This is a genomic window from Lentzea albidocapillata (genome assembly GCF_000719115.1).
Taxonomy (GTDB): Bacteria; Actinomycetota; Actinomycetes; order Mycobacteriales; family Pseudonocardiaceae; genus Lentzea; species Lentzea albidocapillata.
In genome coordinates this window covers 55,591-282,833 of sequence record NZ_JOEA01000004.1, presented here as the reverse complement: position 1 = coordinate 282,833, position 227,243 = coordinate 55,591, and the positions used below count along the sequence as shown (strand labels likewise).

The window sequence follows — 227,243 nt, the reverse complement described above, 5'->3', positions numbered from 1 at the left end:
GACAACGAGAGCGACTCGATCATCACGGTGTGCGGGTTGCTCGGCGTCGAGGCCAAGGCCGGCAAGGTCGCCACCAGCTACAAGTCCGCGTCGCCCGCGCTGAGGGACCTGGTGGTCGCCACGCGGTTCAACGCGACGATCGAAGAGCTGCACGACGAGGAACCGCACTACGACACCCTCGTGCCGCAGGGGCACTACGAGTCGGCCGTGCAGTACGACCTGCGCGGGCTCGACGACACGAAACTGGCCGAGCTCGGCACGGCCGGTGGGCGCAACCTGTCGCTCGCCCAAATGAAGCACGTGCAGCACGTGCAGCACACGCTCGGCGACGAGTTCGTCACGGACGTCCTGCTGGAGGCGCTGGACGCCCGGTGGAGCGACCACTGCGCGCACACCACGTGGAAGTCGCTCGGCAGCCTGCTCGGCCGGCTCGTGCAGGCCGCGAAGGACGTCGACAACCCGAACGTGCTCAGCATGTTCCACGACAACGCCGGCGTCTGGGACTTCTACGACGGCCACGCGATCGCCATCAAGGCCGAGACGCACAACGGGCCGTCCGCGATCTCCGGCTACTTCGGCCAGCTGACCAAGCTCGGCGGCGTGCTGCGCGACATCCTCGGCACCGGGCTTTCCGCCGACCCGATCGGCAGCTTCGAGTACACCGCCATCGGTGAGCCCGAGGCACCCGCGCCGATCAAGGGCCGGCCGGACGCGCGCCGTCTCGCCGGCGAGACGATCCGGGCGATCAAGGAGTACGGCAACACGTTCGGCGTGCCGATGATGTCGTCGCGCATGACGTTCCACCCCGCGTACCGCGCCAAGCCGTTCGCGCTCGGTGGCAGCATCGGCCTGCTGCCCGTGTCGGCGGCGCAGCGCGGCACGCCGCGACCGGGTGACTTCGTGGTGCTGATCGGTGGCCTGACCGGCAACGAGGGCATCCACGGCGCGTCCGCGAGCTCCGCCGGTGCCGTGATGGACACGGCCGCCGTGCAGATCGGCGCGCCGCTGGAGCAGGTCAAGTTCCGCAAGGCGCTGATCGAGCTGCGCGAAGCGGGCTGCATGAGCGCGCTCACCGACGTCGGTGGCGCGGGCCTGAACAGCGCCGTCGGCGAGATCGGCGAGGCGTGCGGTGTCTGGATCAACACCGCGCTGGTGCCGTTGAAGACCGCGGCGCTGCCGATGTGGCGGATCCTGCTGTCCGAGTCGCAGGAACGCATGCTGCTCGCCGTGCCACCGGAGCACCAGGAGCGGGCGAAGAAGATCCTCGACCGCCACATGGTGCGTTCGACGGTCATCGGCCGGTTCGCGGACACGGGTCGCTACCACGTGTTCCACGCCCCGGACCTGACCGAGGAGGCGCTGATCGCGGGCGCCCCGGACGTCGTGCCCGTCCACCAGGGCGAACTGGGCTTCGACGTGGCGTACGACCTGCTCGACATCGAGGTCGAACGGTTCGAGGTCGGTCCGCCGCCGCGTCCGGCCGACGTGGTCGAGTGGCCGGAGCTGGCGCCCACGCAGCTCGCCGGGCTGCTGGAGGAGGTCGTCGCCGACGCGGAGGTGGCCTCGCAGCACTTCGCCGACTCGCAGTACGACTCCACGGTCCAGGGCAACACCTGGTACGGCCCGCACTACGGCACCGAGTACCCGGTCCGCACGGCCTACTGGGCAGGCACGCCGGTCGCGGGTTCGCCCGCCGCCGCCGTGGTGAACACCGCGTTCAACCCGTGGATGTTCGACGCCGACCCGGTCGCCGCGACGCGCCAGATGTTCTGCTCGGTGCTCGCGGGCCAGGTGCTCGCCGGCGTCGCCGTGAAGGACGTCTGCATGTGCGACAACTTCTACACCCCGCACCTCTCGCCGCACTGGCGTGAGTGGCTGGTCGGCATGGTCGACGAGCTCGCCGTGCTGGTCCGCCACTTCGGCGTGCCGCTGATCTCGGGCAAGGACTCGTCGGCGGGTTCCGTGCAGACCGACGAGGGCCTGGTCAGCGTGCCGCCCGCGGTGTTCCTGAGCGCGCTGGGCAAGGTGCCGCACACCGACGGCCTGCTGCGCGAGCAGTGGACCGCGCCGGGCAACGTGCTGGTCCGCGTCGGCCTGGCCACGAGCTCCCCGGTCGGCACGGTCGCGGCGCGCAAGCTCAGCCTGCCGACGGGCGCGCTGGACGACCTCGCACTGTCCGATGTGGACAGCTACCTGAGCGCGCTCGCCGCGAGCAGGAACCTGTTGCGCAGTGGTGCCCGCATCGGTGCCGGTGGCGTCGCGGCCACGCTCGCCCAGGGCGTGCTGGCCAGCGGCATCGGCGTCAAGCTGGAGTCCGCGACCACCGAGTCGCTCTTCGCCGAGCACCGCGTCGGCGCTGTCGTCGAGGTCGCCCCCGACGACGTCGCCGCCCTGCCCGCCGAGCTGAGCCCGGTCGTCCTCGGTGTCCTCGAAGGCACGCTGGAAGGCACCGGAATCGTGCTCGACGGCATCGACCTGTTCGCCCCGGCCGCGCGCGACGGCTGGCTCAACTCGTTCACGGCGAGGATCGCATGAAGCCGACCGTCAACGTCCTGTACCTGCCTGGCACCAACTGCCAGGAGGAGACCGTCCGAGCGTTCGCCGAGGTGGGTGCGCAGCCGCGGATGCGGTTCGCGGCCGACCTCCTGGCGGGCACCGAACGGCTCGACGACGCCGACATCCTCTGCATCCCGGGAGGGTTCTCGTTCGGCGACCACCTCGGCGGTGGCGCGGTGGCCGCGGCGTTGCTGCGCAGCCACCTGGCGGACCAGTTCGAGGCCTGCCGCACCCGTCCGCTGATCGGCATCTGCAACGGCTTCCAGATCGCCCTGCGCGGAGGCTGCTTCGGCAAGGTCGGCCTGAAGGTCAACAGCGCCGGGACGTTCCGCAACGAGGAGAACCAGCGGCACGTCGTCGACGCCGACAACGACAGCCCGTGGCTCGCCGGCCTGGGCGGTCAGACCCTGTCCTTCCCGTGCGCGCACGGCGAGGGCCGGTTCGACCCGGGCAGCGAGACCGAGGGGTACCGCGTCGCACTGCGGTACGAGAAGGACTCCAACCCGGACGGATCGTTCGAGGACATCGCGGGCATCACCAGCGCCGACGGCCTGGCGTTCGGGCTGATGGACCACCCGGAACGGGCGATGGACCGCGAGGTCCGGCTGGCGTTCTTCGAGAACGGCGTCCGCGCGGTTCGCTAGCACGACTGGTGCCGGCCCTGCTGCGAGCGCGGGGCCGGCACCACCATGCACCGTCTGACCGCAAACTCACCCGGCGACGTTCCGGGCCACGGCACTGCCCCGCAGCTGGTCGGCCTTGATGCCGTACTGCGCCATCTTGCGGTAGATCGTCGCCCGCCCGATGCCGAGCTCGGCGGACGCCTGGGCGATCGTCGCGCCCGGCGCGGTCAGGCAGCGCACGATCTCGTCGCGCTCCAGAGTCTGCAGCCTGCTCAGCCGGTGGCCGACGCTGGTGAACACCTCGGCGGGCAGGTGCTGGGCGTCGATCACGTCCGAACGGGCGGCGGCGACGCGCACGACCTGGCGCAGCTGCCGGGTGTTCTCCGGCCACTCGTAGGACAGCAACGCGCGCACGGCGGCCGAGGTGAACGTGACCTCGCGGCCTCGGTCGCGGTGTGCGAAGTAGTGGGCCAGCGGCAGGACGTCGTCCGGGCGGAAGCGCAGCGCCGGGGCCTCCACCACGACGTCCACCAGGGGTGCCAGGGCCTCGGGCAGGGCCTCGGTCGCGGTCAGCGCGAAGCCGGTCAGCAGCGGGGCCAGCGACGAGGCCGCCCACGCCGGCAGCGCGTCCACGTCCGAGACGACGACGCAGGTGTCGGTCTTGCCGAGCTCCGGGGTCCACAGCCGCAGCCACGAGCCGACGTCGTCAGGGGCCGGCGGACGGGCGTTGAGCAGGCGTTCGCGGGGGCGGACGGTGCGCCGGGCGAGGGTGGCCAGCGCGGTCTTGCCCGCTCCGGACTCGCCGACGACGGCCACCACCCGGTCGTTCCGCATGGCCTCCACCGCCGTGGCCACCGCGGACGTCCACGCCGCCGACAGCCGGGGCGGCGCGACCCTGTCCGCGTAGACGCGGAACACCTCACCGCGGGGTGAGGGACGGACCTTGCGGCCAGAGGCGCGGGCCAGCATCAACGCGGCCGTGGTGCCCGCCGCGGCCTGGGCCAGTGCCAGGAGCAGGTCGGACGACTGGTCGGACCAGGTCGTGAGGTTCACGCTGCCCGCCAGCGCGCCGGACACCGGGTCGAGCACCGGCACCGCCGCGCACGTGTAGCCGCGCAGGCCCGTGCAGTAGTGCTCGTCGGCCCTGACCAGGGACGCGGTGCGGTCCGCGAGCGCGAGGCCCAGGCCGTTCGTGCCGGCGTTGGTCTCGGCGAAGTAGAAGCCCGGGGCCAGGTAGACGCGGTCGAGCGAGCGGACGATGGCCGGGTCCGTGCACAGCCTGGTCAGCACCAGGCCCTCGCTGTCGGTGATCATCAGGCTGATGGGCTCGTTGGACAACGTGGCGTGCAGGCCGCGCAGCACCTCGTGGCCGCACTCGTAGAACAACGAGGTCGTGTCGACCGTGCCGGTGAAGACGGGCCGGACCTCGTCCTCCGGCACGCCGTAACCCTCGCTGCGCAGCCACGACGCCCGCAGGCGCTGCGGGATCGCGGCAAGCTGCCGGTCGTCCACGTCGACCTCCTCGTCGCACGTCCGGACCCCAGAGTACGACTCGAAGCGGCGCGGGCCGCAGTAGCGGATGTCTCAAAGTGAGACACCGGGTGGGTGCCTGAGCTGCGCCGATCTTCCTACGGTCGTCCCAACCACCACAGGAGGCGGCCATGTACTCGAAGGACGGCGAGAACTACTTCATCGTCGACGCGCACGTCGCGCTCTGGGACGCCCGCCCGGAGAACCAGCGCAACATCCACGGCAAGCAGTTCATCGACTGCTTCTACGACTACCACCGCAACCTCTCGCCGGAGGAGGAGGTCTGGTCGTACGAGGAGTACCTGTACCAGGGCGGCGAACGCCTGATGAAGGACCTGTTCGACGACGGGTACGTGGACCACGCGATCTTCCAGCCCGCGCACCTGGGTGCCTTCTACCGCAACGGTTTCGGGCAGACCGAGGAAGCGTTCGCGCTCACGTCGAAGCACCCGGACAAGCTGACCTACAACCACTGCTGGGACCCGCGCCGTGAGCAGCAGGGGCTCGACGAGCTCAAGCGGGACGCGGAACGGTTCGGGCTCAAGGGCGTGAAGCTCTACACCGCCGAGTGGTACGGCGACTCGCGCGGCTGGCGGCTCGACGACCCGTGGAACTACCGGTACCTGGAGACCGCGCAGGACCTGGGCATCCGCAACATCCACATCCACAAGGGGCCGACGATCCGGCCGCTCGACCGCGACGCGTTCGACGTGGCGGACGTGGACCACGCCGCGACGGACTTCCCCGAGCTGAACTTCGTGATCGAGCACTGCGGGCTGCCGCGCCTGGAGGACTTCTGCTGGATCGCCACGCAGGAACCGAACGTGCACGCGGGTCTCGCGGTCGCGATGCCGTTCATGCACACCCGGCCGCGCTACTTCGCGCAGATCATCGGCGAGCTGCTGTACTGGCTGAACGAGGACCGGATCCAGTTCTCGAGCGACTACGCCCTCTGGACGCCGCGCTGGTTGATCGAGCGGTTCGTGGACTTCCAGATCCCCGCCGACATGACCGAGTACGCGCCGCTCACCGTGGCGCAGAAGAAGAAGATCCTCGGCCTCAACGCGGCCCACATGTACGACATCCCGGTGCCCGCCGGCCTCGACATCGCACCGGTCGAGCAGGAGGCGGTGTCGGTCGCATGATGCAGGCCTGGAAGGCGCTCGACGAGGTGATGGACCCCGAGCTGGACGAACCGATCACCACGCTCGGGTTCGTCAGGTCCGTGGTGCTGGACGGCGACGTGCTGACCGTCCACTTGCGACTGCCGACCGCGTTCTGCTCGCCGAACTTCGCGTACCTCATGACATCGGACGCGAAGGACGTGCTGCGCGGCCTGGCCCCGCACGTGCTCGTCGTGCTGGAGGACCACCACGACTCGGACATGATCAACCGGGGTGTCGCCGCCGACGCCGGCTTCGTCGGCACGTACGGCGAGGAGGCGTCCCGCGACCTGGAGGAGCTGCGGCTGACGTTCCAGCGCAAGGCCCACGCGGCGGCGATGGAACGGGCGGTCCGCACCGTGCCGCTGGAACGGCTGAGGTCGTTGACACTGCGGGACCTTCCGGAGTCGAAGGCGACGGAGGCGTTGCGGCGCAGGCGGTCCGCGCTCGGCTTCGGCACCGCGCCGGACGCGCTGGTCCTGGTCGACGACAACGGCGTGCCGCTGCCACCGGGCGACCTGCCGCTGCGCCTGCGGTTCGCGAGGTCGGTCGGCATTTCCATCGAGGGCAACGCGCACTTCTGCCGCGGCCTTCTCCGCACCCGTTACGCAATGGAGGAAACGGCATGAGGGCCGTCCAGGTAGTCGGCTACCACCAGCGGCTGGAGCTCACCGAGGTCAGCGAACCGGAGGTGACGGGCCCGTTCGACGTCGTCGTGCGCATCGGCGGCGCCGGCGTGTGCCGCACGGACCTGCACATCCTCGAAGGGCAGTGGGCCGAGAAGTCCGGCGTCACGCTGCCGTACACGATCGGCCACGAGAACGCCGGCTGGGTGCACGCCGTCGGCGCGGCCGTCACGAACGTCGCGGAAGGCGACAAGGTGATCGTGCACCCGCTGATCACGTGTGGCCTGTGCCGCGCCTGCCGCAGCGGCGACGACGTGCACTGCACCGCCTCGCAGTTCCCCGGCATCGACACGGCCGGCGGCTACGCGGAGTACCTGAAGACCTCGGCGCGTTCGGTCGTGAAGATCGACGACGCGCTGGAACCCTCCGACGTGGCCGCGCTGGCCGACGCGGGTCTCACGGCGTACCACGCGGCGGCCAAGGCGGCCCGCAGGCTGCGGCCGGGGGACCGGTGCGTGGTGATCGGCGCGGGCGGACTCGGGCACATCGGCGTGCAGGTGCTGAAGGCGCTGACCGCGGCCGAGATCGTCGTGGTCGACCGCAACCCGGACGCGGTGAAGCTCGCCGAGACGATCGGCGCGGACCACGGCGTCGTCGCGGACGGCTCGCACGTCGCGGCGGTGCTGGACCTCACCGGCGGGAACGGCGCCGAAACGGTGATCGACTTCGTCGGCGAGGGCGGCGCGACCCGCGACGGCGTGGCGATGCTGCGCAGGGCGGGCGACTACCACGTCGTCGGCTACGGCGAGAACATCGACGTGCCCACGATCGACATCATCTCCACGGAGATCAACCTGATCGGCAACCTGGTCGGCTCCTACAACGACCTGTGCGAGCTGATGGTGCTGGCGGCGCAGGGCAAGGTCACGCTGCACACCCAGAAGTACCCGCTGGACCGGTTCCAGGACGCGATCGACGACCTCGACAACGGGCGGGTGCGCGGCAGGGCGATCCTCACGCCCTGATTCCACCCTGGAGTGGCGTGGCCCCGCCCCTCGCCGGGGCCACGCCGGGCATCTAGGGTCTGTATCGAAGTCTGGTTCGATGAGATCAGACTTCGATACAGACCCTAGAGCCGCACCAGGTTCGACGGTCGTCGTGGCGGTTCGGCGTCCGCGGCGGGGACCTCGTCCGGCAGCCAGGAGCGCAAGGCCCGGCCGAACATCAGCAACGTGCGCCAGGTGTCCCAGAGGGCGATCAGCGACGCCGACAGCACCAGGGCGACGGCGACGGCCAGCACGCCGCGGGCGTCCAGCAGGACGATGACGGCCACGATCGCCCACAGCTCGATGACCGTGAAGACGATCGCGAGCACGACCTGCTCCGTGTGCTTACGACGCGCCCGCAGGACCTGAGTGCGCGAGTCGGGGTCGGGCAGTGAACGGCGCTTCATGACGGCTCCTGCGGGCTCGGCGAACTGTGGCTCCAGGAAAACGTCACGGGCCGCGGATGTCTGCGTCAGATGCCACACAGCGTCAGATCCCGCAGAGGGCGCGCAATTCGTCCTCACGAAGAATTTCTATGCCGTTGCGCCGGGTCAGGACGATTCCGCCTTCGCGCAGGACTTTCAACGTGCGGGCGAGCGTTTCGCGGGAAATGCCCGCAATTCCGGCCAGCTCGCGCTGAGTGAGGGGCACCGTCGCGATCAGGTCGTCCGCCTCCCGGTGCGCGAGGTCGAGCAGCATCGCGCCCACACGGTGCAACGACGGTCCGGTGCGGAGGTCCTGCTGGCCTGCCATGGCCCGCTGGCGGGACGCCACGACGCGCAGCATCGCCCACGTGATGCCGGGCCGCACATGGCACAGCGACTTCAGCGCACGAGGGGAAATCACCAGGCCACTGACGGCGTCCACCGCGGTCAGGGTGGCGGAACGACGGCGGCCGTCCACGGCGGAGAGCTCGCCGATGATCTCGCCGGGGCCGCGGACGGCGAGCACCGTCTCCTCGCCGGTGACGGTGAACCGGCTCACCCGGACCCTGCCCCGCGACACCACGAGCACGTTGCGCGACTGGTCCCCCTGATGGCAGATCACCGAACCGGATGCAAATTCGACACGAGTCGCGGTGTTCCGCAACGCTGCGCGATCGGCCTCGTCGAGCATCCCCCAGAAAGACCGGTCGATCATCATGCTTCTCATGATTCCGGCAACCGCACGCCCCTGACTGCCCCGATTGATCTAAATCAGGCCGGAATGCACCAATGTTCAGATCAACTCCGGATAATGGACCACCGCCCATGCCGGTAGGGAGAACCCGTGGAACAGACACCACGCGCCGAGCCGCGGGCCGTGCTGGCTGTCGACGTGGAGAAGTTCAGCGACCCCAGCCGGACCAACCACCACAAGCTCGTCGCCCACGGCGGACTCTACGACGCGCTGCACGCCGCGCTGCGCGAAAGCAACATCGAGGAGCACTCCTGGCACCAGGAGGACCGCGGCGACGGCGCGATGTTCCTGTTCACCCCCGAGGTGCCCAAACAGGTGCTGTCCGAGTTCCTGCTCCGCCGGCTGATCGCGAACCTGCTGCGCTACAACGCCACGGTCACCCAGGAGGCGCGCATCCGGTTGCGGATCGCGCTGCACTTCGGTGAGGTCACGTTCAACGCCAAGGGCGCGGTCGGCGACTGCGTGAACCTCACGTTCCGGTTGCTGGAGGCAGACCCCCTCAAGTCCGCGCTGGCCGGCTCGTCCGCGGTGCTCGCGGTGATCGTGTCGAGGGCGTTCTACGAGGAAGTGCTGTGGCACGACCCGGCGGCCGAGCCGCTCGCGTACCGGGAGATCGAGGTCGCGGTCAAGGAGACCAGGACGTCGGCGTGGATCCGGCTGTCGGCCGAGTCGATGCACGCCACGGCCGCGCCCGCACCGGCTCCGGTGGCACCCACGGCACCGGCCGAGATCGACGACGGGGCGGTGGCCGGCGGCGGTGAGTCCCTCGGCGTCCTGGCCGAGCTGATCGCCAGGATGCCGCTGATGGGGCGGGTCGAGGGCCGGAGGTTGTGCCTGCAGCTGGTCAACAGCGCGCTGGACCCGCTCGAACCACGGCTGCGGGTCGCCGACTTCGACGACGCCCGGCTGCACGTCTTCGCGATCGTGCTCGCCTGCGGACGCCGGCCGGGGGCCGTGCGCACGTTGCTGCGGGCCCTCCGGCAGTTGCAGCCTGACGCCCAGGAACTGCACCAGATCAGCCGCCTCGTCGAGGACATGGCGACGCTGGAGCTCTTCGGTGACGAGGACCGCCGCACGATCACCGAACTGTTGCGCGACACCGACTTCCCGCAGCTCGCCGAGTGCTACCGGGTCGCGTCGGGCAGCCAGGCCGCGCCCCTGCCGCCCGGCCGGCACGACACCGTCGACGTGCTGAATCGGCTGGAGCGGATGAACGCACGGCCCGACGGCGTCCCACCCGCGCTCGCGTTGCTCGAACACCTGGCGCTGCACGCGGGAGACGTGCTCTCCCAGCGCCTCTGGCAGTTCTCCGAGGATCAGGCTCGCGCCATGGGCCTGCACGCGGACCTGCTCGCGTTGCGGGGGTCGATCTCGGTGGAGACCACGGAGACGGTCGCGCCCGCCGAGGCGTCCCTGGTGCTGCGGCTGCAGCCGCACGGCGTCGAACCCGGCCGCTACCTGCTCTCCGAGTGGTGGCAGGTGAACTCGGCGACGTGGACCCCGCAGCGCGGCCGCGACTACACCGGCAGCCTCGCCGAGCTGCGGGCGCGGGTGGGCGAGCTGGTCGGCCGGATCGAGGGCTGGGCGGAGAACGCGAGCAGCGTCTCGATCGAGATGATCCTGCCGAAAGACCTGCTCAACCTGCCTGTCGACCAGTGGATCTCGTTCTCCGACGAGGTGGCGACCCCGATCGGGGTCGACTACCTGGTGTCCCTGCGATCACTGGAACGGAGCAGGGAGAAGGCGAAACACCGCCGGTGGAAGCGGCGATGGGCACACCTGCAGAGCCATCTCCAGGCAGGGGACAGTCCCATCGACGACGCGGTGCACCGCAGCCAGCTCGACGGCCCCAGACACCTGCAGAAACTCGGCGCCAAGCTCGCACTCGCCGAGAACGTCGTGCTGCTCGTGCTCGCCGACCCGCCGTCCGCCCGCGACAGCGTCGGCAGGATGGAGGTGGCGATCGCGCTCAAGACGGGCGTGCCCGTGCTGATCTGGCACCGGGAGGACTGCGCCGGCAAGGCGTTCCGCGCCGCCGTCGACGACCTGCTGGCGGACGGCGGGCTCGGCAAGCTGCTGGAGAACGTGAAGAAGCTGCGCGGCCAGGCCCAGTACGCCGACGACTGTGACGTGCACCCCGGCAGCCACATCAGCGTCCTGTGGGACGACCCGGCCCGGCAGGTGGAACCCCTGCCGCAGGAGGTGGTCGCGCCTTGACGCGGACCGAAGACTGGCACATCTACACCGGCACCGGGCAACCGGGCGCCGAGGTCGACCTGCGCACCGACCTGCCGGAACCGCCGCCGTGGCGGGTGTTCCGGGGCGGTCCCGCGCTGCCCCTGCCGGCCGGTGGGGAGCACGAGAACAGCCGGCGGATCGGCGCGCCCGGCGCCGACACGTCCTACCCGGCGGACCGGCACGAGATCGACATGGTCAACGCCGCCCTGCTGCTGCGCAGGCCGTTGCTCGTCACCGGCGGGCCCGGCACCGGCAAGACCTCGCTCGCGTTCCGGGTGGCCAGGGAGCTCTCACTGGGCCCGGTCCTGACGTGGCCGGTGACGTCGAGCACCAAGCTCCGGCAGGACGGCCTCTACGAGTACGACGCCATCGGCCGCGTGCACGCTTCCAGCGCCAGGGCGAGCGGTGTGCTCGACGAGCCGACGGACATCGGCGACTTCATCCACCTGGGACCGTTGGGAACGGCGTTGCTGCCGTACGAGCTGCCGCGGGTCCTGGTGGTGGACGAGGTGGACAAGGCCGATCTCTCGCTGCCGCACGACCTGCTCGCGGTGCTGGAGGACGGTGAGTTCCTGATCCGCGAGCTCGCCCGTGTCGCACGCCGGACGCCGAAGGTCGTCGTGCACACCGCGGATCCCGGTGGCAGCGCGGAGATCACCGAGGGACGGGTGGTGTGCCGCGCCTTCCCGTTCATCGTGTTCACCAGCAACCGGGAACGCGAGTTCCCCCCGGCGTTCCTGCGCAGGACGCTGCAGCTGGAGATGCAGCCGCCGAACGAGGAACAGCTCGCGAGCATGGTCGCGGCGCACTTCCGCGACGCGTCGGGCGGTTCCGCCGAACTGATCCGGAAGTTCCTGCGCCGCAGCGAGTCCGAGGGCGGGCTCGCGATCGACCAGCTGCTGAACACCATCCAGCTCGCGTCGTCGAGCGGGCTCACCGCGGACCGGGTCGCGTGGGAACGCCTGCGCGACGCCCTGTGGCACCGGCTTTCCACGACGGGGTTCGAATGAGCGCGGCGGAGCGCGACCTCACCGCGAGAGAGCTGGCGGACGCACTGTGGCTCGCGAGCCAGATGTGGAACGCGAGCAGAGAAGTGGCGAGACCGGCGGCGGTGCCGGCCACGCCGAAGCGAGAACACGTTGTTCTGCCGATGGCACTTCCGCCTCCCGAGGACGTCCCACCGGCCCTCCGGTCCACCACACCTCCGCACGTTCCCCCCGAAGTCGCAAGGTCCACAAAGGACGCCGTTCCGCCGCAGTTCGTCCTCGGCACGCCATCGCGGCACGAACCGGGCGCCGCACGACCGGTCACCGAGAACCTGCCGCACACCCGCGCGATCTCCCGGGCACTGCGACCGCTGGCGCGGCTCGTGCCCTCGGACCACGAGGTGGAGTTCGACGAGGAGACCACCGCGCTCCGCGTCGCCGAGACCGGCGTGTGGCTGCCCGCCTTCCTCCCCGCGCTCACCCGGCCGTTCGAGATCGCGCTCGTCGTGGACACGGCGTCGCTGGAGATCTGGCAGCGCGAGATCGCGGACTTCCGCGCGGTGCTGGAAACGCAGGGCGCTTTCCGCACCGTCCGCCTCTACTTCGTCGACTTCGACCAGGAGAGCTCCGGCGACCTGCTGGTACGCGTCGGCGCCCCGGACGGCCCCTCCCGCGGCCCGGCGGAACTGCTCGACCCGTCCGGGGGCCGCCTCGTGCTCGTGGTGACGGACGGCGTCGGCAGGGCGTGGCACACCGGCGCGGCGGACCGCGTCATCGGCTACTGGGGCCGTTCGATCCACGTGTCCGTGGTGCACCTGCTCCCGCACGAACTGTGGAGCTGGACCGGCCTCGTGACGACGAGGGTGCAGCTGCGGATGCCCGACGCGGGCGCGCCGAACGCCCGCATCCGCTACCGCCTCGCCGACCCCTCCGACGAACGACCACCGGACACCGCCGTGCCCGTGCCCGTCCTGGAGCTGCGCCCGGACTGGCTCGGCCACTGGACCCGGCTGGTCACCGGCGACGGCCCCGCCGTACGCCTCACCACGTTGTTCGCCGACCCGAGTGCCAAGGAGAGCACCTTCGAGGTCGACCCGCTGCCGCACCTGAGCCCAGCCGACCGGGTGAGCCGCTTCCGCACCATCGCCTCCCCACCGGCGTTCGCCCTCGCGGGCCTGCTCGCCGCCACCCCGGTCCCATTGAAGCTGCCGGTGATGAGCGCCGTGCGCCAGACCGTGCTGCCCAGCACGAAGCTCTCGCACCTGGCCGAGGTGCTGCTCGGCGGCCTCATCGAACGCGACGAGGAAACTTCTTCGCCCGGCACCTACGAGTTCAGGGACGGACTGCGCCAGGAATTGCTCTCCACCTGCTCGCGCGCCGACACGGCCCGCGTTCTGCGCACGGTGGCCGACCTGCTCCCGAAAAGCGAGGCGACTCGTGACCTCAAGGAAGCACTCGACGATCCGGACTCCGCCATTTCGGACGCAACTCCGGAAAGTCTCCCTCATCTGCGCCTGCAACAGGTGATCTTTCGTGCGATGAGCGGGCCCTACGCCAAACGGTCCAACCGTATCAGGACGATGATCACGGATCTCACGGCCGACCGGGTCGAACCGGAGACCGAGTCCGCTGATTCAATCGCGCGCGTGTCTGCTCCCGCCGAAGAGGAATCTCCCTCACAAATATTGCCAATCAATGCAGCTGACCCAGGAGGGACAGTGACGGTACGAGATGAGGCCTCGTCCACGATCCTGAGTCAGCAAGGTGACGCGCCACGCGCGTGGTCCGTCCCTCCGCGCAACTTCAACTTCACCGGGCGAACGGCCATGCTGGCGGCCCTGCACACCCGCCTGACCTCCGGTGACGCGTTCCCGACCGCGGTGCTCCCCGAAGCGCTGTACGGACTCGGCGGCATCGGGAAATCGCAGGTCGCGGTCGAGTACGCGTATCTGCACGCGGACGACTACGACGTCGTCTGGTGGATTCCCTCGGAAGACCCCACGCACATCCGTTCGGTTTTCGTGGAGCTGGCCGCACAGCTCGGAATCCCCAACACCGGCGCGGTCAACTCCGTCATTGCGGCGGTACGGGAATCATTGCGGCGCGGACATCCCTATCGGCGCTGGTTGCTGGTGTTCGACAACGCGGACAAACCCGAGGACGTCCGACCATTCTTCCCCACCGGCGGTTCAGGACACATCCTGGTGACTTCACGGAACACGCATTGGTCGAGCGTCGCGCAGACGGTCGAGGTCGACCTCTTCAGCCGATCCGAGAGCAAACAGCTCCTGCAACGGCGCAACCAGGGTTTGACCGACGCCGACGCGGAACAGGTCGCCGACGTGCTCGGCGACCTGCCCCTCGCGATCGAACAGGCGGCGTCGTGGCTGCGGGAGACCGGCATGAACGCCGGCGAGTACCTCTCGCTCTTCGCGCGCAAACGCGCGGAACTGCTCGAAGCCGGATTGCCCGTGGACTACCACGTGCCGGTCGCCGCCGCGTGGAACGTGTCGTTCGACCGCCTGAGCGTGGAGAACCCGGCGGCACTGCAGCTGCTGCAGGTGTGCGCGTTCTTCGCTCCCGAGCCGATCAGCCGCAGCCTCTTCATCGAGCTGCAGGGAATCCCGGTGCCGGACGAGCTCGGCGAGGCGCTGCGCGACCCGTTGCTGCTCGGCAAGGCGATGCGGCAGATCAACAAGTACAGCCTGGCGCAGATCGACCAGAGCAAGGGCACGATCCTGCTGCACAGGCTGGTGCAGGGCGCGTTGTTCGACCGCATGACACCGCAGGAACGCGCGCAGATGCGCCATGCCGCCCACGTGCTGCTCGCCACGGACGACCCACGTGGTCCCGCCACCCAGAACAACTGGGTCAAGTACATCGAACTCCTGCCGCACGTGCGTGCGTCGAAGATGCAGGAATGCGACGACCCGTGGGTCCGGCGCACCGCCCTGCACAGTGCCGTGTTCCTCGCCGCGTGGGGCGACGACCAGGGCGGTCTGGACTACGGGCGCGAACTGCTCGCCTACTGGAGTGAGCGGTTCGGTGAGGAGAAGCCGGACACGCTGTCGACGGCGAAACAGGTCGGCGTCTGCCTGCGCGCGCTGGGCCGCTACACCGAAGCGCTCGCCGTTGACGAGCGCGCGTACGCGGTGGCGCGGGAGAACCTCGGTGAGGAGTCCGAGAACACCCTCGTGCTCGCCAACATGGTCGCTCAGGACGTGCGCGCACTCGGTGAGTTCACCAAGGCCTGGCAGCTCAGCGATGGCGCGTACCGCACCGCGAAGGCGGTCTACGGCGAGGAGGACGGGCTCTCCCTCGCCGCGGCGGACAACCTCGGGATCGCGTTGCGGCTCGTCGGGCGGTTCGCCGAGGCCCGTGACATCGACCAGGCGACCTGGGAGCACCGCGCACGCATCCTCGGCGACGAGCACCGGTTCACGCTCTCGATGCTCAACAACCTGTGCCTGGACATCCGTGAGTGCGGTGAGTACGTCCAGGCCAGGGACATGCTCGAGACCGCGGTGGCGAAACACCGCAGGCTCTTCGGCGACGACCACCCGGACACGTTGAGGGCCATCAAGAACCTCGCCGTCGCGCGGCGCAAGGCGGGTGATCACCCCGGTGGGCTGCGCCTCTCGGAAGAAGCGGTGCTCAGGTACGTGAAGCGGTACGGCGAGAACTACCCCGGTTCGCTGGCCGCGTCGCTGAACCTCGCGGTGGACCTGCGGCAGGCGGGTGCGCTGACCGAGTCGAGGACACTCGGCGAGCAGGTGCTCGCGGCGTACGCGGAGACGCTCGGCGAGTACCACCCGTACGTGCTGGCGACCAAGACGAACCTCGCGGTGACCGTGAGGCTCATGGGAGAGCTCGAAAGGGCGTCCGAGCTCAACGAGGACGCGTTCGTCACGATGCAGGACGCGCTGGGCTACGACCATCCGTTCACGCTCGTCTGCGCCACGAACAGGGCGAGCGACCATGCGGCGTCCGGCGACTTCGAGAAGTCCTACGCGCTCAACCAGAGGGTGCTCGAACGCTCCCAGCGGGTGCTGGGTGAGGACCACCCGTCGACGCTGGCGTGCCTCGCCAACATCGTCCTGGACCTCCGTGGAGTAGGCCGCACCGCGGACGCCGAGTCGCTCCAGATCGATGTGATCAGCAGGTTCCGCCGCGCACTCGGCAAGAACCACCCGGCGACCATCGCGGCCGCCAGCAGCACCCGCGCGGACTGCGACCTGGAAGCACTGCCGACGGGCTGAGCGATCACCTCCCGACCCACGCGGCGAGCACGCGTGGGTCGGGGAACTCGCCGGTACGGCGGAGGATCTCGGCGTGCACCGCCATGACCACGGCGGGTACCCGCAGCAGGGCCCGCGACGACGGATCGGCGAGCCCGAGGCCGATCCACGCGGACACGTCGTCCGGGTGCGCGGCGATGTCGGCGGCGTAGAGGCGCGCGGCGGCGTCCTGGTCGCCTGCCAGGTGCCGGAGATCGGCGGCCGTCGCACCGGTGAAGGCATCGCTCGGGAAGCCGGCCGGCGTCCGCGGCAGCAGGTGCCGCAACTCCATGCGCGGCAACGGTGACGCCGGCCTGGGCGTCAGTGCCGAGACCGGCAGTTTTCCGCGTGGCCGCCCCGCCAGCCAGTCTTCCGCGAGCCCCTCGACGGCGGCGGGCTCCGGTGTCAGGTGCCGGGCCAGCCAGGTGGCGCGGTGGTCCTGGGCGGCGGCGCGCGCGGTGTGAGCGGCGGAGGCGCCGACCCGGATCCGGCTCCACGACGCCAGTCTCACCGCCATGATCGTGGCGAAGCGGCGCCCGAGCGCGGTCAGCTCGCGGCAGCCGCGCAGAAACCGGGCCGCGTGCAGGGTTTGCCCGCGCCAGTAGGCGAACTCGAAGTCGGCTCGCTCCGACGGGTCCGTCTCCCGGTGCGCCCGCCAGAAGTCGGTCACGCCGAGAAAGGCGTACACCCCTTGGAAAAGCCCGCTCACCGGTCGCGGGTCGTCGCGCCACGGGGCGTAGCAGTACGCGCTTCCGCCCACGGTGCAAAGGGGTTCGATGGTCGTGAGCGCGGCGAGTTTCGTGTGCTGCACCTCGTGGGTGAGCGTCTCGGCGAACGCGAAGGAGTCGGGCGGTACCGACATCAGCACCGCCCCGTACGCGTCCGCGGACGAGCCGCTGTAGGGAGTGCCGCCGTTCCTCGGCGGCACCGGCACCATCGTGCTCACCAGTTCGCGCAGCGCCTCCGCGTGTTCGGCACGCAGCAGCGGCCACGCTTCCCGCAGCCGTTGTTCCCAGTGCAAGACCTCGACGTCGGTCAACCGGTGAAGTCCTGTCGCGGCGCGGTAGTCGCGGTGCGGCTCGACGTCGTCGAGCAGGGGAGTGAAGCCACCGGCGCCGATCCGGCGCACGGGCAGCCAGTGCTCGTCGTCAGGGACGCGAATCGTGCGGGCTCCGAGGGAAAGGGACAGCACGCCCGCGCGGCGCTCCGCTCGTGCGACGGCCCACGTGCGCACCTCCGGAAAGGTCGCGACACCCAGTGAGGGCAGCGAGATCACACCCCGGCTCACCGGGACGTCGAGGGAGAAGTCGAGATCGCTCAGGTGGGCCGCGACCACGGCCACGCACCTCAGGTGGCCGACGTCCACCCACAGCGGCGCCACGGACTCGACGGTCCCGCGCAGGCTTCTCAGCACATCGGTGAGCCACACGCCGACCTGGGGCAGCAACAGGGTTTCCCGCACGAGGCCAGGAGACTTCCGCTGTGCCTCGACGAGCAGATCCCACGCTTCGCCGACCTCGAGCAGGAGCGACCGGCCCGAGACCTCGTCCAGCAGAGCGCGCAGGGCGACCAGCCGGGCGCTGAACTGACCGTCGCTCAGCACCGTCAGGACCGCGTCATCACCACCGCCTCCGGCGAGCTGGTCGACGAACCGAGGCGGCAGCCGGTGCGGGGTCAGCACGTGATCAGCGGTACCGGCTTCCGCTCGCCCCGCCGCTCGGGCATCCTGCTCCCGGTACAGACGCTGTCACCGCCCGAGTCGGTCATCCGCGCCGCCCGGGCGCCCGGATCAGCGACGTCGAGCAGCACCGCGCGGACCGACGCGGCCACCGACCCGTCGGTCGTGTGCCGTAGTTCGTCGAGGCAGATGCCTGTCAGGTCGACGAGTGCGCAGTTCACCTCTGGAGCCTCTTCCACGGGTCCCCTCCCGACTACCGACCGTGACACCGATGTCACTTGCATCATGCCCAATCGGCCTGGTGTATGGGAGATCCTTTCGCGTACATGGGTGCTGCTCCATCTGCGCCACCACGGGGAATTTCGGCACGATGAGTGATGTTCGGTCACTCCAGGATCTCATGACCAGCGGAAATCCTTGTAGGAGGCCAAAATGGACAATTCATGGACACGGATTCCCGCCACAGCGGAATACCGCGGTGTCATGTCCGCCGAACCCGTTGCGGGCCAGGTGCTTTCCCGGCGGCCGAGCGCCGTGGCCGGGGTGTGACGCTCCGCGCGGGCGGTGGGCGACGCGGGCCGGTGCGTCGCCGAGTCGTACGCCCTGGCCAACACCTCCGACCTCAAACACGAGATCCGCGACGACTGCGGCACACAGGGCCGCGAGTGGTTCGCGGCACTGGAGGAACGTGTCAACAGGCCCGCTAAGAGCGCCGGGTGGCAAACCGCTTTGGAGCCGGTCAGTAATCTTCTCGTCACAGCCTCACGTGAGAGGGTTGGGCGATGCCTGGCGTGTTCGTCAACTACCGCACCGGTGACGGTGAATGGGCTGCTGCCCTGGTCAAGCGGGAGTTGAGCGCGCGCTTCGGAGGCGACCAGGTCTTCTACGCGAGCCAGTCGATCCGGCTCGGCGAGGACTTCTCCCGCGAGATCCTGAGCGGTCTGCGCCGGTGCGAGGTGCTGCTGGCCCTCATCGGCCCCCGCTGGGTGAACGCCGTGGACCGCGAGGGCGTCCGCCGCCTCGACAAGCCCGACGACTGGGTGCGCCGCGAGATCCTTGAGGCCTTCGACTGCGGCCTGCGGGTCATCCCGGTGCTGATGGACGGCATCGACCCGCTGCGAGAGGCCGACCTGCCCGACGCGCTGCAGCGCGTGGCCCGCTGCCAGTACCTGCGCATCCACCACCGCAGCGACGACCTGGACCTGCCCCGCCTGGTCGACGAACTGGTCGAACTGGTCCCGGAACTCGTCGCACCGCGCTCGTCGTCCGGCCCACGCCCCGGCCGCCCGGCCGAGGGTGAACTGCGCAGCCCGATCACCGAGTTCCGCCAGGCCCTGTCCGAGCCGCTGGGCCTGTCGGTGTACGAACGCGTCCAGGCGGCGGCCACGGCGGCGCTGGAACTGCTCACGGAGGCGCGGTACCCCACCTCCGGGCACCTGGACGAGGCCGATCTTCCCGCCGCGCTGGAGAAGCGGCTCACCGCCTATGAGCACGACATGGCGCCGTTGCTGCGCCTGGTCGCCATTGGTGTGCGCTCCGGCGACCAGCGGCACGACGAGCTGTGGGCCGCACTCGTGGAACGCTTTCTGCGCCCTGTGCCGAGGCACCGCGGCACGCACGACGTGTGGACCAACGCAGCGGCGTACCCGGCGTTGTTGCTGGTCTACGTCATCGGTGTCGCGGCGGTGTCAGCCGGCCGTGAGGACCTCGTGCATCGCACGTTGTGCCGAACCTCGGGCACCGACGCCGACGGACGCACGACCCCCGCACTGCGGGCATTGGCGCTGCGCAACGTGGTCGACCCGCGCCACGCGGCGGGACTTCCCACCTGGGGAGGCATGCCTCCCCATCAGGCCCTGAGTGTGCAACTGCGCCAGGTGCTGAACAGGGTGTTCTTCAACGTCGTGGACGGCAGCGCGTTCGACTGGGCGTTCGCCGACTACGAGTTCCTGCGCAGCCTGCTGGAACTGCACGACGCGCCGTTCTCGTCGCTGGGGGAGTTCGCCGTGCGGCTCGAGCACGACGACTCCGTCATCTACCAGCGCAACGCGTCCCGTCTGGACGCCGAGTCCGCGTTGCTGCGGTCCGGTGCGTTCGACGGCGACACCGCACGGGTGGCGGCGGCCTGGCGTGAACTGCGCCAGGCCACCCGAGCCCGTTACCGCTGACGGGGTCAGTCGTCCCCCTCCACGATCACGAAGCTGGCACCCCCGGTCGTGGCGATCGCCGTCACGCCCCTGTTGTACTCTGGTGGCACCGTGGCCTGACCCCTGTCGTTCCAGCCCCAGCCGAGCACGGAGCCGTCCGCCTTCAGCGCCAGGGCGTGCGAATCCTGGCTGCTGACCGCGATGACGTCGCTCATGGGCGGTGGTGGGACGTAGTACCGACCTTGTCCGGGCGGGCCCCAGAAGTAGACCGATCGGTCCTTCATGAGCGCCACGAAGTTGGAGCCGTTGGCAGCCACGGAGACCGCACCCGTGGTGGGTGCCCCGTCCTGGCAGTTGGTGGGTCCGTTGTTCTCCCAGCAGTCGTCTCCCCAGACGATGACCGAACCGTCCGCCTTCACCGCGATGCCGTTGCCGGTCGAGGCTTCGATGGCGACCACACCGCTCTTCGCCGCCTGCGGTACGTCCAGTTCACCCCGCAGGTTGGGGCCGCCCCAGGCGATCACGCTGCCGTCCTTCTTCAGGGCCAGCATGTTGTAGCCCCCGCTCGCGATCGCGACCACGTCGCTGCTCACCTCCGGCGGCAGGTCCAGCTGACCCATTGAGCGATCGCCCCACCCGAAGACAGAGCCGTCGTCTTTCAGCACGTAGTTGGCGAGACCGCCGATGGCGATCGCGACCACTCCGCTGGTGGCTTCCGGAGGTATGGTCGTCAACCCGAACTTGTAGCCGTCACCCCAGGCGATGACGGAGCCGTCACTCTTCAGGGCCAGCACGTGCCCGCCTGTCGTGCTGATCGCGACCACTCCGCTCGAAGCGGTCGGCGGAATGTTCAGCGTGTCCGTGTAGCTGTGACCCCATCCCTTCACGGCACCGCGAACGACCCTGAACTGCCGGGAGGACTCCGCCGTCCGCCCGTCCGCGGTGATCATGAGCGAGACGGTGTAGGTGCCGGTCGCGGTGAAGGCGTGGGTGAACTCCGCTGTCCGGGAGGTCGCCACGGGTGTCGCGCTGCCCGGCTTGGTGACGGTCCACGCCCAGCCGTCCGGCACCGCGGTGGTGTCGGCGCTGAACCGCACCGGCTCGCCGAGCACGGGCCTGGGGCGCCGGACGTTGAGCGCGGTGATGCGCGGCGGAGTTCCCCGCGGATCCACGATCACCGTGGTCTCCGCCTCCGCCCGCGCTCCGTCGCGGAACGTGCTGGCGGCGCGGACGGTGAACGTCCCCGCCTGCTGCCAGCTGTGGCGGACGGTGCCGCCGGTGGCGCCGGTCCCGTCGCCGAACTGCCAGACGGTGGCGGCGCCGGGCGACGACGGCACCACCATGGTCAGCTCGAACTCGTCGCCGACGACACCCTGGTTGCCCGGCTCGACCACGATGGACGCGCCGGAGACCGGTCCCGGTCCGGGTTCGACGCGCGACGGCTGAACCGTGCGCCCGGAGACGCCCGCGTCCGACGCCGGCTTGTCCTGGCCTGCCTTCGCCACCTGGTTCGGCTGAGCCGGGGTGTTCTGCGTGAGCGGCGCCTCGTCGTCGGCCGGCTTCTCCGTGTACTTGGTGATGGCCCGGATGTCGCCGGACAACTCCAGCACCCCGGCCTTGTCGCCGTTCGCGTCGTTGAAGAAGACGATGCCGTCGTGGGCCAGCAGTTCGAACCGGGTCGGCTGGTCGAAGAGCTGACGCTGAGCGACCACGCGTGAGGTAGCGAGGTTCACGATCGTCGCCTGGCCCGTGGAGTAGTCGGGCACGACGGCGTGACCGTCGACCTCGATCGGTGTCCCGAACTCGGCACCCGCGGCACCGACCGGCACGGGCGCGGCACAGGAGCCGGTCTCGAACGTGCACGTGACCAGCTCGCCCCGGCCGGCGGCCGCGATCAGCACCCTCGCCTCGCTGACGGACCCCCCGACCACTACGGCATCGCCCGCTTGCAGTTGCGGGTGCAGGGACTTCTCGACCCTGCCGGTCTCGGGGGCGATCAGCTCAGCCGTGCCGCGGTCGGGGTCCACCAGTGCGGGACGGCCGCTGGTGATCGTGAGGCGTCCGTTCTCCTTCGCCCCGGAACGGGTCCGTCGCCGGATCTCGTCCAGCCAGACCACGTCGCCGGTCGTGTCGTCGATCGCCCACAGGCTTCCCCGTCCGTCCACGACGGCGCTGTCCGGCCTGATCCCCGCCGCCAGCCGCTCCGGCTCACCCCTGGGCTTCAGCGTCTCGGGGTCGACCGAGGCGACAAGTCCACTGTGGATGTCCAGTGCGTACAGCCCGCGGGCTCCGGACAGCACGTCCAGCCCGTCGCCCGCGGGGAGGACCTCGACGGGCGGGGAGACCTTCTCGGTGGCGCCGTCGACGCGGCTCAGCTCGCCGGTCTCCCTGTTGAGGACCACGGCCGCGCTGTCCCGCTGGACCACGGCCATCCCCGCGCCTGCCCGCACGACCGGTACCTGGGTCTTCACCTCGGCCGACACGCCGTCCAGAAGGGTCGCCTCCCCGGTCGGGGCGGACGCGAGCCAGATCGAGCCGGAACGCATCCGTGCCTGCGAGGTCTGATATCCCGGTCCCACCACCAGCACGGCCGCCGCGATCGAGGCGGTCACGGTGACGAGCGCGGTCACTGCCCGAGTGCGCCTCGATTTCATCGGTACCGCCCCATTTCCAGATCCTCCCCAGCTTGCCGCCGTCGCCGCGCGGCACCCCATTCAGTCCACAACGGACGCGGGTCGAGCGCCGCGCGCAGCCGTGCCGCCGACATCCGTCGCGGGTAGAGCTCGGTGTTCAGCCGTGCCAGGAGTTCCCAGGCCCGGTCGGCCCCGGCCTGATCGACGTGCTCCGGCGCGTAGATCGCCGTGGTCGCCAGTTCAGCGGCCTTTTCGACGGAGACCGCCGCGTCGCCTATACGACCGCGTACGTAGTCGGCCACCTCGTGGAAGGTGAGCGAGACAGGCGTCGAGATCCCGCGTTCGGCCAGCCGGTCCAGCTGTTCCCGCCACGCGCCGAGCACCTGTGCCGCGTGGTCCGGGTCGCGGCGCCGGCGTCCGCGACGGACGGCTTTGCCGGCCACCACCGCCCCGGCCGCGACCACCACGAGCAGCACCACGACCGGGATGAGTACCACGCTGCCGCGCAGGACGTTCTTCCAGCCGAGTCCCCGTTCGCCCGCGGCCTCGGTGGGCTGCGACGCGGTGTTCGAGCTGTCCGCCGGCGCGGTGCCGGCCGGCACGGTGCTCGGCGGGGCGGGTTTCGGAGGTACCACCCGAGGAACTTCCTGAGGTGCGGCCGGCAGTGTCCCGATCTGTTGGCTGGGGTCGAAAGCGACCCAGCCGTAGCCCGCGAAGTGCACCTCCGACCACGCGTGGGCGTCCGCGGTGGTGACCTGGTAGACCTCCCCGCTCAGGTTGCTGAGGCGATAACCGACCGCGACCCTGGCCGGGAATCCCCAGAACCTGGCGAGCACCGTGAACGCCGAGGCGGTCTGCTCCGAGTAGCCGCCGTACCCGCCTCCGGGAGTCAGCAGCCGGTCGATGGCGGCATAGGAATGACCAGGCGCCCGGTCCGGCCGGTAGAACGCGGCCTGCAGATACGTCTCGAGGGCCACGAGCCGGTCGTACGGGTTGCCGGTGAACTGCGGGGCCAGCGCCCGCAGGTTCTCCGGCATACCGGGCGGGAGCGGGGCTGTGCCGTGCCCCGCCGTGTCGGCGCGGGACAGGAGCAGATCCCGCTTGCTGACGTCGCCCGTCACGTCGTAGGCGAGTCCCCGCGCCGTGGGTTCGGTGCCGACCAGCACGCCGGAGTCCGGATCGAACCCGAACCCGCCCCTGGTCTCGCCGGTCCCGGCCAGCCGGGACGGCCAGCCGACGACCGGCAGGTACGGGCCGGTGTACTCCTTCAGTTCGACGTGCGCCGTCACCGCCTTGCCGCCGATCAGTTCGGGGTCGGAGGTGAGACGGCTTCCGGCGACGCGGTAGGTGCCGTTCGACGTCCAGGTGGTGCCGTCGAACGCGTCCAGAGCGGCCGTGCGCACCCGATCGACCTGCGAGGTGGAGTCGTTCTCGAGCCGCACGGTGAACAACGTTCGAGGAGGGTCCTCGGAGAGCTGCCTCTTGACCTGTGCCAGCGGGGTGAGCGTGTCGGTGCTCGTGACCGGTGGCGCGAGCACGTCGCGGACGTCGAAGCGGTGCTGACCTGTCGCCAGGGGCGAGACCTGCCCGCCCACCACACCGAACAGCGCGGCGGCGCCGATCATCAGGGCCACGACGACGGAAGCGACAACCGGCCTCGACGACTGCCGTTCGACGCGTACGCCGCTGCCGGTGCCCAGGTGGGCGCGGATCGCGATCAGGACCAGAGCGGCCGCCAGGAACACGACGGTGGCGGTCGCGTGGGCACCGGCCTGGTTGCCGACCACGAACACCGCGAACAGGAAGCCCGCCAGCAGCGGGACCAGCGGTACCAGCACGTGTCTCGTCCGCAGGACGAGCAGGACCGCCGAGAACGTCGCCGCCCACATCACCAGCGTCGGCACCACCAGCAGTTCCGCCCACGGGTCTGCGGGCACGGCCGCGGTGAGGAGCCGGTTCCAGCTGCCGCGCACGCCGCCGAGAACAGCCGAACGCTCGCCGCCGAACACACCGACGACGATGACCAAAGCCAGTCCCAGGACGCCCAGCAGCGCGGTGGACCACGCTCGCCGGTGCCCCAGCGCGGCCGTCACCCCGCCGACCAGACACGCGAGGCCCAGCACGCGAAGGTGATCCGCGGTCGAGAAGAACCCGTTGTACACCAGGGCTCCCGCCGCTGCCGCGACGATCGCCGACGGCACTTCGGCCAGAGCCGCGCCGGGTAGCCGGTCGGCGAGTGTCCGCCACCTCATCGCTGCACCAGCCGGTTCCAGTTGGTGGCGAACTGCTCGCTGCTCTGCCCGGCGGCCGCCAGCACACCTCGTGGCCGCGAGATCGCGCCGGACTCGGAGGCGATCAGCTGGGCGAGGCCCACCGACAGGAACTTGGGACGCACCAGCGCGAACAGCTCCGCGGCCGCGTTGTCGGCCCGGCCGGTGACCACGGTCAGCGCGACGCCCTGAGTGCTGGAGACCACGTCCCGCAGCAGTTCGAGCATCCCGGCGAGACCCCGGTCGTCAGCCGATCTGGCCACAGTGGACAGGAACTCCAGCGCCGTGCTCCCGGATTCCCGTTGTGCGCCAACGGTGGTGCGCAGCTGGAACGGCAGACCGGCGCGCTCGGCCGCGACGCAGAACGACGCGGCGACGCGCACGGCGTGCTCGAACATCGACGGGGTCGGATAGGGGACGGCACTCGTGTCGAACACGATCAGCTGGCGCGGTTCGTCGGGTACGACGACGTGCCGTGTCATGACGGTGCCGGTCCGAGCCGTTGCGCCCCAGTGGATGCGGCGCCAGTCGTCGCCGGGCTCGTACTCCCGCAGGCCGTGGAACGCCGCCCCGCCGAGCGGAGCGCTGCTCACCGTCGGTCCTTCCGCGTCCTGCGGACCACCTGCCACGACGAGGGCGAGGGCGTGTACTCGGGGCAGGACGTGCACCACGTGCTCGCCACCGCTCGCGCGGCCTCGCTGCACCAGTCGCAACGGGTCGGAGTGCCCCAGCCGCACCGGAGGGATCACGTAGCGGCCGCGCCGGGTGACCGGGAGCGGGTAGCCCACCGTGCACTCGCTGCCGGCGGCCAGCGCGGGCACCGGCACGACGGTGTGGTGCCCGGCGACCGTTTCGGTGACCATCAGGGGAGGGGTGCGGCGGCGGCCGACGTTCACCACGGTCAACGCGCCCTGGGCGGCGTCGCCCTCGAACACGCGGCGCGGCTGGATCTCCCGCACGACCGTGAGCTTCGGCGTCGCCACCAGCCAGAGAGCGCCGACCAGCAGGGTGCCCGCCGCGGCGAGGCCGAGCGTCACGAGTTCCGGGTAGTCCGCCCACGCGCCGGCGAGGACCAGGCACACGGCGGCGATCGCCATCCAGACGCCGGTCGTCGTCAGCCTCGTGCCGATCAGCCTCGATCTGGTCAGCACAGCGTTCATCGGCCCGCCGGCACCGGCGCGGCCGCCAGGACGTCGCCGAGCACCGACTGCGGGGTGCGTTGCTGGATGCGGGCTTCCGGGGTGAGCAGCAGGCGGTGGTTGAGCACCGGGACGGCCACGGCCTTCACGTCGTCCGCCGTCACGTACGGACGGCCGGCGGCCAGCGCGTAGGCCTGCGCGGCGGTGATCATGGCGATGCCGCCGCGCGGGCTCACGCCCAGTTCGACGTCCGGGTGGACGCGGGTGGCGCGGACCAGGCGGGCGACGTACTCGCGGAGGTCGTCGGCCACGCGCTGTTCGCGGACGGCTCGGATCATCAGGCGGAGGTCGTCGAGCTCCATCACGGACTTGAGCTCGTCCGGGCGGCGGCGGGTGACGCCGTAGGACAGGATGCTGATCTCGTCGGCCAGGTTCTCGGGATAGCCGATGCTGATGCGCATCATGAACCTGTCCAGCTGCGCTTCCGGCAGGGCGTAGGTGCCCTGGTGCTCGACCGGGTTCTGGGTGGCGATGCACAGGAACGGGTAGGGCACGGGGATCGGGCGGCCGTCGACGGTCACCTGGCCCTCGGCCATGACCTCCAGCAGTGCCGACTGGGTCTTGGGGGAGGCGCGGTTGATCTCGTCGCCCAGCAGGATGTGGGTGAAGACGGGGCCCTGGCGGAACTCGAAGCGCGAGCGGCCCTGGTCGTACACCTGCACGCCGGTCACGTCGGACGGGAGCAGGTCGGGGGTGAACTGGATCCGCTTCACCTCCGCGCCCGCGATCGAACGCGCGATCGCCTTGGCGAGCGAGGTCTTCGCCACGCCCGGTACGTCCTCGATCAGCAGGTGTCCCTCGGCGAGCAGGCACACGAGTGCCAGCCTGACCACCTCGGGCTTGCCCCGGATGAAGTCCTCGACGTTCGCGGCCAGCGCCTCGAACCTGCGCTGGAAAATCGCCGCATCGGACACTTCGACGCCCCCATCGTGCTGGTGTTCGGTGAATCGTCAGTGGAGCTGACTGCGCAACGCCGTGTTGAGGCGGGGGTAGACCTCGCTGACCGCGGCATGCCTGCGTTCGCGGCCGAGGAGGCGGGCCAGTTGCTTGAGGTCCTGGCGCACGGTGGCCGAGTCGACCAGGTCGGCGGCGTCGAGGACCTTCGCGGTCAGCGCGCTCGCGTGGTCGATGTCGCCGGCGGAGGCGTAGGCGAGGGCCCGGCGGGCGCCGAAGCGCGCGTGGGTGCGGTGGGCGCTGTCCGGCACCAGGGCCAGCTGGCGGTCGAAGACGTCCGCCGCCTGGCGGGACTGGCCGAGGTCGTGCAGGCACCAGGCCTCGACGAGGCTGATCAGGTCGGCGCCGCTGACCGAGGCCGAGCCCATGACCATGCCGTCGGCGGTGTCCGCCCTGGCGAGCAGGACGGCGGCACGATCGAGCGCCCGCCTGCACTGGTCGTAGTCGCAGGCCAGCGCGTGGCCCTGGGCTTCGCGCAACGCGGCGAGCCCCTGGACGCGGGGGGAGGTGCCCGGTACGGCCTGCGCCTGCTGGGCGAGGTCGACGGTGCCGGCGGCGTCCTCGCGGTAGAGCGTGATCAACGCCTGCCTGATCAGCGAGTACGTGGCCATCTCGGTGTCACCGGCCGCGGCGCCCATCTCGACGGCGTTGCGGGTCCACCACATCGCCGCCCTGTCGTCACCGGCCTCCTGGGCCATCCACCCGGCGTACTCGCTGTAGCGGGCGGCAAGCCCCAGCAGCTGCTCGCGAACGGGTGTGGGCGCGCCGTTGGCCATGCCGCGCAACGTGTGGGTGTGCACCGTCACCATCGGCAGCACCACACTCGGGCTCGTCGTCTGCCCCAGTTTCCTGACCTCGGTGAACAACGAGCGGAACGCCGCCAGCGTGCCGTCGTGGGCCGCGCTCGCGGAGGCGGCGCGGGGAGCCCCGAGCGTCAGCCCGAGCAACGAGGCGGCGCCCGTCGCGATCGCCTCGCGCCGAGGCATCGGAACCATCCAGCTCGACCCGTCCGGAGCCATGCTCATCACCCACACTTCGCCGTCGCCGTCGGCCGCGACGGCAGCGAGCGGGCTCGCGGGGGCGGGCTGGTCCACCAGGGCTGCCAGACGTCCACCGGCTCCGAGAACCGCGTCGCAGCGCCGGGCCAGATCAACACCTGGTTGTTTGAAGCCAGTCTCGATCTTGCCCAGATAGCCCTTGCTGTAGTGGACCTGCTGCGCCAGCGCCGCCAGCGACAGGCCCGCCGCGGTGCGTAAGCGCCGCAGCTCCACTCCAAAGACATCCGACTGCTCAGCCATTCGTCCCCGCCCTCGACCGCCGCTCCCGGCGGCCGGTGAATCGACCGTTGCAGACTACTGAGCCGCTGGTCGCAGGCCCAGTCCCCCGGAGCGCCGGCGTCGTCGGACACCTGGCCGCCTCCGAGTCTGATCCGCCGCCCGGCCGAATCCCAGGCGTCTCCCGTCGCCTTCGTGATCGGGAGACGGGAGACCCCTGCCCCGCGGAGCCGTTGCGGGACATGCTGGTTCCGGACGGCACGCAAGACGTCGTCCGGTTTCTGGGGGGTGTGGCGGCAGGCCGGGGCTGGGGGCTCAGTCCTGCCGCCACAGACAAACGGGGAGAAGAGGAACCGAGGAGTGAACAGGGACTGGACGGGCGCGCCCTCCTGATCACGGATGTGCAGGCCAGGCGCCGCCTGCTGTTGTTGCCACGCGGCCGGATGACCGACGGTCATGACCTGCCGTCGAGTGCTCGAACCGGACGAAAGCTTTTTGACCCCCGCGCCGGAATCGAGCGGCCGGGTATCGGAGAGTCGCGCGCTTTGCCGGATTGGGCGCAGGCGCGTGCGGGCAGAAATCAGGCAGAAAACCTGCGGATCCTTACCTTGCTGATGGAGTTGGCCGGGCTCTACGCGCTGATGGCCCTCGTGAACTCGGTCGCCGGCACCGCGGCTGGGCCGCCCATGTCGGCCGCGCGGCTGTGGCCGAGGCCACTACGGTGGCGCACGTTCCCTGGACGCTCCTCATGATGGTCGCGATCAAGGAATGACCTGTGCTGATCAGGCCCGGTCGCGGTGATCGTCATGCGAATTCCCGAATAAGAGCTGGTGACAGATAGCGACGACCGGGTTGCGCTCCGTTCTGTGTAGAAGACGCCGTGCGCCGCTGTCAAGTTCGCGGTCAATAGCGCCGCGTTTCCACAGTTCAGTTGGCAAAAGCCCAGCTCGGCATCCTTTCGCCCGCTCGGTCACGAAGGCCGGCCTGCCCGCGAGAGCATGTTCGTTCACCACATCGGCTGAAACCGAACCTCGGAACGGGGGTGTTGCGTTGCGCATCCGACTGAGTACTCTGCTCTCACCCCCTCAAGATCATCGCTGTTGGTCATGTTGATCATGTGGTGTTATCTTTCCGTCGCCAATTCGGGTGGTCGTGGAGCGTTGTGAAGCTGAAGAACGTGCCTGAGACGAATTACAAGACAATTCGTTCCCGGCTCACTGGCGTCGTGGTGGTTCCCAGCGTCGTCCTTCTGGCCATGTGGGCGTTGTTCTCGTCCTACACGGTGTTCGAGGGGCTCTACCTCCAGCTGGTCGCCTCCGGCGCGCGGGACGCGTCGATCCCCGCGGTCCAGTCGTTCGCGTCGCTGCAGAAGGAACGCGAGTTGTCCATGACGAGCCTGAGCCGGGCCGGCTTGAGCACGTCGGCGTTGCTCAAGCAGCAGCAGGACACCGACAAGGACGTCGAGCAGATGAAGTCGGCGTTCGCGGAGCTCGCTTCCCAGGCACCGCAGGAGATCGTCGACGGCATCAACAAGCTCAACGGGCTGCTCGACCAGCTGCCGGAACAGCGTGAGCGCCTGGAGTCCGGTGCCACGTCCAAGGACGAGGTCTACCGCTACTACAACAGCGTGCTCGACGCCGGTGGCTCGCTGTTCGGCACCCAGGCCCGCATCGTGCCCGACGCCGAGACCGTGCAGGGCGCACTCGGTGCGCTGCAGTACTTCCAGGCCTCCGACGCCATGTCGCGGTCCAGCTCGGTCGCCGCGGGCGCGATCGTCACGGGCAGGTTCACGCCCGAGGAGCACCGCGAGTTCGTCAGCCTCGTCGGCGCTTACCACTTCACGCTCAACGTCATCGAGCCCACCGCGCTGCCGAACGTGCGCGAGCACTTCAAGCAGCTCACCGGCAGCGCGTCGTACCAGCAGCTGGTGACCCTGGAGAACCGCCTGCTGCAGAACGCGGAACGGCCCGTCGGGCAGCAGGTCACCCTGACGGACTACGAGAACGCCACCCGCGCGGTGTCGCAGGAACTCACCACGCTGGTGCAGGAGCAGTCCACCGGCGCGGTCAACATCGCCATGGCGAACGGCAAGGAGAAGTTCACCACCGTCCTGATCGGCAGCCTCATCGCCCTGATCGCGGTCATCGCCGGCATCTTCGTCGCGGTGCGCGTCTCCAACCGGCTGGTCAACAAGGCGTTGATCGTCCGCCTGATCAGCCTGAAGAGCGACTCCCTGAAGCTCGCGCACGAACGCCTGCCGGACATCGTCGAGCGGCTGCGCGAGGGCAAGCACGTCGACGTCGCCGCCGAGGTGCCCGCGCTCGACTACGGCAACGACGAGATCGGGCAGGTGGCCGACGCGTTCAACGCCGCGCAGTACACCGCCGTCGCCGCGGCCGTGAAGGAGAGCCAGACCCGTGAAGGCGTGAACCGGGTCTTCCTCGACATCGCGCGCCGCAACCAGGGCCTGGTGCACCGCCAGCTCAAGATCCTCGACAAGCTGGAGCGCGAGGAGGAGAACCCCGACCACCTCGACGCGTTCTTCCAGCTCGACCACCTCGCCACCCGCGCGCGCCGCAACGCCGAGAACCTGATCATCCTCACCGGCGAGCAGCCGGGCCGGCAGTGGCGCAAGCCCGTGCGCATGCTCGACGTCGTGCGCGCCGCCGTCGCGGAGACCGAGCAGTACGCCCGCGTGAAGGTGCACCCGGTGCCCGAGGTCGCGCTGGTCGGCGCCGCCGTCGCGGACACCATCCACCTGATCGCCGAGCTCGTCGACAACGCGACGTCGTTCTCCTCGCCGCGCTCGCAGGTCGAGATCCACAGCAGCGAGGTGCCGCAGGGTCTCGTCATCGAGATCGAGGACCACGGCCTCGGCATCAAGCCCGAGGACCGCGAGCTGCACAACAAGATGCTGACCGCGCCGCCGGACTTCGAGGCGATGAGGCTGCGCGGCGAGTCCCGCCTGGGCCTGTTCGTCGTCGCCCGGCTGGCCGCGCGCCGCCACATCCATGTCGAGCTGCGCGACTGCCCGTCCGGCGGCACCATCGCGCTGGTCCTGATCCCGTCCGAGCTGATCGTCGGCGAGGTGGGCGCGGCCGACCCGGCGGACTCGCAGCAGATGCCCAAGCCGACGTTCCGCCAGCAGGCGCTGCAGCAGGCCTCGCGGTCACCGGAGGCCCTGGAGGCCTCGGTCCCGATGCAGGGCGACCTGGTGCGCGACCCCAGGCTGGGCGAGAGGTCCACCGAGACCTTCCAGCTGGACGAGTTCTGGGCCGGGAGGGCAGTGGGAAACGACCTGACCCCAGGCCCGGACAGGGACCTGGACAGGGACCTGGACAGCAGCAGTGGACACATCGAGCTGCCCCGGGAAGACCGCCTGACCGGGGTCTGGCCGGCCGGCGACCCGGCGGAAGGTGAGGCGACGACGCGTCAGAACACCCGGCCGGAGCTGCCCCGCCGCAGGCGCCAGCAGCACCTCGTACCGCAGCTGGCCAACGACGAACCCCGGCCGATGCCCGAACTCGCCGAGTTCGATCCCGAGGAACGGGCGGAACGCACCCGCGACGGAATGTCCGCCTTCCAGCAGGGCACGCGCAACGCCCGCCAGGCCGACGACGTCGTGGAACCGTGATCACGAAACTGAAAGGGCAATTTCCGTGGACGACCTGACCGGCGGGCACCCCGAGCTCAACTGGCTGCTGGAGGACCTCGTCGCGAGAGTGGTCGGTGCCCGGCACGCGGTGGTGCTCTCCGCGGACGGCCTGCTGCTCGCCCACTCTCCCGAGCTGTCCAAGGACGACTCCGACCACCTCTCGGCGATGGCGTCCGCGTTCCAGAGCCTCGCTCGCGGCACCGGACGGCACTTCGGAGGGGGACAGGTCCGCCAGACCATCGTGGAGATGGAACGCGCGCACCTGTTCGTCACCGCGGCGGGACAGGGCGCCTGTCTCGCGGTGGTGGGTGACGAGGACGCGGACATGGGCATGATCGCCTACGAGATGAACATGCTCGTGAAGCGTGTCGGCGCGTACCTCTCGTCGGCGCCGAGAACACTGGCGTCGCCGAGGATGCCCAACCCCCTCGGACTGTCATGAGCAACTCCTCCGACTGGTGGTACGACGAGGCGGCGGGCCCCATGGTCCGCCCGTACGCGATGGTGAGCGGCCGCACCAGGCCCAAGCCCGCCGGCGAGGACCTGACCCTGACGACCCAGGTCCGGGCGCTGCGCACGACGACGGAGCAGGGCACGTTGTCGGTAGAGCACCTGGAGATCATCAAACTCTGCCGGAAACCGCTGTCCGTCGCGGAGGTGGCCGCCTACCTGCACGCGCCGCTCGTCGTGGTGAAGGTGCTCCTGAGCGACCTCATCCAGCGCGGTGACGTCATCACCAGCGGCCCGGCCACCACGGTGGCCCCGGTCGACCTGAACCTACTCCAGAAGGTGCTCGATGGTGTCCGTGCAATCTGATCGGCCCGGTTCCGGGCAGGGCGGGGAAGAGGTCCTGGTCCCCTCGTCGGTCAAGATCGTCGTCGCCGGTGGCTTCGGCGTCGGCAAGACCACGATGGTCGGCGCGGTCAGCGAGATCACCCCGCTGCGGACCGAGGAACTGCTCACCGAGGCCGGCGAGGAGATCGACGACCTCTACGGCGTCGAGGGCAAGACCACCACGACGGTCGCGCTGGACTTCGGCCGCATCACGATCAACCCCGAACTGGTCCTCTACCTGTTCGGCACACCGGGCCAGGACCGCTTCTGGTTCCTGTGGGACGAGCTCTCGATCGGCTCGATCGGCGCCGTCGTCCTGGTCGACACCCGCAGGCTCGACGCCGGCTTCGGCGCGATCGACTTCTTCGAGCGCAGGGGCATCCCGTTCGTCGTGGCGGTGAACTGCTTCCAGGGCAGCCACTCCTACACGGCGGAGGAGATGCGCGTGGCGCTCGACGTCGCCGACACGGTGCCGCTGGTGCTGTGCGACGCCCGCGACCGCGAGTCGTGCAAGGCGGTGCTGGTCCGCGTGATCGAGCACGCGATGAACCGGCTCGACGTGATGGCCTGACACAGCTGTTCCTGAAGCCCTTGGTGCCGTGCGCCAAGGGCTTCAGTTCGTGCTATGGCCTTACCTGCTCCAGCCTGCACCGGAACGGCCGCAGGATCGGCGGCACCTCGGTGAGCCGGTAGCCGGGCACCCGCTCGGGATCCTTGGCGATGCCCGCCAGCGTCTCCGCCACGTACTCCAGGTGACTGCGGGTGTAGACGCGGCGCGGGATCGCGAGCCGCACCAGTTCGAACGGCGCGGGCGTGATCAGGTCGCCGGACGGGTCGATGTCGCCGAGGTAGAGCGAACCCACCTCGGCACAACGGATTCCGCCCGCGAGGTAGAGCTCGGACGCGAGCGCGTGGCCGGTGAACCTGCTCGGCGGGATGTGCGGCAGCAGCCTGCCCGCGTTGAGGTAGACCGCGTGCACACCCGCCGGCCGCACACTGTCCACACCGGCCTCACGCGCGCAGTCGGCGAGGTACGCGGTGGCCTCGGCGCGCTCGCGCAGGTACAGCGGGTCGGTGACCTCGATGAGGCCCTGCGCGCACATGTCGAGGTCGCGGCCGGACAGCCCGCCGTACGTGCTGAACCCCTCGGTGGCGATCAGCAGGAGTTCGCACCGCTTGGCCAGCTCGGTGTCCTGCAGCCCGAGCATCCCTCCGATGTGGACGATGCCGTCCTTCTTCAGGCTCAGCACGCAGCCGTCGGCGAGCCGGAACGCCTTCTTCGCGATCTCGCGCGGACTGTGGCCGCGGTACTTCTCCTCCCGCTGCGTCACGAGCCACGCGTTCTCGGCGAACCGGGCCGCGTCGAGGATGAACGGGACGCCGTGCCTGCGGCACAACTTCCGCACGGCCTTGAGGTTCGCCATCGACACCGGCTGCCCGCCGCCGCCGTTGTTGGTGATCGTCATCAGCACCAGGCCGACGTCCTCGGGCCCCTCCAGCACCTCCTCGAGCGCGACGAGGTCGATGTTGCCCTTGAACGGCTCGTCGCTGTCGAGGTCCGCGAAGGCCGGCGAGGGGAGGTCCCGCACCACACCGCCGGCCAGTTCGACGTTCGCGCGGGTGGTGTCGAAGTGCGTGTTGCTGACCGAGAGCTGTCCCGGCTTCAGCAAGGCGCTGAACAGGATCCGTTCAGCGGCCCGGCCCTGGTGCACGGGCAGGATGTGGCGGTACCCGGTCAGTTCCTCGGTCACCTCGCGGAACCGGAACCAGGACCGCGATCCCGCGTACGTCTCGTCGCCGCGCATGCCGGCGGCCTGTTGTTCCGCGGACAACGCGCCGGTGCCGGAGTCGCTCAGCAGGTCGATCGTGACGTCTTCCGCCGTGAGGTTGAACTGGTTGTACCCGGCTTCGGCGTAGCGGCGTTCCCGGTACTCACGGGTGGTGATGGGAATGGGCTCGACGACCTTGATGCGGTACGGCTCCACGGCGGTGGCCTTCCTGGTGCAGCGTTAAACGGATAGTGCGGTGGTGCGGGGTGGCGTGACGTCGTAGGCCTCGGAGGACAGGTAGACCGAGACGCCGGGCTTCGGCCGGCCCAGCCGCAGGGACACGTGGGCGATCAGCCCCACGCCGTCGCCGAGCGGCCGCTGGACGAGGCTCGCGAGCGCCATGACGAACGGCGTGGTGTCGAGCCCGCACCGCGCCATGATCGCCAGCACGCGTGCGCAGGCCTCCAGGTCGTCCTGCACGTAGTCCCGCACCGGGATGTAGAGGGAGTAGCCGCTGGGCCGGTCGGTGTCGCCGGACAGGAACGTGTAGCTCGACATCAGCGGGCGCCGGGTGAACGCCCCGTCGCCGCCGCGGGCGAGCTCGCAGACGTCCGCCAGGAGCGCCGGATCGACGTCCGGGGTCGCCGCCGCGGCCCGCACCACGTCCGCGGCCATCGCGCCGTCGTGCGACACGTAGGTCTTCACCCGTGCCCGGTTCTCGTCGGTGAGGTCGAGGGCGAAGAAGGAGAACCGGTCCAGCCCCTCGCGCCGCAGCCCGTGCTCGGCGACGACGGGGAACGCCGAGTCCAGGCCGAGCCGGGCGAGTGCCTCCGCGACCAGGCCGGTCGCGCTGTCCCGGCCGCGCGCCTCGGGGTTGAGGTAGACCTTGACGCCCGGCGTGCCCGACGGCTGGATGATCAGCGAGTACCAGAACGCGAACGCGCCCTGCGGGTCGTCCGGCAGGAACAGGTCGCGCACCCGGTCGAACTGCCCGAGCCGCAGGTCGTGCCGGTCCGCGAGGCGGTCCAGGACGCCGAGCGCGGCGGCCAGGTTGGCCTGCCTGCCGGGCTGCTCGGCGAGCGACTCGACGATCATGCGAACGGCGGGCCGTTCGTTTTGGGCCAAAGCCACCGAGAATTCGACGGGAGAGTGGTCGTCGGCGACGAATGAGGGCCAATGGGGAACTGCGGAGAGGGGCAGCCGGCAGCCGGGGCCTAATGCCTCACCCAGCAGTTTTGTCGCCGTATTAGCGGAGTCCGCCAAACCGACGGCGCGCAGGAGGTTGCGTAACTGGCCAATGGCGAAATCGTGCAACGAGACGGCTGGCGCGCTCAAGATGGGGCACTCCTGATCGGCCGGGGAATCAGGTCGGGTCGCAATCCTGACGGGGTGGAATCGCGAAGTGAATTGTCTCAACCCGCCACATGCCCAGGTCAAGAGCCAAGGGGGTTGCGTGCGACACTCTGCGCTGTGATGAAGATTGCACCACTCGGTCTATTGACTTGACCGTTTCGACTGTTCTCGCGGGTAATTGCGTCTGCACGTACGAGTGTGCTATGCGCGGCGGCTGATGGTGTCGCAGAGTAAGGTTTGTGCGATTAGTGGCCCACGTGGTAAAGCGTCCGCATCGCGCCCGTTTGTCCCGGTACAGAACAAACGGGGGTGTCCGCGGCGCGGACACCCCCGTTTGGGGCTGGTTCGGAAACTGTTCAGCCCCTCGGCTTCGCGCACTTCGCTTTGCCGGGACAACTGCGGATCATTCGTACCGACGGCGCCTCGTCGATCGTGCCGGGCGGGTTCACCGCGCCGCCGGGCCACTGCACGGAGATCGCGATCGACGACGCGTTGTTGTCGTAGTTCTTCTCCAGCAATGCACGGTCGGAGTTCACGACGTTCACGACGTCGTACACACCGGACTTCACGTGGGTCAGGTCGAGCCACTGGAAGTCGACCTCGTGCTTGTAGTCGTCGCCGGAACCGACCGAGATGCCGAACATGACGTCCAAAGCGGACGGGTTGTGGTGTTCGCACATGTGACCGTCCAGTCGCTGCGCGAGCTTGCCCTCCGGGCTCTCCGGATCGGCGGGCCGGCGCGGGAGGCGGTCGGACACCGTGTAGCGGTCGCCGATGCAGAAACCGTTCTTGCGGTCCGTCTCGACCACGCTGCCGTCGGGCGCGCGCAGCTGGAAGTACTCGAAGTTGAGCAGGTGCCAGTGCGTGTGCGTGGGAGCGGGCTCGTAGTAGGCGCTGGACTTGGTCTCGCGGCGCGCCTCGTTGTACGACCCGGCGATCGAACCGTCCACACCGGACTGAATGGCCTGACGCACGTTCATCGTCGGTGTGGCGGTGCTGTCGCGGTGCGCGTGCAGCAGCAACGGGCCGTCGCCCACGTTGTCGATCGAGGTGGTGAACCTCAGCCGCACGGCCTGTGCGCTGCCGCCGCGGGACATGCACTTGCCGCGCGGCGCCGAGGCGTCCTCCACGAGGCACACGTCCCAGGCGCGGCACAGCAACGGGGAGCCGTCGTGGCCGCCGGGGCAGCCGATGGGCGCCTGGCGGAGGTCGGGCAGCAGCGGCGCGGGATCGGCCTGGACGTGCTGCGAGGAGACGAGGTTGACCGCGGTGATCGCCAGAGCTGCGATCACCGCGCCGAATCTGCTGACCATGCGGCGTTCTCCTGGGGCGAGGAACTCCTGGCGGCGCGCAGGAGCGTGTTCGTCACCGAGCCGGAGAGCTCGACACTGGAGTTCCAGCTCGTGACGTCGGGGTAGACGTGGGCCGTGGTGGCGAGCAGCAGCCGCGTGCCGGGCACCTCGACGGCCGGGCGCTTCGTGAGATACCCGAGCGGGTACACCGGTTCGACGAACGGCGCCTTGAACACGCGCACCTCGTCGACGTCGTCCGGCGTGAGTCCTTTATGGAGGCTCAGCAGCTGCTCGGTCCACCGTTGGGCGATGCTCTCGGAATCCTCGCGGTACAGCGCTGACTCGCGATCGGTGTAGTGCATGACGTACACGAGGTGCCGGTCGCCGTACCGCTCGGAACCCGTCAGTGGCGTCATCTCGATCACGCCGTCGAAGTCCGTGCCCGAGCGGATCACCGGTGCCCAGTAGTGCCCGGACAACGGCTTGCGCAGGAAGAACAACGTGTTGACGACGCCCTGGTACGGCAGCTGGACGTCGGGCAGCAGCGGCACGAGATCGGGGTCCGCGATGGCCCGCAACGCCGGCAGCGGGACCGTGGAGACCGCGTGGTCCGCCTCGATCGTCTCGCCGCCGGACAGCGTGACGAGCACCCGGTCCTCGCCGGCTTCGAGCCGCCCGACCGGTGCCGAGGTGCGGACCTCGCCGCCGTGCGCCTCGATGGACGCCCTCAGCGCGTCGATCACGCTCTCGTAGCCACCGGCCGGATAGCCGCGCACCGACTCGTTGCTCTCGCGGCCCAGGCGCTGCCACACGTACAGCGCGGGCACGTCACCGAACGCGGCGCCGAACTTCGCGCCGAACAGCGGCGCGAGCAGCAGCTCCCAGATCCTGTCGCCGTACAGGCCGCGCAGCCAGTCCTCGGTGCGCATCCCGTCGAGGTCCTTGCCCTTGCCCAGCCGGCGCAGCAGCAACGAGACCACGCCGAAGCGGATCCGGTTCACGAGGCTCAGCGGCCGGAACCGCAGCAGGTCCAGCGCGGAGTTGAACGAGCGGTGCTCGCCCTCGACGATCATGCCCATCGAGGTGGGGTTCCAGCCGACGCTCTCGCGCAGGCCGACCTCGTCCAGCAACGCCAGCAACGCCGTGTCGGTCGGCATCACGCAGTGGTAGAAGCGTTCCACCGACCGGCCCCGCGAGGTGAAGAACGTGCCGAGGCCGCCGAGCTGGTCGCTCGCCTCCAGCAGCGTCACGGCCATGCCCTCGCGGGCGAGACGGTGCGCGGTGGCGAGGCCGCAGATGCCGCCGCCGATCACGACGACGCGCTGGGGCATCAGAGCTTCCGGAACGGCACGGGCGCGAGGCGGTCACGCGTGAGCAGGAGCAGGTACTGCCGCAGCGTGCGGCCGAGCCGGAGCTTGCTGGCGCCGGGCTTGCGGTCGTAGCGCAGATGCAGCGGGATCTCGCTGACGATCGGCCCGCAGTGCCGGAGCTTGAGCAGGAGCTCGACCATGCAGGCGAAACCGCGTTCCTCGACCAGGCGCTCGCCCCAGTGCGCGGTCGCCCGGCGCAGCAGGCTGACCCGGTAGGCGCGGAAGCCGCTGGTGAAGTCGCGGACCCCGTCGAAGTGCAGCACCTTGCCGAACACGACGCGGGCGCCACGCGAGAGCAACCGGCGCCACTGCGGCGCGGTCGAGTCGTCGCCGCCCTCGACGAAACGGGAGCAGATCACGACGTCCGCGCCGGCCTTGATCTCGGCCAGCATCGCGGGGAACACGCCGGGGTCGTGCGTGTCGTCGGCGTCCATGACGATCAGCACGTGCTCGGGAGCGGCTTCCGCGAGCGCCGCTCGCAGTCCGGACTGGACGGCCTGGCCGAGCCCGAGGTTGACCGGGTGGGTCACCAGGCGGACGTCGAGCCCGTGCACGCCGGTCACGCTGTCGCCGGTGCCGTCCGACGAGCCGTCGTCGACCACCCACACCGTGATCCGGTCGGCGAGGTCGGTACGGGCGATCCGCGCCAGCAGTGACGGCAGCGCCACGGCCTCGTTGTAGGCGGGCAGGACGACGTGCACGTCGCCACACGTGCGGATCGGCTTCTGCACGATCGCGACCGGTTCACCGGCCGCATGCCGGATGCCGTGTTCGTCGACTCTCACTCTGGCGCCCCCTCTTCGGTGGCTCGTGGTTGGTGGCGTGAATTATTGACACGGCGTGCTAAAGCTTTGAGTGCGGCCCTGGGTGAGTTCAGGGCAGGAACAACGTCGAAACCTCACTAATTGCGTTCGCGCGGGACACTGAAGAGGGATGTTGATACCCGAAGAGATGATTTCTCAGAGTTCATTCACTCTTTCGTGCGCTCCTGCGGCCATAACTCCTTCGATCGGATGATCTTTCAATGAGGCGATTCTCGGCGGTTGCCGTTCCAGCTGGACCACTTCACGCGCGCGAGGCTGATCCCGGACGCCTGCCGCAGCGCCCCCTCAAGCCGTCGTCGGTGGGCAGGGACCTGCTCAGCCGGGTGAACGCGGTCGCGGTGCTGCTCGTCCTCGCCGACACCATGACGCTCGCCGTGGTGTGCGTGCAGCGCGGTCTCGGCTGGGGCTGGAGCAGCGCGGTCCTGGCCGCGGTGGTCACGATCAGGGGAGCCTGGCGGCTCTACCGGCGGCGGCTGTGGCTGTCGTGGCTGCAGGATCTGCCCCGGTCCGCGGCGAGCACGGCACTGGCCTTCGCGCTGCTGTCCGGCATCGGCCTGATCAGCGGTTCCGACGCGGCCGGCCTCGCCGCCGCGCAGTGGGCGATGATCGTGTTCGCGCTGGTCATCGAGCCGGTGCGGTGGTGCGTGTTCGCGTTCGGCCGGTGGTGCCGGCGCAGGTTCGACCGCTGCGACCGCACGATCATCGTCGGCGCGGGCGAGGTCGGCGTGAACCTCGCGAGGACCATGCTGGAGCACCCCCAGTTCGGTCTGCGGCCCGTCGCGTTCGCCGACTCCGGCCCCGACCCGGACCGGCAGCCGCCGATGCTCGAGGTCGTCGACGGCGACCTGGCCGACGCGATCGTGCGGCTCAAGGCGGGCACCGTCGTGCTCGCGTTCTCGCACACCCGCGACTCGCCGCTGGTGGACGCGGCGATCACCGCGCACCGGCTCGGCTGCTCGACGCTCGTCGTGCCCCGCATGTACGAACTGCACCCCGACGGCCCCGGCATCGAACGGCTGCGCAGCTACCCGCTGATGCGCCTCGGCACCGCGCCGACCAGCAGGCCCACCTGGTGGATCAAGCGCGCGGCCGACCTGCTGCTGGCGGCGGTCGCCCTGGTCGTGCTGTCGCCGCTGATCGGCCTGTGCGCGCTCGCGGTGCTGGTCGAGAGCGGCCGGCCGCTGTTCTTCCGGCAGGTCCGCGTCGGCATGGACGACCGCACGTTCACCCTCTACAAGATCCGCAGCGTCCGGCAGTCCGGCGAGGACGACTCGCAGGTGAAGTGGTCGGTCGTCGGTGACTCCAGGGTCGGTCCGGTCGGCCGGTTCCTGCGCCGTACCTCGCTCGACGAACTGCCCCAGCTCTGGAACGTGCTGCGCGGCGACATGTGCGTCGTGGGGCCACGCCCGGAGCGTCCCGGTTTCGTTCGCGAGTTTTCTTCCATTCACGAGCTATATTGGGCACGCCATCGCGTTCCGACCGGCTTGACTGGACTAGCCCAGGTGCACGGTCTGCGAGGTGACACTTCCATTGCCGACAGGTCTCGATACGACAACTACTACATCGCGAATTGGTCGTTGTGGCTCGACCTGAGGATTCTACTGATGACAGCGGGTGAGTTGTGTTGTCGGAGAAATCGCTGATACGTCGATTCGCACCTGTCGCTCTCGTGCTTCTTTCGAGTGCGTGCATGGTCAGTGCGGCGGACCCGGACCCGACCGTCACCGGGCCGGTGCCGAAACCGCTGGCGCCCTGCGCGTGGTGGTACGGCATCGGCGACTCGCCGACGCAGTGGGAGATCAGGTCCGCCGCCAAGAGCTACGACGTCGTCGTGCTCAACGCGTGGGAGACGGCGGCCATGCGCAAGCTGCACGAGCTGAACCCCAAGGTCAAAGTGCTCGTGTACAAGGACTTCTCCAGTACGCGCAACTACTCCGGCGCCGTCGAGGGCGACCGCGACGCCAGGTACCTGCCCACCGGGATCGGGTACCACGCCGCGGAACGGACCCAGCCGGGGTGGTTCGCGATCAGCACGCTCGGGCAGCGCATCGAGTGGGACGGCTACCCGAAGCACTGGCAGATGACGGTCTGGGACCCGGCCTACCAGAAGGCCTGGGCGGACGCGGTCGTCGGCGAGGTGCTGCGCGAGGGCTGGGACGGCGTGCTGGCGGACAACGACTTCAGCTCACTCAAGTACTACTCGAGCGCGGTGATCGCGGGCACCGCCGACGCCGCCGGGTCCGACCGGCTGCTGCGCGACGGCCTCGACGCCATGCTCCAACTCACCGGCGACGCCCTGGAGAAGTCCGGGAAGATGCTGATCCCCAACGTGTCGGAGTCACAGCTGACCCCCGGCCGCTGGTCGGCGCACTCCCGGTACGCGGGCGCGATGGAGGAGAACTTCGGCCTGCGGGGCGACGACGGCACCGGCGAGCTGATCACGTTCCAGGGCAACCAGTTCAAGGAACAGCGCGCGCAGGCCGCGCTCGGCGAGTCCTGGCTGCTGCTGATCACGCACACGAAGTCGGACAAGGAGGAACGCGTCGGGTACGCCTCCGCCGCGCTCCTGGCGAGCCCCCACACCTGCTGGACGAGGGCGCAACCCGACTACAAGAACCCGTACTGGTCGCTGTACCAGGACGCACGGCTCGGCGAGGCGGTCGAGACGGCCAACCGCCTGCCAAGCGGGGTGTGGAACCGCCGCTACTCGGGTGGCTGGGTGGCCGTGAACCCGACGAAGACGTCCGTGCTGCTGACGCCGCCGCCGGGCCTCGTCACGCTGAAGGGCGAACCGGTGCCTACCCAGCTCGACCTGCCGGCGGCCGACGCGGTGGTGCTGGTCAACGGCCCGAAGCGGTGAGCTTGCGGTAGAGGTCCAGGTGCCTGCGGGCGCAGACCTCCGGGGTGAACCGCTCCCGTGCCCTCGTGGCGAGCCGGTGTCCGGTGCTCGCGGGGTCGGGGTCGGCGAACAGTGCGCGCAGCCGCGCGGCCAGCGCCGGCACGTCGCCGGGCTTCGGGCAGTCGTCGCCGGGGATGCCCAGCATGTCCGCGACACCGCCGGTGTCCGTGGCGACCACGGGCTTGCCCGCGGCCATGGCCTCCGCGACGACGAGCGGCTGCTGCTCCATTGTGGACGGCAGCACCAGGGCGTCGTGTTGCAGCAGCAGTGCGGGGACGTCGGTGCGGAAGCCCAGGAACTCCACCCTGCTCGCGAGGCCGCGGCGGGTGACCCGGCCCTCCGCCTGGGTCCTTTGCGGACCGTCGCCGACGACGGTGAGCGTCGCGTCCTCCGGCATGGTGCTCTCCAGCGCGTCCAGCAGGTCCAGCAGACCTTTGCGTTCCACCAGAAGCCCGACGAACACCAGTTTGCGCACGGGTTCGGCGGGCGGGCTCGCGGCACCGACCTCGACGCAGTTGTCGATGTGGGTCATGCGGTGCGGCGGCACGTAGAGCCGTTCGCGCAGGAACCGGCCCATCTCCCTGGCCGGGACCACGGTGCGGTGCACGACCCGGGCGACGGCGGCGTCGGCGGCCAGCACCGCCCTGGTGTAGGCCGGGGGAGGGGTGGCGCCGCGGACGTTGCGGAACCACGGCTCGGCCACCTCGTCGGGCACGCCGTGGTAGGTGTGCACGATCTTGGTGCCGGTCGTCGCGAGTGCCGCGCTGACCAGTCCGGACCGGCGGTCCTGGGCGTGCACGACGTCCGGGCGCCAGGCCTTGATCGCGGCCCGCGCCTGCCGTGCGGCGGCCACGTCCCCCTTGCGCGTCACCAGGGTCTCTTCGAAGTACGGGTCGATGAGCTCCGCGCCGCGCCGGGGCCGCGGGCCGAACACCCGCACCTCGGCGTCGCCCGACTTGGCCAGCGCGGCGGCCAGGCGCACCGTCACGTCCACCGGGCCACCGCTGTCCTGGGTGAGCAGGTAGGCGATCCGTGTCATCGTCGTCCTTCCTCGGTGACCAGTCTCGCGGTGAGCGTCGCGATCCGGCCGGTCATGCGTTCGCGGTCGAACAGGGTCTCGGCCCGGAGCCGGCCGCGTTTTCCTTCGGCGGCCGCGAGTTCCGGGTCGGCGAGCCGGAGCGCAATCGCTTGCGCCAGGGCTTTCGTGTCGCCTGCGGGGACTACTTCGCCTGCGTCGCCGAGGCTTTGCTCGACGCCTTCGACGTCGAACGCGACGACGGAGCGTCCGCAGGCCATGGCTTCCAGCGGCACCAGCGCCATGCCTTCGGCACGGGAGGGCAGGACCACCACGTCGGCCTCGGCGTAGAAGCCGGCGACCGAGTCGCTGTGACCGTGCCAGCGGGTGCTCGGGGATTCGGTGGCGCGCAGCTGTGCGGCCATCGGGCCGTCGCCGACGATCAGGAGTTCGGCGTCCGGGACCTTCGCGAGCACCTGGGGCCAGGCTTCGAGCAGGAGGTCCTGGCCCTTCTGGAAGGCCAGCCGTCCGACGCACACCGCCGTGGGGGTGTCGTGGGGCTTGGGTTCCGGGCTCAGGCGTTGGGTGTCGACGCCGTTGCAGACGACCTCGGCTCGTGCGGTCACCTGTGCGGCGCGCCCGGCTTGGAGTTCGTCGTCGCTGACGCACAGGAGCAGGGTCGTCCAGCGGGACGCTCGGGCCTCCCAGAACCGGCAGGCCCGGCTGAGCAGTCCGGTGGCGACGCGGAACGACCACAGGTGCGGCTGGAAGAGCGTCGGGATGCGGCCGCGCAGGACGAGCCTGGCCAGACCGGCCTTGGAGCTGTGCAGGTGGACGACGTCGGGCCGGAGGTTTTTGAGGGTCCTGCGGAGTTCCCGGAGTTCCAGCGCGGTCCGGGGGCCGGGGCTTCGGGTGGCCTGCCAGGGGTGCAGCGGGATCCCGGCCCTGGCGGCCTCGTCCGGCAGCCAGCCGGTGGCCGGGCAGGCGATGCTGACGTCCCAGCCGCGCCGTTGCTGGGCCTTGGCCAGGTCCAGGACCACGACGGCGACCCCGGCCTCGACCGGCTGCGTCACGTGGACGATCTTCACGCGCGCTCCTTCAGTCCGATGAGGACGGTGCGGTTCAGCGGCAGGGCGATCGCGCAGTAGGTGGCGAGCAGCAGCAGGCCGGTGGCGATCAGCCCGGTGACGGTGGTGCTGTCCGGCAGGACGGTGCTGATGGCGAGACAGGCGGCCGCCGCCCCACCGACCCCGGCGATGGCGCGCAGCGGCACGGGGAACGCGAGGCCGTTGCGGGCGAGGACCAGCCAGGTCACCGGCACCAGCAGCCACACCACGGTCACCTGGGTGAGGGCGACCGCCGCCGGGCCCCGTTGCGTGGTGAAGACCAGCGCCGTCAGCAGCAGGACGAGGTGGGCGGCTTCGAGGGCGAGGTACTGGCGGGCGTGCCCGGCGGCCCTGATCACCTGGTACCAGACGTGCAGCAGGCTCAGGCCGAGTCCGTAGCCGCACAGCAGGACCAGCAACCCGGCCGCGCCGGCCCACTGCTCGCCGAGGACCACGATTCCCTGCGCGGACAGCGCGACCACGACGTACAGGCCGCCGGTCACCACCAGGGTGGCGATGGTGAACCGGTGCAGGGTGGCGGGCAGCCGGTCTCTCCGTCCACTTCGGACCAGCTCGGCGCAGATCGGGAACAGCACCCCGCCCAGCACGACCGCGATCATGATGTACGGCACCCAGGCGATGCGGAACGCGAGTGAGTACCCGCCCACCGCCTCGGGGCCGAGGACGTGCCCGATCGCGAGGTAGTCGACGTTGATCAGCAGCACGGCGATCAACGCGCCAGGTCCCACGACCGCCAGCCACTTCGCCGCTTCCGCCGCGGCTTCCTGGTCCCAGACCGGGCGGATCCGCGCTCCGGCCACAGCGGCGAGCACGGGTTGTGCGACCGCCGTGCAGAGCAGGCCCAGGACCAACGCCGTGGGCCCGGTTCCGTTCGCCGCCAGCGTGACCGTGACCGCCGCGCCGACGAGCATGCCGCCCGCGTCGGGGAGCATGCGCCGCCGGAAGTCGAGGTCGCGGTGCATCAACGCCATCTGCACCCCGCCCGCCGCGGTGAACGGCAGGGTCAGTGCCGCGAGCCGCAGCATCCCGGCGGCCTCCGGCGCCCCGAGCGCGGCGGCGATCGGGTGCGCGGCGGCGATGATGATCGCCGTGAGTGCCGCTCCGGTCGCGACGCTCATCGTGAGCACGGTCCCCGCGGTCCTGAGGGGATCCAGGGCGGTGCGACTGACGATGTCGTAGACGCCCATGGCCTGGACGACCTGGCCGATGTTGACGACCGACACGACCAGCGCCACCGCGCCGAGGTCGGCCTCCGTGAGGAACAGGGCGAGCGCGAGGGTCACCACGATCTGGCTGCTCTTGCTCACCAGGTTGACCGCGAAGAGCCACAGCGACCCCCGCACCGCCACGTCTGTCATGCGGCGCGCCGGACGTGCCGTGTCGCGAACACCGTGAGCACCAGCCAGGCAGCCACGACCGCGACCCCGTCCAGCGTGACGGCGGCCCGCGCTCCCAGAACGCTCTTGATGGCCGTGTCCACGAAGTACAGGTGCGCGAACGGAACCACGAGCAGCAGGGTGGCCACGCCGGCCCACCGCCAGTGGCTGTCCTTGCGCCGCCGCCAGCACACGACGGCCAGCGCCGTCATCGCCGGGACCGCGATCAGCACGTCGCCAGGCTGGTGCACGAGCGCGACCACGATGCCCAGGCAGGTCAGCAGATCCGCCGCCTCCGACCCGTTCGCGGTGCGGTCGAGCCTGCGGGCCAGCAGCGCGGTGACCGCGAGAACCCCGCACAGCGCCAGCAGTTCCGCCGCAGGCGGCAGCCACCCGGTCGTGCGGAAGAACACCGCCGGCAGGTCGACCCGTTGCGCCGTCATGGAGTCGACCGCGCCGTACCCGGTGCTGCCGGCCCACTCCAGGTTCCGCGAGATCACGTCGAGGAACTCGCCGATCCCGCCGCCCCTGATGACGAGGAGCGCGGCCACGGGCAGACTGGCCGCCGCCGCGATCGCCGTGCCCAGCAGCGCGACCTTCCGGTCACCGCGCACGAACAGCAGCAACGCCAGCGGAAGCCCGAACTGCGGCTTCAGCCAGGCCAGCGCCAGCGCCACCGACGCCCACGCCGGGCTCTTCGTGCGCAGCAGCAACGCCCCGGCCGCGCCGACCGCGATCAGCGGATTGACCTGCCCCACGTACATCTGGGCCTTGCCGACCTGGCTCGTCACCAGCAGCGTGCTGATCACGATCGTGCCCGCGACCACGGGCAGCTTCGCCCGTCCCGCGGCCATGACGGCGAGACCCACCAGCAGCACCAGGCACGCCAGCGCGAACGCGACCGCGCCCACCCGGTACTCCGGCAGCGCGAACGGCAGGTGCAGCACCAGGTGGTAGGGCTGGTAGAGGTTGAAGTTCTGGCGCACCGGCCAGTGCTCGAACATCACCGCCGGGTCGTACGGGTTGCCGCCGCCCAGGAACTCGCGGATCGGGAAGTACAGCGCGTCCCGGAAGTCCTGCATGCGTTCTTCCGGCAGGTTCGCCTCGGTGGGGAGCGGCACCTCCCACGACGGCTTGAGAGCGCGGAACGCGCTGAGGGCGCCGGTCAGGGCGACGAGGGCGAGGCCGATCGTCTTGGCGAGGCCGGCCCGGCTGGTCGTGGTGATCATTCCGGCATCACCGCCACCACGATCGAGGTCGCGGCCACCGCGGTGACCGCGGCCAGTGCGGCGAGGGTGGCGAGGCCGGCGACGGTGAGTGCGGTCCGGAGGTCCACCTGGCGTACGAGGGCGGCCCAGCGGGAGGAGATCGTCACGCCAGCACCACCGCCACCAGCACCGACGAGGCCGGCAGTACCGCGAGGGCAGTCGCCAGGTCGTTGCGCCGCGCGCGGTCGTTCGACGCGACGGCGATCACGGCCGTGCCGTCCGCCGGCTCGGAAGCCTTGTCCGGCAACGCCCGCGCGAGTTCCTCCGCACGTTCTGCCAGCGCCGGGCTCACCGGCAGCACCCGCACCGGGCGGGCCGCCGCCACGCACAACGCCGTGAGCCGTTCGGTCAGGTCGGGGTCGTCGTCGGCAGCGACGACGACCGGGTGCCTGATGCCCGCGGTCGACAGAGCCGCACCCACCACGTTGGCGCGCAGGCGGCGCACCGCCACCACGGCCACACCCGCGATCACCGCGGCCACCAGGGCGAGACCCGTGGCGAGGCGCCAGTCCGGCGTCACCTGCGTGGTCTCGGGGCGCGGGTCCACGAGACGGAACCTGGCGGCGGGCGCCAGCAGGTCGGCCTCGATCACCGCCCGGGCGACCGCGGTGACGGCCGAGGCGGCGTGCGCGGCCGAGTCGGCGCGGACCGAGATGCGGGCCACGCCGGACGCGGGGACCAGTTCGACGGCGATGGCGTCGGCCAGGCGGTCCGGCGTCGTGCCCGCCGCGCCGGCGGCCGCGTCCAGCACGGACGGGCTGCGGACCAGTTGCACGACCGCCGGCGCGGCCAGCGACGTGACCTCGCCGAACTGGGCGCTGTCCGGTGCGGACGGGGTGGCGAGCAGGGTCAGCCTGCCCTCGGTCACGCCGTCGCGCAGTGCGACGGCCAGCAGCACGGCCGCACCGACCAGCACGGCGGCCAGCACGCCTTCCAGCACAGCTCTGCGAGCTTTCATCGTCCCTCCAGGACGGTACGAAGCAGTTCGTCGTAGGACTTCATCAGGGTGTGCGCGTCGGCCGAGCCGTCGTGGGACGCGGCCACCGAACGCGCGGCGGGGGAGAAGAGCAGGCCGCGCAACGCTTTCGCGGTCTGCCCGGGGCTGCGGCGGGGGACCAGTACGCCACCACCGCCGGACAGCACCTCCCGCACACCGTCCACATCGGACGCGACGACGGGCCGGCCCGCCGCCAGTGATTCGAGCAGCGCGATCGGCATGCCCTCCCAGTCGCTGGTGAGCACGGTGACGTCCGCGGCTTCGAGCAGGTCGCGCACGTCGGTGCGGGTGCCGAGGAACCGGACCCGTCCGGGTGCGCGCGCCTCCAGTTCCGCACGCAGGCTGCCGTCGCCGGCCAGCCACAGTTCGCAGTCGCCGGGCACCTGGGACCACGCGTCGAGCAGCACGTCGTGCCGCTTCTGCGGTTCCAGCCGGGCAGGGCAGAGAGCGACGGGCACGTCGAGCGGCGTGCCGAGCCGGGCTCGCACGGTCGCCCGGTCGGTCGTGGGTGCGGAAGGAAAGACTGCGTTCGGGATGACGACCACGGAGCCGAGCCCGGCGTCGCGCAGCCGGGCCGACGCGGCCGCGGCAACGGTCACCACGACGGTCGACACCCGCCGCAGCACCTTGACCGCACCGGGCACGTCAGCCTCGGCGACGCCGTGGAACACCGTCACCACCGGCCGCCGCGGCGAGGCGATGCGCGCGACGAGCGACGCGGAGACGTTGTGCGCCACCACGACATCGGGCCGGAACCGGCGCACGGCCACCCGCACCGCCCAGGCCGCGCGCACCACACCCAGCGGCGAACGCCGGGCCACCGGCACGTCGAAAACGGAGACACCGCCGGCACGCAACGCGTCGACGCGGAACCCGCCACCGCTCGCCACCGCGGACTCCCAGCCGACGTCACCGCCCGCCAGGGCCATCCCGGCCACGAGCGCCTCGGCGCCACCCGCGCCCATCTCGCTGATCACGTGGAGAACGCGCATCGAGACTCCTTCTGAGAACGCCGCTCGATCGCGACCGCGATGGCGACGAGCGACCACAGGGGCAGGTAGTACTGCTCGGACAGGAAGATCGAGGCGATCAGCACGGCGATCAGCGCCGCCTGCACGGCCACGGCCTCACGCCGGTCCGCCACGCGGCGCAACGCCCGTTCGCTGGCCATGAAGCCGATCGCGACGAACGCGATCAGCAGCGCGAACCCCGGAACCCCTAGTTCGGCGGCCACTTCGAGGAACAGGTTGTGCGCCACCGGGGTCTGCTCGTCGATCTCCGCGTTGTGCCCGGCCGCCGCGTACTCCTGGCGGAATCCGCCGGGCCCGACACCGAGCACCGGGTTGTCGGCGAGCATCCGCGAGGCCGCCTGCCAGCGCAGCATCCGGGTGTCGGCGTTGGTGCCCGCGATGTGGCTCTTCTCCTGCAACGCCCGGGACAGCTCGGCCTGCGCCGCCGAGGCGAACACCAGCGCCGCCACACCGGCGACAGCGGCCGTCACGACCACCGCGCGGACCGGCAGCGCCCGGCGCACGATCAGCCACACCAGCGCGCAGGCCAGCGCGATCCCGCCGCCGCGTGAGAACGTCGCCGCTGCACCGGCCACCAGCACCGCGCCCAGCAACAACAACACGATCCGCGACCGGCCCCTGGCCGGCAGCGCGACCAGCAACGGCAGCGCCGCCACGAGGAAGAACGCCAGGTCGTTGGGATCCTCCAGCGGCCCGGTGGCACGCAACGAACCACCGGCCACGCTGAGCAGCCCGCCCGCCGCCGCCACGACCGCGCCGGCGACCGTCGCCGCGAGCAGCGCGCGGACCGGCACCTCCCGCGCGGCCACGTCGGCGAGCACCACCGTGATCACCAGGAACGGCACCCACCGCACCAGGTACTCGAGCGTGAACGGCTCGGCCTCGTGCACCGCGGAGGTCGTGAGCAGCACCACCGCCAGCAGCGCGACGACCAGGTGCAGCGGGTGCGGCGCGGGCAGACGTCGTTGCCGGTACAGGGAGAACAGCCACACGCCGATCAGCAGCGCGGGCAGAACCTTGGCCGACTGCCCGTGCACCTGCAGCAGATACCCTTCCAGGGGCGCCAGCGCCACCGTCCCGCAGGCCAAGACGCGCAGCAGGACCGTCAGCCACATGCGACCGGATCCCGTTCGCGCAACGGAGAACCCGCGATCCGCTCGACGTGCTCGCCCGTGCCGACCACATCGAAGTGCTTGCGCAGCAACGACAGCACCCAGCCCAGCAGCTCGACCTTCCGCGCGCCCGGCACGGCCATGCCGGGGAAGAACTCCATCCCGGGCGCCTCGGCACCCGAGAGCACGTCGGTCGGGTGCAGCAGCAACGACGGGGACACCTTGCGCGCCAGGCACAAGCGCAACGCCGTGCGGAAGTACCCGCGCGCCAGCCGGGGCGAGATCTGGTGCAGCTGCAACAGGTACGCGCCGTGGATCGGCACCCGCAGCAACGGCATCGTCGTCACCGGGAGCTCGACCAGTCCGTTGTCCCGCCAGCGATACGCGGTGTTCGGGGCGCGCACCTTGCCGAACCCGCCGAACAGGTCCTCGCCGCCGTCCGTCGACCCCGCCGAGCGGTTGTGGTACGCGCGAGCCAGCGGCCCGATCCACGTCGGCAGCACGCTGGCGTCGTAGCGATAACCGCGCCGCCGCAGGACGTCGAGCAACGCGGGCGTGACGCTGTAGCCGGGACCGCGGAAGCCCACGGGCCGTGGCGCCCCGGCGGCCATGATCGCCTCCTCCGCGCGCATGACCTCCTTCTCAACCTCCTCGTCGGAGAAGCGGTGCAGCCACGGCTGGTGCCAGAACGAGTGGTTCGCGATCTCGTGCCCGGCCGCGACGATCGCCGCGACCGCCTCGGCTCCGTCGTCGCGTTCCGCGTCCGCGCCGACCACGAAGACCGTGGTGGTCAACCGCTGCTCGCCGAAGACGTCCAGCAGGCGCGGCACCGCGGACGGCAGGAAGCTCGGCCTGCTCTCCCACCGGGGATCGCCGTGCGTGCGCAGGTATGCCCACAGGTTGTCGAGATCCAGCGACACACTGGCGACGGGCTTCACCGCTCACCTCTGGCGGGGACCAGTTCCCGGGCGGGCAACGCGGCGGACCCGAGCACCAGCACGCCGGACACCACCAGCAGCACGCCCAGCACGACCCACCACTCACGCCCGGCCGCGATCTGGTCGCCCATCACCGCGAGCCCGGCCGCCGAGCCGATCACGACGGTGGTCGCGTCCATCGACGCCACCGCGGACGTGGCCGAACCGCGTTGCAACGCCGTCGCGAGGCACGCCTGCCCGACGAACGCGGCGACCACCATCACCCAGGTCAGCGGGTGCAGCACCAGGTCGAGCAGCGGCTTGCCGGCGACGTTGCGCGCGGCCACCGCGACTACGGCGAACGCGACACCGGCGAGCACCGGCGTCGCGGCCTTGAACACCCGTGCCAGCGGCAGCACCGCGAGCGTCAACAGCCCCAGCGCCACCAGCGCGGGCACCAGCGGGAGCTCACGGGCCGTGGACGGCGCCGCCGCACCCGTCAGCAACAGCAGCCCGCACGCCATCACCACCAGCACCGCGATCTCGACGCGCCGGATCCGCCAGCCGAGCAGCAGCACGCCGATCACGGTGGCGAGGCCGACCGCGCACGACGAACCGGCCTGCACCAGGTACAGGGGCAGGTCCTCGCGAGCCAGGAACGCGAACAGGAACCCGCCGACCTGCCCGGTGAACCCGAGCAGGTACAACCGGTCCGCGGCGAGGCGGGCGAGCAGCCCCACGCCGGTGCCGGGACGTTCATCGGCCCTCCGCGCGGCGACGGTCTGCGCGACTATCCCCAGGCCGTAGAGCACAGTGGACACCGCAAGTGCCAGATGACCGGACATGAGCGCGGACACTACGACACGCTTGTGCGGCAACACTTTCGAGCGATATCCGAGGCAACTCTTTCGAGTGAACGTGTGCGGGATTCGCCCGGATTCGTCAAGATCGATGAAGTACCTTGCCGCGGTGCGGGAAACGAACATCGTCACGATCGTCTGCGGCACCAGGCCCGAACTGATCAAACTCGCGCCGCTGGTCGACCACTTCGGCAGCGCGTGCAGCATGATCTACACGGGCCAGCACTACGACCGCTCGATGTACTCGCTCATCCGCCGCGAGGTGCCGGAACCGGGCGCCTTCCACGAACTGCGGCTGGGAGGCCTGCGCCGGGGCGACCAGCTCGGCCGCGCCGTCTCGGCCGTGGACGAGGTACTGGCCGCAGACCGGCCGGGCGCCGTGATCGTGCAGGGCGACACGACCTCCGCACTCGCGGGAGCGTTGGCCGCCAACGCCTGCGACGTGCCGCTGGTGCACGTGGAGGCGGGCCTGCGCAGCTACGACCGCGCGATGCCGGAAGAGCACAACCGCGTGCTCATCGACCACCTCTCCGACCTCTGCTGCGCGCCGACGCCGTTGAACCGCCGCAACCTCCTGGGCGAAGGCGTCGCGCCGAGCCGCATCGCCGTCACCGGCAACACCGTCGTGGAGGCGCTGGCGCACGCGTTGCCCTCCGCGGACGAGGAGGACGTGGTCCTGGGCGAGCTCGGCCTGAAGCCCGACAGCTACGTCCTGGCCACGATCCACCGCCCGGAGAACGTGGACGACGCGGCCAACCTGGAGACCATCCTGCGCGAGCTCGGCGGACTGCCGCTGCCCGTCGTGCTGCCGCTGCACCCGCGGACCGCACAGCGCATCACCGCGTTCGGCCTGGAAGCGCTGCTGCACGGCCTCCAGGTGATCGAACCCCAGCCGTACCGGCCGTTCCTGGCCCTGGCTCACGGCGCTGCGGTGATCGTGTCGGACTCGGGTGGCATCCAGGAGGAGGTGAGCGTGCTGAAGCGGCCCGTCGTGGTCGTGCGGCGCAGCACCGAACGCCCGGAGATCGAGGGCACGTTCGGCACGCTCGTTCCGCCCGGTCCGCTGGTGGGCAGCTCGGTGCTGGCGTGGCTGGACGACGTGGAGGGGCATCGGGCCGCGCTGCGCGAGATCCCGTCGCCGTACGGTACCGGCTCACCGTCCGGGCGCATCGCCTCCGCCGTCCGCACGATGCTGGCACCGCGCCGCTAGTCCGCGTGACTAGGGCAAGCGCGCCTGTGATGCGCCGGAATCGGCTTGGGCCTTGAGTTCGCTCTTGCGGCGGGTCAGCACGAGCGGCCCGTCCTCGGTGATCGCGACGGTGTGCTCGGAGTGGGCCGTGCGCGAACCATCGGCCGAGCGCAGCGTCCAGCCGTCCTCGTCGTAGATGATCTGGTCGGTCGTCGCCGCGAGCCACGGCTCGATCGCGATGGTCAGGCCGGGCTTGAGCTTCATGCCGTGCCGGCGCCTGCCGTTGTTCGCGACGTGCGGGGCCTCGTGCATGGTGCGGCCGATGCCGTGCCCGCCGAACTCCAGGTTGGGCGTGTAGCCGGACTGACCGCAGACCTCACCGATCGCCGCCGAGATGTCGCCGAGCTTGTTGCCGACCTGTGCCACCTCGATCGCCGCCGCCAGCGCCACCTCGGTGGTGCGGACCAGGCGCTGGTCCTCCTCGCGGGGCGTGCCGACGATGACGGTCATGGCCGAGTCGGCCGCCCACCCGCCGATGGTGACGGCGATGTCCATGGTCAGCACGTCACCGTCCTGCAGCACGTAGCTCTTGGGCAGTCCGTGCAGCACCGCGTCGTTGACGGCCAGGCAGGTCACGTTGCGGAACGGGCCGCGGCCGAACGACGGCGAGTAGTCCCAGTAGCAGGACACCGCGCCGCGCTCCTCGAGCATGTGGCGCGCGTGGTGTTCGAGGTCGAGCAGGTTCACCCCCACCGCGGCCCTGGCGGAGAGCTCGTCGAGCACCTCCGCGATGAACTGGCCGGTGACGTGCATGCGCTCGATCTCGGCGGGTGACTTGAGCTCGATCAACGTGTTCCTCCATCAGCGGGTGCCGGTATAACTATACCGGCTTCGCGGAGACGGCTGAACAACACCACCCAGGAGGGGGACGGGCGTTGCGCCGGCCCGGACACATCACCACAGTGCCTGGTCATGAAGCAGGTGCTGCAGCACAGGATCGACTCGACCTTCGCCCATTACGACGTCAACCGCAACGGCGTCATCGAACTAGCGGACATCTACGCGCTGGCCAACCGGCTGCTGCAGGCGTTCGGCGAACCGGCGTCCTCGGAGCGCGGCCGTGAGCTCGTGGAGGCCTACGACCGGTTCTGGGAGATGCTGGCCGAACACTGCGACACAGACCGCGACGGCAGGATCGGCCCGGTGGAGTACCGCGACGCCATGAACGAGGCGTTCGTCGAGGGCGGCCCGATCAACATGGACTTCCTCGAGGTCGTCCAGTCCCTGCTCGACCTCATGGACACGAACGGCGACGGCCGGGTGGACGCGTCCGAGTTCGGGGTCCTGCTGAAGGCGCGCGGGCTGTCGGCGGAGGAGTGCGGCCGGGCGTTCACGCACCTCGACACCGACGGCGACGGCGCGATCAGCGTGCAGGAATACGTGACGGCCGTGCGCGACTACTACACGAACCCGGCGGAGGACACGCCTGGCAGCTGGCTGTACCCGAGGGCACTGCAGCGCATCTGACCTGGGCGCGGAGGCCGACGCATCCCTCTGTCGGCCTCCACCCGCCTTGTAGGCTCCGTGCCATGAGCCGCCCCCGGCAGACAGTCGCGATCACTGCCGACCTCGTGATCCTGACGATCCGCGACGGCGTTCTCTGCGCCCTCGTCGTCGAACGCGGCAACGACCCCTTCGCGGGACGACTGGCCTTGCCCGGTGGCTTCCTGCGAGGCGAGGAGAGCCTCGACGAAACAGCCGCGCGGGAGCTGACCGAGGAAACCGGTCTGGACGCCACGCAGCTCCACCTGCAACAGGTGGGCGTCTACTCGGCCCCGGACCGCGACCCCCGGCGTCCCCGCGTGGTGACCTGCGCCTATCTGGCGATCGCCCCGGACCTCCCCTTCCCCGCGGCCGGCACCGACGCACGGGCGGCGCACTGGCTCCCGGTGTCCGAAGTGCAACGCTCCGGCCTCGCGTTCGACCACGACGAAATCCTCGGCGACGCCCTGGAACTGGCCCGTGCCGAACTGCAGTTCCGCACGATCGCGACGGCCTTCTGCGCCGCCGAGTTCACCATCGGCGAGCTCCGCGAGGTCTACGAGGCGGTCTGGGGTGTGGACCTGGACAAGCCGAACTTCCACCGCAAGGTGACCGAGTCCGCCGGCTTCGTCGAGCCGAGTGGCGCGAAACGCCCCAGTCCCAACGGCAGGCCGGCTGCTTTGTACCGAGCGGGCGGCGCGTCCACGCTGTCGCCGCCGATGATGCGCCCGCGGCCGGCGGCTTCCTGACGACCGGGGCTCCTTGATGTCAGTTTGACAATTGGCTTGTAATAACGGGTTCTGGCGGAACGGCACTTGATGTCGATCTGACAATAACCTACTCTTCGGGCATGGCTGATGACACGGAACCCGGCCGGCGCCGGTTGACCGCGGACGTCGTGCTGTTCACCAAACAGGACGGCGCGCTGGCGGTTCTGTTGGTACAGCGCGGAAAAGACCCGTTCCAAGGCGCGCTGGCACTCCCCGGAGGCTTCGTGGAACCGGGGGAGCGCGCAGTCGACGCGGCGGCACGCGAGGTCCGCGAGGAGACGGGAATCGAGGTGGCGAAGGATCGGCTGAAGCGTTTCGGTTCCTACAAGACCCCCGGCCGTGACCCGCGGGGCGTCATCGAGAGCGTCGCGTTCCACGGGTACCTCACCGGGGCTCCTCCCGCGACGGAGGGAGGGGACGCCGCGGCCGCCCGCTGGGTCGCTCTGACCGAGTTCTTCAACGTGCACGCCGCGGTCGCGTTCGACCACCGCGCCATCGTCTCGGATGCGGTCGTCAGCAGGTTCGGCTTTCGTCATCGCGTGGAATCCCTGGCGGATGTCCACTTTCGCCGGATCTGAATGTCCATTCCAGACCTCCGCGAAATCCTCCGGCAGATGTTTGACGCGAAACGTGTGCCGGGGTTAGTCTCCTCCGCGCCGCGGGCCGATGCTCCGCGATCCCTCGCTCGACACCCACTCGCACCGGGTGCTGTCTCCACCTGTTCTCACTGAATCTCCACCTGACCGAACCGGCCGTGTCGCGGACTCGCCCTCCGCATGTTCGTCGCGCGTAGACACGCCCCACCGTGGGCGAATCATGTTGGGGTGAAACGATGATCGTGATTCTGACCGCGCTGCCGGTCGAGCAGGAAGCGGTGCTCGAGCACCTGGTGGACGTCCGCGAGCACCGGCACGCCCAGGGCACGCTGTTCGACGTCGGCACGCTCGCCGGCCGGCCGGATCGGCGGGTCGCCCTGGGAGTGACCGGGCAGGGGACCCTGGCCGCCGCCGCGCTCACCGAGCGGGCGATCGCCGAGTTCTCGCCTTCCGCGGTGCTGTTCTCCGGGATCGCCGGAGGGTTGCGGCCCAAGCTGGAGATCGGTGACGTCGTGGTCGCGACCAAGGTCTACGCCTACCACGGCGGCAAGAGCGAGGACGAGGAGTTCCTCGTACGGCCCCGTTCCTGGGAGATCTCGCACGACCTGGAACAACTCGCCCGCCGGATCCGCCGCACCCGCGCCTGGTGCGAGCCGCTCGCGCCACCCGGTGAGGCGCAACGACCAGAGGTCCACTTCGAGGCGATCGCCGCAGGGGACGTGGTGCTGAACTCCACGACCTCGCCGGTGGCGAACGCCCTGCACCGCAACTACAACGACGCCGTCGCGGTCGAGATGGAGAGCGCCGGGTCCGCCCTCGCGGCGCACCTCGCCGGCCGGGTCGCCACGGCGACCGTGCGCGGCATCAGCGACCACGCCGACGGCACCAAGTCCGTCACGGACGGCCAGGGCGGTCAGCGGCGGGCGGCGCGCAACGCCGCCGCCTTCACCGTCGCCCTCGCCGCCGCGATCCACGAGGCACCGGAGAACGCCAGGAAAACGGCCGGGCAACTGCCGCCGATCCGCAACCGCAACATGGCCTCGACGGGCGCCACCGTCGGCCAGCAGAACGGCGTGAACACCGGCGACTTCACCATGAACGTGACGCGGGAGAACCGATGAACCACCCAGCGGACGGCATGTGGCCGCCCATGGACAACCACAACGTCGCACAGCCGGGCGCCACCGTCGGCCAGCAGAACGCGGTCAACTACGGCGACACGGCGTTCCACGTCGAGGCGATCTACCACGTCAACCAGGGCGACCCGCCCGAGCGCCGCAACGAGGTCGCGCGCAACTTCCTCGCCGCCGGTGTCCCTCGAGAGGCCGAACGCCTCTTCGGTGACCTGCTGCGGGAAGGCCATGTCACCTCGCAAAGGGCCTACTACTACGCGCTTTCCGTCGTCAGCGGACGCTCCTGCGGCGAGGTGGGCGGCGAGCTGTTCAAGAACGTCCGCGACGCGCGGAAGATCGCGCAGTCGCTGCCGGACGATCCGTGGCAGGACGCGTTCACCCTGGTGTGGCGCCTGCTGCACCTCGTGCGCGGTGAATCCGGGGCACACCGTCCGCGCGAGAACGTGGACGAGGTCCTTGCGGCGTTCGGCGCGCTGCCCCCGGACCGCCAGGAAGAGATCACCCAGCACCTCGCCACGATCCAGGACGGCGTCACGCAGGCCGCCCTGGAAGGCGTCTACGCCCACCGCGTCGTGACCCAGCGGATGTCGAACGGCCGCGCCGAGCGGGCATGGAAGTTCTTCGAAGCGGAGCCCGCGCCGCCACGCCCGTTCGTGGCGGCCGCCACGAAGCCCGAGCCAAGGGACTGGCTTCCCGTCGGCTTCGGCGGGTTCGCCGCCTTCATCGGCCTGAGCAGCAGCTTCTTCGGCACGTCGGTGCTCGGCGTCCTGCTCGCCCTGCCGATGATCATCGGTGGTGCCATTCTCATGGCCCATCACGGCGCGTGGCGGGCCGGCGCGTCGATGTGGAGCCAGATCCGGCTGAACCAGGTCACGCCGCCGCCACGCCAGCCGGAGCCGCGCTCACCGGGCCACTGGGTGTCGACCGCGTTCGTCCGGGAGATCCACCGGATCGTCGACAGCCGGTTCACCGAGGCGCGGCCGCACGTCGCAGGGGACTGGCCCGGCTACACCGCGGGCATCAGAGCGCACCTCAAGCACCGTTTCGTGGCTCTCTACGGCAACGCGCAGGTTCCGGCGGGCGCCGTGAGCTGGCTCGCGCGCTGGCACGCCCTCAAGGTGGCGGAAGGCTGGGGCAGCAACGCGTTGTTCCACACCTCCGTCCGATCGCCGGAACGCGACACCATGCTGTACCGCGCGGGCATGGGCGCCGCCATCGCCGGACTGTTCGTACTGGTCTTCGCCGGCGGCTTCGGCGCGGCGATCTTCCTGGCTCCCGGCTGCTTCCTCGTCGTCAAGGGCGTGACGAAGATCCGCGGCCTGCACCGGATGAGTGCCCTGGCACGTGCCCACGACGAGCAGATCTTCGCCGCCGAGACGCAGGGCTACGAGGAATGGCTGCGGCTGCTGGCCGACCGCCCGTCCGACGGCGAGATGGCCCGCTGGCTGTCGATGGACAAAGTGTGCCTGAAGAACGATTTGGTGCGCCGCAACAACCTCACGACGCATGACCTCGTGACGCACGTTGTCATGACCGAGGGCGCGAACGGCGCGAAGCGCGCCAGGGTGCTGCACGGTCCGCCGCGTTACTCGAACTACGAGGTGCAGATCTTCCTGCTCACCCGCAGTGGCGTGCGCGAAATGCGCGTGGAACTGAACTTCCTCACCGGAGAGGCGCGCAACGAACGCCGCAACCTCTTCCGCTACGACGCCCTCGCGTCCGCCAGCGTCACCGAGGTCGGCCTGCGCGCCACCCGAGGCGAGGGCGACTGCACCAGGGAGGTCGAACGGCTGCGCAGCCGCAGGTTCTGCCTCACCCTGGTCAATGGCCGCGACATCACCGTCGTCGCGGAGAACTTCCGCAACGCCAACGACTCCGTGCTGGAGGACGAGTCCGAGTTGTTCCTCGTGGCGCTGCAGACCTCCGGCATCGACGCGGCCCTGCCGATCCTCGAAGCCGTCGCGGCGGAGGGCAGCGACTGGATCGACCGGGAGCAGGAACGCCGCGAACGGTGGTCCCGCGACTGGTACGAGTGACGAACAGGCCGGGCGCGACCCCGCGCCCGGCCCAGGCCTCGACCAGGACCGGACGGCACCTGCATCACTCCGAGACCGCGATCGCCGAGGCCGGGCACACCGCCGCCGCGTGCCGGACGTCGGCCAGGCGCTCCGCCGGAGGGCTCGCGTCCAGCAGGTCGACGAGGCCGTCGTCGTCGCGCTGGTCGAACACGTCGTCCGCGGCCAGCACGCACTGCCCGGCTCCGACGCACTTCCCCTGGTCCACCACGATGTTCACGCCGACCTCCAGGTGACGGGCAGCTCCGCCACGCCGCCGGTGAGCGTCGCACGGACCTGCAGCTGGTCGAGTTCCTTGGCCAGCCGCATGGACGGCAGGCGCTTGGCGAGCGCGGCGAACACCACGCGCAGTTCCGTGCGGGCGAGCGACGCGCCGATGCAGAAGTGCGCGCCATGGCCAAAACCGAGGTGTGTCCTTTCTGGACGGTCCGGGTTGAACTCCTCGGCTTCGGAGTACACGGACACGTCGCGGTTGGCCGCGTTGATCGACAGGACCAGCGCGTCACCTGCCTTGATGGTCACGCCCGCGATGTCGACGTCCTCGCGGGCGTACCGCAGCAGGCCGAGGTCGCCGGGTGCGCCGAGGCGCATGACCTCCTCGACCACCGCGTCGACGCGGCCGTCCGGGTCGGCGACGAGGGCGTCCCAGTGCGACCGGTCGGTGAGCAGGAACAGCACGCCCAGGCCGATGCGGTTGACCGTGGTCTCGTGGCCCGCGAACAGCAGTCCGACGCACAGCCGGACCATCTCCACGTAGTCGAACGACGGGTCCTCGGCCTGCGCGCGCACGAGGTCGGAGATCACGTCCTCGCCGAGCGCACCGCGCTTGGATTCGACGAGCCCGACCATGTACCGGAAGAACTCCTCGCGCGCCTTGTGCGACTCTTCGCCGATCTCGGTGCCCGCCATGCGCTCGGACAGCGACGCGAACAGCTCGTTGTCCTCCTCTGGGACGCCGAGCAGGCCGCAGATCATGGCTACCGGCAACGGGAACGCGAGCCCGCGGTGCAGGTCGACCACGCCGGTCTTCTCGTGCTCGGCGATCAGCGCGTCCAGGCAGCTGTCGACCAGCTCCTCCATGTTCTCGCCCAGCATCCGCATCCGCTTGGCGGAGAACGCGGGCGTGAGCAGGCGGCGCATGCGCGTGTGGTCGGCCTCCTCCGTCGCGTACTCGCCGGTCGGGCCGTCCTGCACGGCGGCGGTCGAGATGCGGGAGGCCTTCTCCGGCTCCTGGTGGGAACGGCCGAAGCGCTTGTCTCCCAGCAGGAGGCGGACCTCCTCGTACCGGGTCACGAGCCAGGCGGGGTCGCCCGCCGGCGTCGTCACGGGCGCGATCGGTGCCTCGCGCCGCAGCACCTCGTAGAGCGGAGCGAGGTCGAGGACGTTCGGCCTGGCCAGCGGCAGCTTCAGGCGCTCTGCGTCAATGCTCATGCACTGACCGTAGCGCTTAATGGCAGATGGTGCCAATAAATGTTGCCTGTCGGGTGACGTGCTTAAATCGCCCGATGACGGACGTTGCGACCGAAAAGCCTCGCCGTGGCCGGCCGCCGGTCAGCGACGAGCAACGTCAGCGTCAGCGCCTCGACCTCTCGCGGCACGCGGTCCGGTTGTTCGCCGAGCAGGGCGTCGCCGCCACGTCGGGCGAGCAGATCGCGCAGGCCGCGGGCGTCTCCGAACGCACGTTCTGGCGCCACTTCCCGCACAAGGAGAGCTGCGTCGAACCGCTGCTGACCAAGATGGTCGACGCCTTCTGCGCGGTGGTGCGTGCCTGGCCGCGCGAACTCGAGCTGATCGACCACCTGCGCGAGGCCTACAGCCCGTTGCTGGACGCGGCGTCCGACGAGGACATCGAAGCGGTCCTCGCCGTCGTGCGGCTGACCCAAAGCGAACGGGCGTTGCGCGCCCCGTACCTGATGTTGCGCGAACGGGCGGAGGACGCGCTCGCGGACGTGCTCGCGCAACGGGCGGGGCTGCCGCGGAACGCCATCGAGGTGAGGGTGCAGGCCGCCGCGATGAGCGCGGTGCTCAAGGTCGCCACCGACGACGTGGCCAGGGCCGCGGCGGACGGCGTCACGAGGGAGACCCTCGAAGGGCATCGCGAGCAGATCGCCGCCGCGCTGCGTGGCCTGTCGCAGGTGTTCTAGTGGTGTGGCCTGGAACGTTGCCGGGGGAATTCGGGGTCAGACGGTGCCCTGCTGAGCGTGGATTACCTCGCCGACGTTCCGGGTCGCGCCACTAGTCACACCGAGAGGTTCGAGAGCGCCCACATGAACACGATGACCAGCGTGATCACGACGACCACGCCGACCGTGCCGGCCAGCACCATTCCCGTCCCGGCGGAACGCCACGGCGCGGGCGCGGTCACCTTCACGACGAGGCCGGCGACGGCCGAGCCGAGCGCGATCCAGATGAACGAGTAGGCGTATTCGCCGCCCTGCCAGCCGAACGAATCCAGGGCGTCGTTCAGGAACGCGACGACGGTCAGGACGAGCAGGACGGCGGTGGTGGCGAACCCGGCCAGTGCGGCGAGGCGGCCACGGTCGATTTCGGTCACACGTCGAGAGTGCCGCCGCTGGTCCGCGACGGCATCGGTACAACTACTCACACTTTGAGCAGAGCGGCGACTCGCTCCTTCAGTGCGTGCGCGACCGAGTCGAAGCCCTGCTTGACATAGGCGCCCTGTACCTCGAACACGGCGTCGGCGTACTTGCCCGTGAACGTCTCGAAAGTCCGGTAGCCGCACCGGTCCGCGGTGAGCGGCGTGATCAGCTGGTCGCGCACCCCGAGCAGGCCGGGGAACGTGTCGCCGGTGTCGTAGCGCAGCAATCGGGGCGGCTCCACCACTCGGATGTACTCGCGGCTGACGAACGTCCCCTCGCCGCCGTCCGGGCGCGGCAGCGTGAGGTCGATCGGCGAGTCGACGGCCAGCGTGGTGGCGACCGCCAGCGTGTAGGGATTCCATTGTGGATAGTGCGGGTAGTCGAGCAGGACGTCCCAGACGAAGGCGGCGGGCGCGTCGATCTCGACGACGACGGACTCGATCACATGGCTCATGCCGGCATGTACTCCCCGCCGTTGACGTCGAGCACGGCACCGGTGACCTCGGAAGCGTGCCGGGACAACAGGAACAGCACCGCTCCGGCGCAGGCGTCGTCGGTCGGGATGCGGCCCAGCGGGTTGCGGGCGGCGATCTCGTCGTAGACGTCCTGCTCGCTCATGCCGCGCGCCTCGGCGGTGAACTTGAGGTAGAAGCGCACGCCCGGTCCGTCCAGCCAGCCCATCACGGCCTGGTTCGCGCGGATGCCGTGCTCGCCCAGTTCCAGTGCCAGGAACTGGGTCGCGGTCGCCATCGCGGCCTTCGCCACGGCGTACCCGCCCTCGCCGCGCATGGGCTTGCGGGTGGTCATCGTGCCCACGTTGACGATCGAACCGCGCCCGGCGGCCTTCATGTGCGGCACCACCGCGCGGGTCACGTTCAGCGCGCCGAACAGGATGATGTCCATCGACCGGCGGACCGCCTTCTCGGGCGTCTCCAGCAGGTCGAACCAGCCGGGGTGCCCGAACGCCGAGTTCACCAGCCCGGTGATCGTGCCGAACCGCTCGACGGCCGTCTCGGCCAGCCGTGCCACCTCTTCGGGCCGCCGCACGTCGCACTGCACGCCGACGGCCTCGCCACCGGCCGCGGCGACGTCCTTCTCCACCTGCTTCATCACGTCGGCGGAGCGGGCGGCCATGACGACCTTCGCGCCTTCGGCGGCGGCGCGGACGGCGAGCTTCGAGCCCAGCCCGGGACCGACGCCGGTGATCACCACGACCTCGTCTTGCAGCATCACAGGTAGACCTCCGAGTAGAAGGCGAAGTCCCGGCGCAGCTGGTCCTCGGACAGCCCGAAGTCCGGTGGCGCGTAGGAGTGCGAGCCGTGCCGTTCGGTGCGGTTCCGCGCCAGGTAGGCCTCGAACGCGGCGTCGTCGGCGGGGCCGGCGGGCAGACCCAGCGCGTCCAGCACCTGGCGGGCCACCTCCAGCGGTTTGCTGACGGTGTCGGCGAACCGCACGTCCACGAACCGGTCCGGACGCGCGGACCGGGCCGCCGCGAAACCCTGCAGCGTCGTGGCGAACCTGCGGGACCAGTACCGTCCGATCCGGACCGGATCGACGTTCTCGCTGTACTGCGAGGACATCGCGCGCACCATCGACGCGTACGACGGCACGGCGTTGACGGGGGACCGGTGCGTCATCACGATCTTGCAGTCGGCGAACTCGTCCAGCACGGTGTCGACCGCGGTCAGGTGGTGCGGCGACTTGAGCACCCACGGCGCCGATCGGGAAGAGTTCTGCCACTGCAACACCTGCAGCCACTCACGCAACTCGCGGTAGGCGGGCCGCTGGTCGGCCGACCGCAACCAGTCGCCGTAGGTGGGCACCCAGTAGAACGAGTCGAAGCTCATCGACACGAACGTCCGGTCCAGCAGGATCACGTCCTCCTCCGGCCCGTCCCACACGACGGTGTGCAGGTCGCCGAAGTCGGGGGAGAGCTGCGCGAACGCCCGCATGCGTTCCTGCGCACGACGTTTGCGCTGCTCGGCGCCGGGGCCCTCGCCGGGGAACGGCAGCGGGTACGCGACCTCCCATGACAGCGTGGACGTCACCTGGGGCGACGCGGCGAGAAGCCGGTGCAGCAATGTCGAACCGGTGCGCGGCAGGCCGCAGATCTCGGCGGCCACCCGGACTTCGACGTCGAGCACCTCGGGGTTCGAGCGTTGAAGCTCCCGCAACCGCAGGCGGTCGGACAGTAGCGCGGTCAGCCGGTGCTTCGTCAGCTCGAATCCCAGCGGCGACAGCGCGGCCTCGGTGTTGAGGCTGCGCACGAGCACGTCCAGCGGCTCGCGGAACCAGTCGTCGCCGAAGTCCGAGAGCCCGGTCTTGGCACAGGCCTTGTCCAGCAACTCCGACACGTTCAGCGCTGTCGTGACCGTCATCGAACCTCCTCCAGGGGAACCACGCGGCACTTCGGGATGGGGTGGACGGCAGCACCGAGCCAGCGCAGCAACGCGGTGCCCGTGCTGTGACCGCAGGTGTCGATCCAGTTGCCGACACCGGGATCCTCGGCGGCCACCACGATGGTCAACCGGTCGCCGGACAACGACGCCGTGTGCTTGTTGACGGTGATCTGGCGGTGATGATCCAGCGACTCCATCCACCAGTTGCCGAGCTGGAAGTTCCAGTACGGGCAGTCCGGCACGTCGGTCTCGATCACCCACGCCTCGCCGGGCTCCAACGCCCAGTAGCCGTGCAGGTAGAAGATCTCCGGGTCGCCGCCGGCCCGCTGGAACATCTCCTGGCCGAAGTCGGGCAGCTCGTTGGGACGCGCCATGAACGTGCGCGTCCAGTGCGCGAACGTGGCGGCGGTGCCATGCACTGACAAAGCCGCCCGCTGCAACGCCTTGGTGAGGAACTCGGGGGTCAGGGGAGCGGGTTCCGCGGGGCCACCGATTTGCTCGATGTGCCACTGTCCCGGCGTTTCGGTCGTGCGGTCGAGATAGGTCTGGCGCACCACCAGGCCGGTGGAGTCGGGCGCGAGCGGCAGCCAGTTCCCGGCCTGGGGTTCGGCACTGGCGAAGATCTCCACGGTGCCGTCCGGCGCGATCGTGAGGTCGGCGTCGGACAGCTCACCGGTGGACGCCATCGTGCCGTCTTTGGCGTACCGGTTCGCCTTCGACCCGATGCTGAAGTACGCGATGGTGCCGCGGGTCCCGGTGATCCGGTACGTCCGGTCGCCGCGGATGTTCGCGGACAGGTAGACGTTGTCCGGGTTGTCCGCGCCGATCTTCACGAGGTCGAGCTCGTGGAAGCGCGGGAAGTCGGGATCGGCGTTGTCCAGACAGGAGTACAGCATCTCGCGGGTGAGCCGGGAGAGGTACCGGTAGCCCTCCGCGCGGTCGAGCGGGGCGTCCGGTGCCGGGTCGGCGAGGATCACCTCACCGGCCTTCTCCAACGCCCGGCAGAACTGCGACCACGCCTGGTCCGGCACTGGATGCCTCCCGAATCTAGAACGTGTTCTAGCTGAACGTACACGATTTTGGACAACGTTCAACAGACGCCGAGCGCGCGCAGCCGCTGGAGCACGACCTCGGCGGCGGCCTGTGGACTCAATGCCGTTGTGTCGAGCCGCACCTCGGGTCGTCGCGGTGGTTCGTAGGGCGAGTCGATGCCGGTGAAGTTCGCCAGCTCACCCCTGCGGGCCTTGCGGTACAGGCCTTTCGGGTCGCGCTGTTCGGCCACGGCCAGTGGCGTGTCCACGAAGACCTCGCAGAACTCGTTCTCGCCGACCAGCTCTCGCGCCAGCGCCCGCTCGGCCCGGAACGGCGAGATGAACGAGACCAGCACGATCAGCCCCGCGTCGACCATCAGCGCGGCGACCTCGGCGATGCGCCGGATGTTCTCGACGCGGTCGGCGTCGGTGAACCCGAGGTCGGAGTTGAGTCCGTGCCGCACGTTGTCGCCGTCGAGCAGGAACGTGTGCCTGCCCTCGGCGTGCAGCGCCTTCTCGACCAGGTCGGCGATCGTGGACTTGCCCGCGCCGGACAACCCGGTCAGCCACACCACGCACGGCCGGTGCCCGTTGCGCGCGACCCGGGCCTGCTTGTCGACGGTGAGCGTCTGCCAGCGCGCGTTGTGCGGGTGCAATGCGAAATCGATCATCCCGGCGCCGACGGTGGCGTTGGACAGCCGGTCGAGCACCACGAACGAGCCCAGATCGCGGTTGGTGCGGTAGCTCTCGAACGGCACGGGTGCGTCGAAGTGCACGTTGTCGACGCCGATCTCGTTGAGGTGCAAGGCCTTGGCTGCGGTGAAGCCGACCGTGCGCGCGCCGATCTTGGCGAGGTACCGGCGGCCGGGCAGCAGTCCGTTCTCGTGCAGCCACACCAGCCGCGCCTGGAACTCGCTTGCGATGCCCGGTGGATCCTGCGCGGCGCCCAGGACGTCGCCCCGGCTCGCGTCCACGTCGTCCGCCAGCACCACCGTGACCGACGATCCGGTCGGCGCCTCGTCCAGGTCGCCGTCCATCGTGACGATCCGGGCCACGGTGGTGGTCCGGTTGCCGAGACGGACCGTCTCGTCTCGTCGGAGTGTCCCGCCCAGCACGCGCCCGGACAGCCCGCGGAACGTCGCGTCCGGCCTGTTCACCCACTGCACGAGGAAGCGAGACGATACGTCTCGTCGCGGCTGCGGTTCGACCGATTCCAGCCACTGCAGCAGGGTCGGCCCGTTGTACCAGGGCGTCAGCTCGCTGCGGCCGACCACGTTGACGCCCTCGGTCGCCGACATCGGCACACAGGTGATCTCCGTGAAGTCCAGCTCCGCGGCGAACTCCGTGAACGACGCGCTGACCTCCTCGAACAGCTCCCGTGAATAGTCCGCGAGGTCGAGCTTGTTCACGGCCAGAACCACGTGCCGGATGCCCAGCAGCGACACGATCCGCGCGTGCCGGCGCGTCTGACTGAGCACACCCTTGCGCGCGTCGAGCAGTAGAACCGCCGCATCGGCGGTGGAAGCGCCGGTGACCATGTTGCGCGTGTACTGCTCGTGCCCCGGAGTGTCCGCGACGATGAACCGCCGTGCCTCGGTCGCGAAGAACCGGTAGGCGACGTCGATCGTGATGCCCTGCTCGCGTTCGGCGGCCAGCCCGTCCACGAGCAGCGCGAAGTCCAGTTCGCCGCCGCGCGTGCCGACCCGGCGCGAATCCGCCTCCAGGGCCGCGAGGTGGTCGGCGTACAGCAGCTTCGACTCGTACAGCAGCCGCCCGATGAGCGTGCTCTTGCCGTCGTCCACGCTGCCGCAGGTGATGAACCGCAGAAGCTCCATCAGAAGTACCCCTCCCGCTTCTTGCGCTCCATCGACCCGCTCTGGTCGTGGTCGATCACCCGGCCCTGCCGCTCCGACGTCGTCGCGGCCCGCATCTCCTCGACGATCTCCGCGACCGTGCGCGCCTCGCTGCGCACCGCGCCCGTCAGCGGATAGCAGCCGAGCGTCCGGAACCGGACCAGCTCCTGCCGCGGCTCGGAGTGCAACGGCATCCGGTCGTCGTCGACCATGATCAGCGTGCCGTCACGGTCGACCACCGGTCGCACTGCCGCGAAGTACAGCGGCACCACGGGAATCCGCTCGCGTTCGACGTAGCGCCACACGTCGAGCTCGGTCCAGTTCGACAGGGGGAACACCCTGATGCTCTCGCCGGGCGCGACCCGCGTGTTGTAGAGCCGCCACAGTTCCGGCCGCTGGTTCTTCGGGTCCCACTGGTGCTGCGCGGTCCGGAACGAGAACACCCTTTCCTTGGCGCGCGAGGCCTCCTCGTCGCGCCGCGCGCCGCCGAACGCCACGTCGAAGCGGTGCTCGTCCAGCGCCTGCCGCAGCCCCTGCGTCTTCCACAGGTCGGTGTGGCGTGCGGAGCCGTGGTCGAACGGGTTGATGCCCTCGGCCACGCAGTCCGGATTGCGGTGCACGATCAGCTCCAGCCCGAGCGAGGCGACCGTCGCGTCCCGGAACTCGATCATCTCCCGGAACTTCCACGTGGTGTCCACGTGCAGCAACGGGAACGGCGTCTTCGACGGGTAGAAGGCCTTGCGCGCCAGGTGGAGCAGCACCGAGCTGTCCTTGCCGATCGAGTACAGCAGCACCGGTCGTTCGCTCTCCGCCACGGCCTCGCGGAAGATGTCGATGCTGTCCGCTTCCAGCCGGTCGAGGTGGTTCATGCGAGCACCCCCGCCAGTTCCGGGCGGCATCGGTCTCCGCCATGCACCCGAGAGTAGCGAGCAAACCGAACAACGTTCAATATGCTTTTGAACGTTGTTCAAAGTAGGCTGAACGCCGTGAGCACCGAGCAGACGGCCTGGGGGGACGCGGAGGGCAGGCGGCGTGACATCCTGTCGTCCGCCGAGCTGATCCTCGAACAGCAGGGCTACGCGGGCCTGACCATGCGCGCGATCGCGGTCGGCGCGGGCGTCAGTTCCGGCACCGTGTACCAGTACTTCTCCGGCAAGGAGGATGTCTTCGCGGCGTTGATGGAACGGCGCCTGGACGAGCTGCAGCGCACCCTCGCCACGGTCGACCGCGGCCTCGGCATCGCGGGCGTGCTCAGGGAGGTCGAGCCGCAGATCACCGAGCTCTGGCGGCGGTTCGGGCGGTCGGCCGCGCAGTGGGAGGCCAAGGTGCTCTCCGGCGGCCGCAGGGGCAGGGAGGTCGCCGGATCGGCCCAGGACTACCGCAAGACGCTCAAGGCGCTCGCGAAGGCGTTGAAGGAGACCGCCGAGGCGTGCGGCCAGGAGCTGATCGACGATCCCGCGCTGCCGCACTGGGTCTGGGACTCGCTGATCGGCCTCGCGGACGACCTGCTGCTGCAGGGCGCCCGCGTCAACCGGGTCAAGCCGGCTCAGCTGGTCGAGTTCGCCACCGGTGCGATCGAGCGGGGCGTCATCGCCCGCTGACGGGCTGGTCGTAGCGCCGCCGGATGCTCGTGCCGAGGATGCTGACGTCGGCGCCGTAGACGTGGATCGAGATCGCCACGGAGCTGGAGTTGTTGCACACCTTGTGGATGTCGCCCGGCGGCACCAGGTAGGACGCCACACCCTCCGGGGTCTTGTTGACGCGCAACGGGATCAGCCGATCGCCGCTCAGCCGGTAGGTGGTCTCCTCCTCCTCGCCGACGTACGTGCCGACGACGCACCACGAGACGTGGTCGTGGATGCAGGTCTCCTGACCCGGCAACCACACCAGCGCGACGACCGAGAAGCTGCCGTCCTGCTCGACGTGCAGGACGTGCTGGCGGTAGGCGTTCGGGTCGGGTTCCCGCTGCGCCGCGCTCAGCAGGAACGGGTCGGTGAGGTGGCCCTCCAGGGTTCGCGCCACCCGAGCGGCGACGGCCCGGTCATCGCCGCCGCCGGCGATCGCGACCCGGAGCGAGCCCACCAGAAGCGTGGCCGTGGGGGAGAGCAGGCTGTGCGTCATGAGCGGGTCCTCCTCTGAGGAAAGCGGAGATCAGCCGATCAACACCGTGCCGGTCAGCACCAGGACGACGATCACCGTGGTCGAGAGCAGGCCCAGCAGCAGCACCGCCGGGCCGGAACGGATCAGGGAACGCAGGCGCACCGCCGTGCCGAGCGCGAACATGCCCGCCGCCAGCAGCATGTTGTCGACGAACGTCGCCGCCGACAGCACGACGTCCGGCAGCAGGCCGGTCGCCCGCACCGCCGCCATCGCGAGGAAACCGAGCACGAACAACGGCACGATCGGCGGACGCTGCCCGGACGCCGGGTACTTGAGGCGCTCGGCGAAGCTCACGGCGGCGAGCATCGGCGCGAGCAGCACGACCCGCGTCAGCTTCACCGCGACGGCGATGGCCAGAGCGCCGGTGACAGGTCCGGCGGCGGCCACGACCTGCGCGACCTCGTGCACGCTGCCACCCGCCCACACCCCGTACTGCGCGGGCGTGAGGCCTGTCAGCGGGAACAACGCGGGCAGGGCGAACATCGCGACGGTGCCGAAGAGCGTGACCAGGCCGAGCGCCTTCGCCACGTCCTCCTCGTCCTGCTGGCGGACGCTGTTCATCGCGGCCACCGCGGAGGCGCCGCAGATCGAGAACCCGGTCGCGATGAGCAGCGACAGGCCCTCACTGACCCCGAGCAGCCGCCCGAGCCAGCGCGTCACGACGAACGTGACGACCACGGCGATCACCGCGAGCAGCAGGATCTCGTAGCCGAGCTTCAGCACGTCCTGGAACACGAGCTTCAACCCGAGCAGCACGACACCCAGGCGCAGCAGGCGGCGTCCGGCGACCTTGATCCCCGGAGTGACCGACGGCGGCAGCGTCACGACGTTGGCCACGACGGCGCCGAGCAGCACGGCGACGGTGAGCGCGCTGACCGAGGGCTGCAGCCAGGACACGACCATCGCGACCGCGACACCGGCCGCGACCAGCGCGAGGCCGGGCAACACCGAGTCGGCCGTGCGCGGGGTCGTCCTGACGATGCCCATACCGATAACGATGGCCAGCGCGGGCTATGCGCAGTAGATGACCATTTCTTGGAGGTCCATAAGGCGCGCTTATGCCTTGGCTGACGCGGAGATCAACGCGTCCACGGTCGCCCGCATGATCGGCAGCTGGATGAGGTCCGGCCAGGTGTAGAGCGAGGTGAGCCGTTGCGCCGCCGACTCCACCTCGACCGCGGTCAGACCGGGGTGCTGCAGGAACGACAGCAGCAGTCTGGGCACCAGCGCGACGCCCAGACCAGCGGTGACGAGACTCTGGATGGCCAGGTTGTCGTCGGTCGAGCAGGTGATGTCCGGGACGAACCCGGCCGCCGCGCACGCCTGGTGCAGCGCGCGCTGGCACCGCACACAACCGGCGATCCAGCGTTCCTCGGCCGCCTCGGTCAGCGACACGCGCTCACGGCCGGCGAGCCGATGACCGGCGGGCACGAGCAACGCCAGCGGCTCCCGCAGCAACGGCACGCTCAACATGCCGTTCACGGTGGCCTCGTCCTGCGGTTCGTCGAGGTAGCTGAAGCTCAGCACCAGGTCGACCTCACCGCGCCGCAGCAGCGCGAACGAGTCCGGCGGCTCCTCCTCGACCAGCTCGAGCCGCAGCTGGGGCCGTTCCTCGGCCAGGATCGCCGCCGCCGCGGGCACGAGTGACACGTTGGCGCTCGGGAACGCGCAGATCCGGATCGTGCCGATGTCGTGCGTGGCTATCGCGCTGACCTGCTGGTGGGTCGTCGCCAGCCGGTCCAGCAGGTCCGACCCGCGTTCCGCCAGGATCCGGCCGGCCTCGGTGAGGTGCAGTCCCCGGCCCGTCCGCACGAACAGCGGCCCGCCGACCTGCCGCTCCAGCGTGCGCATCTGCTGGCTCACGGCGGGCTGGGAGCAGTGCAGCAGCCGGGCGGCGGCGCTGAACGAGCCGGTCCTGGCCACCGTCGCGAAGACCTCAAGCTGGCGGGTATCGAACACCCTCGCACTTTAGGGCCTGTCTCGAAGTCTGGTCCGCGACAGCCGGGCCCGAGGCGGCCCCAGGAACCACCTCAAGCGCAGCTCTCATCGAACCAGACTTCGATACAGACCCTGGGCGTCATTTTCCGGTGACGAGCGAGTCGAGCGTCGCGCCGTTGTGCTCACCGCAGTGGCGGCGGGACGCGTCGAGCGTCATCGGCTTGTCCGCCTCGGCGGGTGTGCCGACCTGCCCGAAGAGCCGTCTGAGCAGCTCGACCTGCTCGTCGACGCCCGCACGGAGGAAGTCGCCGCAGCTGGACTTGACGGTGAGCCGGTCGTCCGACGGCATCAGGTCCACCGGCCCGAGGATGAACAGGAAAGCGATGATGATCGCGAGACCGAACCCGATGATCGCGCCGCCGGCGGAGCTCCTGCGCGGGGCCAGCCAGTTCTGGGCCTGCTCGACGAACGGCTCGGCGGGGGAGAGGTCGGTGTCGATCCAGAACTCGAGGCTGTCGCCGCCGGTCACGTCGAACTGGACGTGCCCGGCGGCGAGCATGATGCGCACGATCTGCCCGCGGTCGTACGAACCCGACCAGAACGGCTCCGGCCGCACCAGCACCAGCCGGTCGGGCAGCAGGAACACGACGTCGCGTTCGCCCCTGGCCAGGCGCTCGGTCTGGCCGGGACCGACGATCGTGCCTGCCAGCCGGGCCATCACGAGGGCGTGTTCGTGCTCGTCGAGGGCCTCGGCGGCCGACGACCACAGATCGGGTTCCACGTCACTGCTATCGCTGCAGGCAGGGACGTTGGTTAGCCGTGGCCGCCGAGGTTCCTCCGAATGCCGTCCTAGAAGGTCAGCTTCCAGGAGTTGATGTGCCCGACGTCCTGCGCCGCGACGTCCTTGACCCGCAGTTTCCAGGTGCCGTTCGCGACCTCGCTCGAGGCGTTGACGGTGTAGGTCGTCACGACGTTGTCGGCTCCGTCGCTGCTGCTGGAAGCCTTGAGCCGGTACGCGGTGCCGTCCGGGGCGATCAGGTCGATGACCAGGTCGCCTCGGTAGGTGTGCACGATGTTGACATCGGCCTTCAGCGTGGCCGGGGCGTTGCCGGTGATGCCGGAGACCGTGATGGAGCTGGTCACGGCCGCGCCGTTGTCCGGGATGGCCACGTCGTCCGTGTTCTCGAACGAGCGGCCGGGAGGCGTGCCGGTGCCGACCGCGGCCAGCGCGTCGACGCGGCCCTCACCGAAGAAGTTGTTCTTCGCCGTGGTGCCGGCGCACCGGCTGTCGGAGCAGCTCAGGTCGTCCGCCTGGGTCGCCAGCAACGTGCGCAGCTGGGCCGGGGTGGCGGTGGGGTTGGTCGACTTGAGCAGCGCGGCGACGCCCGCGACGTGCGGGGAGGCCATCGACGTACCGGACTTGGAGCCGTAGCGGCCACCGGGAACCGTCGAGTAGACGCTGTCGCCGGGCGCCGCGATGTGGATCTTGTCGGTGCCGTAGTTGGAGAACGACGACTTGCTGTTCGTCGAGCTGATCGACGAGACGCTGACGACGCCCGTGACCTCGGTCGGGACGCTCAGGCAGGCGTTGGTGATGGTGCGCGTCGCCGGCGTGGAGTCGTTGGGGCTGGTCGCGTCGCGGGTCTTGTTCGCGAGGTTGTAGTTCTCGTTGCCCGCCGCGGCGACGTTGAGCACGCCCTTGCCCTCGGCGTAGGCCACCGCGCGCTTCACACCCTCCAGGATCGCGTCCTGGTCGGCGTTGTCCGGGCAGTTGAACAGCCACGGGTCGGTGTAGTAGCTGTTGTTGGTCACCTCGAAGCCGCGGTCACCGGAGAAGACCATGGCGCAGATGGTGTTCTCCGGGAAGAACAGCCCGCTCGGATTCTCGGCGATGCGCACCGAGGCGATCTTCACGCCGGGAGCGACGCCGACCATGCCGCTGCCGTTCTTGGCCGCCGCGACGGTGCCGGCGACGTGCGTGCCGTGGGTGCCGGTGTCACGCCACGAACCGGTACGCGTGTCGAGCTTGCCGTAGGCGCAGGACGCGGAGTTGGTGGTGTCGAAGTTCGGCTTGAGGTCGGCGTGCTGGTCGTCGACGCCCGTGTCGAGCACACCGACCGTGACGCTGGACGACCCCTGGTTGATCGCCCACGCCTTGTCGGCGCCGATCTGGGTCATGTCCGTGCGCAACGGCTCACCGGCCGCCGGGGTGGCCTGCGCGGGCGCGGCGGGAATCGGCGGATTCGCCGCCTCGGCCGGGATGTCGCTGGTGCGCGTGGCACCGACCTTCTGCACACCGGTGATGGCGCGCATCCTGGTGGCGAAGTCAGCGGCACCCGAGTGCGCGACGATGACGCCAATGGCGTCGTAGCTCGTCCACACAGTGCCACCGTTGCTGCCCACAGCCGTCGCGGCACCGGCGGTGGCACCGGGCGCCGTGATGACCAGGTAAGAACGCGTACCCGCGGCAGGTGCGGCAGCGGCGGGGGTGGCCGCCGTCAGCACACCGGCGCCCACGGCCGCGGCGATGACCGCGGCGCGCAGGCGAGATCGTGAACCCAGGAACACGGATTCCTCCAACTCCTAAGCGGGCGATGCCCGCGCACTTCGCGCGGGTGCAGGGGCCCGTCAAAGTCCTTAGAGGAGCCAGGACGGCATTCGGGACGCGGCGTTTTCAAGATGCCCCGTTCGGCTCACTACGAACGTCGCACGTCAGGCGTGCCGAGTGAACAGTCCGACGAAGTGGTTCATGTCGGCCTGCACGCACTCTTCGTCGGCGTGCTTGCCCGTGCAGCCCGGCGCCCAGCCGCTGCCGTCGCCGTAGTCGGAGAAGTGGAAGGGGATGTTCTGGGCCCGGAGGTTCGCCGCCGTCACCAGCGCCGTTTCGCGCGCCCGGTTCTCCAGCACGGCCTGGATCGGGTTGACCGTCAGATCGCCACCGTTACCCGTGTACAGCGCGACGCCCATGCCCCTCAGCGACGCGACGTGGTGCGCCGGGCTCTGCGCGTTCCAGACACCGTCGAACGGCCAGACCGGCGGCCCGAAGACCGCGTCGGCGTTCACGGTCGGCGTGCCGCTCGCCGGGTTGACCAGGGTGGTCGTGATCGCCGCGCGCATCTCGGAGTTCCGCAGGTCGAGGCCACCGGAGAAGCTGCCGGCGTAGCCGAACAGGTCGGGCCGGTGCTCGGCGTAGTGCAACGCCCCGAACCCGCCCATGGAGTGCCCGACGATCGCGCGATCCGCTTTGGCCGCCTTCGTGCGCAGGTTGGCGTCCACGAACGGGATCACCTGCTCCAGGTGGAAGGTCTCCCAGTTCTGCGGGCCCGCGGCGCCGGGGTTGACCCAGTTCGAGTACCAGCCGCGGCCACTGCCGTTGGGCTGCACGGTGATCAGGCCGGTGCCGGCCGTCGCCTTCTCCACGACCCGCTGGTTCCAGGCGGCGTCCGGGCGGTCGGGATGGCCGTGCAGGTAGTACTGGACCGGGTAGCTCCTGGTCGTCTCGTCGTAGTCGTCCGGCAGAGTGACGACGATGGCGTGCCTGCCGGGTTCCTGGCCGTCCAGGAGAGTCGGCGTGGGCACCTGGCCGGTGGACACGCTGAAGATGAACGTGCGGCGGTTCGCGTCCACCCAGCGGGGCTGGCTCGTGACGGTGAGGCCGAACCCGTCGGCGAACCGCGGTGGCGCCTCGGTGGCCTGGGCGGCAGGACTGGACAACGCCATCACGGCGGTCACGGCGGCGATCATGCGAAAGCGGACTGACATGCCTTGATCATGCTGTGTGCTCATCGGCCGATCGTGGTGAGGCTGGCAGGCAGGCGTTCGAAGCCGCGCAGGATGCGGGTCGGACGACGGCGCGCGCCGGGCAGCGGGGCGAGGCCGGGGAAGCGGTCGAAGATCGTGCGCAGCCCGATCTCACCCTCCATGCGCGCGAGCTGGGCGCCGAGGCAGTAGTGGCGGCCGGCGCCGAACGACACGTGGTCGCGTGCGTTGGCGCGGCTGACGTCGAACGCCGAGGGGTCCTCGAACACGGACGGGTCGCGGTTCGCCCCGGCGAGCACGGTGGTGACGAGCTGGCCCCGGCGCACGGGAATGCCGGCGACCGTCGTGTCGCGGGCGCACATGCGTCCGGTCAGCAGAACCGGCGGGTCGTGCCGCAGCACCTCGTCGACGGCGTTGCCCCACAGTTCCGGGCGGGCGCGGAGCAGGTCCAGTTGCGCGGGATGCCTGGTGAGCAACGAGATGCCGTTGCCCAGGAGGTTGACGGTGGTCTCGAAACCGGCGGCCAGCACCAGGCCCGCGGTGGCCTTCAGCTCCCGTTCGGACAGGCCCGCGCCGTCCTCGCGGGCGGTGATCAGGCGGCTCAGCAGGTTGTCGCCGGGGTTGGCGCGCAATGCGTCGAGGTGACGGGAGAGCCAGGCGTCGAACGAGCTGAGCGTCGTCTCCACGTCACGGAACACGCGCCACGACAGACCGAGGTCGAGGCTGGGCGCGGCGGCGGCACCGAGAGCCAGGACGGTGGCGCGTTCCTGCGGTGGCACGCCGAGGATCTCGCTGATCACGGTGACCGGCAGCAGGCCGCAGTAGGTCTCGATCAGGTCGACCGGACTGGCCGGGTCGAGGCCGTCGAGCAGGTCGTCGGCGATCTGCTGGGTGCGGACGCGCAGCTGTTCGACGGCGCGGGCGGTGAAGACGCGGGTGACGAGCTTGCGGTAGCGGGTGTGCGCCGGGGGTTCGACGGCCAGCAGCGACGGCGGCTGGACCGGATGCATGACGTCGGTGGCGGACCACGCGGCGAGCTTGCCGAGGATGCCGGCGCCGAAGCGCGGGCGGGCCGTCACGAACGCGTCGTCGGACAGCACCGCCCTGACGACCTCGTGCCGCGTGGTGGTGTGGCCGATCTTCGTGGCGGCGAGCGGGCCTCGGGCGCGGATCTCGTCGAACAGGCCCGTCAGGTCGGCGCCGGTGGAGGCCTCGACGGTGATGCGGCCCTGCAGGTCGCCGCGGCGGGCGGCCAGGCGCAGGACGGCACGCGGCAGCGCGTGGCCGATGCCCCAGCGCACCGCCGGTTTGACGTGCTCCTCAGCCAGGCTCGTCACGGTTCGCAGCGTGCCCAGTACGCCGCCGCGAGTCAAGGTCTCGCCCATCCGGTCGAACGGGGAGTCCACTTAGGACAATCTCTGACATCAGGCCTGGATGACGGGCACCTCCAGCGCGCGCACGGTCTCGTTGTCCGCGTCCGTGATCACGCCGGCGACCTCGGCGAACGGCAGCACGGAGAACCTCGACGCCGTGCCGATCTTCTCCGAGCTCGCCAGCACGTAGGTGTCCGCTGCCTGGTGAGCGAGCGCGCGTTTCATCGCGGCCTCGTCCGCGTCACCGGTCGTGAGACCCGTTTCGGGATGCACGCCCGTGACGCCGAGGAAGAAGAGGTCCGCGTGCACGCCCAGTGCGGCCTCCACGGCAGCGGCACCGCAGGCGACCATCGAGTGCTTGAAGAGCCGTCCGCCGATGACGTAGACCTCGACGTGCTGGTGCTCCTCCAACGCGCTCGCGATCGTCGGACTGTGCGTGACGACCGTTGCGTGCAGATCGAGCGGTAGCGCGCGCACGACGGCAAGGGTGGTCGTGCCGCCGTCGAGGATCACCGTGCTGCCCGGTTCGATCAACGCTGCCGCCGCCCGTGCGACCCGTTGCTTGCCATCGACTTGCACGCCCTGACGCGTGGCGTAGTCGGCGATAGCGGGGGATACGGGCAGTGCGCCGCCGTACACGCGTTGGCAGAGCCCCGCCGCCGCGAGATCGCGCAGGTCGCGGCGGATGGTGTCCTCGGAGATGCCGACTTCGGCGGCGAGGTCCTTGGCGACGATCCGGCCGTCGGTGCGCAGTCGTTCGAGCAGCAGGTCACGGCGCTGGGCGGCGAGCATGCACGTTTCTCCTTGTTTTTGCCGAGTGTTGCACATTATGGTCGGTCGCATGCTGATTCTGATCGCCGGGCCCTACCGTTCCGGCACGGCGGATGACCCCGCGTTGATGGCGCGCAACCTCGAACGGCTGGAGGAGGCGGCGTGGCCGCTGTTCCGCAGCGGGCACGTGCCGATGATCGGCGAGTGGGTGGCGTTGCCCGTGCTGCGCGGCGCCGGTGGCAGCGCGCCGACCGACCCGATCGCGTCGGAGATCATGTACCCGACCGCGGAACGCCTGCTGCGGCACTGCGAGGCGGTGCTGCGGCTGCCCGGCGAGTCGGCCGGCGCGGACGAGGACGTGCGGATCGCGCGAGAACGAGGACTGCCGGTCTACCACCGGGTCGAGGACGTCCCCGGCTACAGGCCCTGACCGCGTGCGGCCAGAACGAACTCGCGCATCCGGCCGTGATCCTTCACGCCACGGCTCGACTCGATGCCGCTGGACACGTCCACGCCCCACGGCCGCGCGACGCTGATCGCCCCGGCGACCGTCTCCGGCGACAGCCCGCCCGCCAGCATCCACTTGCCGGTGGGCGGGTTCTCGGCGAGCCGCGTGATGTCCCACTGCTCGCCGGACCCCGCGACGGGGGAGTCGATCAGCAGCAGCTCCTCGCCGAACGCTCCGGTGCGCACGTCGGTCTCCGGCCCGAGCGCCGTGGCCCTCACCAGTCCGAACGGCAACTCGGCCAGTTCGTCGAACGATTCGCGCGGGTAGTCGCCGTGCAGCTGCAACGCGCGCACGCCCGTCTTCAGCGCCATCTCACCGGCCTCGGCGGCGGTGATGCCGCGCACCACGGCGACGGTGAGGACGTCCGCCGGCACCTCGGCGACGAGCCGCGCGGCCAGGTCGACGTCGATCTGGCGCGGGCTGCTCGTGAGCACGAACCCGACGGCGTCGGCCCCCGTCTCGATCGCGACGGTGACATCGGACTCGGTGCGCAGACCGCACAGCTTCACGAACACACCACCGATCCTACTGATGTGGCCACGAACGCACTGTCGCGCAGCTAACAGTCACAAGCCGATGCGCTGCCTGGTCCTACTTAATGGAAGAGACGGGCAACGGAGGCCGTGATGACTGAACATCAGCTAGCCACTTCGGTTTTGGTGATCGGCAGCGGTGGCGCGGGACTGCGCGCCGCCATCGAACTCGCGGAGAGAGGCGTCGACGTCCTGGTCGTCGGCAAGCGCCCCAAGACCGACGCGCACACCGCACTCGCCGCAGGCGGCATCAACGCGGCGCTGGCGACGATGGACCCGTCCGACACGTGGCAGCAGCACGCGGCGGACACCATCAAGGAGAGCTACCTGCTCGCCAACCCCGAGATCGTGCGGGTCGTGGCCGAGCAGGCGGCGCGCGGCATCGAGGACCTCGAACGTTATGGCATGCCGTTCGCGCGGGAGGCCGACGGGCGCATCTCGCAGCGGTTCTTCGGCGCGCACACGTTCCGCCGCACGTCGTTCGCCGGCGACTACACCGGCCTGGAGATCCAGCGCACGCTCGTGAACCGGGCCACGCAGCTCGACATTCCGATCCACGACACCTGCTACATCACGCGGATCCTGGTGCAGGACAACGTGGTGTTCGGCGCGTACGGGTTCGACCTGAACACCGGTACGAGGTACGTCTTCCACGCGGACGTCGTGATCCTCGCGGCCGGCGGGCACACCCGGATCTGGCGCCGCACGTCGAGCCGCCGCGACGAGAACACCGGCGACTCGTTCCGCCTGGCCGTGCTCGCGGGCGGCAGGATCCGCGACCCCGAGCTCGTGCAGTTCCACCCGTCCGGCCTGATCGAACCGGAGAACGCGGCGGGCACCCTGGTCTCGGAGGCCGCGCGCGGTGAGGGCGGCGTCCTGACCAACGCGTCCGGCGAGCGGTTCATGGCCCGCTACGACCCGCAGCGGATGGAACTGTCCACACGCGACAGAGTGGCGCTCGCCGCGTACACGGAGATCAAGGAGGGCCGCGGCACCCCGAACGGCGGCGTGTGGCTCGACGTGTCGCACCTGCCGCGCGAGCAGATCATGCAACGGCTGCCCAGGGTGTACCAGACGCTGCTGGAACTGCAGATGAAGGACATCACCCGGGAGGCCGTCGAGATCGCGCCGACCGCGCACTACTCGATGGGCGGCGTGTGGGTGTCGCCCGCGGACCACTCGACGGGCGTGGAAGGCCTGTACGCGATCGGCGAGGCGTCCAGCGGCCTGCACGGCGCGAACCGGCTCGGCGGCAACTCGCTCATCGAACTGCTGGTCTACGGCCGGATCGTCGGCGAGGCGGCGGCCGAGTACTCGGCTTCCCTGGACGCGCAACGACGTTCGCACGTCGCGCTCGGCGAAGCACGGTCCGAAGTGGACGAGCTGCTCGCCGCAGACGGCCCGGAGAACGTCCGTGCCCTGCAACGCGCGCTGCGCAACACCATGACCGAGCACGCGGGCGTCGTCCGCGACGAAGCCGGTCTGCGCAAGGGACTCGCCGAGCTGGACGAGCTGGAGGACCGCATCCGCGACGTCGGCGTGCACCCCGACCTCGCCGGGTTCCAGGACCTCGCCCACGCCTTCGACCTGTTGGCCTCGGCGCTCTCCGCCCGCGCGACCCTGGAGTGCGCCCTCGAACGCCGCGAGACCCGCGGCTGCCACAACCGGTCCGACCACCCGGACCTCGATCCCGCGCAGCAGGTGAACCTCGTCTGGGCGGGCCCCGGCCGGGTCGTCCGGGAGGAGATCCCTCCGGTGCCGGACGAGATCGCGTCGCTGATGCGGGAGGTCGACACGGCCGGCAAGCTGGTCGAGTGACCACGTAGGGGCGGGGAGCGATCCCCGCCCCTACGCGCTCGTCACGGCAGAGCTGATTTTACGGCCGGGGCGCCCTGAGGTGCTTGCGCGCCTCCAGTTCGTCCTGCTCCACGACCGTCAGCATCGGCTGGCCGGGCGCGCAGAACATCGTGACGACGAAAGCTGATTCCTCGTCCGTCAGGTGGTTGCCGTCCTGGTAGTGGATGACGTCGCCGCCCGGCTCCCAGAACGTCCCGCCCGCGCGGACGACCCGCTCCGGCTCGCCTTCCAGTTCGAAGACGATGGCGCCCTTCACGACGTAGCCGTACGCGGGCCCGGAATGCCGGTGCGGCGGCGCGCCCGGACTCGACGGCGGCAGCGTCACGAGGATCGTCATGGCCTCGGCGCCGTCCGGGATCTGCGGCGCTCCCGGCACGGTGCCGATGACGTCGATCTTCGGCGGAGGGCCGCTCTTGTCGGGGTTGTCCAGGTGGTGGGTGTGTTCGTGGCTCATGCCAGGTGCCCCCGCGCCTTCAGTTCCTCGGTGCTCACGAACGTGAGCACCGGTGCGCCCGGCTCGCAGATCATGGTCGCGAGCAGCGCGGACTCCTCGTCGGGAAGGAGGTTCGCGCCCTTGAGGTGGATCACGTCACCGCCGGGCTCGAAGAACGCCTCACCGGCCTTGATCACCCGTTCCGGCTCGCCCTCCAGCTGGAACGCGATGGCGCCCTTCACGACGTAGCCGTAGATCGGGCCGGGATGGCGGTGCGGTGGCGCGCCGGGGCTGCCCGGCGGGAAGGACACCAGGATCGTGCGGCCCACCAGGCCCTCGGGCACGGGCGCGGTAGCCGGTGTCTCGGCCAGGATCTCGACCCTCGCCGGCGGGCCGTCCGAGGCCGCTGGATGGTGCGGAAGTTCGCTCATGTCAGAAAGACCACGCAGCGCGCCGGTTTGTGACAACGCCGGAATTCGCGACCTGATCGTCAGTACGGCTCGCCCATGCCGGACACGACCCGTATCTCGATCGCGCTGGTTCCGATGACCGTGCCGGCCTTGAGCCCGTGCGCGTCCTCGGCCTGCACCGAGCGGGAACCGAGGTACTCGCCGGTGCCGGGGTCGATCACGATCTGCGAGGTGACCCCGTGCGTGGTCAGGCCCAGCGCGGTGCCCGTGCGGCTGTTCAGCACCGCGGCCCTGTCGACGATCTCTAGACCCGGCACGCGCGTCAGCGCCTGGTAGACCGCGGACCGCACGTCGGCCGGGTACATGCCGGTGTCGAGGCCGCTCGTGACCATGAGGACGAGGTTGCCGCCGCGGTCCTCGTCGCGCAGCTTCTCGTAGAGGGCGCGCGGGTCGCGGGGCAGTGCGGCGATGTACTCGGCCGTCGGGTTGGTGAAACTCACCGGGACCTCGTCGCCGAACCAGCGGCCGCCCTCGGCCCTCCACTCGCCCTCGGCGCGGTCGAAGCCGGGCGGCAGGTCCTTCTCCGACCCGATCAGCCACTGCCTCTCGCCCGTGTCGATGCGGCGATGCAGCCACGTGCCGCGCCGGTCGGCAGGGATCCACGTGATCCGCGACTGGTCCGCGAGGAACATCCACCTGTAGCCGTCGTCCTTCACCGCCCGGCGGGTGTACTGCAGCACGTACAGGTACTGGCCTGGCCCCTGGTGCGCGTCACCGACGACACCGGCGGCCTGGTTGAGCAGCCCGGCCGCGGCGGCGCTACCCACACTCGGGCCCTTGTCACGCGACATCAGCGAGGGGCCGACCAGGGCCGCGCCCGCGATGACGACCATGGCGGCGGCCGCGGCCACCACCGGGATCCGGCGCCGGCGACGTGGCGCCAGTGGAACCACCTCGCCCGGCTGCTCGGCGTCGATCCGGGCGAGCAGTGCTGTGCGACCCCGCTCGAACGCCTCGTCGCTCATCGGGGCGACGTCCGACATCGCCCACTTGACCGTCTCGTCCTCGACCTGGCGAATCTCGTCACGCATCGTCGTCACCCTCCTGTCCGTTGATCCTCGCCCGCAGCCTGGCCCGCGCCCGGAACAACCGGGTCCGCACCGTCGCCACCGGCGTGCGGGTCACCTCGGCCACCTCGGCCGCGCTCAGGTCGGCCCACGCCACCATGAGCAGCACGTCCCGTTCCTCGGGCCGCAGGTCCGCGAGCGCCTCGGTCAGGTCGCTCATCAGCGACTTGGCGTCCACCGCCGCCGCCGTGCGGTCGTCGACGTGGTCGGTCACCGCGCGCCTGCCGTGATCACGCGCCCAGGCCCGCAGGCGTCTGCCCTCGGAACGCACGTGCTGGCGCAGCAGGTTGGTCCCGATCCCGAACAGCCACGCCTTGACGCTCGCGCGGGCAGGGTCGAAGCTCTCACGGCGTTCCCAGGCGATGAGGAACGCCTCGGACACCAGGTCGTCCGCGATCACGGCGTCCACCCGCAGCGCCAGGTAGCGGTGCAGATCGCGGGCGTGGCGGTCGTACAGTTCGACCCAGGCGTCCCTGTCCAGAGGCTTCGTCACCCCCGGTCCTCCTGATCGCGCCGGCGGCGCTGTCTCGGTGCTCACGGAACTTATTGGCCGATCGGCGCCGGAGCGTTCCCGGCTCGGCGGTGTGACCTGCCCCTCTCGATCATCGGGAGCTCGACGAACCGGTAGGTCAGATCGGCGATCCCGATCGCCACCAACGACGTCAACAGTGCCATGACCAGGCCCGACGCGCCCGTGAGCAGCACGACGGAGTGTGCGATCGACTGCACCAGGTAGATCGAGTACGACCGCTCGCCGAGCCACGCCATCGGGCGCGCCGAGAGCAACCGCTGCACCCGTCCGGGAGTCAGCAGCGAGGGCAAAGCCAGCCCGACCGCGACGGCGTAGATCGGCACCACCGACACGAAACCGGGGATCACGCCGTCCAGCGCGCCGGAGATGAGCGGAACCGACAGGTGCACACCGAGGAACAGCAAGATCACCCACGGCGTCGTGAACGGCCTGACCAACGCGAACCCCCGCCTGTTGTTCATGAGCAACGCCAGCGCGCAGCCGACGAGCACGGTGAAGTAGTGCACCGACCAGCCCTTCGGGTCGGACGACACGGTGAACGGCACGACGGCCAACGCGAGCGCCATCAGCCCGACGGTCACGGCCGGTCGCCGGCGGGGCAGCAGCGCGAACGCCAGCAGCGGCCACACGAGGTAGAACTTCTGTTCCACACCAAGGGACCACGAATGCCCGTACGCGCCGCCGTGCCCGAACTCGTTGAGGAACGTCAGGTACAGCGGGAAGTCACGGCCGAGCGGGTTCTGCCAGAACTGCCCGGCGACCAGCAGCCCCGCGGCCGTGACGAGCAGGACCACCAAGTAGACCGGCAGGATGCGGAACGCCCTGCGGCGGTAGAAGTCCCTGAGGCTGATCCGCCCGGTGCGCGCCTGTTCGCGCAGCAGCAACGTGGTGATCAGGAAGCCGGACAGCACGAAGAAGATCTGGACCCCGAGCCATCCCTGCAGCCACTGCGGCCCGCCGTAGTGGAAGAAAACGACCATCAACGCGGCGATGGCACGCACGCCGTCCAGCGCCGGAAAGCGCTTCAGCGCAAGGAATTGCTCGTGGGTCATGCACCCTCTTGGTCGATGTACCTCCGCGCGTTCCCATGAGGACTGTCACATTCCCTTTGTCGAAACGCTGATGCGCCTACCGGCCAAGTACTGACGTGAACGAGATGCTGTTGATCAGCCGGCTCGCCGACGTGGTCCCGCCGATGTCCGCCGAGGCGTTCGAATCGGGCCGCAGACGTCTGCTGACCCGGCACCGCTGGGTGGCCGCACGCCGGATCGTGCGCGTGCTGTGGTTCGTGGCACTGGCCGCGGTGCCGATCTCCCTGGCCGTCATGGGTTTCTACTTCCTCGACCTGCAGGTCTACCGCACGGGCGGGGAGGCGTGGCTGCAGGGGCAGGCGCTCTACGTCGGCTTCCCCGGCGCCCTGGACGGTCCGCGCCTGCCGTTCACCTATCCGCCGGTCGCCGCGGTGATCTTCAGCGGGCTGACGTTCCTGCCGTTGTGGGCGGTGAACTCGCTCGTGGTGGTCGTGAACTTCCTGTGTCTGTCGGTGGTCAGCGTTCTCGTCACCGCACGGCTCACACAACGTTCGGACGTCGTGTGGACCGTCGGGCCCGCCGTCGCGGTCCTCGGTGTGGCACTGGAACCGGTGATCTCGACGTTCCTCTTCGGACAGATCAACCTGGTGCTGATGGCGCTCGTGGTGGTGGACTGCCTGGCGGTGCGCGACCCGCGCTTCCGGGGACTGCTGGTCGGCGTGGCCGCGTCGATCAAGCTGACCCCGCTGATCTTTCTGCTGTACTTCCTGGTGCGCAGGGAATGGCGTGCGGCGGCGATGTCGATGGTGGCCTTCGCCGGGATGGCCGCGCTGGGATTCCTGTTGGCCGCCAAGGACTCCGCGGAGTTCTGGTTCCACGCGCTGCTCGACCCGGGCCGTGCCGGTGGCCTCGCGTACATGGCGAACCAGTCGTTGCGCGGTGTGCTGCACCGGATCAACCCCGGCGAGCACGCGGAGTCGTTGCTGTGGATGGGGTTGTCGGTGGTCGTCGTGATGCTCGCGGTCGTGGCGGCGCACAAGGCGCGCGACGAGGTCGCGGCGCTGACCACGATCGCGGCGGCGGGCCTGCTCGTCTCGCCGGTCTCCTGGTCGCACCACTGGGTCTGGTGCGTGCCGGCGTTCCTGGCACTGGGTTTCGCGCGCGGGCGCTGGGCCAGGCCGACGCTCGGCGCGTTGCTGGTGATCTTCCTCGTGCGCCCCTTCAGCTGGCTGCCGAGCACCGGCGACAAGGAGATGCTGTGGACCTGGCAGCAGCACATTTACGGCGACGCGTACACATGGGTCGCGATCGGCGCGCTCGTCGTGCTGGCCGCCAGGCCCGGACTCAGCAGCGCTTGGTCCGCACGAGGCCTCGGCTCGACTCCACGATCACGAAGCTGAGCCGGTCGGGGTCCGCGGCACCGAGCGTGACGCGGACCTCGGCGTTGATGTTGATGTTCCGCTGCTCGCCGCACGGCACCCACTGGATCTCGGTCGCGTCCGGGCGGTAGCGGGTCTGCCAGCTGTCACTGAACGGCCCGGTGAACGGCTGGGTCACCGTCGCGGTGGGCGAGGTGCCCTGCAGGTAGGTGCTGACCCGGCTCAGCCCGGTCGCGCCGTCCTGCAGGTGCGCGTAGCCCTCGTAGGTGGTCCGCGCCAGGCCGTAGGTGTAGCCCTGCGGCGCGTTCACCCGCAGGTTGACCTGGCAGTTCTTGCGCTGGTCAAGCGGGGACGAGCCGTTGCCCGCCCGCGCCAGGAACGTGTGGTAGCCGATCGTGAAAGTTCGGTCGTCCGTCTCGACGTCGGCGTCGCCGGCCGGGCAGCCCGAACCGTTGACGGTGACGACTTCGAGGAACGGCGCCGGCTGCTCGGCCGGTGCCAGAGCGGACAGGGCGACGAGTGTTGCCGCTGCCGTGGTGAGCATGGGGGAACCTCTCCGAGGAGTCGTGGGCGGCGGCCGCCTCAGACGGTAGCGGCGATGCGCCTGACGGTTCCCTGACGATTCATGGCTTGAAGGGCAGCAGTTCCTCCTCGACGCCGGTCCTGACCACCACGCACGTCGACTCCGGCACCTCCTGCCACGCCCCGACCAGATCGCCCAGCGGCTCGGACACGATCAGCCGCGAGTCGTCGGTGAGGTCGTGCAGCGCCGGGTTGTCCGGGTACTGGCGGCGCAGCGTCGACACGTCGGTGCTGTGGAACAACGACCGCGACTTGCCCCGGCTCGAGTACCGGAACGCCCAGGTCGTCGAGCCGTCCGTGACCGCGACCGTCATCTGGACCGGGTACTCCACGCCCGCCCGCCGGCCGACGTCCTCGACGAACTCGACCATGCGCGCCACCCCGGCCGGCGGGTCCTGCTCCAGCCCGAAACTGACGGCGAGGTAGAACATGATCTCCGAGTCCGTCGACCCCTCGATCAGCGGGAACAGCACGGGGTCGATCGCCAGCATCAGCTCGCGCCGCACCAGCGGGAACTTCGCGATGAGCCCGTTGTGCATCCACAACCAGCTCCCGTGCCGGAACGGGTGGCAGTTCGACCGCTGCACCGCTCCGCCCGTGGAGGCCCGCACGTGCGCGAACACCCGGTCGGCGGTGATCTGCGCGGAGAGTTCGCGCAGGTTGCGGTCGTTCCACGCCGGTTCGGTGCTCAGGAAGAGACCGGGCGCGCTCGTGCTGCCGTACCAGCCGATGCCGAACCCGTCACCGTTCACGGCGGTCGCGCCCAGCCGGGCGTGCTTCGACTGCATGACGAGCGAGTTCTCGGGCGCGTAGAGCAACTCCTCCAGCAGGACCGGCGAACCGGAATACGCGAGCCACCTGCACATGTCGAACCTCCTGAACACCCAGTGCTACAGGGGAACACTTGACATCCTCTCCGTCCTAATGGGTGGAGATTCTCTCCACGCTGCGCGTGGACGGCGCGGCGTCTGAGTGGGTTACCGCTTCGCGGCGCGGTGCCAGCACGGGTGCTGCTCTTACCTGCGCTCCACGGTCGTTTGAGTTGTCCGCCTGCCCGGCGGCCAACACGTTCCTGGCGGCGTTGATGTCCCGGTCGTGGACGCTGCCGCACGGGCACGTCCACGACCGCACGGACAGCGGTTTCGGCCCGTCGATCCGCCCGCACTCCGAACAGGTTTGCGAGGTCGGCAGCCATCGGTCGATCCGGGCGAAGACACGTCCGTACCGGTCCGCCTTGTACTGCAGCATGCCGGTGAAACCGGCCCACCCGGCGTCGTGCACGGACTTCGCGAGCCTGGTGCGACCGAGACCAGCCACGCACAGGTCCTCGACGTAGACCGCTTGGTTGTCGCGGATGATCGCCGTGGACAGCTTGTGCTGCCAGTCCCGTCGCCTGTCGGCCACCTTCGCGTGCGCGCGGGCAACCTTGACGACGGCTTTCTTGCGGTTGTTCGAGCCCTTGACCTTGCGGCTCAGCGACTTCTGCAACCGCGCCAGCCTGCGTGCCGCCTGGCGCAGGAACCTCGGCGCGGCCACCTTTGTACCGTCCGAGAGCACCGCGAAATGCGTCAGGCCCAGATCGATACCGACCTCGGACTCGGCCGTCGGCAGTGCCTCGTCCCGCCCCGTCGTGACGACGAACGAGGCGAAGTACCGGCCTGCCGCGTCCTTCGCGATCGTCACCGAGGACGGTTCAGCGGGCAGCTCACGCGACCAGCGCACGTCGAGGTCACCGATCTTCGGCAACCGCAACCGTCGGTTACCCAGCACCGCGAACCGGGCATTGCGGGTGAACCGGACAGTCTGCCGGTTGTCCTTGCGGGACCGGAACCGGGGCGGGGCGACCTTGCGGCCCTTGCGTTTACCCGTGACTGAGGCGAAGAAGTTGCGGTACGCGGTGTTCAGATCCGCCAGTGCCTGCTGCAACACCACCGCCGACACCTCACCCAGCCACTCCCGTTGCGGCGTCGCCTTGGCCAGGGTGATGACCTGCTTGGACAGTTCTCCGTCCGACAGGTATGGCCGGCCGTTCTCACGGGCGGTCTGGCGTGCGCGCAGCGCATCGTTGAACACCACCCGCGCACACCCGAACGCCCGCGCCAGCGCGTCCCGCTGGCCCGGCGCCGGATAGACGCGGAAGTTGTACCGAAGCTGCACAACCCGATCCTATACGGTTGGTTTCATGGCAGATCTGGCTGATGTTCGCACTGGCCGGCATTGCGTTTCTGCGCTTCACGCGCACTTGGTCTTCGTGACGAAGTACCGGCACAAGGTGTTCAGCAACCGGCATCTGACGCGGCTGGAAGAGATCATGCGGGCGGTCTGCGCCGACTTCGAGACCGAGCTGGTCGAGTTCAACGGCGAAAACAATCACGTACACCTGCTGGTGAGCTTCCCGCCCAAGGTCGCGATCTCGAAGCTGGTCAACAGCCTCAAGGGCGTCTCCTCCCGCAGGATGCGCCAGGAATTCCCCGAACTGACCCGCCACTACTGGCGGGCACAACGACTCTGGTCCGGGTCGTACTTCGCCGGTTCGGTCGGAGGTGCGCCGATCAGCGTGCTGCACCAGTACATCGAACAGCAGAACCGGCCGGTCTAGGACACGCTCGGCCGTACCGGCCGCCCACGCGGGCCTTCACCACCGGGCTGAAGCCCGGCGCACTAGCCCGCACTACCGGTAGCAGACCGGAACGGGAGGTTTGCGGCGACGCGCCCTCCTCGGGCAGCATGGCTGAGGTGACGGTCCCTCCCGGCTTACGGCCCCCGCCCTACGAACAGCCGCGCGGGAACTTCGAGACGATCGAGGTGTACGCGCCCGTCGCGCAGGTGCCGGTGCAGGCCGAGCCCGCCCCGGAAGCCGAGGACCGCTCCGACCTCGCCGTCATCGGCCCGATCGCCGCGCTCGTGCTCGCCCTGACGATCAGCACCCTGATCCTCGAACACCCGGCCGCCCGCGCCGTCGCCGCCGGTCTCGCCACCATCGGCCTGATCGTGGCCGTCGTGCTCATGCTGATGGGCCGGAAGCCGAAGCCCGGCCGGCACGTGGCCCGGCACGCCATCGACCCCGAGGCGACCGAGCGGATCGCTCCGCCCGGCTGGGGCGCGACCGACCGGCGCCGCTGACCGGCGCCGTTCGGTTCCCGAGAAGCTCACTTCAGGGTCGCGAGGCCGGCCTTCGCGTACTTCTCGTCCAGGTCGCCGCTGGGCGCGCCGCCGACGCCGATGCCCGCGACGGACGTGCCGTCGATCGCCACCGGCACGCCGCCACCCAGGAACAACGTGCCGGGGATGTCCCGCAGCGTCGCGCCCTGGCCCGTGACACGGCCGGCGAGTTCCGAGGTCGGGGCGTTGAACGACACCGCGGTGAACGCCTTGCGGCGCGCCGACTCCTCGGTCTGCGGGCCCGCGCCGTCGCCGGCGAGCAGCACCACGACGTCGCCGCTGCGGTCCACGACGGCGACCGTGACGCGCTGGTTCTCCTTCTCGGCGGCGTCGAGCGTGGCCTGCGCGGCCTTGATTGCCGCGTCGATGGTCAGCACCTTCTCCGTGCGGGTGGTGGTGTGCTGGTCGGCTGCCGCGTAGCCGCCGCCGATGCTCAGCACGACGAGGGTGGCGATTGCGATCTTCTTGAGGTCCATGGCTACTACGGTTCCCTGTTCAGGGCTGCGTGCCATGGTGGTGATGGTCGAACCTCGGTTCAACCCATTGGTTGACCCGCCAGACCTGCCGAGTCGCCTAATGTCGCCGAGGTGTGGCTGCACAGGGCGATGCATGCGGGTTTCTACGTGCTGTTGACGGCGTCGGCGGCGCGGTACGTCGCGTACCACGGTGCCGACCTGGTCGTGCTCGGCCTCGCTCTCGCTCTCGGCGCGCTCTATCCCGCGGGCGTGCGGTGGACGCGGGCGTTGCCGGTCGTGCTCTCCGTGTGGCTGGTGCTGGTGTGGCTCGCGCCGAGCTTCGGCTGGTGCGCGATCCCATTGTTCTTCCAGTGCCTGCGCCAGCTCAGGCCACGAGTGGCGCTGCCGATCGCGGCCGTGCTGACGGCAGCAGTGGTGCTGGCCCAGATCAGGCTGGCCACGACGTTCGACTGGTCGCTGGTGCTCGGTCCGGTGGGCGTCGCGGTGCTGACGGCGGCGGTGTTCTTCGACCGCGCCCGCCTGCTGCACGAGGCCGGGGTGCTGGAGGAACGCCAACGCCTCGCCCGCGAGATCCACGACACCCTGGCCCAGGGCTTCTCCAGCATCAACCTGCTGCTCTCCCTGGGCGAAACCAGGAGAGCCGCCGAGGTCGCACGCGAGAACCTGGGCGAGGCGCGGCGGTTCGTGCGCGACCTGACGCCGATCCACGGCACGCTGGTCGACGCGCTGCACCGGCTGGTCCCGCACGTGGAGGTGGACGGCGACCCGTACGCCCTGAGCGTGCAGACCGAGGTGGCGCTGCTGCGGGTCGCGCAGGGTGCCGTGGCCAACGTCTTCGAGCACTCGGGCGCCGGGCGGGTGGCGATCACGCTGTCGTACCTGGGAGACGCGGTGACGATGGACGTCGTGGACGACGGCCGCGGGTTCGACCCGGAGGAGGTGAAGCCGGAGGAGGGCCGCGGCTACGGCCTGGCGTCCATCCGCGGGCGCATCACCGAGCTGGGTGGCACCGTGTCCGTGGAGAGCGCGCCGGGGGAGGGAACCGCGGTGGCCGTGACGGTGCCGACGCCATGAGGGTGCTGGTGGTCGACGATCACCCGGTGGTCCGGTTCGGGCTGGTCGGGTTGTTGTCGCGCGACTTCGAGGTGATCGAGGCCGCGACCGGCGAGGAGTCCCTGACCAAGGCGTCCACGGTGGACGTCGTGCTGATGGATCTCCAGCTGGGCAAGGGAATCGACGGTGTGGAGGCCACCAGGCAGATCCGTGCCATGGACAACGGCCCGCAGGTCGTGATCCTGACGACCTACGACGCGGACGCCGACATCGTGCGCGCCGTCGAAGCGGGTGCCATCGGCTACCTGCTCAAGGGCTGCGACCCCGAAGACCTGGCCAAGGCCGTGCACACGGCGTCGACGGGCCAGACCGTGCTCTCCCCGGACATCGCGCAACGGCTGCTGGGCCAGGTCCGCGACCCCGCGCCGAAGCTCAGCAAACGCGAGATCCAGATCCTTCAGAACCTCGCCAAGGGCCTCGCGAACAAGGAGATCGCGAAGGCGCTGTTCATCAGCCAGGCCACCGTGAAGACCCATCTGGTGCGGATCTTCGTGAAGCTCGGCGTGGAGACGCGGACGGCGGCCGTGACGACCGCCGTGGAACGCAAGCTGATCCGGCTCTAGTCCAGCGACGGCGGCGTCGTGCGGGTGAGCCGCTGATCCGGCTGGCTGCCCGACATCGCGAGCATCCCGCGCAACACCTGCAGCAGCTTGCGCAGCCCGCTCGGCTTGCGCCGGTCGATGCCGCCGATCACCTGCTTGAGCACGGACAGCTGGTCGAAGTAGATCCGCTCGGTGACCAGGTTCTCGTCGGCGTCGAAGATGAAGTACGCGTTCATGCGCGTGCGGTGCTTGCCACCGGTCGCCGGGATCTTGCCCAACGGCCCGAGGTGCGTGCCGATCAGCCAGAACTCCACGATCACGGCGTCGACGCTGTGCCGGAACGAGATCAGCTCGTGGTGCTGGTCGGGGAACGCCACGCGCGTGTCGGTGTAGTACTGGCGGACGGCGCTGTCGCCGTCGTGCACGACCATCTGGGCGATGACCTCGTAGTGCGGGTGCGGGAACGTCGAGAGCGTGGCGTCCCAGTCGTGCGCCACCTCGTCGCGGAAGTGGTCGAGCACGAGCTTTTCGCGGGCCCGCAGGACTTCCTCGGACGGCAGGGTGAAGCGGTCGGGCATCGCTGAGCTCCTCAGTGGACGATCTGGCCGTGGCTGAACGTGGGCCTGGTGCCGGGGTTGGTCCAGGCGCCGGTGAGTTCGCTGGAAGGGAAGAACTGCAGGAACCGCGGGTCGGCCTGGCTGCGGTCGGCGAGCGTCTTCTCCAGGATGATCGAGTTGTACTGGTCGGCGGTGGTCTCGACGGTGTTCGCGTTGAGCACGACCTCCTGCTGCCACCGGCGCGTCCACGACGCGAGGCCGGGCAGCTTCGAGTGCTCGGGCGTCAGCGCCTCGGCGGCGATCACGTTCTCGCTGCTCACCCAGATGCCGGTCGAGGTGTTGACCACGAGGCTCTGGTTGCCGAACACGTGACCCGGCGTCTTGACCACCGCGACGCCGGGGCCGAGCACGACCGAGCCGTCGATCGGCAGGAACGCCTCCGCCGGCAGGTCGCGGTAGGTCGCCGGCTGGTACCAGGGCTTCTGCAACGGGTGCAGTTCGCTCAGGGCCGCCAGTTCGTCGCGTTGCACGATCACCTTGGCGTTCGGGAAGTACGGCGTGGCGCCGATCCAGCGCCGCAGGTCCTGGGTGTGCAGGTGGTCGAACATCAGGTAGTCGACGTCCTCGGGTGCGATGCCGAGCCGTTCCAGGTGGCCGGGCACGGTGCCGTGGACCTTGACCATGCGCCGCTCGATCACGTCCGGCGTCCGTCCGGACAGGTCCTCGAAGTACGGCGTGTACCGGCCGTACTCGTGGTCGCTCGGCTCGAACAGCAGGATGCGCTCGCGGCCGTCGTCGTGCCAGCGGATCACCAGCATCCGGTTCGTGATCGACAGGAACGGCGCGATCGCCCGCGAGGCCCTGAACAGGCCGAACCGCGTGGGATACGGCAGCGTCACCAGGTCACGCGTGACGATGCTGTCCGGCGTGCCGGTCGTGGCGAACTCCCGCCGGAACGCCTCGCCCCGCTCACGGGCGACGCGCAGCCGCGCGCCAGGCCCGCCCTCGACATCCATGTGGTCGAGCGTGTCGATCCGGGTGAAGCTCATCGTCCCCTCCAATACCCACGCTGTGGGTTAATTCGAGGTTAAACCCACGCTGTGGATATCCGCAAGGCACAATGGCCGCGTGACTGAACCGCGCCGAGGCCGTCCGCGCACGCCGCTGCTGTCCCGCGAGTCGATCGTCGCGGCGACGCTGCAGGTCATCGACGCCGAAGGCGTGGCGGGCGTGGGCATGCGGTCGGTCGCGCGGGCGATCGGGGTCGACGCGAAGAGCCTCTACAACCACGTGGACGGCAAGGACGGGCTGCTCGACGCGGTGGCCGAGCATCTGCTGGGCGGCCTGGTCCTGCCGGAGCCCACCGGTGACGCGTGCCGCGACCTGCGTGCGATCGCGCAGGCGTTCCGGGCTCGTGCGCTGGCCCATCCGGGAGCCGCGCCACTCGTGCTCACCCGCCAGCTCTCGTCGCTGGAGGGCCTCGCTCCGGTGGACGCGGTGCTGGAGGTGCTGCTGGCAGCGGGCGCCTCGGCCCAGGAATCCGTGCACCTGCTGCGGATGCTGCTCGCGACACTGATCGGCACGTTGCTGCGCGAGGTGTCGGCGGCGCCGACGTTCGGCGGCGCCGACGGCGCACGCCGCGGAGCACTCCAGGCCTCGGGGTTGCCCGCGGTGGTGCGGACGGCACCGCACCTGGCGGAGTTCGACCGCGAGGCCGAGTTCGAGTACACGGTGGACCTCGCGGTCACGGCCGTGCTGACGCGTATTGATCTTCAGACTGCGCGTTAGGCCGAATGGCGGCAGACTTCGCCGCGTGAACCATCGACGGTGGCCCGTGGTCGCGGCGGCGGGGTTCGTCTTCGCGGCGGTCGTGTACGTCCTCGCGGTGCTGACGAAGGCCGGCCAGACCATCGAGAACGCGGCCCTGCGCGGCGCCGACCAGGACAACGTCACCGAATCGGACGCCGCCTGGGACGCGCTCGGCCAGATCACCGTCTACTCGCTGGCTGCGGCGGTGGTGGCGGTCGCCCTGGTCGGCGTGCTCAGGAAGCGCTGGGACCTCACCGTTGCGGCGGTCGGCGTGATCGTCGTGGGCCAGGTCGTCGTGCAGGCGCTCAAACGGTTCGTCCTGCCGCGTCCGGAGCTCGTCGAGGTGACCGGCGACTACGCGCACAACAGCCTCCCGAGTGGACACACGACGATCGCGATGACCGTGTTGTTCGCGGCGATCATCGTGGTGCCGTGGAAGTGGCGTGGCGTGATGCTGTTCTTCGTGCTGCCGTGGGCCACCGCGATCGGCCAGTACACGCTGACCGCGAAGTGGCACCGCCTGAGCGACACCCTCGCCGCCGACGGCATCGCGCTCGCCGTCGCGGCCCTCGCCGCGTGGTGGTTGCAGCGCAAGGGTTCCCTGCAGCCCTACACGGGACCGCGCCGAGCCGGACGGGTGGTCCTGGTGGTGTTCTGGTCGTTCGTCGCCGCCGCAACACTGGCCCTGGGCGGGATCCTGTGGGGGTTCTCGCTGGCGAACGAGGGTCTGAACGCGGACGAGTGGGTGATCTACCTGGGCGCGGGCACGTTCGCGACGGCCGGGTCGCTGATCGCCGCGCTCACGTACCTCGCGTGCTGGCGCCGGATCGCGTGACAACCAGTTGATCTCTCGCGCGTCCTGTCTGGTGGAGAGGTTTCCAGAGGAGGGGACAGGACGTTGAGTTTCAACCGACGTGCCGCGCTGACATTGGGCGCCGGAGCGGCGCTGGCCGTGGCCGTGCCCGCCGCGGCGCAGGCCTCGACGGTCACCGGCAAGCTGCGTGAACTGGAGAAGCGGCACAACGCGCGCCTCGGCTTGTTCGCCACGGACACCGGCACCGGTCGCACGGTGCTGCACCGCGCGGACGAGATCTTCCCGATGTGCTCGACTTTCAAGACCATTGCGGCGGCGGCGATCCTGCGCAAGGACCGCGACGGGACGTTGCTGGGCAAGGTGATCACCTACACGCAGTCCGATGTGGACAAGTCGGGCTGGGGCCCGGAGACCGGCAAGCCGGAGAACCTCGCGAACGGCATGACCGTCTCGGCCCTGTGCGAGGCGACCATCACCTACAGCGACAACTGTGCGGCCAACCTGCTGCTCAGGGAACTCGGCGGCCCCACGGCGATCAGCCGCTTCAGCCGTTCCATCGGCGACCCGGTCACGCGCCTCGATCGCTGGGAGCCGGAGCTGAACTCGGCGGAACCCGGCCGCATCACCGACACGACGTCACCGCGCGCCATCGGCCAGAGCTACGCGCGCCTGACGCTGGGCCACGCGCTCAACTCGAACGACTCCGACCAGCTCACGAAGTGGTTGCTGGCCAACACGACCGGCGGCAACCGCATCCGCGCCGGGCTGCCGTCGGCGTGGCGCTGGGGCGACAAGACCGGCACCGGCAGCTATGGCACCACCAACGACGTCGGCATCGCGTTCCCGGCCGGCCGCGCGCCGATCGTGATCGCCGTCCTGTCGACCAGGAAGGACGAGCCGACCGGCGGCGCCGACGAACCGCTGCTCGCCAAGACGGCGGAGCTCGTCGCGGCGACGTTCAGCTGACCGCACCCACGGCTCGAAGAGCGGCCTGGAGCAGTTCCCCGTGAGCTGCTCCAGGCCGTTCTGATGCCGTCGAACGACGAGGGCTGATCGTCGAACGCTGGTCGAACGCGCGTTCACCGGCTACGGTCGCAATGCGAATCTCGTTCACGTTCCAAAGGCGGCGGCGATGCGGCGAGCGGTTCTCCTGGTGGTCCTCTTCCTTCTCTCCCTGGCGGTCACACCCGTGCGGGCGGAGTCGTTCGACGGCTCCGAGCTGCGGGTGTCCGGCGGGGTCTTCCGCGACGAACACGGCCGCGAGGTGGTGTTGCGCGGCTTCAACGTCTCCGGCACGGCGAAACTCGCGGAGTACCGCGGGCTCCCGTTCGCGAACACCGCGGACGCGCGCAGGTCCGCGCAGGCCATGAAGCAGCTGACCGGCGCGAACGCGGTGCGGTTCCTGCTGACCTGGGCGTGGATCGAACCGCAGCGCGGCCAGATCGACCACGCCTACCTCGACGGCGTGACGGCGCAGCTGCGCGCCTTCACCGGCCTCGGCATCCGCGTCTACCTCGACTTCCACCAGGACCTCTACTCACGCCACCTGTTCAACAAGGACAGCTGGTACACCGGCGACGGCGCACCGGCGTGGGCGGCGAGCGGGTACCCCAAGGAGTCGTGCGGCCTCTGCTTCCACTGGGGCCAGAACATGAAGAACAACAACGCCGTCACCGCCGCCACGTACGACTTCTGGCACAACCGCGACGGTGTGCGGGACTCGTTCGTCGACGCGGCCGGCGAGGCACTCAGGCACGTCAGGGAAGCCTTGCCCGCCAACGAGTTCAAGCTCGTCGTCGGTGTCGACCCGCTGAACGAGCCGTACGCCGGCAAGTACGACGCCGGTCAGACCTCGCAGACGTGGGAGCGCGACCTGCTGATGCCGTTCTACCACCGGTTCCGCGCGGAGATGGACGAGGCGGGCTGGACGGCCAAGCCCGCGTTCGTGGAACCGCTGGTGTTCTGGAACCAGAACGTCGACTTCTTCGCCGAACCCGGCGGCCTCACGCTCGTGCCCGCCCTCGGCGAACGGTTCGTGTTCAACTCGCACTTCTACGACGGCAAGGCGCAGTCGGGGGTCCTCATGCCGGGCAAGGCGGCGGACGGCGAGTACACCCAGGCGTTCGGCACGATCCGCGACCGCGCGAGGGCACTCGGCACCACCTCGATCGTCTCCGAGTTCGGCCACCCCGTCTCGGGCTTCACCTCCGACAAGATGCCGTCCGTGCTCAAGGCGATCTACCAGGGTCTCGACTCGACGGCGCCGGGTGCGCGCTGGTGGTCGGCGCCGCGCGGCAGCGTGATCTCGGGCAGCCAGTGGCACTGGGACACCAACTACGGCCGTCACCACGAACTGATGAACGACAACCCCGGCAAGGTCATGACCGATGGCGACGCCATGAACGACGAGCACTTCTCGGCGGTCAAGCTCGACGAGGCAGGCAACGCGGTGCTCAACGTCGACCGGGCGATCGTCGACCGCGTCTACCCGCAGGCCGTCGCGGGCACCACGCTCGCCTTCGCCTACGAGGACCGCGCCTACCAGACCTGGCAGCAGATCCCGCTGCCCGCCGTCCGCACGCTCGTCGGCTCGGCGCCGTTCGCCGTGCTCGTCTGGGACTCGAACGGAGGCTCCGCGCCGACCGAACTCCACCTGCCCGAGTCCCTGCGCTCGCCGTTGGTGATCAGCTCGGCGTCCTCGTCCGCCGAGGGCGGCAAGCTGCTGCTGCGAAGCGGCCAGGGAAGGCAGTTCGCGCTGGTCACGGCCCCGTCGGCAGGCAACGTCGCGGCGGCCGAGGCCGAGATTCGACAGTGGTACGTAAGCTGGTGAAGTGCGAACTAGGCCCACTCTGAGCTGGTCGAACCCGGGCCCGGCGCTGCCGCGCACCACCACCCTCACCGACGTCGTGCCGATCGTCGCGGAGGGTGGGGTGCTGGTGCTCAGCGGCGCGGGCCTCTCCACCGAGTCCGGCATCCCCGACTACCGCGGCGAGGGCGGCTCGCTGCGCAAGCACACCCCGATGACGTACGAGGAGTTCACCACCAGCCAGGCCGGCCGGCAGCGCTACTGGGCGCGCAGCCACGTCGGCTGGCGCACCATCGCCCGCGCGCGGCCGAACGCGGGCCACCACGCCGTCACCAGGCTCGCGGGCTTGCTCTCCGGCGTCATCACCCAGAACGTCGACGGCCTGCACCAGGCCGCGGGCTCGCCGGACGTCGTGGAACTGCACGGCGGCCTCGACCGCGTGATCTGCCTGGACTGCGGGCTGCTCTCGCCGCGCATCGACCTCGACCGCCGCCTGCGCGAGGCGAACCCGGACTTCCACGCGACGACGGACGAGATCAACCCGGACGGTGACGTCTTCCTGCCAGAGGAGACCGTGAAGGACTTCGTGGTCGTCCCGTGCGTGGAGTGCGGCGGCGTCCTCAAGCCGGACGTCGTGTTCTTCGGCGAGAACGTGCCGCGCCCCCGCGTCGAACAGTGCTACTCGCTCGTCGACGGCGCACGGTCCCTGCTCGTCCTCGGCTCCTCGCTGACCGTCATGTCCGGGCTGAGGTTCGTGCGGCGGGCCGCCACCGCCGGAATCCCGGTCGTGATCATCAACCGGGGCGAGACGCGAGGTGATCCGCACGCGTCGCTGAGGGTCGACCTGCCGCTCGGAGAATCATTGACGGAGCTGGCTGGTCTATTGCTGTGACCGGAACTGGTCCAGCACGCGCCGTTCCCGCTTCGTAGGACGCCCCGCACCCCGGTCGCGCCGAGCGATCGGGGCCTCCACCGGTGGCGGGGGAGTGCGGTCGATGAAGCAGGTGGCCGCGTCCGCCGCGCCCACGCGTTTCTGGATCACCCGCACCACGTCGACCGTCCAGGTCTTGTCGTTCACACGAACGCGGACCTGGTCGCCGGCGGCCACGGTCGCCGAGGCCTTCGCGGGCTTGTCGTTGATGCGCACGTGGCCGCCCTTGCACGCCTGAGAGGCGTCCGGGCGGGTCTTCGTCAGCCGGACCGCCCACAGCCAGCGGTCGATGCGCGTGGACTCCACCCCGCCATCATGGCACTCTCGGAGATCATGAGGCTTCTGGCGGTCGCACTGACCCTCGCCGCGTCACTCACCCCCGTCGGCCCGCTCGGTGAGCTCACCGGCCTCGCCGTGCAGCGCGTCCAGGTCGCGGACCTGGTGGCGGCGGCCAAGTTCGGGACGGCACAACCGATCGACGATCCCGCGCGCGAACAGCAGGTGCTCGACGGCGTGCGGGCCAAGGCGGTGGAACTGCGCCTCGACCCCGAGAACGCGGCACGGTTCTTCCGCGCCCAGATCGAGGCGAACAAGCTCGTGCAGCGCGGCCTTTACGCGCGCTGGACCGAGCATCCAGAAGAAGTCCCGCAGCACCGGCCCGATCTCGCCACCGAGGTCCGGCCGGTCCTCGACCGGCTGACGACCGGGATCCTGGCCGAGCTCAAGGACACCGAACAGTTCCGCCGCCCGTCGCTGAAGTGCGAGGTCCACGCGACCATCGCGGAACGGTCGGCGGTGGTGCTGCACCGCCTCGACCGGTTGCACGAGAACGCGCTGGCCGAGGCGATGCGGACGGTCTGCGGCTAAGCCTCCACTGTGGACTGCAGGCCGAGCATTCTGGCCAGGCCCGACAGTTCGAGCACCCGTGTCACCTGCTCCGACGCGGCGGAGAGCTTCAACCCGCCCGCCGCGGCCGAGGCACGCGCATGTCCGCGCACGAGAGCACTCACCCCGCTGGAGTCGCAGAACGTGACGGCTGCCAGGTCCAGCACGACGTAGCGGTGGCCGTCGTCGAGCAGACGGTCCAGCCGCGCGAGCAGTCGTTCCGAACCGGAGCCGGCGAGTTCACCGGAGACAGTGACGAGGGTGGAGGCAGGCGACGACTCGGTCACCATGACTTCGAGCATTTCGCAGCTGTACCCAGTGGTGCCCGCCGCGAAACTGGTTCTCGTGCGCGTTCTTCTGACGTCTTTGCCCATCCACTCCCACCTGATGCCGACGATGGTGCCGCTCGCGCGGGCGTTCCGGCAGAGGGGCCACGAGGCCGTGATCGCGACAGGGCCCGCGATGGCGCACCTCGAGCACACCGTCGTGATGCCGGACATCCCGGCGCCGTCGGACCTCGGGCCACCGCCACCGTGGATCCCGGAACGTGACGGCGTGCTGAAGGTGCCGCTCTGGTCCGACGCGCTCGTGGTCGCGTCCGCCGCCAACATCCTCGACTTCGCCCGCACCTGGCGTCCGGACGTCATCGTGCGCGAGACCAGCGAGTACGGCGGCCAGATCGCCGCCGAGGTGCTCGGCATCCCGCACGCGCTGATCGACATCGCCCCGTTCGCGCCGCTGGAGATCCCGCTGCTCGACGAGCTGGTGGACAAGGTGCGCGCCAGGTTCCAGGTCGGCGCGACCGAACCGGTCCTCACCGCCGGCCTGACCCCGGCGTCGTGGCACCCGGCCCAGCACCACTTCCGCGTGCCGATCGAGCAGGGGGACGAGGAGGGACCGGAGATCGTCGCCTCGTTCGGCACCTACGCCCAGTGGCTGATGCCGGAGTCCACGCTGCCGCACGTCTTGGTGGAGGCGCTGGGTGAGGTCTCGGCACGCGCTGTCGTCGCGATCGGCCACGGCGAGTGGACCGGCCCGCGCCCGCCGAACGTCCGCCTCGCACCGGAGATCCCGCAGCAGCGGCTCCTGGGCACCGCGAAGGTGTTCGTGACGCACGCGGGCTACAGCGGCGTGCGGGAGGCGCTGACCGCCGGCGTGCCGATGGTCGCGATGCCGTTGTTCGCCGACCAGCCGCGTAACGCGGACCGCATTCAAGATCTCGGCGTGGGCGTGCGGGTGGACGTGAAAGGGCTGACCGCCACCGTTCTGGTTGAACGGATCCAGCACGTGCTGAACACGAGGAAATATCACGACGCCGCTGAGAACCTGGCCGCGCAAATAATCGATCTTGAGGTTTTCACGAATATTCCGGACCACCTCGTATCCGCTGTGTGACGACATTTTGGGTGTGACCAAAAGCTTCGACGGAAATTTAGTCCGTCTGGAGACTGGCGGTGGGGCAGGTGCTTGTTGGGGAGAACAGGTCGCCTGTAAGAGGGGAAACAGGGGGGAACATGAAAAGGCACGTGCGCGACAGTTTCTTCGTCGTGGGCGAAGGTGTACTGGAATTCGACGGCAGAGGTGGGACCATCACGCGTCAGCCCTCCACAGCGGAGGAACTGCGCCGGTTCCGGTTCTCGCGACTGGGGCCGAAAGGGCCGCGAACGGACGAGGAGACGCGGGTCGCCCTCGCCACCGCTGTCACCGCGGACGTTCCGCAGCCCGACTCGGCGGATCCGGCCGTTCCGGCGGGGTTCACCTACCTCGGTCAGTTCGTCGACCACGACCTCACCATGGACCGCACCGAGTCGCAGCTCGGGCAGGACGTGAACCTCGACGAGCTGACGCAGGGCCGGTCACCGGCGCTGGACCTCGACTCGGTCTACGGCCGCGGCCCGCGCGACAAGGACGACCAGGTCTTCTACGCCCAGGACGGCGTGAAGCTCAAGGTCGGCACCACCACGCCGGTGCCGTTTCCGGACGAGGGCACCAACGTCCCGTTCGAGGGCTTCGACCTGCCGCGCCGCGGTGGGACGGCCGGCACGGCGGCGGATCGGCGGCTGCCGCTGATCCCGGACGCCCGCAACGACGAGAACCTCGTGGTGGCGCAGACGCACCTCGCGTTCATCCGCTTCCACAACCGGGTGGTCGACGAGCTCGCGCTCACCGGCCTCACGGGTGAGCGGCTGTTCCGCGCAGCCAAGGAACTCGTGGTGCGGCACTACCAGTGGATGCTCAGGACCGACCACCTGCCGAGGATCATCGACCCGGCGATCGTGGACGACGTCTTCACCAACGGCCGCAGGTTCTTCGAGGTGCCCGGCCGGTGCCGGGACCACTCGCCGACCATGCCGATCGAGTTCTCGGTCGCCTCGTACCGCTTCGGGCACAGCCAGGTCCGCGGCGCGTACCAGTGGAACCGCGTGTTCAACTCGGCCGGGCCCGGTGGCATCGCGACGCTGTTCGCGCTGTTCACCTTCACCGGGGTGAGCGGCAACTTCGATCCCAGCTCCGGCACGCCGGCCGACCTCGACGACGTCAACCGGGGCCCGGTCTTCACGTTGCCCAGCAACTGGATCGCGGACTTCCGGCGGCTCTACGACTTCACCGAGGCCGAGCGGGACGACCTGGTGCCGCCCGCGGAGTCCGGTGGCGGCAACGTCACCAAGCGGATCGACACGCTGCTGGTCGACCCGCTGACGCAGCTGCCGGCCGGCACGTTCGGCGGGCGCGGCACGCAGTTCCGCGAGATCGAGCGCAACCTCGCGTTCCGCAACCTCACCAGGGCCTCGATGATGGAGCTCGCCACCGGGCAGCAGATCGCCGAGCTGTTCGGGGTGGAGCCGCTCACCGCAGAGCAGATCCTGGTGGGCAACGGCGGCGCGGTCGTCGAGGGCCTGTCCGAGGAGCAGAAGGCGCAGCTGGTCGCGGCCACCCCGTTGTGGTTCTACATCCTGCGCGAGGCCGAGGTCGGCAACGGGCTGATGGGCCCGGTCGGCGGCCGGATCACCGCGGAGGTCTTCCACCGCGCGATGGAGGGCAGCCGGATCTCGATCGTGCGCTCGCCGTACTGGCGGCCCACCCTCGGCCCGGACTCCAGCACGTTCCGCATGGTCGACCTGCTGCTGTTCGCCTTCGAGGGCAAGGCCGACCTGCTGAACCCGCTGGGCGACCCGATCAGCTGATCTTCCTCGCGTGTCCTGTCTGACTGGGTGGTGGCAGTCAGACAGGAGAGGGAGATCGATGTCGAGTCCAGAAACCACACGCAGCGAAAGCACCGGAGAACGCCTGGCTCGTTTTGCGCGGGAGTCCGGAATTCCGTTGCTGCGCATCGGACTGGGGGTCGTGTACCTCTGGTTCGGCGTGCTGAAGCTCTTTCCCGGTGGCAGCCCTGCCCAGGACCTCGTCGAACGCACGGTCTCCGCGCTGACGTTCGGGATCATCCACGGGGATCTGGCAAGAATGAGTGCCGCGATCAGTGAGATCGGGATCGCGTTGGTTCTGCTGAGCTTCCGCGCACCACGGTTGTGCGCGGCCCTGCTGGCCGGTCATGCCGTGCTGGTGTCGACACCGCTGGTGTTGTTCCCCGGCGAGATGTGGTCGGGTCCGTTGCAGGCGTCGTTCGAAGCTCAGTACATCCTGAAGAACCTGGTGACCGTCGCCGCCGCGGTGGTCATCGCCTCATCGCACCCGCGGGTGCGATGAACGGGAGCCGTTCGATCCCCAGGGTCGGGCGGCTCCCGCCGTTATAGGTTTTCGCTATGGGGGATTCACTGGCGCCCTTGGCGCATCCTGCTTTCCGCTGGCTTCTGGCCGGTCGCGTCACGACCATCGCCGGCAACGCGATGGCGCCGATCGCGCTGGCGTTCGCCGTCCTCGACCTCACCTCGTCGATCACGTCGCTGGGCATCGTCGTCGCCGCGCGGTCGCTCACGAACGTGGTGTTCCTGCTGTGGGGCGGCGTGGTCGCGGACCGGCTGCCGCGTCAGCTCGTGCTCGCCGGGTCGTGCGCGGTCAGCTTCGCCAGCCAGGCGGTGATCGCCGTGCTCGTGCTGACCGGGACGGCGTCGATCACGTGGTTCGTGGTGCTGTCGGCGATCAACGGGATGTCGAGCGCGTTCTCGCTCCCGGCCTCCGCCGCGCTGGTACCGCAGACCGTACCGGTCGAGCTGCGCCTGCCGGCGAACGCGCTGCTGCGCCTCGGTTTGAACTCCGCCCGCATCGGCGGCGCGGCGCTGGGCGGCCTGCTGATCGCGTTCACCGGTCCCGGCTGGGGCCTCGCCGTGGACGCGCTGTCGTTCGCGCTGGCCGGCGTGTTCTTCGCGTTCGTGCGCGTGCCCGCCGCCCATGTCGCCGCCCCGCACAAGCCGTCGGCGCTGGCCGACCTGAAGGTCGGCTGGACGGAGTTCGTGGCACGCCAATGGGTCTGGGTCGTGGTCGTCGCCTTCACGTTCGTCAACGCGGCCCTCGTCGGCGGCGTGATGGTGCTCGGGCCGGTGCTGGCGGACACGACGTTCGGGCGCGAGATGTGGGGCCTGGTCCTGGCCGCGCAGACCGCGGGCATGGTCGCCGGCGCGTTCGTCGTGATGCGGATCAAAGTGCGCCGGCAGCTGCTGTTCGGGGTGGCGTGCGTGGCGTGCTTCGCGCTGCTGCCGCTGGTGATGGTCCTGCACCCGGAGCCGTGGCTGCTCCTGGTCACCTCGTTCGTGTCCGGACTGGGCCTGGAGCAGTTCGGCGTGGCGTGGGAGACGGCGCTGCAGCACCACGTGCCGCCCGACCGGCTCGCTCGCGTCTACTCCTACGACATGCTCGGGTCGTTCGTGGCGATCCCGCTGGCCCAGATCGCCATCGGGCCGGTGTCGCACGCGTTCGGGACCTCGGCGGCCCTGCTCGGGTGCGCCGCGATCTACCTGCTCGCGACCGCGGGCATGCTCGCGTCCCGGTCCGTGCGGTCGTTGGTGAACGACCCCGCGGTCGAGCCGGTCCGCTGACTCACACCGCCGCGGTGCCGATCAGCCCGTTGCGCGTCACCTTCGCCGCCAGTTCGGCCTCGGTGAGGTTCTCGGTACCTTCGGGACGGCGCGGCAACACCATGTACCGCGACTCGGCGTTCGCGTCCCACACCTCGATCCTGGTGGTCTCCGGCAGCGTGAGCCCGAACTGCTCGAGCACTTCACGCGGGTGGCTGACCACCTTCGAGCGGTACGCCGTGCTCTTGTACCAGGTGGGCGACGGTCCGAGCAGCGAGAGCGGGTAGCAGCTGCAGAGCGTGCACACGATGACGTTGTGCACGTCCTCGGTGTTCTCGACGACGTGCAGCTGCTGTACCTGCAGGCCGCCGCCCATGGACAGTCCGAGCTCGGGCAACGCCTCGTTCGCGTTCTCCAGCAGGCGTGCCCTGAAGGCGGGATCCACCCAGGCTCGTGCCGCGACCCGGAACCCGTTGGCGGGTGAGGCCTTGTGCGTGAACGCCTCCAGCACCTGGTCCAGCTCGCGGGGGTCCAGCAGGCCCTTCTCCTCGAGGATCGCTTCCAGTTCCCGGACGCGCGCGGCGATCGGGGAGTCGTCGTGGTCGTCACTCATCGCTGAGGTAGTCCTCCCAGAGGGACAGCGTCACGCTGTGGTCGCCGTGGCCGAACAGTTCGCGTGCGGAGAACCGCACCAGGTACACCTGTTGTGGCTGCTGGATTCCTTGCGCGCTCAGGTCCGCCAGCGGATGAACGCCGTCGTGACCGATCACCGTGCCGCGACGGCCGCGTGCGTAGTGCGGCAGCCGGGTGTGGTGATCCGGGTCCATTGTGGACGTGCGGACGCGGTCGCCGGTGCGGTAGCGCTCAGACAACGCCGCGCTCCTTCAGCAGCGTCTGGATCGCGCGGAACCAGTTCTCGTAGTACGACGACTCGTGTGACATGGTCCGTTCGACGGCGTCCCGGAACTCGTCCAGGTTGTAGACGCCCTGCCCGATCAGCGCCCTGTTCATGGCCATCACGTGCGCTTCCCAGTCCGCGTGGAAGGGCGGCTCGTCGAGCTCCTCGGTCACGGGCCCGAAGCCGTCCTGGCCGCCGACGTCGTTGATCCTCGGCATGTCACCTCCTGCGCTCAGCCAGATTCTGCGCCGCCTCCCGCCAGTTCGGGAAGTGGAACTCGAATCCGGCCTGCTGGAGTCTGCCCGGCACGACCCGGCGGCTCTTGAGGAGCAGTTCGGTGTCGGTGCGGATCGCGAACGCCCCGATCTCGGCCATCCAGGTCGTCGCGGGCAGGCCTGCCGGCACGCGCCAGGCCGCGCGGAGCTCGCGCATGAACTCCCGCTGCGGCACCGGGTTCGGCGCCGCGAGGTTGACCGCGCCCGCGATCGGTTCCCTGATCAGCAGCGCGACCGCCCGTACGAAGTCGTCGTCGTGGATCCACGAGACGTACTGGTGCCCGCCCGCTACCGGCCCGCCCAGCCCGAGGCGTGCCAGCCACGACAGGTAGTCGAACACACCGCCCTTGTCCGGGCTCATCACCATCGCCGCTCGGAGCGCGACCTTGCGGGTGCCCGGTGTGTCGGCCTCGTCCAGTTCGGCCTCCCAGCGCTTGGCGATCTCGACGCTGTAGGCCCAGTAGCCCGGCACGTCCGGCTCGCGCCCGCCGAGGACGCCGGTCTCCTCGTCGTTCGCCGCGTCGAACCGGTGCGCGTAGATCGTCGCGGTGCTCATCTGCAGCCACACCTTGGGCGGGTCGGCCGCCTTCGCGATGGCCTCGCCGACGACCCGCGCGGAGTCCACCCGCGAGCGCATCATCTGCTGCAGGTTCTCGGCCGTGTAACGGCAGCTCACGCTCCGCCCGGCCAGGTTGACCACGACGTCGGCGCCGTCGATCTCGTCGGCCCACCTGCCGAGCGAGTGGCCGTCCCAGCGCATGCCCCCGCTGCGGCTGATGATCACCACCTCGTGGCCCGCCGCCCTGAACGCGCGGGTCAGCACGCCGCCGACCTGCCCGGTACCGCCTGGAATCACGATCTTCATGTCGTCTCGTCCCCCTCGCGGCCGACGCTAGTCCCCGGTCGCTGAGAGCCGTTTCAGCTATGCTCGCGCAAAACGCTCAAACGAACAGGCGGTCGGTCATGCGGGAGTCCAGCGAGGCACGGCGGCAGCGGATCCTGGCCGTCACGGCGTCGCGGGGCACGGTCAGGGTGAGCGATCTGGCCGGGGAGCTGGACGTTTCGATCGTCACGATCCGGCGCGACGTCGAGGAGCTCGCGCGGCTCGGCAAGCTGCGGCGCGGGCACGGCGTCGCGCGCTCGCTCACGCCGGTCGAGCAGCCGGAGCCCAGGCAGGCCACGAACGGGGCGATCGCGCTGGTCGTGCCGGAGCGCCACACGTACCTCTACGAGACGATGAACGGCGCCCGCAAGACCCTCGAAGAGGCCGGCATGCGGGTGGTCCTGCACATCGCGCCGCAGGCCAGGGGCGCGGAACGGCCCATCGTCGAGAAGGCGCTGACCGAGCCGGTGCAGGGGCTGCTGATGGCACCGCGGTGGCGCACGTTCGAGGAGGAGGCCGAGGACGACTGGCTCGCGGACACGGGCGTGCCGACCGTTCTCATGGAACGACGCCCGAGCGGAGGCCTGCGGGCGATGAACTCCGTGTGCTCGGATCATTGGTATGGCATGCATCTGGCCGTGAAGCACCTGACCGACCTCGGGCATCGGCGGATCGTGCTCGCCGCACGCGACGACAGCCCGACGGCGCGGGTGCTGCGCAGGGCGTTCCGCGAGATCTCGGCGGACCTGGAGGACGCGGTCACGGTGCGGAGCTCGCCGGACACCGGGCTCGTGGACGTGTTGCGCGAGCGTCGGGCCACGGCGGCGGTGCTGCACGGCGACGAGGACGCGTTGATGCTGGTCCAGCAGCTGCTGCACGCCGGGATGGAGGTGCCGCGGATGTGCTCGGTCGTGTCGTACGACGACGTGGTCGCGTCGCTCGGCAGCATCCCGCTCACGGCCGTCGCGCCACCGAAGACCGAGGTCGGCAGAGTCGCCGCCGAACTGCTGCTTCGGAAGCTGAAAGGCCAGGTCGCGGCCACCGAACGCATCGAGCTGCTGCCCACGTTGAAGATCCGCTCATCGACTGAGCGTTTGAACGTTTCTTGACGGCAAACCGATCAGGCGATCAGGATGCGATCCATGCGCCTGAGTCGTCGCACACTTCTCGCGGCGGGCCTCACGGCACCGTTGGCGGCCTGCTCCACTCCGCAACGCCGCGGTGCCGGAGGTCCGGTAGAGATCACGTTCTGGTCGGCCCTGCGCGGTAGCCAGCAGGTCGTCGACGCTTTCAACTCCTCGCAGAACCGCATCAGGGTGGTCTTCCAGCAGATCCCCTCCGGCGGGCAGGGCGGTTACGCCAAGCTCAGCAACGCGGCTCGTGCGGGCAACGCACCGGACATCGCCACGATCGAGTACCCGCAGGTCCCGGGGTACGCGATCGACGGCGTGGCCAGGGACATCACCGACCTCGTGACCGACCGCCTGAAGCAGAAGCTGCTGCCGCAGGCGCTCAAGCTCACGACGTTCGACGACCGCGTGTTCAGCGTCCCGCTCGACGTCGAGCCGATGGTCCTGCACTACCGCGCGGACCTGTTCGAGGCCAACGGTTTCGAGCTCCCGGCGACCTGGGACGAGTTCGCGGAACTCGCCAGGACGGTCAAGTCCAGGTTCCCGGACAAGAAGCTCGCGATCTTCCCGACGGACGGCGGCACGCAGTTCGCCTGCTACGCCTGGCAGGCCGGCGCGCAGTGGTTCGACACCAGCGGCGGCAAGTGGCGCGTGTCCCTCGCCGACGAGCCCACCCGGAAGGTCGCCGCCTACTGGCAGGGCCTGATCGACGAGGACCTGGTGTTCCGCAACGCGGGCGACAGCAAGCAGCACGACGCGCAGATCGGCCAGGACCGGGTGATCACCAGGCTGAGCGGCGCGTGGGACGCGGGCGCGCAGATGCGGTCGAGGCCCGCGCAGAAGGGCAAGTGGCGCATCGCCCCCATGCCGGTCTGGGACGAGCAGGTCGTCGGCACGCACGGCGGTTCGACGTTCGCGATCACCAAGGACTCCGCCGAACCCGAGGCCGCGATGGAGTTCATCGAGTGGCAGTGCACCCACCCGGACGCGCTGACGGCTCGGTTGAAGAGCGGCACCAGCAGCCAGTACCCGGTCGCACCGGGCCTCGTCGAGGCGGGCGCCAAGGCGTTCCCCGGCGAGTACTACGGCGGCCAGGACATCTACCGGCTCTTCCAGCAGGAGGCGGACAAGATCCGCGACGGCTGGGTGTGGGGCCCGCGGATGACCGCCACCCTGAAGGTCATGCAGGACGGGTTCGCGAAGGCCGGCGCCGGTGCCGGCACGCTGATCGAGGCGGTGCGGGAGGCCCAGAGCGGCACGATGCCCGACCTGAAGGCGCTCGGACTGTCCATTGAGGAGGGTTCGCGGTGAAGGGCAAGCTCGCCTGCGCCGTCCTGATGGCGCCGTTCTTCCTGTTGCTGATCACGGTCTTCCTGATCCCGACCGGTACGGCGGTCTGGCTCAGCTTCTTCGCCGCCGACCAGCCGGGACTGGGCTTCGGCCCGGAGAGCACGGTGTTCGTCGGCCTGCGCAGCTACGGAGCCGTGCTCAGCGACCCGACGTTCCTGGGCAGCCTCCTCACCGTCGTGCTGTACTGCCTGCTCTACATCCCGCTGATGGTCGCCGGCGCGCTCACCCTCGCGCTGCTGCTCGACTCCGGCGTGGCGAAGCTGCGCAGCTGGGCGCAGATGAGCCTCTACCTGCCGCACGCCGTGCCGGGCATCATCGCCGCGCTGATCTGGCTCTACCTCTACACACCCGGCCTGAGCCCGATCATCGACCTGTTCGCCAAGGCGGACATCCAGATCAGCTTCCTCGGCATCGACACCGTCCTGCCGTCGATCGTGAACATCGCCCTGTGGAGCAACCTCGGCTACAACATGGTGATCTTCTACGCCGCGTTGCAGGCTGTGCCGCGCGAGGTCCTGGAAGCGTCCGTCGTGGACGGTGCGGGCCCGGTCAAGCAGGCTCTGCGCATCAAGGCCCCGCTGGTGCGCGGCGCGATCGTCACGGTCGGCATCTTCACCCTGATCTGGGCGCTGCAGCTGTTCACCGAACCCGTGCTGCTCAGCCAGTCCACCCCGATGATCAGCGCCCGGTTCTCGCCGAGCATGTACATCTTCGACGCCGCCTTCACCCGCAACAACTACGGCCTCGCCGCGGCCGCGTCCGTGATCCTGCTGGCCTTCACGGTCGCGCTGTCCTACGGCGTCACCCGCTGGACGAACAGGAAGGCCGCCTGATGACCCTCCTCGGCCGGACCACGGTGAACGTGGTCATCGGTATCTCGGTGCTCTACACCCTGCTGCCGGTGATGTGGCTGGTGCTCGCCGCCACGAAGAACGTCGACGCCCTGTTCAACAGCGACCTGTTCGGTGGCTTCTCCTTGGTGGAGAACGTCAAGAACCTCTTCGCGATGGACAAGGGCCTGTACCCGCGCTGGTATCTCAACAGCCTGCTGTACGCCGTGATCGGCGCGGCGGTCAGCGCGTTCATCTCGATCGCCGCGGGCTACGCGTTCGACAAGTACGCCTTCCGCCACAAGGAGAAGCTCTTCGGGCTCGTGCTCGCGGCGGTCATGGTGCCGCAGACCGTGCTCGCGCTGCCGCTGTACCTGATGGCGTCCGAGGCGGGCCTGGTGAACACGTTCTGGGCGGTGTTCATCCCGGCGCTGTTCAACCCGTTCGGCGTCTACCTCGGCCGGATCTTCGCGCAGGGCTACGTGCCGGACGAGGTGCTGGAGGCCGCCCGCATCGACGGCGCGGGTGACCTCGCCACCTACTTCAAGGTCGCTTTCAGGATGCTCGGACCGGGCATGGTCACGCTGTTCCTGTTCCAGCTCACCACGATCTGGAACAACTTCTTCCTGCCCATGGTCATGCTCTCCGACCAGTTGCTCTACCCCGTCAGCCTCGGCCTCTACCAGTGGAACAGCTCGGCCACTGTCTCTCCCGAATACTACCCGGTGGTGATCATGGGATCTCTCTTCGCGGTGCTGCCGCTGATCCTCGCTTTCATGTTGCTGCAACGGTTCTGGAAGGCCGGCATGACCGCGGGAGCCGTCAAGTGAGGGCTGCGGGCGTGATGTCGGCGGAAGCCGCCGAAGCCGTTCTCACGCCCGTGCTCCACGATCTGCAGGCGGTCTGCGACTTCGCGGGCGTCCGCCCCGACTTCGCCGAGGTCCCCGACGTCGACCTGCTTGTCACGGGCTGGGGCTGCCCGCCGATCACCGCCGAGGTGCTCGCCCGGCTGCCCCGCCTGAAGGCGATCGTGCACACCGCCGGCTCGGTCAAGGGCTTCGTCACCGACGCCTGCTGGGAACGCGGCATCGCGGTGTCGTCGGCCGCGCAGGCCAACGCGCTGCCGGTCGCCGAGTACACCGTCGCGATGATCCTGCTCAGCGGCAAGCGGGTGCTCGAACGCGCCCGCGACTACCGCGAGACCAAGCGGATGTCGGTGTACGGGGTTCCGGCCTCGGTGGGCAACTTCGGTGCCACGGTCGGCATCCTGTCCGCGTCGATGATCGGCCGCCGGGTGATCGAGCTGCTGGAGCCCTACGATTTCCACGTGCTGGTGCACGACCCGTTCGTGACCGAAGTGGACGGTGCCGAGTCCGTGAGCCTTACCGAGCTGTTCGAACGCAGCGACGTCGTCAGCGTGCACACGCCGTTGCTGCCGGAGACCACGGGCCTGGTGAGCCGCGAGCTGCTGGGCCTGCTGCGCGACGACGCCGTGCTGATCAACACCGCCCGCGGCGCCGTGCTGGACCAGGACGCGCTCGTCGCGGAGGCCGGTCGCATCCGGGCGGTGCTGGACGTGACCGACCCGGAGGTGCTGCCGGCGGACCACCCGCTGTGGCACCACGACAACGTGCTCATCACCCCGCACCTGGCCGGCTCGCAGGGCAACGAGTGGGGCCGGCTCGGCCGCCACGCCGTGGACGAGGTCCGCCGGCGGGTGGCGGGGATGCCGTTCGCGACTCCGGTGCCGGCCGAGAGACGAGAGCGAATCGCGTGAGGCTGCCAGACGACCGAAGGGACCACATCGAGTGAAGCTGCCAGACCCCGACCACGTCCTCAGCCCCCGCACCGGCCTCACCCGCGAGCACTGGGTGGCCGCCGCCGACGGCCTGCTCGCCACCGCCTGGCGGTACGCGTCCCCCGACCAGGCCTTCCTCGACCTCCCCGGCCGTCCCTCACGCAGCGGTGTCCGGTCGGACGGCCTGGAGGGCTACGCCCGCACGTTCCTCGCCGCCGCCTTCCGCACCGCACACGGCGAGGATCCGCACAACTGGCTGGAGCGCTACGCCGCGGGGCTGGCGGCCGGCACGGCGGGGGAGTGGCCCGCGATCTTCGACGTCGGCCAGCCCATGGTCGAGTCGGCCTCCGTGGCGCTGGGCCTGCGCCTCACCAAGCCGCGGCTCTGGGACAAGCTCCCGGAGGCGGTGCAGGACCGCGCCGAGGCCTGGCTGCGGGAAGCGCTGCGGCACGTTCCCGCCGCCAACAACTGGTACTTCTTCCCGTACACCGTGGCGTCGTTCCTGGAGTCGGCCGGACGCGGTGACGACGAGACCCGCCAGGCGAAAGCCCGCGCGATGGAACTGCTCCAAGGCTGGTACGTCGGCGACGGCTGGTACTCCGACGGCGACGGCCGCGCGTTCGACCACTACAACGGCTGGGCGCTGCACCTCTACCCGGCGCTGGACGCCCACCTCGACGGCCGTCCCGTCACCACGCACCTGCGCGAGCACCTGGAGAGTTTCCACCTGCTGTTCGGCGCGGACGGCGCCCCGCTCTACTTCGGACGGTCGCTCACCTACCGCTTCGCCGCCGCGTCGGCCGTGGCGCTGGGCGCGCTCACCGGCGAGACTCCGCTGAGTCCCGGCCATTCCCGTCACCTCATCAGTCAGAACCTCCGGTACTTCCTGGACCGGGGATCGCTGTCCGACGGCCTGCTCAGCCTCGGCTGGCACGGCCCGCACGAGGCGAGTCTGCAGCCCTACTCCGGGCCGGCCTCGCCGTACTGGGCGTCGAAGGCGTTCGTCTGCCTGCTCGCCGGCCCTGATCATCCACTGTGGACAGCAACGGAGGAGAGCCCGGACGAGGACCGGACGCTGGCGCTGCCCGGCCCGGGCTTCCTGATCCAGCGGCACCACGGCGTGACGCGGCTGCACAACCACGGCAGCGACCACGTGCGGCCGTTCGAGGGCGAGTACGCGACCGAGGACGACCCTCTCTACAGCCGCTTCGCCTACTCGACGGCCAGTGGTCCGACCGCGAAGCACAACGTCGCCGACAACCACATCAGCCTCCTCGTCAGGGGCGACCGCAGCGTGCGCAGGCGGATCCATCCGCTGGGCGCGCGGGACAACTGGGCCGCGTCCTGGCACCGGCCGGTGTTCGACGCGAACCAGCCCACGGTGCCGGGCCTGCGGATCGAGAGCGTCACGGCGGTCTGGGACGACCAGGAGCTGCGCATTCACCGCGTGATCGGCGCACCGCCCGGTACGACGGCCGAGCTCACCGGCTGGGCCACGGACCTGCCGTCGCCGTTGGTCGGTGTGCGGGGCTGGACGGGCACGGAGTCGCGGCCCGCGCCGCAGGGCACGGCGTTCGTCGCCACCGCGAAGGTCCCCGTGCTGACCGCGGACGTAGAGGGCACCGTGACTCTCGCGGCGGTGGCGGTTCTCAACGGCTCCGTCGCGGAAGTGGACTGGAACGCCCGTGTCGACGAGATCCTCCGGCTGACCCTGGACGCCTGAACGGGGTAACGCGGCGGCGGCAGGCTCGATGAAGGGATGTGCGCATCACCCTCCTCGCCGCCGCCGCGTTCCTGCTCGCCGCCTGCACGTCCGAACCGCAGGCCGCCCCGTCGCAGGCCCCCGCGACCCAGACGACGGCCGAGCAGCCCGCCGGCAACGGCCCGAACTGCGCGAACGCCAACTCCTCCGTCGTGGGCAAGGCGCTCAACCTGAGGCTGCAGGGCCAGCGGGAGAGCGTCGACAAGGCCGTGACGACCTGCAACTACGTGGGCGCCGGCATGCCGGTCGAGGTGCGGTTCACCAGCAACGCGACCGCCGCGACGTTCGCCAAGGGCAAGCCGGAGAAGGCCAAGGCCATCGAGGGCCTGTTCGACGAGGCCTACGAGTCCAGCGCGGGCGGGGCCGAGACCGCCCAGCACACCGTGGCCGCGCGCAAGGGCAAGACCCAGATCGAGGTGATGTCGCCCGCGGGCGTCGAGCCGTCGAAGAGGCTGATCGCCGACCTGTTCGCCCGGATCTAGACCGGCACGTCGAAGAACGACATCACCCGCGCGCCCGGCTCGAGCCACGGCTCCAGCAACGCGTGCGCGCGGTCGGGATCGCGGTGGAACAGCCCGACCCGCACCGCGAACACCAGGTCGAACCGCCGGTCGCCGAGGTTCATGTCCTCCAGCGACGCGATGAGGAACTCGGCCCTGCCCGACGCCACGTACGCGGCGTTGCGGCGGGTCGCGGCCTCGATCATCTTGGTGGAGCGGTCGATGGCGGTGAGCGTGCCGGTGGACAGCAGCTGGCACACCATCGTGGCGGCCACGCCCTGGCCGCAGCCGATCTCCAGCACCCGGTCACCGGGCCGGATCGCGAGTTGGCCGACCACACCCCGCAGACGCTCGCTCATGGTCCACATCATGCGTCAGCGCGGCGGGCGGGGCTACTCCCGCAGCCCCGCCGGAACGTCCGTCAGCCCAGTCCACCCAGGTTGACCATCCAGTTCACACCGAACTTGTCGACGAGGTCGCCGTACTCGTCGCCCCACATCTGCTTCTCCAGGGGCGTACCGACCTTGCCACCCTCGGCGAGGGCGTTGAAGTAGTCGCGCAGCACCTCTTCGTCGCCCGACAGCGACACCGTGATGCTGGAGCCCGGCTTGTACTCCATGCCGGGCGGCGTGTCGGCGGCCATGATCGTGTAGCCGCGGTCGGTCTCCAGCTGCGCGTGCATGATCTGGTCGGCCTGCGGCGTGTCCTGCATGCCGAACTCACCGAAGGTGTTCATCTTCAGCTCTCCGCCGAAGACCGAGTGGTAGAACTCCATCGCCTGGCGGGCCTGACCGTCGAAGCTGATGTACGGGTTGAGGCGAGTTGCCACCGGAATCGCTCCTTATGGAAGACGGACACGAATCCTCGCAAACCCTTGGCACACCTACAACTCGAACTTACTCAGTGACTCCGGGGTCACCCTGAGCGACCTTGCCTGCGTACATGAGTGTGGCTTCGGGCGTGAGCGGGTGGAACGTCCCGGCGCGCACGTCGCGGTAGGCGCGCTCCAGCGGTGAACGCCGGAAGAACGACCGTCCACCCAGGACCTCCATCGCGACGTTCACGACCTCGATCGCCTCCACGACGGCCTGGCGCTTGGCGAGCATCACCGTGGTGGTCGACTCGGCGTTGGCCGTGTAGTCCTCGCCGAGCTCGTCGATCGAGCCCATCAGCGACCACCACGCGGTGCGCAGCTTGTAGTCCATCAGCCCGATCTGCCGGGTGGCGCTCTTCGACGTCGACCGCACGGCCACGTCCCGCGCGCCCGCCGCGATGCCGAAGTACGTCGCCCCGCACACCGGCGCGAAGTGGACGACGGCGGCGAACAGGGGTACGCCGAACTCGCCGTAGGGGCGGCGGGCGGCGATCTTCTCGGCCGGGATGAACACGTCCTCCAGCACCACGTCGTGGCTGGCCGTGCCGCGCATGCCGAGCGTGTCCCACGTTTCCTCGATGCGCACGCCGCCGGCGTTCAACGGGGCGCTGAAGTGCAGCACCTCCTCGCCGAGGACGGCGGAGGTGGCCACGACGTTCGCGCGCGGCGACTGGCTGCAGAACGTCTTGCGCCCGTTCACCAGGAAGCCGCCGTCCACGGGCGTCGCCGTAGTCGTGGGCCACAGCCAGTCGGAGCCGCCACTGGTCGCGATGACCAGGCCTTCCGCGGCCACGCGCCGCAGCACGCCCTCCGCGTCCGGTGCGCCCTTGCGACGCCGGTAGGCCTGCATCAGCGTCAGGTACAGGTGCATGGTGACGGCCAGCGCGGTGGCGCCGTCGTGCCGTGCGAGCTCGGCCTGCGCGTAACAGACCTGGCGCATCGTGGCGCCGAGCCCGCCCAGTTCCTCGGGTACCGCCAACGCCAGGTAGCCCTCCTCGCGCATGGCCTCGTACGCCTCGCTCACGAACGTGGCGTCGCGATCGTGCTCGGTCGCGTTGACGGCCGCGATGGCACCGATGCGCGCGGCCATCTCCGCGAACTTGTCGTCGCCGTCTCTGGTCACGGTGGGGAACGTGCTGGTCACCCGTGGTGCGTCAAGTGTTGTCATGCGACAAACGTAAGAACGCGCAAGGCCCGCGGGTAGTTCTGAAAGTGAACCGGACGGCGGTAACGAAACCCCCGCCGCGACGGAGACTTCCCCTGTGAGGACGTATGCGCAGTACTGCCCGATCGTCCGCGCCGTCGAGGTGCTGGGCGACCGGTGGACGTTGCTGATCGTGCGGGACATGCTCGTCGGTGCCTCGCGCTTCAACGAGCTCTCCCGCGGCCTGCCGGGGCTTTCGCGCGCTCTGCTGTCGCGGCGGCTGCGGCAGCTCGCGAGCGCGGGTCTGGTGCAGCGCACCGGTGACGGCTACCTGCTCACGCCGGCCGGGCAGGCGTTGCGCCCCTTGGTGTTCGGCCTCGCCGACTGGGGTGCCCGCTACGCGTTCGGCGATCCCCGCGCCGACGAGCTCGACCCCGAGGTGCTGATGTGGTGGATGCACGGCCGCATCGACACCGGCACGCTGGACAAGCGCGCGAACATCGAGGTCCGCATCAACGACCGCCGCCGCACGTTCTGGCTCGTCGTCGAACCCGGTGACGCCTCGATCTGCTACACCGACCCGGGCCTGGAGGTCGACGCGGTGCTGGCGTCCGACATCGCCACGCTCTTCCGGATGTGGGAGGGCGAGGTCGGCCTGCTCGACGCGGTGCGCGCGGGTGCCATCGAGCTGACCGGCACGCGCTGGGTGGTGCGCGGCCTGCCGGAGTGGCTCAAGCTCAGCCCGGTCGCGGAGCACGTGCGCGCGGCACGAGTCTGACCAGCGCAAACAAGTTTTTCGAAGATTTCTTGGCCGTCGTGTCGATGCGGGGTGCCGCCCGTTCGACGCATCAGTGGAAGGACACGACAGCCCAGGAGGAACTCGACATGACCGCCACGATCGCCGCCCCCGCCCGCGTCACCCGCAAGTCGGCCGCCGCCCGCCACACCACGCTCGTGACCCGCGTGCTCGTCGGCCTGCTGTTCACCGCGACGGGGTTGAACGGGTGGCTGAACTTCATGCCCGCACCGGATCCCAGCACGATGGCGCCCGCCGGGGTGGCGTTCACCCTGGCGCTCTCCGCGACCGGCTACATGCTGCACCTGGCTTCCGGCGTCCAGGTCCTCGCGGGCGTCCTGCTGCTCACCGGCCGGTTCGTGCCGCTGGCGCTGGCGTTGCTGGCCCCGATGGTCGTGAACATCTTTCTGTACCACGTGTTCCTGGACACGAGCGGCTTCGCGATGGGGCTGTTCGTGACCGTCGCCGAGATCGGCCTCGCCTGGGCCTACCGCGACAAGTTCCGCCCGATGCTGCAGGCCCGCTAGACCGCTCCGCCGACATCCCTCGCAGGCCCTGGGCCTGCGAGGGATTTTTTGTTGCCGGACCACGATTCCCGGCTTGCGCGGTCGATTTCGGAGGGCGCCGTTCGACGTATCTGTGAGAGCCGGAACGTTGGAGGAGAACGGAAATGTCCACCACCCGCTGCGCCACCGCCGTCCTGCGAGTGCTGGTCCGCGGCCGGGTGGTGCCGGTGGCCCTGACCGCGGCGAACCTCCTGCTCGACACCGGCCACGCCGTCACCGCGCTGCTCGTGGCGCTGGCCGAGATCGCCGTGGCGATCGGCTCGCAGGCGGTGCTACCGGGACACGAACGCCGCCAGCAGCGCCTGCACCTCGTAGACGTCGACACCCTTGCCGAACTGCTTGGAGATCGGCGCCTCGCCGCCGGAGACCCAGATCTTCAGCTCGGCGTCCAGGTCGAAATGACCGGCCGTCTCGACTGAGAACTGCGTGATCGCCTTGTACGGCACCGAGTGGTACTCGACCTTCTTGCCCGTCACGCCCTGCTTGTCGACCAGGATCAGCCTCCGGTCGGTGAACAGGAACGAATCGCGCACCAGCTGGTATGCCTCGTGGATCTGCTCGCCGTGCGCGAGCAGCCGCCCGAACTCCTTCGCGGCGTCCCGCGGGTCGAGCTTCGACGCGTTCCCCATCATTCCGCTGAGAAGTCCCATACGTCCACGTTTACCAGGCTTTCCGAAACCTTGTCCCGGTGCTGGGCCGCTGCTGTCCGGACGCTTCCGGTCCTTCCTCGAAAGTGGATCTCAACAGCCACTCGATCGGGGAGAACGACACAATGCGCAAGCACTTCATCGGAGCCGCCGGACTGGCCGGGGCGACCGCCCTGCTCGTGGGATGTTCCAGCGCCCCAGCGCAAACGGTCACGGGTTCGGCCGAGCGGCCGACGACCGAACAGGTCAGGGCGTTGTTCGCCGACTGGAACGCGTCCCTCGCAACGGGCGACGCCCAGAAGGTGGCCGATCACTACGCTCCGAACGCGGTTCTGCTGCCCACGGTGTCGAACCAGGTGCGGTCCACGCGGGCCGAGATCGTCGACTACTTCGAGCACTTCCTGCAGAACAAGCCGAGCGGCACCATCCTCGACTCGCACGTCGCCGTCCTGGACGACGACGACGCGATCGACGCCGGCACCTACCGGTTCGCGCTCACCAAGGACGGCACACCGACGACCGTCGACGCGCGGTACACGTTCGTCTACGAGAAGGTCGACGGGAAGTGGCTCATCGTGAACCACCACTCGTCTGCGATGCCGGAGCAAGCCTGATCCGCACGCACAACCCGCCGCTGGACGCGTCCTCCAGCGACACCGCGCCACCGTCGTCGGTGACGAGTTGCTTCACGATGGCGAGGCCGAGGCCCGATCCGCCCTTGCCGGTGAGGCCGAGGCCGCGCCAGAACCTGTCGAACGCCCGCGCCCGGTCGGCCTCCGGCAGGCCGGGGCCGGCGTCGATGACCTCCAGCAGGCCCGGCCGGGTGGTGCGGACGAGGATCGTGGCGCCGTCCGGGGACACCTCCAGCGCGTTGGACAGCACGTTGTCCAGCACCTGCTCGAGGTGTCCCGGCGTGGCGAGGACGCGGATGTCGAAGCCCTCGCTGACCAGGGAGATCGAGCGTTCGTCGGCGGCGGCGCGCCACGCGGTGAACCGTTCCGTGACGACGTCGAGCACCTGCACCGGTTCGGGGTGGGGGACGTCGGCCTCGGCGCGGGCCAGCGCCAGCAGACCGTTGACCAGCCGCGACATCCGCACGACCTCGGCCGTCGCCATCTCGACGTCCTCGCGGACCAGCGGGTCTTCGACGCCGTCCGCCACGTTGTCCAGCGACAGCCTCAGGGCGGTCAGCGGCGTGCGGAGCTGGTGCGAGGCGTCGCCGATGAACGCGCGCTGCGAGCCGACCAGCGTGCCGATCGTCTCGGTGGCGGTGTTGAGGGTGCGGGCGAGCGTGCGGGTCTCGGGCGGCCCCGTCTCCTCGGCCCGCGCGGTCAGGTCGCCGTCGCGCAGCCTGCCCGCCATCACGTTGAGCTCGCGCAACGGCCGGGTGACCCGCTTCGCCAGCCACAGTCCCAGGAACGCCGCCAGGATCAGCACGCCCACGGCGAGCGCGGTGCGGAATCCCCAGATCTGCCAAAGTCTCTGCGTGATCCGATCGTCCGGATAGGACAGCCGGATCGCGCCGACGACCGTGCCGTCCGGTGTGGTCGCCGGAACCGTGAGCTTCAGTCCCTCGGAGTCCCAGACCTTCGACTCCGGCTGGGGTTCGACGACGTCGATCCGGCCGGGGGTCTGGCGTTCGTAGGCGTCCGCCAAGGCGTTCAACGACCTCGTGTCGCCGGACGCGAGCAGCAACGCGGCGGTGTCGGCCTCGCGCCGGGCGGTGTTCACGGCGTCGTCGTAGAGCTGCTGGTTGAGCGTGAAAGCGACCGGCACCGTGAACGCCGCGATCGCCACCGCCACCAGGAGCACGTAGCTCCAGGCGAGCTGGCGGATCACGTGAGCACCAGCCGGAAACCCACGCCCCGCACGGTCTCCAGCGAGGCCGCGTCACCGAGCTTGCGGCGCAACACGCCGACGTGCACGTCAAGCGTCTTGGTGGGGCCGAACCAGTTCTCGTCCCACACCGCCTCCATGATCTGCTCGCGGGTGAACACCGCGCCCGGATCCTCGGCCAGGAACGCCAGCAGGTCGAACTCCTTAGGCGTCAGCTCGACCTCACCGCCGTCGAGGTGCACCCGCCGCCCGCGCCGATCGATCCGCACCCGCCCGTGCGTCGCCGGTTCGCGCAGGGCGGGTTGCGCGCGTCTGAGGACCGCTCGCATCCGTGCGACGACCTCCCGCACCCCGAACGGCTTGGTGACGTAGTCGTCGGCGCCGATCTCCAGGCCCACCACCCGGTCGACCTCGTCGGACCGCGCGCTGATGACGATGATCGGCACGTCCCCGCGTGCCCGCAGCTCACGGCAGACGTCGAGGCCGTCCATGTCGGGCAGCCCGAGGTCGACGAGGACCACCGCGAAGTCCCCGGCGGTCAGCGCCTCCGCGCCCGTGCGCACCCATTGGACCTCGAACCCGTAGCGGGACAGCCCTCGCGTGAGTGATTCCGCGATCGGCTCGTCGTCCTCCACCAGCAGCACCCGCATGGGCGGAGATCATTCCACTGATCGGGGCAGGGCGTTGCGCAGCCGGATGCCGCTGAACTCCAGCGAGCCGGCCGTGACCTCGTCCCAGAACGGCCAGAGGGTGGCCAGCACGCGCAGTTCGATCCCCGCCTCCTCGTGCAACGCGAACAGGTCACCGACGCGTTCGGCCGGACCCAGCGGCACCACCGGTTCGGTCGCGACGTGGGCGTGGTCCTCGAACGGCTGGAACCGCTCGATGTCGAACCGGTATGCGTACAGCTCCACGGTCCGCATCCGCTCCAGCCACCCGTACTCGATCGCGTGCACCCTGGTCGTGCTCGTCCACGCCATCGCCCGCGGGCACTGCCGCGGAAACCAGTAGCCGGGCGAGCGCGCGGCGTCCACCGCCCACACGTACTCGCCGTCCTGTCGCGCGGTTTCCGCGCGATGCGGGACGAACCGGGTGATCGAGGGATCTTCGGAGAAGTGCAACACCTGGTCGTGTTCGGGCCGCATGTGGCCATACTGGCGCGCATGCGCAGGTTGACGCTCGCGGTTCTGCTGGTCCTCGCCGGCTGCTCTTCAGGCGGTGCGGGCAACACCGTCGGCTTCACCGCCGTCGACCTGACGGCCACGCCGGAAGCGTTGACGACGCACGGCGACATGCTGGTCATCGGCACCCGCCCGTCCGACCACCCCGAGCTCGTCACGCGGACCAAGGACGGCACGCTGTCCAACTCCAGGCTGACCCCGGCGACCCCGTACGGCAAGGAAGCGCACTGGTACGGCCTCGCCTCCGACGGCACCACGATCACCGGCGTCGGCGGCGAACGAGGCGGCGCGCACGGCAACGTCCGCTGGAGTGCCTGGACCGGCGACGCCCGTGCCATCAACGAGAAACCGCAGGCCTTCAGCACGTTCGGCGGCTACGGCGCGGGCGAGTTGATCGGCCCGGTGCGCACCGCGAAGGGGCCGCTGGTCATCGGCACCTGGCAGAGCGCCAAGGCGGGCCTCGACATCGCCGCCTGGACCTACGCCGCGGACACCTGGACCCGTCAGCCGTCCGCCGGCACCGTCCTCGAAAGCTCGCAGGAACTCCTGCGGTTCCCGCTGGCCGTCACCCCGGACGGCGACGGCGCGCTCGTGGTGGGCTGGCAGATCGCGAAAGGCGTGGTGAGTGCCGCGGTCTGGCGGTTCGACGGCACCACCTGGACCACCGCGACCCTCCCGGACGGTGACGCCGCGCTGGCCGCCCGCTGCTGGGACGGCACCTGCCACGTCGTGGGCCGCAGCAAGGGCAGGCTCGCCTGGTGGTCGGGACCGGAGTGGAAGAAGCTCACGACCCCGGACATCCCGGTCGGCGACGACGACACGCTCGCCGCGCCCGTCTCCGTCGACGGCGTCCCGACGTTGTTCGTCGACCACGGCGGCGTGAAGCTGGTGTCGGAAAAGGACGAACGCCCGGCGGAGGGACCGTCCGGCAGGGTGGTCGCGGTGGAGAAGGCCGGCGACCAGGTTTTCGTGATCGCGGGCGGCCGTCTCTGGCGCCTCGGTTAGGTTCGCCTAAGCCATCTGGTCCCGTCGTGCTGTGACGCGGTTCACCCCGTTCGGCCCAGCCGTCGGTGAGCTGGACGGGCGTCCGGCCTGGTCCGCATCGATGCAGTAACGGTGCAGGTACGAGGTGCTTCAGAGAGTGATGCCCGGTTTATGATCACATTGCGCTGCTTGTCCCACGTCTTCCGGTGATTGCATTCACCCGGATGCGTCAGATCCATCCGTGGTGAGACAGGACTTCACGGTGAATACGGCGATCCGGCCGCACAATGGTCACGCTTCGGCACACAATTGGCGAGAGTCAACTGTTGATGTGGCAGTTCGGCCGACCTTTCCTCCACGCATGGGTGACTATGGCCCGGTCAGTGGGGCCTCCGCGTATTGGCGGGGGTGGGCAGCGGTCCGCCGGATCGGCGGTTAATCTCTTGCAACTCGTCCACTGCAATCCAGTGTGCCGATGTCGCAACCACCGGGGAGAGGACTGAACACGGGTGGCCGGATTTCTGTTGCGGCGGTTGGTCAACTACGTGGTGCTCGCCCTAGTGGCGACGTTCCTCGCGTTCACGTTGGCCTCCGCCACCTTTGACCCGATCGGGGTGCTGCAACAACGCAACCCACCGCCGCCGGCGGCATCGATCGAGGCGAAGAAGAGAGACCTCCACCTCGACCAGCCGATCCCGCAGCGGTTCGTCACGTGGATGGGCGGTGTGGTCCAGGGCGACTTCGGTCGCACGATCACCGATCGCCCGATCACGGACGAACTCGGCAGGCGCATCGGCGTGAGTTTGAGGCTGTTCCTGCTCGGTATCACGATCGGCATCCTGTTCGGTGTGCTGCTCGGTGTCGTGAGCGCGATCCGGCAGTACAAGTTCAGCGACTACTTCGCGACCCTCTTCAGCTTCATACTGCTGTCCACGCCGGTGTTCGTGCTGGGCACGCTGCTGAAGATGGGCGCGCAGGGGATCAACGACTCGATCGGCACCAACGTGCTGATCTTCGTCGGTGAGACGACACCCGGATTCCAGGGCAACTGGTTCGAGCACCTGGGCGACCGGGTGCAGCACCTGATCGTGCCGACGCTCACGATCGCGCTCGGCCAGATCGCCTACTACAGCCGCTACCAGCGTTCGTCGATGCTCGACGTGCTCGGCAGCGACTTCCTGCGCACCGCCCAGGCCAAGGGGCTGACCCGCCGCAAGGCGCTGTTCAAGCACGGCCTGCGCACCGCGCTGATCCCGATGGCGACCCTGTTCGCGTTCGGTTTCGGCCTGCTCGTCGTCGGTGGCACGTTCACCGAGCGGATCTTCGGCTGGTTCGGCATGGGTGACTGGCTCGTCACCGGCATCTCGGCGCAGGACACGAACATCACCGCCACGGTGACACTCTTCGTCGCGGTGTGCGTGCTGTTCTCCGGCTGGCTCGCCGACGTGCTGTACGCCGCGCTCGACCCCCGAATCCGCGTGAACTAGGCAAGGTGACGACGACGTGACCGTGATCCTCAACGAGGGGGACGCCGCCGGAACCACCGGCGCCGCCTCCGGTGGCCCAGTCGACGCGGCGCCCGAACCGGGCAAGGCGATGACGCGCGGCCGGCTGGTGCTCATCCGCTTCATGCGCAACAAGCTGGCGCTGATCGGCCTGGTGGTCATCCTCGGGATGTACCTGATGGCGTTCGTGGGCCCGCTGCTGTCGAAGTGGAGCTACGACACCCAGGACTACAGCGCGTTCCTGGAGCCTCCCTACTCCGAGCACATCTTCGGCACCGACAAGATCGGTACCGACATGTTCGCGCTGACGATGCGCGGACTGCAGAAGTCGTTGATCATCGGCCTGCTCGTGGCGCTGATCTCGACCACCGTGGCCGCGATCGTCGGCGCGGCCGCCGGCTACTTCCTCGGTGTCGCCGACAAGACGCTCATGTGGGTCGTCGACCTGCTGCTGGTGCTGCCGTCGTTCCTGATCATCGCGATCCTGAGCCCGTGGTTCCGCGGCAAGTCGTGGTTCCTGCTGGTGCTGATGCTCGCGGCGTTCCAATGGATGATCACCGCCCGCATCGTGCGCGGCATGACGCTGACGCTGAAGGAACGCGAGTTCGTGAAGGCGGCCAAGTTCATGGGCCAGCCCGCGCGCAAGATCATCGCCAAGCACATCGTGCCGAACATGGCGTCACTGCTCATCATCGACGCGACCATCAACGTCGGTTCCGCCGTGCTCGCCGAGACGGGCCTGAGCTACTTCGGGTTCGGCGTCCAGTCGCCCGACGTCTCGCTCGGCACCCTGATCGGCGGCAACGCCGAGTCCGCGACGACCTTCCCCTGGCTGTTCCTGTTCCCGGCGGGGTTCCTCGTCGTGTTCGTGCTGGCGGTGAACTGGGTCGGCGACGGGCTCCGTGACGCGCTCGACCCCACCTCCACGCGCGTGCGCCGCAAGGAGAAGAAGGACACCAAGGAGAAGGCCGCCTGATGACCACCTCGGAGCTCCAGTTCGACGCACCGGCGGACCCGGTCGTCGACGGCCCGGTTCTGCAGGTCGAGGACCTGCACGTGTCCTTCCCGAGCGAGTCCGGTCGCGTTCAGGCCGTGCGTGGCCTGAGCTACCACGTCTCGCCCGGCGAGGTACTCGGCATCGTCGGCGAGTCCGGCTCGGGCAAGTCCGTGTCGTCGCTCGCGGTCATGGGCCTGCTGCCGTCCTCGGCGCGCATCACCGGTTCCATCAGGTTCCAGGGCCGTGAGCTCATCGGCCGCAGCGACGGCGAGCTGTCGAAGATCCGCGGCCGCCGCGTCTCGATGGTCTTCCAGGACCCGCTGTCCGCGCTGACGCCGGTCTTCACCGTCGGCGACCAGATCGCCGAGGCGATCCTGGTGCACCGCAAGGTGTCCAAGCAGGCGGCCACCAAGCGCGCGGTCGAGCTGCTCGACCTCGTCGGCATCCCGAACGCCGTCGAGCGCGCCAAGGCGTTCCCGCACGAGTTCTCCGGCGGTATGCGGCAGCGCGCGGTGATCGCGATGGCGATCGCCAACGACCCCGACCTGATCATCGCCGACGAGCCGACCACCGCGCTCGACGTGACGGTGCAGGCGCAGGTGCTGCAGCTGCTCGAGACCGCGCAGGAGGTCACCGGCGCGGGCATCGTGATCATCACCCACGACCTCGGCGTCGTCGCCGGGTTCGCGGACCGGCTGATGGTCATGTACGCGGGCCGCGCCGTCGAAAAGGGCAACGTCGACGAGATCTACCAGCAGCCGCGCATGCCGTACACGCTCGGCCTGCTCGGCTCGATCCCGCGCCTCGACGTCAGCGAGAAGCAGGCGCTCGTGCCGATCAAGGGCCAGCCGCCGTCGCTCACGGACCTGCCCGACGGCTGCCCGTTCGCGCCGCGCTGCCCCATGGTCGTCGACGCCTGCCACACCGCAGAGCCGCCGCTGATGGACGTCGACGGTTCCGTCGAACATGCCGCCGCGTGCATCCGCACCAACGAGATCGCCGCGAGCGATGCCGAGGGCGCCGAGGCCGCCGTCGAGATCTTCGGTGCCGAGGTGGCCGCCGAGCCCGAGGTCGCGAAGATCCCGCGCGAGCAGCGCGAGATCGTGCTGGGCCTCGACGACCTCGTCAAGGAGTACCCGATCAACAAGGGCGTGGTGTTCAAGCGCCGCGTCGGCACCGTGCACGCGGTGGCGGGCATCTCGTTCGACATCCGCGAGGGCGAGACCCTGGGCCTCGTCGGCGAGTCGGGCTGTGGCAAGACCACGACGCTGATGGAGATCCTCAACCTCCAGAAGCCCATGGGCGGCGAGATCTCCGTGCTCGGCACGAAGTCGTCCGAAGTGGACAGCAAGCGCCGCTTCGCGATCCGCCGCGACATGTCGGTGGTCTTCCAGGACCCGATGGCGTCGCTCGACCCGCGCCTCACGATCCACGACTGCATCGCCGAGCCGATGCAGGTCCACGGCTACGCCAAGGACGAGATCAACCGGCGCGTGCCGGAGCTGATGAGGCTCGTCGGCCTGCGTCCCGAGCAGCTGTCGCGCTACCCCGGTGAGTTCTCCGGCGGCCAGCGCCAGCGCATCGGCATCGCGCGGGCGCTCGCGCTCGAACCGAAGCTCGTCGTGCTCGACGAGCCGGTGTCGGCGCTGGACGTCTCCATCCAGGCGGGTGTCATCAACCTGCTGGAGGAGCTCAAGTCCAAGCTGGGCCTGGCCTACCTGTTCGTGGCACACGACCTGTCGGTGGTGCGCCACATCGCGGACCGGGTGGCCGTCATGTACCTCGGAAAGATCATCGAGATCGGCGAGGTGGACTCGGTGTTCGAGGCGCCGCGCCACCCGTACACGCAGGCACTGCTGTCGGCGATCCCGATCCCCGATCCCGTCAAGGAGCGTCAGCGGGAGAGGATCCTCCTCACCGGCGACCTGCCGAGCCCGGCGAACCCGCCGTCCGGCTGCCGCTTCCGGACCCGCTGCTTCCTGCACGCGTCGCTGCCGCCCGAGCAGCAGCGTCAGTGCATCGAAGTCGAACCACCGCGCGAAACGCAGGCCGCGGACCACGAGGCCGCCTGCCACTTCGCCCAGATCCGTCAGGTCCTCTGATGCATCCGTCGCCTCAGCAGACCTGCGAGCACGAAGGAACAGTGTCCCCGGCAACTGGTGTCCGGGCACGAGGGAGGTTCACGACAGTGAGTCGACGTACCAAGGTGGGTGTGACCGCGCTTGCCGTCGTCGCCCTCACGCTTACCGCGTGTGGGGGGCCCAGCAACAACGCCAACTCCGGGCTCAAGGGCGCGGACAACGCGATCGGCCAAGCGGACATCAACCCGCAGGACGCGGCCAAGGTCAAGGACGGCGGCGAGTTCCGCTGGCCGGTCGACCAGTTGCCGGACAACTGGAACTACAACCAGCTCGACGGCACGAACGCCGATGGCCGTCGCATGATCGACACGTTGATGCCGAACCTGTACAAGCAGAAGGCCGACGCGACGATCGAGGTCAACAAGGACTTCCTCGACGACGCGAAGCTCGCGTCCTCCGACCCGCAGGTCCTCGAGTTCAAGATCAACTCGAAGGCCAAGTGGTCGGACGGCACCGCGCTGTCCTGGCAGGACTTCGAGGCCATGTGGAAGTCCCTGAACGGGGCCGACAAGGCCTTCGAGGTCGCCGGCACCACGGGCTACGAGGACATCGAGAAGGTCGAGAAGGGCGCGACCGACCAGGACGTCAAGGTCACCTTCAAGAAGAAGTTCGCCGAGTGGAAGGGCCTGTTCTCGCCCCTCTACCCGAAGTCCTTGTCCTCCGTGGCCGAGGAGTTCAACAAGGGCTGGGCCGACGCGCCGAAGATCACCGCCGGTCCGTTCAAGATCGGCACGATCGACCGCACCGCGAAGCTCGTGACGGTCGTGCAGGACCCGGCGTGGTGGGGCGAGAAGCCCAAGCTCGAGAAGATCACGTTCCGCCAGGTCGACCGCCCCGCTCTCGCGGACGCGCTCGCCAACGGCCAGATCGACTTCTTCGACATCGGCTCCAGCATCGACAACTTCACGCGTGCCAAGTCGATGCAGGGTGTGACGATCCGCCAGGCGATCACGCCGGACTACTCGCACATCACGTTCAACGGCGCGGACTCCTCGATCCTCAAGGACCCGAAGCTCCGCGTCGCGCTGCAGCGCGGCATCGACACCAAGACCATCACCAAGGCGCTGCTCGGCCAGATGATCAAGGGCGACGCGCAGGTCACCGGTAACCACTTCTTCCTGCTGGGCTCGGCCGGCTACAAGGACAACTCGTCCGTGGCGTCGTTCGACAAGGAAGCCGCGAAGAAGCAGCTCGACGAGCAGGGCTGGAAGCTCGAGGGCGAGACCCGCAAGAAGGACGGCAAGGAGCTCGTCGTCCGCTACGTCATCCCGACGCCGAACCCCACCTCCGACCAGATCGCGAAGCTCGTGCAGTCGCAGCTGAAGGAGGTCGGCGCCAAGGTCGACATCCAGGGCGTGCCGTCGACCGACTTCTTCAAGCAGTTCGTGAACGTCGGCAACTTCGACATGACCGGCTTCCGCTGGCTGGCCTCGGCCACGCCGATCTCGGACAGCAAGGGCATCTACACGCTCGACCCGGCCAGCACCAACCAGAACTACGGCCGGATCGGCTCCGAAGAGGTCAACAAGCTGCTCGAGCAGGCGAACGGTGAGCTCGACGACACCAAGCGTCTCGAGATCGCCAACGAGGCCGACAAGAAGATCTGGGAGCTGGGCCACCAGCTGCCGCTCTACCAGCTGCCCGGCGCGGTCGCGGTGAAGAGCAACGTCGCCAACTTCGGTGCCGTCGCTTACGCGAACCGTCCGTACGACTACATCCACATGGGCTTCACCGAGTGATGTGTAGTTAGCTGTCGACGGCCCGGCGGGTCTTCCCGCCGGGCCGTTTCTTTCTGTTTGGAGCTTGCTTTGTTGCGTTCCCGGGTTCGTGCGCTGCGCTACGGGTTGTTCACCACGGCGGTCGTGCTGGTCGTGTGCTTCGTGGTCGCGTTGTTCTCCTGGCTGTCCTATTCGGACGATCGCGCGGTGCTGGCGTCGCTGACGTCCCGTGACACGGGCGAGGTCGTGTCCTTTTCGGACGGTGCGGTCGAGGTGCGCTGGCCGTCCGGCACCGCCCGCGTCGCCTACGAGAACGGTGCGCGCGTCGTCGGGAGGCAGACGCAGGTGGCGTTCGACCCCGCGGACCCGTCACGTGCCGTGATCCCCGGTTCGGACCTGTTCCTGGAGACCGACCGGGCGCTGGGCGGCGTGACGTTCTCCGTCGCGGTGGCGCTGCTGGTGGTCCTCGCCGGTGCCGTGCGCGTGCTGCTGGCGGTGCGTCCGGCGCGCGGGGGAGGCACCACGGTGTCCGTGCGGCGGATCCGGCTGCAGTCCGGCCTGATGGTGCGGTCGTGGCTGGAGGTCGAGGGGCCGGTCGAGCGCTGGCTGCCCGTCTACTACGACCCGGTGCTCGTGACGCTGCCATCGCCGTCGGACGTCGAACTGCGCGGCGGCAGGGTCGCCGTCATCAACGGCGTGACCGTCTACCCGTCCGGCCGCCCGGTGACCAAGCACCCGCGCGGCCGCCGGCTCGACAACCCCGTGCAACCCGACTCGGACACGCGCGCGCCGCGTGGCCTGGCCGCGCAACTGCGGGTCGACGCGGTGTTCATGGTGCCCGCGCCGGTTGTCGGCCTGTTCTGGGCCTACCTGGACGGCAGCGGGTTCACCGGCTGGATCACGGCCACCGTGATCGCCGCGGTGCTGGGCCTGTGGTGGGCGGCGTTGCGGGGTTCTGACCCGTCGTAATGCTTGGTGCCCGGTGAGCGACCTCCTCCAGTAGGAGGCCGCTATGACCGACGTCACACTGCGCGTGCGCGAAGACGGCGCCGACGACGAGCGCATCGAGCAGCTCACCGCGTTCCTGCGGACGGAGCTCGGCGAGCTGGTCGCCGTCTCCGGTGTTCCCGGCGAGGCCCCCGAGGGCGCCAAGGCCATCGACCTGTACGAGCTCGGCACCCTGCTGACCACCGTCTCCCAGTCGGCCGTGCTGGCCGCGCTGATCAACGCGGTGTCGTCGTGGCTCGGCCAGCGCCGCGAGCGTTCGGTGACCGTCGAGGCGGGCGGCGACTCCCTGGAGCTGACCGGCGACCCGTCGGAAGCCGAGCTGGCGCAGCGTTCCGCGTGGCTCGGCCGCCACCTCCACCGCTACGCGCTGATCATCGCGAGCCACGAGTTCGCCGATCCCGGGCTGTCCTCTCTGCGCGCCCCGGCCCACGACGCCGCCCGCCTGGGCGAGGTGCTCGCGGACCCGCGCATCGGCGCCTTCCACGTGCGGACGCTGATCAACTCCCCGGCCGCCGAGGTGAACGAGGCCGTCGAGGACTTCTTCGCCGACCGCGAACCGGACGACCTGCTGGTCCTGCACTTCTCCGGTCACGGCGTGAAGGACGAGGCCGGCGAACTCCACTTCGCCACGTCCGGCACCAAGTTCTCCCGCCTGGCCGGCACCGCCGTGTCCGCGGACTTCGTGGCCCGCCGCATGAACCGCTCCCGTTCCCGCCGCATCGTGCTGCTGCTGGACTGCTGCTACTCCGGCGCGTTCGGCCGGGGCATGGTCGCCCGCGCGGGCGGCTCGGTCGGCCTGGAGGAACAGTTCGGCGGCAGCGGCCGGGCCGTCATCACCGCGTCGTCGGCCATGGAGTACGCCTTCGAGGGCGCGGCCGTGGCCGACTCGTCCGAGGGCGAACCGTCGGTCTTCACCTCGGCCCTGGTGCAGGGCCTGGAATCGGGCGACGCCGACCGCGACCAGGACGGCCACGTGGGCCTGGACGAGCTCTACGACTACGTCTACGACCGGGTCCGCCGCGTGACCCCGCACCAGACACCCGGCAAGTGGATGCTCGACGTGCGCGGCGACCTGCGCATAGCGCGCCGTGCCCGCCCTGTCTCGGTGCCGGTCGCGCTGCCGGCGGAACTGCAGGAGGCGATCGATCACTCGCTGCCGGGCGTGCGAGCGGGCGCGGTCCCCGAGCTGCGCCGGATGCTGTCCGTCGCGCACGAGGGGCGGGTGCTGGCGGCGAGGGTGGCGTTGCGGAGGCTGACGGAGGACGACAGCCGCATGGTGGCGTCGGCGGCCCGCGAGGCGCTGGGGGAGAAGGCCGCGCCGGCGCCGACCTCGCTGATCAAGCCGACGCCACCGGCGGCGAAGCACCCGGAACAGAGCTCACCGCGACAAAAGCTCCCGGAACAGAAAGCGCCGGAACCGAAGCCGAAGCCCCCGGAACCCAAGACCGTTCAGCCGGAGCCTCCGGCACCGAGACCGCTGGCCAGGGAGCCCGCGACGCCGCCGGAACCGGCCGCTCCTCGCCGGTCACCGGATCTGCTCACGGCCGCCATGACCGTGCTGCCCCGCCTCGCCGCGGGCCTCGCCCTCGCACTCCTGGTCCTGGGTCTGATGTCGATCCCCGGCGGCATCCTCGGCCGCCTCAACGACTCCAGCCACTACACCTTCGTGTTCGCCGCGGTCTGGCCGTGGGCGCTGGTCGCGGCGCTGTTCGTGCTCACCTGCCGAGACCACCCCTGGGTGCCGGGCGCCGCACTGGGCCTGCTGGCCGGCACGACAGGCCTGCTCAGCGGCTACGACGCCTTCACCTGGGTGCCGTACGCGCTGGCGGCGATCGCCCTGGCCGTCGCCTGCACGACGACCCCGTGGTGGCTGGCGGTCGCGGGAGGCGGTCTGGGAGCGCTGGGCGTCTACGTCGTCGCCTACGCGGCTCACGACCTGACATCGATCAACGGTGACGGTGAGGACCTGACCCTGATCGCCACCGCGGCCGCGCTCACCTGCCTGGCGGCGTACCGGACCTGGCGGGACGGGCGGTGGCTCAGCACGATCGCGCCCGCGTTGCTGTTGCTGGACGCGGTCGTCACGCTGACCGTCGAGGCCCCCCAGTACATCACCTACGCGAGCCTGGCCGGGCTGATCGTCGTCCCGCTGATCGTCGTCCTGACCACCGGCACCGCCAGGTTCGCGGCGGTGGTCGTCGTGGCCGCCGGACTTCTGGTGCGCGCCAACGACTTCGTGTCCGCGGACGAGCCGACGTTCACCAGCGTCGCCCACGTGGCGCTGCCACTCGCGGCAGCGGTGGTCGCCTACTTCTCGCGCTCCCGCTGAGCCTTCCGCCGCTTGCCCTCGTGCATCGCGACCACGCGGGCGACCGGGATGGTGTGCCCCTCGGCGATCAGGTCGGCGGACAGGCGTTGCGGCTTCGGCATCAGCTCGGTCCACGGGTCGCCGTCGAACCGGGTCCTGATGGTGAAGTCGGCCGGCGTGACGTCCCCCAGCGACTCCCACGGCACGGGGAACGAGATCGGCAGGCCCTCGCGCAACCGGGGGCTGTAGGCGGCGACGACCGTGGCACCCCAGGCGCGCGTCGAGTCCAGGAACACCTTCCCGCCCCGTTCGGCCCGGATGTAGGCGGTGGTCGCCAGCGAGGGGTCGAGCTTCTCCGCCCGCACGGCCACCGCGCGCGTCGCCGCGGCCACGTCGTCGGGGGAGTGCTCCTCCAGCGGCACGAAGATGTGCACGCCCTTGGCGCCGCTGGTCTTGACCGCGCCTTCGAGACCGGCCTGGGCGAGCGCCTCGCGGATCAGCAGCGCCGACCCGACCACGACGTCGAACCCGGCGCCCTCCGGCGGGTCGATGTCGAGCACCATGTGGGTCTGGTGGTGGTCCTCGCCGAAGTGCTCACCGAGGTACAGCGGCACGTGGTACTCGACCGCGCGCTGGTTCGCGAACCACATCAGCGTCTGCTTGTCGTCGCAGATCGCGTACCTGATCGCGCGGTGCGACGCCTCCGCCCAGACCTCGACGGTCCTGACGTAGTCCGGCGTGTACTTGGGGACGTTCTTCTGCATGAACGGGTCCTGGCCGCGCAGGATCCGCCACACCGACAGCTGCCGCCCCGCGAGCACCGGCACGAACCGGTCGGCCACGAAGTCCAGGTACTCCACCAGGTCGCCCTTGAGCAGGCCGCCGAACAACGGCTGGTCGAGCGACGAGAACTTCAGCGGGCTACTGCTCATCGGGAACCTCGAGTTCGTCTCGGGCAGCCCACTCCAGCAGCGGTTCGATCGACCAGGCCGCGTCGTCGATCCCGGCGTGCAGGTCGCCCAGTTCGGCGTAGCGCTTCGGCACGGTGGCGATGGTGAAGTCGTGCGGGTCGACGTCCGGGACCTCGTCCCACCGGATCGGCGTGGACACCGTCGCCTCCGGATAGCCGCGCACCGAGTAGGCGCTGGCGATCGTCCGGTCGCGCGTGTTCTGGTTGTAGTCCACGAAGACCAGTGACGGGTCCCGGTCCTTGCGCCACCACGAGGTCTCGACGTCGTCCGGCGCGCGTCGTTCGACCTCGTGCGCGAACGCCAGCGCGGCCTTGCGCACGTCCTGGAACCCGTGGTCCGGCTTGATCCGCACGTAGATGTGCAGGCCCTTCGAACCGGACGTCTTCGGGAACCCCGTCGCGCCCAGTTCGGCCAGCACCTCCTGCACCACCAGCGCCACCCGCCGCACGCGGTCGAACGAGCACGTGGGTCCGGGGTCGAGGTCGATGCGCCACTCGTCGGGCTTCTCGGTGTCGGCCGCGCGCGAGTTCCACGGGTGGAACTCCACAGTGGACATCTGCACCGCCCAGATCACGTCCGCGACGTGCGTGACGCACAGCTCGTCCGCGTGGCGGTTGTAGCGCGGGAAGTGCACCCGGACCGTCCGGATCCACGGCGGCGCTCCGTTCGGAAGCCTTTTCTGGTGCACCTTCTCGCCCGTGACGCCCTCGGGGAAGCGGTGCAGCATGCACGGCCGTTCCCGCAGCGCGCGGACGATTCCGTCGCCGACGGACAGGTAGTAATGCGCGAGGTCCAGTTTCGTCTCGCCGCGCGCGGGAAAGTAGACGCGGTCGGGGTTGGAGATCCGCACGACGCGGTCCTCCACCTCGAGCTCCACAGCCGGGGACTTGCCCATGCCCACCAACCTAACCGTTCGTCGGCCCGCACGCGGCGTTGCGCGCGGCCGGGCTGAGCGGCTACTCCGCTTCTGCCTCTTCGAGGCGCGCCTTCTCCGCCATACGCGCCTCTTCGGCCTTGAACTCCTTGTAGGTGGCGCGCTCGCGCACCAGCCAGTCCGGGTTCTCCTCCTTGAGCGCGTTGATCTGCTCGGTGGTCAGTGCCTCGGTGATGCCGGCGCGCACCAGGCCGCTGGCCGAGATGCCGAGCTTCTGCGCGATGAGCTGCTTGGGGTGCGGGCCGTTGCTGCGCAGGTCTGCGAGCCACTGTGGCGGGTTGGCCTGCAACTCGTTCAGCTCGTCGCGCGACACCACGCCCGCCTGGAACTCCTCGGGCGTCGCCTCGAGGTACACACCGAGCTTCTTGGCGGCGGTGGCGGGCTTCATGGTCTGCTGCGACTTCATGCGCAAAGAGTAACCGTTGCGTCCGGTAGCCTCAGCGCGTGACCGGATCGTTCACGCTCGCGTACGTCCCAGGCGTGACGCCGGGCAAGTGGGCACGGGTCTGGCAGGAACGCCTGCCGGAGACCGAGCTGACCCTCGTGCAGGTGCCCGCCGCCGAAGCAGCCGCCAGGGTGCGCGCCGGCGAGGCCGACGCCGCGCTGCTCAGGCTGCCGGGCGACCGCGAGGACCTGCACGCGATCCCGCTCTACACCGAGACCACCGTCGTCGTGTTCCCGAAGGACCACGAGTTCGCCGCGGCCGGCGAACTGTCCCTCGAGGACCTGGCGGAACACGTTCTGTGGCAACCGCTCGACGACACCCTGGGCTGGGACGAGGTGCCCGGTCAGCCGCCCGTCGAACGTCCCGAGACCACCGCGGACGCCATCGCGGTCGTGGCGGCGGGCGTCGGCATGCTGGTCGTGCCGCAGTCGCTGGCCCGCCTGCACCACCGCAAGGACCTCAAGCACGTGCCGCTGTCCGACGCGCCGCAGTCCCGCGTCGCGCTGTCGTTCCCGATCCGCGACGAGAACCCCGAGCTGATCGAGCACATGATCGGCATCGTGCGCGGCCGCACGGCCAACAGCACCCGCGGTCCCGCGGCCGAGCCCGCCCCGAAGCAGGCTCCCAAACAGGCGCCGAAGCAGGCACCGAAGCAGCGGCGGGGCCCGGCGCCGCAGCAGAAGAAGCAGCCCGCGAAGCGCGCGAAACCCCGTCGCGGTCGCTGATCCCGAAGGCGGTCGCGGGGCCGGGCGGTCGCCGCCCGGCCCCGCCCGTGCTCACTGGCCCTGCGCGGCGATCTGCTCGCGCAGGCGGTCCTCCTGCGCCTGGATCTCGGGCGTGACGATGTTCTCGAACGCCTCGGGGCCGTGGACCTGGCGGATCTCGACCTCGCCGGTCTGGAACGGCGCCTTCTTCAGCCACTCCACGGCGTCCTGCAGCGACGGGAGCTCCCAGATCCAGAAGCCGGCGATCAGCTCCTTGGTCTCGGCGAACGGGCCGTCGGTGACCGTCGTGCCGCCCTTGCCGTCGAACGCGACCCGTGCGCCCTTGGCACTCGGGTAGAGACCGTCGCCCGCGAGCATCACCCCGGCCTTGACGAGCTCCTCGTTGTAGTCGCCCATCGCGGCCAGTTCCTCGCTGGTGGGCATGATGGAGCTCTCGGTGTCCTCGTTCGCCTTGACGATGACCATGAACCGCATTGTGATCTCCTCTGGCTGGTGTCAGGTGCGTTTGTACCCAGGCGTCGATCGGGGACCCTGGCGTTTCGACCGGCTTCCGGCAATTGTGACCGGGGTCACAAGATTAGGGTGGACGGCATGCACGAAGACGTCGACTGGATCCTCGAGAACTGCCAGGTCTGGGCCATCGTCGGCCTCTCGGACAACCCGTCCCGCGCGGCCCACGGCGTGGCCCGCTTCCTGCAGCAACGCGGGAAGAAGATCGTGCCGGTGCACCCGTCCGCCGAGACCGTGCACGGCGAGCAGGGCTACCCGACGCTGGCGGACGTCCCGTTCCCGGTCGACGTCGTGGACGTGTTCCGCCGCTCGGAGGACGCCGGCCAGTTCGCGGACGAGGCCGTCGCGATCGGGGCGAAGGCGGTCTGGTTCCAGCTCGGCGTGGTCGACGACGCGGCGTACACGCGCACGCGGGAGGCCAGGCTGCACATGGTGATGGACGTCTGTCCCGCGATTGAGTGGCGCTCCCGTTGAACAAGTAGCTAACCTGCTCTGTGTCGTCTCCGGACACCTGGGGGTTCTGGGGAGATTCAGCCTGGGGGGCTTGATTCAGCATGCTCGTCGACATCACCGCGCTGCGGCCCGCGGACTCGCCACGGCTTCGTGGCCTCAGCGATGACTTCGTTCGTTCACTGGCGTCTTCCGGCGCCCACCTGCCACCGATCGTGGTGCACCGCTCGACGATGAAGGTCGTCGACGGCACCCACCGCCTGAAGGCCGCCGTGCTGCGCGGCTGCCGCTCCGTCGAGGTCGAGTACGTCGACGGACCCGCCGAGGACCTCTTCGGGCTGGCGGTGTCGCTGAACCTCGCGACGCTGTCGACCGCCGACCGCGAGGCGGCGGCCAGGAGGTTGCTGCGCTCGCACCCGCAGTGGTCGGACCGGGCGATCGCCGCGTCCACAGGCCTCGCCGCCAAGTCCGTCGGCGTGCTGCGACGCGCCGTGGGCGGTCAGGCCCCGGTGCGGGTAGGCAGGGACGGAAAGCTCCGGCCGGTCAACTCCGCCGCCGGCCGCCGGCTCGCCGGCCGGATGGCCCAGGAGCGCCCCGACGCCTCACTGCGCGACATCGCCCGCGCCGCCGGGGTGTCACCGGGCACCGTCCGGGACGTCCGCCGCCGGCTGAGTGCCGGCCTGGATCCCGTGCCGGAACGGATGCGGGCCGCCGAACGCGCGGACGCGGCGCTTCCCGCCGGGCGCAACGAGGTGCGCGATCCCGACGCCACCCTGCCGATCCTGCGGCGCGATCCCTCGTTGCGGTTCAACGAGCACGGACGGCTGGTGCTGCGCTGGCTCGAGGCGCACGCGGTGTCCTCCGGCGAGTGGGCCACCGTCGTGCCCGGGGTGCCGTCGCACTGCCGGGAACTGGTGGCGGACATGGCTCGCGGTTGCGCGGAGGCCTGGGTGGAGATGGCCGAGGCATTGGAGCGGGAAGGGCAGCGGACCGCGGTTTAGCCCGTACGGCTCAACCCGTTCCGCTAGCCTCTGATCGCGTGATGTCAAAGGCGATCCTGGGGGACGCATGATCGATCCGGAGCAACTGCTCAGCCAGTACGAGGGCAAGCTCGCCGAGGCTCAGGCCAAGAGCGACGCCATCCGCGAGAACCTCGCGACCTTGCAGGTCACCGAACGCAGTGCGGACGGACAGATCACGGTGACCGTGAACGACTCGGGCAACCTGGTCGGCCTGCAGCTCGGTCAGGCACTGCAGCGCAAGGACGGTGCTGCCGTCGCGCAGGACATCCTGCGCACGCTGCAGGCCGCGCAGAGCAAGGTCGCGAACACGGTCCAGGAGGCCATGGCGCCGTTGATGGGCGCCGACTCCGAAGCCATGCACATGATGATGGACAAGCTGCGCAGCGCCCAGCCACCGCCCCCGGTCGAGCAGTACGTGCCCGGCGGCGGCGGAGGATGGGGCCCCACCCAGTCGCGCCTGGGGGCCATCGAGGACGACGGTGTGCCGCCGCCTCCCCAGGCTCGCCCGCAGCAGCCTCCCCCGACTCGCCCGCAGCCGCCCCGGCGCCGTCCGGCCGAGGACGATGACGACGACTTCGGCAACGGAGGGTTCCTCCGATGACCTACCGCATCGACCTCGGGGAGATGGAAAGCCACGCCGGCCGGGTCAACGAGATCGGCGGGCGCATCAACACCGCCATCGGCGCGGGCAGTTCGGCCGAGAACCCCGAGGCGTTCGGGCTGCTCGGCATGCCGCTCGCCGCCATCTGCTTCGGCGCGCAGCACATGGCGATGAACGTGCTGAAGGAGGCCGCCCAGGCCGCCACCGACCACCACAAGCGGGTGCTCGCGTGGCGCGACGACGTGAAGGACAACGAAGAGATGCAGCGCGACCGCTTCAAGGTCGAGGACTGATGACCACGCCGAGCGTGGGGCCCGCACCAGCCCCGAACCCGCTGATCCGCAAGGGCTCCGAGACTCCGGCCACCGAGGGCGCGGGGATGTTCCACGACGCCACCGAGGCGGTCAAGGGCTTCGCCGACGGCAACTGGGCCGAGGGTCTGCTGAATGTGGCGAGCGCCGCCGGTGACTTCGCCAAGATTGCCACCGACCCGCTCGCGTACCTGGCCAGCGCGGGTATCGGCTGGTTGTTCGAACACGTCAGCTTCCTCAAGGAACCGCTCGACTGGCTGACCGGTGACCAGCAGACGCTGGACGGCATGGCACAGACGTGGCAGTCCGTCGGCAGCTACATGGACGAGATCTCCACCGACCTCAAGAGCGCCGTCAGCAAGGACGCCGGCCAGTGGCTGGGCGACGACTCGGTCGCCTACCGCGCGTTCGGCGAGGACCGCGCGGACACCTACGGCGCTGTCGGCACCGCCGCCAGCGGCATGGGCATCCTGGTCACGATCTGCCGGACGATCCTCAAGGTCGTCCGCGACATCGTGCGCGACCTGATCTCCGAGGCGATCGGCAAGCTGATCAGCATCTGCCTGCGCTGGGCTCCGGCGATGGCGGCGTTCGGCGCGGGTGTCGCCGGTGCCGTCGCCGAATGCGTACCCACCGCCGTGCGGTACGCGAACAAGTGCATCGAGTGGTGCCGCAAGCTCACCAGCGCGTTCGGCAAGGCAGGCGGTCTGTTCAAGAAGCTCGACGACATCCTCGCCAACGCCAGCAAGAACCTCGCCAAGAGCGGCGACGACTTCGTGACGGTGTTGCGGGCGACCGAGGCCGCGGACATCGCCCGCAAGACGAGGGCGTTCAACTTCGGTGAGATGGCGTCGGAGGCGGGCCAGGCCGCCAAGAAGGTCGTCGTCGACGGCGTCACCGGCCTCCCGAAGGACATCGGCCCTGCCATGGGCGAGGAGTTCCGCAAGGAGGTCGCGAAGGTCTGGGACAACGGTGGCTGGCTGAACTGGCGCGAGCTCCAGCAGAAGCAGATAGAGGACGAGGCGAAAAAGTGATGAAGGCTCTGCACCGCATCTTTGCCTTCCTGCTGGTTCCGTTCATCGGCTACCTGCTCGGCGCCACGATCTTCAACTTCTTCTGGGACAAGGCCGAACCCGGCGACCTGGCGAAGGCCGACATGATCGTGGTGGCGCAGTCCTGCGAACGCAAGGGACCCGTGGCCTGGCGGGGTTTCGGCTACTACTACAAGTGCAAGGTCCAGCGCCGGTTCGCCGACGGCGACACCAACACGACGACGGTGACCGGTTGGCTCGATCCGTCCGACATCGGCAAGGAGTACGCCGCCAACACCCCACGGCGTTCGCAGCCCGCGCCAGAGGAACGGCCCTACGACTGGGCCGCCGGGCTGTGCACGTTCGTCTTCGGGATCTTGTACATGTTCGTGATCGCGAAGGTCGCTGTTCCCGCCATGCCGAAGAGGTACCAGCTGCCCGAGCCGCAGGAGCCGCCGGCGACCTAGGCGAAGAGGATCTCGCCGATCTCACCCGCCACCTCACGGCCCGCCGCGGGACGTAAGCGCGACAACAGCTTGCTGAACGCTGTCAGATCAATGTGGACGGTCGCGGACTGCACCTGGCGGATGTCGTCGAGCAGTCCCTCGACCAGTGCGCAGGCGTGGTCGACGTCGCCCGCCGCGGCGTGGGCCAGTGCCCTGCGCAGGCCGAAACGGGTGCGGGCGCGCAGGGCCGTGGGGGCGATCAGCGGCATCTGGTCGTCGAGAATGGCCGCCGCCTCCGCGTGCCGGCCGAGGTCGTGGAACGACCAGGCCCGCGCGATGGCGACCTGGTCGATCAGACTCGTTGTGCCGTAACGGGAATCGCTCACGGCGCGCTGGAGTTCGTCGGCGCGGTCGAGTGCGGCCTGGCAGCGGTCGGCGGCTCCGGCCAGGGCATAACCCTGGGCCTCGCGCTGGGCTGCCACGGCCTGCACGGCGGTCGAGCGGGACTTGCCTGCCTTGCGGGCGAAGGCGACGGTGGCGTGGGCGTCGCCGCGGTAGAGCGCGAACTCCGACGCTCGGACGTACGCGTAGGCCTCCAGGTCCGGGTCGCCGCCCTTCGCGGCGTACTGGACCGCGCGGCGGGTGAGCTCGGCCGCCGAGGCGTCGTCGCCGCGTTCCTGCTCCATCCAGCCCGCGTACTCGGCGTACCGGGCGGCCAGCAGCCACAGGCCGCGTCCCAGGCCTGGGTCGTCGGCGGAGCGGGCCATGGAACTCAGGGCGTCGACCTGGGGACGCAGGCTCGACAGCACCACCTCCGGGCTCAGCCGGTGCCCGAGGGCGCGGTGGTGGTCGAACATCGAGTCGAAGGTGAGCAACGTCGTGTGGTCGCTCGGGATCGGGCGCGCCGGGGCGTCGGCCAGTTCGATCAGGTGACCGTCGGCCTGCAGGACGTTGTCGAAGAGCCTGGCCATTTCGGGGTTCGGCTGGACCTGGCCGTTCTCGATCTTGCTGAGGTGTCCCTTGCTGTACGGTACGAGGCCGGTCATCTGGCTGAGCGAGAGCCCGCGCTCGTTGCGCAGGCGGCGAACCTCCTGGGCGAACGTGGGCGACAACGGCTTCACCCCCCTCCCCCCGGAAGTGTGTACGTCGTCAAACACCCCAATGCGGAATGTCCATTAATTGGCCTGTGATTGACGATCAACTGGGGCTATCTCAAGCGGTCGGCGATGGTTCCATGTGAGTCATGGTGATGACGCGGTCCGACGAGGCGGCTGGTGTGGTGATGGTCTGGCAGCGCTTGGCGACCAACGTGGTCCACCGGTCGCCGTGGTTCGAGGTGCGCGCCGACAGCGTCGTCAGACCCGACGGTGGCCATGGCACCTACACCCACGTCGTGGCGCCGGGATCGGTGACGGTCCTCGCGATCCAGGACGACGACGAGGTCGTGCTGACCCGCCAGTGGATCTACACCCACGGCGGCACGGAATGGCGGCTGCCCGGCGGCGCCGTCGACGAGACGGACTCCGATCCGCTGGCCGCGGCACGTCGTGAGCTCGCGGAGGAGACCGGGCTGCGGGCGGCGAGCTGGGAGCGGCTCGGCCAGATCCACGGCGCCGACAGCCTGAGCAACCACGTCGACCACATCTTCCTGGCCACCGAACTCACCCAGGGCGAGCCGGCGCTCGAACCCGGTGAGGCGGACCTGCGCGTGCGGACCATGCCGTTCTGCCATGCGCTCGACCTCGTCCGCCAGGGCATGCTCCCGCACGCCGGCAGTTCGCACGCCCTGCTCGTCATGGCGCTGCGCCGCACGACCCAGAAATAACGCTCCGAGGGTTTCCTCATTCAGTGTGAAACAGGAAACCCGTTCTCATTCGACTGGCGAAAAGCCATTCTTGGTGCATCGGCGAGAACATCAGCCCGAAAGCCAGTCAGAATGAGAAGGTGAATTCTTCGATGAGAATGATCTGCTCACTCGCCACCGTTGTGAAGGTTGCGACGATCTGCCTTCTCGTGGGATTCATGGCCGGCAGCGTCTTCATCGCGACGGTGATCTGACTCCGTTTCGGACTGCGGTTCTCCCTGACCATCAAAGGGAGGTGTCAGCCGTGGAACCGCACTTCTGCATCGAGATGATCTGAACGGCTCCGGCTATCAGCGTGGCGTCCACTGCACGCCGTAGCCGCGGCCCTGACGAGGGTGTGGGAACTGCACGTCGATCTCACCGATCTCGTCCAGCGGCAACGACTGCGGCCAAGGCGTCAGGTCATCGGTGTCGCGCGCCAGGGCTTCCTCGACGCGCCACACCGACTCCGGCAGGTCGTCCCGGTCGAACCGCACCCGCAACCGGAACGACTCGCACATCCGCTCCGGCCAGAACACGTAGGTCGGACGCATCGGCTGTCCGCGCGGCACGCGCACTTCGAGCGCGAACTGGTGCGTTTGTCCTGCGTTGAGGGGTCGGGGCAACCGCAGCTTCATCAGGAAGCGCCGCGGGGACGGACGTTCGTGGCCGATGAGCTCGACCCCGTGCAACACCTCCACGTCCAGGTCGCCTGGAGCACCGTCGGGCGTGGGGGAGGGGATCGTGATCGACCACGCGATCTCGTTGACACCGTCGGTGTCGGCCACAACGGTCCGGCGTTCCGTGCACGCGGGCGTCGGACCGTCCAGCTTCAGCAGCGCGTCGAACTCCTTGACGTGCCACAGTTCCGACGGCGCCACGTGCGTCGTCGAAGGGGCCGGCTGCAGCGCCACCTCCACCAGGCGCTGCAGTCCGGCGTCCATCCTCCTGCGCACCGTTCGCGCACCGCGGTCCTGTTGTCTCGCGAGCCACTCGATGCGTTCGTTGAGGAACCGGAACTGCGCCCCCGGCACAAGGTGCGCAGTTCTTCCATCAGCTGCTCAGGTGCGACAGACATCCGTCCTCCGCGCGGAAATGCTTTGCCGGGCATGTCGGGCTTACCTGATCGGACGTTACTCCGGATGCACCATCCGGGTGAACGTGAACATCGGCAGCGGAAGGGATTGTGCTACACCGTCCCGCTAGATGATCACCGCCGAACGACTGATGTCCTGGCCTGGCCATCACCGGTAACGTGCTGGTCACGGGCGGTGACTCCCTCCGGTCGCCGCCAACCCTGCCGATGGAGGTTGTTTTCGTGCTGCGCACAATACTGAGCGTTGCCACGGTGTTCTCGCTGATCAGCGGCGTTCCTGCGGTCGCTGCCCCGGCCGAGGGCGCCTACCTGCTGCAGTTCCGCACCACCCTGTCCGACGGCCAGCGCCACCAGCTCGAGGGCCTCGGCGTGCGGCTCGGCGCGTTCGTCCAGGACGGCACCTACGTCGCCCGCATGACGAACACCGCGCGCGTCGCGCGGCTGAGCTACGTGCGGGAGGTGAAGCCGTTCCAGGCCCAGCCGCAGATCATGGCGCTGGGCGGCTCGTCCGACTACCTGATCACGCTGGTCGAGCAGGACGCGGCCGACCAGAGGACCGTCGCCGCCAGGGTGAAGTCCTTGGGCGGCAAGGTGAACGTCATCTCCGAGAGCCGTGAGCACATCATGGCCACCTTGGACGCCGGACAAGCCGCACAGCTCGCGAAGCTGCCCGCCGTGATCGCGATCGACCCGGTGTCCACGCCGGAGACCGACATGGCGATCTCGCGCGCGTCGTCCGGTGCCAACCACATCGAGGCCGCGGGCGGCTACCGCGGCCAGGGCGTGCGCGGCGAGGTGATGGACGGCGGCCTGCGCACCACGCACCAGGAGTTCCGTGCCCGGCCGCCGGTGATGCACACCGCCAACTCGTCGAGCACCTCGCACGGCACCGCGACGTACGGGCAGATCTTCGCGTCCGGCGTCTCGTCCGCGCAGCGCGGCCTGCTGCCCGAGGCGCAGGGCATCTTCGCCGTCTACAACTCCGGTGACCGGTACGCGCACACCAAGCGGCTCGTCGACCCGGCGGGCCAGTACCGGGCCGTGTTCCAGAGCAACAGCTGGGGCAGCTCGCTCACCACGTCGTACAACTCCATCTCGCAGGAGCTGGACCGGATCGTGTTCGACCACGACCTGCTGATCTGCCAGTCGCAGAGCAACGCGGGCACCAGAAGCTCGCGCCCGCAGGCGTGGTCGAAGAACGTGCTGTCGGTCGGCGGCCACTACCACTACAACACCGCCTCGCGCACCGACGACAAGTGGAACGGCGGAGCGTCGATCGGCCCCGCCGCCGACGGCCGCATCAAGCCGGAGCTCTCGAACTTCTACGACCGCATCGACACCACGACGTCCACCAGCGACACCGCGTACACGACGTCGTTCGGCGGCACGTCCGGCGCCACGCCGATCACCTGCGGCAACGCCGGTCTGCTGTTCCAGATGTGGTCCGACGGCGTGTTCGACGGCGCCCCCGGCAAGAAGCGCGACGTGTTCGCGTCCCGCCCGCACGCGGCGACCGCGAAGGCGCTGCTCATCAACACCGCCGACCAGCACGCGTTCTCCGGCACCACGCACGACCAGACCCGCACGCACCAGGGCTGGGGCACGGCGTCGGTCCGCAACCTCTACGACCGCGCCAAGGCGGGCGGCTGGAAGCTGCCGGTCCTGGTGAACGAGACCGATCTGCTGACGACCGGTCAGTCGCGCAAGTACACCGTGGCGTCCAACGGCCAGACGCCGCTGCGCGCGACGCTGGCCTACACCGACCCGGCCGGTTCGCCGACCGCGGCCAAGGCGACCGTCAACGACCTGACGCTGAAGGTCACCGCCCCCAACGGCACCGTCTACTGGGGCAACAACGGCCTGCTGGCCGGCAACTGGTCCACGGCCGGCGGCGTCGCGAACACCGTCGACACCGTGGAGAACGTCCTCGTCCAGACGCCCGCCGCGGGCAACTGGACGGTCGAGGTGATCGCGACCTCGGTCAACGTGGACGGTCACAGGGAGACGACCGCGACCGACGCCGACTACGCGCTGGTCGTGTCGTAGCAGCTATTCGAACCTGGCCGGGTCGCCCGCGCCGTAGCGGATGATCTCGGCCTCGCCGCTCGAGAAGTCCACCACCGTGGTGGGCGTGGTGCCGCACTCCCCGGAGTCGAGCACCGCGTCCACCACGTGGTCGAGGCGTTCCTTGATCTCCCAGCCCTGCACGAGCGGCTCGGCCTCGTCGGGCAGCAGCAGGGTGCTGGTGAGCAGCGGCTCGCCCATCGCGTCGAGCAGCGCCTGCGTCACGACGTGGTCCGGGATGCGCGCGCCCACCGTCTTCTTCTTCGGGTGCATCATGCGGCGCGGCACCTCCTTCGTCGCGGGCAGGATGAACGTGTAGTTGCCCGGCGTGGAGGCCTTGACCGCGCGGAACACCGCGTTGTCGACGACGACGAACTGACCGAGCTGGGCGAAGTTCTCGCACATCAGCGTGAAGTGGTGCTTGTCGTCGAGCTTGCGGATCTCCCGGATGCGGTCGATGCCGTCCTTGTTGCCCAGACGGCAGCCGAGCGCGTAGCAGGAGTCGGTCGGGTACGCGATCAGGCCGTCCTCCTGCAGGATCCGCACAGCCTGGTCGATGGCGCGCTTCTGCGGGTTGACCGGGTGGACGTCGAGGTACTTGGCCATGGCCGGTGAGCTTAGGCCGATCACCGAGGGCCCGGCATTTCGGCTCGCGCACGTTGATAACCTGGGGGTACTTCTTTCCCTGGTTTGGAGACCCCTAGCGATGCTCGACCGTGCCGTCGTCGACGCCCTGTTCCCCTCGGACCTGCCCGAGCCGTCCCACTGGGAGGAGCAGTACCCGCCCCGCGGGCTGGGCGAAGGCGCGAAGGTCACCCGCCTGGGGCCGTCGCCGACCGGGTTCCTGCACATCGGCGGCCTGTACGTCGGCATGATCGACCGCGACCTGGCGTCCCACTCCGGTGGCTCGTACATCGTGCGCGTCGAGGACACCGACCAGGCCCGTGAGGTCCCCGGCGCCGTCGAGCAGTTCAACAAGGCGTTCAAGTACTTCGGCATCGAGCCCGACGAGGCCGACGCCGTGGGCTCGTACGGCCCGTACCACCAGTCGCAGCGCGAGCAGGTCTACCTGACGTACGTGCGCGAGCTGGTGCGCTCCGGTCACGCGTACCTGTGCTTCGCGACGAAGGAAGAGCTCGCGGACATCACCGCCCGTCAGCAGGCCACGAAGCTGCCGACCGGTTACTACGGCCGCTGGGCGATCTGGCGTGACAAGACCGCTGCCGAGGTCGCCGAGGCTTTGGAGGCCGGCCGTCCGTACGTCGTGCGCTTCCGTTCGCCGGGCAAGGCGGGGGAGCGGACGAAGTTCGTGGACGCCATCCGCGGCGAGCTCGAGCACGACGCCAACCGCAACGACGTGGTGATCCTCAAGGCGTCCGACCAGTCGCCGCGCCTGCCCACGTACCACTTCGCGCACGCCGTCGACGACCACCTGATGCGCGTGAACCTGGTGATCCGCGGCGAGGAGTGGATCTCGTCCGTCCCGACGCACCTGCAGCTGTTCGACGCCCTGGGCTTCGACCGCGTCGAGTACGCCCACATCGCGCCGCTGATGAAGCAGCAGGGCGGCTCCCGGCGCAAGCTCTCGAAGCGCAAGGACCCCGAGGCGTCCGTCGAGTTCTTCATCGAGGCGGGCTTCCCGGCCCCGGCCGTCCAGTACTACCTGCGCGGCCTGGTCAACGCCCGCCTGGCCGAGCTGCCGCTGGCCGAGGCCCTGGAGGCGCCGATCTCGCTCGCCGAGTGCGGTGTCGCGGGCCCGCTGGTCGACCTGGTGAAGCTCGACGACATCTGCGCCGACTACGTGGCCGCCCTGTCCGGCGAGGAGATCATCTCCCTCGTGTCGGAGTGGGCCGAGACCTACGACCCCGAGCTGGTCACGGTGCTGGCCTCGGAGCGTGACGCGGCACTGGCGGCGCTGAAGGTCGAGCGTGGCCCGGAGGTCGCGAACCCGCGCAAGGACCTCCGCAAGTGGGCGGACTTCCGCACCGCCTACGGCTTCTTCTTCCCGTCGCTGTTCCCGCTCGTGTCCGACCGCACCGACGAGCGCCTCGGCGGCCTGTCGCCCGAGCTGATCTCCGCGTTCGCCGCGGACTTCGCGGACGGCTACGCGGACCTGGAGGACGGCCAGGAGTGGTTCGGCCAGATCCGCGAACTCGCCGCGAAGCACGGTTTCGCGCCGAACCCCAAGGAACTCAAGAAGAACCCGGACGCGTACCCCGGCTCGATCCGTGAGGCCGCACAGCTGATCCGCGTGGCACTGACGGGGTCGAAGGCTAGCCCGGACCTGCACGCCGTCGCCCGGACGCTGGGCGCCGACGAGGTGCTGCGCCGGGTGCGCGCGCTCGCCGGCTGACGGTGGTGACCGCGGCCCCTGGTTCCTACGGGAACCGGGGGCCGTTCGCTGTCCCGGGACGCCTGCGCGAACCCATCGGCCCCGGATGGGAACTTCGTCCTGAAAGTTTCCGGAACAAAGTCGTGAGAGCGTTCCCATTGACGTGGACGTAACACGCCGTTGAGGATCGCGGCATGCATTGGAGAAGCACTCTCGCCGCAGTGCTGGGGCTGACGCTCGTCGCCGGCACGACATCGGCGGCGGTCGCGCAGGACGCGCAGCACTGGCCGCCGAAGCAGCCGGTCATCGGCCAGCCCAGGACTGAGCACGGCTGTGCCCGCATCGAGAGGTCCCTGCCCGAGCTCAAGGACTGGCCGAAGGTCGAGAGCCAGCTCAAGGGCGACCGCAAGGACGAGGCGCGCATCAAGGCGATCCTCAAGGACATGACGCTGGCCGAGAAGGTCGGCCAGATGACGCAGCCCGAGATCGCCGCGATCACGGCCGCGGACGTCACCACCTACGGGTTCGGCTCGGTCCTCAACGGTGGCGGTAGCTGGCCCGGCGCCAAGAAGAACGCGACGCCGCAGGAGTGGCTCGCGCTCGCCGACACCTACTTCGAGGCCTCGAAGCAGTCGCGCACCAAGATCCCCGTCATCTGGGGCATCGACGCGGTGCACGGCAACAACAACGTCTACGGCGCGACGGTTTTCCCGCACAACATCGGTCTCGGCGCGACGCAGGACCCGTGCCTCATCCGCGACATCAACGAGGCCACGGCCGAGCAGATTCGCGCGACCGGCCAGGACTGGGCGTTTGCGCCCACGCTCGCGGTCGTGCAGGACGACCGGTGGGGCCGCACGTACGAGGGCTTCTCCGAGGACCCGCGGATCACGCGCGCCTACGGCTACGAGGCCGTCAAGGGCCTGCAGGACAACGCGAAGAAGCGCATCGGCGAGGATGGTGTCATCGCCACGGCCAAGCACTTCATCGGTGACGGCGGCACGACCGGCGGCAAGGACCAGGGCGTCAACGCCTCGTCCGAGAAGGACATGATCAACATCCACGGCCAGGGCTACTACGGTGCTCTCGCCGCGGGTGCCCAGTCGGTGATGATCTCGTTCAACAGCTGGACGAACGACGTCATCAACGAGGGCAAGGTGCACGGCTCCAAGTACGTGCAGACCGGCATCCTCAAGGACAAGATGGGCTTCGACGGCCTGCTCGTCGGCGACTGGAACGGCCACGGCCAGGTGCCGGGCTGCACGAACTCCAGTTGTGCGGCGGCGATCAACGCCGGCCTGGACATCCTCATGGTCCCGCACGACTGGAAGGCGCTCATCACCAACACGATCGCCCAGGTCGAGGCCGGTGAGATCCCGATGGCCCGCATCGACGACGCGGTGACCCGCATCCTGCGCGTCAAGCTGCGCGCCGGTGTCTTCGAGGCCGAGAAGCCCTCGCTGCGTGAGCACGCGGGTGAGTCGAAGGCGTTGCAGCACAAGGAACTCGCTCGCGAGGCCGTGCGCGATTCCGCCGTGCTGCTGAAGAACGACAAGCGCGTGCTGCCGTTGTCCAAGCGCAGCAAGGTCCTCGTGGTCGGCAAGAGCGCCGACAACATCGGCAACCAGACCGGTGGCTGGACGCTGTCCTGGCAGGGCACCGGCAACACCAACGCCGACTTCCCCAACGCCACCAGCATCCTCAAGGGCATCCAGGACACCCTGGGCGCCACGAACGTCACGTTCGCCGAGACCGCCGACGGCGTCGACCCGGCGCAGTTCGACGCCGTCATCGCCGTGATCGGGGAGACCCCGTACGCGGAGGGCGTGGGCGACCTCGGCAAGCGCTCGTTCGAGGCCGCTCGCCTGCAGCCGCAGGACATCGCCGTGCTGGACAAGGTCTCCGGCAAGGGCAAGCCGGTCATCACCGTCTACGTCGGTGGCCGCGCGCTGTACATGAACAAGGAGATCAACCGCTCCGACGCGTTCGTGGCCGCCTGGCTGCCGGGCTCCGAGGGTGGCGGCATCGCCGACCTGCTGATCAAGGGCCGGCACAACGGGTTCAGCGGCAAGCTGTCCTACTCCTGGCCCGGCGAGGCCTGCCCGGCGCTGCCCGGTGAGCCCGCCAAGAAGCCGCTGTTCAAGCTCGGCTACGGCCTGCGCGACTGGGAGACCGGCCGCGTCGGCACGCTCGACGAGACCAGCCCCGGCGCCCTGTGCTCCGGTGGTGGCGGTGGCACCGCGACCGAGGACCTGGAGATCTTCAACCGCACGGACATCGCGCCGTACCAGTCGATGATCGGTTCGGCGGAGAACTGGGGCGGCACCGTGGTCGGCCCCGACGGCCAGGCCTCGCATGCCGAGCTCAACGTGGTGCAGTCCGACGTCAACGTCCAGCAGGACGCGCTCAAGACGACGTGGACCGGCACCGGCCCCGGCCAGGTGTACCTGCAGAGCCCGGCGGTCAGCGACCTCCGCGGCTACGGCAACGCCAACGCGGCCATCCAGTTCGACGTGATCGTGCACCAGGCCCCGGCCAACCGCACGGTCATCAGCTCGCACTGCCAGTACCCGTGCATGGCGGAGATCGATGCCACGCAGGCGTTCCGCAACCTCCCGATCGGACAGAAGTCGACCGTCAAGATCCCGGTCTCCTGCTTCTCCGACAAGGGACTGGACCTGGAGACCGTCAACACGCCGTTCCTCGTCTACACCGACGGCGCGTTCCAGGCCTCGTTCGCGAACATCCGGTGGGTGCCCAAGGCGGGCGCTGATCCGGACGCCCTTCCCTGCACGTAACCACCTGCACGTGAAGCGATGAACGAACGCGCCCCCGCCGACAAGCAGGCGGGGGCGCGTTCCTATCAGGTGTCGAGGTCCACCGGCTCGCCCCTGATCGCGGTCACGGAACCGCCGGTCTGCGCGGCGAGCCAGACCTCGAACGCCTCCGGGTCCTTCGTGAGCACGGTGAAGGTGACGTCATGGCCGTACTCGGTGTCCGCGACGTTGTACCCGGCCGCGCGCAGCGCGTTCTCCAGCTTCCCCGCCTGATCGTGGTCCACGGCCAGAAGCACGCTCTCGTGCCGTTCGCGGGTGAGGATGCCGAGCGCGTCGATGGCCTCCGACACGGCCCGTCCGTACGCCCGGACCAGGCCACCGGCGCCGAGCTTGATGCCGCCGTAGTAGCGGGTGACGACCACGGCCGTGTCGACCAGATCCCGGCGCGTCAGCACCTCCAGCATCGGCACACCGGCCGTACCAGCGGGTTCGCCGTCGTCGGACGAGCGCTGGGTATCGCGAGTCCGGAACGCCGTGCAGTTGTGCGTGGCCTGCCAGTGCTCCTTGCGAACGCGAGCGAAGAACTCCGACGCGGCCTGGTCGGAGGTGACGCGGGCGACGTGGCACAGGAACCGCGACCGCTGGATCTCGATCTCGTGCGTGCCGTCCCGCTTGATCACCTTCACTGCTCGATTGTGCGCCTGCGCTGTTCGGCCTCACCGAACAGGGCGTCCAGCTCGGCGGGCGGTACCTCCTCGAGCTGTTCGTACGTGCACTCCAAAGGCGTCTTGTCCGCGCGGAACCGCACCAGACGAGCTGTGTGCCGGAACCGTCCACCCTGCACGTGCTCGTACCGCACCTCGGCCACACGCGTCGGTTCGAGCAGCACGACCTGAAGCTGCTTCTCGGGGTTCCACCGGCTGTTCATGCCAGGACCCTCGTACGTCGCCCACGCACTCCACGGATGGTCGGCCGGGTTCAGCAACGGCTTCAGTTCCTCGACCAGTTCGTGCCGCCTTGCCGCGGTGAAGCTGCTGGCCACGCCGACGTTGTGCAGTTCGCCGTCCTGGTAGAGCCCGAGCACCAGCGACCCGACCGTCTCGCCGTCCTTGTGCCACCGGTAGCCCGCGACCACGCAGTCGGCCGTGCGTTCGTGCTTGACCTTGAACATCACGCGCTTGTCCGGCTCGTAGACGCCGTCCAGGGCTTTGACCATCACGCCGTCGAAGCCCGCGCCCTCGAACCGCGTGAACCAGTCCTGCGCCACGTCGGGGTCCGCTGTGGACGGTGTCAGGTAGACGCCGGGGACCTCGGTGACGACCTCCTCCAGCATCTTCCTGCGCTCGGCCAGGGAGAGCCCGGTGACGTCCGAGTCACCGCAGGCCAGCAGGTCGAACGCGACGAAGCTCGCCGGCGTCTCGACCGAGAGCTTGCGGACCCGCGACGCCGCCGGGTGCAGTCGCAACTGGAGGGTGTCGAAGCTCAGGCCATCGGGCGTGACCAGGATGATCTCGCCGTCCACCACGCACCGCGGCGGCAGGGCCTGCCGAAGCAGCTCGACGACCTCGGGGAAGTACCGGGTCAGCGGCTTGTCGTTGCGCGACCCCAGCTCCACCTCGTCGCCGTCGCGGAACACGATGCAGCGGAAGCCGTCCCACTTGGGCTCGTACGCGAGCCCGTCCCCGCGTGGCAGCGAAGGGACGGACTTCGCGAGCATCGGCTTCACCGGCGGCATCACGGGCAGGTCCACATGGGGACCATAGGCCGTGTCGGGTCAATCCGTCCGATGAGAGTCACGTCTGAGCGGATTTGTGACGGTGCCGCCGCTGCTCCCTCATACCGGGCGTATTCGGGAGTTGCGGCGGTGCCGTCACAAATCCCCTCAGGCGCGGCTATCGCGGACGGATTGACCCGACACGGCCTAGCTCAGCGGAGAGCCACCGCGAGCTTTTCGAGTTCTCGCACGTCGGCGTCGATGCCGTCGTCCTCGGGGATCGCGAGCGCGATCGGCCGCCTCATCGTCACGGCCCCCGCCCTGCGCGTCTCCAGCCCCGCCCGCAGCCGTTCGGACAACGGCAGCTCGCCGGGGGTCTCCGCGACGTACGGGCTGATCCGCACCAGCCCGTCCCGGCACTCGATCACGCGCCGGTAGTAGCGCCGATGCACGCCCCTCAGCGAGAACGCGTCGCGCCTGGACGGCACGCGGTGCAGGGCGTCCTCGGGGAACGACTGGTGCAGCAACGTCCACAGTGGAGCGAGCCGGTGGTACGCGCGCAGGTGCCGCAGCCACAACCTCGTCGCCGCGAACCGCATCGCCGCGATCGGGTAGATCACGCCGACGACGCACAGGAGCACGCCCGGCAGCAGGAACCACACGGCGGTGGTCAGCAGCCAGCGGGGGAGCGGCTCGCCGAAGTAGCGCGAGACGTTGGAGGACACGAAGATCGCGTCGGCGGGCACCAGCAGCGCGAGCCCGGTCGAGGTGATCAGCAGGCCGCGGCGCAACCGGGGCTCGGCGCCGCGGGCGTACCGGCGGGCCCACACGAACATCGTCGCGAAGCCGTAGAGCAGATAACCGTTGGCCAGCGCGTAGAACACCGTGATCGCGAGGACGCCGGTCGGGCCGCCGCCCAGCGAGTTCGGCACGCGTGCCGCCGCCACCCGCAGGTCGTCCGGGATCGCGAGCACCGCCCACGTCATGGCGTTGACGCACAGCACGAGCGGCGCGAGCTGGAGCAGCGCCTGCCGCCGCGCACCGGCGTCGTCGAGCGCGGAGAAGATGAAGAAGCAGATCAGGCCGTACACGCCGATCTGCAGCATCGAGTGCTGGATCAGCTGGCAGACCATCGGGTCGAGCCCGAGGAACCACCGTCCGCCGGCCGCCGCGCGTCCGAACGGGTAGCCGATCGCCCAGCCGGCCACCAGGACGGTGACGCTGCGCAGACGCGGGTCGGAAGGCCTGCGTGCCAGCAGGTAGAGCACCACGGCCAGCGCCGAGAACGCGACGATGCCCTGCGTCTCCTTGAGGTACTCCACCTACAACCACCCCAGGCGGTCCGCGAGCGACTCCGACATGCGGCGCGCCGGACCCTCCGACGCCCGCGGCGCCACCTTGTCCAGCACCGACGCCCACTCGAGGATGATCGTCGCGACCGTCTCGGCCTCGCGCTCGTGGTCGGAGTCGTAGGAGGTGCGCCGCAACGCCCGCCGCACGGCGTCCGGTTCGAGGTCGGGGTAGAGGCCCGCGAGCAGGTCGTCGTCCTGCTCGTCGCTCGTGTGACCGGCCAGCAGGTGGCCGAGCTCGTGCAGGATGATGTGGTTCTGGTGCGCCTTCGACGTCTCCTGCTGGTACAGGATGTAGTCGGCCTTGGAGGTGGCGATCCACACGCCGTACGGGCCGGGCACCGGGATCGGGTGCGCGATCAGCCGGATCGGCTTGCCGCGCTGGTCACCGACACGGCGGCAGAGTTCCTCGACGTCGAGTGGCGGCTGGATGTCCAGCTCGTTCAGCAGGCGGCGGCACCGCTTGCGCAAATCTCGTTCGGCCACGAGTCATCCTTCGCCGCGCTCGGCCTGTTCCTGTCGGTAGACCACGTCGAGCAGCTCCATGACCAGGCGGCGGCGGTCCGGAGACAGTTCCCCCGCGCGCATCGCCATGAGCTGCGCGTCGCTGCCCGAAGCGATCTCGTTGAGCCTGCTCTGCTCGTCCTGCAACGACTTCAGCTGCTCGTCGACCCGGTCGGTGACCTCGTCGTCGAAGAAGTAGCTCACGGGCACACCGAAGAAGCCTGCCAGTGCCTGCAGATGCTTGAACGTCGGGTTGTCCTTCTTGGCCTTGCGCAGCTGCCAGATGTAGCTCTGGGAGATGGTCACGCCGGTGTCGGCGATGGCCGCCGCGACCTGCTCGTTGCTGTACTCCTGGCCGGACCTGGCGGTATGCCGGGCGAAGAGGTGGTTGAGCTTGTCAGCCAGGGACCGTTCCCCCGCCATTGCCGCCTCCCCGTCGCGCGCAGTGAACGTCTCCACCCATGGAAAGGGCTATCTGGGTGAGTGGATTTTCACCAGTTGAAAGCCCTCCATTGGCCAACATAGACTCCGGCCGTGCCTGTCTCAACTTCGGAGGATCTGGGAGATGGCGCTTGCTGAACGACAGGGGTCGTTCCACCGCTCGGTGATCGACGTCGTCTACAAGACCATGGACCAGCTCGCCCGGACCGACGCGCCTCACGAGGTCTTCGAACTGCGCGAGCAGCTTCGCGACGCCCTGCCCTGGTGGCGGGGGCTGCTGCGGATGCACGAGCCGAACGAGCGGAACCGGTGCAAGTCGTGCCGCGCCTGGTACGGGCGGCACCGCGCGTGGCCCTGCCCGGTGTGGCGGGACGCGGTGCAGGCCCTGCACCAGCTCAACGACATGTACGGGTTCCTCGGGGCGGCGCACCCGGCCGGCCCGATGCCGGGGAAACGGGTGGTCGTGAGTGGTTCCGGCCGCCGCGACGACCAGAACCACTCACGGTCCTCCTGATCAGCCGATCTTGAAGCTCTGCGCCGCCGACCCGGTGCAGGTCGCCTGGACCAGCTGGACGCCGTCGGCGGAACTGGCCGGCGCCGACAGGCACTTGTTCGAGTGCCGGGCCGTGATCGTCGAGTAGCCGTCCGCGCCCGTGGTCACCCGCCACTGCTGGTTGGTGCCGCCACCGTAGGTCCAGAGGTGGATCCCGGCGTTGTCGGCGGTGGACACGTTGCTCACGTCCAGCACCTTGGCCGAGTCGTTGCGGTACTCGACGCGGGAGTAGCCGTCGGTCGTCGCCACCGCGCGGAAGTTCTGCGCCGTGGTGCCGTTGCAGGCGTACTGCTGGATGACGGTGCCGTTGTTCAGGCCCGCGGCCGCGGCGTCGACGCACTTGCCGTTGCCGCGGTTGACGACCGTCTTCCACTCACCCTGCGGCGGGGTGCCGCCGCCGCCCAGCCACAGCAGGCTGTCGACGAGGAAGTTGTTCTGGGTGGCGCTCGCGAACGTGGACGACAGCGGCCGGTTCGCCGCGTAGTCCATGGCGTTGTGGCCGAAGTTCGCGTAGATCATCTTGTAGCTCTTGTTGGTCCACATGATCGGGTAGTAACCGCTGCGCCACGTCTGGTCCGGGTCGGTGCCGAGCGGGAAGCTCGACGGGTCGACGCTCGCCAGGATCTGGACGTTCGGGTTCTGCCGCAGGTCACGGTCCCAGCTGTACCACTCGCTGACCGCCGACGTGAACTTCTCCGGCAGGCGCAGCGTCGAGGGGTGCGTGCGGGTCTCGACCTTCAGCACCGCGGTGGTCGGGCCCCACGTGTTGCTGACGAAGTTGCCCTTGGCCAGGAACGTGTTGTGGTACCACGGCCACTCGTTCGCGTTCTGGGTGAACGCGCTGACGTGGAAGCCGAAGAACCCGCCGCCTGCCTCTATGTAGCGCTGGAAGCCCGTGCGTGCCGCGGCACCGGTGGGCGCGTCGTCGAGGAAGATCACGACCTGCGCCTGGGCCGGGGTGAGGGTGCTCAGCCGGTTCCAGTCACGGGTCGACTCGTAGGTGAAGCCGTTCTCCTGGCCCGCTCGGGTGAGCCAGGGGTTCGCCTCGTTGACGAAGGCGATGTGCGCCGGGTCCCAGGTCCCGTTGTGGAAAGCGAGGACTTTGAACGGTGCCGCCTGTGCCGAGCTCGTCGCCGAGAGGGAGACCGGGACGAGGGTGGCGGCGAGCATTGCCAGCAACGCCAACAGTTTTCGAGCCATTCGGGTACACACCTTCGGGTAGCGGGGTTGCGCGCCCGAAGATCATCGTAAGGAAGGCCTGGACCTGTTGGGGACCGGTACGTTCACAGAATTCGTTTGCGCCACAACAGGAACCCGCCGAGCACGGCGAGACCGCCCAGTGCGGCCACCACCGCCGACATGCCGAACCTCGTTGCGCCGGAAGGAGGTTGTTCGGCACTCGACGCAACGGGGACGGGTCGCGGGACGCTCGACGTCCGCGCGGACGGCTTGGCCGGCGGTGCCGCGATCTCCACGTCCGTGCACGAGTGATAGGTGTCGGGTGTGTCCGTGTTCTGCCAGACCGTGTAGATCAGGTGGCGTCCGGTGCGGTCCTTCGGCAGCTGCACCTGGAACTCGTAGGAGCCGTTGACGAGCGGGGGAGAGGGCACGTTCAGGAACTGGTCGAGGTCCGCCCACCGCAGGGGCTGGTTCGGCGTGTAGCCGTCGCGCGTCACGTAGAACCGGAACGAGCCCTGGTGGGGGATCGTGGCCTTGTACGTGAAGTCCGTGCTCTTCAGCTTCGTCGCCGGCCAGCCGGCGGACGGCAGGTCCAGCCCGCCGTACCTCGCCAGCCCGGCGCTGCACAGCCTGCCGTCCGGCACCTTCTGCGCGTCCTGGCCGCGCACGTTCGGGAGCCGGATGTTGTCCCACTCCTTGGACGGCAGCCCCGCCGCGATGGCGCTGCGGCAGGGCGGGGATGATGCTGTGGGCTGACCTGGCGAACACAGGAAAGCCCTGCTCGCGGGGTCGGTCGGCGCGCCATGGGCGTGCGCGGGAACCACAGAGAGCATCATGAGCAGTGACAGCACGCCCAAAAGGCGAAACACAGGTACCTCCCCTGTCCTTCTAGGGGTACGCGTGCCAGACCCAAGTCGTTCACGGAAGATGTATTGACATGTCCTTCGCTGATGAGGTGTCCGCGGCCGCAGCCCGGCTCGGTGGTGTCGCACGCACGACGCCGCTGGAGGTCAACCAGCGGTTGTCCGAGAAGACCGGCGCCCGCGTGTGGTTCAAGCGCGAGGACCTCCAGGTAGGCCGCTCGTACAAGCTGCGCGGCGCGTTCAACCTGCTGTGCCAGACCGAGTTCGCGTTCGGTGGCGCGGTCTGCGCGTCGGCCGGCAACCACGGCCAGGGCATGGCCTACGCCTGCCGCCGCCTGGGCATCGAGGGCCGCGTGCACGTCCCGCGGACCACCCCGCGCCAGAAACGCGACCGCATCCAGGCCCTCGGCCAGGGCATGGTGCAGCTGGTCGTGGACGGCGACACCTACGACGACGCGGCCGCGCTGGCCAAGGAGTACGCGCAGCACACGGGCGCGACCCTGGTCCCGGCCTTCGACGACCCCCGCACGGTCGCGGGCCAGGGCACCGTCGGCCTGGAGATCGTCCAGCAGCTCGGCGGCGCCCCCGACGTGGTCGTGGTGCCCATCGGCGGCGGCGGCCTGCTCTCCGGCGTCGGCACGTGGTTCAAGGAACGTTTCCCGCGCACCCGCATCATCGGCGTCGAGCCCGCCGGTGCCGCGAGCATGATCGCCGCCATCCAGGCGGGCGGCCCGGTGACGCTGCCCGAGGTCGACTCGTTCGTCGACGGCGCCGCGGTCCGCCGCGCCGGCGACGTGACGTTCCCGATGGTGCGCGACAGCGGCGCGGAGCTGCTCACGGTGTCCGAGGGCGCGGTCTGCACCGAGATGCTGGAGCTGTACCAGATCGACGGCATCATCGCCGAGCCCGCGGGTGCCCTGGCTTCGGCCGCGCTGCTGGAGGAGATCTCCGTCGCGCCGGACTCGACGGTCGTGTGCCTGCTGTCGGGCGGCAACAACGACGTGTCGCGTTACGCCGAGATCGTCGAGCGTTCGATGATCCACCGCGGCCTGAAGCACTGGTTCCTGGTCGAGTTCCCGCAGGAGCCCGGTGCGCTGCGGCGGTTCCTCGACGACGTGCTGGGCAAGGACGACGACATCGTGCAGTTCGAGTACATGAAGCGGGACAACCGGGAGACCGGGGCCGCGCTGGTGTGCATCGAGCTGGGGCGGCGCGAGGACTACGACCTGCTGTGGGGGCGGATGAAGGAGTCCCCGCTCAAGATCCAGCACGTGGAGCCGGGGTCGACGGCGTACCGCTTCCTGATCTGATCAGGCGTGCCGGGCACCCCGTTCGCGGAATGCCCGGCACTGGTTGTTTGGCCTGATGTGACGGTTACGGCTTGGGCGGACAGACCTTCCAGGCGAAGTGGTAGGTCGTCTCGATGGATCCGTCGGTCGAGTCCATCGTGATGAAGCTGGTGAGCTTCTTGTCGGACGTGCCCGCCATGACCCGTAGCTCCGTGTTGATGTTGAAGTTCCGCTTCTCGCCGCACGGGTGGTAGACGATCGCGGCCACGTCGGTCGTGTCCGTCGCCTGCCAGTCGTCGCTGAACGGGCCGCTGTAGTTGTGCTGCTTGTAAGCCGTCTGCGACATGCCCTGGAAGTAGTAGTTGGCCTTCTCCAGGGCCGTGGCGCCGCGTTCGAGGTGTGCGAAGCCGCGGTAGTCGGTGGACGCGATGCCGTAGGTGAAGCCGGACGGCACGTTGACGCGCAGGTTCAGCTGGCAGTTCTTGCGGAAGTCGGTGGGGAGGGCCTGGGGCCCGACCTGCGCCATGAACTCGCTGTAGGTGACGGTGAACGCCTTGTTGTCCGGGCTGACGGCGACGGCGGCCGTTCCCGCCCGGCAGCCAGAGCCGTTGATGGTCACGACGTCGATGGTGATGTGGTCCGGCGGCGGGGTGTCGCCGGGGGCGCCGCCGGGCGGAATGATGATCGTCGACATCGCGAGCGCGGCCGCGGCCAGTGTGTTGAGCATGGGGCACCTTTCCGTCTGGAGTTCAACAAAACGAACGGGCGGCGGCAGTCGGTGCCTGCGTCAGCAGCGCTTCCAGGAGAACTGGTACTTCGTGCTCACGCTGCTGTCGGTGGAATCCATCGTCATGAAGCTGTTCGCCTTCGACGCGGTTCCCGCGTTCACGCGCAGTTCGGTGTTGATGTTCAGGTGCCGGACTTCCCCGCACGGGGCGTAGATGATTTCCGCGACGGTCGCGCGGTCGGTGGCCTGCCAGTTGTCGCTCTTCGGGCCGGCGAACGTGTGGGTGCGGCTCGTACCCTGCGACATGCCCTGGAAGTAGTAGTTCCCCTTCTCGGTGCCCGTTGCGCCCTGCTGCAGGTTCGCGAATCCCCGGTAGTCCGCCTGGGCGATGCCGAACGTGAAGCCCTGCGGGTAGCTCACTCTGATGTTGAGCTGGCAGTTCTTGCGGAAGTCGGTGGGGCCTGAGCCCTGCCCGGCCTGGGCGAGGTACTGGCTGTATGTCACCGTGAACGCCGTGCGGTCGTCCCCGGCGGCCACGGCCGCGGTGCCGGCGGGACAGCCGGAGCCGTTCACGGTGACGACGTCGATCGTCACGAAATCAGGAACATCGGAGGCTGCGTGGGCGGCCGGCGCGGTCAGGACCGCGGACAGCGCGAGGGCAGCAGCCGCCACCGTTTTCAGCATGGCAAACCTTTCTGAACATGACTGCGGTAGCGGCGGCGGAATTTAGACGATATCGGAAACCCTGTGTGGTGACGGGCCGCCGAATGGGTGACTACATTCGCCTGGCGGGAATTTACGAATGCACGACCAATTGCACGGGCGAAATCTTCGGCCGTGCGCGAACTATGTTCACCCACGGTGTGCCGAATTGACCTGACGATTGTCTGACGATCGCCACCGGCTGCTCCGGACGAGTGAGGGGCGCATCTCCCCGGCCCGGGAAGAAGCGCCCCTCGTCCGGCGTTGATACTGACGACTTCGTCCGAACCCGATGAGGAGTGCGCCTGATGGCTCCCGACCAGCTGACCGTCTACTCGACCTCGTGGTGCGGCTACTGCCGGATCCTGAAGAGCTCGCTCGACCGCGAAGGCATCGAGTACGTCGAGATCAACATCGAGGAGACGCCGGGAGCGGCCGACTTCGTGATGAGCGTGAACGGCGGCAACCGCACGGTGCCCACCGTCCACTTCCCGAACGGCTCCGCGCTCACCAACCCGTCGCTTGCGCAGGTGAAGGAACAGCTGGCGGCCTAGCGGCTACTCGTACAGGGACGCCGTGGTCGACTGACCGTCGAGCGTCTCGCGGAGGATGTCCGCGTGGCCCGCGTGCTGCGCGGTCTCCCGGATCAGGTGCAGCACGATCCGCCGGATCGACATGGGCTGCGGGTCCTGGTCCCAGGGCGCGGAAGGCAGCGGCACCAGCTTGTCGAGCGAGGCGGTGCGCACGGCCTCATCGGTCGCGCGCACCGCCTCGTCGTACGACGCGAGCAGTTCCCCGAAGTCGTTCCCCGTCCAGGTGTACTGGTCGAAGTCCAGCATGCCCGGTGGGGGCAGGGGCTGCTCGGTCAGGATGTGGGTCCAGCCGCGCTCACACCAGGTGAGGTGCTTGAGCAACCCACCCAGCGTGAGCTCGCTGACCGTCGTGCGCTTCACCGCTTCGGCGGCGGTGAGACCCCGCATGGTGACGCGGAAGGTCCTGCGCTGGTCGTTCAGTTCGTGCAGCAGATCGTTGAGCTCCATGGTCATGCAGTGAAGCTATGACCGAACTAGGACCGCTCGAGTCCTAGTGAGGCGAACCACTAGCAGTAGAGGTTGCCGCCAGGGGTCACGCCGATGATCCCGGTGATCTGCTGGTACTTCGACACGCGGCTCTGGACCTGCGCCGGGTTGCGGCCGTCGCACTCCAGGTAACCGTTGATGCTGCGGATGGTCTGGCCGAACCCCGCGCTGTTGACCATCGCGTTGTGCGCCGTCATGGTGCCTGGCCCGGTCTGGGTCATCCAGTACCAGATCGCCGTCCGCCACGCGGTCGTGGAGTTCTGCGCCACCTGGTACGGGTTCTGCAGCAGGTTGAGACCCAGGTAGTCGCCCGCGGCCTTGTAGTTGAAGTTCCACGACAGCTGGATCGGACCGCGGCCGTAGTAGGCGTAGGTGCCGGCCGGGCAGCCGTAGGGCTGGCTCTCATCGCAGAGGTCGTTGTTCTTGTTGATCTCTTCGATGTAGACGAGGCCACCGGTCTCGTGCGACGCGTTCGCGAGGAACGCCGCGACTTCCTGCTTCTTCACCGTGTCGCTGCCGGTCGTGGCGAACCCGGCGACCGTGCGCGTCGCGTCGACGAAGCCCTGGAAGGTGTAGAAGCTGTTGCGGCCGGGGAACATCTGGTTGAACTGGGCCTCGGTGATGAGGAAGTCGCCTCCGCCGCCACCCCCGCCGCCGCAGTTGTGCGGTTCCCAGAACCACGTGGAGACCGTCGGGTCGTAACCGGGGTTGTCGTGCTCGGCGATGTAGTAGGAGCCGTTGTACCGCACGATGTTGCCGGTCACGTACGCGCGGCCCGCCACCCAGTCCGTGGCGCTGGCACAGGTGCCGCCGCCGCCACCTCCACCACCGTCACAGCTCGTCGGCTCCCAGTACCAGGTGGAGACCGTTGGGCTGTAGCCCGGGTTGTCGTGCTCCGCGATGTAGTAGTTGTTCTCGAACTTCACGATCGAGCCGGTCGTGTACCACTGGCCCTGCACCCAGTTCGTGAAGGTGCAGGCCTGTGCGGACACTTCCGCCTGTGAGGACGCGGTCGGTGCGATGACGGCCATGGTCGCCGCCATCACACCCGCCGCGATAGACGCCAAGATGCGTTTTCTCAGCAAGGTCACCCACTCCTGGAGTCTTTGCGCCCGGAGGAATCACGAATGTGAACAACGCTGAGATTGGCACCAGTGGTCCAGACCAGTCAAGGGTCTAGACCTTTTTCGTTACTAGCAGTAGAGGTTCGATCCCTGTGCGACGCCGATGATCCCGGTGAACGAGCGGTACTTGGAGACCCGGCTCTCCACCGCACCGGGGTTCTTGCCACCGCACTCCAGTGATCCGTTGATGCTGCGGATCGTCTGGCCGAAGCCGCGCGAGTTGACCATCGCGTTGTGCGGGGTCATGGTGCCGGGACCGTTCTGCGTCATCCAGTACCAGATCCCCGTGCGCCACGCGACGGTCGCGTCACGAGCCACCCGGCCCGGGTCGTTCAGCAGGTTGATGCCGAGGTAGTCGCCGGCCGCCTTGTAGTTGAAGTTCCACGACAGCTGGATCGGGCCGCGGCCGTAGTACTGCCTGACACCTGCGGGGCAGCCGTAGGGCTTGCTTTCGTCGCAGTAGTCGCCCGTTTTGTTGATCTCTTCGATGTACACGAGGCCGCCGGTCTCGTGGGAGACGTTGGCCAGGAACGCCGCGAGCTCCTGCCTCTTCACCGTTTCGCTGCCCTGGTTCGCGAAGGAACCGAACGAGTTGATCGCGTTCCTCAGGCCGGTGTAGGTGTAGAAGCTGTTGCGGGACGGGAACATCTGCTTGAACTGCGCTTCACTGATGATGAACGGCGCTGCCGTCGCCGGCTGAACGAGCGTGAAGACGCCGATCAGCGCGACGATCAGGGCGGCGGCGCGTGTTCGGAACATGGAGACCAACTCCTCAGAGCATCTGCGCGCCCACGGTGTGTTACCGCTCTCACGGTGGCAGGCAAGGACTCCGAGCACAAGAGGTGGTCTATACCTTTTAGATACGTGAACCGGTTCGTCAGGCGCCGGACCCGTACGGGCGGGTGATGATCTCCAGCGCGTGGCCGTCCGGGTCGTTCCAGTAGACGCCGCGGCCGCCGTCGTTGCGGTTGATCTGCCGCGGCTGGGAGTGGAACGGGTCGGCCCAGTAGTCGAGGCCGCGTTCCTGGATGCGGCCGAAGATCTGGTCGAACTCCTCCTCGGTCACGAGGAACGCGTAGTGCTGCTCGGTGATCGGGCCCTGCGCGGTCAGGTAGTCGAGCGAGACGCCGTTCGCAACCTCGACGACGAGGAACGGGCCGTAGCGCACCGGATCGGGCAGGCCGAGCAGTTCGGTGAGGAAGCGGGCGGAGTGGTTCTGGTCGCTGACGTGGACGATGGTGTGGTTGAGCTGTACGGGCATGTTTCCTGCTTACTCGCGTGTCAGCGAGTTGTCAGCGCCAACGACGATGATCACCCGCATGAAGAGGGCAATCATCGGTATCGCGTTCGTGCTGCTCGGTTTCGTGTTTCCCGGCGTGGCCAGCGCCGAGACGCCGCCCGGTTGCGCGAGTGCCGCGCAGATCGGGTCGACCGGGTACGTCAAGTGGCGTGGCAACAACATCGCGTCCGTGAAGCAGTTCGCCGGGTGTGGCTCGAACTACTCCTACGTCTACGTCTGGGAGAGCTTCCGCGCCACCGGTCGTTACTGGGGCACGCAGACCGCGATCGCCGTCTACGGCAGCGCCGGCGACAGCACGCCGGACTCCTACAAGGGCGGGAACAGCAGCCAGTTCGCCCCCGTCGAGCTGTGGGGCAAGCCGGCTTCCACCCTGTCCAAGTGCACTGCCGCCTACGGCATGATCAGCGTCCAGCAGGACGACAACTTCACCGCGTTCTCCAGCAAGCGCTGCTAGCTGGACAAAACGAGACAAGATGCAGTGACGGCGCGGTCAATGCGCACATCGCCGCCTCCGATGGGTGTCGGGGCGGCGATGATCGAGCAATACTGCCTTCCATGCGGACACTGGTTGTAGCCGGGCTGTTACTGGGTCTAGCAGTCCCCGCGCACGCGGCACAGGTCGACGAGGACCCTTCGTCGTTGGTGAACCCCTTCGTGGGTACGCAGAACTTCGGCAACACCTTCCCCGGCGCCTCGGTGCCGTTCGGAATGGTGCAGGTCAGCCCTGACACGGGGGGTCAGGGCGGATACGACTACAAGGCCACCTCCATCTACGGCTTCTCGCAGACACACCTGTCGGGCGTGGGCTGCGGCGTCATGGGCGAGCTGCCGGTGATGCCGACGGTCGGGTCAGTTGACAACGTTGACATCAACGCCTACAAGTCGGACTTCAGCCATTCGGACGAAGCCGCACAGCCCGGCTACTACCGCGTCGGGCTGCCGCGCTACGGGGTGAACGCCGAGCTCACGGCCACGCAGCGGACCGGCTGGCAGCGCTACACGTTCCCGTCCTCCGGCGCGGCGAACGTCCTGTTCAACACCGGACGGTCGAACCAGACGGTGCTGGACTCGGAGATCCACGTCGTCGGTGACAGAACCATCGAGGGCCGGGTGCGCAACGGCCGGTTCTGCGCGGGCAAGGACGAGCACACCGTGTACTTCACGGCCACGTTCGACCGCCCGTTCGCCTCCTTCGGCGCGTGGCGCGGAAGCGTTCCCACGCCGGGCGTCCGGGACGCCGCCGGCACCGGCGGGAACGGTGCGTGGGTCACGTTCGACGCGACCGCCGACCGTGACGTCGTGCTGAAGCTCGGCCTTTCGTACACCGGCATCGAGGGCGCGCGGAAGAACCTCGCGGCGGAGGCCCCCTCCCACGACTTCGACGCCACGGTGGCGGCCGCCAAGGACGTGTGGAAGAAGCAGTTGGACGCCGTGCGGGTGTCCGGCGGGCCACGGGACCGGCAGGTCGCGTTCTACACCGCGCTCTACCACTCGGTGCTGCACCCGAACCTCGCCGGCGATGTCGACGGCAGGTACATGGGCTTCGACGGGAAGGTGCGCACGGCGTCGGGTTACACGCCGTACCAGAACTTCTCGCTGTGGGACACGTACCGGCCGCAGAACCAGTTGCTGCAGATCCTGGAACCGAAGGTCGCCCGTGACGTCGCACTGTCCGTCGTGGCCAGTGGGCGGGACGGCGGATGGTTGCCGCGCTGGGCGTTGGCGTCGTCCGAGACCAACATCATGACCGGTGACCCGGTGACGCCGTTCCTCGTCGAGGCCTGGTCGAAGGGCCTGCTGAAGGGGTACGAGGAGGAGACGTACAAGCTGTTGCGCGCCAACGCCACGTCGCTGCCTCCGGCGGAGTCGCCCTACAACGGACGCTCTGGTGTCACCTACTACGCCGATCGCGGGTACATCCCGTCCGGCCTGGAGCTGGGCAAGGACTGCGCGCACAAGGGCGGCGACAACGACTGCGTGCACCCGGCGTCCGCGACCCTGGAGTACTCGGCGGCGGACGCGTCACTGGCGTTGATGGCCAAGGGACTGGGCAAGAAGGCCGACGCGCGCATGTTCGCCGATCGGGGCCAGTGGTACCGCAACCTGTGGGACTCGTCGATCGGCCAGTTCCGGCCGCGCACCGCCGCCGGCACGTGGCTGACGCCGTACAACCCGGTCGACGCGTCGCACCAGTTCCACGAGGGTGGCGCCTACCAGTACCAGTGGCTGGTGCCGCAGGATCCCGCCGGACTCGTGTCGCTGATGGGCGGCCGCCGCGAGACGGAGAAGCGGCTCGACTCGTTCTTCGCCTACGACAAGCTGCTGGTCGACCCGGCCGGCACCGCGCGGCACGACTGGATCACCGAGCCGTACGACTACTACGGCAAGCCCACCTACAACCCGAACAACGAACCCGACCTGCTCGCGCCCTACATGTACCTGTGGTCGGGCACGCCGTCGAAGACCGCGACGGTCGTGCGGGCGGCGATGACGTTGTTCACGACGGGTCCGGACGGCATGACCGGCAACGACGACCTGGGCACGATGTCGGCCTGGTACGTCTTCTCGTCGCTGGGCATCTACCCGACCTTCAACGGCGCGGACTTCCTGGCCCTGTCCTCGCCGCAGTTCGAGTCCGCGACCGTCCGGATCGGACAGTACGGCTCGCAGGGCGGAACCCTGACGGTCTCGGCGCGAGGGGTGTCCGACACCAACCGGTACATCAAGAGCGTGTCGTTCGGCGGCAGTGACGTCCGCAAGACCTGGCTGTCCTGGACTTCGTTGCAGCGCGGCGGGAAGCTGACCCACGAGGTGTCGGCGAAGCCCTCGTCGTGGGGCACCGGGCGCGGAGATGAGCCGCCGTCGCTGAACGACGGCAACGAGGACTCGCGTCGTGCCTTGTCGGCGTCGTTGCGCAACTCCGAGATCGTGGTGCCGACGTCGGACTCCGCGCAGTCGCTCACGTTGCAGCTCGACGTGCTGGCGCAGTCGCCCGGCGCGACGTCCGTGCGGCCCGTCGTCACCGCTCCGGCCGGCTGGAAGGTGAGTGGTGCCAAGCCGTTCGTGATCGTGTCGCGGCACCTGCCGGCGCAGAAGACGGTGCCGTTGACGCTGTCGGTGCCCGCCGGTGTGGCCGCGGGTTCGTACGAGGTCTCGGTGCAGGTCGAGTCGGTGACGGTGAAGGCCGTCGTCGAGGTCAAACCGGCGGCTCTGTGCGCGTTCTCGTCGTGTTCGGTGGACGTCACTCCAGAGCTGAACCACGACGGCACGGCCACGGTCGCCGACTCCGCCTCGGGCAACTTCGACGGCGGCGGCTGGAGCTACGACGCGGCACTGCTGCCGCCGGCCGGGCCCGTGACGTGGGGCGGCATCACCTACCAGGCGCCTGACCCCACCGGCACGGCGCCGAACTTCGTGGAGGCACGCGGGCAGGGGCTCCTGCTGCCCACCGGCCAGTTCTCGTGGCTGCACGTCGTGGGCGCGTCGCACAACGGACCGGTGTCCGCCGCCTTCACCGTCTGGTACACCGACGGCACCTCGGCCGAGGTCGCGGCGTCGGTCGCGGACTGGGCGGGCAGCGGCCCGGCGGTGCTGGAGATGCCGCACCGGATCAGGGCGGGCCAGGGCGTCGACGGCCCGCCGGTCCGGTTGTTCGGTCAGTCGTTGCGGCTCGACGCCGCGAAGACGGTCCGTTCGGTCACGCTGCCCGATGATCCGCGGGCGGAGCTGTACGCGTTGACGCTCGCGTGACCTGAGCCGGTCGGGGTGTCCCGCGGACGAACCGTTCCGCGGGCACCTCGACCAGCCGGTACAGCAGCCACGCCCCGAGCATCGACACCACGAACATGCCGAGCGCCGAGAGCAACGGGTACGCGTGCACGTCGAGGAGCTTCTCGCTCACCCGGACGACGATCTGGTGGACCATGTAGAACGCGAACGACACGGTGCCCAGCCACACCATCCACTTCGAGCGCCACGGCGACCACCTGCCGGTGAGGTCGGCGACCGCGGCGGCGGGGATCAGCAGCGCCAGCGGGATGACGGTGCCCGCGACGTACGGGAACGACGCCGGCAGGTACCACGAGCCGGCGTACGCGACCACGAACAACGCACTCGCGGGCCAGAGCCCTAGCCCGATCCACTTCCGTTGTTGGACCACTCGGGCCATTGCCATTCCCAATATGAACTCCAGTGCGCGCACCGGCGGGAAGACGAAGACGAACCAGTATTCGATCGGGCCTGGCATTGACAGTGCGATGACCGGAACCGTCAAAATCGCGATCACCGCCGTGCCTGCGATGACCCATGGCCGCCTCATCTGCCACTTGATCAGAAGTGGGAATGCGAGGTAGAACGCCAATTCGCACGACAATGACCATGCGGGCGTGTTCAGGCCGAAGTAGACGCTTTCGCCGGGGAACCAGGCCTGCGCCAGCGAGAGGTTCGCGAGGGCGGCCGCCGGGGTCACCGCGGCGCCCGCGACCAGCACGACGAGCCAGGTCGCGACGTGGTTGGGGAAGATCTTCGCTGCCCGGCGCCGCCAGACGGTGACCGGTCCGGTGTCCGGTTTCGCGGACCAGGTGAGCACGAACCCGGACAGGATGAAGAAGAAGCTGACGCCGGTGGCGCCCTGCCGGAACGGCACGTCCAAATGCGGCCAGAGACCGGCCGCGTTGATGTGGAATCCGAACACGACGAACGCGGCGAAGAATCGCATGCCGGTCAGCGACGGTAATCGCTCCAGTCTTGTTCCCTGGTTCTGCACGATCGTGGACTCGCGCTCGTAAACGCCATTGTTACAGAATTCTCCGCGGCTGTGGAATAGTTGACCTGTGGAGCGTCTTCAGAGCGGTGACCGGTCTCGGGTGTGGGTGGACGGCGACCGGATCATCAAGCAGGTGGTCGGCGACCCGGCGGCGTTCGAACGGGAGGTCACGGCTCTTCGGCTCGCCGAGCACACCGGCGTGGTGCCGCGCGTCCTCGACGTCGACCACGAGAAACGGACCATGGTGCTCGAACGGCTGCGCTCCGACCCGTTCGAGGAGGACTGGGTGGTCGACTACGCGCGCGGCCTCGCCCGTCTGCACATGGCCACCGGGCCGGAGCACGCCGGACTGCTGCCGCGTCAGCAGGTGCCGGACCCCGTTCCGTTCCTGCGGTTCGTGCGCGCGATGGAGGTGGAGATCGGCGGCGCGGAGGACGAGCTGGCGTTCGAGGACACCGGCAAGTTCGATCTGGTGCACGGTGACCCGTGTCCCGGCAACGACATGTACTCGCCACGGGGCGCGAGGTTCGTCGACTTCGAAGGCGCGGCGCTCGGTGACGGGCTGACCGAGGTCGTCTACCTCCGCATGGGATTCCCGACCTGTGCCACGGTTTCCGAGACGCCCCGCGAACTGCGCGAGGCGGCGGAGCAGGCCTACTTCGAGGAACGCGGTGTCGTGGCCGGGCTCGAGGACGCGTGCGTGCGGTGGCTCGTGAACGGCGACGCGCTGGTGCAGCGCGCCGAGCGGGACGGCACCGACCACCTCGCGAGGGTCGTCGGCGAGGACTGGTTCTGGTACAGCACGACGGCGCGCGGCCGGCTGATGTTCCGGGCGCGTGTGGTGGCGACGTTCACCGAGACCCACCCGGAGATGAGCGCGCTGGCGCGGCGGTTGCTCGACCGGATGAACCAGGTCTGGGAGCCGCAGCCGATCGAGGCCCGGCGCACGCACGTCTCATGACCAGGCGGACAGCTTCAACCCCGAGGTGAACGACCGGTCGACGCCCGACACCGGGTCCACGAAGGACAGCGTGTGGGCGAGCAGCTGCAGCGGCGAGGAGAAGTCGTCGAGCGGACGGTCCCGCAACACCGGGTAGAAGTCGTCGTTCACGATCGGCACGCCGAGCCCGGACATGTGCAGGCGCAGCTGGTGGGTGCGGCCGGTCAACGGCTTGAGGTGGTAGCGGCCCAGCGCGCCGCGACGCTCCACAAGGGACACGTGCGTCTCGGCGTTGGGCTCGCCGTCGACCTCGAACGCGGTGATGATGCCCCGTTCCTTGATGATCCGGGAGCGCACCACGCGCGGGACTTCCAGCGCCGGGTCGTACGGCGCGATCGCCTCGTACTCCTTGCGCACCAACCGGTCGCGGAACATCGTCTGGTACTTGCCGCGCAGCTCGCGGCGCACCACGAACAGCACCAGCCCGGCCGTGACGCGGTCCAGCCGGTGCGCGGGCGAGAGGTCCGGCAGGCCCAGCGACTCGCGGAGTTTCACGAGCGCGGTCTGCATGATGTGCGCGCCGCGCGGGATCGTCGCGAGGAAGTGCGGCTTGTCGGCGACCACGATGTCGTCGTCCTGGTAGACCACGCCGACCTCGAACGGCACCGGCACCTCCACCGGCAGGTCGCGGTGGAACCAGATGTAGGAGTCCGGCACGAACGGCGTGTCGACGCCCAGCGGGCCGGCGACACCCCAGATCCGTTCCTCGGCCAGCATCTCGTCGATGCGCTCGGCGGCCACCCGCGGCAGGCGTTCCACGAGGTGCTCGCGCAACGACGGCCAGGCGCCCTCGGAGGGCAGCTTCAGCCGGGCCGCGTCCAGGCCGTTGCGCTGGGGGAGAGGGGAGGAAGGTTTGCGTCTCATCGCACCGGCCAGTCTAAATGTTCGGAAAAACCGAACGATATCGCTCGGAGACGTTCGCTGTACTGAACGGACCCCGGAACCGAGACTGGGCGCATGTCGGTCTTCCTGGTCCTCGGCTCGGTCATCTCACTGCAGTTCGGCGCGGCGTTCGCGAGCCAGCTCTTCGGGCAGATCGGCGCGCCGGGTGCCACGGCGCTGCGGCTCGGCATCGCGGCCCTGATGCTGGCCGTGGTCGCCAGGCCGAAGATCCGCCAGGAGACGATCGTGCTCGGGCTGACCCTGGCCGGCATGAACGGCACGTTCTACCTCGCGCTCGACCGGATCCCGCTCGGCGTGGCGGTGACGATCGAGTTCCTCGGGCCGCTCGGGCTCGCGGCGGTCCTGAGCAGGCGGCCCAGGGACTTCGTGTGGGTGGGGCTGGCGCTGGTGGGCATCGTCGTGCTCGGCGTACGCGAGTACACCGGCGCGCACCTCGACCTGATCGGTGTGGCGCTCGCGTTGTTCGCGGCCGCGTTCTGGGCCTGTTACGTGCTGGCCGGGCGCAAGGTCGCGACCGCGGGGCTCGGCATCGGCGGCCTCGCGGGGGCCAGCCTGATCGCGGCCGCGCTCACCCTGCCGTACGGGCTGTCGGCGGCCGGCGCCACGTTGTTCGAACCGAGGATCCTGCTGCTGGGCACGCTGGTGGCGCTGCTGGCGTCCGCGATCCCGTACGCGCTGGAGATCAAGGCGCTCAGGACGCTGGAGGCCAGCACGTTCGGCGTGGTGCTCGCGCTCGAACCCGCCGCGGCGGCGCTCGCCGGGGCGTTGCTGCTCGGCCAGCACCTGAGTGTGATCTCGTTGGGCGGCATGGCGCTGGTGATCACGGCCGGGGTCGGAGCGGCGCTACGGAGAGCGCCAGCGCCTCGCGGAACGCCCGCACGGCGGGATGCTGACCTCGTCCTGCCCGTGCCGCAGTGAACAGCAGCCGGGACATCGGCACCGGCAGCTCGTGCACGTCGACGGTGATCTCGCGGTCGTACCAGATGAGATCCGGCAGCAACGCGACCGCGAGACCCCGTTCCACGAACCGCAGCTTCACCAGCACGTCGGTCGAGGAGAACCGGACGTCCGGCTCGAAGCCGTTGTGGCGGCACCAGTTCACGTTGAAGATCCGCTGCGGGAAACCCGCGGTCTCCATGATCCACGGGTAGGAGCCGATCTCCTCGACCGGCAGTCCACGTGGGACGGCCAGCCGGATCGGGTCCCGGCACAGTTCCCGGTACTCCAGCCCGGTGAACCTGGCCTCCGGCTGGTCCGGCCACTCCTCCACGAACACGAGGTCGAAGTCCCTGGCGTGCAACGCGGAAAGCGCTTCCGCCGGGTCGAGCACCTGGAACTCGACGCGCAGTGACGGGTGCTCGTCCCTCATCCGGGCCAGCGTCGCCGGGATCAACGCCAGCGCCGCCGTCTGGAACGTCGCGACCCGCAGCGTGCCGGTGATCTCGTGCAGCGACGCGGCGACCTCCGACTCGGCCTGGTCCAATCGGGCAAGTACCTCTTCGGTGTGCCGCACCAGGATCTCGGCCTGCGGGGTGAGCTTCACCCGCCGCCCGACCGGCTCCAGCAGGGGCACCCCGACCTCGGTCTCCAGCAACGAGAGCTGCTGCGACACCGACGACGGGCTGTAGTTCAGCGCCTGCGCGACGGCAGCGAGCGTCCCCCGTTGGGAGAGTTCTCGCAGCAGTCGTAGCCGATGGAGGTCGAACATCCGATCATTATCGGCTACGCTCCCGATACCGCCCCCTGAGAAAACGTGCTGCCTTCAGCACGCTTTGAGGAGGTATCGGTATGTCCAAACGACTCCGCATCGTCGCGGGGATCGCGCTGGCGACCGGTCTGCTCGTGTCGGTCTCACCGGCACAGGCTCAGGTCGAGACGGGTCCGTGGACCAGCTACTCGCCGTCGTTCAACGTCCAGGAACGCGGCTGTGGCAACGTCAGCAACCTGACGTTCCAACTCACCTGCTCTACAGCGAGCGGTGACCAGCGTGCCGAGCGGCGTTACGCCACTTACACCGGCGGCACGCGCCAGTTCGAGGGGAGCTTCCGGATCACGAGTCTCGGCGGCACCCGCATCAGTCTCAAGCAGACGTTCCGGGAGGCCCCCACTGCGGGACCGTTCTGGATGCTTGCCGTGGAACGCGGCGGCCGGCTCTACGCCGTGCACGGGGGCACCACCATCGCCACCGGCGCGACCGTGGGGGCGACCGTGCGCGTGAACACCGTGCACAACACGGCCACAGAACACCGCACGTACATCAACGGCTCGCGTGCGCACACCTACGCGAGCTCGGGTACGAGCTTCTACGACAAGTTCGGCGCGTACCGGACCTCCAGCGGCCAAGGACCTGCCACGGTCACCTGGAGCAACATCCGGTTCTGGCGCAAGTGAACGGTTTTCATTGACTAGAAGCGGCTGGGCAGTGGTGCTCCTGCTGTTTCTGGCTGCCTGTGGCCAGGAACAGCAGGACCCCGTGCTGACGTCCGAACTGACCTCGCCGATCGACGTGACGCTGCACTGGCGTCCGGAGGCGGGGTCGGCCGGACAGGTCGTCGAGTACGCGAACAGCCGGGACGGCGAGTACACGATCCTGGAGTTCGCCACACCGGCGAAGAACACCTACGAGCATCCGGACCTGATCCCGGAAACCGAGTTCTACTACCGGGTCCGGCCGTACACCGGGCCTGCTTCGGCCACTGTGGACGTCACGCTGCCCCCTGGCGACGAGGTGCCGGAGATCGAGGGGCCGGACTGGACCGCGCCGGTCAAGGCCGGCGGGGGCAAGGCGCCGGTGGCCTCACCCGAGGCGGCGGCGGCGGAGCTGAAGGCGGAGGTGAGACACGCCAACGGGATCCTGTTCACCTGGCAGGACCGGGCGTCGGACGAGGACGGGTACCTGATCGAGGTCAGGCCCGCGGGCGCGGCGGACTACCGCGTCGCCGTGCAGCTCGATCCGGACACCACCTCGTACGGGGTGATCACACTTCCAGACGAGAAGACCGCGACCTACCGGGTGCGCGCGTTCCGGTTCGGGTCGCCGTCGAACCTGACACACCAGACGACGGGGAAGGTCTGAACGCCTGTCTGGCACTCCACGCGCTCGCGGCGAGCAGTAACGCCGCGAGCGCGTAGGGCCAGGTCGTTCTCTCCGTGACGGCCAGGGCGCCGTTGATCGCGGCGAGCAGGCCGAACACGCTGGTCAGCAGCCACCAGGTCAGTTGATCGTCGTGCGGGTCAGCAGTCATTCGGGCGGACTACCCGTTGTCGGCCACCTTCACACCATCTTCGCCGTCTTTTTTCTCGCCGCGGCGGCGCATGAACGCGAAGCCGGGGATGCCGAGGATCGCCTGGCGCATGTCGCTCGTGACCTCGAGCAGCTGGTGCACCTCGGGACCCACCTTGTCCAGGGTCGCGAGGATCGGCAGGATGTCGCTGATCAGGTGCTCGGTCAGCACCGGCAGCTCGTCGACCAGCTTGATCGCGGCCTCGACCTCGTGCGGTGAGAGCTCGTCCACGAACCGCTTCGCGAGCGGCTGGGCCTGCTTGGCGAGCGGCTCGTACATGGCGATCAGCTCGTTGACCGTGTGCGCGGTGTGGCCGGCCGTCGTGACGACCAGCCCGGCCCGTCCGGCGACGTCGCTCGCGCTCGCCGTGATCGCGCGGACCTCGTCGACGGCCTTCTCCGCGTCCGCCACGACATCGGCCGTGCGGTCCACCAGTTCGCCGGCCCTCGCGACGATGCCGTCGACGGAGTCGATCGTGCCGTTGACCTTGCGGACGAGCTGTTCCACCTCGCCGAGCAGGCTCAGCACGCGGGCCGGAACGGCCGCGACGGCCACCGTCGTGCCGAGGGCGGTGTCGAGCGCCTGCCTGGCAAGTCCCATGCCGGGGATTTCCATGCGTCCACTCTGCCTTACGCGTTGGTCGATTCGGGGGAGCGCCATTCGGTTTTCGGAACTGTCAGACCCCGTCATTACGCTTCCTGATGTCTGCCACCCGGCTGACCGGGCGAACCGGGAACCATGCGCCGCCCGAAGTTGTCAGAGCCGGGGGTTAGCATCCCCGGCGGGCGAGGGAGGGCGCGTTATGTCTTGGTGGCACCGGATCAGACGCATTATCTCCGGTGGAGGGCGGGAATCGGCGAGTTTCGTCGCCGCACTGCTGGGTGTTCTGGTGCTCGCGGGCGCCGCGCTCGGGCAGGGCATCTCCCGCACGTCGGTCGCGGTGTCGGACGGGCTCACCTGGCTCGGCGACGACCAGCGCGGTGAGGTCGTGCAGATCAACCCCGGTTCGGGCAAGCCGCAGACGCGGTTGCAGATCAGCGGCCCCGACTCGCAGCTGGAGATCGCGCAGGAGGACGGCCGGCTGATCGTCCTGAACCGGCGCACCGGTGAGATCACCGTCATCGACCTGGCCACCCTGCTCGCCTCCGGCCGCCGCCAGGCGCCACCCGGTGCGACGAGCAAGGTGCTGGTGGCGAACGGGATGGTGTTCGTCGTCGACCGCGCGACCGGCACCGTGCACACCGCCGATCCGCTGACGCTGGCCGACGTCGGGCAGACCTGGCAGGCGGGCCAGCCCCTCGCCGACGCCGTCGTGGACGAGCGCGGGGTGCTGTGGCTGGTCGACCACGGCGGCACGTTGCGGTCGCTCGACTGGTCGGACGACGAGGAGAGGTTCGAGGAGCGCTCGCAGCGCCAGGTCACCGGTGCCGGGCCCCGGACCGTTCTCGTGCCGCACGGCCAGGGCGTCACACTCATCGGTCTGGACGGCGGTGTCGTCGTGCGCGACGGCACGGGGGAGGACGTCGACTCGTCGACCGACCGCTCCGACGCCGAGGTGATCGCCGCTCAGTCCTCGCCGATCGACCTGGTGCCCGCGTCGGTGCCGTCGTCCTCGGTCGTCGTGCTGGTCGTCGGCCGTGACGTCCTGCGCGTCGACGTCGGCGCGATGGGCTGCCCGAAGCCGGGGCGGCCCGCGGTGTTCCGCGACAAGGTCTACGTGCCCTGCAAGGGATCCGGCAAGGTCATCATCCTCGACCGGGGTGGCAGCCGCGGCGGCGACGACGTCCGCACGTCCGGTGGCGCCGACCCCGAGCTCGTGTTCGACGACGGCCGGTTGTTCGTGAACGTGCCGGGCTCGTCCACGGGCGTGCTGGTCGACGCGGACGGCGCGACGCGCTCGCTGACGATCCGCAGCCCCGAGCTCCCGGTGAAGGACCCGGACCGCTCGCCGCCGCCGTCCGTGCCGCCGCCCCCGCCGCCGAACCCGAACGAGCCGCAGAAGCCGCCGCGCAACAACGGCAACGGCAACGGGCCGACGACCGAGGTCTCACCGCCACCGACGACTCCCTCCACGCCTCCCTCCACCGGAAGCACGGCTCCGGCCGCGCCCGCCGGGGTGACGGTGCGGGAGAAGTCGCGCACCGCTTCCGCTCTCGTCGTGACGGTGAGCTGGACCGCGGCCACGTCGGCCGATCCGGTCGTGGGCTACACCGTCGCGGGTTCCGGTTCGTTCAGCGGTGGCTCGGTGTCGGCGCAGTCGGCCGGTACCTCCGCCGATCTTTCGGTGCCGTGCGCGGGTTCCACCTTCTGCTCGGGCGGCAGGCTCGACGTGACGGTGCGCGCGTCGACGGCGTCGACGGCCGGTGCCGCGGGCATGGCCGCGTTCACGATCACTCCGCCGCCGAACACCCCGCCGCCCAACACTCCGCCACCGACCACGACCACCCCGCCTCCTCCGCCGCCCCCGGTCACGACCACCACCACGCCACCGCCGCCTCCTCCACCACCGCCGCCTTCGCTGCCGACCGCGGGTGCCGTGGTGATCACCGGGGTCTCCGGCGGCCGGACGATGCCGTGGCGCACGTTCAGCATGTCGCCACCGGCGGACTGGGCGAGCCACAACGGCCGCTGTGAGGTCGTGAACCGGACGCAGGGCTACGCGGTCGGGATCCCGTGCAACGCCACCACGGCGCAGATCGGCGTGGAGGAGGGCAGCAACTCGATCGTCGTCCGCGCCTACGCCGCGACCGGTGCCGGGCAGGTCGACTCGGCGGCTCGCAACGTGCTGTACACGTTCGACGAGTGCCAGGGAAAGCCAGGCTGTATCCCGCGGATGGCACCGGCCGGAGTGGAGACCGCGCCGATGGGCGCGGGTGGGCTGGGTCTGCTGGCGTGCGCGTTCCTGCTGCGCATCGGTGTTCGTCGTGGAGAAGAGGAAAAGTGATCGACACCGGTGAGGTCTCGGCCTTCCGCGACCTGCACACCCGCCTCGCGGACGCGGTCGAGAGCGCCGTGCGCGGCAAGCGTGACGTGGTCGACCTCGTGCTGGTGGCCATGTTCGCGGGCGGTCACGTGCTGCTCGAAGACGTGCCCGGCACGGGGAAGACGACGCTGGCGCGTGCCGTCGCGGGCGCGCTGGGCGGGGTGTCGCGGCGCGTGCAGTTCACGCCGGACCTGCTGCCCTCCGACGTCACGGGCACCTCGGTCTACGACCCGCAGACGGGCCAGATCCGGTTCCGGCCCGGTCCCGTGTTCGCGAACATCGTGCTGGCCGACGAGATCAACCGCGCGGCGGCCAAGACGCAGTCCGCGCTGCTGGAGGTCATGGAGGAGCGGACCGTCACGATCGACGGTGTCGGGCACGCGGTGCCCGACCCGTTCCTCGTGGTGGCCACGCAGAACCCGATCGACCTCGACGGCACGTACCGGCTGCCCGAGGCTCAGCTCGACCGCTTCATGCTGCGCACCTCCATCGGCTACCCGTCGGTGGAGGACGAGCTGGACGTGTTGCGTCCCGGTAGTGGCGCGGGCCGGATCGCCGACGTGCGCACCGTGTCGTCGCCGCGCGAGATCAGCGCGTTCAGCGGACGGTTGCAGTTGTTGCACGTCGCCGACCCGATCCTGCAGTACATCTCCGCGCTGGGCACGGGCACCCGCACCGACGAACGGCTGCGGCTCGGCACCTCGACGCGTGGCCTGCGGACGCTCGTGCGCTGCGCACAGGTGTACGCGGCGTCGAAGGGGCGGCATTTCGTGGTGCCGCAGGACGTTCAGGACATCGCCGACCCGGTGCTCGCACATCGGCTGGTGCTGACGCGCGAGAGCGTCCTGTCGGGCGTCACGACGTCCGAGGTGCTGGCCGACGTGCTCTCGCGCGTGGCCGTGCCCAAGCCCGCGACGCAATGAGACTCACCGTGCGCGGCACCGGAACCGCGGTGCTGGGCCTGCTGATGCTCGGTGTCGGCCTGTGGTGGCGGTACGCGGGCATGGCGGCGTTCGGCCTGGCGCTGACCGCACTGGTCGTCGCCTCGATCGTCTCCGTGCTGGTCGCGTCGCCGCTGTCGGTCTCGCGCACGGTCCGTCCGCGCACGGTGCCGCGGCTGGCGCGGTGCAGCGGCAGACTGGAGCTGTCGTCCACCGGTCGCCGGCCGGTGGCGCTGGACGCCGTCGACATGGTGGCGGGCTCACCGATGGACGTCGACGTGCCGTTGCTGGCACCCGGCGCGGTCGAGGCCGTCGACTACGCGATCCCGACCGAACGCCGAGGCGTGTTCGACGTCGGGCCGTTGACGTTGCGGCGCAAGGGTTTGGCCGGTCTGGCGCAGGCGCGCACCGTGCTGGGCGAGGTCGTCCAGGTGCGGGTGGTCCCGCGCGTGCTGCCGGTCCGGGGCCTGCCGTCCGGTGCCCGCCGGGGCCAGGTCGGCGCCGATGAACGCGTCGAGCGCGGCGGCACCGACCTGGTGGGGTTGCGGGAGTACGTGCCCGGCGACGACCTGAGGCGCCTGCACTGGGCGACGTCCGCGCGCACCGGCACCCTCATGATCCGCGAGGACGCCGACCCGGCCCGGCCGCACCTGGCCGTGCTGCTGGACGACAACGCGTCCTCCTACGTGGAGGAACAACGCTTCGAGGAGGCCGTCGAGGTCGCGGCGTCGCTCATCACGTCGGCCCTGGAGCAGGGACATCCGGTGCGGCTGCTGACGTCGTCCGGCGGCACCGACCTCGAGGAGCAGCAGGACTCGGCGCCGATCCTGTCCGCGCTGGCCGACCTCGGGCTGCGGGACGTCGACGGCCGGCCGACCGTGCCGGTACGCGACCTCGACGTGGTGGCCGTGATCAGCGGGACCTCGGTGCCCGCGCTGGTGCTGGAGGCGGGACGGGCCGCGTTCGGCGTCGTGCTCGTGGTGGACGAGAAGCGGCCGGTCGAGGCTGCCGGTTCGGTGCTGGTGGTCAGCGGGGCGCGGGCGGAGGACCTGGTCGACTCGTGGAACGCGGTGGTGGCGCGGTGAACAACTCCCTGCTGAAGTACGGCTGGGTCACCGCCGTCCTCGTCGTCGGCGCGCTCCAGCTCTCGCAGGCCTGGGACGGCGCCACCCTCTACTTCGGACTCGCCGCGCTCGCCGGATTCGCGGCCCTGCCGCTGAAGCGGATCGTCCCGGCCGGGCTCGCCGCCCTCGCGGTCATGGTGCTCGCGCTGACGGGCGGGTTCTTCCTGGCCCGCGGCGCGTCCCCGGACCGCGATCCCACGTGGGTGCTGCTCGACACCGTGCCGAGGCTGCTCACGGCGGCCCGTCCCGCGCCCGCGACACCCGAACTGCTCGTGCCCGGCCTGCTGCTGATCATCGGCGTGTCCACCGGCATGGTGCTGTCGGTGACCAAGCGCGGCACGGCGTTGTTCGTGCCGGCGCTCGGTGCGGCCACCCTGTACGTGTCGGCGGCGCTGCTCACCACCGGCCGTGCGGACCGGTCCGGCCTCGTCGCGCTGACGCTGGTCGTGGTGCTGGCGCTGGGCTGGCTGATCATCGACCGGCGCGGGCCCGTGGTGCCCCCTGCGGTGCTCGCCACGACCCTGGCCGCACTCACGCTGCTCGCTTTCGTGTTGCCTGCCAACGGTTTCGAGCCGCGCAAGCTCGTCACGCCACCGGTCACCAACATCGCGATCTCGAACCCGTTGCCGCAGCTCGCCGCGTGGGCGGCACAGGGGGAGACGGAGCTGTTCCGGATGCGCGGGCCCGAGGTGCCGGTGCGGCTGGTGACGCTGAGCCGGTACTCGGGCGCGTCGTGGGAGGCGGCCTCGAGGTACGGGCCGCTCGGCGTGGTCGACGCACCGGACCTGCCGATCGGCGGCAAGTTCCAGGACGCCAGCGTCGACCTGCGGATCACCGGACTGCGGGGGGAGTGGCTGCCGGGCGTCGGGAAGCCGCAGGCGGTGTCGCTGAGCGACGCGATGGTCGATCCCGACACCGGGTCGCTGGTCGTGGCCGACGGGCTGAAGGCCGGGCTGAACTACACGGTGCGCGGGGTCGTCGAGACGCCCGCCGACACGGATCTCGCCGAGGCCCAGGTCCCTGCCGCCGCAACGAAGTACACGGCCTTACCTCGGTTGCCGTTCACGCTGGCCGAGTACGCGCGGCAGGCGACGCAGAACGCGCGCACGCCGTACGAGAAGGCCGTGGCGCTGGAACAGGTCGTGCGGCTCAACCGCAGGCCGGACGCCGAGGCGCCGGTCGGTTCGTCCTACGCGCGGCTGGAGACGTTCCTGTTCGGCGCGGCGGGCGAGTCCGGCGCGGGAGCGGGGACGGCGGAGCAGTTCGCGTCGGCCTACGCGGTGCTCGCGCGTGCGGTCGGGTTGCCGACGCGGGTCGTGGTCGGGTTCCAGCCGGTGCCCGAGCAGAACGGTGAGCGGATCGTGCGGGCCGCGGACGCCACCGCGTGGCCCGAGGTGTACTTCAGCGGGTGGGGCTGGGTCGCGTTCGATCCCGTGTCCGGCAACGGAAGCGGGCCGAGCGCCGCCTCGAAGCGGGAGGTGCTGAACCGGCTCGCGTCGACCACCGCGAAGCCGGCGCCGACCTCGCTGGCATCGGTGCCGCCGCTGGTGCAGCCGACCGCGGTGCGCGACGACCGGGCCGCCGTGCCGCAGGCTCCGAAGGGCTTCCCGTACTGGGCGTTCACACCGGTACTGGTGCTCGCCGGGCTGTTCGTGGCACGGACTTCGCGCCGGGTCAGGCTGCGCGCGGCCGGCCCGGTGGGAGCGTGGCACGAGGTGCTCGACTCGTTGCAGCTCGCCGGGTTGCAGCCGTTGCCGAGCCGCACCGTGCCGGACGTTGCGGGCGAATGGGGTGAGGCGGGCGCACGGCTGGCGGTCCTGGTCGACCAGGCCGCGTTCGCACCGGAGCCGGTCCAGCACGAGAACAGCTGGCGGCTGGCCCGGCAGGTGAAGAAAGCGGTGCGGCGCAAGGCTTCCTGGTGGCGCAAGGTCGTCTGGGCGATCGACCCGCGGCCGTTGTTCCGGCGCTGACCGATCAGCGGACCACCTGTGCGGGGATGCAGTTCTTCCCGGTGACCTTGAACAGCGCCTCGCACAGCGCGGGCGCGGTGTCCGAAGGGAACGGTCCGAGCCAGATGAACTGCGTGAACCGCGAGTCCTCCGGAACGATGACCGGGCAGACGTCGTCGCGCCTGCTCAGCAGCGCGGTTTGGCCGCGCAGCGCGGGGTTCGCGCTCTCACGGTGCCGCACCCACATCGTCTCGTAGTCCAGCAACACCCGGACCTCGGAGTCCGGCATCGCGCCCTCCAGCGAGTGCAGGACGAGGACGGACGAGCCCGGGTCGCACGGCATGTCCGTGTATTCGAGCTGATCGGGCACAGCGGGCGAGGTGGTGGCGTCACCGGCGTTCTGCCGGGACTGGGACTGCAGGTTGCCGCCGATCAGCATCCCGATACCGATGCCGACGGCGAGCGGAACGGCCACCCACACCACGAGTGTCCGGCGCTTTCGTCCACGAGCGAACATCGGTGGGCCGGCATAACGAGCGCTCTGCACCGGGGGACCGTACGCCAGTTCGTGCTGCCGCAACAACGGCTCGAAACATTCGCCCGGCAACGTTCCGGGCCGCACCACTAGTTCTTGTTGGCACAGACCTTTGCGGAGCTGCCGCGTTCGCCGTTGTAACCGAGCGCCGCGATCTGGAAGCAACGCCGGTCGCCGCCGCCGTCCTCGATGACGTGCTTGGTGCTTCCGCCGGTCACCGTGATCACCGCGTACGGTTTGGCACCGGTCACGTCGACCACCACGAACTGGGCCTGGCCGTCGCTCGGATCGGTCCACTCCAGCTCGATCGTCCGGCCCTTGTACTCGGCGCGCTTGAGGACCGGGACGAACTTCGGGTCGGTGTTCGGCGACGGTCCCGCGTCGGCGGAGTCCGACGTCGGCACGGGCGGTGTTGTTGTCATCGCAGGTGGTTGGGCCTGCTGGCCGCCGCCGTCCCGGTTGAGGACGATGCCCGCGGCGAGCCCGCCCGTCACCGCGACCACGGCCAGCAATGCGAGCACGCCGCCGCGTTTGCTCCTGCGGACCGGTGCCGTCATCGGTTCGACAGGAGGAAGTTCCACGCTCGGTAGCACCGCGACCGGAACAGGACGCGGGGGTGGCGGCGGGACGAGGTCGTGCTGCCGGTACGTCAGGTCTTCGAGCCTGCCCCGCCACGAGTCGTCGCGCTCGGCCTCGGGTTCCGGTTCCGGTTCCGGTTCGGGCGTGAACCCGCGCGGGCCGAAACCCGGCGCCTCGGTCGGGCCCTCCGGATAGAAGTCGGGGCGTTCGCCCAGCATCGCCGTCGCGTCGGGGTCCACAGTGGACAGAACGGTGCCGGAGTCCGCCGCCGTCAGCGCGTCGCGCAACTCCAGTGCCGAACCGAAACGCTCCGCCCTGTCCTTGCGCAGGCAGCGTTCGATCACGGCGGCCAGCCACGCCGGCACGTCGAACCGGGTGAGCGGCCGGGGTTCGCCGCTGCTGACACGGCCGACGTAGGACAGCAGCGTGTCCTCGTCCGGGTTGTCCGAGGCGAACGGCGGCTTGCCCTCCAGCAGCGTGAACAGCGTCGAGCCGAGCGACCAGACGTCGTCGGCGAACGACGGCGTGGCGCCCTCCAGCATCTGCGGGGCGGCATGCCGGTAGCTGACCATCTGCAGTGACGCGGAATGCCCCGCGTCGGCGCCGCGCGCGATGCCGAAATCGGCCAGCACGTATGAAGTCGGGAGCACCAGGACGTTCTGCGGTTTCACATCCCGGTGCAGGATGCCCTGGCCGTGCGCGAACGCCAGCGCGTCCGCGACCGCGATGCCCGCCGCCACGACGTCCGGCACGGGCAGCGGGCCCATGGCGCGCAACCGGTCGTGCAGCGAGCCTCGTTCGTAGAACTCCATGACGATGCATGGGCGGCCGTCCGGCAGCGTGCCCGTGTCGAGCACCGTGACGATGTGTGGGTGCTGGCGGCCCAGTTCGACGGTGATCGCCAGTTCGCGGCGGAAGCGCGCGACCGTGGCCGGGTCCGTCACCTGCAGCACCTTGACCGCGACGTCCCTGCCCAGACCGTCCTGGCGGGCCCGGTAGATGGTGCCCTCGCCGCCCTGCGCGATCACGCGGAAGGCGCTGAAACCGGGCAACGCGATCCCGGGCGCCTGCGCGGCGCTCTGCGCGGGCGCCCAGGCCATCAGGTCGTCTTCCACCGGCGAATCCTATCCCGGAGCGAGGGGGTCACCGATGGACGTTCGTCGGGAAAGGCGTGGAGGGTTCGAATCAGTCGGTGATCACTTTCACCTGGAATCCCAAGGACTGCAGCATTCCGGTGAGCATCACCCGCGTGTTCTCCTCGGCGCGGGTGAGCAGTTCCGACCGCTTCGCGGCCTCCGTCAGCCTGGTCTCGGCGGCGACGTAGAACCGTTGCAGGTCAGGAGGTCCCGCGAGCGCCTGCAGGTCGTCGACCAGGCCGCGTTCCTGGCTGAAGACGTACGAACGGTCGTGGTGCAGGTTCGGTTTGTCCAGTTGCGCCTTCGGTATCCTCAGTTCGACGGTCTTCCCGTCCGCCGACACGACCAGGCCGTCGTCCTTCAGCGTCCCCAGGTCCACGAAGGCGTTGACCGACCCGGCCGCCACGAAGAGTGTGCGTTCGCCCGCCAGCGCCGCGGGTACCCACTTGACGTCGTTCTCGATGTCCAGCACGACCTGGAATTCGCCTGCCGCGGCGTGGTACTGGCTCAGGTCCCGCACCGATTCGAGCATGGCGGGCTGGCTGCGGTCGATGGATTCGTCACCGAAGGGCCTGAACTGGCCGAAGACGTGGACCGCCGCACCGAGGAGAATGACGACGGCCGCGACCAGAGCTCCACGCATCACCCAGCGCCTGTCCACCGCGTTGGAGTACCCGTGAGGTGATGCGCGCACACGGTCCGTATGGGCTAATCGACCCGTGCGGAATCAGTTCCGTGTCCACGTGGTTGGCTTTGGACGAGACGAGAGCGATTGATCGGGAGGCGTGCGGTGGACCCGGAGAACCTGTACGAGGTGGACTCGGAGGTGCCGGACCTGACAGGTGCGGTGCTGCTGCACCACTTCGAGGGCTTCATGGACGCCGGCGCCGCGGGCCGTCTGCTTTCCGAACACCTGCTGGAGACGCTGGAGAGCCGCGTCGTCGCGCGTTTCGACGTCGACGGCCTGATCGACTACCGCTCGCGCCGCCCGCTGATGACCTACGCGACCGACCACTGGGAGGACTACGCCGCCCCGGAACTGGTCGTGCACCTGCTCTGGGACAGCGCGGGCCACCCGTTCCTGCTGCTCACCGGCCCGGAGCCGGACCGCAGCTGGGAGGCGTTCATCCAGGCCGTGCGTTCCCTCATCGACCGCTGGGGCGTGCGTCTGACCGTGGGCTTCCACGGCATCCCGATGGGCGTGCCGCACACACGGCCGTTGAACGTCATCGGCCACGCCACGCGTCCCGAGCTGGTCTCGGAGTACCAGCCGTTCTTCAACCGCGTGCAGGTGCCGGGCAACGTCTCCGGGCTGCTGGAGTTCCGCCTCGGCCAGGCGGGCCACGACGCGATGGGCTTCGCCGCCCAGGTGCCGCACTACCTGGCGCAGTCGCAGTACCCGACCGCCGCCGTGACCCTGCTCGACGCCCTGGCCCGCGCGACCGGCCTCGCGCTGCCCATCGGCGGCCTCGCCGACGCCGCCCAGGCCGCCGACGCCGAGATCCACCGCCAGGTCGCGGAGTCCGAGGAGGTGGCCCAGGTCGTGGAAGCGCTCGAGCGGCAGTACGACGCGTTCATCCAGACTGTCGGCAACACCGACCTCCCCAGCGCGGACGAACTGGGCGCCGAGTTCGAACGGTTCCTGGCCGAGCAGCAGCGTCCGCCGGACCACCTGTAGGAGCTTTGTGATGGCCACCTGGGACGACGTGCACCGGATCGCCACCTCCATGCCTGATGTCACGGAGCGGGTGCGCGAGGGCGTCGTGGACTGGAGGGTCAAGGACAAGCTGTTCGTCTGGGAACGGCCGCTGCGCAAGACCGACCTGTCGGCACTGGGCGCCGCGGCGCCGTCCGGGCCCATCCTGGCGGCCCGCGTGCCCGACCTGGGGGCCAAGGAGGCCCTGCTGGCCTCGGACCACTCGGTCTACTTCACGACTCCGCACTTCCACGGGTACCCCGCGATCCTGGTGCGGCTGGAACACATCGAGGTGGGGGAGTTGGAGGAGTTGATCGTGGAGGCATGGCACGCTCGGGCACGGCGCCGGTGACGCTGACGAAGTGGATCCGCGAGGTCGCGGACGAGCCGTTGCTGCTGAAAGGTGATCTCCTGGCCCAGGCGGAGGAGAACACCTGGTCGCTGGGCAGGGCCAGGGGGGAGACACCCGTGGCGGCGGAGGTGGTCGCCGCGTTCGAGGAGACCGCGCGACGGCTCGATGAGCGCGTGACCGCGATGGAGCGGACAGCGACCTTCTACGTCTGGTACGACGTGCAGGCAGGGCACTTGAAGTGTTCGACGAGCTCGGCGAAGAAGGACGCGCTGCCGTTCGGCGCCAAGGTCGATCCGGACGCGACGCTCGCGGCCGTCGTCGGCGGTTACCTAGCCGGCGCCTCGCCGGGCACGGACGAGGATTTCGTCCTTCCCGTGTGGACCGCCGAGGTCGGGCTCTAGTGGAATTCCTCTGCTACCACCGGGACAGGTCCGGCTCGATGCCGTTGCGCTCGCGCCTGGTCGAGGAGCACTGGTCCTACATGGACGGGTTCTCGCTGATCGCTCGCGGCCCGACGTTCCTGGACGGCCTGGTCACCGGCAGCGTGCACATCGTCGACGTGCCGGACGCGGCGGCGGCCCGTGCGTTCGCGTTCGAGGAGCCCATCTACCAGGCCGGTGGCTACCGCGACGTGCTGGTGCGCAGGTGGCGCAACGTGCTCGGGCGCACCATGTGGGACTTTGCCGGCGGCCGCGAAGGTGGCGGTCGCCTCGTGCTCGGCTTCGGGTCGGGGGAGGCCACCGACCTCGTGCCGGCGCGGCCCGAGGAGCTGATCGCGTACGGGCCGCTGCTGTCCGACGACGGCGCCGCGTGGCTGGGAACGGCGGCGCTGGTCAGGTCAGCTGACCTGACCAGCGCTGTGCTGACCCTCGACCGCTACGACGCGGTCGAGGTGCATGAGTGGGAGTTCGGCGGCCGGCGCTAGTGGTGTGACTCAGAACGTTGGCTGGGTAATTCACGCTCAGCAGGGCGCCTCGCGGCACCGCCCCCACGCCCCCGTACATCCAGTACGAGGACGTGGGGCGGCACCACGAAACACCCGTCTGACCGCGAATTCGCCCGGCAACGTTCCGAGCCACACCACTAGTAGCTGACGAACCGGTAGTGCAGGCCGCTGCTCGACTCCAGCCACTCACCGACGCTGACCGGCTCACGATCCACGGCAGGGGCGAAGGTGTCGCCCTCGAACGATTCGCGGATCTCGGTCACCTCGACGCGGTCGGCGAACGGCAGCGTCGCCGCGTACACCGCCGACCCGCCCATCACCCACAGGTCGCCGGTGACGTCCGCCAGGGCTTTCTCCAGCGAGGAGAACGTCTCCGCACCCTCCTGCCCGGTGCGCGACAACACGAGGTTGCGGCGGCCTGGGAGCGGGCGGAAGCGCGGCGGCAGCGACTCCCACGTGCGGCGTCCCATGAGGACGGCCGAACCCGCGGTGATCTCGCGGAAGTGCTTCATGTCCTCGGGAATGTGCCAGGGAATGGCGTTGTCGCGGCCGATCACGCCGTTCGCGGACTGCGCCCAGATCAGCCCGATCACACCGCCACCGGAGCCTTGATGCCGGGATGCGGGTCGTAGCCCTCGATCGTGAAGTCCTCGTAGGCGTAGTCGAACAAGGACGCCGCCGGCGCCATCTTCAGCGTGGGGAACTCGCGCGCCTCGCGGCTGAGCTGCAGCTCGACCTGCTCGACGTGGTTGTCGTAGATGTGGCAGTCGCCGCCGGTCCAGACGAAGTCGCCGACGCCGAGGCCCGTCTGTGCCGCGATCATGTGCGTCAGCAGCGCGTAGGACGCGATGTTGAACGGCACGCCGAGGAACAGGTCCGCGCTGCGCTGGTAGAGCTGGCACGAGAGCTTGCCGTCCGCGACGTAGAACTGGAAGAACGCGTGGCACGGCGGCAGCGCCATGTTCGCGATCTCGCCGACGTTCCAGGCGGAGACGATGATCCGGCGCGAGTCCGGGTTCGTCTTCAACGTCTTGAGAACGTCGGCGATCTGGTCGATGTGCCCGCCGTCCGGGGTGGGCCACGAGCGCCACTGCACGCCGTAGACCGGGCCGAGCTCGCCTTCAGGAGACGCCCACTCGTCCCAGATGGACACACCGTGCTCCTGGAGCCAGCCGACGTTGCTGTCGCCGCGCAGGAACCACAGCAGCTCGTACGCGATCGACTTGAAGTGCACGCGCTTGGTCGTGATCAGCGGGAAGCCCGCGGCGAGCGGGTAGCGCAGCTGGTGGCCGAAGATGGACCGCGTGCCGGTGCCGGTGCGGTCCTCCTTGCGCACGCCCTCTTTCAGGACGTGGCGGAGCAGGTCTTCGTACTGCGTGTCGGGCATGGAATCACCCTAACCAATTCCAGCGGTCGGACGACGTCAGCTCCGCCACGTCGCGCGCGCCCTCTGCTCGTCGATCGCGCGGAGAGGATGTCAAAGCTTGGCGAGCGCCTCAACGAGTGGCTTGAGCTCCGGAACGTCCCCGGCTTCCGACAGTGACTCGGAGAGCACCTCGTCGTGCGTGGGACGGGCGAGCGCGAGCAGCTCCTGGCCCTTCTCGGTGACCTCGGTGTAGATGCCGCGCCGGTCGGTGGGGCAGAGGTAGCGCGCGAGCAGGCCGCGGTCCTCGAGTCGCGTGACCAGGCGCGTCGTGGCTGACTGGCTGAGCACCACGGCGTTGGAGAGCTGGTTCATCCGGAGGTGGAACCCGTCCTGGCGGTTGAGGACGTCCAGAACGGTGTACTCGCTGACCGAGAGGGAGTGTGCCTTCTGGAGTGCTCTCTCGAGACGGTCCTCGATGCGCGCGTGCAGCGCCGCGAGCGTGCGCCAGCCCTGCGCGCGCGCCTGGACGGCGTCGTCGTCCAGTGACATACGTCAACCCTTCTCGAATAGACAGCGTGTGCAACTATTGCGTACGCTTGTAAACGTCTTCAACAAGTCTACCGGGGAGAGACATGGATCTGTCGGGACGCACGGCACTTGTGACGGGCTCCACCGCGGGCATCGGCTTCGCCGCTGCGGAAGGCCTGCTCAAAGCGGGTGCCACCGTCGTCATCACCGGCCGCACCGAGGAGCGGGTGGCCGAAGCGGCCGGCCGGCTCAGCGCCCACGGTGACGTGCGCGGTGTCGCGGCGGACCTCGCGACCGCCGAGGGCGCGGCCGACCTGATCGGCCAGGTGCCGGACGTGGACGTGCTGGTCAACAACCTGGGGATCTACGGCGCGAAGCCGGTCTTCGAGATCGACGACGCCGAGTGGCAGCGCTACTTCGACACCAACATCATGTCCGGCGTCCGGCTGGCCCGGCACTACACGCCGCGCATGGTCGAGCGCGGCTGGGGCCGGGTGATCTTCGTGAGCAGCGAGTCGTCCGTCTTCACGCCGACCGAGATGGTCCACTACGGCATGACGAAGACCGCGCAGCTCGCGATCTCGCGCGGCATGGCCCAGGAGGTCAAGGGCACCGGCGTCACCGTGAACTCGGTGCTGCCCGGCCCGACGCTGACGCCCGGCGTCGAGGAGTTCATCCGCGAGCGCGTCGGCGAGGGCGGCGAGGCCGAGTTCGTCCGCACCGAACGCCCCACGTTGCTGCTGGGCCGCCTGATCCGCCCCCACGAGGTCGCGAACCTCATCACCTACGTCGCGTCGGACCTGTCGTCCGCGACGACCGGGGCCGCGTTGCGCGTCGACGGCGGCACCGCTCCGACGTTGATTCCCTGATCACAGTAAGGACTTTGCTTTGAACACCGTGAAGCTCGACAACGGCGTCACCATGCCCCAGCTCGGTTTCGGCGTTTGGCAGGTGCCCGACGCGGAGGCCACCCCGGCCGTCGCGGAGGCGCTGAAGGCCGGCTACCGCAGCATCGACACGGCCGCTGCCTACGGCAACGAGGCCGGCACCGGTGCGGCCATCGCCCAGTCCAGTGTGGACCGTGACGACATCTTCGTCACCACCAAGCTCTGGAACGACGACCACGGCTACGACGCGACGAAGCGCGCGTTCGACGAGTCGCTGCGCAAGCTCGGCCTCGACGTCCTCGACCTCTACCTGATCCACTGGCCCACCCCGGCCCGCGACAACTACGTCGACACCTGGAAGGCGTTCGTCGAGCTGCAGAAGGAAGGCCGCGTCCGCGCGATCGGCGTCTCCAACTTCCAGCCCGCGCACCTGAAGCGGCTGATCGACGAGACCGGTGTCGTGCCGGCGGTCAACCAGATCGAGCTGCACCCGTACTTCCAGCAGGACGAGCTGCGCGCGTTCCACGCCGAGCACGGCGTCCAGACCGAGGCCTGGTCCCCGCTCGGCCAAGGCGGCGAGTTGCTCAGGGACCCCGTCGTGCAGAAGATCGCACTCGCGCATGGCAAGTCGGCAGCCCAGATCGTGCTGCGCTGGCACCTGCAGATCGGCAACGTCGTGATCCCGAAGTCCGTGACGCCGTCCCGGATCCAGGAGAACATCGACGTGTTCGACTTCGAGCTCCCGCAGGCCGAGATCGAGCTGCTGTCCACTCTGGACCGCGGCGGCCGCATCGGCCCGGACCCGGACGAGCTCAACTAGTCCAGGAAATACGAAGCCCCGGCCCGCATCAAGCGGTCCGGGGCTTCGTCGGCAACGGGCAAAGGACTTATGCCCGCATGACTGTGGCGATCGGGATCCGCGCCGCCCGGATGGCCGGGATCAGCCCGCCGAGCACACCGGCGATGAGACCCGCGAGCACACCGGCGACACCCGCCTCCCAGGGGAAAGCGGTGCCCTGCAACGACGGGAACCTGCTGCCGAACATCATCAGCGCCACCTGCAACCCGGCGGCACCCGCGCCGATCGCCAGCGCGGCCGTCAGCAGGCCTGTCAGCAACGTCTCCGCGAGCACGATGCCCGCGAGCAGCATCCGGGACATGCCGACCGCGCGGCGCAGCGCGAACTCCTCGACGCGCTCGCCGACGGTGGCGAGGCCGACGTTCAGGATGCCCGCGACACCGATCAGCAGCACCAGGAACGCCATGCCGAGGAAGATCAGCCGCATGATCTTCAGCTCGGACTCCATGCGCTCCTTGGAGTTCACCGCCTGGAAGTGCATCTGGTCCTGCGACAGGCCCGCGCCGACGAGCTTGGCCTTGAGCAGCTGCTGCAGGTCGTCGGTACCCGGCTGCAGGTAGAGCTCCAGCTGGGTGCCGCCGCCACGGAACCTGTCCACCTCCGTGGTCGAGGCGGCCGCCGGCATCCACGTGCGCAGCTCGTCGAGGCGCATGTAGACGCGTGGTGACATGGAGCCGTCCTGCACGACGCCGATGATCTGCGGTGACACGTGGTGGGTGGCGCCGTCGATCATCATCTCGCCGGGGACGCGGTACTGCTTGAGGCCCTTGGCGGCCTCCTCGTTCAGCACGATGCGCGGCGCCAGCGACGGGGCGGTGCCGAAGTCCAGCCAGGAGCCGGAGACCGGGCGGAACGGCTTGAACGGGCGGATGTCGCCGGTCAGCGCGACCATGTTGACCTCGATCGCCTGGCCGTCCGGCTTTCGCTCTTCCTTCTTCTGCTCGGTGCAGGTGCCGTTGGCGTCGCAGTACACCATCGGACCGGAGTAGTCGCCGCCCCTGCCCGCGTACTCGAACGGCATGCCGCCCTCGTTGATCGGCCGCACGCCCGGCTCGCCGATGATCGCGCGAGAGCCGATCATCGCGACCGCGTCGGTGCGCCCCTTCAGCGTCGACTCGACGATGCCCGGCGCGCCCTTCTCGCCGGGGATGTAACCCGTGATCGTGCCGTCCTTGCCGGACTGCAGCTCGACGTCGGTGAGCATCGCGCGTTCGGCGATCTCGGACCCCGCCTGCACGGCCACGATGGCGAGGACGCCGAGGAACAGCGAGACCATCGAGAGGAACGTGCGCAGTTTGCGGGCGCGGATGCCCTGTCCGCCGATGACCAGGGCGGACCGGAACTTGCCGGAAAGCATCAGTTGAACCGCCCGTCGCGCAGCTCCATCACGCGGCCCATCTTGCGCGCGTGATCATGATCGTGCGTGACCAGCACGAGGCCGCAGCCCTGCCTGGTCGTGTTGAGCAGCACCTCGACGACGAGGTTGCCGGTCTCGGTGTCGAGCGCGCCCGTGGGCTCGTCGGCGAGGATGATGCGCGGCTGGCGGACGAGTGCGCGGGCGATCGCCACGCGCTGCTGCTCACCGCCGGAAAGCCTGGTGGGCTTGGATTTCGCGAGGTGCGCGATGCCGACCTGCTCCAGCGCCTCCATCACCTGCTGCTTGCGCTTGCGCCGCGCCGACCAGCCCTGGCCGTTCACCAGCGCCATCGCCACGTTCTGCGCCGCGGTGAGGTGCTTGAGCAGGAAGAAGCGCTGGAACACGAACCCGAACTCCGCGCTGCGCAACGCCGCCGCCCTGCGTTCGGGAAGCTTCGTGATGTCGTTGCCGTGCAGGAAGTACTTGCCCTCGTCGGCACGGTCGAACAGCCCGAGCAGCGACAGCAGCGTCGACTTGCCGGAACCGGAGCGGCCGAGGATCGCCACGCTCTGTCCAGGATGGACGGTGAAGTCCACACCGGACAGGATCGTGCGCGGTTCCCCCTGGCCCTTCAGGACCTTCGTGATGCCGTTGAGCTGAAGCAGCGGTGCCTGAACCTGCACCGTGGGTTGTTCCAAGGACTGCGTCATCACGGTCCCGTCGGCTTGGACTGGTCGCCGCCCTGCTGCTGGCCCTCTGGCAGGTTCGGGCCCGGCACGGCGAGCTCCTCGTCACCGGTGAGACCGGACTTGACCTCGATGACCTTGCCGTCGGTCAGGCCCAGCACCACGTCGATGGTGCGGCGCGAGCCGTCGGGCTGGATGACGTCGACCTTGCCCTTGCCCTGCTGACCCGCCACGGCCTCGACCGGAACGACCAGCGCCTGCGCCGACTTGCCCGTGGTGACCTCGATCGACGCGGTGGCGCCGTTGATCATCTGCACGTCCGCGGGCGCGGTGCACACGAGGCGCAGGCCGGTGGAGGCACTCGGCTGCTGCGGCTGCTGCTGGGGCTGTTGCGGCGGCTGCGGCTGGTCCTTCTTCTCGTCCTTGGTGTCCGGCGTGGCCGGCGGCTTCTCCGGGACGGTGCCCTGCGGCAGCGCGGCGATCGTGCCGAGCACGGCGCACGGGAACGGGCCGGGCCCGTTCTTGATCTGCACCACGACGTCGGTGAGCGCGCCGTTGATCTTGTAGGCCTGCTGGCCGTCGATGTCGCCGACGATCGCGTAGCCGACGTGCTTGGCGGACGCGATCGGCATGCCCGCCGTCACCGCCGCCTTGTCGTCCACGAGCCGGCCACTGAACGTGGAACCCGCCGGGGCCTCCACGTAGTTCGGCTGCTGGTCCTTCCACACCGTCGCGACCCGGATGGGCTTGGTCGGCGTGCCGTTCGGCGCCGGGACGTCGAAGTACCGCACCTGCCCCGCGACCGGCGCGACGAGCCCGAACGTCGGGTTCATCTCGACCTTGCCGGAGATGCTGAGCTTGGTGGTCAGGTCCTGCCTGGTGGGCTTGACCTTGGTCATCGGTGTGCCGCGCGGCGCCAGCTCCGGATTGGTCTGTTCCGGACCTGACGGACTGCACGCCGCCACGGCTACCGTGATCAGCGCGCACAACGGCGCGAGAACAATTTTGCGCACGAACGTCCCCCATGTCGTTTCGACCAACCTACCGATAAGGACACCTGACGGGCCCCGCAGGTTGCATCAGTCTTTCGGCCGATGCACATCGACGTTTCGGCTCAGATCAAAACAAGTGGTGTGACCCGGCCCGTTGGCGAGGTAATCCACGCTCAGCAGGGCACCTCGCGGCGCCGCCCCCACGCCCCCGTACAACCAGTACGAGAACGTGGGGGCGACACCACGATGCGCCCGTCTGACCGCGAATTCCCCCGGCAACGCTCCGGGCCACACCACTAACGTCCGAGGGCTGCGGCGTACGCGGAAAGCGCTTCACGGTCGGGCTGTCCGGTCTTCGCGATGAGCGAGGCGACGTGCTTTTCCACCGTGCGCGGCGAGATGTGCAGCCGCGTGCCGATCGCTTTGTTGCCCATCCGGTCAGCCAGCAGCACGAATACCTCGAACTCACGGACCGTCACGCCGTGCCCGCGCAGCTGCCGCGGCACCTGGTCGGTGCCGTTGCGCCGTTGCTGCACCGGCGCTCCCGCCTGCCGTAACAGGCCCCGGCACGCCGACGCCACCGCCGGGATCGTGGCCTGGTGGAAGTACTCCTCGGCCGAACGCAGCCAGGACACCGGATCGCCCCACTCCGCCGCTTCTTGCGCGACGAGCCGGCGGCCGAGGTGACGGGCCAGCGGATAAGGTTCCGCGGCCTCCTGGGCGCGCTGGAAGGCTTCCAGGGCCTCGGCGCAACGGCTGTCGCGGCCGAGGAGAACGGCGCGCGCCAGTTCGGTGAACTGCCGGTTCCACCGCATTCCCGAGGCGGACGCCGCCGTCAGCGTGCGGTAGTCGGACCAGCCGAACCGGCCGTCGAGTACGCCGAGCAGGACTCGCATGCCGTGCGTGCCGGACAGGTGGAACGTCGTGGGGTTCTGCGATTCCAGGGCGAGCGCGCGGTCGAGCTCCGTCATCGCCAGCGCGTGGTTCTCCTCCAGCAGCGCGCAGAACGCGCGGGCGAGCCCGAAGCACAACGGGTACTCCTGCGCCCCGTTCTTCGCGACCGCCTCGAACTCGCCGATGGCGTTCTCGGTCTCGGCGCGGTTGCCCCGATGCCCGGCCAGCACGGCCTTCGTCATCAGCAGGTAGCGGGTGAGCGCGTGGAACCGCAGGCGCGTCGTGGTGCGCAGGCACCGCTCGATCTCCTCGGCGGCCACGACGTGGTCACCGGTCAGCACCGACTGCAGTGCCAGAATCGCGTCCACGTTGTGCGCCACCGTGATCGCGCCTGCCCGGCACGCCTCGGCGTGTGTGCGGCCCAGGGACGCGGTGCTGCCGTGCTGCAGCCATTCGTTGCCCGCCAGCCGGACCAGCGCGTAGACGTGCTGGATCGGCATCTGGTGCGTGCCCGCGAGAGCGAGGGCCTTGCCGAAGCAGGCGTTCGCCTCGTCGATGTCGTGCTCGCGCGCGATGATCCCGAGCAGTTGCCACGCCTCGCACGCCACCGCCGGTAGCCGTGCCCGGTCCGCCGCCAGTGCCGCCTGTCTGGCTAGGCCCGCGGCGGACGAGATCCGGTCGGCGCTCGGGATGTTCAGCGTGAGGTACGCGGAGTTGACGTCCAGCTGCGCGGCCAGTTCGTCCGGTGCGTCCGGGCCGAGCAACGTCCGCGCGATGCGCACCTGTTCCACGCCTTCGGTGAACCAGCCGGCGAGGTAGGCGACGCGGGACAGTCGCGTGTGGAGCTTCGCGCGCAGCGAGGCGTCCAGTCCGTGGAGGTCGTTCACATCCAGCGCGAAGGCGCGTTCGAAGTCGCCCGTCTCGGCCAGTGCGGGCAGCAGCGTGTCGAGGACCTCGGCGCGGGCCACGGCGTCGTCGGTGAGCAGGCTTTGCGCGCGGTCGAGCAGCGTGACCGCCGACTCCGCCGCCCCGCCCGACAACGCCCGCCTGCCCGCCTCGGCGAACAGAAGTCCCGCCTGCGTACGGGATCCGGCGTCGAACCGCAGTTTCGCGACGAGCGGGCACCAGTCGCCGGGCAGGCCGGGATGCAGGTCCTCGGCCGCGTCCGCTGTGCGCGACGACAGGTCCACGCGTTCGGCCGGGGTCAGCTGGGCCAGCAACGCGTCCGCGGTGAGCGGGTGGCGGAACGCGTACCAGTCCGGAGCGGGCTCGTCCGGCGTCACTAGTTGCGCGGCCACTCCCGCGTGCAGGTGGCTGAGCAGTTCCCGGTCGTCGATGCCGGTGACCTTCTGCACCACGGAAAGCGGGAACCGGTGGCCCAGCACCGCCGCGATGGACAGCACCTCACGACCCTGCGGCCCCAGCCTGTCCGTGCGGTGCGCGACGCTGCGCACGAACGCCGCCGGCACGGGAAGCTTGAGCTCGCCCAGCACCTGCCAGCCGTCCACACCGGCCACGAGCAGGCCGCCGCTCACCATGCCGTGCAACAGTTCCTCGATGACGAACGGGTTCCCGGCGCTGTCCGTCCACAAGCGATCGACGAGCTCCGCCGGGACCAGCGCGCTGTCCAGGCAGGCGGCCGTCATCTGGCCGACCTCGTCCTGCGAGAGCCGGTGCAGCTCCACCAGCCTGCCGGAGCCGCGTTGCACCATCCGGTGCACGAGCTCGAGCGCGTGGCCGGGTTCGGTGCGGATCGTGGCCAGCAGCAGAACCGGCTGGTCCTCCAGGTTGTCCGCCAGGTACTCCACGACCGCGAGCGTCTCGGCGTCCGCCTCGTGCAGGTCTTCGAGCACGAGCAGGCACGGCGTCTTGCGCGCGACGGACGCGAGCAGCCGCAGCACCGCCTCGGCCAGCACGACGACCGACTCCTTCGTGGACCGGTGGTCGTGCCACTCGGGGATCAGCGTGCCCAGCACCGGTTTGTACGGCCCGAGCGCGGAGTCGTCCGGCGGTTCGCCGCGGAACAGGCCCAGGAGCGCTTCCGCGATCGGACGAAACGGCACCATCGGACCGATGGTCGTGCCGCGTCCTTTGAGCACCCGCATGCCCTCGTCGTACGCCTGGCCCGCCGCGTACCGGGCGAGCCTGGACTTGCCGATGCCCGCCTCCCCGGTGACGAAGACGGAGCCGCCACGGGCCTCGCGGGTGTGCGCGAGTGCCCCCGTGATGGCCGTGACCTCGCGATCACGGCCGACCACGTGGGGCGCTCGGGTCTGCATGTCTGGACCCTAATGGTCCTGTGCGGTTCTCCGTATCGCCTGCCAGGCCTATTCGTGGCAAAAGCGTCCCTACACGACGCTGACCGTGGTGTCCGAGAGGGCGGGTGTGAGCGCCACGAACGCGCTTGTCGCCAAAGTCAAGCCCATCAACGCACGGGCGCGTGCACCCGCGGCGGTCTTCGGCGCGAGTTCCATCTCCCCGATCGCGTGCTCGGCCGGTTCGGGCTGGTCGGCCGTGCGGTGCAGGGACTCGTTCATCGGGTGGGCTCCTCTGTGTCGGGTGACGCTTGCAGTAGCAGGACTGACGGGATCGCGAACCCGTGCCGCAGCAGACCGTGGCCGATGCCGGCCAGGCCCGTGAGCAGCCCGGGGGAGGGCACACCGCCCGGCGTGGCGCACCGGGCGCCGTGTTCCTCCAACGCTCCCAGCAACAACGCCACGCGGCGGGTCGCGGCGCCGGGGTGGTGAGTGGCCAGTGCCTCGACGACGCCCAGTTCGCCGTGGCAGAGACTCATGTCCCGCAACGGTTCTCCGGACGCCAGCAGACCGGCCAGCCGTTCGTCGTCACGGGCGAGCGCGACACCGGCCAGACCCGTGCACCAGCCGGTGTCGGCCGGGTCGGCGATGTCGCTGTTCACGAACGTCCGTGCGGTCACATCAGATATCTCGTCACGAACCGTTGCCGCGTAACGCCTCAGCGCCCATCCGATTCCCGCACGCCCGCGCGCGAATCCGTTCGCGGGGCAGATGGCGTCACGCAGAGCGGAGGCGTAGTGGTCGGCGAGCGCGAGCGCTTCGGGCGTTCCCACGGAGAGCATCGCGGCCAGCGAGCCGGCCACGCCGTCCACGACGGTGAACGACGAATCCTCCCTGGGCATCAGCCGCACGGCTTGGGTGAGCAGCTCGGAGTCGAGTTCGAGCAGGTGGGTGAGGCGGGCGAGCCCGTGACAGATGCCACCCAGACCGTGGATTCCGCCGCCGACGGCCGTGACCAGTTCCGGTTCGGCAGCGAACATCTCCAGCAGTGACGGCAACGGCCGCAACGCGTCGCGCGCGAACTCGACGTACCGCGCGGCGCCGGTCAGCGCGCCGAGTTCGGCGAGGAACAGCGCGACGCCCGTGTAGCCGTTGGACAGGCCGGCACCGAGCGGCTGCACCGACCAGTGCCGGTCGTCGATCAGTTCGAGCCCGAGCCAGTTGACCCGGTCCTCGCCGGTGGCGGCGTGCGCGAGGATCTGGTCCGCGATCCCGCACGCGGCGACCAGCAGCCGGGCCGGATCCGGGTCGACCGGCGCGACGTGACCGGGCACCGTGACGCCGCTGTGGTGCGACACCGGCCGTGGCCGCGACGCCAGCAGCGCCGTGATCACCCACTGCTGGTCGTGCCGGTCGACCTCGCTCATTCCCAGGATCTTGCGCGTCACGGCGTGCAGTCCGGGCTCCGGCAGCATCCCCGGCAGCCGGAGCCCGGACGCGGTCCACAGGTCGGTCGACCCGGGCCGGCACGTGAACAGCGGCACGTCGCCGCGCCACAGGTCGGACACCTCGAACGGCACCAGCCGGTCGAGCAGCGGATCGTCCGCCACGAGCACACCGAACGCCAGGTCGCGGTCCAGCGCGTCGGCCAGCACGGACGGATGCGTCGACTCGTCCAGCAACCGTGCGTACTGCCGCGTCGCGCGCGCCACGAACCGCACTTCCTCGCTGACGCACTTGCGGACGAGCTGCAGCAACTCGTTCCTATGCGTCACTATCGCGTCGTAGCCCGCGCGGAACCCGGCCAGCAGCGAGTCCTGATAGTCGGCGGGTTCGGCGGGGATGCCGCCGAGCAGCGGCCTGTTCGCCGCCCCCGACGACTTCTTGGGGCGCCTGACCAGCCGCATCCGGTCGGTGCCCGCGTCGGCCCAGTCGACCGCGTTCAGCGGCGACAGCACGCCGTGGTCGCCGCCGACACCGGACACGTCCGCGACCCCGTTGTCGCCCATCAGCACGTGGGGGAGCAGGGCCGTGCGGTGCACGGAGCGCACGAGTGCGAGCGTGGCCGGGTCCGCGTCGGGCGGTGTCAGCGTGGGGTGGAACAGCGTCTCGACGTCCACGAGGACCGGCTGGTCGCCGCACGCGATGAGGTTCTCGTAGTGCATGTCGGTGCCGTCGACCGCGTAGAGCAGCGCGAGCAACGCGCCGAGCCGCTGGTAGAAGTCGGCGACCCCGGCCACGTCCGCGCACGGTTCGTGAGCGATGTGCTCGATCCACCCGTAGCCGTCGCGGGGGAGGAGCCTCGGCGCCCGGAACTCGATTCCGGTCCGGGTGGAAAGCCAGGCGAGCTGTTCGCTGAACCGCACGTGCAGCCCGAGCGGCCGTGGCCGGTAGACGAGCCTCCGGCCGGACTCGAAGGTCAGGACGGCGACGGTCCGGCCCTGCTGGTGCGCGTCGCCCTGCCCCATCTCGATCGAGATCAACGCGCCGGGGTCCTCGTTCGCGAAGATCGTCCGGACGATCTTCGCCCGGTCGCGGGTGAACCGCGACGACAGCTCGTGGTGCGTGGACACCGCCTGCTCACAGGCCTGCGCGAGCAACCTGGCCAGCACCGGGTAGCGGTTGAAGACGGACGAGAGGTTCAGCGTGCGCGTGAACTCGGTGAACCGCTCGGCGCTCGTGGGGCTGGTCAGCGTGTCGCGCGCCCCGTGCAGCTCCAGCACGAGCGTTCGTGCCGCGATCGCCACGAGCCGTCGTCCCAGCTGCTCGGCGAAGGCCGCGTCGAACGGCGGCGCGACCTCCGTGCGGGACGCGTCGATCAGCGGGCGCAGGGCGTGGGCGAAAGCCGCTGTCCAGCTCTCACCGGTGCTGGTCTCGGCCGCGGAGGTCACGCGGCCAACCTCGCACGCGTGGGCGGGCGGCACATGGGGAGCAATCCCCCAGATTTGCGCGCGAAGGTGAATATGGGGGTCCGCCACCCATGTTTCGCCGCCCGTTCGCCCCGACACTCGGAGTCCGAGGAGGGGACGGGCATGAGGGAGTTCGGAGAACTGCTGCGCACGCACCGCATCGGCGCGGGCCTCACCCAGCAACAGCTGGCTGACTTCGCGATGGTGAGCGTGCGGGCCATCCGCGACCTGGAGTGCGGCCGCACCCGCTCACCGCGGGCGGAGACGGTGCGCCTGCTCTCGGACGGGCTGCGGCTCGACGAGGAGAGCCGTGCGGACCTGCAGCAGGCGGGTGGTCGTGCGGGCCGGTCCGCGGTGGCGCCGCCCGCGCCGGCCGGGCCGGCCGGGCTGATCGTCGGGCGGGAGGTGGAGGCGGCGGCGCTGGCGGCGTCGCTGACGGAGGGGCCGGGCGGAGGGCAACGGCTGGTCACCGTCACCGGGGTCAGCGGCGTCGGCAAGACCCGGCTGGCCCTGGAGGTCGCCGGCGATCTGCACTTCCGGCACGGCTGGTCGGTCCTGTGGCACCCGTCCCAGACGGTCCCGTCGATCGACGATGACCAGGACACCGTCCTCGTCATCGACCGCCGCCCCGACCCGCGCCTGCTGGAGGCGCACCCGCGGCTGCGGGTCGTCGTCACGGCGCTGGCGCCGCTCGGGTTGCCCGGCGAGCAGGTGTTCCCGCTGAGCCCGCTGGCCGACGACGACGCGGTGCGGTTGCTGCTCACGCACGTGCACCGGGTGCGGCCCGCGTTCAAACCGGAGCCGGCGAACCAGGCCGCGCTCATGGGCCTCGTCCACGAACTGGACGGGCTGCCGTCGGCGCTGGAGTTCGCGGCCGGGTGGTTCATGGTCTACTCGCCGCAGCACCTGCTCGAACGGCTGCGGTCCAACCCGCTCGACCCCACCTCGGCACACCTGCGCGACTCGCTGCGCCGCTCGCTGTCCACATTGGACGACGACGGGCGTGCGCTGCTGGTGCGGATGGCCGAGGGTGAGGACCCAGGGCACAGCCCGTACGTCGGAGAACTGTGCGTGCGCGGGCTCGTTCGTCGCGCCGGACCCAGATACGAGGTGCTGAGCCTCGTGCGCGCGGCGGTGCTGGAACCGGTGTCAGGGCCGCACTTCGCCGGAGGTGTGGCCCTGACCTGGCCGGTCTAGAATCCTGCCGTCAGGCAAGCGAGGCGGTCGCCGGCGGTGCCCGCCTTGCCGTGCTCGGTGCTGGTGTGCGCGGCGTGCACGACGACCGAGTTCGCCTCGCCCTTGCGGAACTCCCACTTCACCGTCGCCCTGCCGGTCGCGGCGCCCTGCGCGTCGGTGGTGAAGTCCAGCCAGATCTCGTTCTCCGCGTTGGCGAACTGGGGATCGACGCTCGGCGACACCGGGTCCTTCGTGTTCTGGTAGTGCGGGCCCGAGTCGGCCGGCTTGGCGCCGCACGGCTTGGTGTGCACGTGCGAGCCGTACTTGGTGCCGGGCAGCAGCCCGGACACCTTAAGCTCCACCGTCGTCTGTCCATTCTCGACGGACGAGCCGGTGGAGAGCTTGGCGCCCACGGGGACCCGCGCGACGTCGTACGTGATGCCCTTCGGCTGGTCACCGGAGGCCGCGGGGGTGGCCACCTCGGTCTCGGTCACCGGCTTGACGGCCGGTGCGGAGGGCGGGGCCTCGCTCGAACAAGCGGTCAGCCCTCCGATGAGCAGTACGGCACCCGCGAGGGTCGCCACAGTCGTGCGCATGTTTCTCCTTGAGTCAGCTGCGTTCCAGGTTCCCATCCCCTCCACGTCCACGATCGGGTGACCGGTTCAGATCGAGCGAGACGAGCTTCGTGAACGCGTCTCGGTAGGCCGTGCACAGGTGGTAGTCGCCGTGAGTCTCCACTTTGTCCGGTGACCCGTCCGTCTCGTTCGCGCGACGGTCGAGAGCGTTGTCCTCCCAGCCGTGCACCGGGAAACCCAGGTAGTCGGTGCGGCGCCACAGGTTGATCCAGTTCGGGCCCAGCAACGACGCCAGCCCGCGTTCCGGCACCTCGCCGGGCTCCCGGCGCCACGGGTCGCATGAGAACAACGCCCCCGCGCGCACCGGCGGCGTGCCCAGCACGGCAGGCCCCAGCAGTTCCGGGAAGATCCGCCCGAAGTAGGGCCGCAACTGCACGCCGTACGTCAGCAGCTGAACGCGTTGCAGGTACCCGGCGGGCAACGCGTACAACGCCGCCACGGCCAGCACGGCGCCCAGACTGTGCGCGGACAGCACCACGCGATGATCGGGCGACTCGTCCAGGAACTCACGCGAACGATCGGCGATCTCCGGCACCGCGCGCTCGGCGTAGCAGGGCGGTGCGAACGGGTGGGCGGTGCGCGGCAGGAAGCACATCAGGTCCCACAGCAGCCCGAGCGGCCGCCGGTTGGTCAGCATCCCGGCGCCGACGAACGACCCGACCACCGCGACCCCGGCGAGTCCGGTGACCCAGTCGCCCTTGCCCACCACCCACATGACGGCGGACGACTGACCCCAGCCCGGCGAGGCGAACGTCAGGTAGCAGGTCAGCAGCAACGCGAGCACTCCCAGCATCGACAGCACCCCGGCCACGTTCTCGGCCCGGTGCGTCACCGCGACCACGTGCCGCGCCCGCACGACGAGCGCCTCGCCCTCACCGTCCAGCACCGCGGGCGTGACCAACCGGGACAGCAACACGAAGGCCTGCAACAGAACAAGCAACACCAGCGGGACCAGTGCGACGGCGAAGGCCGCGCTGAACCACGAGTAGAACAACGGTGCCCGCAGGCCGGTGCCGACCCAGCCCCGGAACGTCAGCACCAGCACGGTCGCCATCATCACCGACGACACGAGCGACAACCCCAGCAGCACACCGGGTCCGGCGCCGCGCCAGGCCTGCCACTCGTCACCGGCACGCGGCCGTGCCCGCCACGCCAGCACCCCGCCGAACACGACGGCACCGGCCCAGGCGAGCGAAACCCAGTACGTGGCGACCATGCACACCATGAAAAGCACGAGCAGGACCAGTGGCCCCTTGGCGTCGTTGCGCCGCCACGACCATGCCGCCAGCACCGAACCGAGCAGCGCCACGGTCACCACCGGCGGCCCCCACGACGTCAGCCACAACGGCCCGTCGAACACCGGCGCGATCGCGTACAGCCCGAACCCGTGCACCACCAGCACGAGTACGGACGAGATCATCAGCAGCCACGACCACAGGCCGCCCTGCTCGGTCGACGGCACGTCCGGGCAGTCGGTGGCCGTCACCACCACCCGCGCCATCACCACGGCCAGGACTCCTGCGGCGAGCACGGTCAGTACGAGGAAGAACACGTGCTGCCACAACTGCGTGCTCGTCGCCAGCACCACCACGCAACACCCGGCCGAGAGGTGCAGCCGGGTGAGCCGGCGGATCCGCGGACTGCCCTCCCACATCGACGCCCGGCTCAGCATCACGCCCGCCCGCCGCTGCGGCGTGCGCATCGACGTCATCTCGTACCTGCTGCGCGACAACGAGGTCAGCGCCATCAACCCGAGCAGCAGCAACACCGGCACGGCGGACGCGGCCAGCACCCGGACGTGGCGGGCGGGATCACCCAGCACGTCCAGGAAGTCCGGCAGCCGCTTGCACGTGGTGCCCGGCAGCGAACACTGGATCGCGTAGACGTCGATCGCCGCCTCGCACACCGCGAGCACCAGCAACACGGTCAGCCCCAGCCCGAACAGCCGCGTGGAGGCCGCACCGCGCCCGGCGTTCCACCACACCATCCGCCGCGTCGAGGGGATCGAGTCGTCGGGCAGCTTCCGGGACCAGTACGCGACGTTCGCCAGCCCGAACGGCAGCAGCAACGCCCATCCGATGCGCCCCAGCACGTTCGCGAGCACCGACGGCACCCCGCTGCCCGGCACGCCGGGGCTGCTGCGCGCCATGCCGCCCCACGAGTACGCCTCGCGCCGCACCTCGGCGGTCACCTGCCCTGGGTGATCCGGTGGCAGCTCGGCGAGTTTGTCCGGTCGCGGCCGCCAGAAGCTGCCGAACCGATCGCCGCGGAACTGTTCGACGGCGTGGTCGGGAAGTGCCAGCATCGCGTCCGGGGGCGTGTTGTTGACGCCGTGGATGCGCAGTTCCAGTACGGGTGGACTCATCGCCGGCCTCCCCTTTACTCCAGTTGTCGTCAAGAAAACTGCTCCAGTTAGCGGCCGAACGGGTGAAAAAGGTGTATCCAGGCGCCCTGGAAAGCCTCTACTGAGCAAGGAGGCATCACCATGACCACAACCGCTCACCCGAACGTCGCAAATTCCGTGGGACTCGCCGAGTTCCTCGTGACCGCGGGAACGCTCACCCTGGCGCAGCGCAAGCTCATCGTCGACCAGGCGCTGATCGTGCTGGAGCAGAACTACGCGCACCTGCCTCTCAAAGTCGCGATGCACGCGGTGAACCCGGTGCAGAGGCTCAGGGTTCTGAGAGCAAGACTCGAACGGCAGACCGACGCCACGGCCGAGCCCGAGTGGCAGTTCCACCGCGAGTTGTCGAGCACGTTCCACTCGGTGCGCGACCTGCACACGAACTACCTGCTGCCGGCGCCGTTCGCGGGCAAGATCGCCTTCCTGCCGTTCCAGCTGGAGCGCTACTTCGACGAGGACGGCACCGAGCAGTACCTCGTCGCCCGCACCGTCGCCGGTTTCGACGGCCTCGCGGCCGGCGCCGAGGTGACGCACTGGAACGGCACGCCGATCGCCCGCGCGGTCGCGTTGAACGGCGCGATCTTCGCCGGCAGCAACACCGCCGCGAACCTCGCCCGCGGCCTCGAGTCGCTCACGTTGCGCCCCTTGGTGATCCAGCTCCCGCCCGACGAGGACTGGGTGGTCGTGAGCTACCGCGACGAGACCGGTGCCGCCGGGGAGATCCGCGTCGACTGGCAGGTCACGGAGAACCTGCCGCCCATGACGGACGTCGACGCGCTGTCGCCGGCGGCGGCCGCCCAGGGCGTCGACCTGGACTCCGACGAGAAGGCGCGCGCCAAGAAACTGTTGCACGCGCCCAAAGTCGTGCAGGCCGAAGCCTCCGGTGGCGCGGTCGCGATGGCCGCGCAGGACGTGCCGACGACGATGCCCGGCGTGTTCCGGGCCCGCCCCGTCGTCACGCCGTCCGGCACGTTCGGGCACCTGCGGATCTTCACGTTCAGCGTCGACGACCCGGACGCGTTCCTCACCGAGTTCGTGCGGCTCGCGGCCCTGCTGCCGCAGAACGGGCTCATCGTCGACGTGCGCGACAACGGCGGCGGCCACATCTTCGCCTCGGAGTTCCTGCTGCAGACGATGACGCCGCGACCCGTCGCGCCGGAGCCCGTGCAGTTCCTGAGCACGCCGCTGAACCTGCGGATCTGCCGCCGCCACGCCGAGGACCCGACCGGCCAGATCGACCTCGGCCCGTGGTTCCCGTCGCTCGACAGCTCGACCGAGACGGGCCAGGCGTTCTCCTGCTCGCACACGATCACGCCGGTCGAGGGCGCGAACGCCGTGGGCCAGACCTACCACGGCCCGGTCGTGCTGATCACCGACGCGCGCTGCTACTCGGCCACCGACATCTTCGCCGCGGGCTGGGCCGACCACGAGCTGGGCCCGATCCTCGGCGTGGACGACAACACCGGCGCGGGCGGCGCGAACGTGTGGACGCACGGGCTGCTGTCGACGCTGCTGAAGATCCCGGCGCCGGTCGACGCGGAGTCGCCGTACAAGCCGTTGCCCAACAAGGCGAACATGCGCGTGTCGATCCGCCGCACGTTGCGCGTCGGCAAGCTCGCCGGCACGCCGGTGGAGGACCTGGGTGTGCGCCCGACGCACCAGCACAAGGTCACGCGCGCGGACCTGTTGCAGGGCAACGTGGATCTTCTCGCACGTGCGGGAGAGCTGTTGGAGGAGCAGCCGGTGCGGCGGCTCGGAGTGGCGGTCGCGGGCACGACCGTCTCACTGGACACCGTGAACCTCGACCGGGTGGACATCTACGTCGATGGCCGCCCGGCGACCTCACTGGACGTGACCGACGGCGCGCACACCGCGACGCTGGCCGCGACCGGGCGCGAGGTGCGCGTCGAGGGTTTCGCGGACGGGCAGCTGGTGGCCGCGCGCAAGGTCGCCAGTTGATCGAGCGGGCGCTTCCGGTGACTCCATGACCGGAAGCGCCCGCTCTCTCCCCACGTGATCACCTGAGGTTGCGCCGGACTACAGCCAGCCGCGCCGCATCGCCTGAACGCCCGCCTGGAACCGGGTCTGCGCGCCGCACCGGTCCATCAGCTGCCGCACCCGCCGCTGCACGGTGCGTGGCGCAAGCCCCAGCTGCCGTGCGATCGACTCGTCGGTCAGACCGGCGGCGAGCAGCCCCAGCAGGTTCGGGTCCACGTCGGCGGCCGCCGCGTAGATCCCGCCAGGGCTGAACGGGATTCCCTTCTCCCAGTACAGCTCGAACGTCGAGCGCAGCACGTCCAGCAACGCGGACGGCCGGATCAGCAGCACCTGGTCGACCACGTCGCCGTTCACGACGGGGAGCACCGCCGCGTGCAGGTCGATCACCGCGAGCTTGAACGGCAGCGTCGGCGTGACGCGGGCACGTTCGCCGGCCGCGACCTGGTCGATGATCTCCGTGACCCGGCCGGGGATGTCGACGGCGGAACGGTCGTAGACGACCCGCCACTGCACGTCCCGTTCCCGCGTCTCGTCCTCCAGCGCGACGTGCTGGCCCAGCGGCGTCACGTACGGCGGCTGGTCGAGCACACAGACCTCGCCGCGGGCGCCGCGCAGCAGGGCGTGCCACAGCTCGCGGACAGCGTCCACACCGGACACCACCTCGACGAACGCGTTGTCCGCCAGTTCCTCGTCGCGGTTGCGCAGGTACAGCTCCATCAACGGGCCGATGTCCGCGCGGGCCCGGCGGTTGGCCTCCTCGCGGGCCGCGATCAGCGCTTCCACGGCCAGGTCCGGCGCCACGGCCTGCCACACGTCACCGGGCAGGTGCCGGACCAGGCCCAGCTCCCGCATCTCCTCCAGCACCGGGATCGCGACGCCGATTTCGGCCGTGGTGCGGCTTCCGCCCGTTACCAGAAGCTCGTAAACGGCCGTTAGCTCCGGTGCGACGCCCAAGTGTCCGAACACGACCACATTGTGCGCCATTCGGCGCAGTACCCCTGTCGTGAACACGCCAGTGTCGTCAAACAGCCTCCGCTAGACCTGTTTTCGCAGGTGTGACCCGGCTTACCGTCCTCCCACCTCCGCAGCCGGTTCAGAACACTGACGCCCTCAACGGCACGCGAAGGCCCTGCGTGGAAGGACCTCACGTGAACGGATTGCGACGCACGAGTGTGTGCGCCGCGGCAGTTTCCGCCGCCGTGCTCAGCGTTGTCGCCCCATCGGCGACCGCAGCCCCCGCCCAGATCCAGTCCCAGCCGGACTCGACCCAGGTGAACCGCCCCTTCGAGCGGCTGATCGTCGGCTACAAGCCCGGCACCGCCGAAGCCTCGTCCGACTCCGCTGCCTCGGACGACGCCCGTAGCAAGGGCAAGTCCGTGCACCGCCGCATGTCGAGTGGCGCGGTCGTCGTCGACCTCGGCGCGAAGACCACGAACGCCGACAACACGATCCAGGCGTTCAAGAACGACCCCGACGTCGCCTACGTCGAGCCGGACCTGCTGATGCAGCCGTTCGCCGAGCCGAACGACACCGAGTACTCCCGGCAGTGGGACCTCTTCGAGGCCACCGCGGGCATGAACGTGCCCAGCGCGTGGTCCAGCACCACCGGCGCCGGTGTGACCGTCGCGGTCATCGACACCGGCTACGTCGCGCACAGCGACCTGGCGGACCGGGTCGTCGCGGGGTACGACTTCGTCTCCGACTCGGCGCGTGCCCGTGACAACAACGGCCGCGACTCGAACCCGGCCGACCAGGGTGACTGGGCGGCGCGCGGCGAGTGCGGCACCGACATCAACGGCAACCCGGTGCCCGCGCAGGACAGCAACTCCTCCTGGCACGGCACGCACGTGGCCGGCACGATCGCCGCGTCCACCAACAACGGCAAGGGCATCGCGGGCATCGCCTACGACGCCAAGATCCAGCCGCTGCGCGTGCTCGCCAAGTGCGGTGGCGCCACCTCGGACATCGCCGACGCGATCACCTGGGCGTCCGGCGGCACGGTGACCGGCGTGCCCGCGAACCAGACGCCCGCCAAGGTCATCAACATGTCGCTGGGCGGCAAGTCCTCCTGCTCCACGACGTACCAGAACGCGATCAACGGCGCGATCAACCGCGGCACCACGGTCGTCGTCGCGGCCGGCAACTCGAACGACAACGCGTCGCTCTACACCCCGGCCAACTGCTCCGGCGTGATCACCGTCGCGGCCTCGTCCCGTGAGGGCAACCGGACGTTCTACTCGAACTACGGCACCCGCATCGACATCGCGGCGCCCGGCGGCGAGACCCGTCGCGGCACCGACACCCCCGGCACCATCACCACGCCGCAGAACGGCATCTGGTCGACGCTGAACACCGGCACCACCGTTCCCGGTGCCGAGAACTACAAGCCGTACCAGGGCACGTCGATGGCCGCCCCGCACGTCGCGGGCCTCGCGGCACTGCTGGTCGCGAAGAAGCCGTCGCTCACGCCGGCCCAGGTCAAGGACCTGATCAAGACCAACGCCCGTCCGCTTCCCGGCACCTGCTCGGGTGGCTGCGGCGCAGGTCTCGCGGACGCCGCCAAGACCGTGGCGGCCATCGACACGACTCCGCCGCCCTCCGGTGGCCTGGAGAACACGACCGATGTCGCCATCGCGGACCGCAGTACGGTGACCTCGTCCATCACCTCCACGGTGACGGGCAACGCCTCCTCGGCCACCAAGGTCGGCGTGGACATCGTCCACTCCTACCGCGGTGACCTGGTGATCGACCTGATCGCGCCGGACGGCACCGCCTACCGGCTGAAGAACTCGTCCTCTTCGGACAGTGCTAACAACGTGGTGGCGACCTACACGGTCAACGCCTCGTCCGAGGTCGCGGCGGGCACGTGGAAGCTGCGGGTCCAGGACGTGTACTCCGGTGACACCGGGTACATCAACGCCTGGAACCTGACCCTGCGATAGCTCCACGAGTTCGCCGAGGGGCGGCGCATCCCAGCCTGACTCTGGGGAGCGCCGCCCTTTCACGTGCCGGGCACCTCGCGGGTAACGTCGCGGACATGGCCACACTGGTGACTTTCCACGCCCATCCCGACGACGAGTGCATCGTGACCGGTGGCGTGATGCGCAAGGCGTTCGAGGAGGGACACCGGGTCGTGCTCGTCGTCGCGACGCGCGGCGAGGCCGGGGAGGTGCCGGACTTCCTGGAGGAGGGCGAGGAACTCTGGCAGCGCCGCGTCGCGGAGACGCACGCGGCGGCGGACCTGCTGGGGGTCGCGCGCGTGGAGTTCCTGGGGTACCGCGACTCCGGGATGATGGGCGACGAGCTCAACGACCAGCCCGGTTCTTTCTGGACCGCGGACGTCGAGGAGGCGGCGCAGAAACTCGCGGCGATCCTCGTCGAGGAGGACGCGAAGGTGTTCCTGACCTACGACAGCTTCGGCGGTTACGGGCACCCGGACCACGTCCAGGCGCACCGGGTCGGCATGCGTGCAGCCGAGATCGCGGGCACACCGGCCGTCTACCAGGCGATGGTGCGCGAGTCGGAGTTCCGCGAGGCGTTCCGGATGGCCGGCATCGAGGATCCGGGGCCGCTCGGTGAGGGCGCGGTGCCGGAGTCGGAGATCAACGTCGGCGTCGACGTCTCGAAGTACCTGGAGGTGAAGCGGCAGGCGATGCGCGCGCACGCTTCACAGATCCCCGAGCAGTCGTTCTTCCTGTCGCTGGACGAGCCCACGTTCGCGCACGCGTTCGGCACCGAGTGGTTCATCCGCGAGGGCCACGAGCCCGCGACCGCGCTGGACCTCTAGGGGGCTGAACAACGCCGTGGTGTCACCACGGATAGATCCTCATGTTCTCGGTCAGGCCGATCGTGCCCGCGATCAACCGCATCTGTTCCACGCCCCGCACGTCGGCGTCCAGCAACCGTGGCGAGCAGATCATCACGGCGAGTGTCTGGGCACGGGAGAGGGCCACGTTCAATCTGTTGCGTGACAGAAGAAAGTCCAGGCCACGCGGCAGGTCGACGGTGGACGAGGACGTCATCGACATGATGACGGCCGGTGCTTCCTGGCCCTGGAAGCGGTCCACGGTGCCCACCCGGGTCTCGGTGAACCCGGCATCGGCGAGCCGGCGCCGGATCACCCGCACCTGCAGGTTGTAGGGCGCCACCACGAGAATGTCCGCGTCGGTCAGTTCACGCGTTTCGCCGTTGTCCGTCCAGGTGCGACCGACGATCGCGCGCACCGTGTCCACCACGGCCTCGGCTTCCTCGACGGACGACGTGATGTTGTGCCGGTGGTCGACCTCGCGCAGGTAGATCCCGGGCTCGATACCGGAGATCGACCGATGGGCGGCCGTTTCGTGCGAATGGAGCAGTCCGGCATAGGAGAGTTCGGACACGGGACGACAGACCGCCGGGTGCATCCGCCGCGTCTCGGCCAGGAAGTAGCCCAAATGCGCGGGAATGACGTCGGCGTCGCCGAGGAGGTGGCCGAGCGCCGAGGCGTCCGAACCGGGCGGGTGCACGCCCTGCACGACCTGCGGCAGCTGCTGCGGATCGCCCAGCAGCACGAGGTTGCGCGCGGCCGTCGCCACCGCCACCGCGTCGGCCAGAGCGAACTGGCCGGCCTCGTCGATGATCATCACGTCGAACGGCTGCGCCTTGATCACGGCGTTGGAGAACGTCCACGCCGTGCCGCCGACCAGGTGCCCCTGCGGGTGTTCCTCGCGCCACTGCGCCAGCGCGCCGTTGTTCTTCGGCTGGTCCCACGGGAGACCCTCTTCGGGCTTCTTCTCCTTGGGGCGCTTGGCCATCGGGATGTCCGGATCGACGCTCGACAGCACGTTCTCGACGGCCTTGTGCGACGTCGAAGTCACCGCGACGGTCTTGCCCTGGTCGATCAGGTGCCGCACGAGCTTGGTCGCGAGGTACGTCTTGCCGGCGCCGGGCGGTCCCTGCACCGCCAGCGTGCCGCCGTCGAGCTGGTCGACGGCCTTGATCACGGCCTGCACCACGTCGTCGTGCTGTGGCAACGGTTGTGCGGGCGGTGTGCGCAGCAACAGGTCGATGCCGGGGTTGCGGGGGAGCAGCGGCAGCAGGCTGACGGCCTGCTCGGCCAGTTCCGCGACGGCCTCGTCCTTCGGTGACGCGGGCACCGGACTGCCCGGCAGCACGGCGATCGGCAGGTCGGAGTGTTCCTGCGAGTTGCTCTCGGTCAGCACCAGCTCGTACGGGTTGTCGTCCGCCACCACGGCGTTGCGCGTCACGTTGCCGGGGTAGAGCAGCCGGACCTGCTCGCCGGAACCGAACGGGTGCGGGCGTTCCGGGTCGATCCGCGCGTGCACCTGCCGCTTGTGCGTCCGGACCCGCCCGGCCGGAGGCACCCAGTCCTCGGCCTTGAGCGTGATCGGCACCGCGCAGTTCGAATCCGTCTCCAGGTCGGAGATCGGCGCGAGAGCCTGCCGGAAGTAGTCACCCCACGCCGGACTCGCCTCACGCCGGTGGTAGCCGACCGTCGCCGCGAACAACGCGTGCCCCTCGGCGAGCAACGGCTCGGTCAGCGCCGCCATCCGGCGCGCCCGCTCGGCCGCCTTCTCCAACGCCGTCTCGTCGCGCTCCTGCGGCGGCGCGGTCTCGATCTCCCGCTCGACCTTGACGCGGTGCAACAGATCCCGCAGGCCACGAGTGGGAATCTCGTCGTCCAGCAACGGCTTCAGCGCCGGCAGCGTGTACTCCCGAGTGGACACTCGAAGCACCCGCCGCGTCAACGCGCCCAGGTCGACACAGCGCCGCACCAGTTCGTCCACTTCGGACTCTTTGGTCGCCGTCCGTGCGGCCCGTCCGGCGAGGTCGTGCGGCGTGAAGTGGTACACCGTGCCGGCTGGTGTCCGGTCGACGAACTCCTCGAACGTCCCCTGCCAGCCCGGCGTCCGGAACGTGTCGCCGTCGACTTCCAGGAACACGTCGTCCTCGGCCGGCTCCGGCAGGTTCGCCAACGCCTCCGGCGCCACGACCTCGTAGGTGATGACCCCCGTGCGTTCCTGCTGCACCTGAAGCCGGGCCTGCGCGGTCAGCGCCGTGAAGGACGCGGGGGAGAGGGTCGCGGGCCGGTCTTCGGTCGCCGCAAGCGCGTCGATCGTGTCAATGCCGGCCGAAACCAGCTTCCGCCGCTGGTCAGCGCGAAGCCCGGCCACGAGCGACAGGTCACGGGCCTCCTCGCGACCGGAGGCGCAGTGACGGGCGAACCGGCACCCGTTGCAGGCCGCCCGCACGTCCCCCCAGGACCGCTTCGGTGCAGGTGAGGGCTTCGCGAGCCGGGTTCGCAACCGCCCCAGCAGAGGAGTGAAGTCAGCGATGCGGAAAGACGTCCGGCGGCCGTCGATGATCAGGTGCGCGCGCGAGGCATCCAGCGCCTGCGCCGCCGCGACCAGCGACAACACGGCCAAGGGAGTGGCGTCTGAGGCCTCTTCGCACGGCTCGTAGCCATCGGCCGTGCGCACGAGGGTCTGAGCGGTGCAGTGGAACACACCGTCGAAGAACACGGCGTTCTCGACCAGGTCCGCGCCGGCCCGCATCTCGGCGGCGGTGCGTTCAGCGGCCTTGACGAGCTCGCCGGGGTCGCCCTGCCGTTCGTCACGAGCCAGGAAGCTGCGGTGCTCGCACTCGAGCAGGTCGACGAGATCGGACGGGCTGGCGAGCATGGCTGCCGATGCTAGCGCCGTTGTCTGAAGTGTGAGTGAACGTGAGTCCATCGTGGTTCAGACAGCCGTCGCCTTGCGGCGTCGGCGTTGACCCGCCGGGGCGGGTCTTCCCGTGGCCGTACCCGTTGCCCGCGCGGTGCGGGTCTTAAGTGGGTTTCCAGCGGGCTCGTTTTGTGTCGCCCCGCAACTCGGGGAGGACGTCTCGCGGTGCACGAGCGCGGCGAGGTTGCGTGCGGCGTTGAGGTCGCGGTCCAGGACCAGGCCACACGCGTCGCAGCGGAAGGTGCGTTCGGACAGGCGCAGTTTGGCTTTCGCCACGCCACAGGCCGAACACGTTTTGGAGCTGGGATACCAGCGGTCGGCGACGTGCAGCCGGGCGCCGGCCCACCGGGCTTTGTACTCGATCTGGCGGCGCAGCTCAGCCATGCCGGCACCGGCGACATGCCGGGCCAGCCGCCGGTTACGCGTCATGCCGGACACGTTGAGATCTTCGATCACCATGGCGCCGTGGGTGCGCGCCAGGCGGGTGGTGAGCTTGTGCAGCCCATCCCGACGGGCGTTCGCGACGGCGGCGTGCAGGCGGGTGATGCGGGCCTGGGTCTTGCGCCACCGGCCGGATGGTTGTTGACGGGTGCGCCGATCCGGGGCGACACGGCGCGCGGCCTGGCGTTGCAGGCGTCGCAGTTCCCGCAGCGCGGTCTCCAGGTGCCGCGGGTTCGGGACGGTCTCGCCGGTCGACAGCACGGCCAGCGACTTCACGCCCAGGTCGATACCCACCACGCTGTCGAGCCGTGCGGGCGCGGGGTCGGCGCGGGTGATCTCCACGGAGAACGACACGAACCACCGCCCGGCCCGCAAGGACACGGTGGCCGAGCGGATACGGGCGGTGCCGCGCTCGACGTGCCGGGCGAGTTTGCGGGTCGACTCGTGGGTGCGGATCGTCCCGATGCGGGGCAGCTTCACGTGCCGGCGGTCGTCAGCGAGTCCGAACGCGCCGGTGGTGAACCGGCAGGACAGGCCGGACCGCTTGCCCTTGAACCTTGGGAACCCGAACCTGTGGCCCTTCCTCTCACCCCGCTTGGAGTCCGCCCAGTTGCCCAGCGCGGTCGCGAGGTTGGCCAGGCCGGATGAATAGGCTTCCTTCGAGTTCTCAGCCCACCACGGCGCGACCGTGTCCTTGGCTTGGTTCCAGTCCTTACGCAGGCTGTAGGCCGACCACGACACCGGCGTCGTCGGCTCGTCCTCAGCCACGCCGTAAGTCTTCTCGGCGGCCCGCTGGTCCAGGTTCGCCTTGATCCGCGCCAGGCCCCAGTTGAACGCGCGCCGCTGACCACCGCAATGCGACCGCAACGCCTGCTCCTGGCCGGAGTTGGGGTCCAGGGCGAACCGGTACGCCTGGATCACGGACGACACCCGATGACCGTACCGAACACATGTTCCCATCGCCGCGAAGGGGTATCCCAGCCCACAGACGAACACGTTCGACCACACATGATCAAAACCACCGAACAGTTCAGAACCCCCTGACGGCACGGGCGCGCGACCCGCGTTCATCCCCGGCGCGCGGGTCGCGCACCCGCACCACCAGGAGCGCGTCCTAGACGTTCGCCTCCACCAGGTGCAGCAACGCCTCGTGGTGCGTGTTCGGGTAGTCGTGCGGCCGGAACGGACGCGTCTGCGCCCGCACCAACGCCGCCGCCGCGGCCAGCTCGCCGGTGCGCACCTCGGTGTCCCGATGCAGGAACGCGAAGTGCGGCTCGCGGACCTCGTCGGGCCATAACAACGTGTGCAGCACCAGAACACCATGCTGTGGCCGGATGGCGGCCAGCGTTTCCCTGCTCCGCAAGGCGAACTTCACGATCGCGGCCGCCTTGGTCCGCTCGAGCGTCTCCCGCAACAGCACGTAGGACCGCACGGCCAGGTCGTCCGGCTCCACGTAGTAGCTGCGGTGCAACGCGACCGGATCCACGTCGACCTGCGGCGCGAACTGCTGCACGTCGATCACGCCGTCCTCCGGCGCCGGCAGATCGCCCGGATCGATCTGCACGATCCGGCCGTCGTCGAGCTCGTAACCCCGCCCGATGTCCTCCGGCGTCAGCCGCAACGAACACTCACCGCACACCTGTTGGTGGCGCACACGGCCACTGTCCTCGCGGTGCACCAGGTGCACCTTGCTGCGATGTTCGGTGGCCGCGGACACCAGCCGCACCGTCATCGTCGACATCCCGAACCGAAGTGCTCCCCGCCACACAGTCCTCATGACAAATGAGTACTCGAACAAGTGTTCAAATACGCCTCTGACCTGACGAAAGAGCTCGTTCGGGTGCGTCCGACGGGTACCTCGGACGCGTGTTTCGCAACAACCTCACTGTGACATTCCTAGAAGCCCGAGTTGGTGAGGTGTCGACACGCGAGAAAAGCGCTCGCGTGTCGACACCTCACCAAGGCGACGGCGCGTAGTCCTTCAAGAAGCAGCCGTACAGGTCCTCGCCGGCCTCGCCGCGCACGATCGGGTCGTACACCCGCGCCGCGCCGTCGACCAGGTCCAACGGGGCGTGGAACCCCTCTTCGGCGAGCCGCATCTTCATCGGGTGCGGGCGCTCGTCGGTGATCCAGCCCGTGTCGACGGCCGTCATCAGGATGCCGTCGGCCTGCAGCATCTCCTCGGCGCTGGTGCGCGTCAACATGTTCAGCGCGGCCTTCGCCATGTTCGTGTGCGGGTGCCCGGAACCCTTGTAGGCGCGGGAGAACTGGCCCTCCATCGCCGACACGTTCACCACGTACTTGCGGTGGTACGACGACTTCGCCATCGAGGCGCGCAGCCGCGAGATCAGCAGGAACGGCGCCGTCGAGTTGCAGAGCTGCACCTCCAGCAGCTCGACCGGGTCGACCTCCTCGACGTTCTGGATCCACGAGTTGACCGGCGCGGTGTCCGGCACCAGGCCGCCCGCGTCGATGTCCTTCGAGCCCGCCATCAACGCGAGCGTCGTCACCGAGTGCGCCTCGGGCACGGCGGTGCCGGGCAGCGCGAGCTGGCCGTGGCCACCGAACGAGATCAGCTCGGGACGGCGGGCGTCCCCGGTCAGCGCCTCGTGCTCGGCCTGCGCCAGCGGCGTGTACGCATTGGCGGAGCGGCGCACGGTCTGGGCGGCGTTGTTGATCAGAACGTCGAGTGGCCCGCGGGACGCCACCTCGTCGGCCAGCGCCAGCACCTGGGACGGGTCGCGCAGGTCGATGCCGACGATCTTGAGCCGGTCGATCCAGTCGGCGGCGTCGGGCATCGAGGCGAACCGCCGTGCCGCGTCCTTGGGGAACCGGGTGGTGATCGTGGTGTGCGCGCCGTCACGCAGCAGCCGCAGCGCGATGTACATGCCGATCTTCGCCCGCCCGCCGGTCAGCAGCGCGTTGCGGCCCGTCAGGTCCGTGCGGGCGTCGCGCTTGCCGTGGTTGAAGGCCGCACAGGCGGGGCAGAGGTTGTGGTAGAAGGCGTCTACCTCGACAAACCTCGTGCGGCAGGTGTAGCAGGACCGGGCGCGCAGCAACGTGCCCGCCGTGGCGCCCTGAGCCGTCGACACGAGCGGAAGACCCTGCGTCTCGTCGTCGATGCGGTCCGGCGACCCGGTGGCCGTCAGCGCGGTGACGGCGCGGTCGTTGGCCACGACAGCGGCCTTGCGCTCGGTTTTGCGGAACTTCTTCGCGGCCTTGAAGATCTTCGCGGTGGCCCGGCGGACGCGCACGGCGTCGTCGTGTTCCGCCGGCAGGTCCTCGACCTGGGCAAGCACGCGCAGGCAGACTTCCAGCTCTGCGGGGTCGATCGAGGTCATGAGCAGGGATTTTACGCGTTGAGGGGTGGTGGTCCGGTGACCGGGCCTGAACTGCTGGTGCTGTGGGACATCGACAACACCCTGATCTCGGCACGCGGCTTCGGCGGGCTGATGTACCGCGAGGCGTTCCGGAGCGCCTTCGGCAGGGAGCTCAACGGCCCCGTGGACCTCGGCGGCCGCACCGAGGCCGACCTCATCGAGGAGACGCTGCGCCTGCACGCCATCGAGCACACGGAGCAGGCGGCCCGGCTCCTCGCCGACGCGCTCGCGTACTCCTTCGAGGCCAGGCGCGCCGAGCTGCCCGGCCACGGCGAGGTGCTGCCGGGGGCGCTGGAAGCCCTCCAGCACTTCGCGGACGATCCGCGCGTGCACCAGGGCGTGCTGATGGCGAACCTCAGGAGCGTCGCGCTGATCAAGCTGGAGGAGTTCGGCCTGGCACACCTCGTCGACTGGGAGGTCAGCGCGTTCGGCGACGAGCACGCCGACCGGGCCGAACTGGTGACGTTCGCCCGTGAACGCGCGCGGCGCATCCGGCCGTTCACTCATGACGAGGTCGTGCTCATCGGCGACACGCCGCACGACGTGTACGCGGCGACGAAGGCGGGCGTGCGGCTGGTCGCCGTCGCCACCGGGCGCAGCGACGCGGACGACCTGCGCCGGGCCGGGGCCGAGATCGTCCTCGACGATCTGGCGGACCTCGGTGAGCTGACCAGGCAGGTGTGGAAGCACACGCCGCAGGGAAACCGCACGGCATGAACCCTGAAGCACCCGACGCGGACGTGCAGGAGCAGCAGCGCGAGGTCGTTCCGCACGAGCCGGCCGAGACGCCGGACACGCCGCTGGAGGCGGACGAGGCCGACGCCCAGGAGCAGCGCCAGGAAGTCCCCGTGGACGACGAGGATGAGGTCTAACGGGCTCTGGCCCTCGATCGATCACGGCGTTATGGTGCGCGGCATGCCCACAGCAGGCGGCCCGACAGTCAAACGGCTGTCCCAGCCGGACGCCGACATCAAACCCAAGGCTCTCGGCTTGCCCCGAGGCCGCACGGTGATCTCGGTCTTCGGCTCCACAGAAGACATCGAGACGGATCTCGCCGCGAAGTTGTTGCCGGTGCTCAGATCCGTCGTCGTGACCGCGGCGCGCAACGGCGCCGTGTTCGTCACCGAAGGCACCGACCGAGGCGTTGTCCACTTGCTGGGCATGGCTTTGCAGGCGTGCGAGCAGCGTTGGCCCGTCGTGATCGGAGTCGCGCCGAGCAGCAAGGTGCACGACCTGACCGAGAGCGCCACCAACGGTCAGATCCCGCTGGAACCCAACCACAGCGTCGCCGTCATCGTCCCCGGTTCGGAGTGGACGGACGCGACCCCGGTGCTGTTCCGCACGATCGACGCCGTGCGCCACAAGAAGCCCGTCGTCGCTCTCGTCGTCGGAGGCGAGAGCGAGCAGGAGGTCGTCGACCACCTCAGCGGCGACAACCCGTTGCTGGTGCTCGCCGGCACGGGCGGCCTCGCGGACCGCATCGCGACCGGCGACCTCACCGGTGACCTGGCGGTGCTGGTGCGCAGCGGCAAGATCTTCATCGTCCACGTGGACGAGGGTGCCGGTAAGGCCGTCACCGCGCTGGAACGGTTGCTGGGCAAGGAAAAGCCCGTCAAGCCGCCGAGGATCCTGCCCAAGGTCCGGTACCGGGCGCCGGAGGCACGGCCGTTGGTCGATCCCGGTTTCGTCGTCGCGTACCCGATGCTCGCCGACGCCATCCACGACGCGAACCAGGTCGTCGCGCCGGTGTTCCAGGAGCTCGACGCGGAAGCCGGCGTGGAGCAGAACCGCTACCGGCTCACGGCCGTGCTCGCGATCGGGGGCGGCCTGACGACGACGGTGTTCGCCGCGCTGCAGACGTGGCTGAAGGACACGCCGTGGCCCGGAGTGCTCGTCGTGGCGGGTGGCGCGTTCGCCGCGGCCATCACGATCGTGGCGCGCAAGCGTGAGTCGCTCGACAAGTACCTGACGGCCCGGTCACGCGCGGAACGCCTGCGGGCGTTGTACTTCGCGCACCTCGCCTCCGTGGCGCCCGCCACCGAGGAAGAGCGCCAGGACAAGGTGGCGGATCTGGAAGCCGCGGTCAGCAACCGCAAGCACGAGGTGGTCAGGACATGAGCGACAAGCTGAGGCAGGCCCAGTTCGTCGAGGCGTACCTGCGCCACCGCTTCCAGGACCGGCTCGACCACTTCGAACGCAGCCGCAAGCGCTACTCCCGCGCCCGCACGTGGACGGTCGCGCTCTCCGCGGCGCTGTTCATCGCCGCCGCCGCGGCTGCCGCGATCGGTATGGCGGACGGGCCGCGCAGGGCCATGTGGGCTTTCGTGGCAACGACTCTGGCCGCTCTGGGCACCGCCATGTCGCTGTACGAGGCGACGTTCGGGTTCCGCCGCCTGGCGCGGGAGAGCGCGACCACTTCCGTTGCGCTGCAACGACTTGCGGTGGACGGTCCCACGCCGGACGATGTGGACGACGAACGGCTGGTCGCATTCGTGACCGAAGTGGAGTCGGTGCTGAGGTACGGCCGGTAAAGCCGAATCCCGGCGGAAATCTTTCGCCTTGGTTTCATGAAAACGCTTCCACGATTTACACGCAGCGTGGGTGATCGATTACGGTAAGCACAGGTTCTGGTGTTTCGGCCACCTAGTTGTCATGATGACGACATCCCCCGATGCGGAAGCAGGCACGACATGACTTGGGCGCGTCCCGCGATCGCCGAGCCCGAAACCGGCACCTTCGCCGAGGCCAAGGCTCTGGAAAAGGAGCACAGCACGATCCAGAACAGCAAGGCGGCACGCACCGTGGCCTGTCACGCCACGGACGCGCTCGACTGCGCCGACCTGCTGGAGATGCTCGGCCTGAGCGCCACGGAGGGCAAGGTCCGGGTGTAACCCCGCGACTGGATCCACCACTCGGCCACCAGCAGGTTCACCACGAACGACAGCCAGTTCGCGGTGGCGAAGAGCAGCAGCCCGTCCCCGTCGGGCACCAGTGCGCCGAGAGCCAGGCCCCATAGGCGACCCATCACGGCGGCGCCGGTGAGTGCGAAACCGCGGATCATCCAGATGCGGTGTTCGCCGAGCTGGCGCCGCCGTGCTGTCTTCAGGCCGTACACCGCGCTGACGAACCACAGCACCGACAGGACCGTCAGCGGCGCGGACGACGCCAGGCCGGCCAGTGACAGCTGGGCGCACACGACGCCGAGCACCGAAGACGGCAGGACCGCCGCGAAGTAGACGCGTCCCATCACCCGGTGCACGCGTGGATGCCGGGCGCGCAGGCCCGGCCAGAACTGCGAGACACCCGCCAGGACCGCGACCGTTCCGGTGAAGATGTGCGCGACCAGCAGGCCGTAGTGGACGGGTCCGTGCAGCGGCGGCCTGGCCTGGCTCATGTCCAGCGTGACGTACGCGCTCGCCGCGAAGATCGTTATCGCCACGCAGACCAGTCCCGACACCGCCAGCCAGGCGGCGTATCCTCTCGAAGTCTTCATGCTCCGAAGCCTGCCAACGGCTTCACTCGAACGCGCTGGTGTGCGCCCCCGAGCGAGCAGTGGGGAGCGCCCTACTGGGATGATGGGACTCATGCGGACGGTCGAGATCTCCGAAGAGCCGATCAGGCTAGGACAGTTCCTCAAGCTGGCGCAGCTGGCTGAGGACGGCGCGCACGCCAAGGTGCTCATCGAGGACGGAGATGTCCACGTCAACGGCTCTGTGGAGCTGCGGCGCGGGGCACAGTTGCGCCACGGCGACATTGTTGTCGTCGAAGGTGACGAAGTGCGTATTTCCGCTCGGCCGTAGCCTGTTACTCCATTCAGCGGTAAGTACATGCACAATCGCAGTCGATCGGACTAGGGTCTGAAGACCTCTTCTGAACGATTACCTCGGGCCATACGTATCCTTTATGTCCCTTGTGGACACCCGGAATCGTCTTGTGGCGCCACGTTTTCACAACCGTGAGACACGCGTCACGTCCGGTATTCGGGCACCTGGGAAACTTTTTTCCAGGGTCTGTAACGCGGATGCCGGAACATACGAATCACCGGTTGCGGGCTTCGGCCGCCAAGTCTGAATGACGGCGTTGCCAGAGATCGCGAAGTCCGAAGTTTGAAGGTCCTCGGGGTGACCTGCGTTCGTGCATGTCCGGAATCGCCGCTGAGCCGGGGAGATCAGAACGATGAGTGAGCAGGTCCGCGCGGCCCGTGACGTCGACGGGTTGCGCTCCACGCTCAACACGCTGTCGGAACACAGACAGACCCATCCACCCGTAGCGCGCTGGGAAAGTCGCTACCGCTATGCCGTGATCACCGCCGATGTGCTGACCGTTGTGCTGGTCGTCATCGCCGTCGGTGTCGTCACGAGCATGCGTCACACGGCCTTCGGCCCGCTTTCCCTTGCATTGCTGGACATACTCACAGTAGTTGTCGTGGTCGGTTCGCTCGCCATCAACCGTGTGTGGACATCGACCGTTCTCGGTCAGGGAGCCGAGGAGTTCCGAAGACTCGGCCGGGGTTTGTTCGGTGCCGTTGTGGCGCTCGGCCTCGGAGCGCTCGCCGTCGACATCCCCGGCGCCCGCCTGTGGATCTTCGTCGTAGTACCCGCGATCGCCCTGGTCGCGTTTCCCATGCGCTACCTCCTGCGCCGCCCGCTGCACCGCGGCCGCAGTGAAGGACGTTTCCTGCTCTCGGTCCTCGCCGCCGGCAACCTGGACACCGTCGAGGACCTCATCCACCGCACCAAGCGCGTCGCCCACCTGGGCTGGCGGGTGGACGCGATCTGCACGATCGACGGCCGCGGCCGCTCCGGCACCGACGTCGACGGCGTGCCCGTCGTCGGCCAGCTGCGCGAGCTCGCCGAGCACGTCCGCCGCGGTGGGTACCGCATCGTCGCCGTCACGCCCGACGCCTACTGGACACCTCGCCGTCTCCAGCAGCTCGCGTGGGCACTCGAAGGCTCCGGTGCCGAAATGGTCGTGTCGCCCGGTCTCATGGAGGTCGCCGGCCCGCGACTGCACATGAGCGCCGTGCTCGGCATGCCACTGCTGCGCGTGAGCGAACCGGCACTGAGCGGATTCCGCCGTCTGGTCAAGGAAGTCGTCGATCGCGTCGGCGCGTTGGTCCTCCTCGTCGCGCTGGCGCCGCTCATGTTCACCGTCGCGGCGTTCGTGATGATCGACAGCCGTGGCCCGGTCTTCTACCGCCAGAGGCGGGTCGGCAAGACCGGAGTGCCGTTCACGATCATCAAGTTCCGCACGATGGTGACCAACGCCGACGCGTTGCGCGCCAGGCTCGCCAGTGTCGACGAAGGCAACGGCGTGCTGTTCAAGATGAAGAAGGACCCCCGCATCACCAAGGTCGGCACGTTCCTGCGCCGCTACTCGATCGACGAGCTACCGCAGCTGTTCAACGTCCTCGCGGGCAGCATGTCGCTCGTCGGTCCCCGCCCGCCGCTGCCGGAGGAGACCGCGAAGTACTCCTCGGACGTGCGGCGCCGCCTGCTGGTGAAGCCCGGCCTGACCGGTCTGTGGCAGGTGAGCGGCCGGAGCGATCTCTCGTGGGAGGAGTCGATCCGCCTCGACCTGCGCTACGTCGAGGACTGGTCGCTCGCACTCGACCTCGTGATCATGTGGAAGACCTTCCGCGCCGTCTTCGGCGGCCAGGGGGCCTACTGATGGGGAACCAAGACGTGATTGGCCTTGCTGTCATCGGAGCCGGGTACTGGGGGCCGAACCTCGTTCGCAACGCCCAGGCCACCCCGGCGCTGCACCTGCGCTACCTGTGCGACCTCGACGTGGAGAAGGCCCGGCGCGTGCTGGGCCAGTACTCGACGGTCCGTGCCACCGCGTCGCTGGACGAGGTCCTCGCCGACCCCGACGTCCACGCGGTCGCCATCGCCACCCCCGCTGCCACGCACCTGCCCGTCGCCCTCGCGGCGCTGGAGGCCGGCAAGCACGTTCTCGTGGAGAAGCCCCTCGCGGCCACCTTCGAGGACGGCCTCAAGCTCGTCGAGACCGCCGAGCAGCGCGGCCTCACGCTGATGCTGGACCACACCTTCGCCTACACGTCGTCGGTGCAGCACCTGCGCAAGATCATCCGTGGCGGCGACCTCGGTGACATCCAGTACATCGACTCGGTGCGCATCAACCTCGGTCTGGTGCAGCCGGACGTCGACGTGCTGTGGGACCTCGCCCCGCACGACCTGTCGATCTTCGAGGCGATCCTGCCCGACGACGTGTACCCGGTGGAGGTCGCGGCGCACGGCTCCGACCCCATCGGCGCGGGCGTCGCGTGCGTCGGCCACCTCACGGTGCGGCTGTCCAACGGGGCAATCACGCACGTGCACGTGAACTGGCTGTCGCCGACGAAGATTCGCACGATGGTCATCGGCGGTTCGCAGCGCACGGTCGTGTGGGACGACAACAATCCCGCGCAGCGACTGTCCATTTACGACCGGGGTGTCGACCTCTCCCCGGAGCAGCAGAAGATCTCCTACCGCACCGGCGACATGGTCGCGCCGGCGTTGGTGGAACGCGAGGCGTTGCGGTCGATGATGGCGGAGTTCGCCGCGTCCATCACCGAGAAGCGCGCGCCGCTGACCGACGGCCGCGCGGGACTGCGCGTGCTGGCGGTGCTGGAGGCGGCGTCGGAGTCGCTGCGCTCCGGCGGGGTCTTCGTTCCCGTTCAACAAGTCGAAGGCAGGGTTTCTTCATGACGGCACAGCCGATCACCGGGCAGCGTGCTCTCGTCACCGGTGGTGCGGGCACGATCGGTTCCTCGGTGGTGGACCAGCTCGTCGAGGCCGGCGCGGCCGAGGTCGTCGTGCTGGACAACTTCGTGCGCGGCCGCCGGGAGAACCTGGCCTCCGCCCTGGAGTCCGGTGTCGTCCGCATCGTCGAGGGCGACATCAACGACAAGGTGCTGGTCCACGAGCTGACCGTGGGCAAGGACCTTGTCTTCCACCTCGCCGCCATCCGCATCACCCAGTGCGCCGAGGAACCGCGTCTCGCGCTGGAGTGCCTGGTCGACGGCACGTTCACGGTGCTGGAAGCAGCTGCGGCCGCCGGCGTGAAGAAGGTCATCGCGTCGTCCTCGGCGTCGATCTACGGACTCGCGGAGTCGTTCCCCACCAACGAACGGCACCACCCGTACAACAACGACACCTTCTACGGCGCCGCGAAGGCGTTCAACGAAGGAATGCTGCGCAGCTTCAAGGCCATGTACGACCTCGACTACGTGGCGCTGCGCTACTTCAACGTGTACGGCCCGCGGATGGACGTCCACGGTCTGTACACCGAGGTGCTCATCCGCTGGATGGAGCGCATCGTCGACGGCAAGTCGCCGCTCATCTTCGGCGACGGCGCCCAGACGATGGACTTCGTGCACGTGCACGACATCGCACGCGCCAACATCCTCGCGGCCAAGGCGCCGGTCACGGACACGGTGTACAACATCGCGTCCTCCCAGGAGACATCGCTCAAGCAGCTCGCCCTCGCGTTGCTTGCCGCCATGGACTCCGACCTGCCGCTGGAGCACGGCCCCGAGCGCAAGGTGAACGGCGTGACGCGCCGGCTCGCCGACATCAGCCTCGCGGCCACCGAACTCGGGTGGAAGCCCGAGATCGAGATGGACGGCGGACTGCGCGACCTCGTCGCGTGGTGGCGTGCCGAGAAGGCCGCCGCCGACGCGGCAGGCGCGTAACCCTCGAGACCGCGGCTGCGGGCGCGGCCGACACCCCCAGGTCCGCCGCCCCCGCAGCCGCACCCAAGCCAGAACCGCCAGCGAAGAGGTAGAGCTTTGATTCCGGTTATGCGGCCGTTGCTCGGCGAGGAAGAGGCGCTCGCCGCCGCCGAAGCCGTCCGGTCCGGCTGGGTGGCGCAGGGCCCGCGGGTCCGCGAGTTCGAAGAGGCGTTCGCCGCGTCGGTCGGCGCGAGCCACGGCGTGGCCGTGTCGTCGTGCACCACCGGCCTGCACCTCGCCGTGCACCTGCTCGGCATCGGCCCCGGCGACGAGGTCGTCGTGCCGTCGTTGTCGTTCATCGCCACCGCGAACGCCGTGCGCTACACCGGCGCGACCCCCGTCTTCGCCGACGTCGAGGCCGAGACGGGCAACATCAGCGCGTCCACAGTGGAACCGGTGCTCACCGAGCGCACCCGCGCGGTCATGGTCGTGCACCAGGCCGGCGTGCCCGCCGACGTCGACGCCCTCAAGGCGTTCTGCGAACCGCGTGGCATCGCGGTGATCGAGGACGCGGCATGCGCCGCGGGCTCCACCTACAAGGGCAAGCCGGTCGGTACGGACGCGCTGCTGGCCGCCTGGTCGTTCCACCCGCGCAAGCTCCTCACCACCGGTGAGGGCGGCATGGTCACCACCGACGACCCCGACTGGGCCGTTCGGCTCAAGCGCCTGCGGGAACACGGCATGAGCGTGTCCGCAGCGGACCGCCACAACGGCGGCTCGGCCGTCATCGAGCAGTACCTCGAGACGGCGTTCAACTACCGGATGACTGACATCCAGGCCGCCGTCGGCCTGGTGCAGCTGTCCAAACTGGACGCGATCATCGCCCGTCGCCGTGAGTTGGCCGCGCGCTACCACGAGTTGCTGGCCGGCACCGGCCTCATCGCGGTGAACGACCCCGAATACGGGACGACGAACTACCAGTCGTTCTGGGTATGGCTGCCCGAGGGCGCGGACCGTCAGGAAGTCCTTGCGGGTCTTGCCGAACGCGGCGTGAGTGCACGGCGCGGAATCATGGCGTCACACCTCGAACCCGCCTACGAGGGCCACCCCCGCGCGGAACTGCCCGTGACAGAGGCCTTCACGGCCCGGACGCTGATCCTTCCGCTCTTCCACGACCTGACCGAGTCCGAACAGGACACAGTCGTGTCAGCGTTGTCGGAAACTCTCCACACATCCCGGCTGACCGTGCGTGGTTGAAAAGTAAAGATTCAACCCCCACCGGAACATTTTTCTGTTGACACGTAACAGTTTTACCGAGATCGCCGACGTTCGGAGTAGCAGCCCTGTGCTGTCCAGCGTAGTGCGCGGATCACACACGGTAACTCCGTCCGAGAGGTGAAACCCAATGGTGGCTCAGCAGTCGCGTCTCGTGCGGGTGCTTGTGATCACGGCATTAGTCGCATCGACGATGTTCGTGCTCGGGGTCTTCAACCCTCCGAAGGCCAACGCCGCTCCGTGTGACTTCCCCGTCACCAACAAGGTCGCGTGCGAGAACACGCAGACCGGCGCGGACAACTGGCAGGCCCAGTACCGGGACGACACGATCCTCGGCTACACGACGGACATCAGCTACAACGTCGGCCAGACCGTCAGCTTCAAAATGCTGACCTCGGCCCCGTCGTACAAGCTCGACATCTACCGGATGGGCTGGTACGGCGGCAAGGGCGCCCGGCACATGGGCACGGTCCAGCGCAACACCCCGCAGAACCAGCCACCATGTCTGCGGGATGGACCTACCGCGCTCGTCGACTGCGGCAACTGGGCCGTGTCGCTCACCTGGAACATCCCCTCCGCCGCGGTCTCCGGCATCTACTACGTGCGCATGACGCGCCTCGACAACGGCCTCGAGAACGAGATGGCGTTCGTCGTCCGCGACGACAGCTCGACCTCGAAGATCTTCTTCCAGACCTCCGACGCCACCTGGGTCGCCTACAACCGCTACGGCGGCAACAGCCTGTACTTCGGTGACGGCCCGGGCCAGGGCGGCAGCTCGTACAAGGTCAGCTACAACCGCCCGTACACCGGCGGCGACGGCGACGAGAACTTCATCTTCAACGCCGAGTACCCGATGCTCAGGTTCCTGGAGCGCAACGGGTACGACATGAGCTACACGACCGACGTCGACTCCGCCCGCCGCGGCAACCTGATCAAGAACCACAAGGTCTTCATGGCGGTCGGCCACGACGAGTACTGGTCGAACGAGCAGTGGAACAACGTGATGGCCGCCCGTGACACTGGCGTGCACATGGCGTTCCTGACCGGCAACGAGATCTTCTGGAAGACGAAGTGGGAGAAGAGCATCGACTCCTCCCAGACCGACTGGCGCACCATGGTCTGCTTCAAGGAGACGAAGGGCACCCAGAACGACGGCGAGAACACCTGGACCGGCACGTGGCGAGATCCGCGCTACAGCCCACCTCAGGACGGCGGCAGACCCGAGAACGCGTTGCTCGGCAACATGTTCACGGTCAACGGCCGGCGTGACGACTCGCTGCAGGTCCCGGCCGCGTACGGCAAGATGCGGCTCTGGCGCAACACCGACCTGGTGAACCTCGCCGCGGGCAGCACGTACACGTTCCAGCCCGGCACACTCGGCTACGAGTGGAACACCGTCTACGACAACGGCTTCCAGCCCGCCGGCGTAGCGCAGATGTCGCGCACGACGGTGGACCTCGACGGCTACTACGCCCTGAAGAACTACGGCGACGAGTACGGATCCAGCACCGAGACGCACGCGATCACGTACTACCGCGCGCCGTCCGGAGCCCTGGTGTTCGGTGCCGGCACGGTCCAGTGGGCGTGGGGCGTCGACGACGAACACGCGTTCCCGACCAACACGCCGACGTCGGACAAGCGGATGAAGCAGGCGACGGTCAACTTCCTCGCGGACATGGGCGTGCAGCCCTACCAGCTGTGGGCGCCCGACCAGCTCGTCATCTCCGGCGCCATCAACGACAACACGGCGCCCAGCGTGCTGATCACGACCCAGCCCGCGCAGGCGACGGTCGGCCAGCCCTACACCTTCAGCGGCACGGTGATCGACGCCGCCGGCAAGGTCGCGGGCGTCGAGGTCTCGACCGACGGCGGCACGCGCTGGCACTACGCCAACTGGCAGGCCGGCCAGACTTCGTGGAGCTACACCTACACGCCGAACCAGTCCGGCACGGCACAGCTGCGGGTCCGCGCGGTCGACGACTCGCTGAACCTCTCCATACCCGTGTCCGCCACGCCGAACGTCAACAGCAAGACCTGCCCGTGCGGCATGTTCTCCGGCACGGAGGTTCCGAAGGTCGCTGCCGCCAACGACAGCTCGCAGCTGGAGCTCGGCGTGAAGTGGCGGGCCGCGAGCAACGGTTACGTCCGCGGCGTGAAGTTCTACAAGGGCACCGGCAACACCGGCACGCACACCGGCAGCCTGTGGAACTCGAACGGTGATCTGCTCGCCACCGGCACGTTCACCAGCGAGAGCCCGACGGGCTGGCAGACGCTGCTCTTCCCGCAGCCTGTCGCGGTGAACGCGAACACGACCTACATCGTGTCGTACTACACGCCGACCGGGCACTTCGCCTACGACACCGGCGGGTTCTACCAGCAACAGGCGTACATGCAGCCGATCACCGGCCTGCAGTCCGGTGTGGACGGACCGAACGGCGTCTTCCGCTTCGGCGCCGGCTTCCCGAACCAGACGTTCGACCACACCAACTACTGGGTCGACGTGGTGTGGGCGACGGACCCCGGTCCCGACACCCGCGCGCCGATCCAGAGCGCGATGTCCCCGGTGACCAACGCCGGTTCCGTCGCGCTGAACACCACGGTGTCCGGCACGTTCGACGAGAACGTGACGCTCGCCTCGGCCCAGGTCACGGTGACAGGGCCGGCGGGTGCGATCACGGGCACCACGTCGATCTCCAACGACGCCCGCACGATCACGTTCACGCCGTCCGCGCCGCTTTCGGCGGCCACGGCCTACACCGTCACGATGAGGGCGGCGGACGCGGCAGGAAACCTGTCCTCGCAGGCGAACTGGACGTTCACGACAGGATCGCCGCGCCCGGCGACCTGCCCGTGCACGGTCTGGGACGACTTCGCGGCGCCGGCGGTGATCGATGCCGGTGACACGAGCCAGGTCGAGGTCGGCACGAAGGTCCGCTTCGACGGCAAGGGCGAGGTGCTCGGCGTCCGCTTCTACAAGGGCACCGGCAACACCGGCACGCACACCGGCTCGCTGTGGACCTCCACGGGTCTGCTGCTCGCGACCGGCACGTTCACGGCGGAGACGACGTCCGGCTGGCAGAAGCTGATGTTCAACTCGCCGGTCCAGGTGCAGGCGAACACGACGTACATCGTCTCGTACAACGCTCCCGGCGGCCGGTACTCGGTCACCTCCGGCTACTTCAACGGCCAGGACGCGAGCTACCAGTCGCTGCACGCGTTGCAGAACGGGACGGACGGCGGCAACGGGGTCTACAAGTACGGCGCCGGTTTCCCGAACAACTCCTACAACGCGACGAACTACTGGGTCGACGTCATCTACCGCAACGGCCTCAACGGCGACACCACGCCGCCGACGATCACGAACCGCGCGCCGGCCGTGAACGCGACGAACGTGGGCCTGCAGAGCGCTCTCACGGCGACGTTCAGCGAGCCGGTCGACCCCGCGTCGGCGCAGATCTGGCTGAAGGACCCGAAGGGCGCCAAGCTGTCCGGCTCGGTGTCGCTGTCCGGAGACCAGAGGACGGTCACCTGGACGCCGTCCGCCAAGCTCGTGTCGGGTACGCAGTACCAGGCGCACGTGGGCATCGCGGACGTCAACGGCATCGCGATGACGGCCGCCGCGGAGTGGAACTTCACGACCACGACGACGCCGACCTGTCCGTGCTCGCTCTTCAGCACGGCGACGGTGCCGGACGTGACGTCGGCCGACGACTCGGGCGCGTACGAGCTGGGCGTCCGGATCACCCCGACCCAGTCGGGCCAGATCACCGGTGTCCGCTTCTACAAGGGATCCGGCAACACCGGCACGCACACCGGCAGCCTCTGGAACGCCGCCGGCCAGCGCCTCGCGACCGGCACGTTCACCGGTGAGACCGCGACGGGCTGGCAGACGCTCACGTTCTCGCAGCCGGTGATCGTCAGCTCCGGCCAGACCTACACCGCCTCGTACACGACGACCACCGGGCACTACGCGGTGAACGCCGGGTACTTCGGGACGGGTGCGGTCAGCTCCGGTCCGCTGACGGCGCCGCAGGAGACGAACGGCGTGTTCACGCCGGGCACCGGGTTCCCGGCCATGACGTACGGCTCCGGCAACTACTGGGTCGACGTGGTCTACCAGCCCAACGCGGACAACGTCGCTCCGGTGGAGCAGTCGCACACGCCGCTGACCGGCGCGTCCGAGGTGGCCCTGAACTCGGTGGTCACGATGTCGTTCGACGAGCCCGTGGACCTCAACTCCGCGCAGTTCGACGTCACCGACCCCGGTGGCGCGAAGATCGCCGGCACGCGGTCGCTCTCGCCGGACAGCAGGATGATCACGTTCACCCCCGCGGCCAGGTTCGCGGCGTCCACTGTGTACTCGGTGAGCGCCAAGGCCGCGGACACGTTCGGCAACATGATGGCCAACCCGGTCACGTGGTCGTTCACCACCGCGACGACGCAGACCTGCCCGTGTTCGCTGTTCAGCGCGGCGACCGTGCCGACGGTAACTTCGGCTGATGACAACGGCGCGTACGAGTTGGGCGTCAAGTTCACGTCGGGCACGAACGGGCAGATCACCGGCGTGAAGTTCTACAAGGGCGCGGGCAACACCGGCACCCACACCGGGTCACTCTGGTCCGCGGACGGCCAGCGCCTGGCCACGGGCACGTTCTCTGGTGAAACAGAGTCCGGCTGGCAGACGCTGACGTTCTCGCAGCCGGTCGCGATCACGGCCAACACCGAGTACACGGCCTCGTACACGACCACCACGGGTCGCTACGCGGTGAACGCCGGCTACTTCGGCACGGTGACCTCGCCGCCGCTGACCGCCGCACCGTCCGCCGGTGTGTTCACGGCCGGGTCGGGCTTCCCGACCTCGACCTACAACGGTGGCAACTACTGGGTGGACGTGGTGCTCGGGTGACCGCACGGCCACTGCTGTTCATCGGGGCAGGTGGACTCGCTCGCGAGACTCTCGCGGCGGTCCGCCTCCTCCCGGAGACGTGGAACCCCCTCGGGGCGCTCGACGACTCCACCGCCCTGCACGGCACCCTGATCGACGGGGTGCCCGTGCTGGGCGGGCTCGACCTCCTGGCTGATCATCCTGACGCGGCCGTCGTGATGTGCATCGCGAGTGCGCGACGGTCGCTGGTCCGGCTGAACGTGGCCAGGAAGCTCGACCTGCCGGACGAGCGATGGGCGACCATCGTGCACCCGGCGGCTGTTCTTTCCGGTGCTTCTCTTGGCGCCGGAACGATTCTGCTCGCGGGAGTCGTCATCACGACCCCGCTTTCGGTAGGACGGCACGTGGTGGCCATGCCCCAGGTGCTGATCACCCACGACGACGAGGTGTCGGACGGCGTCACGTTCGCCGGCCGCGCCTCGCTCGCGG

The 227,243-nt window shown here is 69.5% G+C and carries 216 protein-coding genes (2 of these 216 only partly in view); 104 read left to right on the top strand and 112 right to left on the bottom strand.

Annotation, left to right across the window (positions count from 1 at the left end; genetic code table 11):
* Together IG04_RS0106995 and IG04_RS0106990 are read left to right on the top strand one after the other, a co-directional pair.
* Window positions 1-2,535, top strand: the 3' portion of a protein-coding gene (locus tag IG04_RS0106995; protein WP_051769081.1) for an AIR synthase-related protein. Its footprint begins 249 nt before the window's first position; 2,535 of the gene's 2,784 nt are visible here — the last part of the coding sequence; its start codon lies beyond the left edge, outside the window; its stop codon occupies window positions 2,533-2,535.
* Window positions 2,532-3,200: a phosphoribosylformylglycinamidine synthase subunit PurQ gene (locus IG04_RS0106990; protein WP_030475720.1), complete on the top strand. Its 669-nt coding sequence runs from the start codon at window positions 2,532-2,534 to the stop codon at window positions 3,198-3,200. The genes IG04_RS0106995 and IG04_RS0106990 overlap by 4 nt, the downstream gene beginning before the upstream one ends.
* A gap of 66 nt (window positions 3,201-3,266) precedes the next feature.
* On the opposite strand, the gene IG04_RS0106985 is transcribed toward IG04_RS0106990, so the two are convergent.
* Window positions 3,267-4,691: an AAA-type ATPase lid domain-containing protein gene (locus IG04_RS0106985; protein ID WP_051769077.1), complete on the bottom strand. Its 1,425-nt coding sequence runs from the start codon at window positions 4,689-4,691 to the stop codon at window positions 3,267-3,269.
* A gap of 149 nt (window positions 4,692-4,840) precedes the next feature.
* On the opposite strand from IG04_RS0106985, the gene IG04_RS0106980 reads away from it, so the two are divergent.
* From IG04_RS0106980 to IG04_RS0106970, 3 genes are read left to right on the top strand one after another with little or no spacing between them, the layout of a single operon-like run.
* The gene (locus tag IG04_RS0106980) at window positions 4,841-5,854 is read left to right on the top strand and encodes an amidohydrolase family protein (protein ID WP_030475718.1); all 1,014 of its coding nucleotides are present in this window, start codon (window positions 4,841-4,843) and stop codon (window positions 5,852-5,854) included.
* Window positions 5,851-6,501 (top strand): iron-sulfur cluster assembly protein, encoded by a 651-nt coding sequence (locus IG04_RS0106975; RefSeq protein WP_211257692.1) that lies wholly within the window; start codon window positions 5,851-5,853, stop codon window positions 6,499-6,501. Before IG04_RS0106980 ends, IG04_RS0106975 begins: the two co-directional genes overlap by 4 nt.
* Window positions 6,498-7,523 (top strand): NAD(P)-dependent alcohol dehydrogenase, encoded by a 1,026-nt coding sequence (locus IG04_RS0106970; protein WP_030475716.1) that lies wholly within the window; start codon window positions 6,498-6,500, stop codon window positions 7,521-7,523. Before IG04_RS0106975 ends, IG04_RS0106970 begins: the two co-directional genes overlap by 4 nt.
* A gap of 104 nt (window positions 7,524-7,627) precedes the next feature.
* Here the strand turns inward: IG04_RS0106970 and IG04_RS43775 are convergent, their stop codons facing one another.
* Window positions 7,628-7,951 carry a hypothetical protein gene (locus IG04_RS43775; RefSeq protein WP_063758225.1) on the bottom strand — a complete coding sequence of 108 codons (324 nt, stop codon included), beginning with the start codon at window positions 7,949-7,951 and terminating at the stop codon, window positions 7,628-7,630.
* Between the two features lie 82 nt (window positions 7,952-8,033).
* Window positions 8,034-8,660, bottom strand: a complete 627-nt coding sequence (locus IG04_RS0106960; protein WP_159460504.1) for a Crp/Fnr family transcriptional regulator — start codon at window positions 8,658-8,660, stop codon at window positions 8,034-8,036.
* Window positions 8,661-8,813: 153 nt separating this feature from the next.
* On the opposite strand from IG04_RS0106960, the gene IG04_RS43770 reads away from it, so the two are divergent.
* The 3 genes from IG04_RS43770 to fxsT are packed head-to-tail and all read left to right on the top strand — an operon-like array spanning window position 8,814 to window position 16,206.
* On the top strand, window positions 8,814-10,940 hold the full coding sequence (locus IG04_RS43770; RefSeq protein WP_051769067.1) for a VMAP-C domain-containing protein: 2,127 nt from the start codon (window positions 8,814-8,816) through the stop codon (window positions 10,938-10,940).
* Window positions 10,937-11,971, top strand: a complete 1,035-nt coding sequence (locus tag IG04_RS0106950; RefSeq protein WP_030475712.1) for an AAA family ATPase — start codon at window positions 10,937-10,939, stop codon at window positions 11,969-11,971. The genes IG04_RS43770 and IG04_RS0106950 overlap by 4 nt, the downstream gene beginning before the upstream one ends.
* On the top strand, window positions 11,968-16,206 hold the full coding sequence (gene fxsT / locus IG04_RS0106945; RefSeq protein WP_036013968.1) for an FxSxx-COOH system tetratricopeptide repeat protein: 4,239 nt from the start codon (window positions 11,968-11,970) through the stop codon (window positions 16,204-16,206). The genes IG04_RS0106950 and fxsT overlap by 4 nt, the downstream gene beginning before the upstream one ends.
* Window positions 16,207-16,210: 4 nt before the next feature.
* On the opposite strand, the gene IG04_RS0106940 is transcribed toward fxsT, so the two are convergent.
* Together IG04_RS0106940 and IG04_RS0106935 are read right to left on the bottom strand one after the other, a co-directional pair.
* Window positions 16,211-17,905 (bottom strand): HEXXH motif domain-containing protein, encoded by a 1,695-nt coding sequence (locus tag IG04_RS0106940; protein WP_030475710.1) that lies wholly within the window; start codon window positions 17,903-17,905, stop codon window positions 16,211-16,213.
* On the bottom strand, window positions 17,899-18,141 hold the full coding sequence (locus IG04_RS0106935) for a hypothetical protein (RefSeq protein ID WP_144065607.1): 243 nt from the start codon (window positions 18,139-18,141) through the stop codon (window positions 17,899-17,901). Before IG04_RS0106935 ends, IG04_RS0106940 begins: the two co-directional genes overlap by 7 nt.
* A 543-nt stretch (window positions 18,142-18,684) precedes the next feature.
* Between IG04_RS0106935 and IG04_RS43765 the strand changes: the two genes are divergently transcribed.
* Window positions 18,685-20,070 carry a toll/interleukin-1 receptor domain-containing protein gene (locus tag IG04_RS43765; protein WP_051769064.1) on the top strand — a complete coding sequence of 462 codons (1,386 nt, stop codon included), beginning with the start codon at window positions 18,685-18,687 and terminating at the stop codon, window positions 20,068-20,070.
* A gap of 5 nt (window positions 20,071-20,075) precedes the next feature.
* Here the strand turns inward: IG04_RS43765 and IG04_RS43760 are convergent, their stop codons facing one another.
* Genes IG04_RS43760 through IG04_RS48570 form a run of 5 tightly spaced genes read right to left on the bottom strand, consistent with a single transcriptional unit; the run spans window position 20,076 to window position 28,403 of the window.
* A complete protein-coding gene (locus tag IG04_RS43760) occupies window positions 20,076-22,679 on the bottom strand; it encodes a PKD domain-containing protein (RefSeq protein ID WP_051769062.1) in 2,604 nt (867 codons plus the stop codon).
* Between the two features lie 20 nt (window positions 22,680-22,699).
* The gene (locus IG04_RS0106920) at window positions 22,700-24,934 is read right to left on the bottom strand and encodes a transglutaminase TgpA family protein (RefSeq protein ID WP_030475706.1); all 2,235 of its coding nucleotides are present in this window, start codon (window positions 24,932-24,934) and stop codon (window positions 22,700-22,702) included.
* Window positions 24,931-26,112 (bottom strand): DUF58 domain-containing protein, encoded by a 1,182-nt coding sequence (locus tag IG04_RS0106915; RefSeq protein WP_030475705.1) that lies wholly within the window; start codon window positions 26,110-26,112, stop codon window positions 24,931-24,933. Before IG04_RS0106915 ends, IG04_RS0106920 begins: the two co-directional genes overlap by 4 nt.
* On the bottom strand, window positions 26,109-27,065 hold the full coding sequence (locus IG04_RS0106910) for an AAA family ATPase (RefSeq protein ID WP_030475704.1): 957 nt from the start codon (window positions 27,063-27,065) through the stop codon (window positions 26,109-26,111). The genes IG04_RS0106915 and IG04_RS0106910 overlap by 4 nt, the downstream gene beginning before the upstream one ends.
* Window positions 27,066-27,101: 36 nt before the next feature.
* Entirely contained in the window at window positions 27,102-28,403 is a 1,302-nt protein-coding gene (locus IG04_RS48570; RefSeq protein ID WP_030475703.1) for an NsdA family TPR-like regulatory protein, read from the bottom strand.
* 218 nt (window positions 28,404-28,621) lie between these two features.
* On the opposite strand from IG04_RS48570, the gene IG04_RS0106900 reads away from it, so the two are divergent.
* The 5 genes from IG04_RS0106900 (at window position 28,622) to IG04_RS0106880 (ending at window position 33,439) form a co-directional block, all read left to right on the top strand.
* Window positions 28,622-29,131 (top strand): hypothetical protein, encoded by a 510-nt coding sequence (locus IG04_RS0106900; RefSeq protein WP_030475702.1) that lies wholly within the window; start codon window positions 28,622-28,624, stop codon window positions 29,129-29,131.
* 425 nt (window positions 29,132-29,556) lie between these two features.
* Window positions 29,557-32,013, top strand: a complete 2,457-nt coding sequence (locus tag IG04_RS0106895; protein ID WP_245816584.1) for a sensor histidine kinase — start codon at window positions 29,557-29,559, stop codon at window positions 32,011-32,013.
* Between the two features lie 25 nt (window positions 32,014-32,038).
* On the top strand, window positions 32,039-32,476 hold the full coding sequence (locus tag IG04_RS0106890) for a roadblock/LC7 domain-containing protein (protein WP_030475700.1): 438 nt from the start codon (window positions 32,039-32,041) through the stop codon (window positions 32,474-32,476).
* Window positions 32,473-32,850, top strand: a complete 378-nt coding sequence (locus IG04_RS0106885) for a DUF742 domain-containing protein (protein WP_030475699.1) — start codon at window positions 32,473-32,475, stop codon at window positions 32,848-32,850. The genes IG04_RS0106890 and IG04_RS0106885 overlap by 4 nt, the downstream gene beginning before the upstream one ends.
* Entirely contained in the window at window positions 32,831-33,439 is a 609-nt protein-coding gene (locus IG04_RS0106880) for a GTP-binding protein (RefSeq protein WP_036013965.1), read from the top strand. The genes IG04_RS0106885 and IG04_RS0106880 overlap by 20 nt, the downstream gene beginning before the upstream one ends.
* Before the next feature lie 52 nt (window positions 33,440-33,491).
* Here IG04_RS0106880 and IG04_RS0106875 read toward each other — a convergent pair whose 3' ends face one another.
* The 5 genes from IG04_RS0106875 to IG04_RS0106855 all read right to left on the bottom strand — a co-directional run bounded on the left by IG04_RS0106875 (window position 33,492) and on the right by IG04_RS0106855 (window position 39,437).
* Window positions 33,492-34,853: a tryptophanase gene (locus tag IG04_RS0106875; protein WP_030475697.1), complete on the bottom strand. Its 1,362-nt coding sequence runs from the start codon at window positions 34,851-34,853 to the stop codon at window positions 33,492-33,494.
* Window positions 34,854-34,877: 24 nt separating this feature from the next.
* A complete protein-coding gene (locus IG04_RS0106870) occupies window positions 34,878-35,900 on the bottom strand; it encodes a tryptophan dimethylallyltransferase family protein (protein ID WP_051769140.1) in 1,023 nt (340 codons plus the stop codon).
* Window positions 35,901-36,346: 446 nt separating this feature from the next.
* The gene (locus tag IG04_RS0106865) at window positions 36,347-37,303 is read right to left on the bottom strand and encodes a lysyl oxidase family protein (RefSeq protein WP_030475695.1); all 957 of its coding nucleotides are present in this window, start codon (window positions 37,301-37,303) and stop codon (window positions 36,347-36,349) included.
* Window positions 37,279-38,613 carry an NAD(P)/FAD-dependent oxidoreductase gene (locus IG04_RS0106860; RefSeq protein ID WP_036013963.1) on the bottom strand — a complete coding sequence of 445 codons (1,335 nt, stop codon included), beginning with the start codon at window positions 38,611-38,613 and terminating at the stop codon, window positions 37,279-37,281. Before IG04_RS0106860 ends, IG04_RS0106865 begins: the two co-directional genes overlap by 25 nt.
* Entirely contained in the window at window positions 38,613-39,437 is an 825-nt protein-coding gene (locus IG04_RS0106855) for a glycosyltransferase (RefSeq protein ID WP_084401988.1), read from the bottom strand. The genes IG04_RS0106860 and IG04_RS0106855 overlap by 1 nt, the downstream gene beginning before the upstream one ends.
* 338 nt (window positions 39,438-39,775) lie before the next feature.
* Between IG04_RS0106855 and IG04_RS0106850 the strand changes: the two genes are divergently transcribed.
* Together IG04_RS0106850 and IG04_RS0106845 are read left to right on the top strand one after the other, a co-directional pair.
* Window positions 39,776-41,119 carry a sugar transferase gene (locus tag IG04_RS0106850; protein ID WP_245816582.1) on the top strand — a complete coding sequence of 448 codons (1,344 nt, stop codon included), beginning with the start codon at window positions 39,776-39,778 and terminating at the stop codon, window positions 41,117-41,119.
* A 47-nt stretch (window positions 41,120-41,166) separates the two neighbouring features.
* Entirely contained in the window at window positions 41,167-42,336 is a 1,170-nt protein-coding gene (locus tag IG04_RS0106845; protein WP_084401987.1) for a putative glycoside hydrolase family 15 protein, read from the top strand.
* Here the strand turns inward: IG04_RS0106845 and IG04_RS0106840 are convergent.
* Genes IG04_RS0106840 through IG04_RS48565 form a run of 10 tightly spaced genes read right to left on the bottom strand, consistent with a single transcriptional unit; the run spans window position 42,317 to window position 52,063 of the window.
* Window positions 42,317-43,414 (bottom strand): glycosyltransferase family 4 protein, encoded by a 1,098-nt coding sequence (locus IG04_RS0106840; protein ID WP_030475690.1) that lies wholly within the window; start codon window positions 43,412-43,414, stop codon window positions 42,317-42,319. The two genes, IG04_RS0106845 and IG04_RS0106840, sit on opposite strands and share 20 nt — an antisense overlap.
* Window positions 43,411-44,478, bottom strand: coding sequence for a glycosyltransferase (locus tag IG04_RS0106835; RefSeq protein WP_030475689.1), 1,068 nt, complete (start codon window positions 44,476-44,478; stop codon window positions 43,411-43,413). Before IG04_RS0106835 ends, IG04_RS0106840 begins: the two co-directional genes overlap by 4 nt.
* Window positions 44,475-45,875, bottom strand: coding sequence for an oligosaccharide flippase family protein (locus IG04_RS0106830; RefSeq protein ID WP_030475688.1), 1,401 nt, complete (start codon window positions 45,873-45,875; stop codon window positions 44,475-44,477). The genes IG04_RS0106835 and IG04_RS0106830 overlap by 4 nt, the downstream gene beginning before the upstream one ends.
* Window positions 45,872-47,122 (bottom strand): glycosyltransferase family 87 protein, encoded by a 1,251-nt coding sequence (locus tag IG04_RS0106825; RefSeq protein WP_030475687.1) that lies wholly within the window; start codon window positions 47,120-47,122, stop codon window positions 45,872-45,874. Before IG04_RS0106825 ends, IG04_RS0106830 begins: the two co-directional genes overlap by 4 nt.
* Entirely contained in the window at window positions 47,119-47,268 is a 150-nt protein-coding gene (locus IG04_RS46315; protein WP_157512873.1) for a hypothetical protein, read from the bottom strand. The genes IG04_RS0106825 and IG04_RS46315 overlap by 4 nt, the downstream gene beginning before the upstream one ends.
* Complete coding sequence (locus tag IG04_RS0106815; protein WP_030475686.1) at window positions 47,265-48,119, bottom strand: hypothetical protein; 855 nt, start codon at window positions 48,117-48,119, stop codon at window positions 47,265-47,267. Before IG04_RS0106815 ends, IG04_RS46315 begins: the two co-directional genes overlap by 4 nt.
* Window positions 48,116-49,150, bottom strand: a complete 1,035-nt coding sequence (locus tag IG04_RS0106810; RefSeq protein ID WP_084401986.1) for a glycosyltransferase — start codon at window positions 49,148-49,150, stop codon at window positions 48,116-48,118. Before IG04_RS0106810 ends, IG04_RS0106815 begins: the two co-directional genes overlap by 4 nt.
* The gene (locus tag IG04_RS0106805; protein ID WP_245816580.1) at window positions 49,132-50,304 is read right to left on the bottom strand and encodes an O-antigen ligase family protein; all 1,173 of its coding nucleotides are present in this window, start codon (window positions 50,302-50,304) and stop codon (window positions 49,132-49,134) included. The genes IG04_RS0106810 and IG04_RS0106805 overlap by 19 nt, the downstream gene beginning before the upstream one ends.
* Window positions 50,295-51,239, bottom strand: a complete 945-nt coding sequence (locus IG04_RS0106800; RefSeq protein WP_030475683.1) for a polysaccharide deacetylase family protein — start codon at window positions 51,237-51,239, stop codon at window positions 50,295-50,297. Before IG04_RS0106800 ends, IG04_RS0106805 begins: the two co-directional genes overlap by 10 nt.
* The gene (locus IG04_RS48565; protein ID WP_036014036.1) at window positions 51,236-52,063 is read right to left on the bottom strand and encodes a hypothetical protein; all 828 of its coding nucleotides are present in this window, start codon (window positions 52,061-52,063) and stop codon (window positions 51,236-51,238) included. The genes IG04_RS0106800 and IG04_RS48565 overlap by 4 nt, the downstream gene beginning before the upstream one ends.
* A gap of 124 nt (window positions 52,064-52,187) precedes the next feature.
* Between IG04_RS48565 and wecB the strand changes: the two genes are divergently transcribed.
* Window positions 52,188-53,288: a non-hydrolyzing UDP-N-acetylglucosamine 2-epimerase gene (gene wecB, locus IG04_RS0106790; protein WP_030475681.1), complete on the top strand. Its 1,101-nt coding sequence runs from the start codon at window positions 52,188-52,190 to the stop codon at window positions 53,286-53,288.
* Window positions 53,289-53,297: 9 nt separating this feature from the next.
* Here the strand turns inward: wecB and map are convergent, their stop codons facing one another.
* Entirely contained in the window at window positions 53,298-54,116 is an 819-nt protein-coding gene (gene map, locus IG04_RS0106785) for a type I methionyl aminopeptidase (RefSeq protein WP_030475680.1), read from the bottom strand.
* Window positions 54,117-54,239: 123 nt separating this feature from the next.
* Here map and IG04_RS0106780 point away from each other — a divergent pair, with 123 nt between their 5' ends.
* From IG04_RS0106780 to IG04_RS0106760, 5 genes are all read left to right on the top strand, one after another.
* A complete protein-coding gene (locus tag IG04_RS0106780) occupies window positions 54,240-54,794 on the top strand; it encodes an EF-hand domain-containing protein (protein ID WP_030475679.1) in 555 nt (184 codons plus the stop codon).
* Between the two features lie 62 nt (window positions 54,795-54,856).
* Window positions 54,857-55,558 carry an NUDIX hydrolase gene (locus IG04_RS0106775; RefSeq protein WP_030475678.1) on the top strand — a complete coding sequence of 234 codons (702 nt, stop codon included), beginning with the start codon at window positions 54,857-54,859 and terminating at the stop codon, window positions 55,556-55,558.
* Window positions 55,559-55,659: 101 nt separating this feature from the next.
* Window positions 55,660-56,157 carry an NUDIX domain-containing protein gene (locus IG04_RS0106770; RefSeq protein WP_030475677.1) on the top strand — a complete coding sequence of 166 codons (498 nt, stop codon included), beginning with the start codon at window positions 55,660-55,662 and terminating at the stop codon, window positions 56,155-56,157.
* 254 nt (window positions 56,158-56,411) lie between these two features.
* On the top strand, window positions 56,412-57,296 hold the full coding sequence (locus IG04_RS0106765; protein ID WP_030475676.1) for a 5'-methylthioadenosine/S-adenosylhomocysteine nucleosidase family protein: 885 nt from the start codon (window positions 56,412-56,414) through the stop codon (window positions 57,294-57,296).
* Window positions 57,293-59,344, top strand: a complete 2,052-nt coding sequence (locus IG04_RS0106760; protein ID WP_144065606.1) for a hypothetical protein — start codon at window positions 57,293-57,295, stop codon at window positions 59,342-59,344. Before IG04_RS0106765 ends, IG04_RS0106760 begins: the two co-directional genes overlap by 4 nt.
* 64 nt (window positions 59,345-59,408) lie before the next feature.
* On the opposite strand, the gene IG04_RS0106755 is transcribed toward IG04_RS0106760, so the two are convergent.
* Both IG04_RS0106755 and IG04_RS0106750 read right to left on the bottom strand, forming a co-directional pair.
* Entirely contained in the window at window positions 59,409-59,603 is a 195-nt protein-coding gene (locus IG04_RS0106755) for a ferredoxin (protein WP_030475674.1), read from the bottom strand.
* Window positions 59,600-60,814 carry a cytochrome P450 gene (locus tag IG04_RS0106750; RefSeq protein WP_030475673.1) on the bottom strand — a complete coding sequence of 405 codons (1,215 nt, stop codon included), beginning with the start codon at window positions 60,812-60,814 and terminating at the stop codon, window positions 59,600-59,602. Before IG04_RS0106750 ends, IG04_RS0106755 begins: the two co-directional genes overlap by 4 nt.
* A 74-nt stretch (window positions 60,815-60,888) precedes the next feature.
* On the opposite strand from IG04_RS0106750, the gene IG04_RS0106745 reads away from it, so the two are divergent.
* A complete protein-coding gene (locus IG04_RS0106745) occupies window positions 60,889-61,527 on the top strand; it encodes a TetR/AcrR family transcriptional regulator (protein WP_036013958.1) in 639 nt (212 codons plus the stop codon).
* A gap of 95 nt (window positions 61,528-61,622) precedes the next feature.
* On the opposite strand, the gene IG04_RS0106740 is transcribed toward IG04_RS0106745, so the two are convergent.
* From IG04_RS0106740 to cysD, 7 genes are read right to left on the bottom strand one after another with little or no spacing between them, the layout of a single operon-like run.
* Complete coding sequence (locus IG04_RS0106740; protein WP_030475671.1) at window positions 61,623-61,937, bottom strand: hypothetical protein; 315 nt, start codon at window positions 61,935-61,937, stop codon at window positions 61,623-61,625.
* 47 nt (window positions 61,938-61,984) lie between these two features.
* Window positions 61,985-62,437 carry an SRPBCC domain-containing protein gene (locus tag IG04_RS0106735; protein WP_030475670.1) on the bottom strand — a complete coding sequence of 151 codons (453 nt, stop codon included), beginning with the start codon at window positions 62,435-62,437 and terminating at the stop codon, window positions 61,985-61,987.
* Window positions 62,434-63,213, bottom strand: coding sequence for an SDR family oxidoreductase (locus IG04_RS0106730; RefSeq protein WP_211257691.1), 780 nt, complete (start codon window positions 63,211-63,213; stop codon window positions 62,434-62,436). The genes IG04_RS0106735 and IG04_RS0106730 overlap by 4 nt, the downstream gene beginning before the upstream one ends.
* Window positions 63,213-64,361, bottom strand: a complete 1,149-nt coding sequence (locus tag IG04_RS0106725; protein WP_030475668.1) for a sulfotransferase family protein — start codon at window positions 64,359-64,361, stop codon at window positions 63,213-63,215. The genes IG04_RS0106730 and IG04_RS0106725 overlap by 1 nt, the downstream gene beginning before the upstream one ends.
* Window positions 64,358-65,413, bottom strand: a complete 1,056-nt coding sequence (locus IG04_RS0106720; protein WP_030475667.1) for a DUF1214 domain-containing protein — start codon at window positions 65,411-65,413, stop codon at window positions 64,358-64,360. The genes IG04_RS0106725 and IG04_RS0106720 overlap by 4 nt, the downstream gene beginning before the upstream one ends.
* A gap of 59 nt (window positions 65,414-65,472) precedes the next feature.
* A complete protein-coding gene (gene cysC, locus IG04_RS0106715; protein ID WP_051769055.1) occupies window positions 65,473-67,248 on the bottom strand; it encodes an adenylyl-sulfate kinase in 1,776 nt (591 codons plus the stop codon).
* The gene (gene cysD / locus IG04_RS0106710) at window positions 67,248-68,135 is read right to left on the bottom strand and encodes a sulfate adenylyltransferase subunit CysD (protein ID WP_245816578.1); all 888 of its coding nucleotides are present in this window, start codon (window positions 68,133-68,135) and stop codon (window positions 67,248-67,250) included. Before cysD ends, cysC begins: the two co-directional genes overlap by 1 nt.
* 117 nt (window positions 68,136-68,252) lie before the next feature.
* Between cysD and IG04_RS43755 the strand changes: the two genes are divergently transcribed.
* Window positions 68,253-68,867, top strand: coding sequence for a TetR/AcrR family transcriptional regulator (locus IG04_RS43755; RefSeq protein WP_051769054.1), 615 nt, complete (start codon window positions 68,253-68,255; stop codon window positions 68,865-68,867).
* On the opposite strand, the gene IG04_RS0106700 is transcribed toward IG04_RS43755, so the two are convergent.
* The 8 genes from IG04_RS0106700 to IG04_RS0106665 form a co-directional block, all read right to left on the bottom strand.
* The gene (locus IG04_RS0106700; protein ID WP_030475663.1) at window positions 68,854-69,387 is read right to left on the bottom strand and encodes a cysteine dioxygenase family protein; all 534 of its coding nucleotides are present in this window, start codon (window positions 69,385-69,387) and stop codon (window positions 68,854-68,856) included. The genes IG04_RS43755 and IG04_RS0106700 overlap by 14 nt on opposite strands.
* A gap of 30 nt (window positions 69,388-69,417) precedes the next feature.
* Window positions 69,418-70,413 (bottom strand): YeiH family protein, encoded by a 996-nt coding sequence (locus IG04_RS0106695; protein WP_036013956.1) that lies wholly within the window; start codon window positions 70,411-70,413, stop codon window positions 69,418-69,420.
* 69 nt (window positions 70,414-70,482) lie between these two features.
* Window positions 70,483-71,385 carry a LysR family transcriptional regulator gene (locus IG04_RS0106690; RefSeq protein ID WP_030475661.1) on the bottom strand — a complete coding sequence of 301 codons (903 nt, stop codon included), beginning with the start codon at window positions 71,383-71,385 and terminating at the stop codon, window positions 70,483-70,485.
* 118 nt (window positions 71,386-71,503) lie between these two features.
* A complete protein-coding gene (locus tag IG04_RS0106685) occupies window positions 71,504-72,145 on the bottom strand; it encodes a hypothetical protein (protein ID WP_030475660.1) in 642 nt (213 codons plus the stop codon).
* 68 nt (window positions 72,146-72,213) lie between these two features.
* On the bottom strand, window positions 72,214-73,932 hold the full coding sequence (locus IG04_RS0106680) for a S8 family peptidase (protein WP_036013952.1): 1,719 nt from the start codon (window positions 73,930-73,932) through the stop codon (window positions 72,214-72,216).
* A gap of 144 nt (window positions 73,933-74,076) precedes the next feature.
* Complete coding sequence (locus tag IG04_RS0106675) at window positions 74,077-75,126, bottom strand: alpha/beta hydrolase (protein WP_030475658.1); 1,050 nt, start codon at window positions 75,124-75,126, stop codon at window positions 74,077-74,079.
* A 20-nt stretch (window positions 75,127-75,146) separates the two neighbouring features.
* Window positions 75,147-76,508, bottom strand: a complete 1,362-nt coding sequence (locus tag IG04_RS0106670) for a cytochrome P450 (protein WP_051769137.1) — start codon at window positions 76,506-76,508, stop codon at window positions 75,147-75,149.
* A gap of 39 nt (window positions 76,509-76,547) precedes the next feature.
* A complete protein-coding gene (locus tag IG04_RS0106665) occupies window positions 76,548-77,288 on the bottom strand; it encodes a DeoR/GlpR family DNA-binding transcription regulator (protein WP_030475656.1) in 741 nt (246 codons plus the stop codon).
* A gap of 49 nt (window positions 77,289-77,337) precedes the next feature.
* On the opposite strand from IG04_RS0106665, the gene IG04_RS0106660 reads away from it, so the two are divergent.
* The gene (locus IG04_RS0106660) at window positions 77,338-77,697 is read left to right on the top strand and encodes a DUF4406 domain-containing protein (RefSeq protein WP_173850014.1); all 360 of its coding nucleotides are present in this window, start codon (window positions 77,338-77,340) and stop codon (window positions 77,695-77,697) included.
* Here IG04_RS0106660 and IG04_RS0106655 read toward each other — a convergent pair.
* Complete coding sequence (locus tag IG04_RS0106655; RefSeq protein WP_030475654.1) at window positions 77,685-78,290, bottom strand: phosphoribosylanthranilate isomerase; 606 nt, start codon at window positions 78,288-78,290, stop codon at window positions 77,685-77,687. The two genes, IG04_RS0106660 and IG04_RS0106655, sit on opposite strands and share 13 nt — an antisense overlap.
* A 111-nt stretch (window positions 78,291-78,401) precedes the next feature.
* Here IG04_RS0106655 and IG04_RS0106650 point away from each other — a divergent pair, with 111 nt between their 5' ends.
* On the top strand, window positions 78,402-80,126 hold the full coding sequence (locus tag IG04_RS0106650) for an L-aspartate oxidase (RefSeq protein WP_030475653.1): 1,725 nt from the start codon (window positions 78,402-78,404) through the stop codon (window positions 80,124-80,126).
* Window positions 80,127-80,184: 58 nt separating this feature from the next.
* On the opposite strand, the gene IG04_RS0106645 is transcribed toward IG04_RS0106650, so the two are convergent.
* From IG04_RS0106645 to IG04_RS0106625, 5 genes are read right to left on the bottom strand one after another with little or no spacing between them, the layout of a single operon-like run.
* Complete coding sequence (locus tag IG04_RS0106645) at window positions 80,185-80,619, bottom strand: cupin domain-containing protein (protein ID WP_051769052.1); 435 nt, start codon at window positions 80,617-80,619, stop codon at window positions 80,185-80,187.
* A complete protein-coding gene (locus tag IG04_RS0106640) occupies window positions 80,616-81,029 on the bottom strand; it encodes a cupin domain-containing protein (RefSeq protein ID WP_030475651.1) in 414 nt (137 codons plus the stop codon). Before IG04_RS0106640 ends, IG04_RS0106645 begins: the two co-directional genes overlap by 4 nt.
* A gap of 59 nt (window positions 81,030-81,088) precedes the next feature.
* Window positions 81,089-82,099: a CU044_5270 family protein gene (locus IG04_RS0106635; protein WP_144065605.1), complete on the bottom strand. Its 1,011-nt coding sequence runs from the start codon at window positions 82,097-82,099 to the stop codon at window positions 81,089-81,091.
* Window positions 82,092-82,628: an RNA polymerase sigma factor gene (locus IG04_RS46310; protein ID WP_036013948.1), complete on the bottom strand. Its 537-nt coding sequence runs from the start codon at window positions 82,626-82,628 to the stop codon at window positions 82,092-82,094. The genes IG04_RS0106635 and IG04_RS46310 overlap by 8 nt, the downstream gene beginning before the upstream one ends.
* A 50-nt stretch (window positions 82,629-82,678) precedes the next feature.
* Window positions 82,679-83,719, bottom strand: a complete 1,041-nt coding sequence (locus IG04_RS0106625; protein ID WP_051769050.1) for an acyltransferase family protein — start codon at window positions 83,717-83,719, stop codon at window positions 82,679-82,681.
* A 104-nt stretch (window positions 83,720-83,823) separates the two neighbouring features.
* On the opposite strand from IG04_RS0106625, the gene IG04_RS0106620 reads away from it, so the two are divergent.
* Complete coding sequence (locus IG04_RS0106620; protein WP_245816590.1) at window positions 83,824-85,098, top strand: glycosyltransferase 87 family protein; 1,275 nt, start codon at window positions 83,824-83,826, stop codon at window positions 85,096-85,098.
* Here IG04_RS0106620 and IG04_RS0106615 read toward each other — a convergent pair.
* The 3 genes from IG04_RS0106615 to IG04_RS0106605 all read right to left on the bottom strand — a co-directional run bounded on the left by IG04_RS0106615 (window position 85,043) and on the right by IG04_RS0106605 (window position 87,816).
* The gene (locus IG04_RS0106615) at window positions 85,043-85,621 is read right to left on the bottom strand and encodes a DUF4360 domain-containing protein (protein ID WP_030475646.1); all 579 of its coding nucleotides are present in this window, start codon (window positions 85,619-85,621) and stop codon (window positions 85,043-85,045) included. The two genes, IG04_RS0106620 and IG04_RS0106615, sit on opposite strands and share 56 nt — an antisense overlap.
* 79 nt (window positions 85,622-85,700) lie before the next feature.
* Window positions 85,701-86,525: a class II glutamine amidotransferase gene (locus tag IG04_RS0106610; protein ID WP_030475645.1), complete on the bottom strand. Its 825-nt coding sequence runs from the start codon at window positions 86,523-86,525 to the stop codon at window positions 85,701-85,703.
* A gap of 55 nt (window positions 86,526-86,580) precedes the next feature.
* Window positions 86,581-87,816: an RNA-guided endonuclease InsQ/TnpB family protein gene (locus IG04_RS0106605; RefSeq protein ID WP_030475644.1), complete on the bottom strand. Its 1,236-nt coding sequence runs from the start codon at window positions 87,814-87,816 to the stop codon at window positions 86,581-86,583.
* 25 nt (window positions 87,817-87,841) lie between these two features.
* Here IG04_RS0106605 and tnpA point away from each other — a divergent pair, with 25 nt between their 5' ends.
* Window positions 87,842-88,258 (top strand): IS200/IS605 family transposase, encoded by a 417-nt coding sequence (tnpA, locus tag IG04_RS0106600; protein ID WP_030475643.1) that lies wholly within the window; start codon window positions 87,842-87,844, stop codon window positions 88,256-88,258.
* A gap of 137 nt (window positions 88,259-88,395) precedes the next feature.
* A complete protein-coding gene (locus IG04_RS0106595; protein ID WP_144065604.1) occupies window positions 88,396-88,782 on the top strand; it encodes a hypothetical protein in 387 nt (128 codons plus the stop codon).
* Window positions 88,783-88,808: 26 nt separating this feature from the next.
* Here the strand turns inward: IG04_RS0106595 and IG04_RS0106590 are convergent, their stop codons facing one another.
* Complete coding sequence (locus IG04_RS0106590; protein ID WP_030475641.1) at window positions 88,809-89,297, bottom strand: GlcG/HbpS family heme-binding protein; 489 nt, start codon at window positions 89,295-89,297, stop codon at window positions 88,809-88,811.
* 111 nt (window positions 89,298-89,408) lie between these two features.
* Here IG04_RS0106590 and IG04_RS0106585 point away from each other — a divergent pair, with 111 nt between their 5' ends.
* Together IG04_RS0106585 and IG04_RS46305 are read left to right on the top strand one after the other, a co-directional pair.
* Entirely contained in the window at window positions 89,409-90,371 is a 963-nt protein-coding gene (locus IG04_RS0106585) for a sensor histidine kinase (RefSeq protein WP_036013945.1), read from the top strand.
* Window positions 90,368-90,973 carry a response regulator gene (locus IG04_RS46305; protein ID WP_030475639.1) on the top strand — a complete coding sequence of 202 codons (606 nt, stop codon included), beginning with the start codon at window positions 90,368-90,370 and terminating at the stop codon, window positions 90,971-90,973. The genes IG04_RS0106585 and IG04_RS46305 overlap by 4 nt, the downstream gene beginning before the upstream one ends.
* On the opposite strand, the gene IG04_RS46300 is transcribed toward IG04_RS46305, so the two are convergent.
* Complete coding sequence (locus IG04_RS46300; protein WP_030475638.1) at window positions 90,970-91,530, bottom strand: ester cyclase; 561 nt, start codon at window positions 91,528-91,530, stop codon at window positions 90,970-90,972. The genes IG04_RS46305 and IG04_RS46300 overlap by 4 nt on opposite strands.
* An 11-nt stretch (window positions 91,531-91,541) precedes the next feature.
* Entirely contained in the window at window positions 91,542-92,558 is a 1,017-nt protein-coding gene (locus IG04_RS0106570) for an MBL fold metallo-hydrolase (RefSeq protein WP_051769046.1), read from the bottom strand.
* A gap of 79 nt (window positions 92,559-92,637) precedes the next feature.
* Between IG04_RS0106570 and IG04_RS0106565 the strand changes: the two genes are divergently transcribed.
* From IG04_RS0106565 to IG04_RS0106545, 5 genes are all read left to right on the top strand, one after another.
* A complete protein-coding gene (locus tag IG04_RS0106565; RefSeq protein WP_030475636.1) occupies window positions 92,638-93,297 on the top strand; it encodes a TetR/AcrR family transcriptional regulator in 660 nt (219 codons plus the stop codon).
* A 25-nt stretch (window positions 93,298-93,322) separates the two neighbouring features.
* The gene (locus IG04_RS0106560) at window positions 93,323-94,153 is read left to right on the top strand and encodes a phosphatase PAP2 family protein (protein ID WP_245816574.1); all 831 of its coding nucleotides are present in this window, start codon (window positions 93,323-93,325) and stop codon (window positions 94,151-94,153) included.
* A gap of 63 nt (window positions 94,154-94,216) precedes the next feature.
* The gene (gene bla, locus IG04_RS0106555; protein ID WP_030475634.1) at window positions 94,217-95,098 is read left to right on the top strand and encodes a class A beta-lactamase; all 882 of its coding nucleotides are present in this window, start codon (window positions 94,217-94,219) and stop codon (window positions 95,096-95,098) included.
* A 187-nt stretch (window positions 95,099-95,285) separates the two neighbouring features.
* Window positions 95,286-96,962, top strand: a complete 1,677-nt coding sequence (locus tag IG04_RS0106550; protein ID WP_248782518.1) for a cellulase family glycosylhydrolase — start codon at window positions 95,286-95,288, stop codon at window positions 96,960-96,962.
* Window position 96,963: 1 nt separating this feature from the next.
* The gene (locus tag IG04_RS0106545; RefSeq protein WP_030475632.1) at window positions 96,964-97,830 is read left to right on the top strand and encodes an NAD-dependent protein deacetylase; all 867 of its coding nucleotides are present in this window, start codon (window positions 96,964-96,966) and stop codon (window positions 97,828-97,830) included.
* Here the strand turns inward: IG04_RS0106545 and IG04_RS0106540 are convergent.
* A complete protein-coding gene (locus IG04_RS0106540) occupies window positions 97,819-98,175 on the bottom strand; it encodes an RNA-binding S4 domain-containing protein (protein ID WP_030475631.1) in 357 nt (118 codons plus the stop codon). The genes IG04_RS0106545 and IG04_RS0106540 overlap by 12 nt on opposite strands.
* Window positions 98,176-98,184: 9 nt before the next feature.
* On the opposite strand from IG04_RS0106540, the gene IG04_RS0106535 reads away from it, so the two are divergent.
* The gene (locus IG04_RS0106535; protein ID WP_030475630.1) at window positions 98,185-98,736 is read left to right on the top strand and encodes a chorismate mutase; all 552 of its coding nucleotides are present in this window, start codon (window positions 98,185-98,187) and stop codon (window positions 98,734-98,736) included.
* Here IG04_RS0106535 and IG04_RS47100 read toward each other — a convergent pair.
* Entirely contained in the window at window positions 98,733-99,056 is a 324-nt protein-coding gene (locus IG04_RS47100) for an STAS domain-containing protein (protein ID WP_063758217.1), read from the bottom strand. The two genes, IG04_RS0106535 and IG04_RS47100, sit on opposite strands and share 4 nt — an antisense overlap.
* A gap of 43 nt (window positions 99,057-99,099) precedes the next feature.
* Here IG04_RS47100 and IG04_RS0106525 point away from each other — a divergent pair, with 43 nt between their 5' ends.
* From IG04_RS0106525 to IG04_RS0106510, 4 genes are all read left to right on the top strand, one after another.
* A complete protein-coding gene (locus IG04_RS0106525) occupies window positions 99,100-100,149 on the top strand; it encodes a glycosyltransferase (protein WP_159460503.1) in 1,050 nt (349 codons plus the stop codon).
* Window positions 100,150-100,268: 119 nt separating this feature from the next.
* The gene (locus tag IG04_RS0106520) at window positions 100,269-101,939 is read left to right on the top strand and encodes a peroxidase family protein (protein ID WP_030475627.1); all 1,671 of its coding nucleotides are present in this window, start codon (window positions 100,269-100,271) and stop codon (window positions 101,937-101,939) included.
* Window positions 101,940-101,997: 58 nt separating this feature from the next.
* Complete coding sequence (locus IG04_RS0106515; RefSeq protein WP_143027920.1) at window positions 101,998-102,459, top strand: DoxX family protein; 462 nt, start codon at window positions 101,998-102,000, stop codon at window positions 102,457-102,459.
* A 56-nt stretch (window positions 102,460-102,515) separates the two neighbouring features.
* Complete coding sequence (locus tag IG04_RS0106510) at window positions 102,516-103,745, top strand: MFS transporter (protein WP_030475625.1); 1,230 nt, start codon at window positions 102,516-102,518, stop codon at window positions 103,743-103,745.
* A gap of 1 nt (window position 103,746) precedes the next feature.
* Here the strand turns inward: IG04_RS0106510 and IG04_RS0106505 are convergent, their stop codons facing one another.
* Genes IG04_RS0106505 through IG04_RS0106490 form a run of 4 tightly spaced genes read right to left on the bottom strand, consistent with a single transcriptional unit; the run spans window position 103,747 to window position 105,762 of the window.
* Entirely contained in the window at window positions 103,747-104,337 is a 591-nt protein-coding gene (locus IG04_RS0106505) for a nitrile hydratase subunit alpha (protein ID WP_030475624.1), read from the bottom strand.
* Window positions 104,330-104,596 (bottom strand): SH3-like domain-containing protein, encoded by a 267-nt coding sequence (locus tag IG04_RS0106500; RefSeq protein WP_030475623.1) that lies wholly within the window; start codon window positions 104,594-104,596, stop codon window positions 104,330-104,332. The genes IG04_RS0106505 and IG04_RS0106500 overlap by 8 nt, the downstream gene beginning before the upstream one ends.
* Window positions 104,589-104,840 carry an SH3-like domain-containing protein gene (locus tag IG04_RS0106495; protein ID WP_030475622.1) on the bottom strand — a complete coding sequence of 84 codons (252 nt, stop codon included), beginning with the start codon at window positions 104,838-104,840 and terminating at the stop codon, window positions 104,589-104,591. Before IG04_RS0106495 ends, IG04_RS0106500 begins: the two co-directional genes overlap by 8 nt.
* A 1-nt stretch (window position 104,841) precedes the next feature.
* Window positions 104,842-105,762, bottom strand: coding sequence for a TIGR01777 family oxidoreductase (locus IG04_RS0106490; protein WP_030475621.1), 921 nt, complete (start codon window positions 105,760-105,762; stop codon window positions 104,842-104,844).
* A 98-nt stretch (window positions 105,763-105,860) separates the two neighbouring features.
* Between IG04_RS0106490 and IG04_RS0106485 the strand changes: the two genes are divergently transcribed.
* The 7 genes from IG04_RS0106485 to IG04_RS0106455 are packed head-to-tail and all read left to right on the top strand — an operon-like array spanning window position 105,861 to window position 113,132.
* Window positions 105,861-106,889, top strand: coding sequence for a substrate-binding domain-containing protein (locus IG04_RS0106485; protein WP_030475620.1), 1,029 nt, complete (start codon window positions 105,861-105,863; stop codon window positions 106,887-106,889).
* A gap of 33 nt (window positions 106,890-106,922) precedes the next feature.
* Window positions 106,923-108,221 carry an ABC transporter substrate-binding protein gene (locus IG04_RS0106480; RefSeq protein ID WP_030475619.1) on the top strand — a complete coding sequence of 433 codons (1,299 nt, stop codon included), beginning with the start codon at window positions 106,923-106,925 and terminating at the stop codon, window positions 108,219-108,221.
* Complete coding sequence (locus IG04_RS0106475) at window positions 108,218-109,093, top strand: carbohydrate ABC transporter permease (protein ID WP_245816570.1); 876 nt, start codon at window positions 108,218-108,220, stop codon at window positions 109,091-109,093. Before IG04_RS0106480 ends, IG04_RS0106475 begins: the two co-directional genes overlap by 4 nt.
* Window positions 109,093-109,920 carry a carbohydrate ABC transporter permease gene (locus tag IG04_RS0106470; RefSeq protein ID WP_030475617.1) on the top strand — a complete coding sequence of 276 codons (828 nt, stop codon included), beginning with the start codon at window positions 109,093-109,095 and terminating at the stop codon, window positions 109,918-109,920. Before IG04_RS0106475 ends, IG04_RS0106470 begins: the two co-directional genes overlap by 1 nt.
* Complete coding sequence (locus IG04_RS0106465) at window positions 109,917-110,867, top strand: hydroxyacid dehydrogenase (RefSeq protein WP_036013941.1); 951 nt, start codon at window positions 109,917-109,919, stop codon at window positions 110,865-110,867. Before IG04_RS0106470 ends, IG04_RS0106465 begins: the two co-directional genes overlap by 4 nt.
* A gap of 31 nt (window positions 110,868-110,898) precedes the next feature.
* Window positions 110,899-112,611 (top strand): DUF2264 domain-containing protein, encoded by a 1,713-nt coding sequence (locus tag IG04_RS0106460; RefSeq protein ID WP_051769038.1) that lies wholly within the window; start codon window positions 110,899-110,901, stop codon window positions 112,609-112,611.
* Window positions 112,612-112,649: 38 nt separating this feature from the next.
* Entirely contained in the window at window positions 112,650-113,132 is a 483-nt protein-coding gene (locus IG04_RS0106455) for a hypothetical protein (protein ID WP_030475614.1), read from the top strand.
* Here the strand turns inward: IG04_RS0106455 and IG04_RS0106450 are convergent.
* The 3 genes from IG04_RS0106450 to IG04_RS0106440 form a co-directional block, all read right to left on the bottom strand.
* A complete protein-coding gene (locus IG04_RS0106450) occupies window positions 113,129-113,509 on the bottom strand; it encodes a class I SAM-dependent methyltransferase (protein WP_051769036.1) in 381 nt (126 codons plus the stop codon). The genes IG04_RS0106455 and IG04_RS0106450 overlap by 4 nt on opposite strands.
* Before the next feature lie 62 nt (window positions 113,510-113,571).
* Window positions 113,572-113,979, bottom strand: coding sequence for a VOC family protein (locus IG04_RS0106445; protein WP_030475612.1), 408 nt, complete (start codon window positions 113,977-113,979; stop codon window positions 113,572-113,574).
* 67 nt (window positions 113,980-114,046) lie between these two features.
* Window positions 114,047-115,192, bottom strand: a complete 1,146-nt coding sequence (locus IG04_RS0106440) for an acyl-CoA dehydrogenase family protein (RefSeq protein ID WP_063758216.1) — start codon at window positions 115,190-115,192, stop codon at window positions 114,047-114,049.
* Window positions 115,193-115,286: 94 nt separating this feature from the next.
* Between IG04_RS0106440 and IG04_RS0106435 the strand changes: the two genes are divergently transcribed.
* Together IG04_RS0106435 and IG04_RS0106430 are read left to right on the top strand one after the other, a co-directional pair.
* Window positions 115,287-115,946: a winged helix-turn-helix transcriptional regulator gene (locus IG04_RS0106435; RefSeq protein WP_030475610.1), complete on the top strand. Its 660-nt coding sequence runs from the start codon at window positions 115,287-115,289 to the stop codon at window positions 115,944-115,946.
* Window positions 115,947-116,053: 107 nt separating this feature from the next.
* Window positions 116,054-116,491 (top strand): DoxX family membrane protein, encoded by a 438-nt coding sequence (locus IG04_RS0106430; protein ID WP_051769131.1) that lies wholly within the window; start codon window positions 116,054-116,056, stop codon window positions 116,489-116,491.
* 311 nt (window positions 116,492-116,802) lie between these two features.
* Here the strand turns inward: IG04_RS0106430 and IG04_RS0106425 are convergent, their stop codons facing one another.
* Entirely contained in the window at window positions 116,803-117,180 is a 378-nt protein-coding gene (locus IG04_RS0106425; protein WP_030475608.1) for a PH domain-containing protein, read from the bottom strand.
* 122 nt (window positions 117,181-117,302) lie between these two features.
* On the opposite strand from IG04_RS0106425, the gene IG04_RS0106420 reads away from it, so the two are divergent.
* Window positions 117,303-117,791 (top strand): SgcJ/EcaC family oxidoreductase, encoded by a 489-nt coding sequence (locus tag IG04_RS0106420; protein ID WP_030475607.1) that lies wholly within the window; start codon window positions 117,303-117,305, stop codon window positions 117,789-117,791.
* Here IG04_RS0106420 and IG04_RS0106415 read toward each other — a convergent pair.
* Genes IG04_RS0106415 through IG04_RS0106405 form a run of 3 tightly spaced genes read right to left on the bottom strand, consistent with a single transcriptional unit; the run spans window position 117,748 to window position 120,158 of the window.
* Entirely contained in the window at window positions 117,748-119,016 is a 1,269-nt protein-coding gene (locus IG04_RS0106415) for a HAMP domain-containing sensor histidine kinase (RefSeq protein ID WP_030475606.1), read from the bottom strand. The two genes, IG04_RS0106420 and IG04_RS0106415, sit on opposite strands and share 44 nt — an antisense overlap.
* Entirely contained in the window at window positions 119,013-119,663 is a 651-nt protein-coding gene (locus IG04_RS0106410; protein ID WP_030475605.1) for a response regulator transcription factor, read from the bottom strand. The genes IG04_RS0106415 and IG04_RS0106410 overlap by 4 nt, the downstream gene beginning before the upstream one ends.
* 9 nt (window positions 119,664-119,672) lie before the next feature.
* Window positions 119,673-120,158, bottom strand: a complete 486-nt coding sequence (locus IG04_RS0106405) for a DUF6886 family protein (protein WP_030475604.1) — start codon at window positions 120,156-120,158, stop codon at window positions 119,673-119,675.
* A gap of 18 nt (window positions 120,159-120,176) precedes the next feature.
* Here IG04_RS0106405 and IG04_RS0106400 point away from each other — a divergent pair, with 18 nt between their 5' ends.
* The 7 genes from IG04_RS0106400 to IG04_RS43750 all read left to right on the top strand — a co-directional run bounded on the left by IG04_RS0106400 (window position 120,177) and on the right by IG04_RS43750 (window position 130,876).
* Window positions 120,177-121,199 carry a hypothetical protein gene (locus tag IG04_RS0106400; RefSeq protein WP_144065601.1) on the top strand — a complete coding sequence of 341 codons (1,023 nt, stop codon included), beginning with the start codon at window positions 120,177-120,179 and terminating at the stop codon, window positions 121,197-121,199.
* Between the two features lie 488 nt (window positions 121,200-121,687).
* Complete coding sequence (locus IG04_RS0106395) at window positions 121,688-122,665, top strand: ABC transporter permease (RefSeq protein ID WP_030475602.1); 978 nt, start codon at window positions 121,688-121,690, stop codon at window positions 122,663-122,665.
* Window positions 122,666-122,681: 16 nt separating this feature from the next.
* Window positions 122,682-123,659, top strand: coding sequence for an ABC transporter permease (locus IG04_RS0106390; protein WP_211257690.1), 978 nt, complete (start codon window positions 122,682-122,684; stop codon window positions 123,657-123,659).
* On the top strand, window positions 123,659-125,782 hold the full coding sequence (locus IG04_RS0106385; RefSeq protein WP_030475600.1) for a dipeptide ABC transporter ATP-binding protein: 2,124 nt from the start codon (window positions 123,659-123,661) through the stop codon (window positions 125,780-125,782). The genes IG04_RS0106390 and IG04_RS0106385 overlap by 1 nt, the downstream gene beginning before the upstream one ends.
* Before the next feature lie 86 nt (window positions 125,783-125,868).
* Window positions 125,869-127,560 carry an ABC transporter family substrate-binding protein gene (locus tag IG04_RS0106380; protein ID WP_030475599.1) on the top strand — a complete coding sequence of 564 codons (1,692 nt, stop codon included), beginning with the start codon at window positions 125,869-125,871 and terminating at the stop codon, window positions 127,558-127,560.
* A gap of 72 nt (window positions 127,561-127,632) precedes the next feature.
* Complete coding sequence (locus tag IG04_RS0106375) at window positions 127,633-128,508, top strand: DUF3592 domain-containing protein (RefSeq protein ID WP_030475598.1); 876 nt, start codon at window positions 127,633-127,635, stop codon at window positions 128,506-128,508.
* Between the two features lie 43 nt (window positions 128,509-128,551).
* Window positions 128,552-130,876, top strand: coding sequence for a caspase family protein (locus tag IG04_RS43750; RefSeq protein ID WP_051769029.1), 2,325 nt, complete (start codon window positions 128,552-128,554; stop codon window positions 130,874-130,876).
* Here the strand turns inward: IG04_RS43750 and IG04_RS0106365 are convergent.
* From IG04_RS0106365 to IG04_RS0106355, 3 genes are all read right to left on the bottom strand, one after another.
* Window positions 130,855-131,787, bottom strand: coding sequence for a DNA polymerase domain-containing protein (locus IG04_RS0106365; protein ID WP_030475596.1), 933 nt, complete (start codon window positions 131,785-131,787; stop codon window positions 130,855-130,857). The two genes, IG04_RS43750 and IG04_RS0106365, sit on opposite strands and share 22 nt — an antisense overlap.
* Complete coding sequence (gene ligD, locus IG04_RS0106360; protein ID WP_030475595.1) at window positions 131,777-132,721, bottom strand: non-homologous end-joining DNA ligase; 945 nt, start codon at window positions 132,719-132,721, stop codon at window positions 131,777-131,779. The genes IG04_RS0106365 and ligD overlap by 11 nt, the downstream gene beginning before the upstream one ends.
* A 61-nt stretch (window positions 132,722-132,782) precedes the next feature.
* Entirely contained in the window at window positions 132,783-133,148 is a 366-nt protein-coding gene (locus IG04_RS0106355; protein WP_211257694.1) for a DUF5997 family protein, read from the bottom strand.
* 56 nt (window positions 133,149-133,204) lie between these two features.
* Here IG04_RS0106355 and IG04_RS0106350 point away from each other — a divergent pair, with 56 nt between their 5' ends.
* The gene (locus tag IG04_RS0106350) at window positions 133,205-133,930 is read left to right on the top strand and encodes a LysR substrate-binding domain-containing protein (RefSeq protein ID WP_030475593.1); all 726 of its coding nucleotides are present in this window, start codon (window positions 133,205-133,207) and stop codon (window positions 133,928-133,930) included.
* 51 nt (window positions 133,931-133,981) lie between these two features.
* Here IG04_RS0106350 and IG04_RS0106345 read toward each other — a convergent pair whose 3' ends face one another.
* Complete coding sequence (locus tag IG04_RS0106345; RefSeq protein WP_030475592.1) at window positions 133,982-134,404, bottom strand: YciI family protein; 423 nt, start codon at window positions 134,402-134,404, stop codon at window positions 133,982-133,984.
* Between the two features lie 117 nt (window positions 134,405-134,521).
* Here IG04_RS0106345 and IG04_RS0106340 point away from each other — a divergent pair, with 117 nt between their 5' ends.
* From IG04_RS0106340 to IG04_RS0106315, 6 genes are all read left to right on the top strand, one after another.
* Complete coding sequence (locus IG04_RS0106340) at window positions 134,522-134,914, top strand: CoA-binding protein (RefSeq protein WP_030475591.1); 393 nt, start codon at window positions 134,522-134,524, stop codon at window positions 134,912-134,914.
* Between the two features lie 80 nt (window positions 134,915-134,994).
* Entirely contained in the window at window positions 134,995-135,891 is an 897-nt protein-coding gene (locus IG04_RS0106335; protein ID WP_036013937.1) for a ParB/RepB/Spo0J family partition protein, read from the top strand.
* A 67-nt stretch (window positions 135,892-135,958) separates the two neighbouring features.
* Window positions 135,959-136,513 carry a YbaB/EbfC family nucleoid-associated protein gene (locus IG04_RS0106330; protein ID WP_030475589.1) on the top strand — a complete coding sequence of 185 codons (555 nt, stop codon included), beginning with the start codon at window positions 135,959-135,961 and terminating at the stop codon, window positions 136,511-136,513.
* Window positions 136,510-136,806: a hypothetical protein gene (locus IG04_RS0106325; protein ID WP_030475588.1), complete on the top strand. Its 297-nt coding sequence runs from the start codon at window positions 136,510-136,512 to the stop codon at window positions 136,804-136,806. Before IG04_RS0106330 ends, IG04_RS0106325 begins: the two co-directional genes overlap by 4 nt.
* A complete protein-coding gene (locus tag IG04_RS0106320) occupies window positions 136,806-137,858 on the top strand; it encodes a hypothetical protein (RefSeq protein WP_051769027.1) in 1,053 nt (350 codons plus the stop codon). Before IG04_RS0106325 ends, IG04_RS0106320 begins: the two co-directional genes overlap by 1 nt.
* On the top strand, window positions 137,858-138,322 hold the full coding sequence (locus IG04_RS0106315; protein WP_030475586.1) for a DUF6346 domain-containing protein: 465 nt from the start codon (window positions 137,858-137,860) through the stop codon (window positions 138,320-138,322). The genes IG04_RS0106320 and IG04_RS0106315 overlap by 1 nt, the downstream gene beginning before the upstream one ends.
* Here IG04_RS0106315 and IG04_RS0106310 read toward each other — a convergent pair.
* Complete coding sequence (locus IG04_RS0106310; protein ID WP_051769024.1) at window positions 138,319-139,422, bottom strand: helix-turn-helix domain-containing protein; 1,104 nt, start codon at window positions 139,420-139,422, stop codon at window positions 138,319-138,321. The two genes, IG04_RS0106315 and IG04_RS0106310, sit on opposite strands and share 4 nt — an antisense overlap.
* Before the next feature lie 122 nt (window positions 139,423-139,544).
* Between IG04_RS0106310 and IG04_RS0106305 the strand changes: the two genes are divergently transcribed.
* Window positions 139,545-140,126, top strand: a complete 582-nt coding sequence (locus IG04_RS0106305; protein WP_245816568.1) for an NUDIX domain-containing protein — start codon at window positions 139,545-139,547, stop codon at window positions 140,124-140,126.
* A 329-nt stretch (window positions 140,127-140,455) separates the two neighbouring features.
* Here IG04_RS0106305 and IG04_RS0106295 read toward each other — a convergent pair whose 3' ends face one another.
* Window positions 140,456-141,088, bottom strand: a complete 633-nt coding sequence (locus IG04_RS0106295; protein WP_144065600.1) for a hypothetical protein — start codon at window positions 141,086-141,088, stop codon at window positions 140,456-140,458.
* 374 nt (window positions 141,089-141,462) lie between these two features.
* Between IG04_RS0106295 and IG04_RS0106290 the strand changes: the two genes are divergently transcribed.
* Window positions 141,463-143,286: a S8 family serine peptidase gene (locus tag IG04_RS0106290; RefSeq protein WP_245816566.1), complete on the top strand. Its 1,824-nt coding sequence runs from the start codon at window positions 141,463-141,465 to the stop codon at window positions 143,284-143,286.
* Between the two features lie 3 nt (window positions 143,287-143,289).
* Here IG04_RS0106290 and IG04_RS0106285 read toward each other — a convergent pair whose 3' ends face one another.
* Complete coding sequence (locus IG04_RS0106285) at window positions 143,290-143,910, bottom strand: L-threonylcarbamoyladenylate synthase (protein WP_030475581.1); 621 nt, start codon at window positions 143,908-143,910, stop codon at window positions 143,290-143,292.
* A 100-nt stretch (window positions 143,911-144,010) separates the two neighbouring features.
* On the opposite strand from IG04_RS0106285, the gene IG04_RS0106280 reads away from it, so the two are divergent.
* Both IG04_RS0106280 and IG04_RS0106275 read left to right on the top strand, forming a co-directional pair.
* Window positions 144,011-145,657, top strand: coding sequence for a glutamate--tRNA ligase (locus IG04_RS0106280; protein WP_030475580.1), 1,647 nt, complete (start codon window positions 144,011-144,013; stop codon window positions 145,655-145,657).
* 203 nt (window positions 145,658-145,860) lie between these two features.
* The gene (locus IG04_RS0106275; protein WP_030475579.1) at window positions 145,861-148,434 is read left to right on the top strand and encodes a glycoside hydrolase family 3 protein; all 2,574 of its coding nucleotides are present in this window, start codon (window positions 145,861-145,863) and stop codon (window positions 148,432-148,434) included.
* A 65-nt stretch (window positions 148,435-148,499) separates the two neighbouring features.
* On the opposite strand, the gene IG04_RS0106270 is transcribed toward IG04_RS0106275, so the two are convergent.
* The 5 genes from IG04_RS0106270 to IG04_RS0106250 all read right to left on the bottom strand — a co-directional run bounded on the left by IG04_RS0106270 (window position 148,500) and on the right by IG04_RS0106250 (window position 152,403).
* Window positions 148,500-149,099: a YigZ family protein gene (locus IG04_RS0106270; RefSeq protein WP_030475578.1), complete on the bottom strand. Its 600-nt coding sequence runs from the start codon at window positions 149,097-149,099 to the stop codon at window positions 148,500-148,502.
* Window positions 149,096-150,163 carry an ATP-dependent DNA ligase gene (locus tag IG04_RS0106265; protein WP_144065599.1) on the bottom strand — a complete coding sequence of 356 codons (1,068 nt, stop codon included), beginning with the start codon at window positions 150,161-150,163 and terminating at the stop codon, window positions 149,096-149,098. The genes IG04_RS0106270 and IG04_RS0106265 overlap by 4 nt, the downstream gene beginning before the upstream one ends.
* Window positions 150,164-150,339: 176 nt before the next feature.
* Window positions 150,340-151,449 (bottom strand): MAB_1171c family putative transporter, encoded by a 1,110-nt coding sequence (locus IG04_RS0106260; RefSeq protein WP_030475576.1) that lies wholly within the window; start codon window positions 151,447-151,449, stop codon window positions 150,340-150,342.
* Window positions 151,450-151,962: an ImmA/IrrE family metallo-endopeptidase gene (locus IG04_RS0106255; RefSeq protein WP_030475575.1), complete on the bottom strand. Its 513-nt coding sequence runs from the start codon at window positions 151,960-151,962 to the stop codon at window positions 151,450-151,452.
* Between the two features lie 3 nt (window positions 151,963-151,965).
* Entirely contained in the window at window positions 151,966-152,403 is a 438-nt protein-coding gene (locus tag IG04_RS0106250; protein ID WP_030475574.1) for a helix-turn-helix domain-containing protein, read from the bottom strand.
* Window positions 152,404-152,545: 142 nt separating this feature from the next.
* Between IG04_RS0106250 and IG04_RS43745 the strand changes: the two genes are divergently transcribed.
* Window positions 152,546-152,935, top strand: a complete 390-nt coding sequence (locus tag IG04_RS43745; protein WP_051769022.1) for a hypothetical protein — start codon at window positions 152,546-152,548, stop codon at window positions 152,933-152,935.
* On the opposite strand, the gene IG04_RS0106240 is transcribed toward IG04_RS43745, so the two are convergent.
* Window positions 152,936-154,174 carry a ThuA domain-containing protein gene (locus tag IG04_RS0106240; protein WP_030475572.1) on the bottom strand — a complete coding sequence of 413 codons (1,239 nt, stop codon included), beginning with the start codon at window positions 154,172-154,174 and terminating at the stop codon, window positions 152,936-152,938.
* A gap of 83 nt (window positions 154,175-154,257) precedes the next feature.
* Window positions 154,258-155,022: a lytic polysaccharide monooxygenase auxiliary activity family 9 protein gene (locus IG04_RS0106235; RefSeq protein WP_036013898.1), complete on the bottom strand. Its 765-nt coding sequence runs from the start codon at window positions 155,020-155,022 to the stop codon at window positions 154,258-154,260.
* Between the two features lie 68 nt (window positions 155,023-155,090).
* Between IG04_RS0106235 and ilvA the strand changes: the two genes are divergently transcribed.
* A complete protein-coding gene (gene ilvA / locus IG04_RS0106230; protein ID WP_030475570.1) occupies window positions 155,091-156,326 on the top strand; it encodes a threonine ammonia-lyase IlvA in 1,236 nt (411 codons plus the stop codon).
* Window positions 156,327-156,390: 64 nt separating this feature from the next.
* Here the strand turns inward: ilvA and IG04_RS0106225 are convergent, their stop codons facing one another.
* Both IG04_RS0106225 and IG04_RS0106220 read right to left on the bottom strand, forming a co-directional pair.
* Complete coding sequence (locus tag IG04_RS0106225; RefSeq protein ID WP_030475569.1) at window positions 156,391-157,032, bottom strand: DUF4360 domain-containing protein; 642 nt, start codon at window positions 157,030-157,032, stop codon at window positions 156,391-156,393.
* Between the two features lie 60 nt (window positions 157,033-157,092).
* Complete coding sequence (locus IG04_RS0106220; protein WP_030475568.1) at window positions 157,093-157,716, bottom strand: DUF4360 domain-containing protein; 624 nt, start codon at window positions 157,714-157,716, stop codon at window positions 157,093-157,095.
* A gap of 326 nt (window positions 157,717-158,042) precedes the next feature.
* Here IG04_RS0106220 and IG04_RS0106215 point away from each other — a divergent pair, with 326 nt between their 5' ends.
* Window positions 158,043-158,288, top strand: a complete 246-nt coding sequence (locus IG04_RS0106215) for a mycoredoxin (protein WP_030472806.1) — start codon at window positions 158,043-158,045, stop codon at window positions 158,286-158,288.
* Window positions 158,289-158,291: 3 nt separating this feature from the next.
* Here the strand turns inward: IG04_RS0106215 and IG04_RS0106210 are convergent, their stop codons facing one another.
* From IG04_RS0106210 to IG04_RS0106195, 4 genes are all read right to left on the bottom strand, one after another.
* Complete coding sequence (locus IG04_RS0106210) at window positions 158,292-158,780, bottom strand: DinB family protein (RefSeq protein WP_030475567.1); 489 nt, start codon at window positions 158,778-158,780, stop codon at window positions 158,292-158,294.
* 53 nt (window positions 158,781-158,833) lie between these two features.
* A complete protein-coding gene (locus tag IG04_RS0106205; RefSeq protein ID WP_036014011.1) occupies window positions 158,834-159,844 on the bottom strand; it encodes a glycoside hydrolase family 19 protein in 1,011 nt (336 codons plus the stop codon).
* Window positions 159,845-160,006: 162 nt separating this feature from the next.
* Window positions 160,007-160,696: a chitinase gene (locus tag IG04_RS0106200; protein ID WP_030475565.1), complete on the bottom strand. Its 690-nt coding sequence runs from the start codon at window positions 160,694-160,696 to the stop codon at window positions 160,007-160,009.
* Between the two features lie 118 nt (window positions 160,697-160,814).
* Entirely contained in the window at window positions 160,815-161,198 is a 384-nt protein-coding gene (locus IG04_RS0106195; protein WP_030475564.1) for a VOC family protein, read from the bottom strand.
* 58 nt (window positions 161,199-161,256) lie between these two features.
* Here IG04_RS0106195 and IG04_RS0106190 point away from each other — a divergent pair, with 58 nt between their 5' ends.
* Window positions 161,257-161,691 (top strand): hypothetical protein, encoded by a 435-nt coding sequence (locus IG04_RS0106190; protein ID WP_144065598.1) that lies wholly within the window; start codon window positions 161,257-161,259, stop codon window positions 161,689-161,691.
* Between the two features lie 92 nt (window positions 161,692-161,783).
* Window positions 161,784-164,987 carry a GH92 family glycosyl hydrolase gene (locus tag IG04_RS0106185; protein WP_276326652.1) on the top strand — a complete coding sequence of 1,068 codons (3,204 nt, stop codon included), beginning with the start codon at window positions 161,784-161,786 and terminating at the stop codon, window positions 164,985-164,987.
* Here the strand turns inward: IG04_RS0106185 and IG04_RS0106180 are convergent.
* Window positions 164,935-165,954 carry an acyltransferase family protein gene (locus IG04_RS0106180; RefSeq protein WP_051769017.1) on the bottom strand — a complete coding sequence of 340 codons (1,020 nt, stop codon included), beginning with the start codon at window positions 165,952-165,954 and terminating at the stop codon, window positions 164,935-164,937. The genes IG04_RS0106185 and IG04_RS0106180 overlap by 53 nt on opposite strands.
* Window positions 165,955-166,069: 115 nt before the next feature.
* On the opposite strand from IG04_RS0106180, the gene IG04_RS0106175 reads away from it, so the two are divergent.
* Entirely contained in the window at window positions 166,070-166,963 is an 894-nt protein-coding gene (locus IG04_RS0106175) for a phosphotransferase family protein (RefSeq protein ID WP_084401977.1), read from the top strand.
* Here IG04_RS0106175 and IG04_RS0106170 read toward each other — a convergent pair.
* The gene (locus tag IG04_RS0106170) at window positions 166,958-167,866 is read right to left on the bottom strand and encodes an RluA family pseudouridine synthase (RefSeq protein ID WP_030475559.1); all 909 of its coding nucleotides are present in this window, start codon (window positions 167,864-167,866) and stop codon (window positions 166,958-166,960) included. The genes IG04_RS0106175 and IG04_RS0106170 overlap by 6 nt on opposite strands.
* 93 nt (window positions 167,867-167,959) lie before the next feature.
* Here IG04_RS0106170 and IG04_RS0106165 point away from each other — a divergent pair, with 93 nt between their 5' ends.
* Window positions 167,960-168,823, top strand: coding sequence for an EamA family transporter (locus IG04_RS0106165; RefSeq protein ID WP_051769013.1), 864 nt, complete (start codon window positions 167,960-167,962; stop codon window positions 168,821-168,823).
* On the opposite strand, the gene IG04_RS0106160 is transcribed toward IG04_RS0106165, so the two are convergent.
* The gene (locus IG04_RS0106160; RefSeq protein WP_030475557.1) at window positions 168,726-169,613 is read right to left on the bottom strand and encodes a LysR family transcriptional regulator; all 888 of its coding nucleotides are present in this window, start codon (window positions 169,611-169,613) and stop codon (window positions 168,726-168,728) included. The genes IG04_RS0106165 and IG04_RS0106160 overlap by 98 nt on opposite strands.
* An 80-nt stretch (window positions 169,614-169,693) precedes the next feature.
* Between IG04_RS0106160 and IG04_RS0106155 the strand changes: the two genes are divergently transcribed.
* Both IG04_RS0106155 and IG04_RS0106150 read left to right on the top strand, forming a co-directional pair.
* Window positions 169,694-170,296 carry a hypothetical protein gene (locus tag IG04_RS0106155; RefSeq protein ID WP_030475556.1) on the top strand — a complete coding sequence of 201 codons (603 nt, stop codon included), beginning with the start codon at window positions 169,694-169,696 and terminating at the stop codon, window positions 170,294-170,296.
* Between the two features lie 34 nt (window positions 170,297-170,330).
* Complete coding sequence (locus tag IG04_RS0106150) at window positions 170,331-170,981, top strand: fibronectin type III domain-containing protein (protein ID WP_144065597.1); 651 nt, start codon at window positions 170,331-170,333, stop codon at window positions 170,979-170,981.
* Window positions 170,982-171,159: 178 nt separating this feature from the next.
* Here the strand turns inward: IG04_RS0106150 and IG04_RS0106145 are convergent, their stop codons facing one another.
* Window positions 171,160-171,804, bottom strand: a complete 645-nt coding sequence (locus IG04_RS0106145; protein WP_030475554.1) for a hypothetical protein — start codon at window positions 171,802-171,804, stop codon at window positions 171,160-171,162.
* A 187-nt stretch (window positions 171,805-171,991) separates the two neighbouring features.
* Between IG04_RS0106145 and IG04_RS46295 the strand changes: the two genes are divergently transcribed.
* Genes IG04_RS46295 through IG04_RS0106125 form a run of 4 tightly spaced genes read left to right on the top strand, consistent with a single transcriptional unit; the run spans window position 171,992 to window position 178,207 of the window.
* Window positions 171,992-174,133: an NHL repeat-containing protein gene (locus IG04_RS46295; protein WP_157512871.1), complete on the top strand. Its 2,142-nt coding sequence runs from the start codon at window positions 171,992-171,994 to the stop codon at window positions 174,131-174,133.
* A complete protein-coding gene (locus IG04_RS0106135; protein ID WP_030475552.1) occupies window positions 174,130-175,095 on the top strand; it encodes an AAA family ATPase in 966 nt (321 codons plus the stop codon). The genes IG04_RS46295 and IG04_RS0106135 overlap by 4 nt, the downstream gene beginning before the upstream one ends.
* An 8-nt stretch (window positions 175,096-175,103) precedes the next feature.
* Entirely contained in the window at window positions 175,104-176,198 is a 1,095-nt protein-coding gene (locus tag IG04_RS0106130; RefSeq protein WP_245816564.1) for a DUF58 domain-containing protein, read from the top strand.
* A complete protein-coding gene (locus IG04_RS0106125; RefSeq protein WP_144065593.1) occupies window positions 176,195-178,207 on the top strand; it encodes a transglutaminase-like domain-containing protein in 2,013 nt (670 codons plus the stop codon). Before IG04_RS0106130 ends, IG04_RS0106125 begins: the two co-directional genes overlap by 4 nt.
* Before the next feature lie 4 nt (window positions 178,208-178,211).
* On the opposite strand, the gene IG04_RS0106120 is transcribed toward IG04_RS0106125, so the two are convergent.
* From IG04_RS0106120 to IG04_RS0106110, 3 genes are all read right to left on the bottom strand, one after another.
* Window positions 178,212-178,808: a hypothetical protein gene (locus IG04_RS0106120; RefSeq protein WP_169745982.1), complete on the bottom strand. Its 597-nt coding sequence runs from the start codon at window positions 178,806-178,808 to the stop codon at window positions 178,212-178,214.
* Between the two features lie 2 nt (window positions 178,809-178,810).
* Window positions 178,811-180,415, bottom strand: a complete 1,605-nt coding sequence (locus tag IG04_RS43740; RefSeq protein WP_051769007.1) for a serine/threonine-protein kinase — start codon at window positions 180,413-180,415, stop codon at window positions 178,811-178,813.
* 70 nt (window positions 180,416-180,485) lie between these two features.
* Window positions 180,486-181,097 (bottom strand): DUF4230 domain-containing protein, encoded by a 612-nt coding sequence (locus tag IG04_RS0106110; RefSeq protein WP_245816562.1) that lies wholly within the window; start codon window positions 181,095-181,097, stop codon window positions 180,486-180,488.
* A gap of 129 nt (window positions 181,098-181,226) precedes the next feature.
* Between IG04_RS0106110 and IG04_RS0106105 the strand changes: the two genes are divergently transcribed.
* Genes IG04_RS0106105 through IG04_RS0106090 form a run of 4 tightly spaced genes read left to right on the top strand, consistent with a single transcriptional unit; the run spans window position 181,227 to window position 183,409 of the window.
* Window positions 181,227-182,114 carry a proteasome assembly chaperone family protein gene (locus IG04_RS0106105; protein ID WP_036013892.1) on the top strand — a complete coding sequence of 296 codons (888 nt, stop codon included), beginning with the start codon at window positions 181,227-181,229 and terminating at the stop codon, window positions 182,112-182,114.
* A 10-nt stretch (window positions 182,115-182,124) separates the two neighbouring features.
* Complete coding sequence (locus IG04_RS0106100; RefSeq protein WP_030475545.1) at window positions 182,125-182,484, top strand: MmcQ/YjbR family DNA-binding protein; 360 nt, start codon at window positions 182,125-182,127, stop codon at window positions 182,482-182,484.
* Window positions 182,457-182,885, top strand: coding sequence for a hypothetical protein (locus tag IG04_RS0106095; protein ID WP_051769005.1), 429 nt, complete (start codon window positions 182,457-182,459; stop codon window positions 182,883-182,885). Before IG04_RS0106100 ends, IG04_RS0106095 begins: the two co-directional genes overlap by 28 nt.
* Window positions 182,885-183,409 carry a YciI family protein gene (locus IG04_RS0106090; RefSeq protein ID WP_030475543.1) on the top strand — a complete coding sequence of 175 codons (525 nt, stop codon included), beginning with the start codon at window positions 182,885-182,887 and terminating at the stop codon, window positions 183,407-183,409. The genes IG04_RS0106095 and IG04_RS0106090 overlap by 1 nt, the downstream gene beginning before the upstream one ends.
* A gap of 158 nt (window positions 183,410-183,567) precedes the next feature.
* On the opposite strand, the gene IG04_RS0106085 is transcribed toward IG04_RS0106090, so the two are convergent.
* The 3 genes from IG04_RS0106085 to IG04_RS0106075 form a co-directional block, all read right to left on the bottom strand.
* The gene (locus IG04_RS0106085) at window positions 183,568-184,023 is read right to left on the bottom strand and encodes a dihydrofolate reductase (protein ID WP_030475542.1); all 456 of its coding nucleotides are present in this window, start codon (window positions 184,021-184,023) and stop codon (window positions 183,568-183,570) included.
* Window positions 184,020-184,817 (bottom strand): thymidylate synthase, encoded by a 798-nt coding sequence (locus tag IG04_RS0106080; RefSeq protein WP_030475541.1) that lies wholly within the window; start codon window positions 184,815-184,817, stop codon window positions 184,020-184,022. Before IG04_RS0106080 ends, IG04_RS0106085 begins: the two co-directional genes overlap by 4 nt.
* 90 nt (window positions 184,818-184,907) lie before the next feature.
* Window positions 184,908-185,345 (bottom strand): MarR family winged helix-turn-helix transcriptional regulator, encoded by a 438-nt coding sequence (locus IG04_RS0106075; protein WP_030475540.1) that lies wholly within the window; start codon window positions 185,343-185,345, stop codon window positions 184,908-184,910.
* An 83-nt stretch (window positions 185,346-185,428) separates the two neighbouring features.
* Here IG04_RS0106075 and IG04_RS0106070 point away from each other — a divergent pair, with 83 nt between their 5' ends.
* Window positions 185,429-186,193, top strand: coding sequence for an SDR family NAD(P)-dependent oxidoreductase (locus tag IG04_RS0106070; protein WP_030475539.1), 765 nt, complete (start codon window positions 185,429-185,431; stop codon window positions 186,191-186,193).
* A 52-nt stretch (window positions 186,194-186,245) separates the two neighbouring features.
* The gene (locus IG04_RS0106065; protein WP_051769122.1) at window positions 186,246-187,031 is read left to right on the top strand and encodes an aldo/keto reductase; all 786 of its coding nucleotides are present in this window, start codon (window positions 186,246-186,248) and stop codon (window positions 187,029-187,031) included.
* Between the two features lie 67 nt (window positions 187,032-187,098).
* Here the strand turns inward: IG04_RS0106065 and IG04_RS0106060 are convergent, their stop codons facing one another.
* The 6 genes from IG04_RS0106060 to IG04_RS0106035 form a co-directional block, all read right to left on the bottom strand.
* Window positions 187,099-188,427, bottom strand: coding sequence for an ABC transporter permease (locus IG04_RS0106060; RefSeq protein ID WP_030475537.1), 1,329 nt, complete (start codon window positions 188,425-188,427; stop codon window positions 187,099-187,101).
* The gene (locus tag IG04_RS0106055) at window positions 188,427-189,137 is read right to left on the bottom strand and encodes an ABC transporter ATP-binding protein (protein ID WP_051769119.1); all 711 of its coding nucleotides are present in this window, start codon (window positions 189,135-189,137) and stop codon (window positions 188,427-188,429) included. Before IG04_RS0106055 ends, IG04_RS0106060 begins: the two co-directional genes overlap by 1 nt.
* A complete protein-coding gene (locus IG04_RS0106050) occupies window positions 189,137-190,126 on the bottom strand; it encodes an efflux RND transporter periplasmic adaptor subunit (RefSeq protein WP_030475535.1) in 990 nt (329 codons plus the stop codon). The genes IG04_RS0106055 and IG04_RS0106050 overlap by 1 nt, the downstream gene beginning before the upstream one ends.
* 275 nt (window positions 190,127-190,401) lie before the next feature.
* Window positions 190,402-193,278, bottom strand: coding sequence for a LuxR family transcriptional regulator (locus IG04_RS0106045; RefSeq protein WP_030475534.1), 2,877 nt, complete (start codon window positions 193,276-193,278; stop codon window positions 190,402-190,404).
* A 69-nt stretch (window positions 193,279-193,347) separates the two neighbouring features.
* Window positions 193,348-193,536, bottom strand: a complete 189-nt coding sequence (locus IG04_RS0106040; RefSeq protein WP_030475533.1) for a hypothetical protein — start codon at window positions 193,534-193,536, stop codon at window positions 193,348-193,350.
* Window positions 193,533-196,145 (bottom strand): type 2 lanthipeptide synthetase LanM family protein, encoded by a 2,613-nt coding sequence (locus IG04_RS0106035; RefSeq protein ID WP_051769003.1) that lies wholly within the window; start codon window positions 196,143-196,145, stop codon window positions 193,533-193,535. Before IG04_RS0106035 ends, IG04_RS0106040 begins: the two co-directional genes overlap by 4 nt.
* Window positions 196,146-196,286: 141 nt before the next feature.
* Here IG04_RS0106035 and IG04_RS0106030 point away from each other — a divergent pair, with 141 nt between their 5' ends.
* Complete coding sequence (locus IG04_RS0106030) at window positions 196,287-197,360, top strand: helix-turn-helix domain-containing protein (RefSeq protein WP_051769000.1); 1,074 nt, start codon at window positions 196,287-196,289, stop codon at window positions 197,358-197,360.
* On the opposite strand, the gene IG04_RS0106025 is transcribed toward IG04_RS0106030, so the two are convergent.
* Window positions 197,357-197,935: a superoxide dismutase family protein gene (locus IG04_RS0106025; protein ID WP_030475530.1), complete on the bottom strand. Its 579-nt coding sequence runs from the start codon at window positions 197,933-197,935 to the stop codon at window positions 197,357-197,359. The two genes, IG04_RS0106030 and IG04_RS0106025, sit on opposite strands and share 4 nt — an antisense overlap.
* A gap of 13 nt (window positions 197,936-197,948) precedes the next feature.
* Window positions 197,949-200,339: a hypothetical protein gene (locus tag IG04_RS0106020; protein ID WP_030475529.1), complete on the bottom strand. Its 2,391-nt coding sequence runs from the start codon at window positions 200,337-200,339 to the stop codon at window positions 197,949-197,951.
* Window positions 200,340-200,459: 120 nt separating this feature from the next.
* Here IG04_RS0106020 and IG04_RS0106015 point away from each other — a divergent pair, with 120 nt between their 5' ends.
* Window positions 200,460-202,337, top strand: a complete 1,878-nt coding sequence (locus tag IG04_RS0106015; RefSeq protein ID WP_036013888.1) for a S41 family peptidase — start codon at window positions 200,460-200,462, stop codon at window positions 202,335-202,337.
* 78 nt (window positions 202,338-202,415) lie between these two features.
* On the opposite strand, the gene IG04_RS0106010 is transcribed toward IG04_RS0106015, so the two are convergent.
* A complete protein-coding gene (locus IG04_RS0106010; protein ID WP_159460502.1) occupies window positions 202,416-203,342 on the bottom strand; it encodes a LuxR C-terminal-related transcriptional regulator in 927 nt (308 codons plus the stop codon).
* Between the two features lie 182 nt (window positions 203,343-203,524).
* Here IG04_RS0106010 and IG04_RS0106005 point away from each other — a divergent pair, with 182 nt between their 5' ends.
* Both IG04_RS0106005 and IG04_RS0106000 read left to right on the top strand, forming a co-directional pair.
* A complete protein-coding gene (locus tag IG04_RS0106005; protein ID WP_211257689.1) occupies window positions 203,525-205,318 on the top strand; it encodes a S8 family serine peptidase in 1,794 nt (597 codons plus the stop codon).
* A 95-nt stretch (window positions 205,319-205,413) separates the two neighbouring features.
* The gene (locus IG04_RS0106000; RefSeq protein ID WP_030475525.1) at window positions 205,414-206,163 is read left to right on the top strand and encodes a PIG-L family deacetylase; all 750 of its coding nucleotides are present in this window, start codon (window positions 205,414-205,416) and stop codon (window positions 206,161-206,163) included.
* A 22-nt stretch (window positions 206,164-206,185) separates the two neighbouring features.
* On the opposite strand, the gene IG04_RS0105995 is transcribed toward IG04_RS0106000, so the two are convergent.
* From IG04_RS0105995 to IG04_RS0105980, 4 genes are all read right to left on the bottom strand, one after another.
* Window positions 206,186-209,056 carry an AAA domain-containing protein gene (locus IG04_RS0105995; protein WP_030475524.1) on the bottom strand — a complete coding sequence of 957 codons (2,871 nt, stop codon included), beginning with the start codon at window positions 209,054-209,056 and terminating at the stop codon, window positions 206,186-206,188.
* Between the two features lie 57 nt (window positions 209,057-209,113).
* Window positions 209,114-210,469, bottom strand: coding sequence for an IS607 family element RNA-guided endonuclease TnpB (tnpB, locus tag IG04_RS0105990; protein ID WP_036013885.1), 1,356 nt, complete (start codon window positions 210,467-210,469; stop codon window positions 209,114-209,116).
* A gap of 184 nt (window positions 210,470-210,653) precedes the next feature.
* Window positions 210,654-211,316 (bottom strand): non-homologous end joining protein Ku, encoded by a 663-nt coding sequence (gene ku, locus IG04_RS0105985; protein ID WP_030475522.1) that lies wholly within the window; start codon window positions 211,314-211,316, stop codon window positions 210,654-210,656.
* Between the two features lie 178 nt (window positions 211,317-211,494).
* On the bottom strand, window positions 211,495-212,880 hold the full coding sequence (locus IG04_RS0105980; protein ID WP_030475521.1) for an SDR family oxidoreductase: 1,386 nt from the start codon (window positions 212,878-212,880) through the stop codon (window positions 211,495-211,497).
* Window positions 212,881-212,916: 36 nt separating this feature from the next.
* Between IG04_RS0105980 and IG04_RS0105975 the strand changes: the two genes are divergently transcribed.
* The 5 genes from IG04_RS0105975 (at window position 212,917) to IG04_RS44995 (ending at window position 215,810) form a co-directional block, all read left to right on the top strand.
* On the top strand, window positions 212,917-213,636 hold the full coding sequence (locus tag IG04_RS0105975; RefSeq protein WP_030475520.1) for an HAD family hydrolase: 720 nt from the start codon (window positions 212,917-212,919) through the stop codon (window positions 213,634-213,636).
* Window positions 213,633-213,791, top strand: coding sequence for a hypothetical protein (locus tag IG04_RS47095; protein WP_169745981.1), 159 nt, complete (start codon window positions 213,633-213,635; stop codon window positions 213,789-213,791). The genes IG04_RS0105975 and IG04_RS47095 overlap by 4 nt, the downstream gene beginning before the upstream one ends.
* Window positions 213,792-213,834: 43 nt before the next feature.
* Complete coding sequence (locus IG04_RS0105965) at window positions 213,835-215,037, top strand: DUF4231 domain-containing protein (RefSeq protein WP_030475519.1); 1,203 nt, start codon at window positions 213,835-213,837, stop codon at window positions 215,035-215,037.
* A complete protein-coding gene (locus IG04_RS0105960) occupies window positions 215,034-215,450 on the top strand; it encodes an SLATT domain-containing protein (RefSeq protein WP_030475518.1) in 417 nt (138 codons plus the stop codon). Before IG04_RS0105965 ends, IG04_RS0105960 begins: the two co-directional genes overlap by 4 nt.
* Before the next feature lie 159 nt (window positions 215,451-215,609).
* Window positions 215,610-215,810: a hypothetical protein gene (locus IG04_RS44995; RefSeq protein ID WP_084401971.1), complete on the top strand. Its 201-nt coding sequence runs from the start codon at window positions 215,610-215,612 to the stop codon at window positions 215,808-215,810.
* Here the strand turns inward: IG04_RS44995 and IG04_RS0105955 are convergent.
* On the bottom strand, window positions 215,729-216,412 hold the full coding sequence (locus IG04_RS0105955; protein WP_159460501.1) for a DUF2306 domain-containing protein: 684 nt from the start codon (window positions 216,410-216,412) through the stop codon (window positions 215,729-215,731). The two genes, IG04_RS44995 and IG04_RS0105955, sit on opposite strands and share 82 nt — an antisense overlap.
* Window positions 216,413-216,503: 91 nt before the next feature.
* On the opposite strand from IG04_RS0105955, the gene IG04_RS0105950 reads away from it, so the two are divergent.
* The 7 genes from IG04_RS0105950 to IG04_RS0105920 all read left to right on the top strand — a co-directional run.
* Window positions 216,504-216,719 carry an RNA-binding S4 domain-containing protein gene (locus IG04_RS0105950; protein WP_030475516.1) on the top strand — a complete coding sequence of 72 codons (216 nt, stop codon included), beginning with the start codon at window positions 216,504-216,506 and terminating at the stop codon, window positions 216,717-216,719.
* Between the two features lie 376 nt (window positions 216,720-217,095).
* Window positions 217,096-218,589, top strand: a complete 1,494-nt coding sequence (locus IG04_RS0105945) for a sugar transferase (RefSeq protein ID WP_084401969.1) — start codon at window positions 217,096-217,098, stop codon at window positions 218,587-218,589.
* 14 nt (window positions 218,590-218,603) lie between these two features.
* Window positions 218,604-219,629 carry a Gfo/Idh/MocA family protein gene (locus tag IG04_RS0105940; RefSeq protein WP_245816560.1) on the top strand — a complete coding sequence of 342 codons (1,026 nt, stop codon included), beginning with the start codon at window positions 218,604-218,606 and terminating at the stop codon, window positions 219,627-219,629.
* Entirely contained in the window at window positions 219,626-220,615 is a 990-nt protein-coding gene (locus IG04_RS0105935; protein ID WP_030475513.1) for an NAD-dependent epimerase/dehydratase family protein, read from the top strand. Before IG04_RS0105940 ends, IG04_RS0105935 begins: the two co-directional genes overlap by 4 nt.
* 108 nt (window positions 220,616-220,723) lie before the next feature.
* Window positions 220,724-221,851 carry a DegT/DnrJ/EryC1/StrS family aminotransferase gene (locus tag IG04_RS0105930; protein ID WP_036013883.1) on the top strand — a complete coding sequence of 376 codons (1,128 nt, stop codon included), beginning with the start codon at window positions 220,724-220,726 and terminating at the stop codon, window positions 221,849-221,851.
* Between the two features lie 148 nt (window positions 221,852-221,999).
* The gene (locus tag IG04_RS0105925) at window positions 222,000-226,775 is read left to right on the top strand and encodes a DUF4082 domain-containing protein (protein WP_030475511.1); all 4,776 of its coding nucleotides are present in this window, start codon (window positions 222,000-222,002) and stop codon (window positions 226,773-226,775) included.
* Window positions 226,772-227,243, top strand: the 5' portion of a protein-coding gene (locus IG04_RS0105920; RefSeq protein ID WP_030475510.1) for an acetyltransferase. Its footprint extends 176 nt past the window's final position; the window shows 472 of its 648 coding nt (coding positions 1-472); the start codon lies at window positions 226,772-226,774; the stop codon falls past the right edge of the window. The genes IG04_RS0105925 and IG04_RS0105920 overlap by 4 nt, the downstream gene beginning before the upstream one ends.

What these genes read in the sequence shown, in the direction of transcription:
- IG04_RS0106060 (WP_030475537.1), bottom strand. Translation starts at nt 188,427, where the DNA reads ATGCTTTCCGGCAAGTTCCGGTCCGCCCTGGTCATCGGCGGACAGGGC.
- IG04_RS0106030 (WP_051769000.1), top strand. Translation starts at nt 196,287, where the DNA reads ATGAGGGAGTTCGGAGAACTGCTGCGCACGCACCGCATCGGCGCGGGC.
- IG04_RS0106510 (WP_030475625.1), top strand. Translation starts at nt 102,516, where the DNA reads ATGGGGGATTCACTGGCGCCCTTGGCGCATCCTGCTTTCCGCTGGCTT.
- IG04_RS0106070 (WP_030475539.1), top strand. Translation starts at nt 185,429, where the DNA reads ATGGATCTGTCGGGACGCACGGCACTTGTGACGGGCTCCACCGCGGGC.
- IG04_RS0106725 (WP_030475668.1), bottom strand. Translation starts at nt 64,361, where the DNA reads ATGACGGTCACGACAGCGCTGAACGTGTCGGAGTTGCTGGACAAGGCC.
- IG04_RS0106065 (WP_051769122.1), top strand. Translation starts at nt 186,246, where the DNA reads ATGCCCCAGCTCGGTTTCGGCGTTTGGCAGGTGCCCGACGCGGAGGCC.
- IG04_RS0106145 (WP_030475554.1), bottom strand. Translation starts at nt 171,804, where the DNA reads ATGGAAATCCCCGGCATGGGACTTGCCAGGCAGGCGCTCGACACCGCC.
- IG04_RS0106345 (WP_030475592.1), bottom strand. Translation starts at nt 134,404, where the DNA reads ATGCGGTTCATGGTCATCGTCAAGGCGAACGAGGACACCGAGAGCTCC.
- IG04_RS0106970 (WP_030475716.1), top strand. Translation starts at nt 6,498, where the DNA reads ATGAGGGCCGTCCAGGTAGTCGGCTACCACCAGCGGCTGGAGCTCACC.
- IG04_RS0106225 (WP_030475569.1), bottom strand. Translation starts at nt 157,032, where the DNA reads ATGCTCAACACACTGGCCGCGGCCGCGCTCGCGATGTCGACGATCATC.
- IG04_RS0105945 (WP_084401969.1), top strand. Translation starts at nt 217,096, where the DNA reads ATGAGTGAGCAGGTCCGCGCGGCCCGTGACGTCGACGGGTTGCGCTCC.
- IG04_RS0106305 (WP_245816568.1), top strand. Translation starts at nt 139,545, where the DNA reads ATGGTGATGACGCGGTCCGACGAGGCGGCTGGTGTGGTGATGGTCTGG.
- IG04_RS0106015 (WP_036013888.1), top strand. Translation starts at nt 200,460, where the DNA reads ATGACCACAACCGCTCACCCGAACGTCGCAAATTCCGTGGGACTCGCC.
- IG04_RS0106425 (WP_030475608.1), bottom strand. Translation starts at nt 117,180, where the DNA reads ATGGGACTTCTCAGCGGAATGATGGGGAACGCGTCGAAGCTCGACCCG.
- IG04_RS0106440 (WP_063758216.1), bottom strand. Translation starts at nt 115,192, where the DNA reads ATGACAACACTTGACGCACCACGGGTGACCAGCACGTTCCCCACCGTG.
- IG04_RS0106210 (WP_030475567.1), bottom strand. Translation starts at nt 158,780, where the DNA reads ATGACCATGGAGCTCAACGATCTGCTGCACGAACTGAACGACCAGCGC.
- IG04_RS0106450 (WP_051769036.1), bottom strand. Translation starts at nt 113,509, where the DNA reads ATGAGCGAGCGTCTGCGGGGTGTGGTCGGCCAACTCGCGATCCGGCCC.
- IG04_RS0106315 (WP_030475586.1), top strand. Translation starts at nt 137,858, where the DNA reads ATGAAGGCTCTGCACCGCATCTTTGCCTTCCTGCTGGTTCCGTTCATC.
- IG04_RS0106815 (WP_030475686.1), bottom strand. Translation starts at nt 48,119, where the DNA reads ATGAAAGCTCGCAGAGCTGTGCTGGAAGGCGTGCTGGCCGCCGTGCTG.
- IG04_RS0106000 (WP_030475525.1), top strand. Translation starts at nt 205,414, where the DNA reads ATGGCCACACTGGTGACTTTCCACGCCCATCCCGACGACGAGTGCATC.
- IG04_RS0106160 (WP_030475557.1), bottom strand. Translation starts at nt 169,613, where the DNA reads ATGTTCGACCTCCATCGGCTACGACTGCTGCGAGAACTCTCCCAACGG.
- IG04_RS0106100 (WP_030475545.1), top strand. Translation starts at nt 182,125, where the DNA reads ATGGCCACCTGGGACGACGTGCACCGGATCGCCACCTCCATGCCTGAT.
- IG04_RS0106430 (WP_051769131.1), top strand. Translation starts at nt 116,054, where the DNA reads ATGACCGCCACGATCGCCGCCCCCGCCCGCGTCACCCGCAAGTCGGCC.
- IG04_RS43775 (WP_063758225.1), bottom strand. Translation starts at nt 7,951, where the DNA reads ATGAAGCGCCGTTCACTGCCCGACCCCGACTCGCGCACTCAGGTCCTG.
- IG04_RS0106675 (WP_030475658.1), bottom strand. Translation starts at nt 75,126, where the DNA reads ATGTCAGTCCGCTTTCGCATGATCGCCGCCGTGACCGCCGTGATGGCG.
- IG04_RS0106080 (WP_030475541.1), bottom strand. Translation starts at nt 184,817, where the DNA reads ATGCCCGACACGCAGTACGAAGACCTGCTCCGCCACGTCCTGAAAGAG.
- IG04_RS0106055 (WP_051769119.1), bottom strand. Translation starts at nt 189,137, where the DNA reads ATGACGCAGTCCTTGGAACAACCCACGGTGCAGGTTCAGGCACCGCTG.
- IG04_RS0106830 (WP_030475688.1), bottom strand. Translation starts at nt 45,875, where the DNA reads ATGACAGACGTGGCGGTGCGGGGGTCGCTGTGGCTCTTCGCGGTCAAC.
- IG04_RS0106920 (WP_030475706.1), bottom strand. Translation starts at nt 24,934, where the DNA reads ATGAGGTGGCGGACACTCGCCGACCGGCTACCCGGCGCGGCTCTGGCC.
- IG04_RS0105955 (WP_159460501.1), bottom strand. Translation starts at nt 216,412, where the DNA reads ATGAAGACTTCGAGAGGATACGCCGCCTGGCTGGCGGTGTCGGGACTG.
- fxsT (WP_036013968.1), top strand. Translation starts at nt 11,968, where the DNA reads ATGAGCGCGGCGGAGCGCGACCTCACCGCGAGAGAGCTGGCGGACGCA.
- IG04_RS0106750 (WP_030475673.1), bottom strand. Translation starts at nt 60,814, where the DNA reads ATGAGCATTGACGCAGAGCGCCTGAAGCTGCCGCTGGCCAGGCCGAAC.
- IG04_RS0106975 (WP_211257692.1), top strand. Translation starts at nt 5,851, where the DNA reads ATGATGCAGGCCTGGAAGGCGCTCGACGAGGTGATGGACCCCGAGCTG.
- IG04_RS0106045 (WP_030475534.1), bottom strand. Translation starts at nt 193,278, where the DNA reads ATGCAGACCCGAGCGCCCCACGTGGTCGGCCGTGATCGCGAGGTCACG.
- IG04_RS0105950 (WP_030475516.1), top strand. Translation starts at nt 216,504, where the DNA reads ATGCGGACGGTCGAGATCTCCGAAGAGCCGATCAGGCTAGGACAGTTC.
- IG04_RS0106410 (WP_030475605.1), bottom strand. Translation starts at nt 119,663, where the DNA reads ATGCGGGTGCTGCTGGTGGAGGACGACGAGCCGATCGCGGAATCACTC.
- IG04_RS0106020 (WP_030475529.1), bottom strand. Translation starts at nt 200,339, where the DNA reads ATGAGTCCACCCGTACTGGAACTGCGCATCCACGGCGTCAACAACACG.
- IG04_RS0106215 (WP_030472806.1), top strand. Translation starts at nt 158,043, where the DNA reads ATGGCTCCCGACCAGCTGACCGTCTACTCGACCTCGTGGTGCGGCTAC.
- IG04_RS0106495 (WP_030475622.1), bottom strand. Translation starts at nt 104,840, where the DNA reads ATGCCGAGGATCAACGACGTCGGCGGCCAGGACGGCTTCGGGCCCGTG.
- IG04_RS0106340 (WP_030475591.1), top strand. Translation starts at nt 134,522, where the DNA reads ATGCACGAAGACGTCGACTGGATCCTCGAGAACTGCCAGGTCTGGGCC.
- IG04_RS0106625 (WP_051769050.1), bottom strand. Translation starts at nt 83,719, where the DNA reads ATGACCCACGAGCAATTCCTTGCGCTGAAGCGCTTTCCGGCGCTGGAC.
- IG04_RS0106640 (WP_030475651.1), bottom strand. Translation starts at nt 81,029, where the DNA reads ATGAGCGAACTTCCGCACCATCCAGCGGCCTCGGACGGCCCGCCGGCG.
- cysD (WP_245816578.1), bottom strand. Translation starts at nt 68,135, where the DNA reads ATGAACCACCTCGACCGGCTGGAAGCGGACAGCATCGACATCTTCCGC.
- IG04_RS0106730 (WP_211257691.1), bottom strand. Translation starts at nt 63,213, where the DNA reads ATGCTGCAAGACGAGGTCGTGGTGATCACCGGCGTCGGTCCCGGGCTG.
- IG04_RS0106485 (WP_030475620.1), top strand. Translation starts at nt 105,861, where the DNA reads ATGCGGGAGTCCAGCGAGGCACGGCGGCAGCGGATCCTGGCCGTCACG.
- IG04_RS0106915 (WP_030475705.1), bottom strand. Translation starts at nt 26,112, where the DNA reads ATGAACGCTGTGCTGACCAGATCGAGGCTGATCGGCACGAGGCTGACG.
- ilvA (WP_030475570.1), top strand. Translation starts at nt 155,091, where the DNA reads ATGTCCTTCGCTGATGAGGTGTCCGCGGCCGCAGCCCGGCTCGGTGGT.
- IG04_RS0105980 (WP_030475521.1), bottom strand. Translation starts at nt 212,880, where the DNA reads ATGACCTCGATCGACCCCGCAGAGCTGGAAGTCTGCCTGCGCGTGCTT.
- IG04_RS0105960 (WP_030475518.1), top strand. Translation starts at nt 215,034, where the DNA reads ATGAGCGACAAGCTGAGGCAGGCCCAGTTCGTCGAGGCGTACCTGCGC.
- IG04_RS0106845 (WP_084401987.1), top strand. Translation starts at nt 41,167, where the DNA reads ATGGTCAGTGCGGCGGACCCGGACCCGACCGTCACCGGGCCGGTGCCG.
- IG04_RS0106325 (WP_030475588.1), top strand. Translation starts at nt 136,510, where the DNA reads ATGACCTACCGCATCGACCTCGGGGAGATGGAAAGCCACGCCGGCCGG.
- IG04_RS0106200 (WP_030475565.1), bottom strand. Translation starts at nt 160,696, where the DNA reads ATGTTCCGAACACGCGCCGCCGCCCTGATCGTCGCGCTGATCGGCGTC.
- IG04_RS0106405 (WP_030475604.1), bottom strand. Translation starts at nt 120,158, where the DNA reads ATGCGGCCCGAACACGACCAGGTGTTGCACTTCTCCGAAGATCCCTCG.
- IG04_RS0106355 (WP_211257694.1), bottom strand. Translation starts at nt 133,148, where the DNA reads ATGAAGCCCGCCACCGCCGCCAAGAAGCTCGGTGTGTACCTCGAGGCG.
- IG04_RS46300 (WP_030475638.1), bottom strand. Translation starts at nt 91,530, where the DNA reads ATGCCCGACCGCTTCACCCTGCCGTCCGAGGAAGTCCTGCGGGCCCGC.
- IG04_RS0106990 (WP_030475720.1), top strand. Translation starts at nt 2,532, where the DNA reads ATGAAGCCGACCGTCAACGTCCTGTACCTGCCTGGCACCAACTGCCAG.
- IG04_RS0106770 (WP_030475677.1), top strand. Translation starts at nt 55,660, where the DNA reads ATGGCTGATGACACGGAACCCGGCCGGCGCCGGTTGACCGCGGACGTC.
- IG04_RS0106695 (WP_036013956.1), bottom strand. Translation starts at nt 70,413, where the DNA reads ATGGGCATCGTCAGGACGACCCCGCGCACGGCCGACTCGGTGTTGCCC.
- IG04_RS0106610 (WP_030475645.1), bottom strand. Translation starts at nt 86,525, where the DNA reads ATGTGCAGGTGGCTCGCGTATTCCGGTTCGCCGGTCCTGCTGGAGGAG.
- IG04_RS0106535 (WP_030475630.1), top strand. Translation starts at nt 98,185, where the DNA reads ATGGCACTCTCGGAGATCATGAGGCTTCTGGCGGTCGCACTGACCCTC.
- IG04_RS0105925 (WP_030475511.1), top strand. Translation starts at nt 222,000, where the DNA reads ATGGTGGCTCAGCAGTCGCGTCTCGTGCGGGTGCTTGTGATCACGGCA.
- IG04_RS0106470 (WP_030475617.1), top strand. Translation starts at nt 109,093, where the DNA reads ATGACCCTCCTCGGCCGGACCACGGTGAACGTGGTCATCGGTATCTCG.
- ku (WP_030475522.1), bottom strand. Translation starts at nt 211,316, where the DNA reads ATGAGGACTGTGTGGCGGGGAGCACTTCGGTTCGGGATGTCGACGATG.
- IG04_RS0106775 (WP_030475678.1), top strand. Translation starts at nt 54,857, where the DNA reads ATGAGCCGCCCCCGGCAGACAGTCGCGATCACTGCCGACCTCGTGATC.
- IG04_RS46305 (WP_030475639.1), top strand. Translation starts at nt 90,368, where the DNA reads ATGAGGGTGCTGGTGGTCGACGATCACCCGGTGGTCCGGTTCGGGCTG.
- IG04_RS0106520 (WP_030475627.1), top strand. Translation starts at nt 100,269, where the DNA reads ATGAAAAGGCACGTGCGCGACAGTTTCTTCGTCGTGGGCGAAGGTGTA.
- IG04_RS0106040 (WP_030475533.1), bottom strand. Translation starts at nt 193,536, where the DNA reads ATGAACGAGTCCCTGCACCGCACGGCCGACCAGCCCGAACCGGCCGAG.
- IG04_RS0106885 (WP_030475699.1), top strand. Translation starts at nt 32,473, where the DNA reads ATGAGCAACTCCTCCGACTGGTGGTACGACGAGGCGGCGGGCCCCATG.
- IG04_RS43765 (WP_051769064.1), top strand. Translation starts at nt 18,685, where the DNA reads ATGCCTGGCGTGTTCGTCAACTACCGCACCGGTGACGGTGAATGGGCT.
- IG04_RS0106280 (WP_030475580.1), top strand. Translation starts at nt 144,011, where the DNA reads ATGCTCGACCGTGCCGTCGTCGACGCCCTGTTCCCCTCGGACCTGCCC.
- IG04_RS0106400 (WP_144065601.1), top strand. Translation starts at nt 120,177, where the DNA reads ATGCGCAGGTTGACGCTCGCGGTTCTGCTGGTCCTCGCCGGCTGCTCT.
- IG04_RS0106960 (WP_159460504.1), bottom strand. Translation starts at nt 8,660, where the DNA reads ATGCTCGACGAGGCCGATCGCGCAGCGTTGCGGAACACCGCGACTCGT.
- IG04_RS0106240 (WP_030475572.1), bottom strand. Translation starts at nt 154,174, where the DNA reads ATGGCTCGAAAACTGTTGGCGTTGCTGGCAATGCTCGCCGCCACCCTC.
- IG04_RS0106250 (WP_030475574.1), bottom strand. Translation starts at nt 152,403, where the DNA reads ATGGCGGGGGAACGGTCCCTGGCTGACAAGCTCAACCACCTCTTCGCC.
- IG04_RS0106195 (WP_030475564.1), bottom strand. Translation starts at nt 161,198, where the DNA reads ATGCCCGTACAGCTCAACCACACCATCGTCCACGTCAGCGACCAGAAC.
- IG04_RS0106805 (WP_245816580.1), bottom strand. Translation starts at nt 50,304, where the DNA reads ATGTGGCTGACGGTCCTGCTGCGCGTCTTGGCCTGCGGGACGGTGGCG.
- IG04_RS47100 (WP_063758217.1), bottom strand. Translation starts at nt 99,056, where the DNA reads ATGCTCGAAGTCATGGTGACCGAGTCGTCGCCTGCCTCCACCCTCGTC.
- IG04_RS0106620 (WP_245816590.1), top strand. Translation starts at nt 83,824, where the DNA reads ATGCTGTTGATCAGCCGGCTCGCCGACGTGGTCCCGCCGATGTCCGCC.
- ligD (WP_030475595.1), bottom strand. Translation starts at nt 132,721, where the DNA reads ATGGGCAAGTCCCCGGCTGTGGAGCTCGAGGTGGAGGACCGCGTCGTG.
- IG04_RS0106840 (WP_030475690.1), bottom strand. Translation starts at nt 43,414, where the DNA reads ATGACACGGATCGCCTACCTGCTCACCCAGGACAGCGGTGGCCCGGTG.
- IG04_RS0106165 (WP_051769013.1), top strand. Translation starts at nt 167,960, where the DNA reads ATGTCGGTCTTCCTGGTCCTCGGCTCGGTCATCTCACTGCAGTTCGGC.
- cysC (WP_051769055.1), bottom strand. Translation starts at nt 67,248, where the DNA reads ATGGAGCTTCTGCGGTTCATCACCTGCGGCAGCGTGGACGACGGCAAG.
- IG04_RS0106700 (WP_030475663.1), bottom strand. Translation starts at nt 69,387, where the DNA reads ATGACGCACAGCCTGCTCTCCCCCACGGCCACGCTTCTGGTGGGCTCG.
- IG04_RS0106765 (WP_030475676.1), top strand. Translation starts at nt 56,412, where the DNA reads ATGATCGTGATTCTGACCGCGCTGCCGGTCGAGCAGGAAGCGGTGCTC.
- IG04_RS0106665 (WP_030475656.1), bottom strand. Translation starts at nt 77,288, where the DNA reads ATGCTCGCCGCCCAGCGCCGTGACCTGCTGCTCGAACGACTGCGCACC.
- IG04_RS0106365 (WP_030475596.1), bottom strand. Translation starts at nt 131,787, where the DNA reads ATGAGCAGTAGCCCGCTGAAGTTCTCGTCGCTCGACCAGCCGTTGTTC.
- IG04_RS0106980 (WP_030475718.1), top strand. Translation starts at nt 4,841, where the DNA reads ATGTACTCGAAGGACGGCGAGAACTACTTCATCGTCGACGCGCACGTC.
- IG04_RS0106180 (WP_051769017.1), bottom strand. Translation starts at nt 165,954, where the DNA reads ATGCGATTCTTCGCCGCGTTCGTCGTGTTCGGATTCCACATCAACGCG.
- IG04_RS0106515 (WP_143027920.1), top strand. Translation starts at nt 101,998, where the DNA reads ATGTCGAGTCCAGAAACCACACGCAGCGAAAGCACCGGAGAACGCCTG.
- IG04_RS0106385 (WP_030475600.1), top strand. Translation starts at nt 123,659, where the DNA reads ATGACCACCTCGGAGCTCCAGTTCGACGCACCGGCGGACCCGGTCGTC.
- IG04_RS0106760 (WP_144065606.1), top strand. Translation starts at nt 57,293, where the DNA reads ATGAACCACCCAGCGGACGGCATGTGGCCGCCCATGGACAACCACAAC.
- IG04_RS0106295 (WP_144065600.1), bottom strand. Translation starts at nt 141,088, where the DNA reads ATGGACGCCGGACTGCAGCGCCTGGTGGAGGTGGCGCTGCAGCCGGCC.
- IG04_RS0106220 (WP_030475568.1), bottom strand. Translation starts at nt 157,716, where the DNA reads ATGCTGAAAACGGTGGCGGCTGCTGCCCTCGCGCTGTCCGCGGTCCTG.
- IG04_RS0105965 (WP_030475519.1), top strand. Translation starts at nt 213,835, where the DNA reads ATGCCCACAGCAGGCGGCCCGACAGTCAAACGGCTGTCCCAGCCGGAC.
- IG04_RS0106095 (WP_051769005.1), top strand. Translation starts at nt 182,457, where the DNA reads ATGGCACGCTCGGGCACGGCGCCGGTGACGCTGACGAAGTGGATCCGC.
- IG04_RS0106330 (WP_030475589.1), top strand. Translation starts at nt 135,959, where the DNA reads ATGATCGATCCGGAGCAACTGCTCAGCCAGTACGAGGGCAAGCTCGCC.
- IG04_RS0106650 (WP_030475653.1), top strand. Translation starts at nt 78,402, where the DNA reads ATGACTGAACATCAGCTAGCCACTTCGGTTTTGGTGATCGGCAGCGGT.
- IG04_RS0106860 (WP_036013963.1), bottom strand. Translation starts at nt 38,613, where the DNA reads ATGCCCCAGCGCGTCGTCGTGATCGGCGGCGGCATCTGCGGCCTCGCC.
- IG04_RS0106735 (WP_030475670.1), bottom strand. Translation starts at nt 62,437, where the DNA reads ATGAGCCATGTGATCGAGTCCGTCGTCGTCGAGATCGACGCGCCCGCC.
- IG04_RS0106155 (WP_030475556.1), top strand. Translation starts at nt 169,694, where the DNA reads ATGTCCAAACGACTCCGCATCGTCGCGGGGATCGCGCTGGCGACCGGT.
- IG04_RS0106670 (WP_051769137.1), bottom strand. Translation starts at nt 76,508, where the DNA reads ATGGGCGAGACCTTGACTCGCGGCGGCGTACTGGGCACGCTGCGAACC.
- IG04_RS0106570 (WP_051769046.1), bottom strand. Translation starts at nt 92,558, where the DNA reads ATGAGCTTCACCCGGATCGACACGCTCGACCACATGGATGTCGAGGGC.
- IG04_RS0106505 (WP_030475624.1), bottom strand. Translation starts at nt 104,337, where the DNA reads ATGAGTGACGACCACGACGACTCCCCGATCGCCGCGCGCGTCCGGGAA.
- IG04_RS43745 (WP_051769022.1), top strand. Translation starts at nt 152,546, where the DNA reads ATGGCGCTTGCTGAACGACAGGGGTCGTTCCACCGCTCGGTGATCGAC.
- IG04_RS0106645 (WP_051769052.1), bottom strand. Translation starts at nt 80,619, where the DNA reads ATGAGCCACGAACACACCCACCACCTGGACAACCCCGACAAGAGCGGC.
- IG04_RS47095 (WP_169745981.1), top strand. Translation starts at nt 213,633, where the DNA reads ATGAACCCTGAAGCACCCGACGCGGACGTGCAGGAGCAGCAGCGCGAG.
- IG04_RS0106320 (WP_051769027.1), top strand. Translation starts at nt 136,806, where the DNA reads ATGACCACGCCGAGCGTGGGGCCCGCACCAGCCCCGAACCCGCTGATC.
- IG04_RS0106635 (WP_144065605.1), bottom strand. Translation starts at nt 82,099, where the DNA reads ATGCGTGACGAGATTCGCCAGGTCGAGGACGAGACGGTCAAGTGGGCG.
- IG04_RS44995 (WP_084401971.1), top strand. Translation starts at nt 215,610, where the DNA reads ATGACTTGGGCGCGTCCCGCGATCGCCGAGCCCGAAACCGGCACCTTC.
- IG04_RS0106825 (WP_030475687.1), bottom strand. Translation starts at nt 47,122, where the DNA reads ATGATCACCACGACCAGCCGGGCCGGCCTCGCCAAGACGATCGGCCTC.
- IG04_RS0106615 (WP_030475646.1), bottom strand. Translation starts at nt 85,621, where the DNA reads ATGCTCACCACGGCAGCGGCAACACTCGTCGCCCTGTCCGCTCTGGCA.
- IG04_RS0105995 (WP_030475524.1), bottom strand. Translation starts at nt 209,056, where the DNA reads ATGCTCGCCAGCCCGTCCGATCTCGTCGACCTGCTCGAGTGCGAGCAC.
- IG04_RS0106660 (WP_173850014.1), top strand. Translation starts at nt 77,338, where the DNA reads ATGCTGATTCTGATCGCCGGGCCCTACCGTTCCGGCACGGCGGATGAC.
- IG04_RS0106285 (WP_030475581.1), bottom strand. Translation starts at nt 143,910, where the DNA reads ATGGCCAAGTACCTCGACGTCCACCCGGTCAACCCGCAGAAGCGCGCC.
- IG04_RS0106205 (WP_036014011.1), bottom strand. Translation starts at nt 159,844, where the DNA reads ATGGCCGTCATCGCACCGACCGCGTCCTCACAGGCGGAAGTGTCCGCA.
- IG04_RS0106480 (WP_030475619.1), top strand. Translation starts at nt 106,923, where the DNA reads ATGCGCCTGAGTCGTCGCACACTTCTCGCGGCGGGCCTCACGGCACCG.
- IG04_RS0106865 (WP_030475695.1), bottom strand. Translation starts at nt 37,303, where the DNA reads ATGGTCAGCAGATTCGGCGCGGTGATCGCAGCTCTGGCGATCACCGCG.
- IG04_RS48570 (WP_030475703.1), bottom strand. Translation starts at nt 28,403, where the DNA reads ATGGCTGAGCAGTCGGATGTCTTTGGAGTGGAGCTGCGGCGCTTACGC.
- IG04_RS0106170 (WP_030475559.1), bottom strand. Translation starts at nt 167,866, where the DNA reads ATGAGACGCAAACCTTCCTCCCCTCTCCCCCAGCGCAACGGCCTGGAC.
- IG04_RS0106880 (WP_036013965.1), top strand. Translation starts at nt 32,831, where the DNA reads ATGGTGTCCGTGCAATCTGATCGGCCCGGTTCCGGGCAGGGCGGGGAA.
- tnpA (WP_030475643.1), top strand. Translation starts at nt 87,842, where the DNA reads ATGGCAGATCTGGCTGATGTTCGCACTGGCCGGCATTGCGTTTCTGCG.
- IG04_RS0106075 (WP_030475540.1), bottom strand. Translation starts at nt 185,345, where the DNA reads ATGTCACTGGACGACGACGCCGTCCAGGCGCGCGCGCAGGGCTGGCGC.
- IG04_RS0106335 (WP_036013937.1), top strand. Translation starts at nt 134,995, where the DNA reads ATGCTCGTCGACATCACCGCGCTGCGGCCCGCGGACTCGCCACGGCTT.
- IG04_RS0106490 (WP_030475621.1), bottom strand. Translation starts at nt 105,762, where the DNA reads ATGAAGATCGTGATTCCAGGCGGTACCGGGCAGGTCGGCGGCGTGCTG.
- IG04_RS0106745 (WP_036013958.1), top strand. Translation starts at nt 60,889, where the DNA reads ATGACGGACGTTGCGACCGAAAAGCCTCGCCGTGGCCGGCCGCCGGTC.
- IG04_RS0106810 (WP_084401986.1), bottom strand. Translation starts at nt 49,150, where the DNA reads ATGCGCGTTCTCCACGTGATCAGCGAGATGGGCGCGGGTGGCGCCGAG.
- IG04_RS0106590 (WP_030475641.1), bottom strand. Translation starts at nt 89,297, where the DNA reads ATGGACCTCAAGAAGATCGCAATCGCCACCCTCGTCGTGCTGAGCATC.
- IG04_RS0106025 (WP_030475530.1), bottom strand. Translation starts at nt 197,935, where the DNA reads ATGCGCACGACTGTGGCGACCCTCGCGGGTGCCGTACTGCTCATCGGA.
- IG04_RS0106780 (WP_030475679.1), top strand. Translation starts at nt 54,240, where the DNA reads ATGAAGCAGGTGCTGCAGCACAGGATCGACTCGACCTTCGCCCATTAC.
- IG04_RS43750 (WP_051769029.1), top strand. Translation starts at nt 128,552, where the DNA reads ATGACCGACGTCACACTGCGCGTGCGCGAAGACGGCGCCGACGACGAG.
- IG04_RS0105935 (WP_030475513.1), top strand. Translation starts at nt 219,626, where the DNA reads ATGACGGCACAGCCGATCACCGGGCAGCGTGCTCTCGTCACCGGTGGT.
- IG04_RS0106420 (WP_030475607.1), top strand. Translation starts at nt 117,303, where the DNA reads ATGCGCAAGCACTTCATCGGAGCCGCCGGACTGGCCGGGGCGACCGCC.
- IG04_RS46295 (WP_157512871.1), top strand. Translation starts at nt 171,992, where the DNA reads ATGTCTTGGTGGCACCGGATCAGACGCATTATCTCCGGTGGAGGGCGG.
- IG04_RS48565 (WP_036014036.1), bottom strand. Translation starts at nt 52,063, where the DNA reads ATGTCCGGTCATCTGGCACTTGCGGTGTCCACTGTGCTCTACGGCCTG.
- IG04_RS0105930 (WP_036013883.1), top strand. Translation starts at nt 220,724, where the DNA reads ATGCGGCCGTTGCTCGGCGAGGAAGAGGCGCTCGCCGCCGCCGAAGCC.
- IG04_RS0106190 (WP_144065598.1), top strand. Translation starts at nt 161,257, where the DNA reads ATGAAGAGGGCAATCATCGGTATCGCGTTCGTGCTGCTCGGTTTCGTG.
- IG04_RS0106900 (WP_030475702.1), top strand. Translation starts at nt 28,622, where the DNA reads ATGCTGGTTCCGGACGGCACGCAAGACGTCGTCCGGTTTCTGGGGGGT.